We start from the raw sequence: 226,191 nt of genomic DNA on the forward strand, positions 1-226,191 counted from the left end.
CGGGCCAGACCCATGTTGACCAAGTCGTGTGCGCGCAAGTTGATTTCGGCGGGCGAGCCGGCACCCTCGCAGATGACCACGTCGAATTCGCTTCGCAGCGAGGCCAATTCGTCGTGTACAACAGCCGATAGCCTGTTGCGGTCCGACCAGTACCCCGTGGCGGTCGCCGTGCCCGCCACCTGCCCCTTGATCACCAGTTGCGACGTCATGTCACTACCGGGCTTGAGCAGGATCGGGTTGAACCGGACGCTCGGCGCCAACCCGGCCGCCCGCGCTTGCATCGCCTGGGCGCGGCCGATCTCGCCGCCCTCGACCGTGACAGCCGAGTTGTTCGACATGTTCTGCGCTTTGAACGGCGCAACCCGAATTCCGTTGCGCGCCAATAACCGGCAGAGCCCGGCGACCACCATCGATTTGCCCGCGTCGGACGTGGTGCCGGCGACCAGCAACGCGCCGCTCACGGCCGCGTTGTCACGCCCACGTGAGGATTTCCGCGCCGGAATCGGTGACGAGCAGGGTGTGCTCGAATTGCGCGGTCCACTTGCGGTCTTTGGTGACGACCGTCCAGTCGTCGTCCCAGATCTCGTAGTCCAGCGACCCGAGGTTGATCATGGGTTCGATGGTGAACGTCATCCCAGGCTCGAGGACAGTGGTGACGGCGGGCTGGTCGTAATGCAACACCACCAGTCCGTTGTGGAACGTGGTGCCGATGCCGTGTCCGGTGAAGTCACGAACGACGTTGTAGCCGAATCGGTTTGCGTACGACTCGATCACCCGACCGACAACTGACAGCGCACGGCCCGGCTTCACTGCTTTGATGGCGCGCATCGTGGCTTCGTGGGTGCGCTCGACGAGCAGGCGGTTCTCTTCGGAGACGTCGCCGGCCAAGAAGGTGGCATTGGTGTCGCCGTGCACGCCGTCGATGTAGGCGGTCACGTCGATGTTGACGATGTCGCCGTCTTCGATCACCGTCGAGTCGGGAATGCCGTGGCAGATAACCTCATTGAGCGAGGTGCAGCAGGATTTCGGATAGCCCTTGTAGCCCAGCGTCGACGGGTAGGCGCCGTGGTCGACCATGTAGTCGTGAGCGATGCGGTCCAGCGCGTCGGTCGTCACCCCGGGCGCCACGGCCTTGCCCGCCTCGGCCAGGGCACGGGCGGCGATCTGGCCGGCGACCCGCATCTTCTCGATCACCTCGGGCGTCTGCACCCATGGCTCAGTGCCCTCGCGCGCGGTCGGCTTGCCGACGTATTCCGGACGCTCGATCGACTTGGGCACCGGAAGTGTCGGCGACACGACGCCGGCGGACAGGGCAGAGCGGACAGGCATGCTGCCAGGATATCCGTTCGCGGCGACCACGCGGGTCCGGCGGATGCCCCGCCCGGAGTCGGGCCGTCGGATTCGGCCGGGCGTCTCAGCCGCGGCCGCGGCGGCGGACCAGCGACCGGCGCGGACCCTTGACCCGCACCGACCCGCACACCACCCGGCCGACCAGGACCACGTGCGGAGTGCCCTCGGCCGGCGCGATCTTGCGCCGATCGCTGGCGCTACCGCCGTACACCTCGACGTCGTCGATGGACGCGCTGGCGCCCTCGGGCAATCGAATCTCGACGGAGCCGAACCTCATGTCCAACTCGATCACGACGACCGGGCCCGCGAACCGGGCTTTGACCAGGTCCAGCTCGACTGAACCCATCCGGCGCACCAGGGCCAGCCTGGTCGGTACCGTCCATTCGCCGTGACGCTTCAGCGAACCGGCCCACCCACGCAATTCGACCCGGTCGGCAGCCGAGGCGACGATCGCGCCGGGACCCGGCAAATCACTGACCAGGCCGTCCAACTCGTTGCGGGTGCGCGCATACGAGACGTGCGTCGATCGCTCCTCGAACTCGCTGATATCGATCAACCCGAGCGCGACGGCATTGTGCAGGCGACGCAGTGTGCCATTGCGATCGGCGTCGGAGACGCGTAATTCGGACAGCTCGTCTGGACGTGACATGGCCTCCCCAATCTACCGCCACGAGCGCGGCAGGCGAACGCTGCACGATCGCCCTGTTGACCGCCATCAGCTGATCCCAAAGGTATGGCTATCAACCTGCACACCGACTGCCGCTGAGGTCTATTTGCAGCTAGCCGTTCCAATTTAATGGCGAATCGGGCAGATCCTGTTTGTTCAGTCGACATTATTGTGCAGACTGTCAAAACCATTGTTGAAACCTCTCAGACAGACCGTTCAAAAATTCGGATTCAAAGTCTGATTCCTCGGATCCAGCCAGCGCCGCGATAATGTTCAATGACCGTTGAATCACCACCGGTAGCACCCCCGCTAACAGTCGAGCCTCGTTAGTCACACCTATGAGCTGGTATTTCCTCGCCTTTTAGCTCCGGTAGGAAAATCTACAGGGCGATCCCAGTGCCGATTTGTTAAAAATCTGAACGGTTCGAACGCCGTCGAACCGGAACTGAGAGTAGGCTTAGCAGTCCTACAAGTTCAGCTGAGTTTATTATGTCGGATTCGCTTAAAAGGTGCGTGTTCCTGTTATACGCTTCAGTTTGTCGAAGGCTCGTCCTCCGACTGAAGTAGTCAAGGGATCCACCCCGATGAGGGGTGGCAGCCCGAACCGGAGGGTTGGGGGGTCAATCCCCCGGTTCGGACGCCAAACGCCAGCAGCGGTCTAACCCACCCAGTCAACCTGGAGACCGCCTGCACGGCGAAAACCCTGTCGCCCGGTCGCCCCTCGCGGCCGGGCGACAGCTTTCTCTGAACGGGTTCTAGGCCAGGTAATCCGCGGGCATCGACTCGAACATGAACTTGGTCATCCGGACCGCGTACTCCGAACTGCCGCCTCCGACGATCAGCGACGCGAAGGCCAGGTCGCCGCGGTAACCCGCGAACCAGGAATGCGAGCCGCCGGGGAATTCCGCCTCACCGGTCTTCCCGTATACCTCGCCGCAGCCGGCGATCTCCTTGGCGGTGCCGTTGGTGACCACCAACCGCATCATCGGTCGGAGACCTTCGATCATCTTCTCGCTGATCGGGGTGGTGTCGCCGTTGATCTGCGTGGGCCGTCCCTCGATCAGCCGGGGCACTGGCGCCTTGCCGGCCGCCACCGTCGCCGCGACCATCGCCATCCCGAACGGAGAGGCCAACACCCGGCCCTGGCCGAAGCCGTCCTCGGTGCGCTCGGCCAGATCGACCGTGGGCGGCACCGATCCGGTGACCGTGCTCAACCCGTCGATCTGATAATCCAGGCCCATGCCGTATTTGTTGGCGGCCTGGGTCAACCCGCGCGGGGGCATCTGGCTGGCCAGCTCGGCGAACGTGGTGTTGCACGAACTGGCGAAGGCACGCGACAGCGGCACCACCCCCAGATCGAAACCGCCGTAGTTGGGAACCACGCGCTGACCCACGTCCAGCTGGCCGGGGCAGCCCAAAAGTGTGTTGGGACTTGCCATATCGCGCTCGAGCGCCGCACCGGCGGTGACCATCTTGAACGTCGATCCTGGCGGGTAGAGACCGGTGGTGGCCAGCGGTCCCAGCGCGTCGGCTGCAGAATTCTGTGCGACGGCAAGGATCTCACCCGTCGACGGCTTGATCACGACGATCATCGCCTGACGACCCTGGTTGTCTACCGCGCGTTGGGCCGCGTTCTGCACGGCCCGGTCCAGGCTGATCGACACGGAGGGAGCGGGTGCGGGTGCGACCTCGTGCAGCACAGCCAGGTCGACGTTGTTCTGGTTGATGCTGACCACCCGCCAGCCCGCCTCGCCGTCGAGCTCGTCGATCACCGCCTTCTTGACCTGGCCGATCAGCGCCGGCGCGAAGTGGTAATCGGTCGGCAGCAGCTCGGCCTGCGGCGTGATCACCACACCGGGCAGGCTGCCCAGCGCCGGCGCGATCCGGTTGTTGTCGTCGGTGCGCAGCGTGATCAGGTCGACCGGCTTGCCGGTGCCACTGGCCTGCTCGGCCAGCCGCTGCGGATCGTTGATCGTGTCGTCGAAGGGATGCAGCGCGTCGATGACCGACCGGGCGGTGCTGATCAGGAACGCGCCGGCCTTCGAGGCGTCCAGCGAGTAGTGGTACAGGTAGCCGGGCGCCAACACGTCGGTCCCACCGACTTCGTTGACCGACGCCCGCTTCGGCGGGTCGGCCCGCAAAGCGAGCGTCTGGTGCTCACCGAGGCGCGGATGCAGGTCGGTGCTGTTCCAGCGAACCTGCCAATGCCCTTCGTAGCGGGCCATTTTCAGCTGCCCGTCGTAGGTCCAGTTGCGGTTCTTCGGAAGGTGCCAGGTGTAGCGGTAGCTCACCGAGCCGGTGTCTTCGGCGTACTTCGAGCCGAGAATCTGGGTGTCCAAGTGGCCGGCCTGCAGGCCGGCCCACGCGGCGTTCAGAGCTTCGCGCGCGTCACTGGGGTTGTCGCTGAGTTCGGCGGCCGCCGCGGTGTCGCCGGTGGCCAAGGCGGCGAAGAACTGCTGGGCCGCCGATGCGGGCCCCTCCTGCTTCGGAGTGCAGGCCGATACCGCTGTCGTCGTGACGAGCGCCGCGACGGCGGCTGTGGCAGCTGATGCCACTGTGAATTTTGTTGCCATTGTGGCTGATGTTAGAACCGCTCTCGCCAGACGCGTGGCGACACACCGAGACGGAATTGTTACGCGGCTTTACGCTTCTGCGCCGAGACCGCTCCTGGGTCGATCTCAGGGAGAGTCAGTCGAGCAGGACCGTGGCGAACGTACCGACTTCGTTGAAGCCGATCCGGTCATACGTCGCGCGCGCGACGGAGTTGAAGTCGTTGACGTACAGGCTGGCTGTGCGGCCGGTGCCGACGATGACCGCCGACAGGGTCGCGGTTCCGGCCGTGCCGAGGCCGCGTCCGCGCCACTCTGGATGCACCCAAACCCCTTGGATCTGACTGACCGTCGGCGACTGCGACCCGACCTCTGCCTTGAACACCACTTCACCGTTCTCGAAACGCGCCCACGCCCGACCGGCCGCGATCAGGCCGGCGACCCGACGCCGGTAGCCGCGCCCGCCATCGCCGAGGCGCGGGTCGACGCCCACCTCGCCGATGAACATGTCGATCGCCGCCACCAGATAGGTGTCGAGTTCGTCGGGCTTGACCTGTCGCACACCGGGATCGATCGCGCAGGTCGGCATCGTGGTCAGCGACATCAACGGCTGACGGTCGCGAACGTCGCGGGCCGGACCCCAGGACGACTCCAAGCGCTGCCACATCGGCAGCACCAATTCGGCCCGCCCGACCAGCGACGAGCACCGGCGCGAGCCGGTCAACGCCGCATCGGCGAACGCGTGCAGATCATCGACGCGCCCACGCAGCGGGATCAGGTTGGCGCCGGCGTAACACAGCGACTCGTCGGGCCCACGGCGCGTCCACAGCTCGCCGCCGATCGAGTGCGGGTCCATGCCGTGATCGGCCACCCTGGCCGCGACCATGCACGACCCCACCGGGTCCTCGTCGAAAACGCGGCGTACAGCAGCCCCGTCGCGCACAACAGATACCCGTCGCTCGCTGACCATGCGGCGGATGGGCGGAGCCGACATACTGACTCTTTCTGCGACGGATACTGAGCCCGATTAGGCCAATGTCAGCTTACGGTCACAACTGGCGCGCCGCTTGCCGTTGATCCGTCCGCGCCCGTCTCGTTAGCCAATCGCATTGCCTCTTCGATCAACGTCTCGACGATCAGTGCTTCGGGCACGGTCTTGATCACCTCGCCCCGGACGAATATCTGGCCTTTGCCGTTCCCCGAGGCCACGCCGAGATCGGCCTCGCGCGCCTCCCCCGGTCCGTTGACCACGCAGCCCATCACCGCCACCCGCAACGGGACATCGAGCCCGTCGAGGCCGGCCGTCACCTCGTTGGCCAGGCGGTAGACGTCCACCTGCGCGCGCCCGCAGGACGGGCAGGACACGATTTCCAAACCGCGTGGGCGCAGGTTCAGCGACTCGAGGATCTGCGAGCCGACCTTGACCTCTTCGACCGGCGGCGCCGACAACGACACCCGGATGGTGTCGCCGATGCCCCGCGACAGCAACGCGCCGAACGCGACCGCGGATTTGATCGTGCCCTGAAACGCCGGCCCAGCTTCGGTCACGCCGAGATGCAAGGGGTAGTCACATTGGGCGGCGAGCTGTTCGTACGCCGCGACCATCACCACCGGGTCGTTGTGCTTGACGCTGATCTTGATGTCGCCGAACCCGTGTTCTTCGAACAGCGATGCTTCCCACAGTGCCGACTCGACCAGCGCCTCCGGCGTCGCCTTGCCGTACTTCTCCATGAACCGCTTGTCCAGCGATCCGGCGTTGACGCCGATGCGGATCGGAATGCCCGCTGCGCCAGCGGCTTTCGCGACCTCGCCGACACGGCCGTCGAATTCTTTGATGTTGCCGGGGTTCACCCGCACTGCGGCGCAGCCCGCGTCGATCGCGGCGAAAATGTATTTCGGCTGGAAGTGGATGTCGGCGATCACCGGGATCTGGCTCTTTTTGGCGATCGCGGTCAACGCGTCGGCGTCTTCCTGTCGCGGGCATGCCACCCGCACGATGTCGCAACCGGAAGCGGTCAACTCCGCGATCTGCTGCAAGGTCGCGTTGACGTCGTGAGTCTTGGTGGTGCACATCGACTGCACCGGGATCGGGTGATCGCTGCCGACGCCGACGTCTCGGACCATCAGTTGTCGCGTCTTGCGCCGGGGCGCCAGCGTGGGCGCCGGCGCGGCCGGCATACCCAGACCTGTGGTCACTTTTAGCCTTCTCTCGCTTCCTTCGGTTGCGCCTGCGGCATAGCGCCGCGGGGCAGCGCTACCGGAACAGCCGGATCGGGTTGACCACGTCCGCGGTCACCGTCAGCAGCATGTAACCGACGACCAACACCAACACTACGTACGTTGCGGGCATCAGCTTGAGGTAGTTGACCGGCGCCGCCGCGACTTTGCCGCGGGCCGTGCGAATCATGTTGCGCAGCTTCTCGAACAGCGCGATCGCGATGTGTCCGCCGTCGAACGGCAACAACGGCACCAGGTTGATCACGCCGAGGATGAAGTTCAGCTGCGCCAGGAACAGCCAGAAGGCCACCCACACGCCGTGGTCCACGGTGTCTCCGCCGATGATGCTCGCACCGACGACGCTGATCGGGGTGTCGAGCGAGCGCTCGCCGCCTCCGATCGCGTGGACCAGCGCGCCGACCTTCGTCGGGATCGCGATCAGTGACTTGCCCAGCAGCACTGTCAGGTTGCCGGTGAAGCCGAAGGTGGCCGGCACCGCGGTGATCGGGTTGTACTGGGTGGGTCCGGGTTGGGTGCCGACGACTCCCATCACCCCCAGCGTGGCGGGTTTCGCACCGCCCTTGCCGTCGGTGACCCAGCGCTGCCGCTGGGTGATCTCCACGTATTTGGTCATCGTCTGGCCGTCACGCTTGATCACGACGGGGACGGTGCCGTGCAGTTTCTGCACCACACCGGCCATGTCGGAGAAGTCGCTCACCGGCTTGCCGTCGACCTTGAGCACCACGTCGCCGGCGCGGATGCCGGCGGCGGCCGCTGGACCGTCGCCCGTGCATTTCTCGAAGTCGCCCTGCTTGATTTCGCTTGCCGCACAAGCGGTCTGACCTATCACCGCGGTGGGATGCAGGTTCGGCAGGCCCCAGATGACGGCGATCGCGTAGATCAGGACCAGCCCGATCACGAAGTTCATCCCCGGACCGGCGAACAAAACGGCGACCCGCTTCCAGGTCTTCTGTTTGTACATCGCGCGCTCGTGCTCGTCGGGCTGGAGTTCTTCGACCGACGTCATGCCGGCGATGTCGCAGAAGCCACCGGCCGGGATCGCCTTGAGCCCGTACTCGGTCTCGCCGCGACGGGTCGACCACACGGTCGGGCCGAAGCCCACGAAGTAACGGCGCACCTTCATGCCGGTGCCCAGCGCGACCCACATGTGGCCGCATTCGTGCAGCGCCACCGAGATCAGAATGGCGAGCGCGAAAAGCACGATGCCGATAACGAACATCATCGGGTCGGTGAAACCTCCTGTGTGACCGCATTGCGCGCGCGTTCACGTGCCCAGCGCTGCGCTTCGAGTACGTCTTCCACGGTAGCGGGTTCTGCGGCCCACTGGTCCGCGGCGCTCAGGACATCGCCAATTGTTTGCACGATCGCCGGAAACCCGATCCGTCCGGCCAGAAACGCCTCCGCCGCCTCTTCGTTGGCGGCGTTGTAGACCGCGGTCATGCAACCACCCGTCTCGCCGGCCCGGCGGGCCAGCGCGACAGCGGGAAAGACCGCGTCATCCAGCGGTTCGAACTCCCATGTCGACGCGGTGGAGAAGTCGCAGGCCGCAGCCGCTCCCGGCACCCGATCCGGCCAGCCCAGGGCCAGCGCGATCGGCAACTTCATGTCGGGCGGACTGGCCTGGGCGACCGTCGATCCGTCGGTGAAGGTCACCATCGAGTGCACGATCGACTGCGGGTGAACGACGACGTCGATGCGGCCGTAGGGGATGCCGAAAAGCAGGTGCGCCTCGATGAGCTCGAGCCCCTTGTTGACCAGCGACGCCGAGTTGAGGGTGTTCATCGGACCCATCGACCAGGTCGGATGGGCGCCGGCCTGCTCGGGTGTCACGCCCTCTAGCTGAGCGGCCGACCAGCCCCGGAAGGGTCCGCCGGACGCGGTGAGCACCAGCTTGGCGACTTCGTCGGCACTTCCTCCGCGGAGGCACTGCGCCAGCGCGGAGTGCTCGGAGTCCACCGGCACGATCTGTCCGGGCTGCGCGGCGGCCAGCACCAGCGGTCCGCCCGCGATCAGCGATTCCTTGTTCGCCAGGGCCAGCCGAGCGCCGGACGCCAGCGCGGTCAATGTCGGCTGCAGACCGAGCGCGCCGACCAGCGCGTTGAGCACGACGTCGGCCTCGGTGTTCTCGATCAACCGGGTGGCGGCCTCGGGACCGGTGTAGGTGACGCCGCCGATGCTCTGCGCGGCGCGCTCGTCGGCGACGGCGAGGTTGGTCACCCCGGTCTGGTCCCGCTGCCGAGCGAGCAGGTCTGGATGGCTTCCACCGGCGGCCAGCCCGACCAGTTCGAAGCGGTCGGGGTTGGCGGCGATGACCTCGAGTGCCTGGGTGCCGATCGAGCCGGTGCTGCCGAGCACCAGGGTCTTCAGACGGCGGTCGGGGCGGGTGGACACCCATCCATTGTGCCGCGCCACCGGCGCGCCCGACGAATCCCGATATGCCAGAATGTGCTGACGTCCCGATCCCGACCCGAGGAGTTTGCCGTGGCCAGTACCGAGGTGGAGCGCTCCGACGGAGTCCACGTCGCTGACGTGCCGTCCGCGGACTGGGGCTGGAGCAAGATCAACTACCGCACCTGGCACCTGACCGGTCTGCTGATCATCGGGCTGTTGGTGGCATTCCTGCGTGGCAACCACGTGGGCCACGTCGAAGACCTCTGGGTGATCGGCTTCGCGCTACTGGGCTTATTCTTCCTCGTGCGCGACTGGTGGGGCCGCCGGCGCGGCTGGCTCCGCTAGTACGACGGGGTGCCGCGTCCGCCGATATGCGGCAGCGGCGGCAACGCCGGTCACCAATAGCGCGAGCGCCCATATCCACGGCCACCCGCCGTGTCGCAACACCCAACCCGCCCATGCGCCCTGCACGCGTGCCGCCAGGGCGATCACCGCGTCCGGGCCCGGGGCTCCGGTCTGTAACGCGATTTCATAGCTCGCGTAGTAACCGACATACAGCCCGACGACGATCAGCAATGCCCCGCCGACCCGGTTGACGTAGGGCAAAACGCGGCGCAGCCGGGTGACGGCCGCCGAACTCGCCGTTGCGGCGGCCACCGCCAGCACCCCGACCACCAGCGTCAGACCCGCGATGTAGGCGAGGTATACCGCGACGCTGCCGATCAACGACTGCCGTCGTAGACCCGCGGTCGTGACCGCAAGAAACGGCCCCACCGTGCAGGAGAGCGAGGCGATCGCGTAGCTCACTCCGTAGCCGTACATCGAACCCAGCCGAGCGGTCGGCGCCAGCCGGGAGGACCACGGGGCTGACACCGTCAACTCGCGGCCGGCGAGCAGCCAGCCCCCCAGCGCGACGATCACGATGCCGATCACGACGGTCAGGTACGGCAGGTACCGCTGCAGCACGCCGCCGGCCGAAACCGTCAACGCGCCGAAGGCACCGAAAACCGTCAGAAATCCAAGCCCCATTGCGGCCGTCGCGGCAAGAGCACGCCCCACCGCGGCCAGGCCGGTCGACACGGCCGCGCCCTCCCGCCGGACCACCAGCACCAGATATGCCGGCAGCAGAGCGAACCCGCACGGGTTCAGCGCGGCGACCAGCCCGGCGGCGAACGCCAGACTGATCAGCCGCTGATCCATTGCCGTCTCGACCGGGTCAGGACTTCAGCGCCGCCACTCGATCGGAAAGCTCCTGCTGCGTCATGGCCGAGGTGGTGTTGTTGACGAAGGTGGACGTGCCATCGGCACGGTAGAACACCCACGCCGGCTGCCACGGCACGTTGTAGCGAGCCCAGATCGAACCGTCGGCGTCGTTCAAGTTGGGAAAGTTCAGGTTGTACTTCGACACGAAAGCCTGTTGCGCGGCGGGATCGGAGTGCGCCGCCACCCCGACGAATGCGACGCCCGGGTTCGCGGCCGAGACCTGGCTCAAGGTCGGGGCTTCGGCATTACAAAACGGGCAGAACGGCGTCCAGAACCACAACACCGCCGGTTTGCCCTGCAAGCTCGCGCCATTGAACGGCGCGCCCGACACCGTGGTGCCGCTGAACTGCAGACGCTCGTCGGCGGCTGAGGCTTGTGGCGCGGCGACCAATCCGAGCACCACTGCGACGGCGCCTACGAGCAGGGCCAGGCTTCTCATCGTTCTCATCCGCTCTCCTCCTTGGGGCTGTGATGCATGCGATTACCCCGAACCCGCAATTTGCACTCAACCTTCGGCGGCCAACTGGCCGCACGCCCGGGCAGAATCGCGTCCGCTCCAGCTACCCGCCTTCGGCGGCCAACTGGCCGCACGCTCGGGCAGAAGCGCGTCCGCTCCAGCTACCCGCCTTCGGCGGCCAGCTGGCCGCACGCTCAGGTAGAAACGCGTCCGCTCCAGCTACCCGCCTTCGGCGGCCAACTGGCCGCACGCGGCGGCAATCTCACGGCCCCGGGTATCGCGCACCGTGCAGGCCACGCCCGCCGCCCGGACCCGGCGTACGAACTCGCGCTCCACCGGCTTCGGGCTGGCATCCCATTCGCTGCCCGGAGTCGGGTTCAACGGAATCAGGTTGACGTGCACCAGTGGGCCCAGCGCCCTGTGCAGCCGCTTGCCCAGCAGCTCCGCGCGCCAAGGCTGATCGTTGACGTCGCGGATCAGGGCGTACTCCACCGACACCCGCCGACCGGTCTGCTCGGCGTAATAATGCGCGGCATCCAGCGCCTCGCCGACCTTCCACCGGTTGTTCACCGGCACCAGGGTGTCGCGCAATTCATCGTCGGGCGCGTGCAGCGACAACGCCAACGTCACCCCAAGCCGTTCGTCGGCCAGCCTGCGGATGGCCGGGGCCAGCCCGACCGTCGACACCGTCACCGAGCGCGCCGATATGCCGAAGCCGGCACCCTTGTCCGCCGACCCGGTGATGCGGCGGACCGCGGTCAGCACCCGGGCATAGTTGGCCAGCGGCTCCCCCATCCCCATGAAGACGATGTTGGACAACCGGTCGCCCCACTCGTCACGAAGCGTCACCGCCGCGCAACGCACCTGCTCGACGATCTCGGCCGCGGACAGATTGCGGGTCAGACCGCCCTGACCCGTCGCACAGAACGGGCAGGCCATGCCGCAGCCCGCCTGCGACGAGATGCAGACGGTGTTGCGCTTCGGGTAGCGCATCAGCACCGATTCGAACGTCGTTCCGTCGACCGCCCGCCACAGCGTCTTCCGCGTTTCGCCTGCGTCGCAGGTGATGTCGCGGGCCGACGTGAGCAGGGTCGGGAACAGCGCCTCGGCGACGGGACCGCGAACCGCTGCCGGCAGGTCGGTCATCTGCTGCGGGTCGGCGATCAGCCGGCCGAAGTATTGGTTGGCCAGCTGCCTGGCCCGAAACGCCGGCAGGCCCAGTGCCGCAACGGCTTCGGCGATGGCGGCTTCGTCGAGGTCGGCCAGGTGTCGCGGCGGCAGCGCGCGACGGGGTGCTTCAAATACCAGCTCTTGCTTCACCGGGACCTCAGGGCAGCAGCGTCAGGACGGTCCAGGTCGCCACCGCCGATGGCAGCGTCCCGTCCAGCCGGTCCATCAGGCCGCCGTGGCCGGGCAGGATCCGGCCCATGTCCTTGATACCCAGGTCCCGCTTGATCTGCGACTCGACCAGGTCACCCAGCGTTGCGGTGGCCACGATCGTCAGGCCCAGCAGCACCCCGATCCACACCGGCCGGTGGGCCAGCAGCACTGCGGCCAGCGTGACGGCGGTGACGCCGAAGAGCAGCGAACCGGCCAGGCCCTCCCACGACTTGTTCGGGCTGATCGACGGGACCATCGGATGCTTGCCGAACAGCACTCCGACCGCGTAGCCGCCGACATCGGAAGCCACCACGCCGATCATCAGGCAGAACACCCGGCCCGAACCGTTCGGTGGGTAGACCAGCAGCACACTGAACGACGCGAACAGCGGCACCCACGCCGCCAGAAAGACCGAGGCGGCGACGTCGCGCAGGTAGTTTCCCGACGGCGAGTCGGCGGATCCCTCCGGCGCGGACGTCGCACCGAGCGCCAGCCGCCAGAACATACAGACCACCGCGGTCACGCCGAAACCCGCCAACGCGCCCGCCGCGTGGTAGGGCCAGGTCAGCCAGATCATCAACTGAGTTCCAACCAGCAACGGAATCGCGGGGATGACGTAGCCCGCCTCGCGCAGCCGGCGTATCACCTCGTGGGTGGCGACGGGCATCGCGGCGGCCACCAGCAGCACCCAGAGGTAGCGGTCCCAGATCAGGATTGCCACGATGGTGAACGCCAACGCGGCACCCACCGCGATAGCGGCGGGTAGGTTACGGCCGGCCCGCGACTTCTTCTGCGCGGGCTGCGCCACCGAATCCCCGGTCGGGATACCTGCGCCGGTATCAGTTTCTGCCACGGACGTCGTCTGCTGAGCGGCCGCTAGACCTCCAGCAGCTCGCCTTCCTTGTGCTTGACCAGGTCCTCGATCTGGGTCACGTACTGCTGGGTGGACTTGTCGAGATCCTTCTCGGCGCGGCCGACCTCGTCCTCGCCGGCTTCGCCGTCTTTGCGGATCCGGTGCAGTTCCTCCATCGCCTTGCGGCGGATGTTGCGGACCGACACCTTGGCGTCCTCGCCCTTGGCTTTGGCCTGCTTGACCAGTTCGCGGCGACGCTCCTCGGTCAGCTGCGGTACCGCGATCCTGATCAGCGTGCCGTCGTTGGTCGGGTTGACGCCGAGATCTGAGTTGCGGATGGCCGCCTCGATGTTGCCGAGCTGACCGGCTTCGTAGGGCTTGATGACGACCAGCCGCGCTTCCGGGACGTTGATGCTGGCCAGCTGGGTGATCGGGGTCGCAGAACCGTAGTAGTCGATGTTGACGCGGTTGAACATGCTGGGGTTCGCGCGGCCGGTACGGATGGTCGACAGGTCGTCGCGACTCACGGCCACGGCCTTTTCCATCTTCTCTTCAGCGTCAAAGAGTGTCTCGTCAATCATTTCCGCCGCTCCTCATCATCGCAAAGCTCTGCATCGTCGTCGGCGGGCATTTCCGCCGCTCCTCATCGCAAAGCTCTGCATCATCGTCGGCGGGCATTTTCGGCCGCTCGTCCCTTCTACGTCGTTACAAGCGTTCCGATCTTCTCACCCGCAACGGCCCGAGCGATATTGCCATCGGTCAACAAGTTGAAAACCAGGATCGGCATGCGATTGTCCATGCACAAACTGAACGCGGTGGCGTCGGCCACCTGAAGCCCGCGCTCGATGACCTCGCGGTGCGAGATCGCCGTGAAGAGTTCGGCAGCGGGATTGATCCGTGGATCCTCGGTGAACACCCCGTCGACCGCTTTGGCCATCAACACCACGTCGGCACCGATCTCCAGGGCGCGCTGCGCGGCGGTGGTGTCCGTCGAGAAGTACGGCAGGCCCATGCCGGCGCCGAAGATGACGACCCGTCCCTTCTCCAGGTGGCGCACGGCACGCAGTGGCAGGTACGGCTCGGCCACCTGGCCCATGGTGATCGCCGTCTGGACCCGGGTGGCTATGCCCTCTTTCTCCAGAAAGTCCTGCAGCGCAAGGCTGTTCATCACGGTACCGAGCATTCCCATGTAGTCCGAGCGGGTGCGCTCCATCCCGCGCTGCTGCAGCTGTGCGCCGCGAAAGAAGTTGCCGCCGCCGATCACCACCGCGACCTGCACGCCGGTTCGGACCACCTCGGCGATTTGCCGGGCGACTTGCGCCACCACATCCGGGTCGAGTCCCACCTGACCACCGCCGAACATCTCGCCACCGAGTTTGAGCAACACGCGGGTGTAATGAGGCCGGTCGGACGACCCGGCGCCGTTGCTACCCTGCTCCGCCATCTGACTCCTTGCACACCGACGACGCTCTCCAGCTGTCCTTGCGACGGCTGTCCCCGAAACAGCCGGGTCCATCCTGCCTCATCGCCAGGCGGCACGTCCCGAGAGTGGACGGCTTTGTCCGTGCCGGCCGAATTCGCGGTGTCCGGCATCACACTCGGGCAGCCGGTGCTCCTACCAGGCCTTCGCGACCCGAGGGCTCCGACACCGGGCGACACGGCGGTCGACAACGTTTGGCGCTTCGGCACCAGGGGAACAGCCAGTGCTGAGGCGCGAGGGGGACGCGTGACGCGCTCCCCACCACGCCGAGACCGGTCCAGACCCCGGGCCGGCGACGATCAGGCGCAAGCCAACAGGAGGACTTCATGTCGGACGACAACAAGAGCGGGCCTGCAGAAGGCATCAAGGGTGTAGTCGAGGGTGCCAAGGGCCTTGCCAAAGAGGCCGTCGGCAGCGTCATCGGCCACGACGACCTCAAAGAAGAGGGTCAGGCTCAGCAGGACAAGGCTTCTGCTCAGCGCGACGTGGCCAAGAAGGAAGCCGAAGCCGAGGCTGCTCGCGGTGCTGAAGAGGCCGCTGAGAAGCGCCAGCAGGCTCACCAAGACTAAGTACGCCGCAGACAAGGCCCGGTCCATCACGGACCGGGCCTTGTCGCGTGTCAGACGTCTTTCCCTAGCCGAACACCGGAAGCGCCCGCCTGCGGGCCAGCGCGTCCATTCCGCGCTGAATGCTGTCCTCGACCTCGTGGTACTTGCGGTCGACGTACTCGTCATCATCGGCGCGCGCCGGATCGCTGTCGATTTCAACGGCAGGCATGAACCTGGTGCGGATCTTAGCGGGCAGCGGGAACTGCGGCAGAGCGGCGGGGGCTATCCCCCAGGGAAGCGATATCGCGAGCGGAAAGACCTTGAGGCGCAGCAATTTATCGAGGCGTAGCACCCGGGAGAGCCGATCCCCGCGGATCAATACCGGCATGGCATCGGCGCCACCGACGGTCGCGATCGGCACGATCGGCACGCCGGCGCGAATCGCCATCTTCACGAAGCCTGTGCGCCCGGCCAGGTTCGCGCGATCACGCTCACGCCAGGGTCGCAGCGAATCCACTTCTCCCCCCGGCCACAACGCCACGTCGTGGCCCTCGGCTAACGCGGTCGCGATGGCATCCGGCGCCGCGGGCAACACCCCCATCGAGCGGAAGTAGTGGCCGAAACCCGGAATGGCCATCAACGCGTCGTGGGCCGTGCCATGCAAAGTGCGCTCCGACCCGAATCGTCGCCACCACTGCAGACCCACCGTCCAGGCGTCCCATACGAATGGCGCACCGGAATGGATGCCCACCAAGAGAGCCGGGGGCTTGCCGACGTTCTCCCAGCCGTCGATTTCCATCCGAAACCAGTAGTCCAGCAATACATTCCAGAAGAACTTCGAACGCTGCAGGACGTCCTCGTCGGGCCCACTGAGATCCCACACGCCGGCTCGTTCGGCAATCCAGCCACTCACGCCGCCGGCTTTACTGTCGCGCCGGTCTGCCATCGCAGCCCGGGCTCGCTCGGCCTGATCCTGCGCCTGCTCGCGCACCTCAGCTGACCTGTGATCTCTGACACTCATGGCGCTCGCATACCCGAATAGCCACTCGGCAATCTGCGCCCGTGTGCCGGCAACGATCAGCAACGACTTTCGGTGCCGTGGCCGGTCCGGTCGCGGCTAGCGGCCCCGTACTTTGCGGTTGTATTTCTTGATGGCGTCGACCAATTGCGACTTGTCCATCGTCGAGCGTCCGGCGATGTCGAGCTTTCGTGCGATGTCGAGCAAATGCTTCTTGCTGGCATTGGCGTCGACGCCTTCCTCGGAGGGGACGGGGTTGTGCAAGCCTCCCCGCTCCGCGCGCGCATCCGACGGCCCGCTCTCCTTCTTGGCCAGCCAGCGATCACCGACCTTTTCGAAGCTGCGCTTGAGCGCCGCGTAGGCAACTCGATGGGCCCGCTCTTCGCTGCCGTACTCATCGGCGGCGGCGTCGTGTGCTTTGGCAAAGGTGCGCTGCGCCTTTGCGTTTGAACGCTCCAGGGTGCTCGGCAGCTCGTTCTTCTTGGGCTTACCGTCTTTGGTGGTCTTCGCCATTGCTCACCTCTCGTGCCTCGGTGGCTGTCCTCGGTGTCCGCGCCGGTCACGGTGGGTGTCCCGGCCGACTATGGGATTGCTGCGTTATCGGGTCTGGTTCGGGGTACCCACCGCGTGCCCCAATTCCACCGAAAGGTTCCACTGCGATGGCTCAGACCACCGTCCTGTTCGACGTCGACGGCACGCTGGTCGACTCCAACTTCCACCATGTCATCGCCTGGCAGCACGCGTTTCTCGACGTCGGCCAGGACGTGCCGTGCTGGCGCATTCTGGGGCAGATCGGGCGGTCCGGCGAGGAACTGATCGAAGAACTTCTCGGTGAAGAGTTGGCCGACCAGCACGGCAAAGAGGCGAAAAAGCTGCACACGAAGTACTTTCTCGAGTCCGCGTCGCAGGTGCGTCGGCTTCCCGGTGCTCGCGAACTGCTCGAGGCCGTCCGCGCACAAGGCTGGCGTTCGGTGCTCGCCACGTCCGCGGGCGAAGAAGAGCTCGAATTACTGCGCAGCGCACTCGACTGCGAAGATCTCATCGACGCCGTTACATCGTCGGCCGATGCCGAACGCGCCAAGCCGCACCCCGACATCGTGGCCACCGCGCTGCAGCGTGTCGACGCCAAGCCCGCCGAGGCGCTGTTCCTCGGCGACGCGGTCTGGGATGTCCACGCCGCACAACGCGCCGGCGTGCCGGCTGCGGCGGTGCTCAGCGGTGGCACCCCGAAACAGGCCCTGCAAGAAGCCGGCGCCGCACAGGTCTACGACGGACCCCTCGATGTGCACAAGCACATCGAGGGGTTTGGTCAACTCGTTGGGACGTAGGAACTTTCGTAGGGTCGATGCCTCAGCCCAGATGGGCTGACAGCAGCCAGGCCGGTAGCGACTTGCGGCCGTTGCCTTCGTCACGCACGTTCCTGAACGGAAACTCGGGATCGTCGGCGTTGTGGAAGTTGCCGTGGATGCGCGCCGGCCGGATCTCGTCGATGACCCAATATTTCGACACCACCTCGCGGAGCTCGTCCTCGGTCACGGGATTGGCCGGCGCGCCTTCGCCGGTCTTGGCGAACACCAGCACGTAGTACGACGCACCCGGCTTGGCGGCCCGCACGATCGAGCGCTGGTAACCCTCACGTAGCTCGACGGGCATGGAGTGGAACAGGGTGCTGTCCACGACAGTGTCGAACCGCGCTTCGGAACCGGGTGGGTAACTGGAGAAGTCGGAGATGTCGGCCACCGCGAACGACGCCGAGGTCAGTCCTTGCCTGGCGGCCTCCGCCTTCGCCAGCTCGATCGCAGTGGGCGAGGCATCGAGTCCCACGGTGTTGTGGCCCAACGCCGCCATGTGCAGCGACAGGGCCGCCTCCCCGCATCCGGCGTCGAGCACCGCACCGGTGATCTTGCCCTGGTCGATGAGTGCGGCGATGTCAGGTTGCGGCTCGCCCAGGCTCCACGGCGGGCGACCGCCCGCGAACTCCGCAGCCTCGCCACGGTAAGCCGGGTCGAAATCGAAATCGAACTTCTGCGTTTCAGTCATACCCCAGATATATCAATCAGACTGATATATGTCAACATTATTGATATGGGCGCAACCGAGGACGCACCGCTGGGGTATCTGCTGTTTCAGGTCATGGCCACGCTCCGGCCGGAAGTGTCGGCCGCGTTGAGTCCGCTGAGCCTGACGCTTCCCGAATTCGTCTGCATGCGAATGCTTTCCATGAATCCCGGGCTGTCCAGCGCGGAGCTGGCCCGGCTGGGCAATGTCTCTCCTCAGGCGATGAACACGGTGTTGCACCGGCTGGAGAACGCGCACTACGTGGCGCGTCCCGCCTCGGTGGCCTCTGGGCGAGCGCTGCCCGCATCGCTCACCGCCGATGGTCGGGCGCTGTTGAAGCGGGCCGAGGCCGCGGTCGGCGAGGCCGACGCGCGCGTCCTGGCCAAGCTTTCTGCACCGCAGCAACGCGAGCTCAAACGAATGCTGGCGACCCTGGGGCCCGACTAGGTCTGCTGGTCGATCCGCGCCCAGGGCCGGGCGCTTTCGAGTTCGTATGCCAGCTCCAGCAAACGGGCTTCGTGCCCGGTCGAGGCGGAGAACATCATTCCGACCGGCAATCCGTTGGCGGACATCGCCAACGGTAGCGAGATGGCCGGCTCCCCCGTCACGTTCTGGAGCGGCGTGAACGCGACCCAGCCCTGTAGCCGGTCGATGATCTGTTCGTAGTCGGCCATCGGGTCGAGATAACCGATCTGCGGCGTCTCGTCGGCCAACGTCGGTGTCAGCACCACGTCGTAGGTGCGAGCCAGGCGCGTCGTATACCGGCGCGTGCGGGACAGTCGCAGCAGCGCGAGCGGAACCTTGTGCAGGTTGCGTTGCGCGTGCCGATGCAGGCCGCGAGTCAGATTGTCCAGCCGGGTCACGTCGAATTCTGGGTAGGCCCGCTTGTTCTGCTGGATTTGACCCAACGCCAGCAAACCCCAGTACAACACGAAGTCGGGCACGAAACTAGTTGGCACTGGCGGCTTTTCGAGATGATCGACGCGGTGGCCGAGCTCTTCGAGCAGGCTCGCCGTTTTCAACGTGAGCTCGCGAACCTCGGGGCTGGATTCCCGCAGCAGCGAATGGGTGACCGCGGCGATCCGCAGCCGCTTGGTGCCGGGGTGCTGCACGTGACCGATCAGCGGGAGCTTGGTGGCCGGCCAGATGCGCTCGGCTTCCGCGTAGAACGCCGCGGTGTCGCGCACCGATCGGCTCAGCACACCGTTGGCAACAATCCGGATCGGCATCTGCCGAACCTCTTTGTCCAGCGGCAGTCGACCACGCGATGGCTTGAGACCGACAAGTCCGTTGCACGATGCGGGGATTCGAATCGACCCGCCGCCGTCGTTGGCATGCGCAATCGGCACCACGCCCGCGGCCACGAATGCGCCCGAGCCTGACGACGAGGCACCGGCGGTGTGGTCGGTGTCCCATGGATTGCGTACCGGTCCCAGCCGGGGATGTTCGGCCGAGGCGCTGAATCCATATTCCGACATCCGGGTCTTACCCAGCGGCGTCATCCCGGTAGCCAGGTACATCCGGGCGAATTCGCTGTCGGCGTCGGCGGGTCGCGGCGGCCACGCGTCGGTCCCGCGCATCGTCGGCAGCCCGCCGACATCGACATTGTCCTTGACGAAGGTCGGGACACCGCTGAACGAACCCGCCGCCGGCGGCGCCTGCGCTTGCGTCCGGGCGCGGTCAAACGCGTTGAACGCCAAGCCATTCAGCGAAGCATTGACCGACTCGGTCCGGGCGATGGCCGCCTCGACGACTTCTGCGCGGCTTAGCCCACCGGATTCGACGGCCTCGGCCACCCCGACTGCGTCGAGGTGGCCGAGAGCGTCGTCGCCGAATGCGTGGACATGTCGCATTCGGCTGATGCTACTGCTGGCCGACCTCGAAGCGGACGAACCGGGTGACGGTGACTCCGGCCTCGTCGAGCAGCGCCTTGACGGACTTCTTGCTGTCCGACACCGAAGGCTGCTCCAACAGGACAGCGTCCTTGAAGAAACCGTTCAGCCGGCCCTCGACGATCTTGGGCAGAGCCTGCTCCGGCTTGCCCTCTTCCTTCGCGGTCTCCTCGGCGATGCGCCGTTCGCTGGCCACGACGTCTTCGGGCACGTCATCGCGCGACAGGTAGCGCGCCTTGAGCGCGGCGATCTGCAAGGCAGCAGAGTGCGCGGCCTCTTTCTCCCCGCCCGTGTACTCCACCAGCACACCGACGCCGGGGGGCAGGTCGGCGGCGCGCTTGTGCAGGTAGGTCTCGACGGTGCCGTCGAAGTAGGCAGCCCGGCGCAGCTCGAGCTTCTCGCCGATCTTCGCCGACAGCTCGGCGATGACCTGCTCGACCGTCTTGTCGCCGATCTTGGCAGCCTTGAGCGCGTCGACGTCAGTCGCCTTGGCGGCAGCCGCCGCGGTGACGATCTCGTCGGCGACCTTTTGGAACTCCGCGTTCTTGGCGACGAAGTCGGTCTCGCTGTTGAGCTCGATCAGCGCGCCGTCCTTGGCCGCCACCAGACCTTCGGCGGTGGCGCGCTCAGCGCGCTTGCCGACGTCCTTGGCGCCCTTGATCCGCAACGCCTCGACGGCCTTGTCGAAGTCGCCGTCGCTTTCGGCGAGGGCGTTTTTACAGTCGAGCATGCCGGCGCCGGTCAGCTCACGAAGACGCTTGACGTCGGCAGCGGTGAAGTTGGCCACTGCTCAGCCTTTCCTACGAAGATTCGGTGGTTGATTCAGATGCGACCGCGGCGGCCTGCTCGGCCGGCGCGGCGGTGGCGGTAGCCGACGCGAGCAGCTCCTGCTCCCATTCGGCCAGCGGCTCGGCACCCTCGGCGTCGGGCTTGCCGTCGGCGCGGCCCACACCGGCCCGCGCCTGCAGGCCTTCGGCCACCGCGGAGGCGATCACCTTGGTCAGCAGAGCCGCCGAGCGGATCGCGTCGTCGTTGCCCGGGATCGGGTAGTCGACCAGGTCCGGGTCGCAGTTGGTGTCCAGGATCGCGATGACCGGGATGCCCAGCTTGCGGGCCTCACCGACGGCGATGTGCTCCTTGTTGGTGTCGACGACCCAGACCGCCGACGGAACTTTCGCCATGTCGCGGATACCGCCCAGGCTGCGGTCGAGCTTGTTCTTCTCCCGGGTCAGCATCAGGATTTCCTTCTTGGTGCGACCCTCGAATCCACCGGTCTGCTCCATCGCCTCGAGCTCCTTGAGGCGCTGCAGGCGCTTGTGCACGGTGGAGAAGTTGGTCAGCATGCCGCCCAGCCAGCGCTGGTTGACGTACGGCATGCCCACCCGGGTCGCCTCGGCGGCGATGGATTCCTGCGCCTGCTTCTTGGTGCCGACGAACAACACCGAACCACCGTGCGCGACAGTCTCTTTGACGAACTCGTACGCCTGGTCGATGAAGGTCAGCGTCTGCTGCAGGTCGATGATGTAGATGCCGTTGCGGTCGGTGAAGATGAACCGCTTCATCTTGGGGTTCCAGCGACGGGTCTGATGCCCGAAGTGGGTGCCGCTGTCCAGCAGCTGCTTCATGGTTACGACAGCCATGGTGGCCATGTCCTTTGTGCTCGGTTGATGCCCGGCGACGGGTGTAGTCGGGCCCTGGCGACTGCTGCGAAGCCGAACCCGCCGGTGCTGCTCGGAGGCGGGACCGCTCGGCACGCGGTGCGAACTCCTAATGGAACGGGAGACGCGGTGCAGACGCGCGAAGTCAGCTCGTGGTACGGGCTGCGCACAGAAGTTTACACGCCGCGGCCAGGTGCTTTGTCCACAGCGCTGGCTGGCCGCTGCGTGGGCGGCACGATGAACTGAGCGAGTGCGATGGACGGCGACGATCTCGGTCTTGCTGCTGGTCTGCGCCCTACCTGCCGGCGCCGAGGTAGTCCGGCTGCAGTGGCCGCTGCGGCCGGAGCCGCGGGTGGTGCGGGCGTTCGATGCCCCGTCACCGAACTGGACCCGTGGTCACCGCGGTGTGGACCTGGCCGGGGCGGAGGGTCAGCCGGTGTACGCGGCCGGCGACGCGACGGTGGTGTACGCCGGAACACTGGCCGGCCGCCAGCTGGTGTCGCTGTCCCATCCGGGCGGCCTGCACACCAGCTACGAGCCCGTCCGGGCCACCGTGAGAGTCGGGCAACGCGTGGCCGCTGGGACCGAGATCGGTGAACTGCTCACCGGGCACGCCGGTTGTTCGGCCCCGGCCTGCCTGCACTGGGGCGCGATGTGGGGCCCGGCCTCGCGGGCCGACTACGTCGATCCGCTGGGGCTCTTGGCGTCGACACCGGTTCGGCTCAAGCCGCTGCATCGCTAGAACGCCGCTTCGAGCGACAGTCCCGGCTGCCCTCACCCGCCTCAGGCCCGGGGATGGGCCTGGTCGTGCACCGCCCGCAGCCGGGCCACGGTGACGTGGGTGTAGAGCTGCGTCGTGGCCAGGCTCGAATGGCCCAGGAGTTCTTGCACGATGCGCAGGTCGGCACCGCCTTCGAGGAGATGGGTCGCCGCGGTGTGCCGCAGTCCGTGCGGGCCCATGTCCGGTGCACCCTCGACTGCGCCGACCGTCTGGTGCACCACGGTCCGGGCTTGCCGAACGTCGAGTCGTCCGCCCCGCGCCCCGAGCAGCAACGCCGGGCCGGATTCCGGGCTGACCAGCGCCGGACGGCCGTCGGCCAGCCATGCCCGCAGCGCGTCCGCGGCCGGCTCGCCGAACGGCACACTGCGCTGCTTGTTGCCCTTGCCGAGCACCCGCAGTATCCGGTGCCCGGTGTCGATGTCGTCGATGTCCAGCCCGCACAGCTCACTCACGCGAATACCGGTGGCGTACAACAACTCGACGATCAGACGGTCCCGCAGGGCCAGCGGATCGCCCTGCTGTGAACCGGATTTGGCCGCCGACATGGCGGCCAGGGCCTGGTCCTGCCGCAGGACCGAGGGCAGCGCCCGGCGCGCCTTGGGCACCTGTAACCGGGTCGCCGGGTCACCGGCCAGCAGTCCGCGTCGCACCGCCCACGCGGTGAACGTCTTGACCGCCGAGGTGCGACGGGCCAGCGTGGTGCGGGCGGCGCCGGCTCCCGCCCCGGCCGCCAGCCACGACCGCAGGATCGGCAGGCTCAGTGCCTGCAGGCCGGCATCCGGTGCGCGCTCGGCGAGGAACGCGAACAAGGACCGCAGGTCGCCCAGGTACGCGCGGCGGGTGTGCGCCGAGCGCAGGCACTGCAGGTCCAGGTAGCTGTCGAACTCGTCGAGGATCGCCTCCACTACCTCACGGTCGCAAACACACGCGCTTGCGCTCAGATGACGCGCCGCAGAGTGTCCGGAGTGAGATCTTTCAGCGTCGGATAGCCGTCGACGGCCATCGTGAGGTCGGCTTCGGCCAGGAGCGACCGCAAAACGTGCTCGACGCCGTCGACGCCGTCGAGCGCCAGGCCGTAGGCGTACGGCCGCCCGACGCCGACCGCGGTGGCACCGAGAGCCAGCGCCTTGACCGCGTCGGCGCCGCTGCGGATCCCTGAGTCGAACAGCACCGGCAGCCCGTCGGCCGCCTCCACCACGCCCGGCAGGCAGTCCAGCGCGGGCAGTCCCCCGTTGGCCTGGCGGCCCCCGTGGTTGGAGCAGTAGATGCCGTCGACCCCGCCGTCCTTGGCCCGGCGCGCATCCTCGGGGTGGCAGATCCCCTTCACGATCAGCGGCAGCGTGGTCAGCGAGCGCAGCCACGGCAGGTCGTTCCATGTCAACGGGTTGCCGAAGATCGAGATCCACTTCAGCACCGCGCCCTGCGGATTCTCCTCCGGGCTCTGCGCCAGGCTCGCCCGGAAGACGGGGTCACTGGTGTAGTTGCTCAGACACTTGCCACGCAGTTGGGGAAAGTTCGACGTGCTCAGATCGCGTGGGCGCCAACCGGTGACCCAAGTGTCCAGCGTGACGACGATGCCCTTGAAACCGGCGGCTTCGGCACGATGCACCAAGCTGGCGGCCAGATCCCGATCGGTCGGGGTGTAGAGCTGAAAGAAGCCGGGCGTGTCACCGAATTCACCGGCGACGTCTTCGAGCGGGTCCTCGGTGAGCGTCGACATCACCATCGGCACCCCGGTGCGGGCCGCGGCGCGGGCGGTGGCCAGATCGCCATGGCCGTCCTGCGCGCACAGGGCGATGACGCCGATCGGCGCCATGAACAGCGGGCTCGGCAATGTCAGACCGAACAGGTCGACGCTCAGATCGCGTTGGGCGGCGCCGACGAACATCCGCGGAACAAGACCCCAGCCCTGAAACGCTTCGGCGTTGGCCCGTTGGGTGCGCTCGTCGCCGGCCCCGCCTGCGACGTACGACCAGATCGACGGCGGCAACGCCTTCTCGGCCTTGGCTTCGAGCTCCGCGAAGACCATCGGCAACTTGGGCACCACTCCGCCGAGGCCCTGCAGGTAAATCTCGTTCTGATAGTCGCCGAATGCCATGCGACGAGCATGCCAGCCGACGGCTCGGGCGGACAGTGCCCTACTGGGCTCCGGCCTCGGCCGCGGCGAGTTCCTTCTTCCACTGCCGGAAGGTCTCCTCGGTGCGACCACGCCGCCAATACCCCGAAATCGATGCCCACTTCGCCTCGACGCCACGCTCTTTGCGGATGTAGGGCCGGAGATTGTGCATGACTGCCTGCGCCTCACCGTGGACGAAGGCATGTACCTGGCCGGGCAGCCAGAAAGCCGTCTTGACCGCTTCCACCAGCGGCGCGTTGTCACCGGCCCGGTCAGCTCCGACCAGGTCGGCCCGGCCGCCCCGGTACAGCCAGTTGATCTGGACACCTTCCGGTGCGGTCAGCGGAACTTCGTCCTCGGGTTCGGCGATCTCGATGAAGACCTTGCCAATTGCATTGGCGGGCAGCGCTTCCAGCGCAACACTGATCGCCGGTAGCGCGGTCTCGTCGCCGGCCAGCAGATGCCAATCGGCCGTCGGGTCGGGGGCATAGGCCCCGCTCGGGCCCATCAGGTACATCGGCTGCCCGGGTTGCGCTGTCGCCGCCCATGGTCCGGCGGCGCCATGGTCGCCGTGCACCGCGATGTCGACCGCGATCTCGCGGGCGGCCGGGTCCGCGCGCCGGACCGTGATGGTCCGCACCACCGGCTTCCTGGCTTCCGGCAGACCGTTGAAGGAGTCCAACGTCAGGGGGCGCGGCAGTGCGGCCACGTCGACGTCATCGGCCACGAAAATCAGCTTGACGTAGGAGTCGGTGAATTCGCTGGGCGTGAATGTGTCGAAACCGTTGCCGCCCAGTACAACCCGGACCATGTGAGACGTGAGTTGTTCGGTGCGCACCACTTCGAACGTGTGCACTGGTCGACCTGCCACCTGGATCCTCTCGTTCGGCACCGCCCCACTCGACTATAGAGGCGCGCGTTTCATGCCGGTTGCCTACGAGTTCGGACGATCCGCCAGCAGCCGTCCTGACGTTCGGCCAGGCCGGCGATCTCGAGCATCGCCAACGGGGCCAGGATCCGGGCCGGATCTATTGCGGCGGCGATCGCAATCTCGTCGACAGTGGCGGCGCCGCGTCCAGGTAGCGCCTCGTAGACCCGCCGTTCCACGTCGTCCAGTCCGTCGAGGGGATTCGCCGGACCGCTCGGTTCGGAGCCGAGTTCACCCATCCGGCCGACCAACTCGACGACATCCTCGGCGCGGGTGATCAATTCGGCGCCGCCGCGCAGCAGCGCGTGACACCCGCTCGATGCCGAAGAGGTCACCGGGCCGGGCACTGCCCCGACGACTCGGCCCAGGGCTCGCGCCCAGGCGGCGGTGTTGGCGGCGCCGCTGCGCAAACCCGCCTCCACCACCACCGAAGCCCCCGCGGCGGCGGCCACCAGCCTGTTGCGGGTCAGGAAGCGGTGCCGGGCGGGCCTGACTCCCGGCGGGTATTCGGTGACCAGCAGTCCGTCCCGGGCGATGCGATGGAGCAGCGCGGAATGACCTGCCGGATAGGGAATGTCGATTCCGCCGGCGAGCACCGCCACCGTGATGCCGTCGACGGACAGGGCGGCCCGGTGCGCCGACCCGTCGATACCGTAGGCGCCACCGGAGATGACCGCGACATCGCGCTCGGCCAGACCGACGGCGAGGTCGGCGCAGACATGCTCGCCGTAGCTGGTCGCGGCACGGGTTCCGACGATGGCCGCAGCGCGTCGTGCGGCGTCATCGAGTCGTGCCGGGCCGAGTAGCCACAGCGCAAGTGGAGGCCTGCCCTCGGCTTTGGCTGCGACCGGCGCTCCGTGGAACGCCGTGAATTCCAGCGTCGGCCACTCGTCGTCCGCTGCGGTGATCAAGCGACCACCACGACGTGCGAGGAGCTCGAGATCTTCGGCGGCCCGGTCGATGTCGCGCCTGGCTTGAGTGCGTCGGGCCAGGGCGTCGTCGACAGCGCCGCGCCGCACTCGTTCAGCGGCCTCGACCGGCCCGACCGCGGCCGCCAAGGCGGCGAGTTCCGCGCAGGGCGGCTCCACCACCCGGGACAGGTACGCCCACGCGCGCTGAATCGTGTCGGTCATCGCGACGCCCCGGGCTGGCGGAAGCTGAGCGCGGTGGCCACCTCGTCGCGTCCCGGTGACGTGCGCCCGGCAAGGTCGCTCAGCGTCCACGCGACCCGCAGTGTCCGATCGAGCCCGCGGATGCTCAGCACCCCGCGATCCAGCGCCGACCGCAACGGCTCCATCGCCGCGTTGCCGAGCCGGAACCGGCGTCGTAGCAGTGTTCCGCTCACTTCGGCATTGGTCCGGAACCCATGCTCGTGCCAGCGCTGCGCTGCGGCGTCGCGGGCCACCGTCACGCGGTTGCGGACCTGCTCCGTCGACTCGGCCTCGGCGGTCGAGAACACGCTCATTCGCACGGGATTCATCTGCACCCGCAAATCGACGCGGTCGAGAAGTGGCCCGGACAACCGGCCGAGATAACGACGCTTCACCGTTGCCGCGCAGAGGCAGTCTTGCGGGTCGGCCGGCGCGCACGGACACGGATTGGCCGCCAGCACCAACTGGAAGCGTGCCGGATAGCACGCCACACCGTCGCGGCGGGCAAGCCGAATCTCGCCTTCTTCCAATGGCGTTCGCAACGCCTCCAACGCTCTGACGCCGATCTCCGCGCACTCGTCGAGAAAGAGCACGCCGCGGTGGGCCCGGCTCACGGCACCGGGCCGGGCCGTTCCGGTGCCACCGCCGACGAGGGCGGCCACGCTCGAGCTGTGATGCGGCGCCACGAACGGGGGCCGGGTGATCAGCGGTGTCGCATCGGAAAGCAGCCCGGCCACCGAATGGATCGCGGTGACCTCGAGGGACTCGCCACCCGACAGCGACGGAAGTATTCCGGGAAGGCGTTGTGCCAGCATGGTTTTACCAACTCCGGGCGGCCCGGTCAGCATCAGATGATGCGACCCGGCGGCGGCGACCTCCACCGCGAATCGCGCCTGAGACTGCCCTACCACGTCAGCCAGATCCGCGGGTTGCTCCGTGTCGGGAATCGACTTACTGGTCGATTCGTCAAGGCGCGCAGCACCATTGAGCCAGCCCAGCAGTTGCCCCAGCGTGCGCACACCCCAGACCTCGATACCGTCGACAAGGCTTGCTTCGGGCAGGTTTTCCACCGGTACCACCGCTGTCCCCCAGCCCGCGCTCTTGGCCGCCAGCACCGCCGGTAGCACCCCGCGGACCGGACGGACCCGGCCGTCGAGTGCGAGCTCGCCCAGCACGACCGCGGCCTGCAGTTGCCGCCAAGGCTTTTTCCGCTGCGCGGACAACACCGCGGCGGCCAGGGCCAGGTCGTACACCGATCCCATTTTCGGCAGCGTCGCCGGTGAGAGCGCCAGCGTCAGACGCGACATCGGCCAACTGTTGTTGCAGTTGGTGATCGCGGCGCGCACCCGGTCACGAGACTCTTGCAGCGCGGCGTCCGGAAGACCCACCAGGTGCACACCGGGCAGGCCGGAAGTGATGTCGGCTTCGATCTCGACGATCTGACCGTCCAGGCCCAGCACCGCGACCGAGAACGCCCGGCCGAGGGCCATCAGCCGACGCCTTGCAGATGGGTGAGCTCCGGGTTGCGCCGCCGACCGATCCGCACGCCGATCACGTCGATCCGCACCGCCGTCCAGCCCTGATCTTGAGCGGCCAACCAGATTCCGGCCAGCCGACGCAGCCGGCGGGCCTTCTGCGGGGTCACCGCCTGCGCCAGCCCGCCGAAGCCGTTACCGGTACGGGTTTTGACCTCGACGAAAATCACCGTGTCGGTGACCGGGTCGACGGCGATCACATCCAACTCGCCGTAACGGCAGCGCCAGTTCCGGGCCACGATCCGCAGCCCGAGATCACTCAGGTGCTCGACGGCCAACCGCTCACCGAGCGCGCCGACCTCGGCCCGCGTCATCATCGTCATGCCGTCACCTTGTGGCAGCACGCCGACGAAGATCTCCGCCGCACCCCGCCCACGGCGCGTGATCGGCGGGTTATCCCCAGTCAGCCGGTAATCCACAGCACCCTTGCGTGCCGCGTTGATATGCCGATAAACCGTGGTTAGCATCGCGTTCAGGTGAAAAAGCTCGCCTTGACCGCCATTCCGGCTGGTGGCTTTTCCCGACCGCACTGCGCTAGAAGGCGGGTGGTAACCGTGAGTCACGGTCCCGCTGCGTTGCGGCCAATTCTACCGATTCACTTGCTGGCGTGTGGTATTCGCGCGTCTGCATTCGCATGTCGCGTCCACCGAGAGGAAGTCCGATGTTGTATGTCACCACCCACCCCGAAGCACTGACCGCCACCGCCGTCACCTTGGCCGGCGTCGGGGCGAATCTGAGCGCCGAGAACGCCACCGCCGCGGCACCGACGACGGGAGTCGTGCCGCCCGCCGCCGACCAGGTTTCGGCGCTGGCGGCGGCCCAATTCGCCGTCCACGCCGAGATGTATCAGGCGATCAGCGCACAGGCTGAGGCCATTCATCGGCAATTCGTCAGCACGCTCGAGGCCAGTGCGATGTCCTATGCGTCGGCCGAAGCGGCCAATGCCGTGGCGACCGGTTAAGACAGGCCGGGACAATGGATTTCGCAATGTTACCGCCGGAGGTCAATTCCGCGTTGATGTATGCCGGCCCTGGGGCAGGGTCGATGTTGGCAGCGGCCTCGGCGTGGGACGGTCTGTCTGCCGAACTCCAGTCGACCGCGGCGACCTACCGGTCGGCGATCGCCGAACTCACCGGCGGGCCGTGGCTCGGCCCGTCGTCGGCGGAGATGGTGGCGGCAGCCACCCCCTATCTGGAGTGGATGACCGAGGCGTCCGCGCAGGCCGAACACACCGCGATCCAAGCCCGGGCGGCGGCGGCAGCCTATGGATCGGCGTTCGCGATGACGGTGCCCCCGGCGGTGATCGCGGCCAACCGGAGTCTGCTGATGACGCTGATCGCGACCAACGTGCTCGGGCAGAACACCGCGGCCATCGCGGCCACCGAAGTCCAGTACGCCGAAATGTGGGCCCAGGATGCCACCGCCATGTACGGGTATGCCGGTGCGGCGGCCGCGGCATCGACGCTGACGCCGTTCACCGAGCCGCCGCCGACCACCAATCCGTCCGGCGGAGCGCAGCAGGCCGCCGCGGCCGGTCAGTCGGTCGTGTCGAACGGCGCGCGGGTGCTCGCTGCGATTCCGCAGGCGCTGCAGGCCGCCGCGGCGGCGCCCGCCGCCACGGAAGTGGCCGACCTGCTGCCGTTGGTGACGATCCCGCTGACGGCAACCGCCGTCACCACCGGGACGGTCGGCATCACAGCGTCCTTCACTTCGTTCGGTACCACCTACCGCGGCCTGCTCATCAACGCCGACCGCGACTACGACAACGGCAAAGGCCCCTTCACCGGCAACGGCGTAGGCGGGACGATGTTGCCGCAGTGGATTGTCAATGGCACCGGCGGCGTCGGCGCGCCCTCGGACGCGGTTCCGGACACCGAGGGCCGAATGGGCGCGGCGAACAAAGTCGGCCGGTTGTCGGTGCCGTCGGGGTGGACCACGGCCGCGCCCGAAATCCGGCCGGCCGCCTACACACTGCCCATCACCAGCGCCGCAGCCGCTCCGGAGATGGGTGGCGCCGGAAACCTGTTCAGCAACATGGGCCTCGCCGGCGCGGCCGGCGGCGCGGTCGGCAGCACCGCATCCGTCGGACGCGGTAATGAGCGGGTGCGGATGCCCGCGCGAACCAGCCCGAAGTCGTCACCGCAACCGCCGACAGAGGCGGTGGCGGCGATCGCGACCGAGTTGCAGGAACTCGCCACGCGGGCCCAATCGTTGCTGGCCAAACTGGCCGAGTCCGGGCTGCTGACCACCGAGGAGGTGACCGCGCAGAAACGGCGCTTCCTGGGCTGACGCCTCTAGGCTGAGTTCCGGGAGGTGCGGTTGTGAATCCGGCGGGTTTCGGTGTCCTGCTGCTGTGTGGACCGCTGGCAGTGGTCGCCGCTGTCTGGCTGGCCGAGCGGGTCGGAGTGCCGTATCCCGTTCTGCTGGTCGCTGCCGGCGCGATTCTCGCCTGGCTCCCGGGCATCAAAGTCCCGCAGCTGGCACCCGAGATCGTCTTCTACGTGTTCTTGCCACCACTGCTGTACTACGCCGCGTATTTCATTGCGCCAGATGATCTTCGGGCTAGTGCGCGGCCGATCGGCCTGCTGTCGGTAGGGCTGGTGGTGGTCACCACCGCGACCGTCGCCGGGGTTCTGCTGGGTGTCGTAGGCGTGCCGCTGGCCGCCGCGATGGTGGCCGGCGCGGTGGTCGCGCCCACCGACGCGGTCGCGGCGACCTCGGTGTTCAAGCGGCTGGATGTGCCGGAACGGCTCGCGACGATCGTCGAGGGCGAGGGGCTGACGAACGACGGAACCGCCCTGGTCGTCTACGCCGGCGCGGTCGGCACCGCGATGGCCGGCGTGGTCCACCCCGGCCCGCTGATCCTGACGCTCCTGATTGCGCCGGCGGGCGGCGCTGCCCTCGGACTGGCCGTCGGATGGCTCGCGGTGCAGCTGCGGCGCCGGATCGACCATTCGATGTTGGAGATCACCGTCTCGCTGATGACCCCCTACCTGACGTACGTGCTTGCCGAGGGCGCGCACCTCTCGGGCGTGCTGGCGACCGTGACCGCCGGGGTGTACATCGGTTCGCACCTCAGCGCCATCTACACCCCGGGCGTGCGCCTGCAGGCCTTCGCGTTCCTCGACGCGCTGGTGTTCCTGCTCAACGCGGTGCTGTTCACGCTGGTCGGGATGCAGCTGGTGCGATCGCTGCACTGGGTGCCCGGCATACCCGCGACGCGGGTGGTGGCCGCCATCGCGGCCGTGATCGTCGTCGTCGTCGCGTCGCGGCTGGTGTGGATGCTGTCCGGTCCGGTCACCTCGCGACTGTTCAGGCGATCGGCCGACGCACCCGCCTGGAGCGAGCGGGTGGTGGTCGCGTGGGCCGGAATGAGGGGCGGTCTCTCACTGGCGGCCGCGCTGGCGATTCCCTTGCGGCTCAGCGACGGACGGCCATTTCCCTACCGCGACCTGATCATTGTGATCGCCGCCTCGGTGATCGTCGCGAGCCTGCTGATCCAGGGCACCAGCCTGCCCTGGCTGCTACGACGGCTCGGCTTACGGTCGGACGATTTCGGCACCGCCGACAACAAGGCCCGGCTGAAAGCCGCACGGGCGGCGCTGGCGTGGATCGACGAGCACGAGGACGCCGACGACGCCGATGAAGCCTTCCGGTCGGCCCGTTCGCTGTACGAAGCCAAGGTGCGTCGGCTGCAGCTCAGCCCGACCACCGAGGACAACGACGATGACGCCCAGGAGATTGAGCGATACCGGGCCCTGCGGTTGGCGCTGATCGGGGTCGAGCGATCGGTGCTGCTGTCGTTGCGACGCGACGGCCGCATCAACGCGACGCTGTTACGCGCCATCGAGCGCGATTTCGACCTCGAAGAGGCCCGGCTCAGCGGTTCGTGACCGCGGCCGATCCGGCGAGCTCAGCCCTTGACGGCCGGCTCACCCTTCGCGGTGTTTTTCTGCAGCCGCGCCTCGGCGGTCGCCTGCGCAATCCGCGAACCCACGTCGTAGGCCACGATCTGCGCAGTCGCGCCGTCGACCCGGCTGACCGCGCCGGCCATCTTGTCGGCAGTCCGGTCATGCAGCAGGCGGCCGACCAGCGGCGCATAAGTGCGCCGCGGCAACAGCACCGTCACCTTCGTGCTGGGATCGTCCTCGATCTCGCGACAGACCAGTTCCTGCGCCGTTCGACTGAGGTTGCGGTCCGGGCACTCGAGCATGAGCAGCGGGATCTCGTCCTCGAAGTGCTCCCACCGTTCCTGCAGCCGCTGCGCGTGGCGGGTGTCGATGATGAAGTGCACGGCGGTCAGCTTGTCGGCGTGCAGCCCGCTCGCGTAGTGCAGCGCTTCGATCGTCGCGAAGTCGAAGTGGTCCACCAGGACGACGACGGTGTGGTGCGGATGCTTGACCACGTCTTGCCGCTCGGTCAGCTGCATCTCCAAAACCGCGTTCTCGCTGCGGTATTCGCGGTTCAGGCGCATCAACGCGACCACCAGGATCGGGAACACCACGCACACCAGCCAGGCGCCCTCGGTGAACTTGGCGATCGCGAAGATCAGCACGATGATCGTCGACAGGATGGCCGCGGACAGGTTGATCGCCAGCTTGCCGCGCCAACCGGATTCACGATGGCCGAGGTGGTATTTCGTCATGCCGTAGCCGCAGATCGAGAAGCCCATGAAGACGCCCATGGCGTACAGCGGCACGACCGCGTCGACCGAGCCGTCGGTGATGAGGACCAGGGCCGTGGATGCCACGGTGAGCACGATGATGGCGTTGGAGAACACCAGCTTGTGCCCGCGCTTCATCATCGGCCGCGGCAGGAAGCTGTCCTCGGCGACGAAGCTGGTCAGCGCCGGGAAGCCGTTGAAGCTGGTGTTGGCGCCGAAGAACAGGATCAGCGCGCTGGCCGCCTGCAGCAGTGCGAACAGGATGTTGCCGATGGGTCCCTCGCCGAAGACCGCGCGGGCGATTTCGGAAAGCATCGACGGGTAGCCGGCGGCGTAGGGAGTCGCGTGGGTCACGTGGGCCAGCCAGATCACACCGAAAAGCAGGAATCCCAGGAGACAGGCCATCATGGTCAGCGCCTTGCGGGCATTGGGGCCCTGTGGCTGACGGAAGACGTTCACCGCGTCGGCGATCGCCTCGACACCGGTCAACGAGGTGCCACCGTTGGCGAACGAGCGCAGCAGCACCAGGATCGTGGCGCCCATGATGAAGCCGTTGCCCTGATGGATCGGCACCGATCCGGCGATGTGCTCGGGGTCGTACGTCTTGAGGGTTCCAACGATCTCGCGGATCACTCCGGTCACGATCAACGTCGTCATCATCGCGGCGAAGGCGTACACCGGGACCGCGAACAGTCGGCCGGCCTCTTTCATGCCGCGCAGGTTTCCGAACGAGAGCAGCAGCAGCGCTCCGACGGTGATCTCGAGGTGGTACGGGCCCAAGCTGGGGATCGCCGAAACCACCGCCACCGTGCCTGCCGAGCACTGGATGGCCACGGTCACGACGTAGTCAATCAGCAGGGCGGCCGAGGAGAGCTGGGCGATTTTCGGGCCGAAGTTCGCCCGCGCCACCACGTACGAACCACCGCGCTGGGTGTAAACCATCACCACCTGCCGGTACGACGCGGTGACCAGCGCCAGAATCAGCAGGATGACGCCACCGAGCGGAAGGATCAGGGTGAACGCCGCAAGTCCGGCGGCAGGCAGCAGCTCGATCAGAATCTGCTCGGGACCGTAGGCCGTCGACGACACTGCGTCGGGCGAAAGAGCGCCCAGCGCAACGGGATTGGACAGCGCCTCGTGCTCGAGGTCCTCGTTGATCAGCGGCTTGCCCAGGAAGAACCGTTTCCACGCGTCGGTGAAACTCGGCGGGGCCATGTGCTCGTCTGCCAGCTCTACCACGGTGATGCTCTTCCCCACCCTCACGGTCCAAAATTCTTACGCGATACTTACGCTCGTGAAGGGTAGCGGCTCTACGGGTGATTAGCAGACTCAAGGAGCCAGGAGCAACGCTTATTCTCAGCCAATTACCAGGACACCGCAGCGCACCTGGCAGGCGGTGACTCAGTTGGCCGGCGTGCTGGCCTGCCGTTTTCCCGACGACTCGGCGGATCGACCGGCGACGTCACCGTCGGCGGCCCGAAGCGTCCGCGCGACCCGCGACCCCACGTCGTAGGCCAGAATCTGGGCGCTGGCTCCCGGGATCCGGCTGATCACCCGCGCGATCATGTCCGCGGACCGGTCGTGCAGCAATCGGCCGGCGAGCGGTGAATACATCCGTCGGGGCAGCAGGACGGTCACGGTGCTGTCCGGATGGTCCTCGATGACGTTCGCGACGAACCGCGCCGCGGCGCGCCCGAGCTGCCTGTCCTCGCAGTCGACCATCCGCAGTTCAGTCGTCTCGCCGAAGCGTCGCCAGCGAACCTGCAATCGTGCGGCCAGGGCCTCGTCCAGCACGAAGTGCACGGCTGTCAGCCGTTCGGCGTCCAATCCCTTTGCGTAGCGCATGGTTTCGACTTCGGCCAGGTCGATCGAATCGATGAACACCAGCACGCGATGCGACGCGGGCACAGTCACCTCGCGACGCTGGGCGTGCGACATCTCGAGCACCGACGCCTCCGCCCGATACTGCTTGTTGAGCCGAATCAGCAGGAATACCAACGCGGGAAAGACGACCACGATCAGCCAGGCGCCTTCGGTGAATTTTGCGATCGCGAAGATCAGCACCACGGTCGTCGACAACAATCCGGCGGACAGGTTGATCGCGAGCTTGCGCCGCCAACCGCTGTCCCGTTGTGCAAGATGGTGTTTCGCCATTCCGTAGCCGGCCATCGCGAATGCGCTGAAGACACCCATCGCGAACAGCGGCACCAGGGCGTTCACCGACCCACCGGTGGCCAGCAACAGCGCCACGGCCAGGACCGTCAACAGCAGGATGGCGTTCGAGAACACCAGCCGATGGCCGCGTTTCATCAGCGGTCGCGGCAGGAAGCTGTCCTCGGCGACGAAGTTCGCCAGCGCGGGGAATCCGTTGAAGCTGGTGTTGGCGCCGTTGTAGAGAATCGCCGCACTCGCGGCCTGCAACGAGAAGAACAGGATGTCGCCGACGAGACCGTGGCCGAAGACGGCGTGGCCGATTTCGGACAGCATCGAGGGGTAGCCGGCGACGTAGGGAGTCGCGTGCGTCACGCACGCCAACCACGCGACGCCGGCCAACAGCAACCCCAGCGTCCAGGCCATCATCGTCAGCACCCGCCGGGCGTTACGGCCCTCCGGAGCCCGAAATAGGTTGACGGTGTTGGAGATTGCCTCTACGCCGGTCAGCGACGATCCTCCGTTGGCGAACGCCCGCAGCAGCACCAGCACCGTCGCCCCCATCACCAGGCCGCTGCCCTGATGCACCGGAACCGCGCCGGCGAGGTGGGCGGGGTCGTAGGTCGGCAGACCCCCGAACACCTCACGTACGACCCCGACCACGACCATCAGCGCGAGCATCGCGATGAACCAGTACGTCGGCACGGCGAACGTCCGGCCGGCCTCGCGCAGCCCGCGCAGGTTGGCAAAACAGAAGATCAGCACCGAACCGACGGTGATCTCCAGGCTGTAAGGGCCCAGCGCCGGCAGCGCGGAGGCCACGGCGACCGTGCCGGCCGCGCATTGGATCGCGACCGTCACCACGTAGTCGATCAACAGCGCCGCAGCCGCTATTTGCGCCACCCGTGGTCCGAAGTTCTCGCGGGCGACGACGTAGGATCCGCCGGCCCGGGTGTAGGTCATCACCACCTGCCGGTAGGACGCCGCGACCAGCGCCAGGATCAGCAGAATCACCCCGGTCAGGGGTAGTAGCAGCACGAAGGCCGCCATCCCCGCCGCCGGTAGCAACTCGACCATGATCTGCTCGGGGCCGTAGGCGGTCGATGAGATTGCATCGGGTGAAAGTGCGCCCAACGCAACAGGATTGGACAGCTTTTCATGCTGGAGCTCGTCGGTGATCAGCGGCTTGCCGAGCGCGATACGCTTCCATACGTCGATGTACGACGGCGCGATCCTCTGCGCGGCAGCCGGAACTGTCATCAGCCATTCCTAGCCGATCGCGGGGTCCCTGGCGGTCATCCTTACGGCATCTTGACGGGCCCGGAACGGCCGCGTTCAGGCGAGACCGCAACCGAAACGTCCATACGGTCGCCAGCAGTCGAACGGGCTTGGAATGATGTACCGGTGACCGACGCAGCAAAGAACGGTACCGACGTGGAGCCCACGGCAGCAGACCCTGCCACGGTGTTCTCCGCGTTGGCCAAGATCATCTACCAGGGCTCGGAGTCGAGCCAGGTCTACGCGGCCATCTGCGTGGCCGCGACGCTGGTGGTCACCGGCTGCGATCACGCGAGCCTGCTGGTGCGCCGGGATGGCCGCTACGTCACCGTCGGCGCCAGCGACGGCATCGCGCAGCGCATCGACGACATGGAGCGAGCGGCCGGCGACGGACCGTGCGTGGACGCGATCGAAGAAGAGACGCCACAAATCGAAACCGACCTGACCACCCCCACGCAGTGGCCGCAGCTGGCCGCCAAGATGGTCGCCGAGACACCTGTTCGCGGTGCCATGGGGTTCCGGATCCTGGTGGACAAACGCAAGACTGGGGCGCTGAACCTGTTCAGCGACACCCCCGGGGTCTTCGACACCGAGTCCGCCGGCCAGGCCATCGTGCTGGCGTCGTTCGCCAGCGTGGCGATCAACGCCGTCGCGCAGGGCGAGGACGTGTCCACGTTGCGCCGTGGGCTGCTGTCCAACCGCGAGATCGGCAAGGCCGTGGGGATGCTGATGATGCTGCACGGCGTCGACGAGCAGGAGGCGTTCAACGTGTTGCGCCGGTATTCGCAGGATCTGAACATCAAGCTGGCCGACGTGGCCCGTACCGTGATCGACGGTCGCGGCAAGCCGTCGTTCGGCGGAGGCAACCGGGGTTAGCGCCCCGGCACGCTATTCGGGCAGCCGCAGCTCGGGCTTTTCGACCTCTTCGATGTTCACGTCTTTGAAGGTCACGACACGCACCTGCTTGACGAATCGGGCCGGCCGATACATGTCCCATACCCAGGCATCGGAGAGCCGCAGCTCGAAGTAGACCTCGCCGTCGGCGTTGCGGGGCACCATCTCGACGCTGTTCGCCAGGTAGAACCGGCGTTCGGTTTCCACCACGTAGCTGAACTGCCCCACGATGTCTTTGTATTCGCGGTACAGCGAGAGCTCCATCTCGGTTTCGTACTTTTCGAGATCTTCGGCACTCATCGGCTCAGCCGTCCTTCTCCGTCCCGCGCTTGACTGACCTGATCCATCTTTCCCCACTCACTATCGATCTGCCGACCCGGCTCGCATGTTTGACATTCCGCCACTGTCCGAACACCCGTGGCGGATGCCACCCGCCGGACGTTGATGAACGACTGCCGGTGCTGCGGGCACGGGCCCAGCTCGTTGAGCGCAGCCGAGTGCGCCGCGGTGCTGTAGCCCTTGTGGACCGCGAAGCCGTAGCCCGGGTGGTCCGCTTCCATCGCCACCATCAGCCGATCCCGGCTGACCTTGGCGAGCACACTGGCCGCGGCAATGCACGCCGCCGCGGCGTCGCCGCCGATCACCGGCAACGACGGCACCGCCAGCCCCGGCACCCGGAACCCGTCGCTGAGGACGTAGCCGGGTCGCATCGGTAGCCCGGCGACCGCGCGGCGCATCCCCTCGAGGTTGGCCACGTGTACGCCGCGCCGGTCGACCTCGGTCGACGGGATGAACACCACGTGGTACGCCAGCGCATATCGCCGGATCAGCGGAAACAGCCGCTCCCGTGACGCTTCGGTAAGCTTCTTCGAATCGTCAAGGGCAGCAAGACTTTCCAGCCGGTTCGGGCCCAGCACGCAGGCGGCGACCACCAGCGGTCCGGCGCAGGCGCCCCGCCCGACCTCGTCGACGCCGGCCACCGGCCCGAGCCCGCTGCGGTACAGCGCCGACTCCAGGGTGCGCAGCCCTGATGATTTGCGGATCACCGTCCGCGGCGGCCAGGTGGTGGCCATGGTCAGTGATTCTGCTGAGGATTCACCGAGCGCACAGCACCCCATCGCGAGGGCGGCCAGACGATGAATCGCGCCTTGCCGATGACGTTGTCGACCGGCACTGTGCCGGCCATCGGGTCACCGGTGCACAGCAATCCGTTGATCGCGTCGCCCGGAGTGCTGGTGCAGTGGGCCCGCGAGTCGGCCGAGTGGGTGCGGTTGTCCCCCATCACCCACAGGCGTCCCTGCGGGACGTGGACGGGGCCGAACTCCGGTCCGAGGCAGGGGTAGACGGCCGGATCGGCGTTGAGCGTGGCCGGGTCGAGGTAGGGCTCGTTCAGGCGTTTGCCGTCGACCGTCAGCCCGGTGTTGTTGCGGCACTGCACGGTCTGACCGCCGGTCGCGACCACCCGCTTGACCAAGTCGTTCTCGTCGGGCGGCACGAAACCGATGAACGACAGGGAATTCTGCAGACCCCGGATGACCCCGTTGTGCGAGCGAATGGACTTGTAGCCCACGTTCCACGGCGGCGGACCCTTGAACACGATGACGTCGCCGGGATGCGGCGTGCCGAAGTCGAAGGTGATCTTGTCGACCATGATCCGGTCTCCGACACATCCGGCGCAGCCGTGCAGCGTCGGCTCCATCGATTCGGACGGGATCAGATACGGGCGGGCTACGAACGTCAACATGACGTAATAGAGCACCAGGGCGATGACCGCGAGGACGACGGTTTCACGCAGCGCCGCCCGCTTCTTGCCGCCCGGCTGATCGTCCGCGTCCGGATCTGGGGCGGACGGCGACGTCGTCGAGACTTCCGGATCGGCCGGTCGGGAAACGGGTTGGCCCTCAGGCGAGTCGGTCGTCTCAGTCACGGCTTCAGCGTAGCCAGCATCACCGCGCGATTCGGCACGGCCGCCGCTGAATCGCCGACGGAGCGCTGAATATCAGCGCTTCTCCTTGATCTTCGCCTTCTTGCCGCGCAGCTCGCGCAGGTAGTAGAGCTTGGCCCGACGAACGTCACCGCGGGTGACGACGTCGATGTGATCGATGTTGGGCGAGTGCACCGGGAAGGTCCGCTCGACGCCCACGCCGTAGCTCTCCTTGCGGACGGTGAAGGTCTCCCGGACCCCGCCACCCTGACGGCGCAGCACGACGCCCTTGAACACCTGGATGCGCTCTTTGGCACCCTCGATGACCTTCACGTGCACGTTGATGGTATCGCCGGGGTGGAATGGCGGGTGGTCGTCGCGCAACGACGTCTTGTCGAGGAAGTCCAGAGTGTTCATGTCGGACGACACTTCCTTGCGGGTCGCGGCTGCGTGCCGCTGCTCGCCGCGACAAGCGCGTGAGCAGGCAACTCAGCCGATGGATTCGGACATCTGGGAGTCTCGCGGTGGGCGGAGGCAAGCCGGCCGGCCGACAACCGCCGGAGACAACTGGTCAATTGTGCCAGATCGGGTCCACGCAGCGAAATCACGGCGAATCGCCGTTCTCTTCTACTGAGGCGCGACGTGGCGAATGATACGTGTGTGCATGCAATGACCACTCCCCCGCGGCTCCCGTTGCTGCTCATCGCCGCGGCGGCGATGCTGACGGTGGCGACCAGCGGCTGCGCGAGGGCGTACGGCGGCCCCGACGATGCACCACCGGCCGTCCAGGGCGTGGACGCCCCGACCGGGGCGGCGGCCGGCGGCCTGGCGGCGCGGCTCACCCAGGCCACCGCCGACGCCGCCGCTCAGGGGGCCACGATCTCGGTCGCTGTGCTCGACAGGGTGACCAACCACGTGGTCTCCAACGGCAACGACCAGCCCGTCGCGATCGCCTCGGTGGCCAAGCTGTTCATCGCCGACGACCTGCTGGCGCAGCACGACGGCCCGCTCGTGGCGGCCGACCGTCAGGCGCTCGACAGCATGCTGCGGTCGTCGGACGACGGTGCCGCCGAGACGTTCTGGGCGGCCCGTGGCGGCGATGCGATCATCAGCAGCGTCGTGAGCCGGTACGGGCTGACGTCCACCGCCGCTCCCGGCGACGGACAGTGGTGGAACACCATCAGCTCGGCCTCGGATCTGGTGCACTATTACGACGCGTTGCTCAATGGCTCCGGCGGGCTCGGCGGCGAGCGCGCCCGGATCATCGTCGACGATCTGGCCGGGTCGACCGCCAACGGCGCCGACGGCTACCCGCAGCGATTCGGCATCCCCGACGGCCTCTACGCCGAGCCGGTCGCCGTCAAGCAGGGCTGGATGTGCTGCATGGACGGCGCCAGCTGGATGCACCTGTCCACCGGCGTGGTCGGCGCCGACCGTAGATACGTGGTGGTGATCGAGTCGCTGCAACCCTCCGACGCCGCGACGGCACGCGCAACCATCACCCAGGCCGTCAAAACGATGTTCCCGGGCGGGCAGGTCAGCGTCTAACCGCGGTCGCGCCGCCACAGGTCTGGACGGCGCTCCCGGGTGCGCTCCTCGGCGACACGTCGACGCCAGGCGTCGACGCGGGCGTGATCGCCGGACAGCAGCACCTCGGGGACATCGAGTCCACGCCAGCTCGGCGGACGGGTGTAAGACGGTCCCTCGAGCAAACCGTCGGAGTGCGAATCGTCCCGGTGGGACGCGGGATTGCCCAGCACGTTCGGCCGCAGGCGTAGCACGGCCTCGATCATCACCAGCGCCGCCGACTCGCCACCGGGCAACACGTAGTCCCCGATCGACACCTCCTCGACCCGCATTCGCGTGGCGGCATCCTCGGCGACCCGCTGATCGATTCCCTCGTAGCGGCCACAAGCGAACACCAGATGCGATTCACCGCTCCAACGCTGTGCGGTCGACTGCGTGAAGAGCGTGCCGGCCGGCGTCGGGACGATGAGAAGGCTTTGCGGCGAACAGATCTCGTCAAGCGCGTCACCCCACACCGGCGCCTTCATCACCATGCCCGGTCCGCCACCGTACGGCGAGTCGTCGACCGAGCGGTGCACATCGTGGGTCCACCGCCGAAGGTCGTGCACCTCGACGTCGACCAGACCGGACTCGATTGCCCTGCCCGGCAACGACTGTCGTAGCGGATCCAGATAGGACGGGAAGATCGTGACGACGTCGATTCTCATACCGGCGCCCTCAACCGTCCATATCCAGCAGACCATCCGGAGGATCGATGTCGATCACACCGTCCGCCAACGACACCGCCGTGACGATGGCGCTGACGAACGGCACCAGCAACTCCGGCGCCGGCTCGCGTTTGACCGCCAGCAGCTCGCCGGCCCCGGTGTGTAGAACCTCTGTCACTGTGCCGATTTCGACACCAGCGGTCGTTCGCACCCGCAGACCCTCGAGTTGGTGGTCGTAGTAGGTGTCGTCTTCGTCGATGGGCGGCAGGTCCGCCGAGTCGATGAGGAACACGCTGCCGCGCAGCGCGTCCGCCGCGGTGCGGTCGGCCACGCCGGACAGGCGGACCAGCAGACGATTCCCGTGCGGGCGGACCGTATCCACGGTGTAGCTGTGTTCGCGGCGATCAGATCCCTTGGCGCGCAGCACAGCACCCGGAGCGAACCTGAGCTCCGGGTCATCAGTGCGTATGTCGACGACGAGTTCGCCGGTGACGCCGTGCGCCTTGACCACGCGCCCGACTGTCAACTCCACGGAAATTCTCCGCTACTGGTCGGTGTCCACCACGTCGACACGAATGCCGCGGCCACCGATGCCGGCGACCAGCGTGCGCAGCGCTGTGGCGGTACGTCCACCGCGACCGATGACCTTGCCCAGATCCTCGGGGTGGACGTGTACTTCGACGGTCCGGCCACGCCGACTGGTCACCAGGTCGACGCGCACGTCGTCCGGGTTGTCGACGATCCCACGGACCAGATGCTCGACGGCGTCGACGACGACGGTGCTCATCTGCCGGTCAGCTCTCGGTCGCGGGTTGGGCCTGCTCGGCGGCAGCCGGGGCGGCTTCCTCGGCGGGCTTCTCCGCGGCATCGGCCGCCGGGGCCTCGTCGGCCGGCTTGTCGGCCTTGTCTGCCGCGGCCTTCTTCGCCGGCGCCTTCTTCTGCTTCGGCTTGGCGGCCTCGGTGTCAGGCGCGCCGTCGGCAGCGGCCAGGGCGGCGTTGAACAGCTCGAGCTTGGACGGCTTGGGTGGCGCGACCTTCAAGCGGCCCTCGGCACCGGGCAGGCCCTTGAATTTCTGCCAGTCACCGGTGATCTTCAGCAGCTTGAGGACGGGCTCGGTGGGCTGTGCGCCGACCGACAGCCAGTACTGGGCGCGCTCGGAGTCGATCTCGATCAGGCTCGGCTCCTGCTTGGGGTCATAACGGCCGATGACCTCGATGGCCCGGCCTTCGCGCCGGGTCCGCGAGTCGGCAACCGCGATGCGGTACTGCGGGTTGCGGATCTTGCCCAGCCGGGCGAGCTTGATTTTTACAGCCATGGTGAAGCCAATCTCCTACTGGTGTCACGCTGCAATTCAGCGATTCGTGCGGGAATGCCCGAATCCGGTTTTGCCTCGCGTGTGTGACCGGCGAACAAGCACCGCACCTGGCGGTGGGTCGCGCGACGGACAGCCGCTCATTGTGCCAGAGCCTGGCCCCGAGTCAGAAATTCACTCCGGCACAGGTGGCCGCTAGAGGATTTTCTGGAAGCACTTGGTCTCCACGCGGCGGGTCATCCGCCAGCCGTCGGGGGTCCGGCTGAATTCGTCGTCGTACCAGAGTCCGCAGAACATCACCTGTTCCTGGTCCTTCTGTTTCGTCCCCGGCAGCACCATCGGGTTGAAGCAGATCGTCCTCGACGACGCGGTGTCGCCGTCGACGCGGACTGAGAAGTTACCCAGCATGTGCGCGTACATCGGGAAGTTGGGCAGCACCTCGGCCAGCCAGGCCTTGACCTCGGGATACTTGCCTTCAATGCCGCCGAGGGCGGTGTAGTCGATGTGGGCGTCGGGAGTGAAGACCGCGTCGAGATCGTCGAAGCGGCGGGTGTCGATCGCGGTCGAGTAGTCGGTGATCAGCTGCTGGATCTCCAGGCGGTCCGAAATCTCTTCCAGGCTCAACATTCTTCGATTGAACACGACCGGCAACGCGATCCCGCGTACTTTGGCCGGCCGTCAGGCGTGCGACGTCGTCGCGGTCGCGGCAACAGCGCCCGGTGGCGTGCGGAAGCTGATGGCCAGCCTGTTGTAGGCATTCATCAGTCCGATCGCGATGGTGAGATCCGCGAGTTCCTTCTCGTCGAAATGCTGCGAAACCTGCGCGTACGCGCTGTCGGGCGCGCCCGTGGTCGATATCTGGGTGACGACCTCCGCCCAGGCGATCGCGGCGCGCTCGCGGGCATCGAACAGTTCAGCCGCTTCGCCCGACACCGGCACCAGGGCGATCTTCTCCAGCGAAACCCCCGAATCACGCAGTTCGCGCGAATGCATGTCGATGCAGTACGCACATCCGTTGATCAGCGACACCCGCAGGTAGACCAGTGTCAGCAGTACCGGCGGCAGACCTGATTGGCCGAGGTAGACGTGCACGCCGCCCAGCGCTTTCACGCCGCGAGGGGCAGCCCGCGTGTAGTCCAGTCGTTCGCTCATCTTCGCCTCCGCTCGAATCCCGGCCCGATCACGCCCGGCCAACCGGAACTGGGCGTCGCGCACCTCGGAAGTTAAACTTTGCGCCCATGCAAAAGCTCATGGCAACAGTCGCCGCGTTGTTCGCGGTCGCCGCCGTCGGCACTGCACCGATCTCGTCAGCCGACGTCGCGGTCCAGCCGGTCGGCTCGGAACCGATTCCCGATGGTCCGGCGCAGACATGGCTGGTGGCCGACCTCGATTCGGGCCAGATACTGGCGGGGCGCGACGAGAACCTGCGCCACCCACCCGCGAGCACCATCAAAGTCCTGCTGGCGCTCGTCGCCCTCGACGAGCTGAGCCTGGACGCCACGGTGGTCGCCGATCCGGCCGACGCCCAGGCCGAATGCAACTGCGTGGGCGTCAAAGCGGGCCGCTCGTACACCACGCGGCAACTACTGGACGGCCTGCTGCTGGTGTCGGGCAACGACGCCGCCAACACGCTGGCGCACATGTTGGGCGGCGTAGGCCCGACGATCGCGAAAATGGACGCCAAAGCGGCGTCGCTGGGCGCGGTGAACACGCACGCCACCACGCCGTCGGGCCTGGACGGCCCCGGCGGGTCGGGCTGGTCGACGGCGCACGATCTGGCGGTCATCTTCCGCGCCGCGATCGCGAATCCGGTGTTCGCTCAGATCACCGCCGAGCCTTCGGCGCTGTTTCCCGGCGACAACGGCGAGCACCAGATCGTCAACCACGACGAGTTGCTGACCCGCTACCCGGGGGCGATCGGCGGTAAAACCGGGTTCACCGACGCCGCGCGCAAGACCTTCGTCGGCGCAGCCGCCCGCGGCGGTCGCCGGCTCGTGATCGCGATGATGTACGGCTTGATACACGAGGGCGGGCCGACGTATTGGGACCAGGCCGGCAACCTGCTCGACTGGGGGTTCGCCCTCAACCCGCACTCGGGAATCGGCAGGCTGTAGCCCATATTCAACAGTTGTCGTAGATTTCGGATAGTCTTCCTATGCCGTGGCATTCTATTGTGCAGAAGTCCAATACGAGCATCCTCGGCGTCCGTCGACATACGTCGACATGTCCGTTTGGGTTGAGTCGACAGCCATTGCCAACGATGTCTGCGTCGCGAGCCGTCGCCGCAGTTACGCGTAAGGAATGAGATATCGATGATGGCCGAAGACCAACACGCCGCATCTGCTTCGCCACCTCAATCTGACAACGAGGACTTCTACACCCGCGAGTCCGACGTCGAGGGTTTGGCGGTGCTGGCCGTCGGCGGGAGCGTCGACATGCTCACCGCCCCGGGGCTCGCCGAGTCGATCGACGCGGCCCTGGAGCGAAAGCCGAAGGGCCTGATCGTCGACCTGTCCAAGGTCGAATTCCTCGGTTCAGCCGGCATCAGTGTGTTGATGAAGACCCGCGACACCCTCGGCGAGGCCACTCCGTTCTGCGTGGTCGCCGACGGACCGGCCACCCACCGACCGCTCACCCTGCTCGGGATCAACGAACTCATGTGCCTGTGCCGCAGGCTCGACGACGCGATCAGCAAGCTCTCCGGCAACTAGCGCCTCAGCCCGGCAGGCCGATCCCGCCGAGCAACGACGACAGCAGAGCGATGCGCCGGTCTTCGAGTTCGGGTTGAGGCAACACCGCCCGCAGCATCGCCGCCCCGTCGAATGTGTTGGTCAGCAACGCCACCAGGACCGGGAATGTCTCCTGCGACAAACCGTCAGCACCGGGTAACGCCCGCGCGGCGTCGCAGATCTTGCTCGTGTACTGCTCCAGAACGTGCTGCAGCGTCGCGTTGAGTTTGTCGTCGGTGCGCGCGGCGACCATCAATTCGTAGAGCACCGCGTTGGTGGGGCTGACGGTGATGTCGCGCAGGATGGTCAATCCCGCCTCGATGGCCGGTCGGTCCGACGGGATCGCCGCCACCTGCTTGGTGAACGAATCCAGCTGGCGCCGAAGCACTTCGTAGGCCGTGGCGGCCATGAAGTCGCCCATGGTGTCGAAATGCCGGAACAGGGCGCCGACGGACACCCCGGCCCGCTTGGTGATCACGGCAGCCGAGGCACGCGCGTACCCGACCTCGACGATCGTCGCGATGCTCGCCTCGAGCAGGCGCGCCACCGTCTCTTCGCGGCGCTGCTGCTGCGTACGTGCCACGTGGAGACCTACACGCTCGAACCGGCGAGTTGTGCGTGGCGCGCACCCGCTCGCAGATACCGGCCGGACTTGACGGTCTTGCCGTAGCCGTCGCGGAACTCACCGTCGCGGAACACAATTGCGCCGCCTACCCCGGTGACGACCACCGCGGCGTCGTTGCGATTGACCATGCGGCTCAGGTCCCCATAGAACGGCACCTTCTCCTCGTGGTAGCCGTCCACCGAGTCGTCCAGACCGGCCGGATCGATCACAACGAAGTCGGCGCGGTCACCTTGGCGCAGGGTGCCGGCGTCCAAGCCGAACCATTCGGCCACCTCGCCGGTGAGACGATGCACCGCGCGTTCAATCGACATGAACGGCCGGCCGTCCTGATAAGCATCCAGGGTGCGCTTGAGGAATCGCACCGGGAAGTTGTAGAAGGCCATATTGCGCAGATGCGCACCGGCGTCGGAGAAGCCCAGGTGGATGCTCGGCTCGTTGGCCAGCTTGTTGAGCTGTTTGGGCCGGTGGTTGGCCACGATGGTGGTCCATCGCACGTTGCGCTCACCGTTTTCGACCAAGACATCGAGGAACGCGTCCAGCGGATGCAGCCCACGCTCCTTGGCGATCGCCCCGAAACTCTTGCCGACGAGCGTCTCGTCGGGGCATTCGACGATCACCGCCTCGTGGAAGTCCTTGTGCCACAACGACGGACCCAGCTTGACGCGGTCGAATTGCCGACGGAATCGGCGGCGGTAATCCTCGTCGGCCAGCAATTCGTTGCGCTCCAACTGGTCTCGCAGATGCAGTGCCGCGGTGCCTGCGCCGAACTCTTCGAACACCGGCAGGTCGATGCCGTCGGAGTACAGCACGAAAGGCACCGGCAGGTGCTGGAAACGCACCTTGGAGCGGGTCAGGAAGTTCATCAGTCGGGTACCGCGGCCGAAGACGTGCACGGCGAACGGCATCGACTTGGCGTCAGCGGAGACCAGCAGGCTCATCCGAACCGCCTTGCGCAGACCGAACAATGGGCTACTGGAGAGGAAGAACAACAGCGCCGACTCGGCCTTGGCCACGTTGGGCGCGCTCTGCAGGATCCGACCGCGCTTGCGCAACACCTTGATCAGCTTGCGCCGCTCCCGCCACGTCGCGAACGTCGACGGCAGAGCCCGCGAACGGAACCGATCACCGTCGAGTTTGTCGATCGCCGCATCCATGCCGGACATGCCGAGCATTCCGGCCTCGAGTGCGTCGTCGAGCAGCGCGGCCATCTTGTCGAGTTCCGCGTCGGTGGGCTCGACGTCGCGGGTGGTGGCCCGATCAAGACCCAGCACGGATGTGCGAAGATCCGAATGACCAAGCAGCGAACTGACATTCGGCCCCAACGGCAGGCTGTCGATGGCTTCGACGTACTCCGCGGGCGTCGACCAGGTCTTGTCCTGGAGGGCGCCCAAGACAAACTTGCGTGGCACCGCTTCGACGCGGCTGAACAGGTCGGCCGCGTCTTCGGCATTGGCGTAGACCGTCGACAGCGAGCACATACCGAGAAGCACCGTGGTTACGCCGTGACGAACCGATTCGCGCAGGCCGGGGTCCAGCAGAACCTCGGCGTCGTAGTGGGTGTGCACGTCGACGAAGCCCGGCACGACCCACTTGCCCTTCGCGTCGATGACCTCGGGACACCCGGTCTCGTCGAGTCGGCCGGAGGAGACGGTGGCGACAATCCCGTCGCGGATCCCGAGCGTACGAGTCTGCGGGGTGCCGCCGGTGCCGTCGAACCACAATCCGTCACGAATGATCACGTCGTACTTCATGCGCGCCACTCCTCCTCATCGCTTCGCTCTGCATCGTCGTAGGCGCGGCTCATTGCAGTCCTCCGCATCGTTGGGGTCAGCCGAAGCTAACATAGAGAGTAAGTACTCGCAATCTTTCTCTAGGTCGGTTTACAGTCGCCCCCTACTGCGTGGACGCTGCGCGACGGGACTGACGCCGCCCAACAGCGCCGCGAGTTCGGATACCGCGATGTCGTCCAGTCGGGTCACCGCGTCGACGATCTCGCCGCGCAACGCGGCGTCCGCGAAGGGCTCAGCGAGCCAGTGAAATTTCTCCACTACGCGATCCCAGGACATCGGGCGGGTGGGCGACCCCTCGAAGTCGGATTGCTCACGATGAAACTCGCGTCCGTCGTTGAGGACGATGTGCACGCGAGCCGCGGTGCGCTCCGGATACGCCTCGGTCAGGTCCTCGGCCGGGTGAACGTGCACGCGGCCCAGCAGTTCCTGCACATCGCCGCGGCAAACCCGTTCACTCTCGAGCTGTTCGGGGCCGACCTGCCCGTCGAGCAGCGCGACGGAGACCAGATACCTGAGGTTGTAGTCGGCCTGCTCCTTGGTCGACGGATGATCCTTGGTGCCGTAGCGGCCGCCCCCGGCGATGTCGAAGGCTCCTTGGAACACTTCGAGATTCACCGTCGCGACGTCGGCCGCCGCGAGGGCGTGCTCGTCACGCAGCGCCAGCGTCTCGTCGATAACCACCTGGCCGTGGATCAGCGCACAGTACTGCTTGAGGTAGGTGTGCTCGACGGCGGTCAGCGAGCGGTCGTCCGTGCGCAGGTCGATCGACTGATCGAACAATTGTTCCAGTCCGTTGGGCCCCTCGAAAATGCCGCGGGGACCGGTGATTCCGCGGCCGGCGAGCAGAGTGGCGTACACGGCCCGCATCCCGGTGATGGCGGGTGAGATGCCCTTCCACGTCGACACCGGCTCGGTGTGCACGGCGGCCAGCGACACGTTGTCCGCCGCAGAAGCGGAAATGGCGTCGGCGGTCTGCGACGCATCGAGGTCGAGTAACTTGGCCGAGCCCGCGGCCACCGACATTGCCAGTTGCAGCGCGTGGTTGAGGCCCCGGCCCATCACGGGAACCGCTGCGCTGAACCGACATTGGATCTCGTAGGCCACCGCGAGGGCCAGCAGGAACTCCGACCCACTGGCGTCGGCGTGCTCGGCGACGGCTAATACCGCGCCGAAGTTGTCGGCGGGATGACATAGACCACCGGGGGTCAGATAAGTGTCCAGCAGGTCGGGGTATCGCACCAGGACGGCGTTGAAAAAGGCGGCCTGGTCCACCGATCCGCGACCACCGCCGACGAACGTCGCGGTCGGACGGCCGCTGAATTGATCGGCCTGGGCGCGTATCGCGGGAATCATCTCACCGTCCAGAGCGCCTGCCGCGCAAGCGATGCTGTCCAGAACGTTACGCTTCAGCGCGGACCGGGCCGGCTCGCGGAGGTCGTACTGCTCGGTGGTGACGACGAATTCGGCCAGCCGGTCGGCGGTGTACGTCATGGCGTGTCCGTTTCGAAAACCGTGGGAGCGCGCAGATTGCCGTCCCTGGCGTACTCGATGCGCAGGTGCATGTCGTCGGACATGTCCGGCAAGTGCGCCAGATCGAACCAGCGGGCCTCCAGGCTCTCGTCGTCCGCGGGGAACGGTTCGCTCCCCAGCCAGTCCATCCGGAAAACGTGGTCGAGATACTGCGCGTGGTCACCGTTGATGTGGACGACCGGGCGGGTCACGTGCACCCAGGCCAGGCGCCGGGCAATTGCTTGAATGCCGCTCTCTTCCAACACTTCTCGGACCGCGCAGTCGGCCGGGTTCTCCCCCGGCTCGACGATGCCGGTGACCGGCGTCCAGGCGTGGTTGTCGGACCGTTGGATCAACAGCACCTGGTGGTCACGAATCACCACTGCGGTGATGCCGGGCAACCATAACGGCTCGTGGCCGATGCGCTGCCGAAGCTTGACGATGAATTCAGGGATCGGCATAGTCTCTGTTTAACAGAGACGGTGAATCCAACACGTCCGGGCACGGTCGAAAGGACAGCCGCCATGCCACTCGCTCGGATCGACCTCATCGAGGGAAAGTCCGTCGAGTATCGACGGACGATCGCAGATGTGGTCTACGACAGGATGATCGAATGTCTGGGAGTGCCCGAGGACAGATTTCAGACCATCACCGAACACAAAGCGGAAAACTTCTTTTTCGACCGCGATTACCTCAGTCTCTACCGGTCCGAAAACTGCATCTTCATCCAGCTGATCTTCCTCGACGTCGCGAGTCCTGAGCAGAAAGCCGCGTTCTACAAAGCGGTCGTCGACGACCTGGCGGAGAAGATTCAGGTGCGGCGGGAGGATGTCTTCTTCAACCTCGTGACCGTCGACCCGCCGGACTTCTCCATGGGCAACGGCGTTGCCACCTATATCAACGGGGTGCCAACCGATCGACTCGACCCACGATCCATCCAGACCTGACCGAAAGTGGACGTGCCGAGCCGCGTTCGGTGTAGCGAGAGTCAGGCGGCTCGCTGTTTCGGTCGGCCCGAGACCGGCCGCTCAGTAGAACTGGCCGCGTAGGACGGTCACGTCCGCGCGGTGCAGCACCTCGGGGCCGTATCGCGGATCGTCGTAGTAGCACAACAAGTCTGCCGAAGCCCCATCGTCCAGGCCCGGCCGGTCGAGCCAGTCGCGGGCATCCCAGCACGCCGCACCGATCGCATCGGTGGGAGTCATCCCGATCCGGGTCAAAGCCTCGACCTCGTCGCCGATGCGCCCGTGGGCGATCATGCCGCCGGCATCGGTGCCGGCGTAGATCGGTATCCCAGCGTCGTGCGCCGCGGATAAACGCCGATTGCTCTTCGCGTAGAGGTCGCGCATGTGCGCGGCATAGACCGGATATTTGCCCGCCGAGTCGGCGATGCCAGGGAAGTTCTCGATGTTGATCAGGGTCGGCACCAACGCCGTCCCATGGTCGACCATCAACTCGATGGTGTCGTCGGTGAGCCCGGTGCCGTGCTCGATGCAGTCGATGCCCGCCTTGATCAGGCCAGGCAGCGCGTCCTCACCGAAGACGTGCGCGGTCACCCGCGCGCCGTGCGAGTGAGCGGCTGCGATGGCCTCCTTCAGGACGCTGTCGGACCACAACGGCGCGAGGTCACCAATGCTGCGGTCGATCCAGTCGCCGATCAGCTTGACCCACCCGCCACCGATCTGCGCCTGCTCGGCGACGTACTCCGGCAGTTGCGACTCGTCCTCGACGTCGATCGGCAGGCCGGGGATATACCGCTTGGGGCGGGCCAGATGCCTTCCAGCCCGGATGATTCGGGGCAGGTCTCCCCGCTCGTCGAGGCTGCTGGTGTCGATCGGCACGCCGCAGTCGCGAACCAGGAGCACGCCAACACTGCGTTCGGTCTCGGCCTGGGCGACCGCCTCGTCGAGATCGACACCGCCGCCCGGCCCCAGCCCGACATGACAGTGCGCGTCCACCAGCCCCGGCACGATCCAGCCGCCGTCGAAAATGGTTTCGGCGTCACCGACTGGGTCGCGGCTGATCCGGCCGTCGACAATCCACAGTTCGATGGGCTCTTCGTCGGGCAGCCCGATCCCTCGAACGTGGTATGGCACTACTTGCCCGGGAACTTCAGCTTGGACAGATCGAAATCGGCCAGCCCGGGCGGTAATTCGTCGAGACCCTGCGGCATGTTCGACAGGTCGGGGAACCCGGCCGGCATGCCGGCGCCGAGCGGACCGCGGACCTTGGGCGGCGTCGGCCCGCGCTTCTTGCCCTTCTTGCCCTTGCCGCCCTTGGCTTTTGCGGTTTTGCGGGTCGCCGACTTACGTCCCAGCCCGGGGATGCCCATGCTGCTGACCATCGAGGACATCATTTTGCGGGCCTCGAAGAAGCGGTCGACCAGCTGGTTGACCTCCGACACCGACACACCCGAGCCGTTGGCGATGCGCAGGCGACGTGAGGCGTTGATGATCTTCGGGTCGGCCCGCTCCTGCGGCGTCATGCCGCGGATGATGGCCTGCAGCCGGTCGAGTTGGCTGTCGTCGACGGCGGCCAGGGCGTCTTTCATCTGGCCCGCGCCGGGCAGCATGCCCAGCAGGTTGCCGATCGGACCCATCTTGCGGATCGCCAGCATCTGCTCGAGGAAGTCCTCGAGGGTGAGTTCGCCGGATCCGATCTTGGCCGCGGCATCCTGGGCTTGCTGCGCGTCGAAGACCTGCTCGGCCTGCTCGATGAGGCTCAGGACGTCGCCCATCCCGAGGATACGGCTGGCCATCCGGTCCGGGTGGAAGACGTCGAAGTCTTCGAGCTTCTCGCCAGCAGATGCGAAAAGGATTGGCACACCGGCAATTTCGCGGACCGACAGTGCGGCACCACCGCGAGCGTCGCCGTCCAGCTTGGTCAGCACCACACCGGTGAAGCCGACGCCTTCGCCGAATGCCTGCGCGGTGGCCACCGCGTCCTGACCGACCATCGCGTCCAACACGAAGATGACTTCGTCGGGGTCGACGGCGGCGCGGATGGCGCCGGCCTGGGCCATCATCTCCTCGTCGATACCCAATCGCCCGGCGGTGTCGACGATCACGACGTCGAAGTGCTTGGCCCGCGCCTCCGCGAGTCCGGCGGCGGCGACGGCTACCGGGTCACCGGGCGCTGCGTCGTGATCGGTCTGCGCCGAGGTTCCCGGGTGCGGTGCGAACACCGCGACACCGGCGCGCTCCCCCACGATCTGCAGCTGGTTGACCGCTCCCGGTCGTTGCAGGTCGCAGGCCACCAGCAGCGGGGTGTGCCCTTGATTGCGCAGCCACAGCGCCAGTTTGCCCGCCAGGGTCGTCTTACCCGAACCCTGCAGACCCGCCAGCATCACCACGGTCGGCGGCGTCTTGGCGAACGCAAGCTGACGGGTCTGGCCACCGAGAATGCCGACCAGTTCGTCGTTGACGATCTTGACGACCTGCTGGGCCGGGTTGAGCGCGCCGGAGACCTCGGCACCCTTGGCACGGTCCTTGACGCGGCCGACGAACGCGCGGACGACCGGCAGCGATACGTCGGCCTCCAACAGCGCCAGCCGGATCTCGCGGGTGGTGGCGTCGATGTCGGCGTCGCTCAGCCGACCTTTGCCGCGAAGTCCTTGCAGGGCGCCGGTGAGCCGGTCAGACAGCGATTCAAACACGCCGCCCAGCCTAGCGGGGCGACGATGCAGAGCGCGCAGCGCGATGAGGAGAAGGCCCGCAATCAAACACCAGCGGGGCGAGGATGGACGCATGCTCGAGGTGATCGACACGGGATCCTGCGACGACGCACATCCCGTCCCGCTGCTGTTTGTCCACGGCGGTTGGCACTCCGCCTCATGCTGGGACAACTTCGTGAACTACTTCGCCGACGCCGGCTACCGCGCGGTGGCGCTGAGTCTGCGCGGTCACGGTGGCAGCCCTAGCGGCAAACCGTTCCACACGTGCTCGATCGCCGACTACGTCGACGACGTCCGCACCACCGCTGACCGCCTCGGCGGGCGTCCGATCATCATCGGGCATTCACTGGGCGGTTTCGTCGTGCAGCGCTACCTGGAGGACCACCGGCCGTCGGCGGCCGTATTGGTGGCATCGGTGCCCCCGCAGGGCGTGCTCGGACTGGTCGGACGGATCTGGACCCGCCATCCGTGGGTCTCTATGCGCTCGCTGCCGGTCGGCAACCTGACTGGCTTCATCGGCACCACGCCGCTCGTTCGCGAGCATCTCTTCAGCGCTCACACGCCCGACGAGATCGTCGAATCCTGCGCTGCCCGTGTGCAATCCGAGCCGGTCCGCGCCTCTTTGGTCGATCCACTGCTCCGACGCGTGCGGACGAAGCGGGTCAGCACCCCGGTGCTGGTGTTGGGAGCCGCCGAGGACGGAATGGTCACGGAGGCCGAGGTGCGCGCGACGGCACGGGCCTACCGAACCGAGGCGGAGTTCTTCGCGGACATGGGGCACAACATGATGCAGGAACCGGCCTGGGCACGCGTCGCCGAACGCATCGACGCCTGGCTGCGAGGCCGCGGGCTCGGCTAGACCGCCGCCGGCTCCGGGCTCTTGGGCGCGTCCAGGACGGCGAGCAGGTGGTGCTCGATCGCCGAGCGGGTGCTGGAGCCGGGCTCGCCGGTCGCCTTGGCGGCGGCGCTGCGCGCGGGCAGCTCGATGCAGAACACGTCGTCGACCATCGACCCGCGGGTGGTGACCTTCGCCCAGTCGATGTCCACCCCCGCGCGCTCGAGCGCACCGGTGAGCAGCGCGAGCAAGCCGGGACGGTCGTTCGCCCGGATCTCGATGATCAGCCGTCCGGGGGTGCCCTCGAACCACCTGATCCGCGGCGGCGCAGACGGCTGGCGGACCGGAATCGCGGTCGGCGCGTCGCCGACCGGCTTGGGTTTTGCGTCGGTCGAGCGCTGCTCCAGCGTGCCCAGGACGTCGGTCTGGCCGCCCAGCGCCCTGATCAGCTGCTGGCGCAGCAGGCCCGACGCCGGCGGGCTGCCGAAATGAGGTGACACCACGAACTCGCTGACCGCCACGCCGTCCTGGACGTTGATCGACGCGGAGTGCACGCGCAGTGAATTGAGCGTCAGCACCCCGGCAGCTTTGGACAGCAGCCCGCGCTGGTCCGGCGCGATCACCACCGCGTGGTGCAGCCGCCGGTCGGCTCCCGGCTTCAAGTCGACGTGCACCTTGCGATCGGTGGCCAGAGCCATGTACTCGGGGTCGAGCGGGTCGGCCTCGGGCAGCGCCTCGCCGTTCATGGCCATCTTGCAGCGCCGCACCAGGTCACCGATCAGCGAGGCTTTCCAGTCGGTCCACACACCCGGCCCGGTGGCCAACGAGTCGGCCTCGGTGAGCGCATGCAATACGTCGAGTAGCACCGGGTCACCGTCCAGCGCGTCGCAGACCCCGTTGATGGTCTGCGGCTCGTTCAGGTCTTGCCGGATCGCGACTTTGGCCAGCAGCAGGTGATGGAAGACCAGCTTGGACAGCATCTCGATGTCGGTCGGCCACATACCCAGCCTGGTGCCGATCTGGGTGGCCAGTTGCGCGCCGAGCACACAGTGGTCGGCGTCGCGGCCCTTCCCGATGTCATGCAACAGCGCAGCCAGGATCAGCAGGTCAGAACGCGCCACCCGGGTCGTGAAAATCCTTGCCCGCGATACGGTTTCGGCAAGATGACGATCGACGGTCCAGATGTGGACCACGTCTCGCGGAGGAAGGTCGCGGACGGCTCCCCACTCCGGGAACAGCCGGCCCCACAGCCCGGTGCGGTCCAGTGTCTCGATCACGGCGATGGTGTCCGGGCCGGCGGTCAACATGACCAGCAGATTGTCCAGTGCGTCCCGCGGCCACGGCGTCGGCAGTTCGGGCGCAGTATCGGCCAGCCGGGTCAACGTGGACACCGCGATCGGCAGCCCCGTGACCGCGGACGCCGCGGCCACCCGCAGCAGCAGGGCCGGGTCGCTCTGCGGGCGGGCGTCGCGGGCCAGCACGATCTCCCCGGCGTATTCGACCACCCCTTCGTCCAGCGGACGGCGTGGCCGCCGTCGGATCGCCGACATCCCCCGCCTGGGCAGCGCGTTGGAGGCGGTCCGCAGACCGGCGTCGACGCGATAGCTGATCGTCCGTCCCACATCGGAGAGCAACCGTGACAGGTCGAAGCGGTCGCCGATGTGCAGCGCGGCGCTGATCTCGTCGGCGAACTGGGCCAGCACCTGGTCGTGTCCCCGGCCCGAGACCCGGTGCAGTTCGGTGCGGACGTTGAGCAAGGTCAGGTGCGCGCCGGTCAGCGAACCCAGCGGGTCGTCACCCTCGCCGACGGCCAGCCGGTCGGTCAGGTGGGCGATCGCCAGGGCGTCGAGCAGTTGGATATCGCGAAGCCCGCCGCGGCCGGACTTCAGATCGGCCTCGGCGCGATGGGCGATCTCACCGAAGCGGCGCCAGCGTGCGTGGGTCTCGTCGACGATCTCACCGAAGATCGATTGGATTCCTGTCCGCCACTGGCGACGAACGCCCTCGATCAGTCGCCCGGACAATTCCTCGTCGCCGGCGATGTGGCGGGTGTCGAGCATCGCCAGGCACGCGGAGACGTCGGCGCTGGCGACCTTCAAGGTCTGGGCGACGGTCCGGACGCTGTGATCAAGCCGAATGTTGGCGTCCCACAGGGGATACCAGAGCGAGTCGGCGACGTCGCGGACGGCGTCGGTGTTCATACCGTCGTGCAGCAGCAGCAGATCCAGGTCCGAGTAGGGCACCAGCTCGCGCCGGCCGAGTGAGCCTGTTGCGACGATCGCGAAGCCGCTGGCCGGCATGATGCCGATCTCGGAAGCCTTGGTGGTCAACCAGAATTCGTGTAGCTCACCCCACGCCTCGCGAAGGGCGGCCGAGTCGAGTTCGCTCGGCCCGCGAGCCAACAGCTTCTCCCGAGCTGCGGCCAGATCATTCGCCGCACCGGAAATCTTGTCCGCCACGCCTATCGCCCCGACGAATCATGCTCGAGCTGTTTCATCCCCGCCCCGGTCGGATCGGCCACACCGCAGGAAGTGTCCTGCGGCGACTGTCAGATCGCGTCGGCTCCGCGCTCCCCGGTGCGTACGCGCACCACGGTCTCCACGGGGCTGACCCAGACCTTGCCGTCACCGATCTTGCCAGTACGGGCGGACCGCACGATGGCGTCGAGGGCTTTGTCGGCGTCGAAGTCCTCAACCAGGACCTCGACGCGGACCTTCGGCACGAAGTCGACGGAGTACTCGGCGCCCCGGTAGACCTCGGTGTGCCCCTTCTGCCGACCGTAACCCTGGACTTCGCTGACCGTCATGCCGAGGATTCCGATTTGCTCGAGGCTGGCCTTGATGTCCTCCAGCGTGAACGGCTTGACGATCGCAGTGATCAGCTTCATGTCTACTCCGCCTCTACTTTGTCGCCCACTCGATACTCTTCCGAGCCATGGCCACGGGCGCCTTCCGGCTCCGGCAGGCTCGCATGGGGAAGAACAGACCCAGAACCGCCGGCCGCCGCGAAGTCGTACGCGCCCTCCGCGTGCTGAGACTCGTCGATTCCCGTCGTTTCTCCCTCGGTATCCAGGCGCAACCCGATCGTGTATTTCAGTATCAAGGCCAGGATAAGGGTGACGACAGCGGAGTAGGCAAGAACGCTGAATGCGCCGATCGCCTGCCGCCACAACTGATCCCAACCCCCGCCGTAGAACAGCCCCTTGACCGCGGCGGGAGCTTCAGGCGTCGCCAGCAGGCCGATCAACAACGTGCCCGTCAATCCACCGACCAGGTGCACCCCGACCACGTCGAGTGAATCGTCGAAGCCCAGCTTGAATTTCAGTCCGACTGCCAGCGCGCAGAGCACACCGCCGAACACGCCGATCACCAGAGCACCCAGCACGTTCACCGACGAACACGACGGCGTGATGGCGACCAGGCCGGCCACGATCCCGGAGGCCGCGCCCAGCGTGGTGGCGTGACCGTCGCGGATGCGCTCGGTCGCCAGCCAGGCCAGCATGGCCGCGGCGGTGGCAACGGTGGTCGTGATGAAAGTCGAAGCGGCGACACCGTTGGAGCTGGTGGCCGACCCGGCGTTGAAGCCGTACCAGCCGAACCACAGCAAGCCGGCGCCGAGCATCACGAATGGGACGTTGTGCGGACGGAACAGCGTCGTGGGCCACCCTTTGCGCTTGCCGAGAACGAGGGCCAGCACCAGACCGGCCGTACCGGAGTTGATGTGGACCGCAGTCCCGCCGGCGAAGTCGATCGCCTTCAGCTTGGTGGCGATCCAGCCGCCGTGCTCGGCGGTGACGCCGTCGAACGAGAACACCCAGTGCGCGACCGGGAAGTAGACGATCGTCGCCCAGAGCCCCGCGAAGACCAGCCAGGCGCTGAACTTCAGCCGGTCGGAGACCGCGCCGGAGATCAGCGCGACGGTGATGATCGCGAACATCAGCTGGAACGCCACGAACACGGTCATCGGCAGGGTGCCGGCCAGCGGAATGTCGGTGGCGGCTTTGCCGGCCGCTGCGGCCGCGGAGTTGCCTCCGATCAGCCCTTTGAGCCCGAAGTACTGCAGCGGGTCACCGAACAGGTCGTTCTTGTCGTCGCCGAAGGCCATCGAGTAGCCGTACAGCACCCACAGCACCGTCACGACGCCCATCGCGCTGACGCTCATCATGATCATGTTGAGCACGCTTCGGGCGCGGACCATCCCGCCGTAGAAAAAAGCCAGTCCAGGGGTCATCAACAACACCAGTGCGGAACTCGCCAGCATCCAAGCGGTGTCGCCGGTATCGGGTTGGCCCAATGTCGGGAAACTCACGCGCTATCACCTCCGGTCGGCCATCGACAGCCGCCAGACATTTGACTGCGGCCTGCACGAGAACCTTGCAAAGAGGTTGTTACAAATCGCGGCGCTGACAGGTTTCGTCAGTGTTACATCTGCTCGGGCTGAACCGGACGCCGCGGACTATCCCAGCAGCGCGTCGACGAAAGCGGCCGGTTCGAAGGGCGCCAGGTCGTCGGGCCCCTCGCCGAGTCCGACCAGCTTGACCGGCACCCCGAGCTCCTGCTGGACGCGAAAAACAATGCCGCCCTTGGCCGTGCCGTCCAGTTTGGTCAGCACCGCGCCGGTGATTTCGACTACGTCGGCGAACACCCGCGCCTGCGCCAGACCGTTCTGCCCGATGGTCGCATCGAGCACCAACAGCACCTCGTCGACGGCCGCCCGCCGAGAGACCACCCGCTTGACCTTGCCGAGTTCATCCATCAGCCCGGTCTTGGTGTGCAGCCTGCCGGCGGTGTCGATCACCACGACGTCGGCGCCCAGCTCGATCCCCTTGTCGACGGCGTCGAACGCCACCGCGGCCGGGTCGGCACCCTCGGCGCCCCGGACCACCTCGGCGCCCACCCGAGATGCCCAAGCCTGCAACTGATCAGCGGCAGCGGCCCGGAAGGTGTCGGCCGCGCCCAGCACGACGCGGCGGCCGTCGGCAACCAGAACCCGCGCGAGTTTGCCTACCGTCGTGGTCTTTCCGGTCCCGTTGACGCCGACCACCAGCAACACCGACGGGTGATCATCGTGCGGCAGCGCGCGCACCGAGCGGTCCAGGCCGGGCTGTAGCTCGCCGATCAACACCTCGCGCAGCACCGCCCGGGCGTCGGCCTCGGTGTGAACATCACGGCTGGCGATACGGCTACGCAACTGGGCGACCACCGAGCTGGTGACCGTCGGACCCAGGTCGGCGATCAGCAGCGTGTCTTCGACCTGTTCCCATGAATCTTCGTCGAGATCGCCACCGCCGAGAAGTCCTAACAGGCTCCGGCCCAACGCATTCTGCGAACGCGCCAATCGTCCGCGAAGTCGCTCCAGCCGCCCGTCTGTTGGCGCGATCTCCTCTACCGCAGGCGCCTGCTCAACAACGTCCGGCTGGGCGGTCGTCTCCGGTTCGGGCGTCGGCTCCGGTTCGGGCGTTGGCGCCGCGATATCCGGCAGGGGCTCTGCGGTATCCGGCAGTGGGAGTTGGACATCGGAGACGGGACGTTTAGGCGCGTCGCGCGGAATGGTCGCGTCATCACCGACTGTGGGCAGACCGGTGGTGTCGAGACGATCGGGAGTTTCGGTGCGGCTGAAAGTGATTCCTGTCGACGCCGCATATCCGCCGGAGCGGTCGAGGGTAGCGGTCTGCTCGCGCGACGACAGGCTGATCTGCCGTCGCCGGTAACGCACCAGTCCCCATACCAGGATGGCGATGACGATCAGTGCGGCGACAGCCGCTATCGCGATCCAGAGGGATTGCGGCACAGTGTTCCTCGCTTAGGTAGTCGTGACCAGCTCGTTGACCTGCTGACCGCGCATCCGTTGAGAGATCACCGTGGTGATGCCGTCGTCTCGCATCGTCACCCCGTACAACGAGTCAGCGACCTCCATGGTCGGCTTTTGGTGCGTGATGACGATCAGCTGGGATTTGGCCCGCAGCAGCTCGAACAGGCCGATCAGCCGCCGCAGGTTGGTGTCGTCGAGGGCCGCCTCGACCTCGTCCATGATGTAGAACGGCGACGGGCGGGCCCGGAAGATGGCCACCAGCATCGCCACCGCGGTCAATGACTTCTCGCCGCCGGACAGCAGCGACAACCGCTTGACCTTCTTGCCGGGCGGACGGGCCTCCACCTCGATACCCGTGGTCAGCATGTCGTCGGGATTGGTGAGCAGCAACCGACCCTCGCCGCCGGGGAAGAGCGACGCGAAAACCCCCTGGAATTCCCGCTCTACGTCGACGTAAGCCTCGGTGAACACCTGCAGAATGCGGGCATCGACATCGGCGACCACGTCCAGCAGGTCCTTACGCGCGGCCTTGACGTCCTCGAGCTGGGTGGACAGGAAGTTGAAGCGTTCTTCCAGCGCGGCGAACTCCTCGAGCGCCAACGGGTTGACCCGGCCGAGCTCGGCCAGCTCACGTTCGGCGCGTTTGGCCCGACGCTCCTGAGTGGGCCGGTCGAAGCGCAGCGGCGCCGGCGCGGTCACCTGCTCGCCGCGATCGCGGGCCTGCTCGTACTCCGCCATCTCCAACTCGGTCGGTGGCAGCGCGACCTGCGGCCCGTATTCGGCGACCAGCACGTCGGGCGTCATGCCGAATTGTTCGAGCACCATCTGCTCGAGCTGTTCGATGCGAAGCGCCGCTTGAGCTTTGGCGACCTCGTCACGGTGCAACGACTCGGTGAGCACCCCGATTCGGCTGCCCAGAGTATTCACCTCGTCGCGGACGGCAACCATGGCGACCGAACGCTGCTGACGCTCGGTGGCCAGCACGTCGCGGTTCTGGGAGGCCGCGCCGACCACTTGGCCCAGTCGGGCTGCCAGCCGCCGACCCGCGTCCGCCACGGCGGCGGCCACCGCTGCGGCGTGCTGGCGCGCGGCGCGGGCCTGCTGTGCACGCACCCGCGCCTCGCGCTCGGCAGCCGCGGCGCGACGAAGCGAATCCGCTTTTCCGCGAACGGCATTGGCCCGTTCCTCGGCGGTTCGGACGGCCAGCCGAGCTTCTACCTCGACGCCGCGGGCGGCCTCGGCCGCAGCCGAAATCTGCTGGCGATCCACCGGCTCGGCGCTGACGCTCTGGGTCTGTTCGGCATTGCCGAGCCGGGTTTCGAGCTCACCGAGCTCGGCGAGGGTTTCGGCGCGGCCGGTCTCCAGCTCTTCGCGCTGCCGCATCAGCCGGTGCCACTCCTCGTCGGCGGCGCGCGCATCCTGGCCCAGTCGCCCGAGTTGCTCGTAGATCGCCGAGATCGCGGCATCGGATTCGTTCAGTGCTGCCAGCGCCTGCTCGGCGGAGTCTTGGCGAGCGGTCTGTTCGCTCATCGCCCCGGACAGTGCCGCGCCGAGCTCGCTGGTCTGCGTCTCCGCCGCGGCGAGTTCGGTTCGCGCCTTGGCGATTTCGGAGGTGATCTCCAACGTCGAGGGTTTGCGATCCGATCCGCCGTTGATCCAGCCGGCCCCCACCAGGTCGCCGTCGCGCGTGACTGCGCGCAGATGCGGCTGCGCGGCAACAAGATTCATCGCCTCGCTCAGCCCGCCGACCACCGCGACACGGGACAGCATGGCCACCATCGCGCCGCGCAGCCGGGGCGGCGCCTCCACCAGGTCGAGGGCCCAGCGTGCACCCTCGGGCAACGCACCCGGAGATGCGGGATCGTCTGCGGGCCAGTCGCTCAGCACGATGGCCGCGCGACCACCGTCGGCCTGCTTGAGCGCGGTCACGGCATCCGCTGCCGCGGTGAAGCTTTCGGCAGCCAGCGCGTCGGCGGCCGACCCCAGCACTGCCGCCAGTGCGGCCTCGTAGCCGGAATGCACTCTGACCAGTTTCGCAATCGAGCCCAAAAGTCCTGCACTGCCGCGATTCTGGGTCAGCCATGCAGCGCCGTCTTTGCGCTCGAGACCCACCGAGAGCGCATCGATGCGTGCCCGAAGTGACGCCACCTGCCGCTCGGCGCCACGCTCGGCGGATAGCAGTTCGGCTACCCGCTCGTCGGCCGACCGCAAGGCGGCGACGGTCCGGTCGTGGTGTTCGTCGAGACCGACTTCACCTTGGTCCAGCTCGCCGACCCGGCCCTGCACGGTCTCGAATTCGGCCTTGGCCTGTTGGGCCCGAGCGGCCGCATGCTCGATGCGCTCGGAGAGCTTGGCGACACCGTCGTCGATCGACTCGACACGCGCCCGCATCGTCTCCACCTGACCGGTCAGCCGGGCCAGACCCTCGCGCCGGTCGGCCTCGGCCTGCACCGCCGCCGAGTGGGCCTGTTCGGCCTCGGTGGCGTGACGCTCGCGGTCGGCCAACTCCGCCCGGGCGGCGTCGAGCCGGGTGCGGGTGGCTTCGAGCTCGGCGAGTAGCTCCCGCTCGGCGGCGGCCACCTGCTCGGCCTCGGCCTCCAACTGATCGGGATCGGGGCCGCCGGTCGACGCCGTCTCAACGTCGAGATGTTGGGCGCGCTCGCTGGCGATGCGCACGGTCGCGCTGACCCGTTCGGCCAAGGCGGACAACCGGAACCAGGTCTGCTGCGCCGACTCCGCCCGCTCGGACAACGCCGACAACGCCGCCTCGTGAGCGGCCAATTCCTCGGAGGCCACCGCCATCCGGGCCGAGGCCTCGTCGTGCTCGCGCCGCAGCGTCGCCTCGGCGTGGTTGGTGTTGTTGAGCTCGGACTGCCGGGTCACCACGTCGTCGGCGGCGAGCCGCAACCGGGAGTCGCGCAGATCGGCCTGGATGGTCTGCGCCCGGCGGGCCACTTCGGCTTGCCGGCCGAGTGGTTTGAGCTGACGACGTAACTCGGTGGTCAGGTCGGTCAGCCGGGCCAGATTCGCCGACATCGATTCGAGCTTGCGGACCGCTTTCTCTTTGCGCTTGCGGTGCTTGAGCACGCCGGCGGCTTCCTCGATGAACGCGCGGCGGTCCTCCGGTCGCGATTCCAGGATTTCGTTGAGCTTGCCCTGCCCGACGATGACGTGCATTTCGCGGCCGATCCCGGAGTCGCTCAGCAGCTCCTGAACGTCCATCAATCGGCAACTGCTGCCGTTGATTTCGTATTCGCTGGCTCCGTCGCGGAACATCCGTCGGGTGATCGAGACCTCGGAGTATTCGATCGGCAAGGCGTTGTCGGAATTGTCGATGGTGACCGTCACCTCGGCGCGGCCCAGCGGAGCACGAGACGAGGTGCCGGCGAAGATGACGTCTTCCATCTTTCCGCCGCGCAATGTCTTGGCGCCCTGCTCCCCCATCACCCAGGCCAGCGCGTCGACCACGTTGGATTTGCCGGACCCGTTCGGCCCGACCACCGCGGTGATGCCGGGCTCGAACCGCAGAGTCGTCGGCGACGCGAAGGACTTGAAGCCCTTGAGCGTCAGACTCTTGAGGTACACGGCGTGCCAGACTACCCGTCCGGCGACGATGCAGAACGCGACGCGTTCTACCGAGGAGCCGGACTTTTCGGCTCCCTCCGGCGACGATCCGGGGCCGGGGATACGTCCCGCGGAGCCGCGCGGCCTATCGCTCCGAGAAGCCGTCGATCGCTTCGCCGGCCGGCGACCAGTCGGCGATCACGTTGTCGACGTCGCCCGGCGTCGCTCCGCTCTGCAACAGGCGTAACAGCTGTTCACAGGCGTCACGCGATCCCTGCGCAACGACGAGCACCCGGCCGTCGGGTCGGTTTGCGGCGTAGCCGGTCAAGCCCAGCTCGAGTGCGCGGGACCGGGTCCACCAGCGAAAGCCGACACCCTGGACCCGCCCGTGCACCCATGCGGTCAGCCGGGCGTCGTCACTTTCCGACATCGACGACCTGGAACTCGACCTTGGTTCCGGTCTTCAGCGTCCGGCCTACTGTGCACACCTGGTCGACGGCGCGCTGGACCACGGTGAGCAGCCGCGTCTTCTCGGCGTCGTCGAGACCCGAGAGGTCGATCTCGAGCGTCTCCTGGAGCAGTGGGTACACCTCGTGGTCGCGGTCCGCGTCGCCGGACACCCGAACGGTGGCCGGGTAGTCCTCGCCCAGCCGACGGGCCAGCGGCGCGTCGCTGGACATTCCGCTACACGCCGCGAGCGCGATTTTCATCAGCTCTCCCGGCGTGAAGACGCCGTCGACGCCCTCGGAGCCGATCAGCACCTCGGCGCCGCGCGAGCTATGGCCGGTGTAGCGCCGCACTCCGGTGCGCTCCACCCACAGATCCGTCATCGTTCATTTGTACCGAACACGCGGCCGCGGTTGGCGATGTGCCGGGTTCGGCTCAGTCGCGCAGCGTGCGCCCCTGAACGTCCCGGACATTGCCCGTCAGCATCATGATCGCGTCGACGAACGGCCAGATTCCGCCGATTCCGCAGGTCGCCAGGGTCACCAGCAGCTGTGCGACGCCGATCCCCGTGTAGCCGAGGTAGAAACGGCCGACGCCGAACCCGCCCAGGAACAGCTGGAGCAGTCCGGCTGTGAGCTTGCTCTTGTCCGACAGCGGCTGGCCGTAGACATCGAGGTACGGGGCGCCCGGCGGGTAGGGCATGCCGGGCTGGCCACCGATCGGGTAGTGCGGCTGCCAGTTGACCGGTCCCCCGGGCTGGGGCGGATAGGGATTCTGCGGCGTCGACGGGTATTCGTAGGCGTGCGGTTGGTCCGGGTCTGTCATGCGCCTGATGATGACGCAAAACTGCGGATCCGTGTGAGAGTCGGTCAAGCTCGCGGACGGGGCTGGCAGCGGGGGCAGTAGAACGATGAGCGATTCATGAACTTGTCCCGGCGGATCACCGCGCCACAACGCTTGCAGGCTTTGCCTTCTCGGCCATAGACATTCAGCGAACGGTCGAAGTACCCGGACTGCCCGTTGACGTTGACGTACAGCGAGTCGAAGGAGGTGCCGCCCTGCGCCAAGGCATCGCGCATCACCTCGGCGGCCGCTCCCAACAGCGTGGTCAGCTGGGGTCGGGTCAGCTTCTCGGCCAGCCGGGCGCCGTTGATCTTGGCCCGCCACAGCGACTCGTCGGCGTAGATGTTGCCGATCCCCGACACCACTGTCTGGTCGAGCAATTGGCGTTTGATCTCGGAATGCTTGCGCCGCAACACCTTGACGACAGCACCGACATCGAAGCGTGGGTCCAGCGGATCGCGCGCGACGTGGGCTACCGGTGTCGGGACCACACTGCCGTCGACGGTGACCAGGTCGGAAAGTAGCCAGCCGCCGAACGTTCGCTGGTCGACGAAACTCAGTGTGGTGCCGTCGTCGAGCAGTGCGGCGATGCGCAGGTGGCCGGCGTTGGGCACCTCCCCGAGCAGCATCTGCCCGCTCATCCCGAGATGCACGACCAACGCCTGCTCGTCACCGCTCGGGCCGTCCAGGGTGAGCCAGAGGTACTTGCCGCGCCGATCGCTTCCGGTGATCCGCGCGTCCAGCAGCCGCGCCGTCAGGTCGGCCGGTCCGGCTTCGTGACGGCGGACGGCGCGCGGGTGGTGAACGCGTACGGCGGTGATCGTCTTGCCCACCACGTGGGCGTGCAGTCCGCGCCGAACCACCTCGACTTCGGGTAGCTCGGGCATCTAGCCGGCGGTTTCCCCGGACACCGCACTGTCGAGCTGATTCAGTGCCTGGCAGGCCTGCTCGGCCGCCTTCTGCTCGGCCTCCTTTTTGGTGCGACCCACCCCGGACCCGTAGGAGGTGTCCCGCACCACGACCACCGCGGTGAACTCGCGCTTGTGGTCCGGCCCGGTCGCGGTCACCTGATACGACACCGCGCCGAGACCGCGAGCCGCGGTCAATTCCTGCAGGCTGGTCTTCCAGTCCAAAAGCCCTCCGGCGCTGAGCAATTCGCTGAACAGTCGCAAGATGACCCGCCGCGCGGCCTCGATACCGTTGTGCAAATAGATTGCGCCGAGCAGTGATTCGAGGCCGTCGGCCAGGATGCTGGATTTGTCCGCACCGCCGGACTTCAGTTCACCGCGGCCCAGCAACAGGTGCGCACCGAGCCCTCGTTCGGTCAACGACCGCGCGACCTCGGCCAGCGCCTGCGTGTTGACCACACCGGCCCGCATTTTGGCCAGGTCGCTCTCCGGGAGTTCCGGGTGCCGGTGATACAGCTCGTCGGTCACGGTCAGACCCAGCACCGCGTCACCGAGGAACTCCAGACGCTCGTTGGTGGGCAGGCCGCCGTGCTCGTAGGCATAACTGCGATGGGTCAGCGCCAGGGTCAGCAGTCCCTCGGGCAGATCGACCTCGAGCGCGTCGAGGAGATCACTCATCGGTGGTTCCGTCGCCATCGGTGTCCAGCAGCGTGCTCAGCTTCGCCCATCGTGGGTCGATCTGGTCGTGATGATGGTCCGGCTCGGCGGTGGCCAGCGCGACACCGCACGTCGGGCACAGCCCCGGGCAGTCGTCCCGGCACAGCGGCGAGAACGGCAGTTCCAGACCCACCGCGTCGATGATCGGTTGCTGCAGGTCGACGGTGTCAGCGATGACCCGCCCCACCTCGTCCTCGTCGGTGGTGGCCTCGGTGAGGCTGTCCGGGTAGGCATACAGCTCGGTCACGTCGACGGTGATGGGTCCACTCAACGGCGTCAGGCAGCGCGCACACTCACCGGTGATCGACGCCGCTACCGTCCCGCTGACCAGGACGCCTTCGGACACCGACTCCACCCGCAGATCGAGGTCCAGCGGCGTACCGGCGGCGATACCGACCATGTCCAACCCGATCCGCGCGGGGTTCGCCACCGTCTCGCGAAGGGGGAACATCGCTCCCGGGCGACGACCCAGCCGGGTCACGTCGACGACGAACGGCGAATCCGAACGTGGTCGTGCTGCCTGGGTGTGGTGGCGCGCCATGTCCGCAATTCTACGGGCGGGTACCTGCGACCCCGTGCCGCCGGCGGGATGACTAGCGCTGGGCGTAGTCGTGCACGCCCGCCGCCGTCCGTAACTGATGGCGACCGCGGTTGACCGAACGCAGGGTGGTGTTGAGGTGCTCCTCGAACTCGGCGAGCTTGCTGTCGACGTAGATGTCGCACTCGCCGCGTAACCGATCGGCTTCCGCGTGTGCGGTGTCGATCAACCGGGCGGACTCGGCGTTGGCCGATTGCACGACCTCGGTCTGCGAGACGAGACGCTGCTGCTCTTTGATGCCCTCTTGAACGGCCTTCTCGTAGGAGATGTTGCCGTTCTCGATGAGGCGGTCAGCCTCCGACTTCGCGCGACTGGTGGCGGCCTCGTAGTCACGCTTGGCCGATGCCGCGATGCGACTCGACTCCTCACGGGCCTCGCCCACCATGCGCTCGCTGTGCTGACGGGCCTCGCCGACCATCCGGTCCGCCTGGGCTTTGGCGTCGGCCAGGATGCGGTCGGCTTCGGCGCGGGAGTGGTTGAGCAACGACTCCGACTCGGTCGTCGCGGCGGACACCGTGGCGTCGGCGTGCGCTTTGGCTTCGTGCAGCATCGAGTCGCGGGCGTCGAGGACATCCTGGGCGTCGTCCAGTTCGCCGGGGATGGCGTCCTTGATGTCGTCGATCAGCTCGAGCACGTCGCCCCGCGGCACCACACAGCCCGCGGTCATGGGGACGCCACGAGCTTCCTCGACAATGGCGCCCAATTCGTCGAGCGCCTCAAAAACTCGGTACACGGCAACACCCTCCCGGCTTCGTTGTTGTGACTAGTGTGCCTGGTGTTGCTTCTGTGACTGCGTTGCCGGACCCGGTGTGTCGGGCCTTTTAGGTCTCAGAACTGTCCCAATAACCTGCACACTTGATGTGATGGTGGCGATCTTGCCGTCGCGGCGGCAATCCTGCGCCGATCGACGGGAGAGCGTGGAATACCCCTATGGGGTATCTGGTTGGAGGTGCCATGACCGCCGCACTGGCCCACGCGTTAGCCGTTACCGGGTCGATGACGTGGGAAATCCTCTGGGCGTTGATACTCGGTTTCACGTTGTCGGCGGTGGTGCAGGCGGTCGTCCGCCGCTCGACCATCGTGACGTTGCTTGGGGATGACCGCCCCCGCACATTGGCGATCGCCGCAGGACTGGGCGCCGCGTCCTCGTCGTGCTCATACGCCGCGGTGGCGCTGGCCCGGTCGTTGTTTCGCAAGGGCGCCAATTTCACCGCCGCGATGGCGTTCGAGATCGGCTCGACGAACCTGGTGGCGGAGCTGGGCATCATCCTGGCCCTGTTGATGGGATGGCAGTTCACCGCGGCCGAGTTCGTCGGCGGCCCGCTGATGATCGTGTTGCTCGCGTTGCTGTTTCGAGTGTTCGTGCGCTCGCGACTCGTCGATGCGGCCCGTGAGCAGTCCGATCGCGGCGTGGCCGGGTCAATGGAAGGCCATGCGGCCATGGACATGTCGGTCCAGGGCGAAGGTTCTTTTGTGCGACGCCTGGCGTCGAGGGATGGCTTCACCTCGGTCTCACACGTGTTCGTGATGGAGTGGGCCGCAATACTTCGCGATCTGATCATCGGTTTGCTCATTGCCGGCGCGGTGGCGGCATGGGTGCCTGAATCGTTCTGGCAGCACTTCTTTTTCGTCGATCATCCGACACTGTCGGCGCTGTGGGGGCCCATCGTGGGACCGGTCGTGGCGGTCGCTTCGTTCGTCTGCTCGATCGGCAATGTGCCGTTGGCCGCGGTGCTGTGGAGCGGTGGCATCAGTTTCGGTGGCGTCGTCGCGTTCATCTTCGCCGACCTGCTGATCCTGCCGATTTTGAACATCTACCGGAAGTATTACGGCGCCGCCATGATGGTGCGATTACTGGGCACCTTCTACGTGGCGATGGTCGCCGCCGGTTACCTCGTCGAATTCATCTTCGGTGCAGCAGGTCTCATCCCGGCCCGACGGAGCGCCACGATGATGGATTCCAGCATCTCGTGGAACTACACCACCTGGCTCAACGTCGCTTTCCTCACTCTTGCCGCGGTGCTCGTCCTCCGTTTCGTGGTCACCGGCGGCGTCCCGATGCTCAAAGCCATGGGCGGCTCCCCAGGCGCCGAACACGACCACCATCACGACCACTGACGGTTGGCCACACCCGACCGGCAAAGTGGTGCGGGTTTGCGCGACGGCGGATGCACAGCCGCCGACCAGCCGCGGTATCTCATGCCAACTTCACATCGTTCACTTATCATAATGCGCACCGGACCGGCGGGGCCGGCGTGGATTCGGGGCTCCGAGCGCCGGCGCGGCCGGTCGCGACGGCTGAGAGGTGGCGGGCAGGCCCATGGCGGTGCGTGCAGTCAGTCGCCTGGCCGAAGAGCAGGCCGTTACCGACTTTTTCGACGCCGTACCAGGTGGACCTACAGCACTGGTGATCCAGGGCGAACCCGGCATCGGCAAGACGACGTTGTGGGTCGGGGCGCTCGACAGCGCACGCGAACGCGGGTTCACGGTGCTCTCCAGCCGCTCCGCCCGGGCCGAGTCCGTGCTGGCTTATGCGACGCTGGCCGATCTGCTCAGCGGCGTCGACGAGTCGGTCTGGTCTGATTTACCGCAGCCGCAGCAGCAAAGCCTGGACGCGGCCCTGCTGCGGCACCGGGAGCCACCAGGCCCGAGTGATGCTCGCGCGGTGGCCGCCGCGTTCGTCGGGGTGCTGGACCGGCTGTCGGCACGATCCGAGGGGTTCGTCCTCGTGGCCATCGACGACATGCAGTGGGTCGACGTCTCCAGCGCCAATGTGGTGGCTTTCGCAGCCCGTCGCTTGCCGAAGGGCGTGGGCTTGATCTGCACGACGCGCGACGCCGAGGTGGCAGCACGTGTCGAACTCGCCCAGCCCGATGCCGTTCGGCGAGTGCGATTGCAGCCGTTGACGGTTGGCGAACTGCACCGAATCCTGGCGCTACGGTTGGGCATCTCGGTACCGCGGCCCACGCTGTTACGCATCCACCGGATCGCCGGCGGCAACCCGTTTTACGGCCTCGAGCTGGCTCGCGAGATGGATACCGCGGCCGGATCGGGCGAATTGCCACTGTCGGGCACGCTGAACGAACTGGTCATTTCCCGGCTGAAGCGGGTAGGTGACGGCGCTCAGGATTTACTGCTCGCCATGGCCAGCGTGCCGCATCCCACGTTGCGTTTACTGGCTGATGCCACCGGCAGTAACGCCGAGTATGTATTGGAAACCCTGGGCGAGGCGGAAATTCAAGAGGTGATCGCAGTCGATGGCAACCGGCTGTCCTTCACCCATCCGGTCCTGGCCCACGGCGTCTACAGCGAGGCGTCGCCTCGACGGCGGCGTGCCATGCACCGCAGGCTCGCCGAGCTGGTCGACGAACCGGAGCTGCGGGCGCGGCATCTGGCACTGTCGGATGCCACCGGGAGCCGCGAAACCATCGATGCACTCGACGCCGCCGCCGAGATCGCCCGTGCGCGCGGCGCACCTGCGACGGCCGCCGAATTGCTCGATCTGGCAGGCAATCTCGGCGCGAACGAACCGACTCGTCAAATCCTCTGTGCAACGCACTACATGGCGGCCGGTGACCCCTCGCGCGCGCGCCAGTCGCTCGAAGACGTGGTCGCCACGCTGCCGGTGAGCCCTGTGCGCTCCGAAGCCCTCTATCAGCTCGCCATGGTCCGGTTGCACGACGACGGGTTCGTCGATGCGGCACAGCTTTTGGAGACTGGCCTGCCGAGTCGCGGCGTGGACGACGCGCTGCGGATTCGGATGCTGGTCATGCTGTCCTACGCATTGTTCAACGCGGCCCAGCCCGAGCGTGCGCTCACCCGCAGCGGGCAGGCGGTCGCCGAGGCCGAGCAACTGGGAGCGCCGAGCCTGCTCAGCACAGCGCTGGGAATGAACGAGATACTGGGCTTCCTGGCCGGACGTGGCTTCGATGCGGCCACCATCCAACGCGCGGTGGACCTCGAAGACGACAGTCTGCCATTGCCTGTGGCTTTCCTGCCCAGCGTCCAGCGGGCGTTGCTGCGTGGCTGGGCCGGCGATTTCGATCACGCCCGCGAGGTACTCAGGGCTGCTGGTCAGCGGTGCATAGCTCTGGGCCAAGAGGGTGAACTGGTCTTTGTCGCATTCTCGCAGGCGCTGATGGATATCTGGCGCGGTGATCTACCGAGCGTCGCGATCGCCGCAGACGACACATTCGAGCTGGCATCCCAATTGGGCGGCGACTTTCCCATGTTCATAGCGCTGACGATCAGGGGTGCCGCCGCCGCATACGCCGGCCGTGTCGACGAGGCAACGACTGATCTGGACGAGGCGATCGCGGTGGCCAAGCGTTGCGGCTCCATGCGAATGAGCGAATGGCCGGTCAGCTTGCGCGGATTCGTCGAGATTTCCCGCGGTGATCACCGAGCGGCCCTGCACATCCTCGAACCCCTACTGGCCATACTGCAGAACTTCCCGGATGCGACTGAGATCATCGCTGCGTCGTACGTGCCCGAGGCTATCGAAGCGCTGGTCGGCGTAGGACAACTGGTCGATGCCGAGCGCTACATCGACATTCTGGAACGCAACGGCCACCGCCTCGACCGCGCATGGATGCTGGCCACCGCGGCGCGTTGTCGCGCAATGCTTCTGGCCGCACGCGGCGATGTGGGTGCTGCCACCGAGATGGCCGCACGTGCCATGGTCGAGCATGAACGACTTCCGATGCCCTTCGAGCGGGCCCGCACCCAGCTAATCCTCGGGCAGCTGCAGCGTCGCCAACGCCAGCGTGAAGTCGGCAACGCCACGTTGCGCGAAGCGCTACAAACCTTCGAACGCCTCGGCACCGATCTGTGGGCCGATCGCGCGAAGGCCGAACTGGCACGCGCCATCTCGGGGCGGCAGCGCAGTGAGGGGTTGACACCGTCGGAATGCCGGGTAGCCGAGCTCGCCGTCACCGGTATGACCAACCGCGACATTGCGGCGGCTCTGTTCATCAGCCCCAAGACCGTCGAAGTCAACCTCAGCAGGATCTACCGAAAACTCAAGGTCCGCTCCCGCGTCGAGCTGTACCGGGCATGGCAGCCCGGAACTGATAGCAACGGGTAAAGCGTTGCCCGGCAGGCTCATCGGGTCGGTGTGTCACACCGCTGACTCAGGCCTCGGTGATTCCGGATCCGGATTGCCGGCGCGATACAGCAGTTGTTTGAGCTGGCGTCGGTCGGCGACACTGAGGTGAGCCAAGAGTTGCTCGTCGGATGACGCGACGGCGGCCTCGGCCCGCTTGAGCAACGCCTTCCCTTTCCGCGAGAGCTGGGCCGGCAGCGCCCGCCCGGACGATGCCGTCGTGGGACGGGTGACCAGACCGGCCTCCTCCAACCCTTGCAATACCTGGTTCATCGCCTGCGCGGTGACATGGGTATGGCGCGCCAACTCCGCACTGGTGCGGCCCGGGTCGTCATCGAGGATGCGCAGGCACACGAATTCGGGGAGTCCGAGCCCGAGCGGTCGCAGGGCTTGGAGAGCGTGTGGGCGCAGTCGCGCCATCAATCCGCGCACCAAAAAGCCCAGCGGTTGATCGTCGACGTCGCTCATCCCCCTCATGCTGACACGCAAGTACCGGCACCGTCGCTGTATTCGTGCACGCGTCGCACACCAGCGCGCGGCATCGACTCGCATGTTCTTCCCGTGTATCAAGTTACTTGACACATATCTCCGCCATCGGTATCAAGTAACTAGATATGCAATACGGCGTTCGGCCACTCGGCCCGTCGCCGTCGATCGAAGGAGAACAAAGATGTCTGGTGGATTTTTCGGTGGGGCCGGTTGGAACGGTCCCGGATTTGGCGGCCCAGGGTTTGGCGGGCCGGGCTTTGGTGGACCAGGTTGGGGCGCGCCCGGTTTCGGGGGCCACGGCTGGGGTGGGCCCGGCGGACCCGGCGGGCGTGGATTCGGTGGACGACACAAGCGGGTCGTGGTGGGCACCGCCGCCCTGCTACTGGACGGGCCCGCGAACGCCCAACAGATCGTGCAACGGGTTTCGGATGCCACCGACGGGGCGTTCGCGCCGCCGCAGGAGATCGTCGAGCTCGCCATCGGAAAGCTGGCCGGCCGCGGATTCGTGACCGTCAGCGACGGCGTCGCAACCCTGTCCGAACTGGGCCGGAATGTGTTGCAGTGGAAAGGCATCAGCAGCGAGAGCATTCATGCGCGGCTCGCTCAGGCCGGGAAGTTCGGTGACGTCGCCAAAATTCGGTGGGGCCTGTTCGAACTTGCCGGTCTGGCGCGGACCATCCACTGGTCGGGCAGCGACGCTCAGAAAGAAAAGCTCGCCGAAGCACGGGCCAAGGTTCTGACCGCGATCACCGAGGCCAAGCAGTCTCTGCACGGCGCGCTGGCCGAGAGTTAGACCACTCACATCGTCAGCGCGGCCGCGGCTTTCGCCCGGTCGCGCTGACGATGTCAGCGCCCGCGGGCGGCCAGCTTCTCGGCCAGGCGGCGGTTCACCGCGTCGGGCAGCAGTTCCGTCACGTCGCCGCCGAGCAACGCGACTTCCTTGGCCAGCGATGACGACACGAACGAGTACCGGGCTGTGGTGGCCACGAAGAAAGTGTCCACACCGGCTACATGCTTGTTCATCTGCGCCATCTGCAGCTCGTACTCGAAGTCCGTGCCGGTACGCAGACCCTTGACGATGGCCGTCATGCCACGGGATCTGACGAAGTCGACCACCAATCCCTGCCCCGGTTCCACCCGCAGGTTGGGCAGGTGTGTGGTCGACTCCTCGATCATCGCGATCCGCTCGTCGATGTCGAACATGCCCTTCTTGGCGGGATTGATCAGGATGGCCACCACCACGTCGTCGAACTGAGCCGCCGCTCGCTCGAAGACGTCGAGGTGGCCCAAGGTCACCGGATCGAAGGATCCCGGGCATACCGCGCCGCTCATAGGCGAAAACGGTACACGCAGGCTCAGAGTCGTTCGGCCAGCTCCAACCGGGTGTCGCCGTAGACCCGCGGCTCCCATGGGTCCCAGCCACCCGGCCACGTCAGCGCTACTGCTGCGGCAGGGCGCTCCACCACGACCAGACTTCCGCCACGCACCCAGCCGTTTTCCGTGATGGCGTCGAGGAGTGCCTCGATCTCGCTCCCGTCGACCTCGTACGGCGGGTCGGCCAGCACGAGATCGACCGGTGTGGCGGCGTTCGCGGCGAGCACGGCGGCCGCCTGCCCACGTGTGAGTGTCGCGCCGGGCAGTCCGAGTGTCGCGATGTTGCGTTCGAGCACGGTCGCCGCGCGCCGATCCGACTCGACGAACAACGCCGATGCCGCACCGCGCGACAACGCCTCGAGACCGAGCGCCCCGGAGCCCGCGTACAGGTCGAGCACCGCCAGTCCGGTGAAGTCCAGTCGCGCACTGAGGATGTTGAACATCGCCTCGCGCACCCGATCGGTCGTCGGCCGGGTACCCCGCGGCGGGACGGCGATCCGCCGTCCCCCGGCGATGCCGCCAACGATGCGCGTCACAATCGCCGCTCCTCGCAGGCTATTTCGATCGCACTGCCCTGTTGATCGTCGTCGGCGATCAGGCGAGGACCACCAGCAGGTCGCCGCCCTCGACCTGAGCCGTGTCCGATACGGCCACCCGCTCCACGACGCCGTCCGCGGGCGCGGTGATCGGCGCTTCCATCTTCATCGCCTCGATGGTGGCGATGGTCTGACCGGCGCTCACCTTGTCGCCGACGGAGATCCCGACGGTCACCACCCCGGCAAACGGCGCGGCGATGTGGTTGGGGTTGCCCTTTTCCGCCTTCTCCGCGGCCGGAACGTCACTGGCGATACTGCGATCCCGAACCTCGACCGGCCGCAGTTGACCATTGATGATGAACATCACCGAGCGCATACCGCGTTCGTCGGGCTCGGAGATCGCCTCCAACCCGATCAGCAGCTCCACACCGGGCTCCAGCTGCACCCGATGCTCCTCGCCCTGCCGGAGGCCGTAGAAGAACTGGTTGGCCGACAACCGCGAGGTGTCACCGTAGGTCTCAGAGTGGGCCTCGTATTCCTTTGTCGGGCCAGGGAACAACAGACGGTTGAGCGTGGCTTGGCGCTTGTGCCCCTGCAGCCCCAGCGCTGTCTCGTCCTCGGCAGTCAACTGTTCGACGGGCTTGGGCTCACCGCGGCCGGCCAGCGCCTTCGAGCGCAACGGTTCCGGCCAGCCGCCCACCGGGTCGCCGAGGTCGCCGCGCAAGAACCCGAGCACCGACTCGGGGATGTCGAATTGCTCTGGATGCGAAGCGAACTCGTCGGCGCTCAGGCCCGCGCCGACCAGTGCCAGCGCGAGGTCACCGACCACCTTCGACGACGGCGTGACCTTGATCAGCCTGCCCAGCACCCGATCGGCACCGGCGTACGCCTCTTCGACTTCCTCGAACCGGTCCCCCAGCCCCAGCGCAATGGCTTGTTGGCGAAGGTTCGACAGTTGACCGCCGGGGATCTCGTGGTGATACACCCGACCGGTCGGACTCGGGAGCCCGGATTCGAAGGGCGCGTACACCTTTCGCAATGCCTCCCAGTAGGGCTCGAGCGCGCAGACCGCCGCGAGTGACATCCCGGTGTCGTATTCGGTGTTGGCGGCAGCCGCCACGATCGAGCTCAGCGCGGGCTGACTGGTGGTTCCCGCCATCGGTGCCGATGCGCCGTCGACCGCGTCGGCGCCCGCCTGCCAGGCAGCGATGTAGCTGGCCAGCTGGCCACCCGGTGTGTCGTGGGTATGCACATGCACCGGCAGGTCGAAGCGACTGCGCAGCGCGCCGACCAACAGGCGTGCCGCTTGCGGACGCAGCAGACCGGCCATGTCTTTGATGGCCAGCACGTGCGCTCCGGCGTCGACGATCTGGTCGGCCAGTTCCAGGTAATAGTCCAGCGTGTAGAGATTCTCGGCCGGGTCGGACAGGTCGCCGGTGTAACACATCGCGACTTCGGCGATCGCAGAACCTGTTTCGCGGACCGCGTCGATCGCTGGGCGCATCGACTCGAGATTGTTCAGCGCATCGAAGATCCGGAAGATGTCGATTCCCGTCGCCGTGGCTTCCTCCACGAACGCCGAGGTGACCAGCTCCGGATACGGCGTGTAGCCAACCGTATTGCGGCCCCGCAGCAGCATCTGCAGGCAGATGTTGGGCATCAGTTCGCGCAGCTCCGCCAGGCGTTCCCAGGGGTCTTCTTTGAGGAACCGCAGCGCCACGTCGTACGTCGCGCCACCCCAGCACTCGACGGACAAGAGCTGCGGCATGGTCCGCGCGATGTAAGGCGCCACCAGCCCCAGGCCGCTGGTGCGCACCCTCGTCGCCAGCAATGACTGGTGGGCATCCCGAAAGGTCGTGTCGGTCAATCGAACTCCAGAGGAGTCGCGCAGCCAGCGGGCAAAGCCTTCCGGACCCAGCTCGGCCAGCAGCTGTTTGGAGCCGGCCGGAGGCACCTTCGTCAGATCGATATCGGGCAACTTGTCCTGCGGGTACAGCGCCGACGGTCGCGACCCGTGTGGCTTGTTGACGGTGACGTCGGCCAGATAATTGAGGATCTTGGTGCCGCGGTCGGCCGACGATCGAGCGGTGAGCAACGCGGGGCGTTCCTCGATGAACGAGGTGGTGACACGTCCGGCCTGGAAATCTGGATCGTCCAAAACCGCTTGCAGGAACGGGATATTCGTCGAAACACCACGGATCCGGAACTCCGCGATCGCCCGCCGCGCCCGGTTGACGGCGGTGGTGAAGTCGCGGCCACGGCAGGTCAGCTTGACCAGCATGGAGTCGAAGTGAGCACTGACCTCCGCGCCGAGGTTGGTTCCGCCGTCCAGACGTATACCAGCACCACCCGGACTGCGGTAGGTGGTGATCCGTCCGGTGTCCGGCCGGAACCCGTTGGCTGGGTCTTCGGTGGTGATCCGGCATTGCAGCGCGGCGCCGTGCGGGCGAATGTCCTCTTGCCGCAAGCCCAGATCGTCGAGTGTCTCACCGCCGGCGATGCGGAGCTGGCTGGAGACCAGGTCGACGTCGGTGATCTCCTCGGTGACGGTGTGCTCCACCTGGATCCGTGGATTCATCTCGATGAAGACGTGATGACCACGCTCGTCGAGCAGGAACTCCACGGTGCCCGCGTTGCTGTAACCGATGTGACGGGCGAAGGCCACCGCGTCGGCGCAGATCTTGTCCCGCAGCTCGGTGGGCAGGTTCGGGGCGGGCGCCAACTCGACGACCTTCTGGTGACGCCGCTGCACACTGCAGTCTCGCTCGAAGAGATGAATCACGTTGCCGTGGGTGTCGGCCAGGATCTGAACTTCGATATGACGCGGGTTCAGCACGGCCTGCTCGAGGTAGACCGTCGGATCCCCGAACGCCGACTCGGCCTCCCGGCTGGCCGCCTCGATGGCTTCGGCGAGCGCGTCGACGTCGGTCACCCGTCGCATCCCGCGCCCGCCGCCGCCGGCGACCGCCTTGACGAACAGCGGGAATTCCATCTGGGCCGACGCCGACACCAACTCATCCACTGACGAGGACGGCGCCGATGACGTCAGGACCGGCAGACCCGCTTCCCGAGCCGCGGCGACGGCACGAGACTTGTTGCCGGTCAACGACAGTACGTCCGCCTTCGGACCGACAAACGTGATGCCGTTCTTGGCGCACTCGGCGGCCAGTCGCGGGTTCTCCGACAGGAACCCGTAGCCCGGGTAGACCGCATCGGCACCGGAATTACGTGCGGTCTCGACGATCTCGCTGACCGACAGATAAGCCCTGACCGGATGCCCGATCTCACCGATCTGGTAGGACTCGTCAGCCTTCAACCGATGCAACGAGTTTCGGTCTTCATAGGGGTAGACGGCGACGGTGCCGACACCGAGTTCGTAGGCGGCCCTGAACGCCCGGACGGCGATTTCGCCGCGGTTGGCGACCAGCACTTTAGCGATCACGTACGTCCTCTTCGGTTTTCAGGTGGGCGGGTTGTTCAGATCAGCGTGGACCAGTAGTCCCAGAACCGGACCACAATCAGCAGGAAGACGGCGGTGAACCAGATCGTGGCAAGCGACCACCGCCAGTGGTGCAGTCCGCGCGCGATCGCGCCGCCGCGAACCTCACCGCCGGAGCGGACGGCAACCGAGGCGACCACCACCAGCAGCGAGACGGTCGCCACCCACACCACCATGCAGTACGGGCACAGCGCGCCGATCCGATAGAGGCTCTGGAAGATCAGCCAGTGCACAAACCCGGCGGCGGCCAGCGTTCCCAGCGTCAATCCAACCCAATACCACTGAGGCAGAGGAACTTTGGCCACCGTCAACAAGCCGGTGACGGTGACGACGGCGAATGCGGCAATCCCGATCAACGAATTCGGAAATCCGAACGCCGATGCCTGCGGTGTCGTCATCACCGAACCACACGACACGATCGGGTTGAGATTGCACGACGGCACGTACGACGAGTTGATCAGCATCTCGATCTTCTCGACAGTCAGCGTGACCGAAGCGATCAGGCCGGCCACCCCTGCGACCAGGATCCACAACCCACTCGCCCGTGACACCGTCGTCGAAGGTTCCGGGCCTTCTGAATGTTCGACCGGCCCATCAGGTTTCGCCGACGCCGTCGTGGTCACGACGCTGCTGGGGTCGCAGCCGAGTCGATTCCCGGGACGTCACCGACGATTCCTTTGATCTTGGTGACGAGGTCTTGCGGTGTCGTCCACTGGTAATCCTGGCCGTTGATGCGGACCGTCGGGGTGGCGTGAATCCCGGCGGAGGTGATCAGACCGTCGACCATCGGAAGGTATTTGCCGTCTTTGACGCACTGCGGAACCTTGCCCACCACACCTGATTCCCGCGCCAGTTCGATCAGCTTCGCGTTGTCGGGGAAAGACGTTCCGGCCTCGTCGGGCTGAAGGTCCTTGCTGTACAGCGCGGTGTGGAATCGCCGGAATGCATCGACCGACTCGTCGGCGATGCAGTAGGCGGCGTTGGCAGCCCGCGACGAGTATTCCTGGTTCTGCGGCCTGCTGAGAAAGCCCGTCATGTAGTAGTCAGCGGCGATGGCGCCGTCGTCGATCAGTTTGGACACCGTCGGCCCGAAGCTCCGCTCGAAGTTGCCGCACGCCGGGCAGAGGAAGTCTTCGTAGAACGACACCACGGCTTTCGGGTCATGGCCGCCGTCCTTGGTGACCAGCTTGCTCGACGTCACCCGGATCGCCCGCGCACCGTTGGCGGCGGTCTTCTTGTCATGGGAGATCACGATGTAGCCCACCAGCACGACGGCGAACAGCACGACGATCGACGTGAGCCCGATCCTGACCAGCAGGTCGCGTCGCCGTCCGGCGGCGTTCAGGTCGTATTTGGCGGGACGGTTTGATTTGGCGGCCACGGGCTAACTCACACTCCGGTCACTCGGCTTCGATGTCCGACCGCGGTGCGGTCGGCGATAGCGCTTAAGCGTACCGGCGATCGCAATTGCCAGGTCAGCGCGGTGACGATGCGGGCCGGTACGGCCCGAGGAGGAACCGCGCCATCCAGCCACGCGGTGACGATGCGGGCCGGTACGGCCCGAGGAGGAACCGCGCCATCCAGCCACGCGGTGACGGTACGGGCCGTGAGAACGTCAGACGCGGCTGAGATGTGCCCGCAGAGCCGAGATCAGTCCGGTGGTGGCCTGCGCACTGCCTCCACCGAGCGGGAAGAGGCTGGCGAACCCGTGGGTCAGCGAGCCCATCGAGCGTAGGTCGACATCGACTCCGGCGGCTTGCAGCGCGGCCGCATAGTCGTCGCCTTCGTCGCGCAACGGGTCGAAGCCCGCGGTCGCGATCAGGGCGGGTGGCAATCCCGACAGCGAGGCCGCCCGCAGTGGCGAGACACGAGGGTCGGCCGGGTCGATGTCCGACCCGCCCAGGTACTGCTTGGTGAACCAGTCGATATCGGCTTTGGTGAGCAGAAAACCGTCGGCGAACAGGCTCAGCGACCTGGTCTGCGCGGCGAAGTCGGTGCGCGGGTAGATCAACCACTGCAGCACTGGTTGCGGGCCGTGCGGATACTCGTCACGGGCCAACTGGGCCACGATCGCCGCCAGGTTTCCGCCGGCACTGTCGCCACCGACGGCCACCTTGCCCGGAAGCGCGCCGAGCTCCGTGGCGTGTTCACCGGCCCACGCGAATGCCGCGTAGGCGTCGTCGATGGCGGCCGGGGCCGGGTGCTCGGGAGCCAGGCGGTAGTCGATCGACAACACCTGGACGCCGGCGTCGCGACAGGTCAAGCGGCAGAGCGGGTCGTGGGTGTCGAGGTCACCGATCACCCAGCCGCCGCCGTGGAAGAAGACCACCAGCGGCGCCGGGTCTGTGGTCGCGGGGCGGTAGTGACGGGCGGGGATCGAACCGGCGGGGCCGGGAATCGACACGTCGCTGACACCGACGTGGATCTGCGGGCCGGCGAAGCCCAGCGTCATCTCGCGCATCTGCGCGCGTGAGACTGCGGCGTCCTCACCGAGAACCAGGCCGTTCATCCCGAACGCGCGCAGACCGGCCAGCGCCAACTGCAGAGTCGGGTCCAGGGTGTTGCCGTCGATGGTGATCGCGCGGCCACCGGACAGCAGCCGTTTCGCACGGGTGGGCACCCACGGGATCACTTTCATGCCGGCGGTGGTCGCGGCGCTCTGCAATCTGTCGGCCCAACCTTTGGTGGTGAGCTTCGAATCCGGCACGCCTGGCAGACTTCGTGTCATGGCTAGTTCCTCGAGTCCCTCGGTCCCTCTGAACGACGGCAATTCGATCCCCGCCCTCGGATTCGGGGTGTTCAAAGTCCCGCCCGCGGACACCGAGCAGGCGGTGAGCACCGCGCTGCAAGCCGGATACCGCCACATCGACACCGCCGCGGCGTATCGCAACGAACGCGAAACCGGCCGTGCGGTCGCGGAGTCCGGCGTGCCCAGGGACGAACTGTACTTGGTCACCAAGCTGTGGAACTCCGAGCAGGGCTACGACAGCACGCTGACCGCATTCGACGCCAGCATGGACCGACTCGGCCTCGACTACCTGGACTTGTACCTGGTCCACTGGCCCGTTCCCGCCCTGAACAAGTTCATCGACACCTTCAAGGCGTTCGTCCACCTGCGCGATCAGGGCCGGATCCGCTCCATCGGGGTCAGCAACTTCGAGCCCGAGCACATCAGGGCTGTCGTCGACGCCACCGGCGTGGTGCCCGCCGTCAACCAGATCGAGCTGCACCCGCGGCTGCCACAAAACGAGCTGCGCGAGCTACACGCCCAGCTCGGTATCGCAACCGAAGCATGGGGTCCGCTGGGCCAGGGATCGCTGCTCGGCGACCCCGCCGTCACCGCGGTCGCCGAGAGCGTTGGCCGGACACCAGCTCAGGTCCTGATCCGATGGCATCTTCAGCTGGGTAATATCGTCATCCCCAAGTCGGTGAACCCTGAGCGGATTGCGAGCAATTTCGACGTGTTCGATTTCGAATTGACCGAAAACGACATGTCGTCCATCTCGTCGCTCGACGACGGAAACCGGCTCGGTCCTGATCCACGAACCTTCGACTACACAGGCAGGTGAACGATGTCGGGCGGCCCTGACCTTTCAGTCCCCACCATTGCGCTCAATGACGAGAACACGATCCCGGTGCTCGGCCTCGGTGTCGCCGAATTGTCCGACGACGAGACCGAGCGGGCGGTGTCGACCGCGCTCGAAATCGGCTATCGGTTGATCGACACCGCCGCGGTGTACGGCAACGAGGAGGCCGTCGGGCGCGCCATCGCGGCGTCCGGCATCCCCCGCGCCGAGCTGTTCATCACCACCAAGGTCGCCAATGCCGACCAGGGTTTCCAGACCAGCCAGGACGCCGTCAAGGTCAGCCTGGACAAGCTCGGCTTGGACTATGTCGATCTCTTCCTCGTCCACTGGCCGATGGCGCAGCTCGGCAAGTACGTGGACACGTTCGGCGGTCTGATCCAGGCCCGCGGCAACGGCCACACCCGATCGATCGGCGTGTGCAACTTCAACGAGGAATACCTCGAGACGGTCATCGACCTGACCTACGTCACCCCCGCCGTCAACCAGATCGAACTGCACCCGCTGCTCAACCAGGCCGAGCAGCGCGCAATCAACAAGCAGCACAACGTCGTCACCGAGGCTTACAGCCCGTTGGGTGTGGGCAAGGTGCTCGACGACGCGACCGTCACGTCGATCGCCGCCGAATACGACCGCAGCCCCGCGCAAGTGCTGATCCGGTGGAGCATCCAGCTCGGCAACGTGGTGATCCCGCGCTCCGGCAACCCCGAGCGGATCGCCAGCAACTTCGACGTCTTCGACTTCGAGCTGACCGCCGAGCACATGGAAGCGCTCAACGGACTCGACGACGGCACCCGGGTCCGCCCGGATCCGCTCACCTACACCGGCGACTAGTCATCCGGCCGGGCAGGTGCTCGCGGCCTGGCGCAGGACGTTGCTCGAGACCAGGTCGATCGGCAACCCGTAACCCCGGGACACCGCGATGAACTGCATGGCGTACTGGCAGTGGAACGCGGCGTTGGGCGGCATCCACAGCGCGGGCTGAGAGTCGCTCTTGTCCTGGTTGGCCTGCCCTTGTACGGCAAGAAGATTCGCCGGATCGTTGGCGAACCGTATTCGTTGCGCGACGGGCCAGTCATAGGCGCCCATGTCCCAGGCCAGCGCCAACGGCACGATGTGGTCGATCTGCACCGCCTCACCGACTTTGGGACCACGGTGAAAGTTGATGGTGGCGTTCGTATACGGGTCGTGCAAGGTGCCGGTCGCGACGGCGTCGGGACAGCGTTTGGTCGCGACCAGGGTTTTGTCGACCAGATCGCGGTTGAGGACGTCGTTGCGGGTGTCGCACCCGTTGTGGCCGCCGGGGGCGTCGTTGTCGTCGGTCCAGGCGTCACCGAAGACCGCCCGACGGTAGTCGTAGTGGCGAACCCGCCACGGCACCACGGTGATTCCGGCCAGTACGTCGACGCCCGGCTGAACGGTCGGGACGTCGGCGCGGGCGGCGAACTCCTGGTCGCGGTCCCCGGCGGAGGTGATCACCGCCTGGTAGGCCACCAGCACGGTGAGGATCGCGGTCGCCCACAGCCACAGCCAGCGTGTGCGGGTCACGACTTGTCCAGGAATTCGATGCGCTCGTTGCCGGTGAACGGTGCCGCGAGCAGCGCCAGCCCGGTATGAGCCGCTGAGTCGTCGTAGACCTGCTCGCAGAAATCGCGGGCCGCCTCGATGATCTCCCGGTGGTCGATCAGCGACAGCAGTCGCAGCGTGATCGCGCGACCGGATTGGCTGCGGCCCAGCACATCTCCTTCGCGCCGTTCCTGCAGATCGAGATCGGCGAGCTCGAACCCGTCCAGCGTCCCGGCGACCGCGGTCAGCCGGCGGCCGGCCCGTGAGTGCGGTGCCATCCAGCTGGCCAGCAGGCAGATGCTGGCGTGCTGGCCCCGCCCGATACGGCCGCGCAGTTGGTGCAACTGGCTGATCCCGAAGCGGTCGGCGTCCATCACCAGCATCACCGTCGCGGTGGGAACGTCGACGCCGACTTCGATGACGGTGGTGCACACCAGCACGTCGATCTCGCGGGCACGGAACGCCGTCATCACGGCGTCCTTCTCGTCACCGCTCAACCGCCCGTGCATGAGTCCCAGGCGGAGCCCGGCCAACTCTTCTGCACCCAAACGCGCGTAGAGCTCTTCGACTGTGGCCGAGGGCCTTTGGTCGTTCTCACTCTGACCACCGCTGTCGGAGTCGTCGATCCGGGGCGCCACCACATAGGCCTGTCGGCCCTCGCGCACCTCCTCGATGATGCGATGCCAAGCACGGTCCAGCCAGGCCGGTTTCTCCTTGACGAAGATCGCGGTGGTGGTGATCGGTTGCCTACCCCGGGGCAACTCGCGCAACGTCGACGTTTCCAGGTCGCCGAACACGGTCAGGGCCACGGTCCGCGGTATCGGGGTCGCGGTCATCACCAACAGATGCGGCGTGATGCCCGCGGGCGCCTTGGCCCGCAACTGGTCTCGCTGTTCGACACCGAACCGGTGCTGCTCGTCGACGACCACCATGCCGAGCTTGTGGAACTCGACGGTGTCTTGCAGCAACGCGTGCGTGCCGACGACGATGCCGACCTCACCGCCGGCGATGTCAGCGCGGACCTGTTTCTTGTGGGCCTGCGACATCGAGCCGGTCAGCAGGGCCAGCCTGGTCGCGTTGTCCTGCCCGCCGAGCTGGCCGCCCATCGCCAGCGGACCCAGGACATCGCTGATGGATCGGAGATGCTGCGCCGCAAGGACTTCGGTAGGCGCGAGCAGCGCACACTGGTAGTCGGCGTCGACCATCTGAAGCATCGCCAACACCGACACGATTGTTTTGCCCGAACCCACCTCACCCTGGAGGAGTCGGTTCATCGGCCGGCTTTCCGCGAGCTCTCCGGAGAGCACCTCGAGCACCTCGCGTTGGCCGGCGGTCAGATCGAACGGCAGGCGATGCAGCAGTTCGTGCTTGAGCCCTTTCGGGTCCGAAGGGGCCACCGGCCCGGACTGCGCCAATTCGCCGTGGCGCCGACTCACCAACGCCCACTGCAGACCGACGGCTTCGTCGAAGGCCAACCGCTCACGAGCTCGCCGTCGATCGGCATCGTTCTCGGCGAGGTGGATGGCGCGCAATGCCTCGTCCTCGGACACCAGATTGTGCTCGGCACAAAGCTTTTCGGGCAGCGGATCGGCCACCGGGTCGAGTACCTCGAGCACTTGCCGGACACAGTTGAAAATATCCCAGCTCTGCAGCTTCGCACTGGCCGGGTAGATCGGGTAGAAGGTGCGCTCGAACGCCTCTTGCAACACTTCCCCGCTGACCGCCTGCGACGCATCGGCGATCATCTTCAGCGACCGGCTGCCGTGGTTTCGTCCGTCGGCGGCGTCGAGAACCAAGAAGTCCGGGTGGGTGAGCTGCATCGTGTTGCGGAAGTAGCCGACCTCCCCGGACAGCATGACGCGGGTGCCTTTGGACAACTGGTCGGTGATCCATTTCTTCGGATGGAAGAACGTGGCGGTGACCTTCCCGCGACCCGAGCCCAGAGTCACGCGAAACAGCTTGTCTTTGGGGCGGTTTCGGATCGGGAGCAACGCGGTGTCGGTTATTTCGTCGACGAGGGTGACGTGCTCGCCCTCGGGCGGCTGTTCGTCGTCGGCGCCGCGGACCGACGCACCGACGACGTAGCTGCGCGGGTAGTGGCGGAGCAGGTCGTCGACAGTGCGGATGCCGAACACGTCGTCGAGTGGGCCCGCGGCCTTCGCGCCGACGACGTAATCCAGGCGGTCGGTGAGCGACGCCATGGTCACTCGACCCCGATCAGCAGCGCGTCGCCGCGGTGCTCGGTGCGATAGATCGCGAGCTCGATTCCGAGGTGGTGGTCGTGGACGTGCCGACGCAAGGCGGCTTCTACGGAGTCGACGTCCACGCCATCGCCGGCCAGCACGGTGATCAACTCACCCCCGGCGCCGAGAAACAGGTCGATCAGGCCAGTCGCGGCACCCGCGACATCGGGAGCCACGATCAGGACCTCGTCACCGGCGATGCCGAGCCCGTTGCCCGGCTCGCAGGCGCCCGCCCAGGTCAACGCCGTCTCCGTCGCGACCCGCACCGCCCCGTGCCGGGCGCTGCCGGCGGCCCGGGCCATCGTGTAGCCGTCGTCGACGGCTTGGCGGCCCGGTTCGTGGACCGCCAGCGCGGCCAGACCCTGCACCATCGAGCCGGTGGGCAACGGCACCACGTCGATGCCCCAACCGATGGCCGCCGTGCAGCCGGCCACCAGTTCCTCGGCCGGCACGTAGCCGTTGGGCAACACCATGACCTGAGCCGCACCGGTGTCGACGACCGCGCGTAACAGCTGCTGGGCGGTGATGACCGTCGCCGGGTCCTCGGCGAGCGGGTCGGGCCGCAGCACGCAGGCGCCTTCGTCGGCGAACAACTCGGCCGCGCCGTCACCGTCGACCACGGCCAGCACCGCCCGCTCCCGCGTCCAGCTGCCGGGTGGCAGCCCGCTGGTACCGCTGGTCAGCATCGAGATCTGGATCCGGCGGGGGTTTCCGAACACCAGACCGGCTTCGATCGCCGCGCCCGCGTCATCGGTGTGCACGTGGACGGAATAGCCGCCGACCACACCGGACGTCGCGATGGCGACCGATTCGCCGAGCTCGTCAAGACGCTCGCGCAGCAGGTCGGCTCCTTCGTCGTCGCAATCGCCCAGCAGGTACATGACCTCGAACTGCGGCGCGGGGGGCTGCGCCGGCAGCTCGGACGTCTGCCGTCGGGGGGCCGGCTCGTAGACCTTGCGACTGGGCGCCTGGCCGGTGAGCGTCGAGCGGAGTGCGTCGAGCAGAACCAGCAGGCCACGGCCACCGGCGTCGACCACGCCCGCGTCGCCGAGCACATCGAGCTGCTCGGGTGTCTTCTCCAGGGCGACCACCGCTGCCTCACCGGCGGCGGTGACTGCCTGCGGCAGGCCACTGCCGACCTCGGCAGCCTTGTCGACGGCATCACCGGCGGCCTGCAGCACCGACACGATCGTGCCCTTGACTGCACGGCCGCCCATCGAGGCGACGACGAGGTCGACCCCGCGGTGCAGTGCCGCGCCGAACAGCGTGGCGTCGATCTCGGCCAGTTCACCGCCGGAGTCGGCGGCGGCGCGGGCAGTGACGTCGGCGATGCCGCGCAGGATCTGGGACAGAATGACCCCGGAGTTGCCCCGGGCGCCGTTCAACGCGCCCGAGGACAGGGCGGCTGCGGTCTTGACCACGTCGGCGGAGTTCGCCTCGGTGTTCGCCTCGGCGAGCGCCGAACGCATGGTGAACAGCATGTTCACGCCGGTGTCAGCGTCAGCGACCGGGAACACGTTGAGGCGGTTGATCTCGTCGATGTGGGTGATGAGGTCACCAACCGCGGTGTGCGCCCAGTCCCGCAACGCGGACGCATTCAGCGCGCGAGATGGCTCAGCCAGCCCCGACCCCACCGGAATCCCACCTCCTCGCGCCGCCATCGGTGCGCGCCAGCCTAGCCACTCGCGGCGACAGCACAGGTAACGTGACACCCGCCGTTTGTTGATGGTTTTGGCAGTTCTGCCCGGCGGGAGCTATTCTTGCCAGGTCGTCGGGCCACCCGTCGCTTGGTTGTTGGCCCCAGAGTCTGAGGAGTTTCACGTATGGCTGCCGTCTGCGATATCTGCGGGAAGGCCCCCGGCTTCGGTAAGTCGGTGTCGCACTCCCATCGCCGGACCAGCCGCCGGTGGGATCCCAACATCCAGAGCGTGCGCGTCGCCGACCGTCCTGGCGGCAACAAGCACCGTGTCAACGTGTGCACGTCGTGCATCAAGGCCGGCAAGATCGTCCGAGGCTAGAACTCGCCTCTGCGCAGGCCGCTCACGGCAGCCGCCAATCGATCGGTTCGGCGCCCATCTGCGCCAACAACTCGTTGGCGCGGGTGAACGGACGCGATCCGAAGAACCCCCGCGACGCCGACAGCGGCGACGGATGGGGCGATTCGATCGACAAGCAGTCGCTACCCGTCAGCATCGGTTTGAGCGTCGACGCGTCACGTCCCCACAGGATGGCCACCATCGGCTGTCGACGATCGACCAACGCGCGAATCGCGTGCTCGGTGACGGCTTCCCAGCCTTTGCCGCGATGGGACGCCGAATTGCCCGGCTGGACCGTGAGCACTCGGTTGAGCATCATCACCCCGCGCTGAGCCCACGTCGTCAGGTCGCCGCTGGTGGGCGCCGGGAACTCCAGATCGCTGACGTATTCGCGAAAGATGTTCTCCAGGCTTCGCGGCAACGGTCGCACATCAGCGGCCACTGAGAAGCTCAGGCCGACGGCGTGCCCAGGCGTCGGATAGGGATCCTGGCCCACGATCAGCACCCGCACCTTGTCGAACGGAAAGGTGAACGCGCGCAACACGTTCTCCCCGGCGGGCAGGTAGCCGCGACCGGATGCAACTTCTTCCCGGAGAAACTGCCCCATCGTGGCGACCTGTTCCTCGACCGGCTGCAGCGCGGCGGCCCAGCCCGGGTCGACAAGATCGCGCAGAGGCCGAGCGGTCACGCTGATTCCTTCACCGACGGCACCGAGCGGGTACCGGTCACACGATCCTCCACCGGGGTCACCCTACTGGGCACCTGTCCGCCGCTTCTCGGTCCGCACCATGGCACGCCGTCAGCGCTCGGAATACGACTGCCATCCGGCGTATCCGTCCCACGACGCCCCGTCGACGAGCACGTCTGCCGGGCCGTCGAGCACCCGCCCGATCGTCCGCCAACCGTCCGGTACCCGACCGGTGAAGGCCGCCACCAAGGCATGGTCCTCGCCGCCGCCGAGCACCCAGGTCCACGGGTCGACACCGACCGCTTCGGCGGCCTCCGCCAAGGCGTCACGGTCGACCCTCAATGCCTCGGTGCTCACATCGACGGTGACGCCGGACGCGTCGGCAACATGACGCAGATCGCCGATCAGCCCGTCGGAAATGTCGATCATCGCCGCAGCGCCCGCTTCGGCGGCGACAACCCCCTGCCGGTACGGCGGTTGTGGAACCACATGGCGTCGCCGTAATTCGTCGAACCGGTCAATACCGTTGTCCCACAGCGCATATCCGGCAGCCGACCATCCCAGGCGCCCGGCGACAGCCAGTAGCGAACCGGCTCGGGCGCCAGATCGCAGGACCGGTGCCCGGCCGCCGAGGTCGCCGAGAACTGTCACCGACACCACCCACAGCGGGCTGCTGACCAGATCTCCCCCGACGATCCCCGCGCCGATCCGCTCGGCCTCGGCCCACATTCCGTCGGACAGCGCGGCGACCTGCTCGACCGGGGTGTCGCGCGGCGCGCCGAAGCCGACGACGAATCCGGTGACCCGTGCGCCCATCGCCTCGATGTCGGCAGCGTTCTGCGCCATGGCTTTACGGCCGATGTCGTGCGGCGTCGACCAGTCCCGCCGAAAGTGCCGGCCCTCGATCAGCATGTCGGTGGACACGACCACTCGTCCGTCGCCGGCGGATATCACCGCACCGTCATCGCCGGGTCCGACAATCACCGCGGCGGACGCAGCCCGGCCCCGGGTCAGCCGATCGATGACCTCGAATTCGCCGACCTCGCCGAGTGTGCGTTCCGAGGCGTTGCCGTCCACGCCCACCTCCTCGCCGATCGCCGCTTGGAAACCACGGTAGGTTCTACGACGCCGAGACCGAGCAGAGGGTGAGGGAATGGCCGACTCCGACGGCCCGCCACGGGCCGCGCTGATCACCGCGCTGGTGATTGCGATCGGCACGATCGGAGTGATTCTGGGTGTCGCGGCGACCCGCCACCGGACCGCCCCTGCTGTCATCGCCGCTGTGCCCGCGCCGCACGCGCAAGACCCCGCCTGCCGAAAGCTGACCGACGCGCTGCCTGAGCGCCTCGGCGACTACACCAGGGCCCAGGTCGTCCAACCGGCACCGGTCGGTGCCGCGGCGTGGCAGCCCGCCGGCGCGGGAGACCCCGTCGTGCTGCGGTGCGGTCTCGAGCGTCCGTCGGATTTCGTCGTGGGATCCCCGGTCCAGGTCGTCGACCGGGTGCAGTGGTTCGAAGTCAGCCAAGACCAGCGCACCACCTGGTACGCGGTGGATCGAGAGGTCTATGTGGCGCTGACGTTGCCGCAGGGCTCCGGGCCGACACCGATCCAGCAGCTCTCTGAGCTGATCGACAAACTCATGCCGGCCCACCCGGCCGACCCGTCGAAGGGCTGACTAGCCCAGACCGGTCCCCCGCGACAACGCGGTGTCCACCATGGTCGCCAACAGGCTTTGATAATCCACGCCGCTGGCCGCCCACATTCGCGGGTACATCGAGATCGTGGTGAATCCGGGCATCGTGTTGACCTCGTTGATCACCGGTCCGTCCTCGGTGAGGAAGAAGTCCACCCGTGCCAGTCCCCGGCCGTCGATTGCCTTGAACGCCCGAATTGCCAAGTCGCGCACCGTATCGCTGACGTCGTCGTCGATCTTCGCGGGCACGTCGAGCTCGGCGGCGTCATCGAGGTACTTCGTCGCGAAGTCGTAGAAGGAATCCTCACGCCCGCGGACCCCAGCCACGCGAATCTCCCCCACGGTGCTGGCTTGCACTGTGCCGTCCGGGAATTCGAGCACACCGCATTCCAGTTCCCGCCCGACTATCGCGGACTCGACGATCACTTTCGGGTCGTGCTTGCGCGCGTAGTCGATCGCCGGGGCCAAATCCGCGTGGCTGGCCACCCGGCTGACCCCGATCGAGGAGCCGCCGCGCGCGGGCTTGACGAACGCCGGAAGACCCAGCCGGTCAAGCTGATCGGCCGGCAGCGAGGGTTCCGTCGGGCGCAGCACTGCGTAGTCGCCGATCGGCAGTCCCTCGGCCACCAGCAGCTTCTTGGTGAACTCTTTGTCCATCCCGGCCGCGCTGGCCAGCACACCGGCGCCTACATAGGGGATCCCGGCCAACTCGAACAGGCCCTGAATGGTCCCGTCTTCACCGTAGGGCCCGTGCAAGACCGGAAAGACCACGTCGACGGACGCCAGCACCTCGGCGCCACCGGGCGCCAGCGAGACCAGCTGCCCGGCCCGGCGCGGGTCCGCGGTCAGCGCCAGCTCGGTGCCCGAGTCAGAAGTCACGTTCGGCAACTGTCGGTTGGCGATGGCCAGCGCTTCGGGATCGCCGTCGGTGAGCACCCACGAGCCCTCCGGAGTGATGCCGACTGCGACGACGTCGAACCTCGTCGGGTCGAGGTTGCGCAGAATGCTGCCCGCGGAGACACAGGAAATGGCGTGCTCGTTGCTGCGTCCGCCGAAGACGACGGCGACCCGGACACGGCCCGAACCGGGCGTGCTGGACGGCAAACGGGCGCTCACAACGTGTGAGGCTACCGTCTGGCGTTTCGGTGCTGGTTACAAGCTCATTCCGGCTTCGTGCTGCGGCCCAGCAACGCGACCACCGCCTGGTCCACCGATAACCCCTTGTGGCACACCCGGTGGACGGCATCGGTGAGCGGCATCTCGACGTCGTAGCTGGAAGCCAGCGCCAGCACCGACTCGCATGAGGTGACCCCTTCGACGACGTGACCGTCACGGGCCCGCAGCGCTGCCTCCATGCCCTCGCCCCGCCCCAGACTCTCGCCGAAGCTGCGGTTACGGGACCGCGGCGAGGTGCAGGTGGCGACGAGATCGCCGACACCGGCCAACCCGGCCAGCGTCGCGCCCTTGGCTCCCACGGCGATCCCGAACCGCATGATCTCGGCCAGACCTCGGGTGATGATCGCCGCCGCGGTGTTCTCGCCCAGGCCGACACCGGCCGCCATGCCACAGGCCAACGCGATCACGTTCTTGCAGGCGCCGCCGATCTCGGTGCCGATCACGTCGGCGTTGGTGTAGGGCCGGAAGTAGGGGGTGTTCAGCATGCGCTGCAGGGCAACGGCCCGGCCGGAGTCGGGGCAGGCGATCACGGTGGCGGTCGGTTGCTCGTCGACGATCTCGTTGGCGAGGTTCGGCCCGGAGATCACCGCGACCTGGGACGGGTCGGCCGCCGTGGCGGCCACGATGACCTGACTCATCCGCATCAGCGTGCCCAGCTCGATTCCTTTGGCCGCGCTGACCAGGGTGGCGCCCCGCGTCAGCAGGCCGGACCACTGCTCGAGGTTGCTCCGCATCGTCTGCGCGGGAACGGCCAGCAGCACCGTCGTGGCTGCGTCCAGGGCTTCGGCCGGGTCGGCGGTGGCGTGGATGCCGTCCGGTAACCGCACGCCGGGTGCGTAGTCCGGGTTGGTCCGGGTCGTGTTGATCTGCTCGGCGATGTCAGATCGTCGTGCCCACAGGGTGACTTCACCACCGGCGTCGGCGAGCAACTTGGCCAACGCCGTGCCCCACGCACCGGAACCCATTACTGCTGTCGTGGTGGGCATTGTTCGACTGGGTCCCGTCTGGTCAGTGTTCTCTAACTCCCCGGCGGTACACGGTAGCTCAGCGACGATGCAGGCCGGCACGGCCTGAGGAGGAGGTGGGCACTGCAACCCAGCTCAGCGACGATGCAGGCCGGCACGGCCTGAGGAGGAGGTGGGCACTGCAACCCAGCTCAGCGACGAGGGGCCGAGGTGGACCCTGGCAGGATGGGGCGGTGAGCCACAGCAGAGTCGGCGCCGGCGGAGACGTCGGCCTGATCGTGGCCGTCAAGCGTCTGAGCGCCGCCAAGACCAGGCTCGCGCCGATGTTCTCGCCACCGGCCCGCGAAGCCATCGTGCTGGGCATGTTGGTCGACACCCTTACCGCCGCAGCGCAGGTGGACTCGGTCGGTCTGATCACCGTGGTCACTCCCGATGACGTCGCGGCTGCGGCGGCGATCGAGCTCGGCGCCGCCGTGCTCCCCGATCCGACGCGGGACGGGCACCCGGATCCGCTCAACAACGCGATCGCCGCGGCCGAGCGCGTCGTTGCCGCATCAACATCGAATATTGTTGTCCTGCAAGGAGATCTGCCTGCGCTGCAGACCGGCGAACTCGATGAAGCCATCGCGCAGGCGCGGCAGCATCGACGCAGCTTCGTCGCCGACCGGGCCGGCACGGGCACGGCGGCGCTCTGCGCGTTCGGAGTACCGCTCGATCCGCTGTTCGGCCTGAATTCGTCAGCTCTACACCGGAATTCGGGTGCAGCCGAACTCACCGGAGCCTGGCCGGGAATGCGGTGTGACATAGATACCCCTGAGGATCTGGTCATCGCGCGCGGCCTCGGTATGGGGCCGGCCACCTTGAAAGCACTCGAACGATCGGATTCCCAGGCCGGGTAACGACGGGTGAACACCGGCTCAACGGCAAATGTCCCGTTGCCGGTCAGTAGCAGCACCCCCCACCGATGGGGAATGATCGCAAGGGTGACTGACATCGAAGCCCCGGACGCCACCGTCGCCGGCGAATCGCCCGCGTGGCCGGCCAACGATTCCACCCCGGGAGCCCCGCCTGCCACCACCGCCACCGCTGTCGAGAACCCGCTTCCGGAGGACCGCTACCTCAACCGTGAGCTGAGCTGGCTGGACTTCAACTCGCGCGTTCTTGCGCTGGCCGAAGACACGTCTCTACCGCTGCTGGAGCGGGCAAAATTCTTGGCGATCTTCGCCTCCAACCTCGACGAGTTCTACATGGTCCGCGTCGCCGGCTTGAAACGACGCGACGAGATGGGCCTGTCGGTGCGCTCCGCGGACGGACTGACACCTCGCGAGCAGCTACGCCAGATCGGCGAGCAGACCCAGAAAATCGCAACGCGGCACGCAGAGGTGTTCCTCAACTCGGTGGAGCCCGGGCTGGCGAGCGAGGGCATTCACATCGTCACGTGGGCCGACCTCGATCACGCCGAGCGTGACCGGCTCTCGACCTATTTCACCGAGCAGGTGTTCCCGGTGCTGACTCCCCTGGCGGTCGATCCTGCCCACCCCTTCCCGTTCGTCAGCGGCCTGAGCCTGAACCTCGCAGTCACCGTGCGCCAGCCCGACGACGCCGGCCAGCACTTCGCTCGAGTCAAGGTGCCCGACAACGTCGATCGGTTCGTCGAACTCGACAATCGGTCGGGCACCGACCAGTCGCACGGCAAGAAAGAGGTTCGCTTCCTGCCGATGGAGGAGTTGATCGCGGCGTTCTTGACCGCGCTGTTCCCCGGCATGGAAATTGTTGAGCACCATGCATTCCGGATCACCCGCAATGCGGACTTCGAGGTCGACGAGGACCGCGACGAAGATCTGCTGCAGGCACTCGAGCGCGAACTGGCCCGTCGCCGGTTCGGATCCCCGGTGCGCCTCGAGGTTGCCGACGACATGACCGAGCACATGCTCGAGCTACTGCTTCGAGAGCTCGACGTGCACCCCGGTGATGTGATCCAAGTGCCTGGGCTGCTTGATCTTTCGTCGCTGTGGCAGATCTACGGCGTCGATCGGCCGACGCTGAAAGATCCCGCCTTCGTTCCCGCGACCAGCCCGGCATTCGCCGACCGCGAGACACCGAAGAGCATCTTCGCGACGCTGCGAGAGGGTGACGTGCTGGTGCACCATCCCTACGACTCGTTCTCGACCAGCACGCAGCGGTTCATCGAGCTGGCTGCCGCCGACCCGAATGTGCTCGCAATCAAGCAGACTCTCTACCGCACCTCCGGTGACTCACCGATCGTCCGGGCCCTCATCGAAGCCGCAGCCGCCGGCAAGCAGGTCGTGGCACTTGTGGAGATCAAGGCACGATTCGACGAACAAGCCAACATCAAGTGGGCCCGTGCGCTGGAGCAGGCGGGCGTTCACGTGGCCTATGGCCTGGTGGGCTTGAAGACTCACTGCAAGACATGTCTGGTGGTCCGGCGCGAGGGTTCGACCATCCGGCGCTACTGCCATATCGGAACCGGCAACTACAACAGCAAGACTGCCCGGCTGTACGAGGACGTCGGCCTGCTGACGGCCGACCCTGATATCGGCGCCGACCTGACCGATTTGTTCAACACGTTGACGGGTTATTCGCGCAAGGTGTCGTACCGCAATTTGTTGGTCGCGCCGCACGGTATCCGCAAGGGCATCATCGAACGCGTCAACCGGGAGATCGCGGCGCACCAGGAGAACGGCAACGGCGACATCCGGCTGAAGATGAACTCGTTGGTCGACGAGCAGGTCATCGATGCGCTGTATCGCGCGTCGCAGGCCGGTGTGCGGGTCGAGGTAGTGGTGCGCGGAATCTGCGCGCTGCGCCCGGGCGTCGAGGGTTTCTCCGAAAACATCACCGTGCGCTCTATCCTCGGCCAATATTTGGAGCACTCGCGGATCTTCAATTTCCGTGCCATCAATGAGTTCTGGATTGGTAGCGCCGACATGATGCATCGCAACCTCGATCGCCGAGTCGAAGTATTGGTTCAGGTCAAGGACCCCCGATTGACCGCTCGACTGAACGACATCCTCGAGTCCGCGCTGGATCCGGCAACGCGGTGCTGGGAATTGAAGCCGGAAGGTCAGTGGAAAGCGCTGCCGCAAGCCGGCCAATCTGTTCGCGACCACCAGGTGTCATTGATGGAAGAACACCGCAGCCCCTAACCGACGAGGAAACCGCAGACTTCTGGCCGCAGGGCCCCAAAGGGCCCCAATTGACTTGCAGGGGTGCAGGTGTCGACTCAATCCTCGTCGGGGCGCTCGACGGGCAAGACCGTGCTCGCCGCCGGCGGCGTGCTGTGGCGGCCCGGGCACAACGAATCCGCCGCTGAGGTCGCGGTGATCCACCGGCCGCGCTACGACGACTGGTCCCTACCCAAAGGCAAAGTCGATCCGGGTGAGACAGAGCCTGTGACCGCTGTACGCGAAGTACTCGAGGAGACCGGATATCACGTCCGGCTCGGTCGCCGGATCGCGACGGTGAGCTATCCGATCGAACAGCGCACGAAGAAAGTCCAGTACTGGTCAGCCCGCAGCATCGGCGGCAGCTTCGCCGCCAACAACGAAGTCGACGAACTCATCTGGTTGCCGCCCAGCGCGGCGATCAAGAAGGTGTCCTACCCGTACGACCGAAAAATCCTGCGACGGTGGGCCAAACAACCGTCGGACACCAAATCCGTTCTGATCGTGCGACACGGGACCGCGGGCAGCAAGTCCCGATTCTCCGGCGACGACAAGATCCGCCCCTTGGACAAGAAGGGCCGCGCGCAGGCCGAGGCGCTCGTCGCTCAACTGGCGACGTTCTGCCCCACCGATGTGTTCTCTGCCGATCGCCTGCGATGCCACCAGACGGTGGAGCCGCTGGCCGAGGAACTGGGTGTGGATATCGGCAACGAGCCGAACCTGACCGAAGAGGCTTATGCCGACAATCCGAAGCGCGCTCGACGCCGGGTATTGCAGATCGCCGAATCGCATCGCATCCCGGTTATCTGCACCCAGGGCAAGGTGATTCCAGACCTGATCGCATGGTGGTGCGAACGCGACGGAGTGCGCCCGGACAAGTCCCGCAACCGCAAGGGCAGTACCTGGGTGCTGTCGCTGGCGGACGGCCGATTGGTGGCGGCCGATCACATCGGCAGCGCGCTGGCGTCCAACGTAGAGGCCTGACACGCAAATTCGCCGCGGGCGGCTCCGGAGAGCCGCTTCCGCGACGAATCTGGGTTTGGTGCGTTAACGCTTAGCGACGACCGCGACGGGCGGTGGTCGCCTTTTTGGCCGGAGCCTTCTTGGCAGCGGTAGTGGTCCGCTTGGTCGCAGCTTTTTTGGCCGGAGCCTTCTTGGCAGCGGTAGTGGTCCGCTTGGTCGCGGCCTTCTTGGCCGGAGCCTTCTTGGCAGCGGTAGTGGTCCGCTTGGTCGCGGCCTTCTTGGCCGGAGCCTTCTTCGCGGCAGTCGTTGTCCGCTTGGTCGCTGCTGCCTTCTTGGCCGGAGCCTTCTTCACAACCTTCTTGGCGGCCGCCTTCTTTGCCGGCGCCTTCTTGGCCGCCTTCTTGGCCCCACCACTTGCGACAACTCCACGCTTCACTGCTGGTCCTTCCGCCGGGAGACGTTGCGAGCCAGAAACAACCGCCTTGAATTGTGCGCCGGGCCGGAAGGCCGGCACGGACGTTGGCTTCACCTTCACCGTCTCGCCGGTGCGGGGGTTACGAGCTACGCGGGCCGCGCGGCGCCGCTGCTCGAAAACACCGAACCCGGTAATGGTGACACTGTCGCCCTTGTGCACGGCGCGCACAATCGTGTCGACGACATTCTCGACGGCCGCGGTTGCGTGCCGACGGTCTGAGCCCAATTTGTCTGTGAGTACATCGATGAGCTCTGCTTTGTTCATTCAAGTCCTCCGAAGCTAGTGGCCCTCGTTTGGACCGACTAGAGGACACGGTAAACCCTCGAGTGCCTGATTTCCAAGAGCCACGCGCAATTTCAATGGTTCCTGGCGAACTTTTTTGGAATCCGCTTGCCGCCCTTGGGAGGTGGCGAAGCGGTCAAATACGGCCCTGGGGCGCCGCAATTTCGGGGCCCCTCGGACAGTCAGCCGGTCGGCAAAGTCTTCGGCTTCCAGTCCGGGCGAGACGCCTCGAAGACTTCGATCTGATCGCGTTTACGCAGCGTAAGGGCTATGTCGTCGAGACCTTCGAGCAATCGCCACGCGGTGTAATCGTCAATGTTGAACGGCACCACCACCGTTCCCGCCGACACATTCCGATCTTGAAGGTTCACAGTGATTTCCAGCCCAGGGTTGCTCTCGATGAGCTTCCAAAGAAGTTCAACATCATCTTGAGCAACTTCGGCCGCTAACAGACCCGACTTCCCCGCATTGCCGCGAAAAATGTCACCGAAGCGCGACGAGATCACCACTCGGAAGCCGTAGTCCATAAGCGCCCACACGGCATGCTCGCGAGAGGATCCCGTGCCGAAGTCCGGTCCGGCGACCAGTACTGAACCCTTGTCGAATGGGCTGAGATTGAGGATGAAAGACGGATCGTTGCGCCACGCGGCGAACAATCCGTCGTCGAAACCTGTTCGGGTGACTCGTTTCAGATAGACCGCGGGAATGATCTGGTCGGTGTCGACATTGGAGCGTCGCAGCGGCACGCCGATTCCGGTGTGGGTGTGAAAAGCGTCCATTGGATGTCTCCCTCTCAGTTCAAGTCGTCCGGCGCGGAGAGCTTTCCGCGGACCGCGGTGGCCGCGGCGACCGCCGGTGACACCAGATGCGTACGGCTCCCTTTGCCCTGCCGGCCTTCGAAATTGCGGTTGGACGTTGCGGCGCAGCGTTCCCCCGGCGCGAGCTGGTCGGGGTTCATGCCCAGACACATCGAACAGCCGGCCTGCCGCCACTCGGCCCCCGCGGCCGTGAAGATCTCGCCCAGGCCTTCACTTTCGGCCTCCGCACGAACCCGCATCGAGCCCGGCACGATCAGCATCCGCACCCCGTCGGCCACCTGTCGGTCCCGCAGGATGTCGGCGACAGCCCGGAGATCCTCGATGCGGCCGTTGGTGCACGAGCCGACGAATACCGTGTCGACGGCGATCTCGCGCATCGGGAGTCCGGGCCGAAGGTCCATGTACGCCAGCGCTTTCTCAGCAGCTTGGCGCTCGTTGTCGTCGGTCATCAGCTCGGGGTCAGGGACCGCGGCGCCCAGCGGGACACCCTGCCCGGGGTTGGTCCCCCACGTGACGAACGGCGTCAGCGACGCGGCGTCGATGTAGACCTCGGTGTCGAATTCGGCACCGTCGTCGGTGCGCAGCTGGTCCCAATAGGCCTGCGCCGCATCCCACTGTGCGCCGGTCGGCGCGTGCGGACGGCCGCGCAGAAACTCATAGGTCGTGGCATCCGGTGCCACCATGCCCGCCCGGGCGCCGGCTTCGATGCTCATGTTGCAGACCGTCATGCGGGCTTCCATCGACAGCGATTCGATGGCGCTGCCGCGGTATTCGATGATGTGGCCCTGACCGCCGCCGGTGCCGATCTTGGCGATCACCGTCAGGATGATGTCCTTGGCCGTCACACCGGCGGGTAACTGGCCGTCGACGTTGACCGCCATGGTCTTGAACGGCCGCAGCGGAAGTGTCTGAGTCGCCAGCACATGCTCGACCTCGGAAGTTCCGATCCCCATGGCGATTGCGCCGAACGCGCCGTGTGTCGAGGTGTGGCTGTCGCCGCACACCACTGTCATTCCGGGCTGGGTCAGACCGAGTTGGGGACCGACGACATGGACGATGCCCTGTTCGATGTCACCCATCGGGTAGAGCCGAATCCCGAATTCGTCGCAGTTGCGCCGCAGCGTCTCCACCTGCGTCCGTGACACCGGGTCGGCGATCGGCTTGTCGATGTCGATCGTCGGCACGTTGTGGTCTTCGGTGGCCAGCGTCAGGTCGGGTCGGCGCACCGGCCGGTCCGCCAGGCGCAGACCGTCGAACGCCTGCGGGCTGGTGACCTCGTGCACGAGGTGCAGGTCGATGTAGATCAGGTCGGGTTCGTTGTCACCGCCTGAGGCCACCACGTGGTCTTCCCACACCTTCTCCGCCAGGGTTCGCGGGCGCGCAGTGTCGTGGTCTGAAGTTTTCGTCACGAGGTCATCCCAATTCGTCCATCTCACTATGCGAGAAGTTAGTATCTCTCTGTGAGACAGGATAGCGGCATCGGCGTTCTCGACAAAGCCGTGGGGGTTTTGCAGACCATCGCGGAATCACCCTGCGGTCTGGCCGAATTGTGCGAACGCACCGGGCTGCCGAGAGCAACCGCCCACCGGTTGGCCGCTGGCTTGGAAGTGCACCGATTACTCGCGCGAGACGGCGAAGGACGGTGGCGACTGGGTCCCGCTGTCAGCGAATTGGCAGCGCAGGTCAGTGACCCGCTGCTGGCCGCCAGCGCCACCGTGCTCCCGCGGTTACGGGAGATCACCGGCGAGAGCGTGCAGTTGTACCGGCGCGAAGGCACTTCGCGGATCTGCATCGCCGCCGTGGAACCTCCTGCGGGGCTTCGCGATACCGTCCTGGTCGGCGCGCGGCTGCCGATGACTGCCGGTTCCGGCGCCAAGGTGCTACTGGCCTTCGGCGACGACTCCACCCGGGCGGCGGTGCTGCCCGGCGCCAAGTTCAGCGATCGCACACTGGCCGAAGTACGACGACGCGGATGGGCCCAGAGTGCCGCCGAGCGCGAACCGGGCGTGGCGAGTGTGTCGGCGCCGGTACGCGATTCCCACGGTTCGGTGGTGGCGGCCATCTCGGTGTCGGGTCCGATCGATCGCATGGGTCGCCGACCTGGCGCACGCTGGGCCGCCGACCTACTGGCGGCCGCCGACGCGTTGACGCGACGACTGTGAATTGTGTCGCATGGTCGGTGGTTCGTCGCCGAATTTCTCGACCTGAGACACTGTCGCCATGGGAAGCAACCAGCGTGCGCAGATCGTCATGTCCGAGGCGGAAATCTCCGACTTCGTGACCAGTAGCCGTACCGGCACACTGGCCACCATCGGCTCGGACGGACAGCCGCACTTGACCGCGATGTGGTACGGCGTGGTCGACGGTGAGATCTGGCTCGAGACGAAAGCCAAGTCGCAGAAGGCGGTCAACCTGACACGCGATCCGCGGGTCAGCTTCATGATCGAGGACGGCGACACCTACGACACCCTGCGCGGAGTGTCCTTCGAAGGGGTTGCCGAAATCGTGGACGACCCGGACACGATATTCCGCGTCGGCGTCAGTGTCTGGGAGCGCTACACCGGGCCCTACACCGAGGAGATGAAGCCCGCGGTCGACATGATGATGAACAAGCGCGTCGCCGTGCGCATCGTCGGTCAGCGCACCCGGTCGTGGGACCACCGCAAGCTCGGAATTCCGCACATGCCGGTCGGCGGTTCGACCGCGCCGGCAGCAAGCTAGCGCGGCACGAATGCCGCTTGCTTGAGGATGAGTAGCCCCGATGGGATTCGAACCCACGCTACCGCCGTGAGAGGGCGGCGTCCTAGGCCGCTAGACGACGGGGCCGGAACCGATCCGAGCAGTCAGCATAGCCGACTGAAGTACGCCCACCTAATTGCTTGCGGTGGACGAACTTTGCTGGGGTACCAGGACTCGAACCTAGAATGGCGGTACCAGAAACCGCTGTGTTGCCAATTACACCATACCCCATCGGCTGCCTAAAACTGCTGGTCAGCGCCCTGCCAATAGACACTTAGCGGTTCTACGGACAGTACTGCCAGCCGTTGAGGGCCGACGAGCAGACTACCAAACAAACGACGCACCCCTCACCAGCGCCCGATCCCCCGCCGCGAGCGGGTGCGCCTCCCGGGCCCGCTCGTCGCAACGAATGCCGGCACCACTGGGCCGATGGTCGACGCGGTTACGAATCCTGCTTCTGCACAACAGGGTTCGACAGGGTGCCGATGCCGGAGATGCTGATGTTGACGATGTCGCCATCCACGATGGGGCCGACGCCCGCGGGTGTGCCGGTCAGGATCAGATCGCCGGGCAGCAAGGTCATCACCCCGGAGATCCATTCCACGATCGCACCGACGTCGTGGATCATCAGCGACGTTCGACTGTCCTGCCTGACCTCGCCGTTGACCTCGGTACGCAGCGCGAGATCGGCGGGGTCGACCTCGGTCTCGATCCACGGTCCGACCGGGCAGAACGTGTCGTGGCCCTTGGCCCTGGTCCACTGGCCGTCGGACTTCTGCTGGTCGCGCGCGGACACGTCGTTGGCGATCGTGTAGCCGAGAATGCTCTCGGCGGCCCGGTCGGCCGTCACGTCCTTGCAGGGCCGGCTGATGACGGCCGCCAACTCGCCTTCGAAGTGCACCGGCGATGCGTTGGCCGGCAACCGAATCGGCACATTCGGTCCGATGATCGCGGTGTTGGGCTTGAGGAAGATCACCGGATCGGCCGGCACCGGCCCGGTCTGGCCGCCCATCTCGGCGATGTGGTCGGCGTAGTTCTTGCCGACGCAGACCACCTTGCTGGCCAGAATCGGGGCCAGCAGCCGCACGTCGGCCAGCGGCCACGAGCGGCCGGTGAAGGTGGGAGTGCCGAATGGATGCTCGGCGATCTCGCGAACGGTCATGTCATCGGGTTCGCCCTCGATGGAGACGAACGCGACACCATCGGGACTGGCAATTCGGCCAAGGCGCATTCGCTCGAGCCTAGCGATCGGCCGACGTCGCCGACGCAGCCGGGGTCGCCGCTTCGACCGCGGCTTTCATCGCGCTGTGCAAGCATTGATCATGACTTCGGACGCGGTCGTACTCAGTGCGGGCCGACGCTGGGCCATCGTCCTCGTCTCGCTCCTGGTGACCGCGAGCGCATTCGTCTTCATCAACGGTGTCGCGTTCATGATTCCCGCCCTCGAGGAGGATCTGGGCACGCCACTGGCCGAAGCCGGGTTGCTGTCGTCGATGCCGAGCTTCGGGATGGTCGCCACGTTGATCCTGTGGGGCTACGTGCTCGACCGGGTCGGCGAACGGATCGTGCTGACGATCGGCTCGGCGCTGACCGCGGGCGCCGCCTACGCGGCGGCCAACATGCACTCGATGTTCGCCTTCGCGGTGTGGTTGTTCATCGGCGGTATGGCCGCCGCGAGTTGCAACTCGGCCGGTGGGCGACTGGTCTCCGGCTGGTTCCCGCCGGAGCAGCGCGGTCTGGCCATGGGGGTTCGCCAAGCCGCGCAGCCACTGGGAATTGCGTTGGGCGCGTTGGTCATTCCCGAGTTTGCGGTCGAAAGCAAAGTGGCGACGTCGGCCCTGATCTTCCCCGCGATCCTGTGCGCGGCCGCGGCTGTCCTCAGCGTGGTCGCCATCACCGACCCGCCGCGCAAGGAATGGGACGAGGCCACCCCGGAAGAGCTGGCCAACCCCTACCGCCGGTCCAGGGTGCTACGACGGATTCACGCGGTTTCGGCGCTGCTGATGGTCCCGCAGACGGTGACCGTGACCTTCATGCTGATCTGGCTGATCGCGAACTACAAATGCTCAATTGCCTTGGCCGGCTACCTCGTCACGGTGTCGCAACTACTCGGCGCGGTGGGCCGCGTCGTGGTCGGTCGGTGGTCCGACCGGGTGGGGTCGCGACTGGTTCCGGTGCGGATCATGTCGGCCGTCGGGGTGGTCGTGCTGTTCGGTTTGGCGTTCGCCGACAATCTGCGGTCGTCGATCGCGGTGCCGCTGATGGTGGCCGCCTCCGTGGTCGCCGTGCTCGACAACGGGCTGGAGTCGACGGCGATCACCGAGTACGCCGGGCCGTTCTGGAGTGGACGCGCGCTCGGGCTGCAGAACACCTACCAGCGACTGATGGCGGCCGGCGCACCCCCGGTATTCGGTGGGCTGATCACGGCGCACGGCTATCCACCGGGATTCGTTGTCTGCGCGCTGTTCCCGCTCCTCGCGGTGCCCATCGTGCCGGCCAGGACGCTGCCGCCCGGCCTGGAGACTAGAGCGCGGACACAATCCTTTCGCCGACTTCGGCGGTGGATAGCTTTTCGCTCGGGCGACTGGCCAGATGGGAAGCCACGGCCCGGTCCACTCGCGCGGCGGCAGCGTCTTCGCCGACGTGGGAAAGCAGCAGCGCCACCGACATAACCGCGGCGGTCGGATCAGCGATCCCTCGGCCGGCGATGTCGGGCGCACTACCGTGCACGGGCTCGAACATCGACGGGTTGGTGCGGGTCGCGTCGATGTTTCCACTGGCCGCCAACCCGATTCCGCCACAGACGGCCGCGGCCAGGTCGGTGATGATGTCGCCGAAGAGGTTGTCGGTGACGATCACGTCGAAGCGACCGGGATCGGTGACGAGGTGGATCGTCGCGGCGTCGACGTGCTGATAGGCCACCTCGACCGCGGGATACTTCTCCCCGACCTCGGCGACTGTCCGCGACCACAACGATCCCGCGAAGGTCAGCACGTTCGTCTTGTGCACCAGCGTCAAGTGCTTTCGACGCTGCTGAGCGCGCGCGAAGGCATCCTCGACGACGCGTCGAATACCGAAGGCGGTGTTGGTGCTGACCTCGGTGGCAACCTCGTGCGGGGTGCCGACGCGGATGGCGCCGCCGGTCCCGGTGTAGGGGCCCTCGGTGCCCTCGCGGATCACCACGAAGTCGATCTTCGGGTCGCCGGCCAGCGGGCTGCTCACGCCCGGGTAGAGCCGGCCCGGTCGCAGGTTGACGTGATGGTCGAGCTCAAATCGCAGCCGCAGCAACAGGCCCCGCTCCAGGACACCGCTGGGCACCGACGGGTCGCCGATCGCGCCGAGCAAGATCGCGTCGTGCTCACGCAGCTCGGCCACCGTCGAATCGGGCAGCAATTCACCCGTCGCGTGGAATCGCTTGGCGCCGAGGTCGTAGTGCGTCTTGTCCACACCGGGCAGCACCGTATCGAGGACCTTGACCGCCTCGGCGATCACCTCCGGCCCGATCCCGTCACCCGGAATGACGGCGAGTCTCACGACAGGTCAACCACTTCGAGCTTGTTGGCCGAGACGGCGGACCGGATCTCGGTGCGCACATCGGCGGGGACGTCGCGGTCGACGCGCAGCAGGATCGTCGCAGCCGGACCTTCGGCATCCTCGGACAGCTGCGCGGCCTGGATGTTGACCCCGGCGGTGCCCAGCAGCGTTCCGATCTTGCCCAGTGCCCCAGGCTGATCGGCGTAGTTGATGACGAGGTAGATGCCCTGGGCGCGCAGGTCGAAGTTGCGGCCGTTGATCTGCACGATCTTCTCGACCTGCTGCGGGCCGGACAGCGCACCGGCCACATTGACCACCGACCCGTCGGCGGCCACCGCCCGTACGTCGACGACGCTGCGGTGGTTGGGGCTCTCGGTAGCGGTGCTGATGTCGGCGGCCACGCCGCGCTCTTCGGCGATCGCCGGCGCGTTGACGAACGTCACCTGGTCCTCGATGACAGCGGAGAACAGTCCGCGCAACGCTGAAAGTCGAAGTACCTCAACCTCTTCGCCGGCCAGCTCGCCGCGCACCTGCACCGACAGCGAGTTCGGCAGTTCCTCGCTGAGCGCGCCGGCCAGCACACCGAGCTTGCGCACCAGATCCAGCCATGGCGACACCTCTTCGCTGACCGTTCCACCGCCGACGTTGACCGCGTCGGGAACGAATTCACCGGCCAGCGCCAGCTTCACGCTGGCAGCCACGTCGGTGCCGGCCCGGTCCTGGGCTTCCTCGGTCGACGCGCCGAGGTGCGGCGTCACCACGACCTGGGGCAGCTCGAACAGCGGGCTGTCGGTGCACGGCTCCTTGGAGTACACGTCCAGACCGGCGGCACGCACGTGTCCGCTGGTGATGGCGTCGGCCAGCGCGGCCTCGTCGATCAGTCCACCGCGGGCGGCGTTGACGATGATGACGCCGGGCTTGGTTTTCGCCAGCGCCTCTTTGTCGATCAGGCCTGCCGTTTCAGGGGTTTTCGGCAGGTGCACCGAGATGAAGTCGGCCCGGCCGAGCAGCTCCTCGAGCGTCAGCAATTCGATCCCGAGCTGGGCCGCCCGCGCCGCCGAAACGTAGGGGTCGTAGGCCACGATGTGGGCCTCGAATGCAGCCAGGCGCTGAGCGACGAGCTGCCCGATGCGGCCCAGGCCGACGACACCGACGGTCTTGCCGAAGATCTCGGTACCCGAGAACGACGAGCGCTTCCAGGCGTGCTCGCGCAGCGTGGCGTCGGCCGCCGGGATTTGCCGCGCGGCCGACAGCAGCAGCGCCAGGGCGTGCTCGGCGGCGCTGTGGATGTTCGAGGTCGGCGCGTTGACCACCAGCACACCGCGTTCGGTGGCCGTCTTGACGTCGACGTTGTCCAGGCCGACGCCGGCGCGGGCGACGATCTTGAGCTTCGGTGCGGCGTCGAGCACCTCCGCGTCGACGGTGGTCGCGGAGCGGACCAGCAGCGCGTCGGCTTCAGGCACCGCCGCGAGCAGCTTCGGCCGGTCCGGGCCATCCACCCAGCGGACCTCGACCTGGTCGCCGAGCGCGGCAACGGTTGATTCGGCAAGTTTGTCAGCGATGAGAACAACAGGCAGGCTCACGCGGGCAAGCCTATGCGGTGATCGCAAGCGCGGCGAAGCCGGGCGCAGCGGGTCACCGCCGTCGGGCACAGTCGCGGTTGTGCCGGATTGCGCCGCGGTCGTGGATCACGGCCACGAGCAGCACCGAGCGTGCATTCAGTGCGAGAAAATCGCCAAAATTTCGCCCTGGGTGCACGTTCGGTGAGGTGTCGGTGTCCGGGCGGATCCTGTCGTCAAGTACGACGACAGGAGAAGACGTATGTGCTGGAAATGCGATCACCCAGGGGCCACCATGCAGGAATGGCTGGATGTCCTTCGCCAGACGGTGAGCGAGCACGGTTGGGCAGTGCAATTCGTGGAAAGCGAACGCAGACCGTTCGCGTACACGATCGGATTGCACTCTCGAGGGCTACCCGAATTGATGGTGACTGGGATGTCCCCAGAGCGGGCGACGCTGACCCTGAACAGCGTCGCCGATTACCTGGTGAACGGCGCAAGACCAGTACCGGGCGACTTCGTCTTCATTGGTGATGAGGTGGAAGTCTGCGTCGTTCAGGTGGAGCATCCCGATGCCCACCTGCGCATGGCCATCGCGCTGTACGGCCCCGCCGTGCAGGCCCTTCAGTTGGTTTGGGCCGACGACAACGGGCACCGGCCCTGGTGTCCGGAATTCAGCAACGGCGGCGTGCGGCAGCCGGTGTTCGGCGCTCGCGTAGACCCACCCGAACAGCGAGATCGACGCTAGCGTGACGACACGCCGAAACATGCCACGCTAGCGTCGATTTCGATGCGCCGGTGCGCCCGCCGGGTAGTGACGTTCGCGGGGCGACTCAGCTCCGAGCAGCGCCCGGCCAGGCGGGCGCGCGACGCCGAGCGCCCGGCTGGCCGGGCCGCTCGACCTCGAAAGTGCCCGAGATTTAGGCGGTCTCGGTGATCGGCCGGTCGACCCAGCTCATCAGGTCGCGCAGCTTCTTACCGGTGACCTCGATCGGGTGCTCGGCGTTCTCCTTGCGCAGACCTTCGAGCTCCTTGTTGCCGCCGTCGACGTTGGCGACCAACCTCTTGGTGAAGGTGCCGTCCTGGATGTCGCGCAGGATGGCCCGCATCCGCTCCTTGGTGTCGGCGTCGATCACCCGCGGTCCCGACAGGTAGCCGCCGAACTCCGCGGTGTCCGACACCGAGTAGTTCATCCGGGCGATACCGCCCTCGTACATCAGGTCGACGATCAGCTTGAGCTCGTGCAGCACCTCGAAGTAGGCCATCTCCGGCGGGTAGCCCGCCTCGACCATCACGTCGAAACCGGTCTTCACCAATTCCTCTGTGCCACCACACAACACCGCCTGCTCACCGAACAGGTCGGTCTCGGTCTCGTCTTTGAAGGTGGTCTTGATGACGCCGGCGCGGGTGCCGCCGATGGCCTTCGCGTACGACAGCGCCAGGGCCTCACCGTTGCCGTTGGGGTCCTGGTCGACGGCGATCAGCGCGGGCACACCCTTGCCGTCGACGAACTGACGGCGCACCAAGTGCCCCGGCCCCTTCGGCGCCACCATCGCGATGGTGACGTTGCCGGGCGGCTTGATCAGGTCGAAGTGGATGTTGAGTCCGTGCCCGAAAAACAGGGCGTCACCGTCTTTGAGGTTCGGCTCGATGTCGTTCTTGAAGATGTCGGCCTGCGCGGTGTCGGGCGCCAGCAGCATGATCACATCGGCCCACTTGGCCACCTCGGCGGGCGTGTCCACGGTCAAGCCCTGCTCCTCGACCTTGGCCCGCGACTTCGAGCCTTCCTTGAGGCCGACCCGGACGTCGACGCCGGAGTCGCGCAGGCTCAGCGAGTGCGCGTGCCCCTGGCTGCCGTACCCGATCACACCGACCTTGCGGCCCTGAATGATCGACAGGTCTGCGTCGTCGTCGTAGAACATCTCCAAAGCCACCTGAATGTCTCCTTCTATCTTGGCTTTTCGATCTGATTACCGAAATGAATTAGCTACTTGGCGGTGCCGATGGCCCGCGGTCCCCGGGACAGCGCCACCACTCCCGATTGCACGATCTCGCGGATACCGAAGGGTTCGAGCACCTTCAGCAGCGCTTCGAGTTTGCCGCGGTCACCGGTGGCCTCGATGGTCAGCGATTCCGGCGACACGTCGATCACCTTGCCGCGGAACAGGTTCACCGCCTCGATCACCTGACTGCGACTTCCGGCGTCGGCCCGCACCTTGATCAGTGCCAGCTCTCGTGACACCGAACTGTTGTCGTCCTGCTCGATGATCTTGATGACGTTGATCAGCTTGTTGAGCTGCTTGGTGATCTGCTCGAGCGGGGTGCTCTCGGCGGAGACCACGATCGTCATCCGCGACATGTCCTTCTGCTCGGTGGCGCCGACGGCCAGCGACTCGATATTGAACCCGCGCCGCGAGAACAGCGCCGCGACACGGGCCAGCACACCGGGCTTGTCTTCGACCAACACCGAAAGGGTGTGCGTGGTCGTCGATCCGGTTGTCATCACGCGTGCCCTTCGGTTCCGTCGTCGAACAGCGGGCGGATGCCGCGGGCGGCCTGGATCTCGTCGTTCGAGGTGCCGGCGGCCACCATCGGCCAGACCTGCGCGTCAGCGCCGACGATGAAGTCGATCACCACTGGACGGTCGTTGATCGCTCGGGCCTGGTTGATCACGTCGACGACGTCTTCGGCACGCTCACAACGCAATCCGACGCAACCGAGCGCCTCGGCCAGCTTGACGAAGTCCGGGATCCGACGCGAGTGGGTGGCCAGGTCGGTCTGGGAGTAGCGCTCCCCGTAGAACAGCGTCTGCCACTGACGAACCATGCCGAGGTTGCCGTTGTTGATCAGCGCCACCTTGATCGGTGCGCCCTCGATCGCGCAGGTGGCCAATTCCTGGTTGGTCATCTGGAAGCAACCGTCGCCATCGATCGCCCACACTTCGGCGTCCGGTCGGGCGAACTTGGCGCCCATCGCCGCCGGGATCGCATAGCCCATGGTGCCCAAACCGCCGGAGTTGAGCCAGGTTCGGGGCTTCTCGTAGCGGACGAACTGCGCCGCCCACATCTGGTGCTGACCGACGCCGGCGACGTACACCGCCTCGGGGCCGGCGATCTCGCCCAGCTTCTCGATGACGTACTCCGGGCTCAGGCTGCCGTCGCTCTGCGGTCCGTAGCTCAGCGGATAGGTGGCCTTGACATCGTCCAGATAGGCCCACCACTCGGCGATGTCGGTGATGTCGGCGCCCGACTCCCGCTTGTGCCGCAACGCCGCGATCAGTTCGGTGATGACGGCCTTGACGTCTCCGACGATCGGCACGTCGGCGTGCCGGTTCTTGCCGATCTCCGCGGGGTCGATGTCGGCGTGGATGACCTTGGCCTCTGGCGCGAACGAATCCAGTTGGCCGGTGACCCGGTCATCGAAACGGGTGCCCAACGCGATCAGCAGGTCGCTGCGCTGCAGCCCGGCCACCGCGGAGACGGTGCCGTGCATGCCGGGCATGCCCAGTTGCTGACGATGGCTGTCGGGAAATGCGCCGCGCGCCATCAGCGTGGTGACCACCGGAATACCGGTCAGCTCGGCCAGCTCGAGGAGCTCCTCGGTCGCCTCGCCGCGGATGACCCCGCCACCCACGTACAGCACCGGCTTGTGCGCGGCCGCGATCAGCTTGGCGGCTTCGTGGATCTGACGGTTGTGCGGCTTGGTGTTCGGCTTGTAGCCGGGCAGATCCATCCGGGGCGGCCAACTGAAGGTGCACTGGCCCTGCAGCACATCCTTCGGGATGTCGACGAGCACCGCACCCGGCCGTCCACTCTTGGCGATGTGGAACGCCTCGGCCAGCACACGGGGGATCTCGTCGCCGTTGCGAACCAGGAAGTTGTGCTTGGTGATCGGCATGGTGATGCCGGAGATGTCGGCCTCCTGGAAGGCGTCCGTGCCGATCAGCGCACGCCCGACCTGGCCGGTCACGGCGACCACCGGGATCGAGTCCATCTGCGCATCGGCCAGCGGTGTGACCAGGTTGGTCGCGCCCGGGCCGGAGGTGGCCATCATCACGCCGACCTTCCCGGTGGCGTGCGCGTAGCCGCTGGCGGCGTGGCCGGCGCCCTGTTCGTGGCGAACCAGCACGTGCCGCAACTTCTCCGAGTCGAACAGCGGGTCGTAGACCGGGAGCACAGCGCCGCCGGGAATCCCGAAGATGACCTCGACGTCGAGCTCCTCCAGCGACCGGATTACCGACTGGGCACCAGTAAGTTGCTCAGGCGCAACATGTTTGGGCCGGACCGTCGGCGGTTTGTCGGCCTGCTTGGCCGCGTCGGTGGCGATACGGGCCACCTCCGGTGACGCAGGCTTGGAAGCGGCTGCCTGCGGATCGGAGTGCGATCTGGTGGGTGCGCTCACGGGGTCCTCGTGTCCTTCTTCGTCGTGCGTTTGCTCTGGAAAGGGGCGGGCAACAAAAAACCCCCGTCAGCTCAGCAGCTGCACGAGGGTTGCGCGTTGGTCGACTTCGATCAGTCAGGCACCAACGCGCATGTGGATTACTACGAGCTCTCCAGAAGTGTTCATCGCCCCCCGACGCTAGCCTCCGTACTGGTCAAACGTCAAATCTCGATGGCTGCCCGGCTCACCGGGAAACCCAGCTCAGACGTCGATGCCATGATGCATACATGGTTGGAGAGTCGGCGGAACCGGCACCCGCGGCACCGGTGGTGATCAGGATCTCGCCGATGGCCCACTTCGCGGTCGGCTTCTTCGCGTTGGGCCTGCTCGTGCCGGTGCAGACCTGGCCGTCCACCGCGCCGCTGCTGATCCTGCCAGTCTTGTTGTCGGCGTTGATCTTTCGCCTCCGAACCCAGGCCGACGCCGCCGGGGTCACCGTGCGCACGCTGCTCGGCAGTCGATCGGTGCCTTGGGAAGACATCGAGGGTCTGCGATTCAACAGAGGCTCGTGGGCCCGTGCCGACATCAAAAACGGCCGCCCGTTGCGGTTACCCGCTGTCACCTTCGCGACGCTGCCGCAACTCACCCGGGCCAGCGCCGGTCGCGTCCCCAATCCGTACGCGGGCTAGCCGACCGGATTCGCGCCGTTGAGCAGAATCCACAGCCCGACACCGGCGCCGATGCCCAGCACCAGCGCGGCAAACGACCCGATGAACGGCCGCCGGGCCCACCCGCGACCGGCATCGAAGCCGTAGCGTCCCGGTCCGACCAGGATGACGGCGGCGGCCAGCACGATCAGCGTGATCTCGTACTCATGGCCGTTCGGCAGGAAATACGGGAACGACCGGGGGTTGTGCTGCCCCGACACGCCGGCGAGCAGGCTGTTCGTCAGGTAGGCCAGTGCGCCGGCCGCGGCCAGCGGCGTGAAAAGGCCGAGCACCAACAGCACACCGGCAGCGATCTCGCCGCCGGCCGCGCAGTAAGTGAGGATGTCCGCGTGCTGGTAGCCGATGTCGGACAGCTGATTCTTGAAGCCGCTCAGCCCCTGCCCGCCCCACCAACCGAACAGCTTCTGCAGTCCGTGCGCGACGAAGACGCCACCGAGGCCCACCCGCAGGATCAGCAGACCCAGGTCCTGCGTGCCGCGCCGGTTGGCGGCGCGAACCCGCTCGTCGTCGAGTTGCTCGTGTTCGTCGATGCCCTCGGGGGCGAAGATCGAGTGCTGCCCGGTGGGTTGAGGCTGGTAGGGCAAGGGCTCTTGCCGACCGGGCATCAGTCCGAAGCCGCTGCTGGCAGAGCGGACACTGCCCGAGTCAGCGGAGTCGTAGTGCGGGATCTGGGTGGTCTCGAAGTCGCCTGCGTAGGTGTCTGACGGCAGGTCGTCCTCGGGGTCGACCAGGCTTGCGGACGCCGGTCGCGCCGCAGTAGGCACCGCGGAGGAGTCCTGTCGTTGCCAATGCGCGTCATTCGGTTGACTGCTCACCCGTGCCAGGGTAAGGGCAAATTCCTGCGAATCGGGGATTTGAGCGGCGCTTTCGCGGTGGCGATTCGCCTGGCATGGGGCGCGGGTCGGTGTTTGCGGACGAAGACGGATGTCACGCGGCACCCGTCGCGGGCACACGCGCCGACATATCCGTAATCTGGCAGCTATGCGGTTGAGGTGGTCGAGGCGGCACAGCATGCCCGTGCTCTGCTCGACGATGCTCGTCCTGGCCGGTTGCGCGCAGTTCAACGACATCCAGTCGCAGCCGTTCACCACCGAACCGGAGCGCCACGGTGCGCCCAGTTCGCCGCCACCTCCCCCGCCGCCGCTGCCCGACAAGCCGTTCCCGAAGGAGTGCCCCGCCCCCGGGGTGATGCAGGGCTGCCTGGAAACCACCAGCGGCCTGCTGATGCAGCCCGACAGCAAGTCGGCACTGGTCGCCGAGCGCACAACCGGCGCCGTCAAAGAGGTGTCGGTCAGCGCCGAGCCGAGGGTGAAGACCGTCATTCCCGTCGACCCGGCCGGTGATGGCGGGCTGATGGACATCGTGCTCTCGCCGACGTACTCACAAGACCGGTTGATGTACGCCTACATCAGCACCCCCACCGACAACCGCGTCATCAGAGTCGCCGACGGCGACACCCCCAAGGACATCCTGACGGGAATTCCCAAGGGCGGTAACGGGAATACCGGCGCATTGCTCTTCACCAGCCCGACCACGCTGGTCGTGCTGACCGGCGACGCGGGCAACCCCGCGATGGCCAACGATCCGGCGTCGCTGGCGGGCAAGGTGATTCGGATCGAGCAGCCCACCACTGTCAACCAGGCACCGCCGACGACGGCGCTGAGCGGCCTCGGCGCGGGCGGCGGTCTGTGCGTCGACCCGGTCGACGGTTCGATGTTCGTCGTCGACCGCACCCCGACCTCGGATCGCCTGCAGCGGATCACCAAGGACTCCAAAGTCTCGACGGTGTGGACCTGGCCGGACCGGCCGGGAGCCGCCGGGTGTTCGGCGCTCGACGGGACCGTTCTGGTGAACCTGGTCAACACCAAACAGACGGTCGCGATCCACCTCGCGCAGGGCACCGGCGCGGTCACCGGCCAACCCGACGTCGTGCGACAGGACACCCACGGACACGCATGGGCGCTGCGGATGTCACCCGACGGGAATGTGTGGGGCGCGACGGTCAACAAGGCCAGCGGCGACGCCATGAAGCTGGATGACGTGGTGTTCCCGCTGTTCCCGCAGGGCGGCGGCTTCCCGCGGGCCAACGAGGACAAGACCTGACCCGCATCTATGTTGCGGGAGAGCCGCTTTCGCGTTCGCTGAACAGGAACTGCGCGACCAAGGCGCTCACCAGAGCCGGATTCTCCAACCCTGCCAGGTGGGCCACCCCGTCCAGCACCCGAATCGACGCACCCGGGATGGCCTTGGCCATCTCGATGGCGTCGCGTGGCGGGAACGTCACGTCCTCGGCGCCGCCGACCACCATCACCGGTGTTCGTATGCGAGCCAACAACGCTCGCTGGTCGGGGCGGCGCGTGACGACGCTCTTGACCGCCCACCAGGCAGAGTGGATGTCCAGGGACGTCACCGCGTCTCTCACGTGCGCCACCACTTCCGGCCGCTCGCGCATCGTGGTGGGCCCCAGAAAGGCTTTCAGCACGGGACGAATGAGTAGCGGGCCGATCTCGCCCGTCCACTTCGCCACCCGGAGCAAGATCGCGAACTCGACCTTCTGACGAAGCCCGGCGCGGCCGGCCGTGCAATTCATCAGGACCGCTCCCCCGATCCGCTGGGGATACGTCGCGGCGAAGGTGGCACCGATCATGCCGCCCCACGAGTTGCCGACGAAGTGCGCCTTCTCGAGACCGAGCCCGTCGAGAATGTCCGCGACGCAGCGCGCGCATTCCTCGAAACTGAAGAAATCCGTCAGAGGCTGACTCCCGCCCTGTCCAGGAGGGTCGACGAGCACCACCTGGTGGCGGCCGAGGAGATCGGCGGCCACGCCATGCCACATATCGCCGGTCATCAACAGGCTCGGCCAGAAGACGATCGGCGCGCCGGACCCCCCGACCTGCACCCGAATCCGGCCCAGAACGGTGTCCACCATCTGTTCGCGAAGCTGTTCGCTGAGTCCGGTCATCGTGCGATGCATCCCCGTCTGCCGTGCCCGCCCGCGGCGCTCCGCCGCCGGCTCAGCTGAAAACCGCTGGCATCACCTTATTTCGGACGCCCGACGGTGTCCGGCCGATCGCAGACAATCCGCGGGGTCAGTGCTGTCACTGATCGAGCGATGCGGGGCAACGCCGCCGCGACGATCAGACGTTCCCGCCTCCCTTCCACCCGGCATGAGCGCAAACCGGGCGACGACACCGACGGATTTGGCGCATTCGACACCGCGTCGAACGGCGTAGCGTAAGCGCGTGCCCATGGATCGCGAGCCGCGGTGGCGTCCGTCGAAGCACCGTGCCGGCCGCTGCACGCTGCGACGGGCGGATCGGCCGAGGTCGTAGTCGTGGGGGTCACGGTGGCGGATATCGACCGATGGAGCGCCGAGTCGGTGCGTGAGGTGTTCCACGCCGCCGGGGCGCGCGGCCACGCCACGCTGGAGGCATCCCGTCAGTTGAGCGCTCTCTCGGTGTTCGACACCTGGGAGGGAGCCACCGCCGAGGCCAGGAAACACGCCAACGCCACCATCCGCCAGGACCTCGACGCACACGGCAACGAGTCCATCGCCGTCGCTCAGGCCGCGGGCAAGGCCGCCAACGACATCGAGCACGTGCAGTCCGAGTTGCGCGCCTTGCGCGCCGACGCCACCGAGTTGCACATGACCATCGACCCGGTGACCAACACGGTGGTGCCCAGCCCGTCGTTCAACGGTCCGCCCATGGAGGCGCTCCTCGCCGAGATGCAGCTGCAGCCGCGGCTCGACAAGATCCTGGCCGAGGCCAACACCGTCGATGCCGAGTTGGCGGCGGCGATCAACATGGCCGACGGCGACGCACCCATCACGCCGATGCCGCACGACAACCGGCCCGAGATCCAGCAGGCCCTCTCCCAGCCGTTACCGACCGACCCGAAGCAACTCCACGATCTGTGGGACAAGCTCACACCCGAGGAAAAAAACTGGCTGTACGGCCGAAACCACAACATCGGCAACAGCAACGGCTTGGCCGCCGTCGACCGGGATCACTACAACCGGCTCAACCTCGCCGACCAGATGGGCAGCGCGACGGCCGCCGCGGCGCGCGCCGACGACCTCCGGGCGCAGCACCCGGATTGGGCTCAGGGCCAGAACATCCCGTCACCGAACCAGCCGGGCGCGATCTTCGACGACCGACTCGACTACGAAGCATGGCAACGCCAATACGATTCCGCCCGTGAGGAATCCAAATACCTCCCCGATTTGCAAGCCGTCGACCGGGCTGTTCGCGCCAGCCCGGATCGCAAGCTGATGCTGCTCGACACCCAGACCGGCAAGCAGGCTCGCGCCGCCGTCGCGGTCGGCGACCCGGACAAGTCCACCCACGTGTCGGTGACCGCACCCGGGCTCAACACCACCGTGCACGGCGCGATCGAGGGCATGTCATCCGAAGCCACCAACGCCAGAACCGAGGCACTTCGCCAACTAAGCCTCACCCCCGGCCACGAGCACGACAGCGTGTCGACGATCGCGTGGATCGGTTACGACCCGCCGCAGGTGCCCGGATTCGACCAACCCGGCGCATCGGCCGTCGGCGGCTGGGGCGTCAGTCATGACGACATCGCCCGAGCCGGGGCCCACGACCTGGCCGGCTTCTACGACGGAATCCAGGCCGCCCACCAAGGCGGACCCGCGGACCTGACCGCGATCGGCCACTCCTACGGCTCGCTGACCACCGGGCTGGCGCTGCAAGAGCCCGGCGATCACGGAGTCTCGCGGGCGCTGTTCTACGGCTCCCCCGGCATCGAAGCATCCACACCCCAGGATCTTCATCTGCAACCCGGGCACGTGTTCACCATGGAGACCCCGGACGATCCCATCCAGTGGGTGTACGACGGGCCGGTCATCGCGCACACGGTGGCTCCGCTACTGCCGCCGCCGTTCAACGCGCTCGCCGAAACACTATTGGCCGGTGCCGACGCCAGCGGCGCGGGTGACTTCGGGCCCAATCCGGCCACCAACCCCAACTTCACCCACCTGAGCACCGCGCCGACGGTCGTGCCCGACGGGCACGGCGGCACCTTGGATTTGCAAGGGGCGCAGGGTCATAGTGACTACCCCCGCTTCCCGGACGGAGGCGGACTTCGGACCACCAACTACAACATCGCCGCCGTCCTGGCCGGACTCGGCACTCAGGCGGTGCCCCAGAAATGAGAGACGCGCCCATGTCACGGTCGCCCCGCGCGTTGTTCGCCGGCGCTGTCGCCGTCGCCGCCATCGCTTCAGTCGCAGGAGGATGCCACGTGAACCAGCCCTACGAACCCACCGCACCGTCTGTCGCCGCCAAGGCCGACGAGACGCTGAGATCGCTGCCGTCGTTCGAAGACACCCAGACCCAACTTCAGGCCGCGATCACCCAGATCACCGCCGCGGCAAGCCAACTCATCCCGACCATCACCTGGGAGACGCCGCAGGAAGGGTCGGGTGACCAGTGCGAACGTCCCTATGAGAAGACCGACGGAAAGCGGTTCTTCCTGCCGAATCAGGTCGCCGCGAATGTCGATGTCTCCGAATCGAATTGGGCAAAGATCGAAAACGCCGCCAAAGACGCCGCGGCCAAGCTCGACGCCACCGAAATTCAGGTCATGAAGGACCAGCCCGGCAACCACGATGTCGGCTTCTACGGTCCGACCGGCCTGTTCATCAAGATCGGCTACCGGGGCAACCTCGTCGTCTCCGGTTACACCGGCTGCCGACTACCCCGCGACAAGAAGTAGCCGGACCGCGTCGCCAACTGCGACGTTTATGTAATCCTCAGCCAGGGCTCAGCTAATATCTAGCTGCCCACCCAGGGGCCAAGGAGGAAATACATGAACAGCACGGCTCGCCAGCGGACCACCACAGCCTTCGCGCTCACCCTGGTAGCCGCCGGGGCATTCGTCGCGCCGAGGGTGGTCCCGGTGGCCGATCTGCCCGTGCAAAACCGGGCGGTGCAACTCGCCGCCGGCGACGTGCCCTGGGACCAGGTGCTGCAAACCGCGCTGACCAACGCGACGGACATCTACGACCATTTCTCGCCTGCGGCATTCGCCGACCTGCAGCAGTTCGCTGCCAACATCCCGGCCTACTTCGAGGGCACCCGCAGCTTCGACACCGACCTGGGTCTCGCGTACACGGCGGCGACCACCCCGTTCGTGCCCACCGACCCCGAGCCGTACATCTACACCTCGCTCGATCCCACACAGAGCACCATCAGCATCGACACGTTGCTCGGTCATCTTCTCGACATCCCGCTGCCGGGCAAGGACGGCTTGATCAACATCCTGACCGACGGCCTCAACTTCCAGATCGGCGTCTGCCCGCTGTGCACGAACGTGAACATCGACATCTTGTCGCTGCTGGTCGGCGACGACCAGGCCGCCGAAATCCAGCCGTACCTTGAATTCTCGGGTTCGCCGCTGAGCGGAATTCTCTGGGGCAGCTTCGGCACCACCGTCGGTCCGCTGCTGCAGATCAACGACGACATCACCGCGATCTCCGCGGCACTGAGCGGCGGGACCCCCGATTACCCGACGGCGTTCAACGAACTGCTCGAGATGCCGGCCAACGTGACCAACGCCTTCCTCAACGGCTACGGGGAGATCAACCTCGAGACGCTGCTGACCCAGTTCGGCATCAGCGCGCCTTCGGACCTGGATGCCAGCGCGATCAACCTCGACCTCGGTGGTCTCTTGAGTCCGGCAGGTTCGCTGATCGACGGCATCGGGATCGTCGATACATTTGGCAACTGCAGCATCGCGTGCGCCACCCTGGACGTTCCGTCCACCCTGGTCGGGCCGATCGCGTCGTTGTTCATGCAGGACCAGGCGATCGCGGAGGCCGTCGGATGGGACGGGGTCGGTCAGCCGCTCGCCCAGCTGTTCGGCGAGCTAGCCGGGATGTTCGACTAGCTGCACGCCGCTAGCACCAGTTCGCGCACCCGCGCGGCGTCGGCCTGTCCCTTGGTGGCTTTCATCACGGCGCCGACGATCGCGCCGGCCGCCTGCACCTTGCCGCCGCGAATCTTTTCGGCGACATCGGGATTGGCCGCCAACGCTTCATCGACCGCGGCCTGGATCGACGAATCGTCGCGCACCACGACCAGACCGCGAGCCGTCATCACCTCTTCGGGCTCCCCCTCACCGGCCAGCACACCTTCGACGACCTGGCGGGCCATCTTGGTGGTCAGCTTCCCGTCGTCCACCAATGCCACGACAGCGGCCACTTGGGCAGGGCTGATCGGCAATTCTTCGAGTTCCACGCCGGATTCGTTGGCCTTCTGCACCAGGAAGTTGCCCCACCATGCCCGCGCCGACTCGCTGGGAGCTCCCTGGTCCACGGTCGCGATCACCAGCGCCACCGCGCCTGCGTTGACCAGATCGCGCATCACCTCGTCGGAGATGCCCCACTCCTGCTGAATTCGCTTGCGGCGCAGCCACGGAAGCTCCGGAATGGTCTGGCGCAGCTGCTCGACCAAATCACTGCTGGGCGCGACCGGCTCCAGGTCGGGCTCGGGAAAGTAGCGGTAGTCCTCTGCGGTTTCCTTGGTGCGGCCCGGACTGGTGAAACCGTCCTCGTGAAAGTGCCTGGTCTCCTGGATGACTCGGCCACCGGACTCCAGCACCGCGGCTTGGCGTCGCATCTCGTAGCGGACGGCGACCTCGACGCTCTTGAGCGAGTTGACGTTCTTCGTCTCGCTGCGGGTGCCGAACTCGGTGGCGCCGATCGGCTTCAGCGACACGTTGGAATCGCAGCGCAACGAGCCCTGGTCCATGCGCACGTCGGATACATCCAACGCGCGCAACAGGTCTCGCAATGCGGTGACGTAGGCCCGGGCGATCTCCGGCGCCCGCTCGCCGGTGTCCTCGATCGGTTTGGTCACGATCTCGATCAGCGGCACGCCGGCCCGGTTGAAGTCGGCGAGCGACGTGGTGGCTCCGGCGATGCGGCCGGTGTCGCTGCCCAGGTGGGTCAGTTTGCCGGTGTCCTCTTCCATGTGGGCACGCTCGATCTCGATGCGCCAGGTGCTGCCGTCATCGAGCGGGACGTCGAGGTAGCCGTTGATCGCGATCGGCTCGTCGTACTGCGAGATCTGGTAGTTCTTCGGTTGATCCGGATAGAAGTAGTTCTTCCGGGCGAACCGCCCCCACGGCGCGATGTCGCAGTTGAGCGCTAGACCGATTCGGATCGCCGACTCGACGGCGGCCTCGTTGAGTACCGGCAGCGAGCCGGGCATACCCAGACACACCGGGCAGACCTGGGTGTTGGGCACGGCGCCGAACTCGTTGGCGCACGGACAGAACATCTTGGTGGCGGTCGACAGCTCGACGTGCACCTCCAGGCCGAGTACCGGCTCGTAGCGGGCGAGCACGTCGTCGTAGTCGAGCAGTTCGGCCCCGGATGCGCTGGGAATTCTCGCCACGGAAGTCATGGCAACGATCCTAATTGCGCCCGGAGTCGGCCGCGTCAGCGCCGTCCGAACCCCCACCGCTGGTCAGCAGGGCATGGTCGAATGCCGAACGGGAGCTGATGGCGTCGTCGCGGACGTCGCGAAAGTTGCTGAGGACCATCTCCGCCAGATCTCGCAGCTTCACGTTGCTCGATTGAGATCGCCACCTCAGCAGGTCGAAAGCCGCATCCTCGTCGAGGCCGTAGACCAGCATCAACATTCCCTTGGCCTGCTCGATCACCGCTCTGTTCTCGGTGATCTCGGCGACCCGTGCGGTGATGAGCTCCTCACGGACCCGGTCGGTGGCGGCGGAGAGGTCCACGTAGTAGCCGTGTGTGCCGATGGTTTCGCCGTCATCGTCGGTCAGCCGATCCCCGACGACGACCACCTGATGTACGACGCCGTCGGTGTCGATGATGCGGTGCCGGGTGCTGAACGGGCGACGGGTGAGCAGCATGTCGTCGATGGTCTGCTTGACTTCGCTCCGGTCATCCGGGTGCTTGTGCTCGAGCACCAGTTCGGTCGTCGGCGTCACCGTGCCCGGCTGATAGCCGTGCATCCGCTGCACCTGCTCCGACCATTCCCAGCGTTGGTCGTCGAAGTAGAAGCGGAACCACCCGACGCGCTGCGGCGCGCCGGCCAACGCCTGCTCGACCTCGGCCGCGTGATCGTCGGCTTCGCCGGTCACTGGCTCTGCTCGGATCGCAGGCGTGACGTCGTCACCCGAAGAACGCTGCCGCATCGTCGTAGCGGCTCTGTGGAACGAGCTTGAGTTGACGCACCGCGTCGGCCAGCGGCACCCGGCCGATGTCTTGACCCCGCAGCGACACCATCTGTCCGTACTCCCCGGCATGCGCCGCGTCGGCGGCGTTGACGCCGAATCGGGTCGCCAGGACCCGGTCGTAGGCGGTCGGAGTACCGCCGCGCTGCACGTGTCCGAGAACGGTCACCCGGACGTCCTTGTTGATCCGCTTCTCCACCTCCACGGCCAGCTGCGCGGCGACACCGGTGAACCGTTCATGCCCGAACTCGTCCGTGCCGCCCTGGGCCAGCTTCATCGAGCCTTCGGCCGGCTTCGCGCCCTCGGCGACCACGCAGATGAAATGCGAGTCGCCCCGCTGAAAGCGTCGCTTGACCAGCCGGCACACCTCGTCGATGTCGAAGGGCTGCTCGGGAATCAGCGTCATGTGCGCGCCGGAGGCCAGGCCGGAGTTGAGCGCGATCCAGCCGGCGTGCCGACCCATCACCTCGACCAGCATCACCCGCTGATGCGACTCGGCCGTGCTGTGCAGCCGGTCGATGGCGTCCGTGGCCACCATCAGTGCGGTGTCGTGGCCGAAAGTCACGTCGGTGCAGTCGATGTCGTTGTCGATGGTCTTGGGCACTCCCACGACGGGCACATTCTCTTCGGACAGCCAGTGCGCAGCGGTCAGCGTGCCCTCGCCGCCGATCGGAATCAGGACGTCGATGCCGTTGTCGTCCAACGTCTGCTTGACCTGATCTAGGCCGGCCCGCAGCTTCTCCGGATTCACCCGGGCGGTGCCGAGCATCGTGCCGCCTTTGGCGAGCAGCCGGTCGTTGCGATCGTCGTTGGCGAGTTGGATCCGGCGGTTCTCCAGCAACCCGCGCCAGCCGTCCTGAAAGCCGACCACCGACGACCCGTATCGGGAATCGCAGGTGCGCACGACCGCTCGTATGACGGCGTTCAGCCCAGGACAGTCGCCGCCACCGGTGAGAATTCCGATCCGCATGCGTTCATCTTGCACGGTCAGAGTCGCCGCAGCAGCGGATCCGCCCGTGCGACGACTCGCAGCGAAGCGCTCCGACGAGCAGCCGGACAGTCCTGTTCGGCCGTCCTAGATCGCCGAGGGCAGCGCTCCGCGGGCGGCCTCGTAGGCGGCACCCACTCGGTAAATCCGGTCGTCGGCCAGCGCCGGCGCCATGATCTGCAGCCCTACCGGCAGGTTGTCGTCGCCGGACAACCCCGACGGCACCGACATTCCGCAGTGGCCGGCCAGGTTCAGCGGCAGCGTGCACAGGTCGAACAAGTACATCGCCAACGGATCGTCGACCTTCTCCCCCAGTGGGAACGCCGTGGTGGGCGTGGTGGGCGACACCAGTACGTCCACCGATTGGTAGGCGGTGTCCAGGTCGCGGGCGATCAGCGTGCGGACCTTCTGCGCCTGGTTGTAGTAGGCGTCGTAATAGCCCGCGGACAACGCATATGTACCAATCATGATGCGCCGCTTGACTTCTGGTCCGAATCCGGCAGCCCGCGTCAAGGCCATCACTTCCTCGGCACTGTGATTGCCGTCGTCGCCGACGCGCAGCCCGTAACGCATCGCGTCGAATCGAGCCAGGTTGCTCGACACCTCCGACGGCAGGATCAGGTAGTAGGCAGCCAGCGAGTGGTCGAAGTGAGGACAGTCGACTTCGGTGACGTCGGCACCGAGCGCGGTCAACTGCTCGACGGCCTCGGTGAACGACGCCAGCACACCCGGTTGATAGCCCTCGCCGCGCAACTGCTTGACCACGCCGACCCGGACGCCGGTGAGATCGCCTGCGGCGCCGAGCCTTGCGGCGCCGACGACATCAGGAACATCGGCCTGGATGGACGTCGAATCGCGCGGGTCGTGTCCGGCGATCACCTGATGCAGCAGGGCCGTGTCCAGGACCGTACGGGCGCACGGCCCGCCCTGGTCCAGCGACGACGCGCAGGCCACCAGTCCGTAGCGCGACACCGTGCCGTAGGTGGGTTTGACCCCGACGGTCGCGGTGAGCGCGGCCGGCTGGCGGATCGATCCACCGGTGTCGGTGCCGATCGCCAGGGGCGCCTGAAACGCTGCGAGCGCCGCGGCGCTACCGCCGCCTGATCCGCCCGGCACCCGGTCGGTGTTCCACGGGTTGCGGGTGGGGCCGTAGGCCGAGTTCTCCGTCGAGGAGCCCATCGCGAACTCGTCCATGTTCGTCTTGCCCAGGATCGGGATGCCGGCCGCACGCAGCCGGGCCGTGACGGTCGCGTCGTAGGGCGAACGCCATCCCTCGAGGATTTTCGACCCGCAGGTAGTGGGCATGTCAGTGCTGGTGAAGACGTCTTTGAGGGCCAGCGGTACGCCGGCCAGCGCCGACGCCGGTCGTTCGCCGGCGGCCAGGGACTGGTCGATCGCCGCGGCGGCCGACAACGCCGCATCGGCCGCGACGTGCAGGAATGCGCTGTAGCGCTGATCGGTCGCTTCGATTTGGTCCAGAAACGCCTGAGTGACCTCTGTGGACGACAGTTCCTTGGCGGCGATGCTCGCGGCCAGCGTCGCGGCGTCCTGCCGGATGATCTCCGTCATTCCGCCTCACCCAGAATCTGCGGGATCGCGAAGCGGCCGTCGATGGCTTCCGGTGCTTCGGCGAGCGCCTGTTGCTGCGTCAGGCAGGGCGCGGTCTGGTCCGGGCGGGTGACGTTGACGGCTTTGAGCGGGTTGTCGGTCGCCTCGACGCCGGTGACGTCCACGGCCTGGATCTGACCGACGTGGGTCAGGATGGCGTCGAGCTGGCCGGCATAGCTGTCCAACTCGTCGTCGGTCAACGCCAACCTGGCCAGCTTGGCCAGATGAGCGACCTCGTCGCGGGAGATCTGGGACACGACTGGAAAGCCTAGCCCGGTGACGATGCGGCCCGCGCCGGGCCGCTGAGGAGCCGGGCACTCGGACCTAGCCCGGTGACGATGCGGCCCGCGCCGGGCCGCTGAGGAGCCGGGCAATCGGACCTAGCCCGGTGACGATGCGGCCCGCGCCGGGCCGCTGAGGAGCCGGGCGGACGGCTGCCCGCCGACATGCCTAGCGCTCGCGGCTGTGACACAGTGTCCGCGTGTCGACGTATCTGCTGCGCGTTCAGCTGGCCGACCGACCAGGAAGCCTCGGCTCGCTGGCCGTGGCCCTCGGATCAGTGGGCGCCGACATCCTTTCGCTGGATGTCGTCGAGCGCGGACCCGATTACGCCATCGACGACCTGGTGGTCGAGCTGCCACCGCGCGGCATGCCGGACACCCTGATCACGGCGGCCGAGGCGCTGCAGGGCGTGCGGGTGGACAGCCTGCGACCGCACACCGGGTTGCTGGACGCGCACCGCGAGCTGGCGTTGATCGACCACGTGGCCGCGGCGGGTAACACCGGCGCCAAGCTGAACGTGCTGGTCAACGAAGCACCTCAGGTCCTGCGGGTGAGCTGGTGCTCGGTGCTGCGGAAGGCTGACGGGACCACCACGCGCCTGGCCGGCAGCCCCGGTGCGCCGGAGACCCAGCTGACCGACGTGCCGTGGATACCGATCGAGCACGCCACCGCGCTCGACACCACCGAAGACTGGTTCCCCCAGGTCTGGCGTGAGATGGACACCACCCTGATCGCCGCTCCGCTGGGCTCGGCCGACACCGCGGTGGTACTGGGCCGGCCGGGTGGCCCGGCATTTCGGCCGTCCGAGGTGGCCCGATTGGGCTACCTGGCCGGGATCGTGGGGACGCTGCTGCACTGAGCGCCCCGGCAAACGGGGTACTCACCGCCGGTGAGCCCGCTATCCGACGCCCAGATCGCCGCGCTGTCACCCACCGAACGACGTCAGCTGATCCAGCGCCTCGAGCGACCGCTGTCCGACCTGCTGCCGCTGACCGAGGCACGCCGGATCCGGTGGGGCTGGTTGGGGGTCATGACCGGTGGGACGTTCGTGCTGATTCCATGGATCGTCTACTTGGCCTTCGCACTGCCCGACGACTACTTGGTGCACGACTGGACCGCGACCTGGGTTGGCTTCGACCTGTTGTTGCTGGGACTGATGGCTGCGACCGTCATATTCGGAATGCTGCGACGGCAGGTGATGTTGCTGACCGCATTTGCCACCGGCACTTTGCTCATCTGTGACGCGTGGTTCGATCTGATGACGGCCGGCGCCAACGACTTTCGAGTTGCCGAGCTGACCGCGGCGCTGGGCGACCTGCCACTGGCTGCGGTGCTGATCACAGGCACCCTGCGGTTGTTCCGGTTCACCGCGATTCGGCTGTGGCTGTTGGATCCTCACACCCCGCTGTGGCGCCTGCCGCTGCTGCCGTAGCGCACTGATATGAGGTTGCTATGCAACCCCATATGGCCGCCGGATTCGCTGTTAAAGTTGCGCCACTGTGACTTTCAGCCAGAAGCCGAAGACGCCCCGCTCGGGCCTAATCGCCTGTCTGGCAGTCGCGATCTGTGTTCTCGTCAGTGGAATAGGCTGTGGCATAGCGCGATTCGATCTAACGATCGCGGCCAAAGCCGCCGAAGCCGTGCTGACGACGAGTGCCAACAGCCCCGAGAAGACGGAGTCGGCCGCGGATTTGCTACCGAGCGTTCACAAGACGTTCGATGCTCTCGCCCAGCATCACCGCACGCTGCCTCACCGGATGCGCTCCTTGACGCCGTCACGCTGGTGGCATCACACGCCGTCGTGGCCGACGCTCGGGAATCAACGCAGCATCACTCATGACGCTGATACCGATGTGTCGGCAACGGGCCGAAAGCTGTTGACGCAGCTCTGTATATCGCAGCGCTGAACACTCCTGGCACTGTCCGCGCACGGCGACGCTGAGGCGCGGCACTCCACACCCTTCACGTGACCTCGCCCGCAGTCGATGCTGCGCAGCAGTGAGGTCTCGCGCTGATCCTTCGAAACTTTCTCACCGCAGACCTTTCCCAGGAGTATCCATGGCTACGTTGACGATCACCCCACAGCCAACACCCGTCGGCTTCACTGCGGCGACGCATTGCGCCGCAAGTCATTCCGAGAGCGTCCTGATCGCCGATTTCGGATCCATACCGCCGGAGATCAATTCCGCGCGGATGTACGCCGGCCCGGGCCCCGAGTCGTTGCTGACCGCGGCGGCGACGTGGGACCGGCTCGCCGCGGAACTCTACGAGGCAGCAGGCTCACACCACGCGACTGCCACCCAGCTGACCGACCAATCCTGGCTGGGGCCGGCTTCAGCGACCATGATGGCCGCGACCAGCCCGTACCTTGCCTGGCTGGAAGACACGGCGGCGCTCGCCGCGCGCACCGCACACCACGCCCGTGCCGCGGTCGCGGCCTATGAGGCCGCCCGCCTGATGACCGTGCCTCCCGCGATGGTCGCCGCCAATCGCGCGCAACTGGCGGCCCTGGCCACCGTCAATGCGCTGGGGCTGGACACCCACGCGATCGCCGCCAACGAAGCGCAGTACCGCGAAATGTGGGCCCAGGACAGCACCGCGATGTACACGTATGCGGACGCATCCGCGAAGGCCTCCAATGTGACGCCCTTCCTCCCCCCCGCCGGGGATAGCCGACGAGGCGGTCACCGCTGGGACTACCCATCGGACGGCGCCGACGATCGTGCATGCCTTGCAGCGGTTGGCATCTCCGGCGCGCATCACCATGAAATCCGCCAGCGGTCATGCGCGAATGAGCGCCCTGGCCTTCGCCAAGCCGATCGTCTCGGCCACGCCGATCTCCGCTCCCGGCATGGCCGCGGTGACGGGAACCGTTGGTAGCGTTGCCATGACCGCGCACGTCGGCAAAGCTTCCACGGTCGGGGCACTGTCGACTCCCAGAAGCTGGCAGGCCGCGGCGTCGGTGACCGGTTCAGCGGCACCGGCTTCCGGAGCGTGGAGCATGGCGCCGATCAGTGCTACACCGGCCGTTCCGATGATGCCGACCTTCAGGGCAACCGGGCAGGGTTCCGGCGGCTACATCGCGTCATCACGACCCGGCCTGCGCACCGTGATCCGGATGCGCTCGTCCTGCGACTGAACGCCGTGGGCGCTCACTCCTGCGGTTCAGAAGGCCCGTCGGTCAACAGCTTCCGGAACCCGTCCTCGTCGAGGATGGGCACTCCGAGCTCGACCGCTTTGTCGAATTTCGATCCGGGTGAGTCACCCGCGACCACGTAGTCGGTTTTCTTCGACACCGAGCCGGCCGCCTTGCCGCCGCGCGTCAGGATCGCCTCCTTGGCGTCGTCGCGAGAGTAACCGGGCAGCGACCCGGTGACGACGATCGTCAACCCTTCCAGGGTGCGCGGCACGCCGGCGTCGCGCTCGTCGGCCATCCGTACCCCGGCGGCGCGCCATTTGTCGACGATCTGGCAGTGCCAGTCGACGGTGAACCACTCGGTGACGGCGTCGGCGATCGTGGGGCCGACACCTTCGACCGCGGCGAGCTGCTCCGTCGACGCCGAGGTGATCGCATCGAGGTTGCCGAACTCGGTGGCCAGCGCTCGTGCCGCCGTGGGCCCGACGTGGCGAATAGACAAGGCCACCAGTACCCGCCATAGAGGTTGCTTCTTCGCCGTGTCCAGGTTGGCCAGCAGGCGTTTGCCGTTGGCCGACAACGTGCCGGCCTTGGTGGTGAACAATTCGGTGCGCAACAATTCGTCTTCGCTGAGGCCGAACAGATCCCCCTCGTCCTGAATCACCTCGGCCTTGAGCAGCGCCGTCGCCGCCTCGTAACCCAGGCCCTCGATGTCGAACGCGCCGCGGCCGGCGACGTGGAAGACCCGCTCCCGCAGCTGCGCCGGACACGACCGCGAATTCGGGCAGCGAATGTCGGCGTCGCCTTCCTTCGCCGGAGCCAGCGTGGTGCCGCACTCGGGACATGTTGTGGGCATGACGAATTCGCGCTCCGAGCCGTCGCGCAGGTCGACGACGGGGCCGAGCACTTCGGGGATCACATCGCCGGCTTTGCGGATCACCACGGTGTCGCCGATCAGCACGCCCTTGCGCTTCACCTCGGCGGCGTTGTGCAGGGTGGCCAGGCCGACCGTCGATCCGGAGACCGTCACGGGCGTCATGAACGCGAATGGCGTGACGCGCCCGGTGCGGCCGACATTTACTCGGATGTCGAGCAGTTCGGTCTGGACTTCTTGGGGCGGGTACTTGTAGGCGATCGCCCACCGTGGCGCGCGTGAGGTGGAACCGAGCCTGCGTTGCAGTGTCACATCGTCGACTTTGACGACCACGCCGTCGATTTCGTGATCGACGTCGTGGCGGTGCTCACCCCAGTATGCGATGCGTTCCAGGGCTCCGGCGGCGTTCTCGACCCGGCTGGTGTGATCGGACACCGGCAACCCCCACGCGGCCAACGCCAGGTACGCGTCGTGCAGGGTGTCCGGTCGGTAGCCCTCGACGTGCCCGAGTCCGTGGCAGATCATCCTTAGTTTGCGACGGGACGTCACGGCCGGATCCTTTTGCCGCAGCGAGCCTGCCGCGCTGTTACGCGGGTTGGCGAACGGGGTCTTGCCGTCCTCGACCAGTGCGGCGTTGAGGGCTTCGAAATCGGCCAGCCGGAAGAACACCTCACCGCGCACTTCGAGCACGTCGGGCACCGGGTGGTCGTCGCTGGCCGTCAGCCGCTCGGGGACGTCGTCGATCGTGCGCGCGTTGAGCGTGACATCTTCGCCGGTGCGCCCGTCACCGCGGGTCGCGGCCCGGACCAGCCGGCCCTTGCGGTAGACCAGTGCCAGCGCGACGCCGTCGATCTTGAGCTCGCACAGATACGGCACGTCCGCGCCGACTTCGCCGGTGACGCGGCCGGACCAGAGGTCGAATTCCTCAGCGCTGAAGACGTTGTCCAGCGACAGCATCCGCTCGAGATGATCGGCGGAGGTGAAGTCGGTGGCGAAGCCGGCGCCACCGACGAGTTGGGTCGGGGAGTCCGGCGTGCGTAGCTCGGGGTGCTCGTCTTCGAGCGCGGCAAGCCGGCGCAGCAACGTGTCGAAGTCGGCGTCGGAGATGATCGGAGCGTCCCGCACGTAGTAGCGGAACTGGTGTTGCCGCACCTCGTCGGCCAGTTCGCTCCAGGTACGACGTACCTCGGGCCCAACGGGATCGGCCTGAGCCGGATCAGCCTCGGGTGAACTCACCTTGGCAGGCTATCGGAGGCGCCCGACACCCCAGGAACGGCTAGTCGCGGTACAACTCCGGGAAGTCCGCCTTCAGCGCGCCGAGCTTGGGCAGGTCGTTGGCGACGATGTAGGCGTTGTTCGGGTGCAGCCTGAGGTAGTCCTGGTGGTACCCCTCAGCGGGGTAGAAAGTCGCCCCCGGCGTCACGGTGGTGACGATGGGCGCCGGGAATGCGCCCGCCTGGTTCAGCTGCGCGATGTACGCGTTGGCGATCTTCTGCTGGCTGTCGTTCTGAGCGAAGATCACCGAACGGTAGGACGGGCCTACGTCGGGACCCTGGAAGTTGAGTTCCGTCGGATCCTGAACGACGCCGAAAAACACCCGCAGCAGCTGCCCGTAGGTGATCTGAGTTGGGTCGTAGGTGATGCGGACCGACTCGGCATGCCCGGTGGTCTCGGTTCCCACCGTCTCGTAATTGGCTGTCGACGCGTCTCCTCCGGCGTAACCGGATTGCGCCGAGGACACCCCTTTGACGTGCTGGAAAACGCCCTGCACACCCCAGAAGCAGCCACCGGCGAGGACCGCGGTCTCCGACTTCGACCCTCCGCTCGCCGGTTCGTCTACCGTCGGCGACGGCAGCGCACTCGGCGGCGTACCGCTCGCCGACGGGATCGCCGGGCTTCGCACGAGAAACGCAGCGGCCGCCACGCCGATCACCGCGAGCCACGTGGCCACGAGCACGCGCTGACGTCCGGTTCTGCCATTCATTGATGAGTCCTCTCCCCCAGAGACTGCCAGCGTATAGGAGTTCTCGGAGTGGGGTCGGGTCGTCAGCCCCGACCTGACGCCGCCAGCAACGAGAAGAAGTCGCACGAGGGATCGTCCGATCCAGGACGGCCCTGCGGGGTGTCCCGCGTGATCGGATGACTCAGGTCGATGCGCGACGGATCGTTGACATGCGCCCAATCGGTGACGATGCAACGCGTCGTGAATTTCCATGTCCCGTCGCATTTTTCGTACTTGTCGAGGTAGCGCCCGCCGACGATGACCTCGACGTCGCGATCAGCGGCGGCGAAGGAGTGCGTCGCGATGCTGTAGACCTCGCCCTCCGCGGCGTCGCCGTCGATGGCGAAGTTGGTAGTGGTGATGTGGTGCTGCATCGACCGGATGTAGGGGCGGGCTTCGGCGAGCGTGCGCAGAAACGTCTCGACCGAACCCGACGAGAAGGATCCGTGGCTGTCCTGGGCGTCGTGGTGATAGAGGCCGCGGAGAACGTCGAAGTCGCCGCGGTCGACCGCGCGACAGTAGGTGTGCACCAGCTTGCGCAGCGCATATTCGTCGAGCATCTCTTGCACGTCGGGTGAGGCCATCGTGCAACGCTAGCCGCCGGCTCAGATCGCTTCGGGGTCGTCGGCGAATGCCTCCGCGACGCGGCGGGCCAGCCCGACGGCGGTGCGGGCCCACTCCGGAGTGGCGGCGGCCAGCCCGCACGTCGGTGTGACGCCGATGCGGTCGCGCAGCACCGAGCGGCCGAAGCCGAGCCGGTCGGTGATGGCCACCACGCCGGCGGCGACTTCTTCCATCTCGGGTCGGCGGGGCGGCGCGCTGGACGCCAACACTCCCAACAGCACGACCCGACCCGACTCGACGAACTCCGCGACCGCGTCCAGGTCGTCCGCCCGCAATGTGCCGGCATCGATCGACACCGCGGCGATACTGCTGTCCTGCAACACTTTCCACGGGATGGACGCCGCACAGCTGTGCACCGACACCTCGGCGCCCGCGGCGATCGCGCAGGTATTGAGGGTGGTGGTGGCCAGTGTCTCCTCGATCGCCGCGACCGGGCTCAACGACGTCACGCCGGTCAGCCGACCCAGGATGGCGGCTGACAGCGACGGCTCGTCGAACTGCACGACCACCGGGGTGTCGAGCCGACGAGCGACCGCGGCCCGGTGCACGGCGACACCCTCGGCCAGCGATGCGGCGATGTCGTTGAGCGCACCCAGGTCGGTGATCGCCCGGTGTCCGTTGGACAGTTCCAGCTCGGCGGCCAGCGTGATCGGCCCGGGCGCTTGGACCTTGACCGGTCGCCCGCTGCCTCGCAGCCCCGCGACCTCCCACGCCTCTTCCAGCGCGTCGACGTCTTCGGCGAGCAGGCTGACCGAACGTCGCGTCACCGCGCCGGGCCGGGCCGCCACCCGGTAACCCCGCGGGACGGTGTCCAAGGCGATGTCGACGAGTAGTGCGCCCGCCCGGCCGATGATGTCGGCACCCACTCCCCTCGCGGGCAACTCGACGAGATGGGCCATCGCAGCGCCCAGTTCGCCGACGACGACCTCAGCGGCGGGCCGCGCGGCCGTGCCGGGCCACGAGCCGATGCCGGTGCCGGTTGCGAAAACGCTCACCCGAGAACCGTATTCGATCGCTGGGTTTACGCTCTGGTCAGGATGACCACGCGACGGCTGACGCTGTACGCCGCGGCGCTGCTGGCCACGGCGTGTACTCGCCTGGTCAGCGGCAGCCCCGCCGCCGAATCAGGTGTCGCCCCAGGGAGTTTTGACGTCGGACAGGTACTGCTCGATCAGTCCAGGATGCAGGCGATCACCGGTGGCGACGAGCACCTGACGATCATCCCGTCGATGGACACCCCGTCGCCCGTCGACATCGACACGCTTGCCCGGACCGCGCCGCCGGAGTGCCGTTTCGTCTACGCCGACACCGCGACCTTCGGGCCCGACATCGAGACGTTTCACAAAACCACCTTCCAGGATCCCCCGCATGGCGGTCTGATCTCCGAGGGCGCCGCGGCGTACCGCGACGGGGACACCGCTCGGCGCGCGTTCGGGGTGTTGGTGACGACGGTCCGCGGGTGCGCGGCCACCTCGGCCGGTTACGGCCTGGTGGGCACCTGGAGCGCCGACGAGCGGTCGCTGCAGACCCGGCCCGGCGACTGCGGGCGGGATTATCTGCTCAAATCGGCGGTGCTGGTCGAAGTCACCTATTGCGGATACGCGGACTCGGTCTCGACGATCGTGATGTCGAACATCGCCGCCAAGGTGCCGGGCTAGCGGGCAAACCTGTCCGTCGAACGTGTATTGGCGGCGGAAAATCCGCCAAATTCCAGCCGTGATTGCACGCTCGGGAGGTGGGCAGACGGCGCGTCAGGACGCCGAGGCGATGGTCGCGCTGCCCAGCACCTCGTCACCATCCGCGTCACGGCGGTACAGCACCAGGGTCTGACCGGGCGCCACTCCCCGCAGTGGGCTGCGCAACCGAACCCGCAACTCCTCGCCGACCAGCTGCGCCTGCGCGTCGACCGCGTCGCCGTGTGCTCGTACCTGCACGGCGCAGTCGAGCGGCCCCGTGGGTGCGGAGCCTGCCGTGAACACCGGTCGGTGGCCGGTCAGCTGCCAGATCTCCAGATCAGCCGCCGATCCGACCTGCACGGTGCCGCTCTGCGCATCGATCGCAGTGACGTAGCGCGGCTGACCGTCCGGCCCGGGGCCGGCGATGCCCAGACCCTTGCGCTGGCCGATGGTGAAACCGTGCACGCCGTCGTGGGTGGCCAGCACCGCACCGCCCTGGTCGACCACCGAGCCGCGGCGCACGCCGATGTGCGCGCCCAGAAACGCCCGGGTGTCGCCCGACGGGATGAAGCAGATGTCGTGACTGTCCGGCTTTTCGGCGACCGATAGACCGCGCCTGGCCGCCTCGGCGCGAATCTCCGACTTGGCGGTGTCGCCGATCGGGAATGCCGCGTGACGCAGTTGCCCGGCGGTCAGCACCGCGAGCACATAGGACTGGTCCTTGTCGGCGTCCACGGCGCGGCGCAGCCGCCCATCCGAGAGCCGCGCGTAATGACCGGTCGCGACCGCGTCGAACCCCAGCGCCAGCGCACGAGCGGCCAACGCGGAGAACTTGATTCGCTCGTTGCATCGCACGCACGGGTTCGGAGTCTCGCCGCGGGCATACGACGACACGAAGTCATCGATCACGTCTTCTTTGAACTTGTCGGCGAAATCCCAGACGTAGAACGGGATCCCGAGTACGTCGGCGACGCGGCGAGCGTCACCGGCGTCCTCTTTGGAACAGCATCCACGCGAGCCGGTGCGCAGCGTGCCGGGTGCGTGCGACAGGGCCAGATGTACTCCGACCACGTCGTGGCCGGCATCGACCATCCGGGCCGCGGCGACCGAGGAGTCGACGCCTCCGCTCATCGCCGCGAGCACCCTCATCGGGACACCCCCGCGGTGGCAAGCGCCGCCTGCCGGGCACGGGCCACCGCACCGGGTATCACCTGCAGCGCCGCGTCGACATCGGACTCGACGCTGGTGTGCCCCAGGGACAGTCGAAGTGATCCCCGGGCGCTGGCGGCGTCGGCGCCCATCGCGATCAACACATGCGACGGCTGCGCAACGCCGGCCGTGCACGCCGATCCGGTCGAACACTCGATTCCGTTGGCGTCCAACAGCATCAGCAGGGCATCACCCTCGCAGCCGGCGAAGGTGAAGTGCGCGTTGCCGGGCAGGCGCCGGGTGCCGGTAGCTCCGTTGAGGCGGGTGTCCTCCACCGCGGCCAGCACGCCGTCGATCAGGCGGTCGCGCAACAGTCGAAGCCGCGCGCTGTTGGCCTCCAGGCCGTCGACGGCGAGCTCGATCGCGGCGGCCATCCCGACTGCCGAGGCGACATCGGGTGTGCCGGAACGGATGTCACGCTCCTGGCCGCCACCATGCGACATCGGCGTGGTGCTGACGTCACGGCGCAGCAATAGCGCACCCGCGCCGACCGGACCGCCGAACTTGTGCGCTGCCACGCTCATCGCCGACAACTGGCTGGCCCCGAAGTCGACCGGGAGCTGGCCCACCGCCTGTACCGCATCGCTGTGCATGGGGACGTCGAATTCAGCTGCCACGGCCGCCAGTTCGTCGATCGGCATGATCGTGCCGACCTCGTTGTTCGCCCACATCACCGTGACCAGCGCGACGTCGTCGTGCTGCTCCAGCGCGTCGCGCAGCGATGCGGCGGACACCGATCCGTCGGCACCCGTCGGCAGCCACGTCACGTCGGCGCCCTCGTGCTCGGCGAGCCAGATCACCGCGTCCAGCACGGCGTGGTGCTCGATCTCGGTGGTGATGATCCGACGGTGTCGCGGTTCGGCGTCGCGGCGCGACCAGTAGATGCCCTTGACGGCCAGGTTGTCGCTCTCGGTACCGCCGGCGGTGAAAATCACCTCGGATGGCCGGGCACCGAGCTTGGCCGCGATCAGCTCGCGGGCCTCCTCCATCCGCCGACGCGCGAGCCGACCGGTGGCGTGCAGCGACGAGGCGTTGCCGACGGTGCTCAGCACGGCCGTCATCGCCTCGACGGCGGCAGGGTGCATCGGCGAGGTGGCAGCGTGATCGAGGTAGACCATGACCTGCCCAGGATAGCGACGCCACCGCGAGACGATGCAGGCCGCAATGGGCCGGAGGGGACGTGCCGATCGGTACGCCCGCGCCCAGCGACGGCGGGGCGGGGCAATTCACCCGGACGAGGTGCTCCTCAGGAAGCCAGCACCGATGCCCGTCGGTCGTGATCCGGGGGCGGCGCGGCGCTGACCCGAACGGCCGCTTGGCAGCGACGGGCCAGCTCTCGGCGATCATTGCCGGGTAGCTGCAACGATTCGACATAGATCTTCGCCACCGTGCGGCGGGCGACCATCAGCCGGCCGATCGAGGCGAGCAGCGTGTCGGCGCCGATGTAGGCCGGCACCGTCGACACGCTGCCGTCACGATGCGTGTAGCGCAGCCGCAGCGGCTGGACCGGGCGGCCGGTGTCGACGGCGGCCTGGAACATCGCCGGGTAGTACCTTCCCGACCCCTGGTGCGACCCTCCGGACGCGCTGTGGCTCGCTTCGCCGGACCTGCCACACCACGTGGTGCCTTCCGGGAACGCCACCACTGTGTGGCCGGCATACAACCGGGCCGCGACGCTGGCCACCACCTCGGGTAGCTGACGCAATTTCGCCCGCTCGATCGGGATGACCTTCACGATGCGGGCCATCATCCGCACCGCCGAGGTGGCGGCCACGTCGGCGCGGGCCACGAACGACAACGGGGATGCCTTCCACCGGCTGGACGGCAGCGCCGCGCCGATCGTCAGGATGTCCAGCCACGACATGTGGTCGCTGACCACCAGCACACCGGGCAGATTGCGGATCGGCCCGCCGGACACGGCGATCTTGACACCGAGGCACCACAGCAGGAGGCGGCAATAGATCTGCCGCGACTTCGACCAGCCCGGCAGCACTACCGCCAGCAGCGGCAGGGCCGGTGCGAGCAGTAACAGCAAGGTCAGTCGCCGGGCGACCCGCAGCGTCACGAAGAGTCGGCGGGTGGCCCGGTAGCCGCCGGCCTGGATGCAGTCGGTGTTGCAGGTCGCCCGTGGCAGCCAGGCGTGGTCGCGCGGGGCGGGAGCGCTCATCAGGCCAACCGGCCCGCGGCTTCGGTGGCCGCCGTCATCGAACGGAGCCGCCGCAGATAGCGGGTATCGGCCTGGCGTTTGTCCAGCAGCGCGGGGAAATCTCCGACGCCGAAGTCCGGGTCGTGGGCCGGCTCACCACAGATTCGCGCACCCAGCCGCAGGTAACCCCGCATCAGCGGCGGTATGACGGGCCGTGCGGGCGGGGCGATTTCGTCGAGCGTGCGTCCGTCGACGATCACCGGCCGCCGCGGCACCACCCGGTAGTCGGCCGGCGCGGCGTGGCGTCGCGACACGAAGTCGCGCACGCCGCGAATTTGTGTGCCAGGCGGTCCGCCGTCCACCACCACCGGCACCGACACGCAACCGGTGACGTAGTCGTAGTCGCAGTGGTCGAGGTAGGCCAGGATGCCGGCCCACATCAGCAGCACGACGGCGCCGTTGCGGTGCTCGTTGTGCACTACCGCCCGGCCCATCTCCACCAGTGAAGGCCGCAACGAATCCAGCGACCGAATGTCGAATTCTGTTGCGGTGTACAAGCCTCCGGCTGCCACGGCGCCGATCGGCGTCAGCATGCGATAGCAGCCCACCAGTTGGCCGGAGTTCTCGTCGCGCACCAGCAGGTGGTCGCAGTGCTCGTCGAAGCGATCGGCGTCGAGGCCGTCGCCGGTCAGCGCAAAGCCCGGTTCGCGGCTGAATACGTCGTAGCGCAGCCGCTGGGCCGATTCGATGTCAGCGGGATCCGTGGACAGCAACAGCGAATAACGCGGTTCTGTCGATGAACGTGGCCGCGAAGCGGGTATGAGGACCGATTCGGTACGCATGTGCGCCACTGTTGCTTCGTTGTTCAGCTAGCTGGCATCGCAGCCGTAACGTGTCCATGCACGGTAGATGACGATGTCGCAGCCCGATTCCAAACAATCGGAAGCGATCGCCGTTGCCTGGGTCACAAAATTGGTTCACTATTCAGCCGTGACGTCTGGCCACGCTGGGAACACCTTCGATCCCGACAAGCTGCGCCGCAAATACGCCGAAGAGCGGCAACGCCGCCTGCGGGCCGACGGTCTATCCCAATATGTCGAGATCGCGGGCGCTTTCAGCTCGTTCGGCGACGATCCGTGGGCTGATCCAGGCTTCCACCGCTGCCCGATCAAGGATTCCGTCGACGTCGCCGTGGTCGGAGCCGGCTTCGGCGGGTTGCTGATCGGGGCGCACTGCAGGCAACTCGGCGTCGACAGCGTCCGCCTGATCGACAAGGCCGCCGACGTCGGCGGAACCTGGTACTGGAATCGGTACCCCGGAATCGCGTGCGATGTCGAGTCCTACGTCTACATGCCACTTCTCGAGGAGCTCGGCTACGTACCGACCGAGAAGTACGCCAAGGGCGCCGAGATCTTGGAGCACTGCCGCCGCATCGCCGAGCACTTCGACTTGTACCGCGACGCATGCCTGCAGACCGAGGTACAGGAAATCCGTTGGGAGCCAAGCAATTCCTGGTGGCTCATTTCGACTGATCGCGGTGACGAGATTCGCGCCCGATTCGTGGCAATGGCCAACGGTTATCTGCAGAAGCCGAAACTGCCTGGAATTGAGGGCATCACCGACTTCAGCGGACACACCTTCCACACCAGTCGTTGGGATTACCACTACACCGGTGCGGATTTGAGCGCGCTGTCCGACAAGCGGGTCGGAATCGTCGGCACCGGCGCGACCGCCATCCAGTGCGTGCCGAGGCTCGCCGAGGCGGCCGGACGCTTGTTCGTCTTTCAGAGAACCCCCTCGACAGTCGATGTGCGGGCCAATCGTCCGACCGAACCGGACTGGGCCGCGTCCCTGGAACCGGGATGGCAGCGGCGGCGGATGGAGAACTTTCAAATCCTCACAGCCGGTGGGTCGTCGGATGAGGATCTGGTCGACGACGCGTGGACCAGCCTCACGAGGAAGATGCCGATCGTCAACGAAGGTGGCCCGAACGCCGCCGAACTCGCCGACTTCGCAAAGATGGAGGAGATCAGAGCCAGGGTCGAGGCCATCGTCGCCGACTCCGCGACCGCCGAGGCGCTCAAACCCTGGTACGGCTACTACTGCAAGCGACCGTGCTTCCACGACGAGTACTTACAGACGTTCAACCGCGACAACGTCACCCTGGTCGACACCCACGGTCTCGGAGTCGAGCAGATCACCGCGGGCGGCGTCGTGGTGGACGGCGTCGAATACCCGCTGGACTGCCTGATTTTCGCCACCGGGTTCGAGGTCGGCACCAGCTACTCGCAGCGCACCGGCTTCGACATCATCGGCCGCGACGGGCTCACCCTCACCGACAAGTGGTCCGACGGCGTTCGCACTCTGCACGGCCTGCACGTCAACGGTTTCCCGAACTGCTTCATCGAGAGCATCGCCCAATCCGGCTTCACGGTGAACTTCCCCTACCTGATCGACACCCAGTCCCGTCACATCGCGTGGGTGATCGCGTGGGCGCTGCGACACGACGCCGCCGAAGTCGAGGCCACCGCCGACGCCGAGGCCGCCTGGGTCGACACCGTCGTCGAACGCTCCAGCGTCATCGCCGGCCGGCGTGAGGCATGCACCCCCGGTTACTACAACCGCGAGGGCCAGGCGAGCGCACGACTCAACAAAGACAGCTTCTTCTTCGGCAGCCCAACCGAATACGCCGACATCCTGGCGGCCTGGCGTACCACCGAAACCTTCGAGGGCTTCGACATCCGGGTCGGCTAGACAGCGATCCGCAGCACCAGTCGCTGCTTCGATCCGCGCGCCAGAATGCGCTCGATGAATGTCACCACGGTGAACTCGAATCCGTACTTGCGGTGGATCGCGCCGGCCAACCGGTCGACGGTGGCGGGCTCGGTGATCACCTCGGCGACACCCTCGACCGCCTGAGCGCCGTCGTGGACCTTCCCGCGACGGCTGCACGGCACCAGCAGCACCCGCGGATTGTTTTTGGCCCGCTTGGCCTTCCAACTGTCGGCGGGCGTCCACACGAAAAGGTGATCACCGTCCCGCCCGATCCACATCGGCGTCGCCACGGCAGTGCCGTCCTTCTTGAACGTCGTCAGCGATACGAACTTCTCGCCGCCCAGTGCTGACACTGCGTCTGACATCGCGCCCCCCTGGTTCAGATTCTGTTCGCGAGGGTATGGCAACCGGTATGAGTTCCGACACCCGGCGCTGGTGTTTCGCCGACCAGCTCGGGCCGCACTTCCTGGACGAACCCGATCAGCCGGTACTACTGGTGGAATCGCAGGCGGCCTTCACCCGGCGCCGCTTCCACCGCCGCAAGGCCCACCTGGTGTTGTCCGCGCTGCGCCACCGCGCGGCCGAACTCGGCGACCAGGCCACGTTCCTGCAGACCCGCACCTATCGGGAGGCGCTCGACACACTGGACGAGCCCCTCAGCGTGTGCCAGCCCACCTCGTGGGCCGCGGACCGGTTCGTCCGGTCGCTGCCGGACGTCGAGGTGCTGCCGGCCCGCGGATTCTGCACCGACCGCGAAGCGTTCGGCTCGTGGGCCGACGGGCACCGATCTTTGAAGCTGGAGAACTTCTACCGCGACGCGCGCAAGCGTTTCGACCTACTGATGGACGGCAACCAGCCCGCGCAGGGGCGGTGGAATTTCGATGCCGACAATCGCGAGCCGGCGCCCAAGAGCGGCGATCTCGGGATCGAGGCGCCGTGGCGGCCCGACGAGGACGAGATCGACGAGCAGGTCCGCGAGGACCTCGACCGCTGGGAACGCGACGGCGATGTGTCGTTTGTCGGCCGTGACGGCCCTCGCGAGTTCGCTGTCACCGCGGCCGAAGCGCAACAGGCGCTGAAAGTGTTCATCCGGGATCGCTTGCCGCACTTCGGCCCTCACGAAGACGCCATCCTCAGTGGCGATCGTTTCGTGGCACACAGCCTGCTGTCGGCACCGATGAATCTCGGGTTGCTCGACCCGCTGGACTGCGCGTACGCCGCCGAGGATGCCTACCGCTCGGGTAAGGCCCCACTGGCCAGTGTCGAGGGATACATTCGGCAGCTGATCGGCTGGCGCGACTACATCTGGCATGTGTACTGGCACTTCGGGCGGGGCTACCGGCGGCGCAACGCGCTGGACGCTCACGCCCGGGTGCCGAAGTGGTTCGCCGAGCTGAACGCCGACGCAGTGGAGGCGAACTGCCTCAAGGACGTGCTGGCGCAGGTCCGCGATCACGGCTGGGTGCATCACATTCCGCGGCTGATGGTGCTGTCGAACTACGCACTGCAGCGCGGCTGGAACCCCGCCGCGATGACCGACTGGTTCCATCGCTGCTTCGTCGACGGTTACGAGTGGGTGATGGTGGCCAATGTGGTGGGCATGTCCCAGCACGCCGACGGCGGGCTGATGGCGACCAAGCCGTACGCCTCCGGTGGCGCGTACATCAACCGGATGAGCAACTACTGCGGCGATTGCCGCTACCGCCCCGGCGAGCGGGTGGGCGATCACGCGTGCCCGTTCACCGGTGGCTACTGGTGGTTCCTGGACCGCAATGCCAAACACCTTGCCAACAACCAGCGGATGAATCAGCCGCTGGCCGGAATGCGTCGGCTCCGCAATCTCGACGACGTCGTCGAGCAACAGCGAAGCCTGGGCGGGCGCGCCCCGTAATGCTTGCCGTCGACCGATTCATCGCGGCACCACCGTCGGTGGTGTGGGGCATTCTGGTTGACCTCGAAGCCTGGCCGATATGGGGACCGACGGTCAGCGGGGCCTCGCTCGATCACCCGTACACGAGCTTGGACTCGGGTGTAACCGGCACCGTGCGTACGTCGTTGGGCATTTCCGCCCCGTTCACCATCACCGAGTTCGAACCCGGCCGGCACTGGGCATGGAGAGTGGCCGGCATCCCGGCAACCCATCACCGAGTCGAGCCGGCCGACGGCGGCGCGCGAGCCAGCATGTCCGCTCCGTCGTGGGCGGCCGTCTATTTGTCGGTGTGCGCGATCGCGCTACGCCGCATCGAAGCCATCGCCACCGCTGGCCCCTAGTCGGCCGTCACCACCCCATGGATCCCGGAATTCCCTTGAAGGGTCCGACAATCCAACTGGTGACCCAACCGCCGTAGAAACCACCCGGCTGCGGCGTGACCTCTTCTCCGTTGACGGTGCAACGATCCACCGCGGCCGCCATCACTGCGACCGCCCCTGTCAACGCTTCGAAACCGTGGGTGGGTCGCAGATATGTCCACGCCGCCCGTGGCGCGACCCGGCCATCGGCAGACAGATCGTAATACGTTGCCTGGCCCTTCCATTCGCACCACGAGGCGCCCTCAGCGGGACGCAGCACCCCGGCCTCGAAGGCGGTATCGGGCAGATAGTAGGTCGGCGGGTGACTGGTCTCGAGCACCCGCCAGCCGCGGGTGGTCGACGCGACCGTTCGCCCGCCCAGCTCCACGGTGATCGAGCCGGCGAACTCCTCCAGCCGCGGCGGACGCGGGTAGTCCCACACCGACTCCTGTCCGGGTCCAGGTTTGTCGGGGGTCGGCCAGCTAGTCATACCGCTATTGTGCCCCGCTTCACACCATGTGTGACTTGGCGCTCGGCGGGTAGTCTCCACCGTCGGGTCGCAGCCTTGCGGCCCCTGATGAAAGCGGGTCTCGTGGCGGAAGCAAAGCGCATCGAGCAGTGGCCGGGCAGGGCCTACCCGCTAGGCGCCACCTACGACGGATCGGGCACGAATTTCGCCGTGTTCAGCGAGGTCGCCGAGAAAGTCGAGCTCTGCCTGTTCGACGCCGACGGCACCGAGTCCCGGGTGACGCTGAACGAGGTGGACGGCTTCGTCTGGCACGGCTTTCTGCCGACTGTCGAACCGGGCCAGCGCTACGGCTACCGGGTGCACGGGCCTTACGACCCGGCCGAGGGCCAACGGTGTAACCCCAACAAGCTGTTGCTCGACCCCTACGCAAAAGCGATCGACGGCAACTTCGAATGGCACCAGTCGCTGTTCAGCTACAACTTCGGTGACCCCGACAGCCGTAACGACGACGACTCCGCGCCGCGCATGCCGAAGTCGGTCGTGATCAACCCGTTCTTCGACTGGGGCAACGACCGTCCGCCGGACCACGGGTACGCGGACTCGGTGATCTACGAGACGCACGTCAAGGGGCTCACTCAGTTGCACCCCGACGTTCCTGATCGGATGCGCGGCACCTACGCCGGCATCGCGCATCCGGCGATCATCGATCACCTCAAGGGTTTGGGCGTCACGGCGATCGAGCTGATGCCTGTGCACCACTTCGCGAACGACTCCACGTTGGTGGACAAGGGGCTGTCAAACTACTGGGGCTACAACACAATCGGCTTCCTGGCGCCCGACTTCAAATACACCTCCAGCAACACGCCCGGTGGCCAGGTGCAGGAGTTCAAGACCATGGTCCGCGCCCTGCACGACGAGGGCATCGAAGTCATTCTCGACGTGGTGTACAACCACACCGCCGAGGGCAACCACTTGGGCCCCACCCTGTCCATGCGCGGGATCGACAATGCCGCCTATTACCGCTTGGTCGACGACGACCGGCAGTACTACATGGATTACACCGGCACCGGCAATACTCTCCATGTCGGCCATCCACACACATTGCAGCTGATCATGGATTCGTTGCGGTACTGGGTGACCGAGATGCACGTCGACGGTTTCCGTTTCGACCTGGCCTCCACCCTTGCCCGCGAGTTCTACGACGTCGACCGGCTGTCGGCGTTTTTCGAACTCGTGCAACAAGATCCAATTGTCAGCCAGGTGAAGCTGATCGCCGAGCCCTGGGATGTCGGACCGGGTGGCTACCAGGTCGGTAACTTCCCGCCGCAGTGGACGGAATGGAACGGTAAGTACCGCGACACTGTTCGCGACTACTGGCGAGGCGAGGCGGCGACGCTGGGCGAGTTCGCCTCCAGGCTGACCGGCTCGGCCGACCTCTACGAGTCCACCGCGCGGCGGCCGGTGGCGTCGATCAACTTTGTGACGGCGCACGACGGCTTCACGTTGCGCGATCTGGTGTCCTACAACGAAAAGCACAACGAGGACAACGGCGAGGACAACAACGACGGCGAGAGCAACAACCAGTCCTGGAACTGCGGCGTCGAGGGTCCGACCGACGATCCCGAGATCAACGATCTGCGCGCTCGCCAGCAGCGCAATTTCCTCGCGACAACGCTTCTGTCTCAAGGTGTTCCGATGATCTGCCACGGCGACGAACTCGGTCGCACGCAGAACGGCAACAACAACGGCTTCTGTCAGGACAACGAGATCACCTGGGTGCACTGGGACAAGGCCGACGAAGATCTGGTGGAGTTCACCCGCTCGGTGTCGGCCCTCCGGGCGTCGCATCCGGTATTCCGACGTCGACGGTTCTTCACCGGCTTACCGGTGCGGCGCCGTGGCGCCGAAGGTCAGCCCGATATCTCGTGGTTTCGCCCAGACGGGTCGGAGATGACGGACGACGACTGGGGTTCGGGGTTCGGCAAATCGGTTGCGGTCTACTTGAACGGTTTGGGCATCCCCGACCTCGATGCCCGCGGCCAGCGGGTCACCGACGACTCGTTCATCATGTGCTTCAACGCCCACCACGAGCCGATTGAGTTCACCTTGCCCCCCGAGGAATTCGGCTCGGCGTGGACACCCGTCGTCGACAGCGCGGTCTTGGCCGGCGCTCCCGAAGAGGCACAACCAACTCCTGCCGGCGACACCGTCAAGGTCGCCGGGCGGGCGATGGTGGTGCTGCAGGCCTACAACGAGTAAGCCTGCAGCACAACCGATGTCGATCAGCCGTGCGGAGCCTCGGAGATCTTGCTGTCGGGCTTGCCCAATGTCTGGCAGTAGGTGGCCGCCGACAACCTGGTGGCGGTGATCTGCAGATTCGCCGGTTCAGCACCGCTCTTGTCCTTGAGCATTTTGCTGATCTCTTCGTTCTGCTTCTTTTCGTCCTGCGTGGTGAAGTCCTTGCACTTGGTGTCACCACCGGTGTTGATGACCTGTGAAGCCGAACAACCACTGAACAGAACCGCTGCGATCGCGATCGCCGCGGGCGCCATTGCCTTCATTGTCGAGCCCTTTCCTGGGAGGTTAAGCACCTGTCTTTTCACCCGGGCGGAGGATTTCAAACCTCGTCGGGCCGTCACGCCGGCGATTGCCGGATCCGGATTGGCCCGCGTGCCGGCCGGCGCGGATCGACGACGTCACCGCGCTGCGTGATGTCCACGTCGCCGTCGCGCGCCAATTCGAAAGCGATGCTGCGACTCAACTCCGTGAGGTCGCGCCACTCGGAGCCACCGACCGCCCGGGCCGCATCCGAGGGACAGATGCTCGAAGCAGGCCCGCGATGGTGGGTGAGCGCCGTGATCGCGGCCCGCAGGCGGGTCGCAGCCGACCCGCTGCCGAGCGCGGTCTTGGCGGCTTGGGCCCCGGGACCGTCGCCGTCAGCCGCCCGGGTCAGCTCGCGATGGGGATCGCTGCTCATAGAGCCAGGCTAGGCCCGCGACGACAAAGCCCCCGACACGCGCAGACGTGCGGGGGCGTTGTCGCGACGGATCAGCCCTTGCGGGTCTTCACCGCCTCGGTGAGCTGGGGCGCGACCTTGAACAGGTCGCCGACGATGCCGTAGTCGGCGATCTCGAAGATCGGCGCCTCTTCGTCCTTGTTGACCGCGACGATCGTCTTCGAGGTCTGCATTCCGGCGCGGTGCTGGATGGCACCGGAGATGCCCAGCGCGATGTAGAGCTGCGGCGAGACGGTCTTGCCGGTCTGACCCACCTGGAACTGGCCCGGGTAGTAGCCGGAGTCCACCGCGGCGCGCGATGCGCCCACAGCGGCACCCAGCGAGTCGGCCAGCTCCTCGACGACGGTGAACTTGTCGGCGCTGCCGACACCGCGACCACCGGAGACCACGATGGTGGCCTCGGTGAGTTCCGGGCGGTCGCCGGCGACGGCGGGCTCGCGAGAGGTGATCTTGGTGGCGTTCTCGGCGGGCTCGGGGACCTCGACGTCGACCTTTTCGCCGGCGCCGTCGGACGGCTCGGCGTCGATCGCACCCGGACGCACCGTGATCACCGGGGTGTCACCGTTGGCCTGACCTTCGACGGTGAACGCGCCACCGAAGATGGACCAGATCGCCTTGTTGTCGGCCTGTACGTCGACGACGTCGACCAGCAGACCCGAACCGATCCGGGCGGCGAGCCGGCCCGCGACCTCTTTGCCGTCGGCGTTGGCGGCCAGCAAAACGGCTGCCGGAGAGGCGGATTCGGCCAACGATGCAAGCACATCGACGATCGGGGTGACCAGGTAGTTCTCGGCGTTGTCGGACTCGGCGACGTAGATCTTCGCGGCGCCGGCGGACTTCAGCCCGTCGATGAGCGGCTCGGCGGTTCCGGGCTTACCCACCACAACGGCGGCCGGTTCACCCAAAACGCGTGCCGCGGTGATCAATTCGGCGGTGACCTTCTTGACAGCGCCTTCAGCGTGCTCGACGAGCACCAATACTTCAGCCATGAGTTGTTCCGTGTCTTTCGGTTAAAGGTTTACGTCTCAGATGATCTTCTGGCCGACCAGGTACTTGGCGATGTCGTTGCCGCCCTCGCCCTCGTCGCTGACCTTCTCGCCCGCAGTCTTCGGCGGCTTGGGTGTTGACGTGAGCACCTTGGTACCGGCGTTGTCCAAACCGACCTCGTCGGCCTCGACACCGATCTCGGCCAGCGTCAGCTTGGTGACTTCTTTCTTCTTGGCGGCCATGATGCCCTTGAAGGACGGGAAGCGCGGCTCGTTGATCTTCTCGTTGACGCTCACGACGGCGGGCAGCGTGGCCTCGACCGCGAACACGCCGTCGTCGGTCTCGCGCTCACCGGAGATCTTGTCGCCCTCGAGCGAGAGCTTGCGCAAATGGGTCAGCTGCGGCAGGCCCAGGTACTCGGCGATGACGGCCGGAACCGCGCCGCCGGTGCCATCGGTGGCCTCGTTGCCGGCGATGACCAGCTCGGTGCCCTCGATGGTGCCCAGTGCCCGCGCCAGCGCCCAGCCGGTCTGGACGACGTCCGAGCCGTGCAGGCCCTCGTCGAGCAGGTGAACGGCCTTGTCGGCGCCCATGGACAGCGCCTTGCGGATGGCCTCGGTGGCGCGCTCCGGTCCGGCGGTCAACACGGTGACCGATCCCTCGGTGCCGTCGGCGGCTTCCTTCTCGCGAATCAGCAGCGCTTCTTCGACGGCGCGCTCGTTGATCTCGTCGAGCACGGCGTCGGCGGCCTCACGGTCCAGCGTCCAGTCGCCGTCCTTGAGTTTGCGCTCTGACCAGGTGTCCGGGACCTGCTTGATCAGGACCACGATGTTCGTCATGAGAGTGGCTCGTCCTCCTCGAGTGCGTTCTGCAGCGGCGAGCCGCAGAACAGTTTTTCGCGTCATGTGCGCACCGCACCCGCATGTTACTGACCGGTAACTTAGTGTGGTTTGCTATCACACCATAGCGGGTCGTCCTGCAGGTTCTGTCCCCCCGTGCCTTCGGAAGCGAGCGGCACCATGCTCCACTGACTGGAATACCCGAAGTCAAGCATTCGCGAACCCGTCGCCACGCGTTAGCCTGCCTATGCAATGAGCGCATTCATCCCTGACGTTCCGGACGTCGCCCTGCCGTTGACCGGCGAACGCACGATCCCGGGACTCGACGTCGAGAACTACTGGTTCCGCCGCCACGAGGTGGTCTACCAGCAGTTGGCGCAGCGCTGCGTGGCTCGCGACGTGCTCGAGGCGGGCTGCGGCGAAGGCTACGGCGCCGACCTGATCGCCGGGGTCGCGCGCCGGGTCATTGCCGTCGATTACGACCAGGCGACCGTGGCGCATGTGCGAGCGCGTTACCCCCGGGTCGAGGTGACGCACGGCAACCTCGCGCAGTTGCCGCTGCCGGACCAGTCGGTGGATGTGGTGGTCAACTTCCAGGTGATCGAGCATCTGTGGGATCAGCCACAGTTCGTCCGGGAGTGCGCTCGCGTTCTGCGGCCGTCCGGAGTGCTGATGATGTCCACCCCCAACCGGATCACGTTCTCACCGGGGCGCGACACCCCGATCAACCCGTTTCACACTCGCGAGCTCAACGCCGCGGAGATGACGGAGCTGCTGACCGACGCCGGCTTCACGTCGTTGTCGATGAGCGGCGTGTTCCACGGGGCGCGCCTACTCGAGATGGACGCCCGACACGGCGGCTCGATCATCGACGCCCAGATCGCCCGCGCGGTCGCCGACGCGCCCTGGCCGGCCGAGCTGATGGCCGATGTCGCGGCCGTCGAAGCCTCCGACTTCGTCATCGTCGAAGCGGACGGGGACGAGTCACATCACATCGACGACAGCCTGGATCTCGTCGCGATCGCGGTGCGTCCGTGACGCCGCCGACGACGGCGAGGCAGTCGGTGCCGGGGATGTTCACCCTGGTACTGCATACGCATCTGCCGTGGCTGGCACATCATGGCCGCTGGCCGGTCGGCGAGGAATGGCTGTACCAGTCATGGGCGGCGTCGTATCTGCCGCTGCTGCAGGTCTTGCGGCGGCTGGCCGACGAGGACCGGCGCCGGCTGATCACCCTGGGCGTCACCCCGGTGGTGATGGCGCAGCTCGACGACGCGTATTGCCTTGACGGGATGCATCATTGGTTGGCCAACTGGCACCTGCGCGCCACTGAGGCCGCCAGTGTCCGGCCCGGCGACACCAGTGACGGCTCCCCCGCTTCGGCTCCGGAAGCTCTGCGCGCCTTCGGAATTCGCGAGATGGCTGAAACCGAGCAGGCACTTGCTGATTTCACCACCCTCTGGCGTCACGGCGCCACCCCGCTGCTGCGACGACTGATCGACGCGGGCACTGTCGAGCTGCTGGGCGGCCCGCTGGCGCACCCGTTCCAGCCGTTGCTGAATCCGCGGCTGCGCGAATTCGCGCTGCGCGAAGGACTGGCCGATGCCCAGCAGCGGTTGGCGCACAAGCCAACTGGGATCTGGGCGCCCGAATGTGCCTACGCCCCTGGCATGGAGCGCGACTACGCCGCCGCCGGTGTGGGCCACTTCATGGTCGATGGGCCGTCGCTGCACGGCGACACCGCGCTGGGCCGGCCGGTCGGCGACACCGACGTGGTCGCGTTCGGTCGCGATCTGCACGTGAGCTATCGCGTGTGGTCGCCCAAATCCGGGTACCCGGGTCACGCCGCCTACCGCGACTTCCACACCTACGACCACCGCACCGGACTCAAGCCCGCCCGAGTCACCGGCCGAGGCGTGCCGTCGGACAAGAAGGCGCCCTACGATCCCGAGCGCGCTGATCGCGCGATCGACAGTCATGTCGCGGATTTCGTCGACGTGGTGCGCCGCCGGTTGCTGTCGGAGTCCGAGCGGATCGGACGTCCGGCCCACGTGATCGCGGCATTCGACACCGAGTTGTTCGGGCACTGGTGGTACGAGGGCCCGGCGTGGCTCGAGCGGGTGTTGCGGGCGCTGCCGGAGGCCGGGGTGCGGCTGGGCACGCTCAGTGACGCAGCCGGTGAGGGCTTCATCGGGAACGCCGTCGAATTACCGCCCAGCTCATGGGGTTCCGGCAAGGACTGGCAAGTGTGGTCCGGCGAGAAGGTCGCCGATCTGGTGCAGCTCAACGCCGAGGTCGTCGACACTGCGCTGACGTGCGTCGACAAGGCCCTGGCCCAGACCGCTTCGCTGGACGGCCCGACTCCCCGCGATCACATCGCCGATCAGATCCTGCGCGAGACACTGCTGACGGTCTCCAGCGATTGGCCTTTCATGGTGAGTAAGGACTCCGCCGCCGACTACGCCCGCTACCGGGCGCATCTGCACGCTCACGCCACCCGCGAAATCGCCGGAGCGCTGGCGTCGGGACGCCGCGAGGTGGCACAGCGGCTGGCCGACGGCTGGAATCGGGCCGACGGCCTGTTCGGCGCACTCGATGCCCGGAGGCTGCCGCGATGAGAATTTTAATGGTGTCCTGGGAGTACCCGCCGGTCGTCATCGGCGGGCTGGGCAGGCACGTCCACCATCTGTCGACGGCACTCGCCGCCGCAGGACATGAAGTGGTGGTGCTGTCACGCCGCCCGACCGGCACCGATCCGAGCACCCACCCGTCGTCGGATGACATCGACGAGAACGTCCGGGTCGTCGCCGCGGCGCAGGATCCGCACGAATTCACCTTCGGCACCGACATGATGGCGTGGACGCTGGCGATGGGCCACGCGATGATCCGCGCGGGGCTGGCGCTGAAACACCAGGGCACCGACGAACCGTGGCGTCCCGACGTGGTCCACGCGCACGACTGGCTGGTCGCGCACCCCGCGATCGCGCTTGCCGAATTTTACGACTTGCCAATGGTTTCCACGATCCACGCGACCGAGGCCGGCCGGCATTCCGGCTGGGTCTCCGGCCCGATCAGCCGGCAGGTGCACGCGGTCGAATCATGGCTGGTGCGCGAATCCGACAGCATCATCGCGTGTTCGGCGTCGATGAGCGAGGAGATCAACGAGCTGTTCGGACCCGGCCTGGCCGAGACCACGGTCATTCGCAACGGAATCGAGGCGGCGCGTTGGCCGTTCGCCCGCCGCAAGCCCCGCACCGGACCGCCGGAATTGTTGTACGTCGGCCGGCTCGAATACGAGAAGGGCGTGCACGAAGCGATCGCCGCGCTGCCGCGGATCCGCCGGGCCCACCCCGGCGCCACGCTGACCATTGCGGGCGAGGGCACCCAGCAGGACTGGCTCGTCGAACAAGCTCGTAAATACAAGGTGCTCAGGGCAACTCACTTCGTCGGCCGTCTCGACCACGACGATCTGCTGGCCACCTTGCATCGCGCCGACGCGGCGGTACTGCCCAGCCATTACGAGCCATTCGGCTTGGCGGCCCTGGAAGCCGCAGCTGCCGGCACCCCGCTGGCGACGTCGAACATCGGCGGCCTCGGCGAAGCCGTGATCGACGGCGAGACCGGTATGTCGTATCCGCCACGCGATGTCGCCCGGCTGGCCGAAGCAGTCATCGCTGTGCTCGACGATCCGGCTGCGGCCCAACGCCGCGCGCAGGCTGCCCGCGAACGCCTCACCGCGGATTTCGACTGGCACACCGTCGCCGACGAGACCGCGCAGGTGTACCTGTCCGCCAAGCGCGCCGAGCGTCAACCCCTTCCGCGGCTGCCGATCGTCGAACACGCCCTGCCGGATCGGTAGCGTCCGCCCGGCGCCGGGCCGGGGCTCTCGCAACGACCGGTGGAACTGTCGGCCGATATTCCGGGCGCGGGTACCGTCGGCCTCATGGGACTTGAGTATTCGAGTGTGATCGACGCACCCATCTACGACGTATTCGACTGGCATGGCCGGCCGGGTGCGTTCACCCGGCTCACTCCGCCGTGGTCACCGATGCGGCTGATCGCCGAGGCCGACTCGCTGGAGAACGGACGGGCCGAACTCGCGCTGCCCGGCGGTCTGCGCTGGGTAGCCGAGCACCAACCGGACGACTACGACCCGCCGCGCCGCTTCGTCGACGCCATCGGAGCCGACGGCCTCGCCTCCCTGCCTGCCAAGCTGGCCGTGCGTTGGCGGCACACCCATGACTTCGAGGAGGTCGACGGCGAACGGACGCGCGTGATCGACCGGGTCGATACGCCTGTCCCCGCGGCCGCGCTGCGGTCGATGTTCCGCTACCGGCACCAACAGTTGGCCGATGATTTCGCGGCACACCGGGAGGCGGCCGCCCGCGGGCTGAGCCCGATCACCGTCGCAATCACCGGCGCGTCCGGACTCGTCGGCGCTCAGCTGGCCGCCTTTCTGTCGACCGGCGGCCACCGGGTGATTCGTTTGGTGCGGCATTCGACCGCCGGACCCGATGAAAGACAATGGAATCCAGACGACCCGGATCCGGAGTTACTGGCCGGCGCCGACGCAGTGGTCCATCTGGCCGGAGCCTCGATCGCCGGTCGGTTCAACGATGAGCACCGCGCCGCGATCCGCGACAGCCGCATCGGGCCGACCCGCCGGCTGGCCGAGCTGATCGCGCAGTCGACCGACGGACCCAAAACGCTGGTCAGCGCGTCCGCGATCGGGTTCTACGGCTACGACCGTGGCGAAGAGTCGCTCACCGAGAGCAGCGAACGCGGCGACGGGTTCCTGGCTGACGTGGTCTCCGACTGGGAGGACGCGACGGCGCCGGCCGAGGAGGCCGGCATCCGCGTGGTGCGGGTGCGAACCGGGATCGTGCAATCCCCCGCCGGCGGCACACTCAAGCTGCTTCGACCGCTGTTCGCGGCTGGACTCGGCGGCCGACTCGGCAGCGGCCAGCAGTGGTTCTCATGGATCGGCATCGACGACCTCGTCGACATCTACCACCGGGCGCTGTGGGATACCGAACTGTCCGGGCCGGTCAACGCGGTGGCGGCCGAACCGGTGCGCAACGTCGACTACACCAACGTGCTGGCGCATGTGTTGCGCCGGCCGGCGCTGCTACCGGTACCGCCACTGGGGCCGAAAGTGCTGCTCGGCGAGCAGGGTGCGCGTGAACTCGCGCTGGCGAATCAGCGAGTGCTGCCTGCCCGGTTGCAGCAGGCCGATCATCACTTCCGCCGTCCCGACCTGGAACAGACGCTGCGGCACCTGCTGGGCAAGGGCTAGAGACCGCGCGGCGCCGCCCGCACCGCCTCGACGGCCGGCGCGTCTCCGTCGAAGTGGACGCGCACGGCGTCGCGGCCCGCGACGAACAGCAACAGCTCCTGCGGCTCACCGGTGATGGTCACGGGGTCACCACGGCCGACGCGGGCGATCCGCTCGCCGGCCGGAGTCTCCAGGGACACCTGAGCGGGCAGCTTTCGCAACATGATTCGGCTCATCAGCGCGAGCTGGCGACGCAGCGGTACGGCGGTGGCTTCGTCGAGCACCCGTGGCTCCCAGCCATCGACCGCACGGCGGACGTCCTCGTGATGGATGAACATCTCGCCGAGATTGGCGACGGGGTCCAGCAGCTTGAACGGCGAATACAGCGGCGGCCCGGATGCCACCTGGTCGACCAACGCGTCCCAGGTGTTCGATGTGGCGGTCTTGTCCTGGACCCCGGCGGTGTAGTCGGCCAGGAACGGAACCGCAATCCCCAGGGTGGCGTCCAGGCGGCGTTCGCGGACCACCAGGTGAGCGGCGAGATCAGTGGTGTTCCAGCCCTCGCAGAGGGTGGGCGCATCCGGGCCCACCTCGCGAAACGTCGCCACCAGTGCGTCCCGTTCACGTCGAGATGCGCTCATCTTTCGCCGCTCCTCTTCATCGCCTCGCTCCGCGCCGATACTTGCCGGTGCTACTCGTCCCCACCCTAGGTGAGATATCCCGCTGGCGAGGCGGGCATATGTTCAGTAAGTTAAAGTTTAATCTTGTGAAGCGAACCTGCGTGAGCAGCGCAAACGTGTTTGTGTTCGCGACGTAGGAGGTAAGCGTGAAACCGAACCGTGCCGGCGGTTTACCGGCTGACCGTTCGAGAGGGGCCTTCTAAGTGGGCGAGGTGCGTGCACTCTCTCTAGCCCCATCCGTGGCGCCTGCCGAGCTGGACCAGCAGTCGTGGTCGGATCCCGTGAAGTTCGAGGCGTGGCGAGTTGGGTTGCGCCGCAAGGTTCTCGACCATGTCAGCGACTTCGTGGACGGGCGGTGCTCGGCGGAACTGGCCGAGTCGGGCGTCGAAATCGCCGGCGACATCCTGGTGAATTTCGTGGCCGGTGGGAAGTGCCTGCGCTCGACCTACATGTACCTGGGCTGGCTGGCCGGTTGCCCAGACAGTGACGAAGCATTGTTCGCCTCCGCCGGATTGGAGTTGCTGCACGCGTTCGCCCTGCTCCAGGACGACGTCATGGACGCGGCCTCGACCCGCCGGGGCCGCCCGGCAGCGCACATTCAGTTCAGCCAGTGGCATCGCAAGCAGAATCTGTCTGGTCCGGCAGACCGATTCGGCGAATCGGCGGCCATTCTGCTGGGCGATCTCTGCCTGATCTGGGCCGAGCAGATGCTGCGCGAAAGCGGCCTCGAGTACCGGAGTCTGCAGCAGGCATGGCCGCGCTATGACGCCATGCGCACCGAACTCGCCGTCGGCCAATTCGCCGATCTGGCAAACGACATACGCGACCTGCCGTCGATGGACGCAGTGTTGGAGGTGGCGCGGCGCAAGTCGGGCAACTACACGGTGCGGCGCCCTCTCGAGATCGGCGCGGCCATGAGCAGCTGCAGCGATCGCACGGTGTCCGGGCTCGGCCGCTACGGCGAAGCGGTCGGTGAGGCCTTCCAACTGCGCGACGATCTGCTCGGGGTGTTCGGCTCCCAGGCGGTGACCGGCAAACCCGAGGGTCAGGACCTCATCGAACGCAAGGCGACCAGCGTGGTCATCGCCGCACACCAGCTGGCCGACCTGACGACACGACAAGAGTTGAATGAACTGATGAACGCGGGCAATCTCGATGACAGCGCCATCGAACGATGGCGGGCCGTGATCGTGGCGACCGGCGCCGTGCAATGGATCGAGGACACCATCGACGACCGAGTCACGTCGGCACTGAATGAGCTCGACCAGCTGAGAATCGGCGATCCGGTACGGGCGGCGTTGACCAACATGGCCGCCGTCTGCACGGAGCGGGCCGACTGATGCGCACCGTGAAGGGGCCGACCGGTCACGTGGTCGTCGTCGGCGCCGGCCTGTCCGGTCTGACGGCCGCGCTCCATCTGGCCGGGCGCGGACGCGAGGTGACCGTGGTCGAGCGGGAGGACTGGCCCGGCGGACGCGCCGGTCGCGCCGACATTCACGGCTACCAGCTCGACACCGGCCCAACGGTTCTCACCATGCCCGACATCATCGACGAGGCCTTTGCCGCGGTAGGTGAAAACCTGTCTGACCGCCTCGATTTGATCACGGTTGACCCCGCCTATCGTGCGCAGTTCGCCGACGGCAGCAGCATCGACGTACACAGCGACGCCGATCTGATGGCGAATGCGATCGCCCAGTTCGCCGGCGCCGCAGAGGCCGAGGGCTACCGCAAGCTGCGCGACTGGCTGACCCGGCTGTACCACACCGAGTTCAACGGGTTCATCGCCGAAAACTTCGATTCCCCACTGTCGCTGCTCAATCCACAGCTGGCACGCCTGACGGCCCTGGGCGGATTCCGCAAGTGGGACACCATGGTCAACCGCTACATCTCCGACTCGCGGCTACGTCGAGTGTTCACCTTCCAGTCGCTGTACGCCGGCGTCTCGCCGCGGAAGGCCTTGGCGGTCTACGCGGTGATCGCCTACATGGACACCATCTCCGGCGTCTACTTCCCTCGCGGTGGAATGCGCGCACTGCCCGACGCCCTGGCCGCGGCGGCGACCGACGCCGGTGTCCGTTTCGTGTACGGCGCGACGGCGACCGGCCTGGAGCGCAGCGGCGGCCGGGTGAAGGCCGTGCTCACCGACACCGAGCAGCGGATAGCCTGCGACGCCGTGATCTTGACGACCGAGCTACCCACCACTTACTCGTTGCTGGATCGCACACCGCGGCGCCCGGGGGGCCTACGGCCCGCGCCCTCCGCGGTGGTCGCGCATATCGGCCGTCGACAGTCACCGTCGGCCAATCATGGTCTGGCACACCACAACATCATCTTCGGCGGGGAGTGGGATCAGACCTTCACCGACATCATCCGCGACGGACGGTTGATGCGAGACCCGTCACTGCTCGTCACCTGCCCGACGGCCAGCGACCCGAGCCTGGCCCCGCGCGACCACGACTTGTTCTACGTGCTGGCCCCGGCGCCGAACCTCGAGCGCGGCGTCGTCGACTGGTCACGTATCGGCGAGAGTTACACCGAGCAGCTCATGGATATCGTTGGTGCGCGGCTGATTCCAGGTTTCCGAGACGGCGCCGAGGTGCTGCACGTCGTGAATCCCGAGGACTGGGCGGCGCAGGGGATGATCGCCGGCACGCCGTTCTCGCTGGCCCACACCTTCGCCCAGACCGGACCTTTCAGGCCGGCCAACACCGTGCGCGGCGTGGACAATGCCGTCTTGGCCGGATCGTCGACCGTTCCCGGTGTCGGCGTGCCTACCGCGATGATCTCCGGCCGGCTCGCGGCCGACCGGATCACCGGTACCGCGACCGGATCGGCGCGGACCGTCATTGCGAAAGCCGGCCAATCGTGATCCGCACCGAACTGAGCGCCGCAGGTATCGACGATCCGGATCTGCGTGGCGCATACCGACGCTGCCGGGTACTCAACGCGGCACACGGGCGCACTTTCTTTCTGGCCACCCGCCTGCTGGCACCGGATCAACGTCCGCCTATTCACGCCCTTTACGGCTTTGCGCGCTACGCCGACGACATCCTCGACGACTTCGATCCGTCCCTGGACACCCCGACCCGCGCCGCTCGCCTCAAGCAGCTGTCGGACCAGTTCTTCTCCCCCGTCGAGCATCCGGACAACCCGGTGCTCGCCGCGGTGCGGGACACCGCGCGGCGCTACGCCATCGACGACCAGCTGTTCGACGACTTCCTGACCTCGATGCGGATGGATCTGACGATCACCGACTATCCGGATCGCGACGCGATCAACCTGTACATGAAGGGCTCGGCGGAAGCGATTGGCCTGCAAGTACTTCCGATCCTGGGTACCGTCGCGGACCGTGGCGCGACAGCACCGCACGCCGCGGCGCTGGGACGGGCATTCCAGCTGACGAACTTCCTGCGCGACATCGACGAGGACCTGGTGCGTGGACGCGTCTACCTGCCGGCCGACGAGCTCGCCGCCCACGGCGTCGATCGCGACGTACTGATGTGGTGCCACTACAACCGGCGGACCGACCCGCGGGTGCGCAACGCACTGGCCGAGCAGCATGACATCGCGCGTCAGATCTACCGGTTCGCCGCGCAGGGTGTTCCGATGCTGCAACCCCGTTCACGACCGTGCGTCGACGTCGCGTTGCGGCTGTACTCAGAGATCCTCGATCGCATCGAAGCCAGCGACTTCGCGGTGTTCACCCAGCGCGCGTCCGTCGGTAATGCGCGACGGCTGCGCGTCGCCGGCGCCGGTCTGGTCCGGTCGTGGCGGGCTCGGTTGACGCACTCGGCGGCAGCAGGTGATCGCAGTTTCGGTGCCGCCTGATGGACCGGTGGCAGTATTTGATCGTGCTCGGTGCGTGCCTGGCGATCACTCTGCCGCTGGAGATCTTTCGTCCCGGCGTGTACCGCCAGGCGTGGCGAGCCGCGCGCGCGGTGTTACCGGTGGCGGCGGTGTTCGTGCTGTGGGACGAGGTCGCGATCGCACTGCGCATCTGGACCTACAACCCGGCCTACGTCACCGGAGTGGAGCTCCCCGTCCACCTGCCGATCGAGGAAGTCTTGTTCTTCCTGGTGATACCGTTGTGCGCCTTGCTGACCTACAACGCCGTGAACGCCATCCTGCGAACGGTCAAGCGCCGATGACCGGCGTCGGCTACACCCTGCCGGCGGTGCTCTCAGTGCTGGCCGTGTTGGCGCTTGAGCTGTTGGCGTTGCGCACCGGGCTTTTTCGCCGCCCGGCTTACTGGTTGTCGATGGTGATCGTGATCGGATTTCAGTGTCTGACCGACGGCTGGCTGACCAAGCTGAGCGCCCCGATCGTGATCTACGACAACCGGCAGACCAGTGGGATCCGGTTTCCGTTCGACATCCCGATCGAAGACTTCTTGTTCGGCTTCGCCTTGGTCACCGCCGTCCTGCTGCTATGGGAGCGACAACGTGAGCGTCAGTAACACCGGCCTGCCCCGCACCGAGGTGCCCGCCGCCTTCGACGTGGGCGCTTACGCCTACGACCGGCTCGTCGGCACCAGCCCGGGATACCATGCCCACCTTCGGCTTTCGGCCCAACGTCTGCAGCTGCCGGACGAAGGCCGCGGATTGCGGTTGCTCGACGCGGGATGTGGCACCGGGGCGTCGACGGCGGCGCTCCTGAGTGTCGCGCCGCACGCCGAGATCGTCGCGATCGACGCGTCGAGCGGCATGCTCGACCAGGCCCGCGCAAAGTCCTGGCCGTCGTCGGTGCGCTTCGTCCACACTCCGGTCGAGGGTCTCGCCGAAAATGGCATCGTCGGCCCGTTCGACGGGATATTGGCCGCGTACCTGATCCGCAATCTCGCCGACCCCGACACCCAGTTGCGGGCGCTGCGTACCCTGCTGGCACCCGGCGCGCCGCTGGCGGTGCACGACTACTCGGTGCGCGACTCCCGCGTCGCCACCACGATCTGGCACGCGGTGGCGTGGGGCATCATCATTCCGTCCGGCTGGTTGCGGACCCGCGACGCGACGCTCTACCGGCACCTGTGGCGAAGCGTGTTGACCTTCGACGGCGCAACCCGTCTGCGGCAGCGGATGCACGACGCCGGCTTCGTCGATGTGCGCAGCGAAACCATGCCGGGCTGGGAAGCCAACATCGCGCACACATTTCTGGGCAACGCGCCGACATGACCGACCGACACCGCCGCGTCTTCCCGGCACCGCCAGGTCGACACAGCGCCGACGCGCTGTCCGCACAGCCGCGGGCCGTCGTAGTCGGCGCAGGCATCGCGGGACTCGCGGCGGCGACCGGACTGGCGGAACGCGGCATCGCGGTCGACGTGATCGAGCGCGAGCAATACCTGGGCGGTCGGGTCGGCGGCTGGACCGACCAGGTAGACGGTGTCGAGCTGGCCATGAACCGCGGTTTCCACGCCTTTTTCCGGCAGTACTACAACTTGCGCGCACTGCTTCGCCGCGCCGACCCGACGTTGTCGATGCTCACCGCGGTCGACGACTATCCGCTCATCGACGGGGCGGGCCGGCGGGACTCGTTCCGCGGTCTTCCCCTCACCCCGCCGTGGAACGCGCTCGTATTCGCCTTGCGCAGCCCGACATTCCGGATCGCCGACCTTCTCAAGATCGACGCGCGAGCAGCAGCGCCGCTTGCCGCGGTGTCGGTGCCGGACATCTATCAGCGACTCGATCACATCGACGCCGAAACGTTCCTGAAGAGCATCAACTTCCCCGAGGCCGCGCGACATCTGGCCTTCGAGGTCTTCTCGCGCAGCTTCTTCGCCAGCCCCACCGACCTGTCCGCGGCGGAGTTGGCTGCGATGTTCCATATCTACTTCCTCGGGTCCAGCGAGGGACTGATCTTCGACGTCGCCAACCGCAATTTCGACACAGCGCTCTGGACTCCGCTGCAGCGCTACCTCGAGGGCTTGGGAGTTCGCTTCCATCAAGGTGTTTCGGTGGCGAGCGTCGAGAGCGGTGACGGCGAGACGTTTCACGTCGACGCCGGCGACGGTGTTCGTCTGGACGCCGACGCAGTGGTGCTGGCAACCGATATCGGTGGACTGCAACGGATCGTCGAAGCGTCACCGTCGCTCTGCGACGACATGTGGCGGGCACGGATCAAACGGCTGCGCACTGCGCCGCCGTTCCTGGTGCAGCGACTGTGGCTGGACCGTCCGGTGGCCGGCGACCGGCCGCCCTTTCTGGGGACCTCCGGGCACGAGCCCGTCGACAACATCAGCGTCTTGGAACGCTACGAGCGCGACGCCGCTGACTGGGCCCGACGCACGGGCGGCTCTGTGGTCGAAGTGCATTCGTACGCAGTCGAATCCGCGCAGCCCGAAAATGCCATGCTCGACCAACTGCACAAGCTCTACCCCGAGACCACCGAAGCGAAGATCGTCCACGAACGCACGCTGGAGCGCAACGACTGTCCGCTGTTCGCCCCGGGCACCTATGCGCAGCGGCCGACCGTCGTGACGCCGCAGCCGGGACTCTTGCTGGCCGGCGACGGTGTGCGCATCGACTTGCCGGTCGCCCTGATGGAGCGGGCGGCCACCACCGGCTGGACCGCCGCCAACGAGGTACTGCAGCGCTGGGGAATCGCCGGCCACGAACTCCTCACGGTCCCCACCCAGGGCCGATCGGCACTGCTGCGTCGTCTCGCCGGCCGAGAAAAGGTATCCCGATGAGCATCACTGACAACGTGCGACAACGCTGGCCCAAAGATTGGCCGCTGCAACCGATTCCAGCCGGAACCTGGACAGGCCAGCGCCCCACCTACGCCGACGCCTCCCCCGCCGTCATCAACGCCGCGCTCGACCGGTCACAGCGGCGACCGACCGGCAACTGGTATGCGTTCGCCGCCAGCCGCGAGGTGCGCGCGGGCCGGCCACTCGGCACCCGGGTCGCCGGTACCGAACTGGTCGCATGGCGTGATCGGCAATCCCGACTGTGCGTCGGACCCCGCAGCTGCCCTCATCTCGGCGCCGACCTCGCGACCGCCGCCGTTCACGACGGAGAGCTGATCTGTCGCTGGCATGGCCTGTGCCTCGGCCGCGACACCGACGAATTCGGTTGGCGCACATTGCCCAGCTACGACGACGGGGTGCTGGCGTGGGTCCGGCTGGACAGCGTCGGCGGCGAGGAACCGCGTGATCAGCCGATCATTCCGGCTCGGCCGGACGGCGACACCATCGACGCAGTCGCCAGCATGGTCGGCACCTGCGAACCGTCCGACATCATCGCCAACCGGCTCGACCCTTGGCACGGGGCGTGGTACCACCCATACTCATTCACCCAGCTCGAGGTCTTGACCACGCCAACCGAAGAGGTGGACAGCTTCCTGGTGGCGGTGACCTTTCGCATCGGACGCGTCGGGGTGCCCACCATCGCCGAGTTCACCAGTCCCGAAGCGCGCACGATCGTGATGCGGATCGTCGACGGCGAGGGCGTGGGCAGTGTCGTCGAAACTCATGCCACGCCCATCGGTGCCGGCCCGGACGGTCGACCGCGAACCGCGGTGATCGAAGCCACGATCGCGCATTCGGGCCGGACGGGATTCAAACGCGCGCGGCGTGCCGCCCCCCTCATCACAGGGCTCATGAAAGTGGCTTCGGCGCGCCTGTGGAAAGACGATGTGGCGTACGCCGAGCGCCGCTATCAGCTGCGGGCCGGCACGTAGCCGGCGCTCGCCTTCGCGGTGACGTCCTTGGCGATCCCGGCGAACACTGCCCGCCGAAGCACGCCCGAGGCGGCCCAGAACAACTCACCCGGAAGTCCGTACGGCTGGAACACCACTCGCTGTCGATAGCGACAGCGACCCTGGGCCTCGTCACGCACCGACAACTCCAGCCAGAGCCGGCCCGGTAGCGGAACGTCTGCGCGTAACCGCAGTAGCCGGGGCTTGTCGACGTGTTCGATGCGCCACCAGTCCAGTGCCTCGCCCGCGTGAAGTGAATGATGCTGCGACTGTGATCGCTTGCCGTTCTTGTTGTTTCGTCCGGTCCAGCCGCGAAGCGCCCAGGCCGGAGGTGCTGCCGACCAGCCGTGTTCGTCACCGATCGACTCAAAGACCTTCCACAACGTCTCGGCATCGGCGTCGACGGAACGTTCGATCGCCTTCTCGTGCAGTGATCCACCGGCCCAGGCAGGGTCGGTGGGCAGCGGGTGCGCGGGCGGGTCCTCGTGACCCGGCCGCGACCAGCGGGTCTCCAGGTCGAGTTCACCCACGCGCGCCAGCGCGTCGATCACTGCGTCGTCGTAGTGCATCAGGCCGCCGTCGGGGTCCGGAATGTGTTCGGCGATGTCGTGCTCGCCGCATACGACGTCGTTTTCCAGCGAATCCATCAGCGACGTTGCCAGCGCGCGGGGCAGCGGAGTGATCAGGTTGACCCAGTGTGAGGACAGCCGGGGCGTCAGGATCGGAACTGGGATTGCGACGCGCTTGCGCAGGCCCGAGATTTTCGCGTAGCGGGCGCTCATCTTGGTGTAGGTGAAGGTCTCGGGACCGCCGATGTCGAAGGCCCGGCTCACCTCCGGAGGCAACTCTGCCGAGGCGGTCAGGTAATACAGCACATCACGCACCGCGATGGGCTGCACCCGGGTGCGCAGCCACCTGGGAGTGACCATCACCGGCAGGCGCTCCGTCAGGTAGCGCATGATCTCGAAGCTGGCCGAGCCCGCGCCGATGATGACCGCGGCGCGTAGTTCCACGGTGGGTACGCCCGACTTTCGGAGCAAGTCACCGACTTCGGCACGCGAGGCGAGGTGCGCCGACAGCTCTTGTTCGTCGGGAATGATGCCGCCGACGTAGACGATTCGCGAGAGTCCCGCTTGCTTGGCCGCGTCGGCGACGATCCGCGCCCCGCGCGCGTCGACCTTGACGAAGTCCGCGGCCAGCATCGAGTGCACCAGGTAGTAGAGAACCTCCTGGCCGTCCAGCGCCTCCCGCACCTGTTGTTCGTCGGTCACGTCACCTTCGACGACCTCGACGTCCTGGCGCCACGGCACGTCGTCGAGCTTGGCGGGGGTACGGGCCATGATGCGAACGTCGTGACCGGCCGACAGCAGTTCGGGAACGAGGCGCGTACCCAGGTAACCAGTGGCACCGAAGATGACACACCGCATCGCTCACTCCTTCGATTTTCCGATTTCAGTCGGCGCTGCCCGCCGCTCGGGAGGTATACCCGGTTTCGGCCTTTACGGACGGCGCCGAAGTCCCCTCATTCAACATCTACTTCACAAGCTTAATAGTTAAGTTTATAGTTGTATCTCACTGAGTGGTCCAGCAGCGTCCAGCGCAACGAAGTGGTGCGAACTGACCTCAGGAGTCTTCTTACTTCTCCAGAGAGGCGTCCCCATGGCAGCCAGCGAATTCAGTAAGGGCGACAAGGTCGCCTGGGAGAGCCACGGTCAGACGGTCACAGGCACGGTCGAAGAAAAGATCACTCGCGACACCACCGCTGCGGGGCGGAAAGTGCGGGCGTCCAAAGACGAGCCGCAGTACCGGGTCGTCAGCGACAAGACCGGGGCGGATGCAGTGCACAAACCAGAGGCGCTGAAGCGGCGGAAATCTTGATTGTCTGCTGCAGACCGCTGCCGAAAGTCTCCAACGTGGACTCGTCCAATCCCGAAGAGCTGGCGATGGATTCGCGATCCGACGCTTTCCTGCGCGTGACGCGCCTGGTCTCCGACCTTCACCTACAGACCTCGTTGGACATTCCCGCACTGCTGGGCCAATTGATCGCGGTCGCGGTGGAGTCGGTCCCGGGCGCTCGATACGGGGCGGTGACGGTGAGCACGCGTGGTCGCCTGAGCGAGGCCGAAGCGGCAACGGATCGCTATCCGATAGTGCTGGCCGACATTCAGAACCACTGTCACGAGGGACCGTCTCTGACCGCGGGCGCACTGCTGGAAAACATCCGCGTCGACGATCTCACCGACGACGATCGGTGGCCCCGATACCGGGACGAGGTGCTCTGTCAGACGCCGATCCGGTCGATATTGTCGCTGGGAATGTTCCGCGAGGGTGCCACTACGGCGTCGCTGGATTTCTACGCCGAGAGCACGCACGCATTCGACGACAGATCCGTCGATCTTGGCTCGATTTTGACGACGCACGCCGGGCTGGTGTGGAACATGGCCCGGCGTGATCAGCAGTTCCGCGCCGCGCTGACCTCACGCGACGTCATCGGCCAGGCCAAGGGACGGATGATGGAACGGTTCAACGTAGGTGCCGCCCGGGCGTTCGAGATGCTGAAGCTGATGTCACAGAACTCCAACACACCGATTGCCCAGGTGGCGCAACGCGTGGTCACCGGCGAAGTGTCGCCCGTCGGCGGCTAGCCAACGTCGTTGCATCGCTGGCGGTCTCACGCGCGGATTCAGATCCCCCCGCATGCACGGGACGCCACCGAAGCCCCAGGCGTGCCAGGGAGGGCCGGAAGCCGCAACAGCTGCGCCGACATTGTGTAAGGTTTTGGCGTATCGTCCCTGATCCATCGGTGCGTCTACCTGGATCAGAATCGCTGAAAAGGATGCGGTCGGGTGACTAAGCGGGGCATGGGCAGTTCACCTCCCAGCAGGTCGCAGCTCGAGAAGCTGATGTCGGCCGACATGCGGGCGGTCACCGCACAGTCCGACCGGATCGGCCGTTACTTCGCCCGACGGCACGATGTGAGCGGCAATGACTTTCACGCTTTGCTGCACGTCATGGTCGCCGAAACCGCGGGTAAGCCGTTGACGATGGCCCAGCTCCGGCAGCGGATGGATGTCTCTCCCGCGGCGATCACCTACCTGGTCGACCGGATGATCGACGCCGGACACATCCGGCGCGAATCGGATCCCGCAGATCGGCGCAAGGCGCTGCTGCGCTACGAGTCCAGCGGCATGGAACTGGCCCACGGATTCTTCACACCACTCGGCGTCCACTTGAGTGCCGCGCTCACCGATCTGCCCGACGAAGACCTAGCGGCCGCGCACCGCGTCTTCACCGCGATGATCGCAGCGATGTCGTCATTCGAAGGCGACCTCGTCGAGCAGACGACGGCGGCGCCTCCAGGACCCGCCCCCTCGCGCAATCTCGTCTGATTGCAACGCTTTCAGGGCCGGCAGGGTCACTGGATCGGCGCGACGCCGATCTGGCGCAGCGCCAACAAATCAGAAGCCCCCGCGCCGTGCAGGCAGATCCGCAGCTCCTCGATGAAGCGCTGCAACCAATCGACCACCGCTGCAGTCGATTCGATTGCCGCGGACAGCAAGGGGCGGGCTATCGCCACTACGTCGGCTCCCAGCGCGAGCGCCTTGGCCGCGTCCATTCCGGTGCGAATGCCTCCGGAGGCAACCAATGGGACGGTGGGCAGTGCCTCCCGCACCTCGACGATCGCTCGTGCGGTGGGGATGCCCCAGTCCGCCAGATCCGGGAAACGGACCTCGCCGTAGCGAACCAACTGCTCCACCCTCGCCCACGAGGTTCCGCCCGCACCGGCAACGTCGATTGCAGCCAACGGCAATTCGCCCGACTGACTGGTCAACTCGGCCACTGCAGCGGTGCCGATTCCGTGCCCGACCTCTTTGAGCAACACCGGATAATCCAGCGCAGTGGCAACTTCGCGCAAGCGATCGATCGAACCGGAGAAATCACCGTCGCCGTCGCGCTGAACAGCCTCCTGCAGTGGATTGGTGTGCACCGCAAGGGCATCCGCGCCGACTCGTTTGAGCGCGTTGGAGATGTCCTCGATACCCGCCACCGTCAATTGCGCGAGCCCGATGTTGCCGAACAACAACACATCCGGCGCCACGTCGCGAACAGCGAAGCTGGATGCCGCCTGCTCACCCAGGGCGGAGTCGAGCATGATCCGTTGGGAGCCCAGCATCATGCCGACGCCGAGCAGTTGTGCCGCCTCGGCCAGGTTCCGGTTGATCGTTGCCGACAGCTCGGCGCCGCCCGTCATCGCGCCGACCAGTATCGGGGCACGCAGCGGCGCGCCGAGAAACTGGGTGGACAGATCGATATGGGCGAGGCTGGTCTGCGTCAGCGCGTTGTAGGGCAAACGGTAGCGCTCGAGTCCGGTCGTGACTCCGGAGAAGGTCACCCGGTCGTCCAGACACACGTCGATGTGTCGTCGTTTACGGGTCGTCATTCCGTTCGAATCAGTCGGCACAGCACCCCCTCTCGCCTCACTCAATCGTCGGACCGCTCAAGTGATTTGAAGGATGCCAGATCATCTTGGTATCGCCGCATCGCCTCGATCAAGGCGGTGAACACCCGACTGGCTGCCACCAGGTCGGAGTCCGGCAACACCGCCATCGCGTCGTGCGAATGGCTCCCCAGCGGAGCGAAGAATGCGCGTGCGGTCGCGAGCCCCGAGTCGGAGTAGCGCAGGATGACTTTTCGCCGGTCCGCCGGATCGGACTCACGGGTGATGTGCCCGGACGCCATCATCCGGTCGACCAAGTAGGTGATGGCCGCACCCGAGAGGCCCATCCGCTGCCGCAATTCGCCCGAGGTGACCGGCTCACCCGCGGTCTCGGCGACCATGACGTGCATGAGCGCCCGAAAGTCGGTGGGCCGCACGTCATGTACCGCGGCGAAGGCCCGACCGATCTGTTCGGATTCCGCGGTCATGACGCGCAGATACGCCGATATCTGCTGCTCGAGTGCGGCCCGGTCGCCTGCGGTCTCTTCGTGGCTCATGTCCCGACCAGCTTATCTGCATATGAGCTTTACTTCAGTTGATTAATACTTAATTGACTGAAAGAATCGCCGAGTCGAAGGGATTTCAAGGTGAACAAACAGACGCTCGCAGCAACGACCCTCGCCGTCGGCGCGACCGCTGGTATCGGAAGTGTGGCCAGCCAACCCCAGATCACGCGGTGGTACTCCAAGCTCCGTAAACCGCGTTACGTACCGCCCAACGAGGTGTTCCCGATCGCATGGACAACGCTCTACGCCGACATCGCGGTGACGTCCGCCACGGCCATCGACCGCCTGCGTACTGCCGGCCGACACGACGAGGCCCGTAGCTACACGGTCGCGCTCGCCGCGAACCTGATCCTGAACGCCGGCTGGAGCTGGCTCTTCTTCAAGTACCAGAAGCTGGGCGCCTCGGCAGTGGGTGCAGCGGTGTTGGCTGCCAGCAGCGCCGACCTGGTCCGACGGACGGCTGCGGCCGATACACGGGCCGGGGTGGCACTCTCGCCGTATCCGCTGTGGTGCGCGTTCGCCACATTGATGTCTGGGCATATTTGGGTACTCAACCGCCGATGACTCAGGTGATCCGCTGATGCCCGCACTGTTGTGGTTCCGTCGCGACCTCAGACTGCGCGACCTCCCGCCACTGCTGCGTGCCGCCGCCGACAGCGACGACGTCTTGGCGTGTTTCGTGCTCGACCCTCGGCTGGAGGCTTCATCCGGCGACCGGCGGATGCAGTTTCTGTGCGACTCGCTTCGGCGGCTGCGCGACGATCTGGATGGTCGACTACTGGTGACCCGCGGCCGGGCAGAAGAACGAATTCCGGCGCTGGCCAAGGAAATCGATGCCCCGTCGGTGCACATCTCCGAGGATTTCTCACCGTACGGCCGACGACGCGACGACCGGGTTCGCGAGGCCTTGGGCGCCATACCTCTGGTGGCGACGGGATCGCCATATCTGGTATCGCCGGGACGCGTGACCAAAGACGACGGCGAACCCTACAAAGTGTTCACGCCGTTCTTCGGCCGATGGCGCGACATGGGCTGGCGGGCCGCGGCGCGATCGACGGCCAAGTCCGCACAGTGGGTCGACCCCGAGCAGTTGGGCAAACGGGCCGAACCGGTGGAGATACCCGACCCGGGTGCAGACCTGGATCTGCCCGCCGGCGAGGCCGCCGCGCGTGAGCAGTGGAAGAAATTTCTGGCCAAAGGACTCGAGAATTACGGCGAAGACCGCAACACGCCGAGCACCGACGGCGGCACCAGCCGGATGTCGGCCCACCTCCATTTCGGGACGATCCACCCGCGGACCATGGCGGCCGACTTGGACCAACGGCGTGCAGGCGCGCGAGCTTTTCTGCGGGAGTTGGCTTTTCGCGACTTCTATGCGGCGGTACTGCACCACTGGCCGAGGAGTGTCTGGTGGAACTGGAACAAAGACTTCGATGCCATCGAAATCGACTCGGACAAGGAAGCCGAGAAGAAATTCCAGGCCTGGAAAGCGGGCGAAACCGGTTTTCCCATCGTCGACGCCGGCATGCGCCAATTGCGCGACACCGGTTTCATGCACAACCGGGTACGGATGATCGTCGCGTCGTTCTTGGTGAAAGACCTACACCTGCCCTGGCAGTGGGGGGCGCGCCATTTCCTTGATCAACTGGTCGACGGCGACATGGCCAGCAACCAGCACGGCTGGCAGTGGTCGGCGGGGTGCGGCACCGATGCCGCGCCCTACTTCCGGGTGTTCAATCCGACCCGGCAGGCCGAGAAGTTCGATCCATCAGGCGATTACGTGCGCCGCTGGGTGTCCGAACTCGCCGACGCAACGGACGTCACGCTGACCAAGGGCAATCGCCCGGCCGGCTACCCCGAACCGATCGTCGACCACAGCGCCGAACGCACCGAAGCGCTGCGCCGCTATCAGAACCTCAACTAGCGGGCGGCCTTCTTGCGCTCGATATCGGCCAGCGCGGCAGCCAATTCGGCGCGCTGCGCTGCGGAAGTCTCCCACGCCAGTTGCCGGTTCTTGACCACCTTCGCCGGGGCCCCGACCGCGATCGAGTAGTCCGGCACCTCACCCCTGACGACGGCGTGCGACCCCAGCACGCAGCCCCGCCCGATCGCAGTGCCGCGCAGTACCGAAACCTTCACCCCGACCCAGGTGTCAGGCCCGATCCGCACCGGGGACTTGACGATGCCCTGGTCTTTGATCGGCAGGGTGATGTCTTCCATGCGGTGGTCGAAATCGCAGATGTAGCACCAATCGGCCATCAGCACCGAGTCGCCGAGTTCGATGTCGAGGTAGCAGTTGATCACGTTGTCGCGGCCCAGCACGACCTTGTCACCGAATCGCAGCGAACCCTCGTGCGCGCGAATGGTGTTCTTGTCGCCGATGTGCACCCATCGCCCGATCTCGAGCTGGGCCAGCTCCGGCGTGGCGTGGATCTCGACACCCTTGCCGATGAACACCATTCCGCGGGTGATGATGTGCGGGTTGGCCAGCTTGAACTTCAGCAATCGGTAATAGCGCACCAGGTACCACGGCGTGTACGCGCGATTGCGCAGCACCCATCTCAGCGAAGCCAGCGTGAGGAACCTGGCCTGGCGCGGGTCGCGCAGATTCGATCCCCGCCAGCGGCGGTGGATCGGTGCGCCCCACATGCTCGTCATGGCCGGAAAGCCTACTGCGGAGCGAAGGCGCGCCGGGCAATCGGCCCTACCCGAGCTTGCGCAGGTTACCCTCGGCTGTACTCGAATTCTGCTGATGGCCACCGTGCCATCGCGTTCCGGGAAGGATCGGGAAGCTACACCGTGTCGTGGCTCATCCCCCGCCGCGTGCTGCGGCGTTGGACGTCGGTGGCGTCGGCCGTACTTCTCGCAGCGGCGGCATCGGGTTGTGGCAACACCGACACCTGGGTCGACACCGTGCCGGCGGACGGTTGGCCCGCCCAGTACGGTGACGCGGCCAACAGCAGCTACCGCCCGACGCCTGGCGCGGACAAGTTGAGCCTGCGCTGGACCCGCTCGGTCAAGGGTTCACTGGCGTCATCGGTCGCGCTCAGCTCGCGCAACTGGCTCGCTGCGAACGCCCAGACCCCTGGCGGCTGTTCGCTGATGGAGTGGGAGAACGACAACAACGGTCGGCAGCGCTGGTGCACCCGACTTCATCAAGGAGGCGGAAACGCGAGCCCGTTGTTCGACGGGTTCGACAATCTCTACGTCGGCCAGCCGGGCGCTTTCCTGTCGTTCCCGGTCACCCAGTGGATTCGGTGGCGCCGACCGGTGATGGGAATGCCCTCCACGCCAAGGATTCTCGGCGATGGCCAGGTATTGGTGGTGACACACCTGGGGCAGGTGCAGGTATTCGAAGGCCACCGCGGCACGGTGGTCGGCAACGCGATAGATCTGGTCGACAACGTCGATCCCAGCGATTTCAACCGTGGGCTCGCTGACTGCGGGCCGGCCAAAGAGGGCTGCCCGGTGCCGGCCGCGCCCGCATTCTCCCAAGCGAGCGGGCTGATCGTGGTCGGGCTGTGGGAGCCCGGCGCCCCGACACCGGTTCTGGTCGCACTGAAATACCACCCGGGCCAGAATCCGCTGCTGACCCGGGAGTGGACCAGCAATGCCGTCGCCGCCGGGGTCCAGGCCAGCCCGGTCATGTCCGCCGATGGGTCGACCATCTATGTCAACGGTCGTGACGAGCGACTGTGGGCGCTGCACGCCGCGGACGGTAGGCCGAAATGGTCGGTCCCGCTGAAGTTCCTGGCTCAGACACCGCCATCGGTGACGCCAGGCGGGCTGATCGTGGCGGGCGGCGGCCCCGACACCCGACTCGTCGCGGTCAAGGACGCGGGCGACCACGCGCAGGAGATGTGGCGACGCAACGACGTCAGCCCCCTGTCGACGTCGAGCCTGGCCGGTAGCGGTGTCGGCTACGCGGTGGTGACCGGGGGGCCAGGCGAAGGCGCTCGCGGTATGGCGCTCCTGGTGTTCGATCCGGGCAGTGGACGAACCCTCAACAGCTACCCGCTGCCCGACGCGACCGGCTATCCCGTCGGCGTTTCGATCGGCCGCGATCGCCGCGTCGTCACCGCGACCAGCGACGGCCAGGTGTACAGCTTCGCTCCGAGCTGAGCCGAGTCAGGCCGGTCCGATTCAGCCCTTGACCGCCAAGGGTGGAATGGCGTTGCGAGGGACATGCACTTGGCTCGCACCGGCCAGCGAGGGCAACAGCTCCCCCGGCGCGAAGTAGAAGATCAGCTCGTCATCGGTGATGGCAAAGTTCTGATAATGGGCCGCGTCCAGTCCCGAGCCGGGTGAAATTGCGGCGCCCAATCCGGTCTGTTTGCCGACTTCCCGCTGAACAATCGGATAAATCGAATCGAGCGGTTTTGTATTCGGCGCGAAAAGCGTGTCAAAGGTGATCGCCTTTTGCCCGGCGGTGTCGTAATTGAAGCCCTTGTAGAAGGTCGATGGGCGCGGTCCGCCCAAATCTTCGAACACCTTGAGGACCGCACTTCGAGTGCCACCGGGGGCTTGTCCGGAGTGGTACTGCTCGGAGGTGACTTCCATTTGGTACGGCACGTCACGCGGGCCGGAAGTTTGCGACGACGTCTGTGCAACATTGACGAAGCCGTCCCGATTCTGGCTGACGAATTCGGTCAGCGCCTGGTCGGGATAGTCCACCGGGAACGTCATGTTGAGCGTGTAGGTGGTGGTGGCGGTGTGCACGCTGCACATCTGGTCTTCTTGGACGACACCGCCGAAGTTGGCGCAAACCGAGTCAGCGGCGGCGACGGCACCGCCCGGCCAGCCCAGCACGGCCCCGCCGGCTACCAGGGCGGCCGCCATCATATTGCGCATCGGTCGACTTGTCCTCGCAGACTCAGAACGGCTGAAATGCCGTCTCGCCAGCGTACCTGGCCCCCGTCGTGACGAATTGCAAACGTTGTGCTGATGAGCGCCTGCCCAGGTCAGCGGCCACCGTCCTCCCTAACGGCGGCCGCCGACCCGGCAGGCGGGCTTTTAGAACAGTCCGGCCAGGTCGGTCCAGAAGGTGCTGGCGTCGGCGGCGACACCGGCTCCGTCGAAGGCCGTCAGCAGGTCCGTCCAGAAGCTGGTGCTGTCGGCCAGGAAGCTCGACGCATCCGCACCACCCAGCAGGTCCGTCCAGAAGCTGGTGCTGTCCGTCAGGAAGCTCGACGCATCCGCACCACCGAGCAGGTCCGTCCACCAGGTGGTGCTGTCCGTCACTGCGCCGGAACCCCCGAGCAGATCGGTCCACCAGTTGCTGCTGTCCGTCGCGACCGATGAGGTGTCCGAGACGCCGAGCAGTTCGTTCCAGAAGTTGGTGCCCGATGTGAGAGCGGCTTGGGTGTCACCGGAGAGAAGCTGCGACCAGAAGGCGTTGGCGTCTGACAGCCAACCCGAGCTGTCCCCAGACAGCAGTTCGGAGGACGGCGTGCTGTCGGCGGCCGCGGCAGCGCTGGGAGCGGTCGGAATCCCCCAGTTGTCGTAGAACTTGTTGATGTCGATCAGGTTGCTGGCACCGGTCGCGTTGGCGTCTCCGACGTTGTTCCCCTCGACGTAGGCGATGTTGAAACTGCCGGCGGCCGCACTGCTGGAACCGGCCGTGGCACCGCCGTGATCGCCGACCACACCGGCGATGTTCAGGTTGCCGGCGTTGGCGCCGACTCCGCCGGCGAATGCATGGCTGTCCAGGCCGTATACGCCCGCGATGTTCCCACTTGAACTGGCTCCGCCGGCGAACGCTGAAGAGTTGTCACCCAGTACGAAAGCAGAGTTGCCGGTTGCACCGTCACCGCCGGCGATGGCGGACGAGTTGGACCCGTAAACGGTCGCGACGTTACCGGCGCCGGTCGCGACGGCATTCGAATCAGCGCCGTAGGCGAATGCGAAGGAGCCGAGTCCGGACGAGTCCGCATCGGCCGAGCCGCTCTCGAACAGGTCCATCCCGTTGAAGGAAATGGCCATGTTCAAATCGGGAAAGAACGAACCGAGGTCGAGCGTGTCACCGGGTGCGGCGGCGAGAAGCGACACGGTGCCATCAACAACAGGAGCCCAGTCCCCGGCGTCAGCTGAAGCAGAACCTGGAACTGCAGCCAGCGCTCCACCCACACCCAGACCCACGGCCAGCATTCCCAGCCGCGCCGAAACACGCGTGCGTTTCATTGTTTCCCTTTCCCCCGAACACGCCAAATAGGGCATGCCACCAAAAATCGGCGCCCACCGCGCCGAGTGGAGTAAGCCTATGCGCGCGCGTCAATTTTGTTCGAACAAAGTCTATTAATTCGAGAAAAAGTCTTCAGCCCTTCTTCAGGTGCATTAAGCGAAACTCCGGTACCCCCGAGCGTCGGAAAAACGTACATTGGCAGGCTTTATAAACCGATCAGCGGTAGCCGGTATGGTTTTGCACCCCCGGCGACCAGTTTTAGATCAAGATCATCCTGAGGGATACCGGCCATCGGCACGGAAGTTGTGTTCGAACATTCGGAGCGTCCGGCCCAGTTTCCGGAGCTGAACGATCGGTCGGGGCAATTACCAGGCCCTGGACGAGCATCCCCGGAGTGCATGGCAAAAAATTTCGCCGTAAGCGAAAAGCCGCGTGGGGCTATTTGTGCGTCGAACGCCGGCCGGGGCGGTTACAGGCCGGTCGGCGAGTTTTTTCACACGGGCCGCCCTGCTGGGCAACGAGCTCGACGGTGCTGATGATCATCGTGGTGGGTGGGCGTGCGATCGAGTCGACCGCTCCATACGCCGTGCTTGTCGGTGTCAGTCCGACTATTGCGCCAGCCGCCAAGCCAAGCGCCCCCCATCGCACACGGGCAAATCCGTGACCGTTCACGTGGACCGTCCCTTCAAGCGGAGATTGAGGTCGGCTGCCGGAAAGATCGGCTGCGCTTGTTAAAACCAGGTTACCTGAGAAACCGGTATGAGTTAGCAAGCTGACGTTGATTTGTGACCTGGATAGATCGTCGACCTGCGATGAACGGCTTGTCGCCTCGCTCGGCGCCGAGGTAGCTGACGAAGGTCCGAGCAAATTCGACGTCCGACTTGTTTCGACGGGTGACGTGCGACTGAGCCCCGGGCACCTCCACTGGTCGGCGCCGAGCTCCCACTCTCAGGTTGATCGCCCCCGCGCTGCCAAACCCTCACTTGCCGTACACACCAAATTCCGGTGAGAAGCGAGGGAAATCCCTGTATCGACCACACCGCAAGCGACTTAGCGTCAAGCGCGGCGACCTTAACGTTCGCTGAGATTAACCAAAGAAAACCCTGACGGGTGGTGGCGCCACCTGACGACTCGCAGCAGCGAGCGACAGCCGACGCCAACCCTCCGAGCGAAAGGAACCGAGAGGAACACGATGAAAAATTCACACCGGACACGGCGCGCCGGCATCATCGCGATCGGATTGGGTTTTGGTGCGGCGCTCGCATCGACTCCCGCCGTCGCCTTCGCAGACTCCATCAACGGCACCGACATCGGCGCGTACCTGCCCGACTTCGGCGCAGTGGCGGCGGCGTCGGTCACCCCGGCGACCCTGCCGGATGACTACTCCAACTTCGCGGTGTCCATCAGCGGGATCAATCTGCTCCAGCTCGGGACTGCCAGCGCGGAGTCGAGCTTCGGGAACATCTCGATCGCTCACGGTCAGTATTCCGACGCCAACGCGATGAGCGGATTCTTCAACTACGCCTCGGCGATGGGTGACCGCAGCACCGCTGTCGTAGGAGACACCGGATCGTTCAATTACGCCTCAGCCACTGGTTACTTCAGCTCTGCACAAGCCGCCTGGGGCAGTGGAAACACGGCGATCGCTAACGGCGACAACGCCATTGCCCAGGCAGGTGCTGGGGACGGAACTGCGATCTATGACAGCAATTTCAACACCGCCCACGCCGAAGGCTCGGGTGCCATCGCCTTGGCGGGATGGGACAGCAGCAGCAACCACGTCGCCAATGCCATCGGCGACAACGTCCACGTCTACGACCCCACCGGGGATCCTGTCGGATTTCCGGCGGCATCCGAGAGCCTCTCATTGCTCAACGGCGGATCACCTGCAGCGGACAGCGGCAACTGGTTCACCGAACTGCTGGCCTCATTCGACGGCGGATCGGCGACAGCGGACAGCGGCAATTGGTTAACCGAACTGCTGGCCGCGTTCGACGGTGGGTCAGCGGCCGCGGACGGCGCCAACTTCTGGACCGAGCTCACGACGCTGTTCTAGCCCGCCCGGTGTCGGCGACCACCGCTTCAGACCAGCAGGCGGTGGTCGTCGACCCGGCCGGGTCGTCAACGCGACGGACGGCAGACGAACGCGGTCCCCTGGGCGATGGCGCCCGACCCGATTCGGGTCAGCACGACCGTCAGAGATTGGCTGCCGCGCAGAGTCATTCGGCGTCGCAGCACGTCGGGGTCGGCGTCAACGCCTCGCACCAGGATTTCCAAAGACCCGCAGTCCATCCTCGCCAGCTCCTGGCGTAGGCGCCGTTCATCGAAGGGAAGCTGCTCGAGAACCTCGAACCCACGCACCCCGGTCGGCAATCGATCGCCGGACAGGTAGGCGATGTTGGGGTCGAGCTGCCACAGTTTGTGCCGAACGGCGAAGTGCCGCACCAGACCCGCGCGCACCACCGCCCCGTCGGGGTCGACGATCCATCGGCCGACGGGCGAAACCGGGCAGTCATCCGGATGGGCGTCGGTGATCTGCTCCCCGCTGTCGAGAATGCTGGCCCGACGCCGCACACCGGGCTCAGCCAAACCGTTCGACCACAGGCAGGCTTCCCGCACCGAGCCGCGATACGAGGTGACCTCGATCTCGCCGGTGAACCCGAGCTGCGTCACGGCGTCGAAATCGATTCCGGGCGCACATTTCACCACCAACGCACGTCCCCGATACGCCTCGAGCAGGCCGTCCAGCGCAGGGCGGTAGTCGCGCGGATTGAACTGTCGCCGGCCGCCGCTGCGCCGGCCCGGATCGGCAACCACCGTCGTGTCACGAGTGACGGGACGCAGCGCGTCGGCGCGACTCAGCGGAATGGTGTCAGCGAGATTGTGACGCGCCATGGCAAGCCGCACCGGGTCTATGTCGCTACCGAGGACGCCGGCCGCTGAGGCGTGCAGCGCCGCCAATTCAGTGCCGATCGAACATGTGACATCGTGAACAAACTTGCCGCTCAACCGCTTTGCGCGATGCAGCGCGACCGGCGCAGCGCTCGCCTGCTGCAGCGCCTCATCGGTGTACAGCCAGTCGCGGGTGCCGGGCAGCAGCTCGGCAAGCTTCACCGCGGCCCGGCGTCGTAGCAATACCGTCTCCACCAGCACCGGCGTTCGTTCACCGAATTGAGCTCGCAGTCTTGCGATGTCGCCGACGCGGTCGGTCAGCGGCCGAGCCTCGACCGCAGACAGAGCGGCCATCCCCTCGTCCGACGTCAGGTAGGCGACGTCGTCGAGACTGAATTTCAGGACGGCTTGACCCCGGTGATCTCGACGTTGTAGTACCAACCCTTGGGCACTACGTGACGCCATACATTGGCGTCCGCCCAGCTCAGCACCTTCCAGCTGGTGAACGCGAAGTTAGCCCAAGCCCAGCCCAGCTTCTCCGGCTGGACCGCGTATTCAAACGTCCGCAGCGGCCAGCCGAGCATTGCCGCGGTGAATTCGACGGTGGCTGTGTCGACATCGACAGCGCCGGCGGCGGTGGCCATCTTTTCCAGGTCGGCCGGTGCGAAGGTGTGCAGGTCGACGATGGACTCCAGCGCCGCTGCGCGTGAGGACTCGTCGAGCTCGGCCTGCGGGCGGCGCCAGCTGTCCAGGCCGGGCAACTTGGTCGCGTTGGTGGCGACCCGCCAGGTCAGCGTCGACAGTGTGCGCGCGTAGCTGTTGCCGACGGTGGTCGGCTCGCCCGCGAACACGAATCGGCCACCGGGCCGCAGCACGCGAAGCACTTCGCGCAGGGTCAGTTCGACGTCCGGAATATGATGCAGTACAGCGTGTCCGACGACAAGGTCGAACGAATCGTCGTCATATGGGATGCGCTCGGCGTCGGCGACCCGGCCGTCGACGTCGAGGCCCAGCGATTCACCGTTGCGCGTTGCGACCTTGACCATACCCGGAGACAGGTCGGTGACCGATCCGCGCCGGGCCACCCCGGACTGGATCAGGTTCAGCAGGAAAAATCCACTGCCACAACCTAATTCGAGGGCGTTGTCGTAGGGCAGCCGGTGAATCTCGTCGTCGGGAACAACGCTGTCGAAGCAGTCTCGCGCGTAGTCGACGCAGCGCTGGTCGTAGGAGATCGACCACTTCTCGTCGTAACTCTCCGCTTCCCAGTCGTGGTAGAGAACCTGGGCCAGCTTGCTGTCGTGACGGGCGGCTTCGACCTGCTCAGCGGTGGCGTGCGGCTGCGGCGCCGGGTCGGTACTGGTCATGGTCGACCAGCCTATCGCCGCACCGGGCCGGCGTGGGGCCCGCCCGTCGCGGTCACTACCCGCTCGACGGTGGCGGGGTCTGCGATGCCTTGACCGCCGACTGGCTGGCATCGAATACCTGCAGGTAACGCCGACGTTCGGCGTCCCAACGCTCGGCCGGAGCCAACGTGCACTGCTCGTTGATGACGGCCTTGGCCGCGGCGAGTGCGACGCCAGGAGTCTCGACGAAGCGGCCGGCCCACGCCACCGCGGCGTCGTAGACCCCGTCAGGGGCGACCAACTCATCGACCAGCCCCAGGACCTGCGCCTCTTCGGCGTCGAAGAACCGACCGCTGTACACCAGATCCTTGGCCTTGCTGGCACCGACCGTGCGGGCCAATCGGCCCATGCCGTCGCCGTCGGGCACCAGGCCGGCCAGGATCTCCGTCACCCCGAACCGGACGTTGTCACCGCTCACCCGCCAGTCCGCGGCCAGCGCCAGGCCCAGTCCGGCACCCAGGGCGTAACCGGTGATCGCGGCGACGGTCGGCTTCGGAATCGCCGCCACGGCATCGACGGCGGCGCGGTGCACGCGAAGCCAGCTCTCGGCCTCCGAAGCAATGAGCGTGCGCAGTTGCGGCATGTCGTCGCCCGCGGAGAAGATCTCGTGGCCGCCGAACAGGATGACGGCCTCGATGCCGTCGTCACTGCTCACGGTCGCCGCGGCCTGCTCGATCTCCCGGTAGACCTGTCGCGTCAGGGCGTTGGTCGGTGGCCTGGACAGCACGATCGCGCCCACACCGGGATGGCCGGGATCGAGGTGGACGCTGACGAACTCGCTCACAAGTGCCATCTCATCCCGCCGGCTTTGCGGGCACGGTGGTAGCGGTCGGAGTCGAAGAACTCGAAAATCCAGTTGTCGCCGTCGATTTCGACGTTCGGCTGCACGGTCACTATCCGACGTTCGACCGCGAGCACGTCGGCGACGGTGTGCCCGTTCAGCGAGTCCAGTTGGGTCCAGGTGGGCGGCAGCAGAAAACACCGGCCGGCTTCGAAATCAGCGATCGCCGCGGCCGGTGTCGTCCAGGCGGCACGGTCGGACTCGGTGTTGTCCCCGTCGGCCCGCTGACCCGCCGGCAGCGCACCCACGAAGAAATAGGTGTCGTATCGACGGGTCCGCTCCGCTTCCGGCGTCACCCAATTCGCCCAAGGCCGAAGCAGATCGGCCCGCAGCACCAAATCTTCCCGGCGCAGGAAGTCGGCGAACGACAGCGTCCGAGCGTCCAACGCACGGCGTGCCTCGGCATAGACCGAGGCGTCTCCGACGATGCCGTCCGGGTCGTTTGCAGGCCCGGCGAACAACACCCCGGACTCCTCGAACGTCTCCCGGGCCGCCGCACACACCAGCGCCGTCGCCAGCTCGGCGTCGATACCGAAGCGTTCGGCCCACCAGTCCGGCGGCGGACCGGCCCAGGCGATATCGGCATTGCGGTCGCGATCGTCGACGCCTCCGCCGGGGAAGACCATGGTTCCCGGGGCGAACTCCATCTTCGAATGACGACGCATGAGGAACAATTCGATGCCGTCGGCGTCATCGCGCATCAGCATCACCGTCGCGGCCGGTCGGACCGGCAGCGGTATGAACGTGTCGTCAGTCATCAGAGCCTCCGATGTGCCGCCCGGGTGCGGGTACGACGAGCGAAGTAGCGCCCGTCGATCACGTCCACCTCGATCGCCTGGCCGAACGCGGCGGACAAGTTGTCGCCTGTCAGCACGTCGGACAGTAATCCCGCCGCGACGATCTGCCCCTCCGCCAACAGCATGCAGTGGCTGAAACCCGGTGGGATTTCCTCGACGTGGTGGGTGACCAGCACCAGAGCGGGCGCATCGGGATCGGCCGCCAGATCGGCCAGTCGGGCCACCAGCTCCTCGCGTCCACCGAGGTCGAGACCGGCGGCGGGCTCGTCGAGCAGGAGCAGTTCGGGGTCGGTCATCAATGCGCGGGCGATCAGGATCCGCTTGCGCTCACCTTCGGACAGCGTTTCGTAGCGGCGATCCCCTAGGTGCTCGGCGCCCAGGCTTTCCAGCATGTCGACAGCTCGGTGGTAGTCGACGTCTTCGTAACGTTCCCGCCACCGGCCCAGCACCGCGTAACCGGCCGAGACGACCAGATCCCGGACCAGCTCGTTGCCGGGAATACGTTGCGCCAGCGCCGAAGAACTCAAGCCCACCCGTGAACGCAGCTCGGCCATGTCGACCCGGCCGATCCGCTCCCCCAGCACGTAGGCCACCCCGGAGGTGGGATGCTCAGCCGCCGCGGCGATGCGCAGCAGCGATGTCTTACCTGCGCCGTTGGCCCCGATGATCACCCAGCGCTCATCGAGCTCGACCGACCAGGTCACCGGCCCGACCAGGGTGTGGCCATCGCGACGCAGAGTCACGTCGGTGAAGTCGATCAGCAGGTCGGGGTCGACTGCCTCGCCAGCGTTTTCGGCCACCCGCCCATCGTGCCGTACCGGCCGCGCGACCGGTTCGGCGGGATGAGCACCGCCCGTCAGAAGTCCGTCGGGATGTCGACGCGGCTCACGACGCCGTCGAGCGCGTCAGCCGCCTCGATCTCACCGCGTGTCACGCCGAGCAGAAACAGCACGGTGTCCAGGTAGGGGTGGCTCAGCGAGGCGTCGGCGACTTCGCGCAGCGCGGGCTTGGCGTTGAACGCGATGCCCAAGCCGGCGGCGGACAGCATGTCGATGTCGTTGGCACCGTCGCCGACCGCGACCGTCTGTGCCATCGGCACGCCGGCCTGGCTGGCAAAGTTGCGCAACGCCTTGGCTTTCCCGGCTCGATCGACGATCTCGCCGACCACACGTCCGGTCAGCTTGCCGTCGACGACCTCCAGGACGTTGGCCGCGACGAAGTCCAGCATCAGCTCGTCGGCCAGCGGTTGGATGACCTGCCGGAAACCACCCGACACCACGCCGACGTGGTATCCCAGCCGGCGCAGCGTGCGGATCGTGGTGCGCGCGCCGGGAGTCAGCTCGATGTCTTCGGCGACGTCGTCGAGCACCTCGGCCGGCAGCCCGGCGAGCGTCTCGACCCGCTGATACAGCGACTCGGCGAAGTCCAGCTCACCGCGCATGGCGGCGTCGGTGATGGCTTTGACGGCCTCTTCGGCTCCCGCCCGCGCCGCCAGCATCTCGATGACTTCCTGCTGGATGAGCGTGGAGTCGACGTCGAACACGATCAGACGCTTGGCCCGACGCGCGATGCTGTAGTCCTCCAGCGCGACGTCGACGCCCACGTCGGCGGCGACCCGGGTCAGCACTTCCTGCAGCCGGCCCCCGACCCCGGGTGGTACCGAGACCCGAAGTTCCAGACCGGTCACCGGATAGTCGGAGACGCCGCGGATCAGATCGAGGTTGACGCCGAGCGCCGCGACCTCACGGGCGACCGCCCCGAACGCCGCGGCGGTGATCGGGCGACCCAGCACCATGATCGTGTGCGTCGACGGCTCCCGAATGATGCGAAGCTCGTCGCTGCGTTCGATGCTGACGTCCAGCCCGACTGAGTGGATGGCCGCCTTGACTTCGTCGTGAAAAGCTTTGCCGTCGAGGACTTCTGCGGGCGCGGTCACCAGCACACCCAGTGTCAGCCGACCCCGGATCACTACCTGCTCGACGTTGAGCAATTCGAGCTTGCGCTCGGAGAGCACACCGAACAACGCCGACGTCACACCTGGCTTGTCGTGACCGGTGACGGTGATCAACGCCGACACCTTGGCAGGGGTACTCACCCCAGATTGCCTCCGCGAGAAGCGATCACGAACGAACTTGGACGTCGTCTGCTCGGGTGACGTCGCCGTCCGACGGGCCGTGCGACCGGCCCACATGCGCCTCGGCGCGGATTCGTTCGACCATGTGCGGGTAGTGCAGCTCGAACGCGGGGCGCTCGGAGCGGATGCGCGGCAGTTCGGTGAAGTTGTGCCGTGGCGGCGGGCAACTGGTCGCCCACTCCAGCGAGTTGCCGTAACCCCACGGGTCGTCCACGGTGACCACTTCGCCGTAGCGCCAGCTCTTGAAGACGTTCCAGACGAACGGGATCATCGACACCCCGAGGATGAACGCGCCGATCGTCGAGACCACGTTGTAGGCCTGGAACCCGTCGGTCGGCAGGTAGTCGGCGTACCGGCGAGGCATACCGATGTCGCCCAACCAGTGCTGCACCAAGAACGTCGTGTGGAACCCGATGAACGTCAGCCAGAAGTGCAGCTTGCCCAGCCGCTCGTCGAGCAGACGCCCGGTCATCTTGGGGAACCAGAAGTACGTGCCTGCGAAGGTCGCGAACACGATGGTGCCGAACAGCACGTAGTGGAAGTGCGCGACCACGAAGTAGCTGTCCGTGACGTGGAAGTCCAGGGGCGGGCTGGCCAGCAGCACACCGGTCAAGCCACCCAGCAGGAACGTGATCATGAAGCCGATCGAGAACAGCATCGGGGTCTCGAAGGTCAACTGCCCCTTCCACATCGTGCCGACCCAGTTGAAGAACTTGATGCCGGTCGGCACCGCGATCAGGTAGGTCATGAACGAGAAGAACGGGAGCAGAACCGCGCCGGTGGCGAACATGTGGTGGGCCCACACCGCCACCGACAGTGCGGCGATCGACAGCGTCGCGTAGACCAGCGTCGTGTAACCGAAGATCGGCTTGCGCGAGAACACCGGGAAGATCTCGGTGACGATGCCGAAGAACGGCAACGCGACGATGTACACCTCGGGGTGCCCGAAGAACCAGAACAGGTGCTGCCACAACAGGACTCCGCCATTCGCCGAGTCGTAAATGTGGGCACCCAGGTGCCGGTCAGCGGCCAGCCCGAACAGCGCCGCGGTCAGCAGCGGGAAGGCCAGCAGCACCAGGATCGACGTCACCAGGATGTTCCAGGTGAAGATCGGCATCCGGAACATCGTCATACCGGGTGCGCGCATGCACACGACCGTGGTGATCATGTTGACCCCACCGAGGATGGTGCCCAGACCGGCGACGATCAGACCCATGATCCACAGGTCGCCACCGGCACCCGGAGAGTGAATGGCGTCGGTCAGCGGCGTGTACGCGGTCCAGCCGAAGTCGGCGGCGCCACCGGGGGTGATGAAGCCGGCCATGCCGATCAACGCACCGAAGAGGAACAGCCAGAACGAGAAGGCGTTCAGCCGTGGGAATGCCACGTCCGGCGCACCGATCTGCAGCGGCAACACCAGGTTGGCGAAACCGAACACGATCGGCGTCGCATAGAACAGCAACATGATCGTGCCGTGCATGGTGAACAGCTGGTTGTACTGCTCGTTGGACAGGAACTGCAGTCCCGGTGCCGCGAGCTCGGTGCGCATCAGCAGCGCCAACAGGCCGCCGACGAAGAAGAAGATGAAGCACGTGACCACGTACATGATCCCGATCAGCTTGTGATCGGTGGTGGTGATCAGCTTGTAGATCAGGTTGCCTTTGGGGCCTGTTCGAGGCGGGTACGGGCGACTAGCCTCGAGTTCTCCCAGCGGGGGCGCTTCGGCAGTCAAGAGCTCCTCCAAATGTCGAGCAGGGCAACCACGATCACAGGGTTTTGAGTCTAGCCTCCGAAAACGCGGGATGACGGACAGGTCCTACAAACTGTCGTAATTGGCCGGTGAACACTGTGCGCCGCGCCACCGCCTGCTCGGCGCGGCCCCTGTCACCTGCCCGGATGTTAACGTCGGAGCCGTGCTGCTCAGGGGTGTCCGACCCGCTTTCGCCGCTGCTGTGACAGCAATCATGTGCGCCGCGGCCGGCGCCGGTTGTACGTCACAGTCCCCCCAGGGCGGCAACGCGCCGTCGGTGATCACCAGCACCACGCAGATTGCCGGCGCCGGTGTGCTGGGCAACCAGCGGCGGCCCGACGAGTCGTGCGCACCCGAGCCGGCCGGCCCGGACCCAGGTCCGACCCCGCACATCGCGCACAACGCCGCCGGGGTCCGCCCCGACACCACCGAGGTCCCCGACGACCCACAGCGCATCGTCGTGCTCTCCGGCGACCAACTCGACACCTTGTGCGCCCTCGGCCTGCAGTCGCGGATCGTCGGCGCAGCGTTGCCGGAGGGTGCGGCCGACCAGCCGTCGTACCTGGGCACCGTCATCCACAAGCTTCCCGGTGTGGGCACACGGAACAGCCCGGATCTCGGCGCCATCCGGGCCGCCAAGCCGGATCTGATCCTCGGTTCACAAGCGCTGACACCGAAGCTGTATCCGGAATTGGCGACGATCGCGCCGACGGTGTTCACCGGGTCGCCCGGCGCTGCCTGGCAGGACAATTTGCGCGGGGTGGGCGAAGCGACCGCTCGGGGCGACGCGGCCGGCGACCTCGTCGAGCGGTTCACCACGAAAGCACACGACGACGGCGCCGCGCGTGACGCCGCCCACTTCCAGGCCTCGATCGTCCAGTTCACCGAGAACTCGGTGCGCATCTACGGGGTCGACAACTTCCCGGGCAGCGTACTGACCGCGATCGGCGTGGATCGCCCTGCGGCGCAACGGTTTAACGACAAGGCATACATCGAGGTGAAGAGCACCGACAACGATCTGACGGGTGACGCGAACTTCTCCGCGGCCGACGCCGACGTGGTCTACGTGTCCTTCGACTCCCCGGCCGCCAAAGATCGTGCCCCGACGATCTTCGGCAGCGACGCTTGGCGAAAGTTGTCCGCTACTCACGACAATCGGGTGTTCGTGGTCAACAACGAGATCTGGCAGACCGGCGAGGGCGTGATCGCCGCCCGCGGCATCATCGACGACCTGCGCTGGATCAACGCTCCGATCAACTAGTCGCCGCGCCGTGTCGTCGACGGTGTGAGGTCGGATGCAGCCACCGGATACATAGCCTATCTATGCTAATCTAGATGGCGTTCAATAGGATTGATACGAAATCAAGCGCACTCAAGAGGATTACTGATGAGCACTGTTTCCGCGTACGCCGCCACCGACAAGACGGGGCATCTGAGCAAGACCACGATCGAGCGGCGCGACCCCGGCCCGCACGACATCGCCATCGCCATCAAATTCGCCGGGATCTGCCACTCCGACATCCACACCGTCAAAGCCGAGTGGGGCGTCCCCAACTACCCGGTGGTGCCGGGCCACGAGATCGCGGGTGTGGTCACCGCGGTCGGAGCGGACGTCACCAAGCACAAGGTCGGCGACCACGTCGGTGTGGGCTGCATGGTGAATTCGTGCGGTCACTGCAGCAGCTGTACCGCCGGCCTCGAGCAGTACTGCAAGAACGGCGCGACCTTCACCTACAACGCCAAAGACAAAGACGGCACGATCACGCAGGGCGGTTACAGCCAGGCCGTAGTGGTCAACGAGAACTTCGTCGTGCGGATCCCGGACTCGCTGCCGTTGGACGCCGCGGCACCGCTGCTGTGCGCGGGCGTCACGCTGTTCTCTCCGCTGCGGCACTGGAAGGCCGGCAAGGACACCCGGCTGGCGATCATCGGCCTCGGCGGCCTGGGGCACATGGGCGTCAAACTCGGTGCCGCGATGGGCGCCGAAGTGACCGTGCTGTCCCAGTCGCTGAAGAAGATGGAAGACGGCCTGCGCCTGGGCGCCAGCGAGTACTACGCCACCGCAGACGGCGACACGTTCAAGAAGTTGCGCAACAACTTCGACCTCATCCTCAACACGGTCTCGGCCAACCTCGACCTCAGCGCGTATCTGGGTCTGCTCGACGTCGACGGCACCCTCGTCGAGTTAGGCATTCCCGAGCACCCGATGGAGGTGCCGGCGTTTCCGCTGGCGTTGGCCCGCCGCAGCCTGTCCGGGTCGAACATCGGCGGCATCGCCGAGACCCAGGAGATGCTCGACTTCTGCGCAGAGCACAACACCCTGCCCGAAATCGAGGTCATCGCAGCCGATTACGTCAACGAGGCTTACGAGCGGGTGCTGGCGAGCGACGTGCGCTACCGCTTCGTGATCGACATATCGACGCTGTGAGCTAGGACCCCGAGGCGCCGGCCCGGTCGTCGATCCCGGCCAACGGCCAGCCGGCGGCGGCCAGCCGCGCGGCGACCCGGGCGACGTTCTCCGGGCCCGCGTCGTAGTGGGTCAGGTCCGAGATGAAGTCGGCAATGACGTCGCGGTTGACCGTGCCGTTGGACAGCTCTTCCTCGTCGATCGAGTCGACCACCTCGGTGATCTCGTCCTCGGTCAAGGGTGTGCTGCGCAGCAGAGCCACCAGCGCGACCCGGTCGCGCGCGGGCACTCCCTCGGGATAACTGACCTGCAGCCACTTGATGACCGAACGAAAGAAGTTGGCGGCCGACGTGGCCGCGGACGTTGGTGTGATCGCCATCAGACCAGTATCACGGCTGCGGGTCCGCGTCGTCCGTTGTGAACCCGACAAAATTCACTGTTCACGCGTCGTTCAACCGCCGCGTGCCGCGTGTTGAGCCGGCGGACCCACAAGATCAGCCGTTCTGTGCACCTGTCCCCTAGCCGCCCGGTAGGCCGACGCCGGTGGTGTAACTCATGAACTCCTGCAGAAACTCGGTTTCCTCGGGGCGAAGGTCTGGATGCGGCACGTCGAGGATGAACAGGACCCGGCGCCGGTCGGATTGCTGAAAGACTTCGTGCTCGTAGGAGTCGTCGATTTTGATGCACCTGTCCTGGGTCCAGGTGATCCGTTGGTCGTGAATCCGCAGATGGACATCGCGTTGCGGCACTTCGATTCCCAGGTGGTAGCGCATACGGGTATTCGAGTTCGAAGTGTGCGGCGGCACGTGCGTCTGCGGGTTCATGATCGAGAAGAACGCCATGCAGCCGATGCCCCCGATGTCGGGTCGGCTGCTCAGGAATTCCGCGATTCTCGGACACTTGCGCGCGTTGTCGACCTGAAGGTTGCCGAAGCCGTCGTAGAAGGGGAAGACCGTCCAGTTGCGGCCGTCCGTGAGGCCGCCCATGTGGTCTCGGGCATCTACCTGGTATTCGTTCGGGTCGATGCCGGCGAATTCTTCGCGGAACATATCGACGTGGCGCTCGAGGAGTTCGCAGGTCTCATCGGACGGCCAGCTGGGACGACCGGTCAGGTGCGAGACGTACAGGGCGGGGATCTCGTTGTCCCAGCGGTCGCCGAGCGGAACTTGCTCGTTGTCGCCAGGGGCGTTCATCAGGCCGCTGGGGGTCATCCGGGAGCGAAGACGCTGGCGGTCGAGCCACAGGTTGTCGATCAGATTCTGCAGGCGGGCATCGTTTTGGTGCCGCGACAGCAGCGCCAAAACGCTCGTGACACGCCGCAGTTGCGCGAACGCCGACTGCAAGTCGACCTGCTGCGGAACCGGGGCATTCGACATCCGGCTATTAGAACTGCCCGTCGACCGCTTTCGGCAAAGTTCAGATGGCCGGAACCTGAACGGAGGGTTGAGAACTGGAACTCAGAAGTTCCAGTCCTCGTCCTCCGTCACGACGGCCTTGCCGATCACGTACGACGAACCCGAGCCCGAGAAGAAGTCGTGGTTCTCGTCGGCATTCGGTGACAGGGCCGACAGGATCGCCGGGTTCACGTCGGTCTCGTCGCGCGGGAACAACGCCTCGTAGCCGAGGTTCATCAGAGCCTTATTGGCGTTGTAGCGCAGGAACTTCTTGACGTCCTCAGTGAGCCCGACCTCGTCGTAGAGATCCTGGGTGTATTCGACCTCGTTGTCGTACAGCTCGAACAGCAGCTCGTAGGTGTAGTCCTTGAGCTCGGCCTGGGTCGCCGCGTCCTCGAGGGCCAGACCCTTCTGGAACTTGTAGCCGATGTAGTAGCCGTGCACGGCCTCGTCGCGGATGATCAGCCGGATCAGGTCAGCGGTGTTGGTCAGCTTCGCCCGGCTCGACCAGTACATGGGCAGGTAGAAGCCCGAGTAGAACAGGAAGCTCTCCAGCAGCGTCGAGGCCACCTTGCGCTTGAGCGGCTCGTCGCCCTTGTAGTACTCCATCACGATCTCGGCCTTGCGCTGCAAGTTCGGGTTCTCCTCCGACCAGCGGAAGGCCTCGTCGATCTCGACGGTCGAGCACAACGTGGAGAAGATCGAGCTGTAGCTCTTGGCGTGCACCGACTCCATGAAGGCGATGTTGGTGTACACCGCCTCCTCGTGCGGCGTCAGCGCGTCGGGGATCAAGCTGACGGCGCCGACTGTGCCCTGAATCGTGTCCAGCAGCGTCAGGCCGGTGAACACGCGCATGGTGAGCTGCTTCTCGTTGGGCGTCAGGGTTCCCCACGACGGGATGTCGTTGGAGACCGGCACCTTCTCCGGCAGCCAGAAGTTCCCGGTCAACCGCTCCCAGACCTCTGCATCTTTTTCGTCGTGCAGACGGTTCCAGTTGATCGCGGAAACCCGGTCGATCAGCTTCATTCCTTCACTCACCAGAACCCCACTTCACCAGGACGGACACTCGACGTTACGTAGGTCACAGACACTACCCCTGGGGTCCGACAAGGCGATGGAACACAACAAGTTGTGTTCAGCGTGTCGCGCGAGCAGCGCCTGATCACCATGCGTACCCGCCGGGCGCGTTCCGAACCGCTCTAGGCAACCCACACACTTTTATGTACCATTTGGTACATGTTCACCGAAGACAGCATCGAGATCGACGCCCCGGCCCAGCTGGTCTGGGAGGTGTTCAGCGACGTCGAACACTGGCCCGACTGGACCGAGTCGGTGACGTCACTGGTCGCACACGATGGTCCCGATTTGGCTGTCGGCAAACGGTTTTCGATCAAGCAGCCGGGTATGTCGAAGCTGGTGTGGAAAGTCACCGAGGTGAACTCGGGTTCGTCGTGGACGTGGGTGCAACGATCACCCGGCGCCCACACCAGTGCACGCCACGACGTGATCCCCCAGCCCGACGGGCGCACCCTGGTGCGTCAACAGCTCGATCAGCGCGGGCTGCTGGGCGCCCTGGTCGGGCGGCTGATGATGAACAAGACCAAGCGTTTCCTCGAACTCGAAGCCCACGGTCTGAAAAGTCGCTCCGAGCAATTGCACCGCTCCAGTGGCTCGCGCCCCTGACCGAAGTCGGCGTCGCCGGCTGCTGGACAGCCTGGTCGATGAGTTCGCCGCCGGCGGCGTCGGCGACAGATCGCTGCGTGATGTAGCCGCCGCGGTCGGCACCAGCCATCGAATGCTGTTGCACCACTTCGGCACTCGAGAAGACATCCTGGTCGCCATCGTCGAGGAGGTCGAGCGCCGTCAGAAGGACGTGTTGCCCGATCTGCCGTCGAGCCCTGCCGAGCACTTCGCCGCGATGTGGTCCGACGTGCGTCGCCCCGAGCTACGCCAGTTCGAGCGACTGTTCTTCGAGTGCTACGCGCGAGCAGCTAACGGAGAGAAGCCCTTTGACCGGATGGTGCCGGGTGCCGTCGACGACTGGCTGGCCCTCACCGAAAGCGTGGCCGAGCCCGCGGCGGCCCGGCTGGGCCTGGCGGTGATCCGCGGACTGTTGCTCGATCTCGTTGCCACCAACGACGAGGCAGGGGTGGACGCCGCCGCGGAGGTGTTCGTCAGCTTGCTGCGCGGCTGACCCTTGCCCGCGCACCGGTGCCCACGCCGAAGAACTTGTACTCCGCAAGTTTCAGCGAGCGAGTCTCGCGCCAGTACTGCCATGTCATGCCGCTCCACAGCGTCCGGTTGACACCGTGCTCGTCGAGGTACCAGCTGCTGCAGCCGCCGGTGTTCCACACCGAACCGGCCAGCTTGGTCTGAAGTTCCCCGTTGGAGCGGTCCTGCGCAGAACGACTGGGCGCCAGCGCTTGTGCGCCGGCTTTGTCCACTGCGGCGATCGCCTCGGCCACGTAGTGGATCTGCGACTCGATCATGAAGACCACCGACGAGTGACCCAGGGCGGTGTTGGGTCCAAGCAGGAAAAACAGGTTCGGCATATCGGCCACCGCGATACCGCGGTGTGCGACAACGCCTTCACGGTTCCAACGGTCCACCAGATCCTCCCCGCGCGGACCTTTCACGTCGACGTAGGAGTAGGAGTCGGTGGTGTGGAAACCGGTGGCGTAGACGATGACATCGGCGGGATGCTCGACACCGTCGTCAGTGACGATACCGTCGCCGGTGACGCGGTCGATCCGGTCGGTGATCAATGTCGCCTTCGGGTTGGCGACGGCTTGGTAATAGCTGCCGGAGTAAAGGATCCGTTTACAGCCGGCTCGATACGTGGGAGTCAACCGGCGACGCAGGTCTTTGTCTTTCACGTTGCGTCGGATGTTCCATCTGCCGACCAATTCGACGGCCCGCAGCAGACCCGGGCGTTGGGTCATGGCGAAGCCGAGACCCTCCAGCCCCCAATAGATGCCGGACCGCACGGCCAGCCGCAGACCGGGCACGGTCGCGAAGGCTTTACGAACAGCGTTGGGCAGCAAGCTGTTCGGACGCGGCACCACCCACGGCGGGGTGCGCTGATAGAGCTGCACCTCGGCGACACCGGCGCTCTGGCGCACCAACTCGGGCACGATCTGGATGGCGCTGGCCCCGGTGCCGATGATCGCGACGCGCTTCCCGGTCAGGTCCACACTGTGGTCCCACTGCGCGGAATGGAAGGCGGGGCCTTGAAATTCGTCCATTCCCGCGATATTCGGCATGCTCGGAATGTGCAGCGCGCCCGCGCCCGAGATCAGGAACTGCGCGACGTACTCGTCCCCCGACTCGGTGAGGACGTGCCAGCGGTATTCGCGGTCGTCCCAGTGCGCGTGGCTCACCTTCTGGCCGAAGCGGATGTAGCGACGCAGACCGTATTTCTCGGTCACGCCCTGCAGGTAGTCCAGGATCTCCGGTTGCGGCGAGAACAGTTTGCTCCAGGTGGCTTTCGGCTCGAAGGAGAACGAGTACAGATGCGACGGCACGTCGCAGGCGCACCCCGGGTAGCTGTTGTCACGCCAGGTGCCGCCGACGTCGTCGGCCTTCTCGATGATGACGAAGTCCACGCCTCGCCGCTGCAATGCGATGGCCATTCCGAGGCCGGCGAATCCTGTTCCGATGATCACGGCGCGGGTGCGGATGGGCGGCGCCGGTGCTTCAGATTCGGTGACCGACTCGGCAATAGTCATACCCGCCACTCCATTCCTGGGCGCGCTCGACATCGCCGTCAGCGCCCTTCGTACGCGTCGATGCTAACTGGCAGCGGAATTGCGCGGCATCGCGTCGTGGATCGGCCGATCCGGGTCGAGCTTGATGCCGATCATCTCCGCGGTGCCGCTGATCACGCCGAGCGTGATGGTGGCCAGGTGCTCGACGAATTGCGGGTGGGGCATCCGTCGCGGACTGTCTACGTCGGACCCGAGCCACCAGTCGGTGGCGGCCGCTGCGCAACCGTAGGCGGCGAATGCTGCGAGTTCGAAGGCCGCGGGATCGAGTTCCATCTCGCGCAACTCGTTGTTGAACATCTCCGCCATCGCCAGCGTGATTTCGCGGCCTTCGTTCAGTGTCCGCGCCGCCGACTCCGCCTGTTCGGGGAAGCGGCCCTGGATGAAGAAGCGCATCACGTTGGGATGCTCGTCAACCATGCTGACGTGCTCTTCGGCGGTACGCCGGATGATCTCGCGGACCGAGTCGTTGGCGAAGTCGATCGACGGAAAGACCGCAGCCCACAACATGTCGCGCAGCCGTTCACCGATCGCCTGGAACAGGTCGGACTTGTCGGTGAAGTGTCGGTAGATCTTGGGTTTCGCGGTGCCGGCCTCTTCGGCGATCTCACGCACGCTCAGGTCGGGGCCGAGTCGATCGATGGCACGAAATGCTGCCTCGACGATCTCGGCGCGCACCTTCTTGCGGTGCTCTTTCCACCGCTCGCTGCGCGCGTCGACCTTCACCGCAGGCTTGGGCCCGGGGTGCGGCAGCGGGGGCCGGGGAATTCTGACCACGTCAAGCACCATACCTCGGCGCCGCACCTGACCTGGCATTCCTCGGGAGGTCGAGGGTGAATCTGGCGACAGGACACGCCGTGATCCTGTCGCCGGATTCACATTCGGGGCCGAGTGTCACAGCATGCAGGAGACGCAGCCCTCGACCTCGGTGCCTTCCAGCGCCATCTGCCGCAGTCGGATGTAGTACAGCGTCTTGATGCCCTTGCGCCAGGCATAGATCTGCGCCTTGTTGACGTCGCGGGTGGTCGCGGTGTCCTTGAAGAACAAGGTCAGCGAAAGCCCTTGGTCCACATGCTGCGTGGCCGCGGCGTAGGTGTCGATGATCTTCTCGTAGCCGATTTCGTAGGCATCCTGGTAGTACTCCAGGTTGTCGTTGGTCAGGTACGGCGCCGGGTAGTAGGCCCGACCGATCTTGCCTTCTTTCCGGATCTCGATCTTGGACGCAACCGGATGGATCGACGACGTCGAGTGGTTGATGTAAGAGATCGAGCCGGTCGGCGGGACCGCCTGCAGGTTCTGGTTGTAGATGCCGTGCGCCTGCACCGACTCCTTCAGCCGCTTCCAGTCGTCCTGGTTCGGGATGCGGATGCCGGCGTCGGCGAACAACTGACGCACCTTGTCGGTCTCGGGTTCCCACGCCTGCTCGGTGTATTTGTCGAAGAACTCGCCCGACTTGTACTTCGAGCGCTCGAAGCCGCCGAAGGCGTGACCGCGTTCGATCGCAATGCGATTCGATGCTTTCAACGCGTGATACAGCACCGTGTAGAAGTAGATGTTGGTGAAGTCAATGCCTTCTTCAGACCCGTAGAGGATGCGCTCGCGGGCCAGGTAGCCGTGCAGGTTCATCTGCCCCAACCCGATGGCGTGCGAGTCGTTGTTGCCCTGCTCGATCGACGGCACCGACCAGATGTGGGTCTGGTCGCTCACCGCGGTGAGTGCGCGGATCGACACCTCGATGGTCTGGGCGAAGTCAGGCGAGTCCATCGTCTTGGCGATGTTCAGCGAACCGAGGTTGCACGAAATGTCTTTGCCCACTTTGGCATACGACAAATCGTCGTTGAACAGCGACGGCGTGGACACCTGCAGGATCTCCGAGCACAGGTTCGAGTGGGTGATCTTGCCCTCGATCGGGTTGGCCCGGTTCACCGTGTCCTCGTACATGATGTACGGGTAGCCCGACTCGAACTGCAGCTCGGCCAGCGTCTGGAAGAACTCGCGCGCTTTGATCTTGGTCTTGCGGATCCGCGCGTCGTCGACCATTTCGTAGTACTTCTCGGTGACCGAGATGTCGGCGAACGGCACGCCGTAGACGCGCTCGACGTCGTACGGGGAGAACAGGTACATGTCCTCGTTGTTCTTGGCCAACTCGAAGGTGATGTCCGGGATCACCACGCCCAGGCTCAGCGTCTTGATCCGGATCTTCTCGTCGGCGTTCTCCCGCTTGGTGTCCAGGAAGCGGTAGATGTCGGGGTGGTGAGCCTGCAGGTACACCGCGCCGGCACCTTGGCGCGCGCCCAACTGGTTGGCATAGGAGAACGAGTCCTCGAGCAGCTTCATGATCGGGATGACGCCCGAAGACTGGTTTTCGATGTTCTTGATCGGCGCCCCGTGCTCGCGAATGTTGCTGAGCAGCAACGCGACTCCCCCGCCGCGCTTGGACAGCTGCAGCGCGGAGTTGATCGAGCGTCCGATCGACTCCATGTTGTCCTCGATGCGAAGCAGGAAGCAGCTCACCGGCTCGCCACGTTGCTTCTTGCCCGAGTTCAGGAAGGTCGGTGTCGCCGGCTGGAACCGGCCGTCGATGATCTCGTCGACCAATTTCTCGGCCAGCCCGGTGTCGCCGGCCGCCAAGGTCAGCGCCACCATCACGACGCGGTCCTCGAAGCGCTCCAGGTACCGCTTGCCGTCGAACGTCTTCAGCGTGTACGAGGTGTAGTACTTGAAGGCACCGAGGAACGTCGGGAACCGAAACTTCTTGGCGTAGGCGCGATCCAGCAGCGTCTTGACGAAGTTGCGACTGTACTCGTCGAGCACCTCGCGCTCGTAGTAGTTCTCCTTGATCAGGTAGTCGAGCTTCTCGTCCTGATTGTGGAAGAAGACCGTGTTCTGGTTGACGTGCTGCAGGAAGTACTGATGCGCGGCTTCGTGGTCCTTCTCGAACTGAATCTTGCCGTCTGCGTCATACAGATTGAGCATCGCGTTCAACGCGTGGTAGTCGGTTTCCGCTGGGCCCCCGGGGGCGTGCGTGCCGGTGGTTACAGGCTCTGCAGCGACGGTTGTTGGCACGTCTGTTCCTTCCAAAAATCAGCGAGGCCGGCGCGGACCGCATCCACGTCGTCGGGGGTACCCATGAGTTCGAAGCGATAGAGATAAGGGACGCCACATTTGCGGGACACCACGTCGCCCGCATAGGCGAATTCGGTACCGAAGTTGTTGTTGCCCGCGGCGATGACGCCGCGGATCAACGATCGGTTGTCTTCGTTGTTCAAGAAGGCGATGACCTGTTTGGGGACGTAACCGCCGTCGTTGATGTTCGGAGTCGGGCGGCCGCCCCCGTAGGTGGGCAGCACCAGCACGTAAGGCTGGTCGACCTCGATACGGCCGTGCAGCGGGATCCGCGTGGCCGGGATGCCCAGCTTCTGCACGAATCGATGTGTGTTCTCCGAGACGCTGGAGAAATACACCAGGCTGGAGGACGGCACGGCGATCCCCTCCCTGTCTTGCTACGCCGGCCGGTCAGGCGCTCATTGCGGCTGCGCCGAGCGCCTTGATCCGGTCCGGACGGAAGCCCGACCAGTGCTCGTTGCCGGCCACCACGACCGGGGCCTGCAGGTAACCGAGAGCCATCACGTAGTCGCGGGCCTCCGAGTCCAAGGTGATGTCGACGATCTCGTAGGCGACGCCCTGCTTGTCCAACGCCTTGTAGGTGGCGTTGCACTGCACGCAGGCCGGCTTGGTGTAAACGGTGATGCTCATGCGGTACAACCCCTCTGTCGGCGGTAGAACAAGATGTGACTGGCAACTACTCAGGTACTGCATTTCAGCGATCCGCCACGCCGCAGAATTCCCGTCTCGCCGGGACGCTCCAACCGGCTCTCGATGCCGGCTGGTGCGTCCCGACCGACTAGGTGACCCTGGGGTCTGTCGGTGTCGGGAACACTACACCTAGTGGTCGCCCATGGGTGCAGATACAAGATGTTCTGAAACACATTCATGAAATTCCCTGGTCGTAAGGCATGACGCGGGTGCGCCTTCGGCGTGTCGCAGGTCACAAAACGACCTCGCGGCGGTATAGGAACAGACTTACCATCCGGCACCGACAAGCCCCACCGATCGTCGCAACACAGCAAAGCGCCCCGGCGGTGGAAGTACCGCCGGGGCGCTCGCCGAAAATTAGCTGACTTGGGCTGCCAGCTTGCCCACCGCGTCGCGGACGTTTGCCGCGACTTCGGCGTGCTCGCGCGGGTGCTGTCCGTTCAGCGACTTGAACGGCAGCGAGAGCTTGATGTCTTCGATCACCCCGGCGCCGGCGATCCCGAACGACTTGCGGGTGTCGTCGTGTGCCCATACCCCGCCGTACTGACCGAACGATCCGCCGATCACCGCGAGCGGTTTGCCTTTGAGAGCGCCGTCGCCGAAAGGACGGGACAACCAGTCGATGGCGTTCTTGATGACCGCCGGGTAACTGCCGTTGTATTCCGGGGTCACCACCAGGGTTGCGTCGGCGTCAGCCGCAGCGGCGCGCAGCGCGGCCACCGGTGCCAGGACCGGCGCATCGGGGTTCATGACGTCGTCGATCTCTTCGTTGTAGAACGGCAGATCACCGAGCCCCTCGAAGATCGTGACCGTGACACCGTCCTCGGCGACCTCAGCGGCCAGCTCAGCGATCTGACGGTTGACCGACTCGGCCCGCAAGCTTCCTATCAGCGCCAACACTGTGGTGTCCGGCATGATCTGGGTTCCCTTCTGTCGATGTCCTACATCCTTGCACCGATCTAACCGGACTATAGTCCGGTTTGTTCCGGTGAGGCTACAGTAAATTCTGTGAGCTCCGCCGACCAGGTACGTGACCTGCCTGTCTCCGTGCCCCAGGAGCGCGGCGACGCTGCGCGCAACCGGGCACTCCTGCTGGACGCTGCCCGGCGACTGATCGCCCAGCGGGGAGCCGACGCCGTCACCATGGACGACATCGCCGGTGCCGCCGGAGTCGGCAAAGGGACCGTCTTCCGCCGCTTCGGCAGCCGGGCCGGTCTGATGATGGTGCTTCTCGACGAAGATGAGCAGGCCAGCCAGCAGGCTTTCATGTTCGGCCCGCCTCCGCTGGGCCCGGGTGCGCCGCCGCTGGACCGGCTGCTGGCGTTCGGGCACGCCCGGTTGCGCTTCGCGCACACCCATCGCGAGCTATTGGTGGCAGCCAACCGCGATCCGCAGTCCCGTTTCGCCGCACCGATGATGGTGTTGCACACCCATGTTCGGATGCTGCTGGCCACGGCCGGCACCACGGGCGACCTGGACGCCCAGACCGCTGCCCTGTTGATGTTGCTGGAGGCCGACTACGTCGAGCACCAACTCACCGAACGCGACCGGTCTCTGCAGGCACTGGGTGAGGCGTGGGAAAGCTTGGCGCGCAAGCTCTGTGGGCGATGACGCCGCGATGGATTCTGCACGTCGACCTCGACCAGTTCCTGGCGTCGGTCGAATTGGGTCGCCACCCCGAACTGGTGGGGCTGCCCGTCATCGTCGGGGGCAGCGGCGACCCGACCGAAGCCCGCAAGGTGGTCACCTGCGCGTCGTATGAGGCTCGCGAATTCGGCGTACACGCGGGGATGCCGCTGCGCGCAGCGGCCCGACGATGTCCCGAAGCCACGTTTCTGCCTTCGGATCCCGAGGCCTACGACGCCGCCTCCGAACAGGTGATGGCGCTGCTGCGCGACCTCGGCCACCCGGTCGAAGTCTGGGGCTGGGACGAGGCGTACGTCGGCGCCGATGTCGACCTTCCCGACGAACTCGCCGAACAGATCCGCACCGTGATCTCCGAGGCCACCGGACTGTCGTGTTCGGTCGGCATCAGCGACAACAAGCAGCGCGCCAAGGTCGCGACCGGATTCGCCAAACCGGCGGGCATCTACACGCTCACCGAGTCGAACTGGATGACGGTGATGGGCGACCGGCCTGTTGACGCCTTGTGGGGCATCGGGCCGAAGACTGCGAAAAAGCTTGCCGGCCTTGATATCACCACGGTGTGGCAGTTGGCGCACACCGACGCCGAGTTACTCACGTCGACGTTCGGCCCGCGCACCGGGCTGTGGTTGCTGCTGCTGGCCAATGGCGGCGGCGACGACACTGTCAGCTCAGAGCCCTGGGTTCCCCGTTCGCGCAGCCACGTCGTCACCTTCCCCCGCGACCTCACCGAGCGCAGCGAAATGGACTCCGCTATAACCGAATTGGCCCGACGAGCACTGCTCGAGGTGATCGCCGAGTCGCGAATCGTCACCCGGGTTGCGGTGACGGTACGCACCAACACGTTTTACACCAGAACGAAGATCCGCAAACTCGACGAGCCGACAACCGATGCCGGAGTCATCGTCCCGGCGGCGTTGCGGGTGCTGGATCTGTTCGAGCTGGATCGCCCGATCCGACTGCTGGGTGTGCGGCTGGAATTGCGGATGCCGGGCTAGTTCGGCAAGGTCCGCGGCACCACCGGCGCAGGCTTGAGCGCCTTGGTGAAGACCAGGTTGACCTGACGCATCGCGACGCTATAGGGCCACCAAGCAACACGTTTGAACGCATACAGGGCACGGATGTCCACCGAGGTGTAGATCAGGAATCGATTCCTGGTGACACCCGCAAGGATCTTGTCGGCAGCCTTCTCCGGTGACACGGCATGACCGCTGAAGCGATCGACCCAGCGGCTCACCTCGGGATCGTCGCGGTCGACGCCGGCGATCTCGACGGTGCCGACCAGCGGGGTCCGCACCGCACCGGGAACCACCACCGACACCCCGATGCGATAGCGGGCCAGGTCGAATCGCAGTACTTCCGACAGCCCGCGCAACCCGAACTTGCTGGCGCTGTAGGCGGCATGCCACGGCAGACCCATCAGACCCGCCGCCGAGGACACGTTGACCAGATGTCCACCCTTGCGCGCCGCTACCATTGGGGGAACGAAGTTTTCGATGACGTGGATCGGCCCCATCAAGTTGATCGAGATCATCTTTTCCCACTGCTCGTGGGTCAACCGGTCGACGGTCCCCCAGGCCGAGACGCCCGCGATGTTCATCACGACATCCATGCTCGGGTGATTGGCGTGGATCGCCTCGGCGAAAGCGGCGACCTCGTCGTGATTGGCGATGTCCAGCGCACGGTGCTCGGGAACGCGAGCGCCGAGCGCGCGAACCTCATTCACCGTCTCCGCGAGACCCTCGGCGTTGCGATCGGTCAGGAACAGCTCGGCGCCCTGACTCGCGAGCCGCAGCGCCGTCGCGCGGCCGATGCCGCTGGCCGCGCCGGTGATCAAGCACCGCTTACCCGCGAACGTCTTCTTCGACATGGGCAGTGACGATACCGGCCCGCGGCTTGGCTCTTCGTCGGCCGCTCTCCGGGCACACCGGCGCCGGGCGCAGTGGCGCTAGGCCCGCGGCGTACCGCCCCAGAGCGCGTTGAGCCATAACGCCTCGAGCACCCGCACGCCACGCTGGACGTCCCCGTTGTCGCCTAGATAGGCGGAGTCGCCGGACAGCATCTGGGCGGTGGTCACCGACAGGGTGCGCACCAGCGTCGAGATGTCGTCGGTGATCGGGTGGGCGGTGCCGGCCCGCAGCTCGTCTTTGACGATGCCGATGATCTGCTGGACCACCCCTTCGACCTGTTGGTCGAGTAGGTCGCGGATCTCGGCGTCGGTGTTACGAGCGGCGTTGCACGCCGACATCACCGGGTCGTTGTGGGCGTAGACCGACGCCGCGCTCCCGACCATCCGCCCGGCGAATGCCGCCGGCGTCTCGTCAGCCCCGCGCGGTGCGAAGTACTCGGTCAGCTCTTCGAGTTCGTGGGTGGCGTCGGCCAGGATCTGGGCCAGCACGGCGTATTTGGAGTCGAAGTAAAAGTAGAAGCCCGACCGAGCCACACCTGCACGATCACTGATCGTGCTCACCGAGAGTTGGGCGAACGGCTTCTCCTCCAGCAATTCGCGCACCGCCTGCACGATCGCATGCCGCTGTCGATCACCGCGTCGCCGGGGAATGGGCGCGGCCGGAGCCTGCTCATCGGGCCGGTCGACCCCCTGCTCCATGCGCACCCTACGACCTTGCACTACGCCCCACCCAAAAGGAAACTTGACAGCCGTCAAGTTTCCTCAGAGGATGACAACCTAGTGACGTCTGCCACACCATGCGATCGACCCTTGGCCGCACGCCCACGAATGGAGTGTCAATGGTGACCATCAGCAATACCGAGTACCTGATCGATCAGGCCAAGCGCCGGTTCACCCCCACGGTGAACACCATCCCCGGCATGGGCCTGCTCGAGAAGCGGTTGTTGAACGTCGACTGGAAGCAGCTCGAGTTGGCCGCACCGCCACCCGGCAGCGATCTCAAGCCGGTGATGGGCGACCGCGGACTGCCGGTGCTGGGCCACATCATCGAGATGTTCCGCGGCGGACCGAACTTCCCGCTGCACCTCTACAAGACCCGAGGACCGGTGTTCTACGCCGAATCAGCGGCGCTGCCGTCGGTCGTCGCGATCGGGCCGGACGCCACCCAGGCGATCTTCTCCAACCGCAACAAGGACTTCTCACAGAAGGGCTGGCATCCGGTGATCGGGCCGTTCTTCAACCGCGGCCTGATGATGCTCGACTTCGACGAGCACATGTACCACCGGCGGATCATGCAGGAGGCGTTCACCCGCAGCCGGTTGACCGGCTATGTCGACCACATCGACAGCGTCGCCACGTCGGTGGTGGCCGGTTTCCCGACCGACGACGCCCGCTTTCTGTTCCATCCGGCGATGAAGGAGCTCACGCTCGACATCGCCTCGGTGGTGTTCATGGGCCACGAACCCGGCACCGATCACGACCTCGTCACCAAGGTGAACCAGGCTTTTACCACCACCACCCGGGCCGGTGGCGCGATCATCCGGACCAGCGTCCCGCCGTTCAAGTGGTGGCGCGGTAAGCAGGCCCGCAAGGTGCTCGAGGACTACTTCGTCGAGCGGGTCAAGGAGCAGCGCCGCAACGCTGACGGCACTGACATGCTCTCGGTGTTGTGTCACACCGAGGACGAGGACGGCAACAGCTTCACCGACGAGGACATCGTCAACCACATGATCTTCCTGATGATGGCCGCCCACGACACCTCGACGTCGACGACCACCACGATGGCCTACAACCTGGCCGCCAACCCGGACTGGCAAGAACGTTGTCGCGACGAGTCGGACCGGCTCGGCGACGGCCCGCTGGACATCGAGGCGCTCGAGAAGCTGGAGACCCTCGACCTGGTGATGGACGAGTCGTTGCGTCTCGTCACCCCGCTGCCGTTCAATATGCGCCAGACCGTGCGCGACACCGACCTACTGGGTCACTACCTGCCGGCAGGCACCAATGTGGTGACGTGGCCCGGCACCAACCACTGGCTGCCTGAGCTGTGGACCGACCCGCTGAAGTTCGACCCCGAGCGGTTTCTCGAGCCACGCTCCGAGCACAAGCAACACCGCTACGCGTTCGCTCCGTTCGGTGGGGGCGCCCACAAGTGCATCGGGATGGTCTTCGGCCGCCTCGAGGTCAAGACGATCCTGCACCGGCTGCTGCGCCGCTATCGCCTCGAGCTCGCCCGCCCCGGCTACCAACCCAAGTGGGACTACGGCGGCATGCCGATCCCGATGGACGGCATGCCGATCGTGCTGCGCCGCCTCTAGCGCTTCCCCGCGTACAGCCGATTTGCGCAGGCGATGACCGCGGCGAGGGCGGACTGGGTCGGATCCTGCGCCCATCCCATCGCCCATTCGGCCCGGCACCCGTCGGTTCCCTGGATGAAGGTCGCGATCGCGTCGTCGGACCGCAGTTGGTGAAAGCGCAGCATCTCGACCGCGACACCGTGCTCGTGCAGCATCGCGGTCAGAGCGGCAACGGGACCGTTGGCGGTGGCAGTGGCGGTCTCGATGCGGTCGTCGAGCGCCAGCGTCGCCTGAAAGGTCTGCGGCCCCAACCTGGTGGCGGGCCGATCAGTGTCCGCGCAGCACCAGCGTCCCAGTCGCAGCGGTCCGGAGCTGGGCGCATAGGTGGCGGTGAAAGTGCTCCACGACATCATGTCGGCGTCTTCGCGGAGTCCCCGCGGAAGCGCAACGCCGTCGAACAGGAGTGTCGGCGATTCGGATGAGGCGAAGGTGATTGTCATGTGCCGGTCTTCTCTGACTCTGTTGGAGTGACCGACGGGCAGTAGCTTCCGACCCACAGCGGGGGGTCGGTCTGGGATCAGACCCCGCTGCGGGTGCTAGCTACTACGAGAAGGTGTTGCACGATCGCCGAGGTTAGACGCTGACCGGCAGACCGTGCAACCCGTTTTACCGTCGCCGAGGTCACAGCCACCAGGACGCGGAGGCGTCGAGGTGGCGCCGGATGCGGTGACGGGCCAGGCTTTCGTCGCCTCGGCCGATCGCCTCGATGATGCGCAGGTGCGCGTGCCTCACGTCGACGAGATCGGCATGACTCGGGACGGGCTGGTCGGTGCTGGCCCAATACCGCCGGAAGACCTCGACCAGGATCCGCAGGAACAGATCCAGCACGGCGTTGCCGGCCAGCTTGGCCAGCCCGGCGTGAAACAGGAACTCCTCGACTCCGGCCTTGCGTGGGTCGTCGCCGGCCTCCTCGATCATTGATCGCTGGCTGTCCAGAAACGCACGGACCTCCGGCGCCTCATGGCGTGCGACCACCTTGGCGACGTTGTCGATCTCGATGGCATCGCGGATCAGCGTCAGGTCCTCGCGGCGCGGCGCGCGGTACTGCAGATACAGCGCGATGGTGTCGATGCTGGCCTGCGCCTGAGGTTCGGCCACGACCAGCCCACCGCCAGGTCCCCGCCGGGTGGTGGCGACCGCGTGATACTCCAAGAGCCGCACCGCTTCTCGCAGCACAGCGCGGCTGACCTGATAGCGCTCCAGCAGCGCGACCTCACTACCGAAGACCTCCCCGACCGGCCAGCCGCTGCTGGCGATGTCGTCGCGGATGGCCGCGGCCAGCACCTCGGCGAGCTTGCCCTGCGGCGCATCTCGGTCGCCGTGGCGCTGTTGAGGTGCCCGGGGTTGGTGATGGTTCTGGAGCCACTTGGTCGTCGACTGCGCGTGTTGCTCACTCAGCGTCATCGCGCGGGCGGCGTCGCCGGCGGTGACTGCGGCCACGATCGCCGCGTGGTCGCGGCGCCGGTGCTCGAGTGCCTCGAGCACATCGCTGGCGGAGTCCAGTCGCGAATCCGCGGCGTATCGGACCGTCAGCCGCATCAGGATGTCGATGAACAGTTGCAACACAGGGTTTTTCGCCTGCTCGGCCAGCGCCGCGTGAAACTCGTCGCTGGGCGCCGCGGGATCCGGCTGCCCGTCCTGTTCGGCCCGAAGGACCGCGCGTAGTCGGCCGATGCCGGTTTCGTCGATCTGCTGCGCCGCCCTTGACGCGGCCAGAGGTTCCAGCAGCAGCCGGGCATCGAGCAGGTCGCCGACCGTGATGCCCAGGTATTCCAGGTAAATGATGATCGCGTGGGTGGCCGGGGCGGCGTCCGGCTCGCAGATCAGCAGGCCGCCGTGCGGGCCGCGCCGCATCCGCGCCACCTGGTGGTGTTCGACGAGCCGAACGGCTTCGCGCAGCACCGATCGGCTCACCTGGTAGCGCTCCTGCAACACCTGCTCCGACCCGAGCGACAGCCCGATCGGCCAGCCCCGCCGGATGATGTCGGCCTCGATGCGGCGGGCGATTCGCGACGCTCGCTTGTCAGACTGACGCGTTAGTGACTCCGGGCTCAATTGTGCTCTTGCGCATAACGATTCAGCATGACAGCAGCATGCATCCGGCGATCGGGCCGCCGCCTACCGCGGCGACGGCAACCTCCGGACGCTTCTGCACCTGCCGCTCCCCCGCCTCCCCACGCAGCTGCAGGCAGGCTTCGTGCAGCAGGTAGTAGCCATGCATGCGTCCCGCCGACAGTTGACCGCCGTAGGTGTTCAGCGGTAGCGCGCCGTTCAGCGCAATGCGTTCGGCGCCCTCGACGAACGGGCCGGCCTCGCCGTCACCGCAGATGCCCAGAGCTTCCAGCCAGGCAAAGGTGAGGAAGGTGAAGCCGTCATAGAGCTCAGCGAGGTTCAGGTCGGCCGGCGTCAGATCGGTCCGCGACCACATCTGCGCCGCCGCATCGACGGAGGCCATCTTCGGATAGTCCGGGCGGTGGAACCAGCCACCTGCGCCGTTACTGCCGCCGACCGCTTCCACTTTGACGGCGCGGTGCGGGCAGTCCTTGGCGTAGTCGGCGGATGACACCACGACAGCGATCGACCCGTCGATGGGGACGTCGCAGTCCAGCAGCCCGAACGGCGCGGACACCATCCGCGCCCCCAGGTAGTCGTCCATGGTCATCGGGTCGCTGTACACCGCACGAGGATTCAGCGCCGCGTTGCGTCGGCTGTTGATCGCCAGCCAGCCCAGCTGTTCCTTGGTGGTTCCGTACAACTCCATGTGCCGGCGACAGTGCAGTCCCAGCCAGTTCGCCGCGGAATAGGCCTGGGCCGCAACGAGATCGCCGACGTCATCCATCGGGCCGACGATCGGCGGCTGCTCACCTTCGGGTGTGTCGAACATCCGTGCCAGCGGTGGCGGTTCGGCGTTCTCGTCCTGCTTGACCGGGACTGTGCCGCCCAGCATCTGGATCGTTCGGTAGATGAGGACGTGCCGGGCATGGCCCTCGGAGACCGCTCGGCATGCGGAGATCACCGGGTTCAGCAGCCCGCCGGTGCTGAAGCCCGACCCGCAGTCGGCGGCCTCGATGCCGAGCTCGGCGTTGACCTCGGCGGCGGGAGTGTCACCCAGAGTGGCGATTCCGTCGATGTCGCCGGGACTCAGGCCGGCGTCCTCGATGGCGGTGCGGACCGACTCCATCGTCAACTCCAGCCCGGGAATGCCGGTGCGGCGGCCGATTCGGGAGATACCGATACCGGAAATGATCGCGTCTTTTTCGAAGTAGCTCATATGCGCCGTCCGCTAGACCAACTCGCTGCTCACCAACCAAGGAGAATTGAGTGTACTGTATTGCCCGTGTCCACCGAGACGACGTCTCCGCTGCTGATCGAGCACTGCGAGAACTGTGCGCGCTGGATCCATCCCGCGGCCGGCACCTGCCGCGACTGCGGCGGCGCACTACAAGCCAAGCCGGTGTCCGGGCACGGCAGCGTGTTCACCTACACGGTCAACTATCACGCGTTCAACCCGGAGATCGCTACGCCGTATGTCATCGCGCTGGTCGAACTCGCCGAGCAGGACGGACTGAGGGTTGCCGCGAATATCGTTGACTGCGAGCCCGATTCAGTAATGTGCGGGATGCGCGTCGAGGCGCTGCCGGAGCCCGGCCCCGGCGGCGCGCCACAGTTCGCCCCCGCCTGAGCCTTACTGCCGAGCGTAACGCGGCGCTTGCGCGCGGCCCTCCGACCGGCCTAGTTGATCAGCGGGTCGCGAGGCATCCCCAGGATCCGCTCGGCGATCTGGTTGCGGGTGACCTCGGAGGTGCCGCCGGCGATTGCCATGGCCCGGGCGCTCATCACCAGGCGCCCGGCCAGCGCGCCGGCACCGTCATGCAGCGCAGTTTCGGGACCGGCCAGCGCGGCGGTGATCGCACCACCTTCGACCATGTGGTCGGCCAGTTTCAGCTTGGTGACGTTTCCTTCCGGACCCGGTCCCGCTCCTTCCACGCTGCGCGCGACCCGGCGCAGATTGAGCAGCCGCAGGGCGTTCTCCTCGGCCAGATACACGCCGACGCGGGTTCGCCCGCCCACCAACCGATCTGGGTGTTCGTTGACCTGCTGCACGAGCTGAGTGGCCAAACCTGCGTAGAAAGATCCGCTGCCACCGATGCTGACCCGCTCGTTGCCCAGCGTGGCGCGGGCCACCGTCCATCCGGTGTTGGGCTCCCCGACCACGTCCTCGTCGGGCACGAAGAGGTCGTTGAAAAACACCTCGTTGAAGTCAGAGCCGCCGGTGATCTGGCGCAGCGGCCGGACCTCCACCTCGGGGGCGTTCATGTCCACGATCACCGTGGTGATGCCGGCGTGCTTGGGCACGTCGGGGTCGGTGCGGACGGTCGCGAGACCGCGGGCGCAGTAGTGTGCGCCACTGGTCCACACCTTCTGTCCGTTGATCTTCCAGCCGCCGTCCACCCGAGTGGCTTTGGTTCTGATCGATGCCGCATCGGACCCCGCCTCGGGCTCCGAGAACAGCTGGCACCAGACCTCTTCCTTGCGCAGCGCCTTCTCGACGAACCGCTCTATCTGCCAAGGAGTTCCGTGCTGGACCAGCGTGAGGATCACCCACGCGGTGATGCCGTAGTCAGTGCGCTTGAGGCCGGCGGCGCGAAACTCTTCTTCGATGACCAACTGCGCCACCGCATCCGCCGCCAGTCCCCACGGCTTGGGCCAGTGCGGCATCACGTAGCCGGTCTCGATCAGCTTGTCCCGCTGAGCCTGCTTGTCCAGCGCGGCCAGCTCGGCGACGTCCGCATTGATCTTGGTGCGCATCTCCTCGGCCTCGGGTGGCAGGTCCAGGCTGTTCTCCCGGGTGACACCGGCGGCGGTGCGCTCGAACACGTCGTCGGCGGGCGCGTCACCACCGAACAGCGCCGTCGTCACCAGCGCGCGCCGCAGGTGCAGATGCGCGTCGTGCTCCCAGGTGAACCCGATACCACCGTGAACTTGGATGTTCAGCTCTGCGTTGCGCGCATACGCCGGAAATGCCAGCGCCGCAGCCGAAGCCGCAGCCAACCGGAACTGCTCTTCGTCCTCGGACGCGGCGCGCGAGGCATCCCATACCGAGGCAATGCCCGACTCCGACGCGACCAGCATGTTGGCGCAGTGATGCTTGATCGCTTGGAACGTCGCGATGGTGCGGCCGAACTGCTGACGCACCTTGGCGTACTCGACCGCGGAATCCACACAGTCAGCGGCACCGCCGACAGCCTCGGCGGCCAGCAGGGTTCGGGCACGTGCCAACGCCGACTCGCGGGCCCCGGGCAGGATGTCGTCGTCGCTGATGCTGACCTTATCCAGCCGGACACGTCCGGAACGTCGGGTCGGGTCCAGGTTTTCCGGAACCTCGACCGAGACGCCGGATCGGTCGCGCTCGACCACCAGCACGTCGTCGCCGACCGCGATCAGCAACAGGTCGCCGAGGCCGGCCCCCAGCACGATGCCGGCGTCGCCGTCAGCGACGCCGTTGCTCACGCTGACCTGGCCGCTCAGGCCGATGCCCGCGGTCACGGTTCCGTCGATCAGACCCGGCAGCAGTTTCGACTTCTGTTCCGCAGAGCCATCTTTGGCGATTACCGCTGACGCGATGACGGTGGGCACGAATGGCCCCGGTGCCACCGCGCGACCGAGTTCGTCGATGACGACCACCAGTTCAGGAAGCCCGTAGCCCGAGCCACCGTGCTCTTCGTCGATGTGCAGACCCAGCCAGCCGAGTTCGACGATGCCCTGCCAGAACGGCGGCCGGGCCTCCTCGGGCGCATCGAGCAATGAACGCGCCGCGGCGCGGGCCTTCTGCGAGGTGAGAAACCCGCGGGTCACCTCGGCGAGTTCGCGATGGTCGTCGGTCAGTGCGATACCCATTGCAGGGCCTTCCTCTAAGACGCCGTTGGCCGTTGCGAATGAGTGTACTTAAATCTGGCCGCCTCCCAACCGGGTGGTCGGTCGGTCGAGGTCGGTCGGCCGCGAGATCTACTTGGGCGCGAACCGCTGCCCAGCGTCCAGACGCAGGCACTGTCCGTTCAGCATCGGGTTGTCCACGATCGCGGCGACCAACTTGGCGTACTCCTCCGGTCGGCCCAGCCGCTTCGGGAACGCCGCGTCCTTGGTCAGCGCAGTCGCGAACTCGTCGGGGATGCCCTTGGTGAGCCCGGTAGCGAACAGGCTCGGCGCGATGGCCAGCACCCGGATGCCCAGCGACCCGAGGTCGCGTGCCATGGTCAGGCACATGCCGGCGATGCCGGCTTTGGCTGCGGTGTACGCGACCTGGCCGATCTGGCCTTCGAACGCCGCGATCGAGGCGGTGTTGATGATGACGCCGCGCTCCTCGTCCTCCGGCTCGTTCTGACTCATGAGGTGTGCGGCCAACCGGCTGATGTTGAACGTGGCGATCAGGTTGAGATCGATGGTCTGCTGGAAGGACTCGAGGTCGTGCGGACCGGTTTTGGAGATGGTCCGCTTGCCGATGCCACCACCGGCGGTGGTCACCGCGACGTGCAGGCCTCCGAGCTTCTCGGCGGCGGCGTTCAGGCTCTGCTCGGTGGCGGCGTAGTCGGTGACGTCGACGGGGTAGAAGTCGCCGCCGATCCCGGCCGCCACCTCTTTGCCGTCGGATCCCTCGCGGTCGAAAATCGCGACGTCGGCGCCGCGGGCATGCAGCAACTCGGCGCTCGCGCGGCCCATGCCCGAGGCACCGCCGATCACGATGACCTTCTTACCGTTGATCTCCATCCAAACCTCCTTGTTTGTCCGGGCAGCGCCCGCGCGTTCGACGGCCCGGCTCGGGCGTGTCCTACGGCCTGGCTCCTTCTCATCGCGCTACGCGCTCTGCATTGTCGCCGGACGTTGCCCTGCACGTTATCGCGGCGCGGCGTGACGTTGTCGGTCAGGCGTGTAAAGGTGGGTTGTGCTGCTGATCGACGTCGCGACCACCTCTGTCGACGTAGGCGGCTCGTCGTCGCGTCGGGCCAAGATCGCGCGGATCGCCGAGTTGCTGGGTCAGGCCCGGGCGGATCCCACGCTGGTCACGATCGTGGTGAGCTGGCTCTCCGGTGAGCTGCCCCAGCGTCAGATCGGAATCGGCTGGGCGGCCCTGCGTTCGATTCCGCCCGCCGCCGCAGAGCCCGCACTGACCGTCCACGGCGTAGACGCCACACTGTCGACGATCGGCGCGGTATCCGGCAAGGGCTCGCAGTCCCGTCGCGCTGCGTTGGTCGCCGAATTATTCTCGGCAGCAACCGAAGTCGAGCAGACGTTTCTGCGACGACTGCTGACCGGAGAACTGCGACAGGGCGCTTTGATCGGCGTGATGGCCGATGCGGTCGCCGCGGCCGCCGAGATTCCCGCCGCAGCGGTACGCCGCGCGGCGATGCTCGGCGGCGCCCTGCCCGCGGTTGCCGCGGCCGGGCTCAGCGGTGGAACGGCGGCGCTGGACACATTCACCCTCCAGTTGGGTCGGCCGGTCGGCCCGATGTTGGCTCAGACCGCGTCCGGCGTCGCCGAGGCGCTGGACAAGCTCGGCGGTGAAGGCGTTTTCGAGGCGAAGCTGGACGGCGCCCGCGTACAGATCCATCGCGCCGGCGACCAGGTCACGGTGTACACCCGCAGCCTCGACGACGTCACGGCACGACTGCCCGAGGTCGTCGAAGCGACACTGGCGCTGCCGGTGCGCGACCTGATCGCCGACGGCGAGGCGATCGCGTTGCGCCCGGACGGCCGACCGCAACCCTTCCAGGTGACGGCGTCGCGCTTCGGCCGCTCTGTCGACGTCGCGGCCGCCCGCGCCGCGCAGCCGCTCTCGCTGTTCTTCTTCGACATCCTGCATCGCGATGGCGTCGACCTGCTCGACGCGCCCGCCGGCGAGCGAATCGCGGCACTCGACGAGATTGCGCCACAACAGCACCGGGTTGATCGTCTGGTCACATCGGATCCCGCTGCCGCAGAAGCCTTCCTGCAGGCGACGCTGGCTGCCGGACACGAAGGCGTGATGGCCAAGTCGCTGAGCGCCGCCTACGAGGCGGGCCGCCGCGGGGCCGGCTGGCTCAAGATCAAGCCGGTCCACACCCTGGATCTGGTGGTCCTGGCGGTGGAGTGGGGTTCGGGACGCCGGCAGGGCAAGTTGTCCAACATTCATCTCGGCGCCCGCGACCCGGCCAACGGCGGCTACGTGATGCTGGGCAAGACGTTCAAAGGCATGACCGATGCGATGCTGGAATGGCAGACCGCCCGGTTCAGCGAACTGGCCGTCGGCGGTACCGAGGGTTACGTGGTTCGGCTGCGGCCGGAGCAGGTGGTCGAGATCGCGTTCGACGGCCTACAGGCATCGTCGCGCTACCCCGGTGGGTTGGCTTTGAGGTTCGCCCGCGTGCTGCGTTACCGCGACGACAAGGGGCCCGGTGAAGCCGACACCATCGACACGGTGCGTGGCATGTACGCGGGTTAAGCTGCCAGCGGCCCAATTCGGTGCGTCGTCACGACAGGAGTCGCAGTGGTAGCACCACCGCAGCCCACGCCCGACACCGACAACGAACATCTGAGCTACGTCCACACCGACGCCGACCTACCGCCGGTCGCCGTCATCGATCGCTCGCCGATCGGTGGCCGTCACAAGATCCTCTTCGGGCTGATCGCCGTCCTCGGCGCGGTGGCATGGACCATGATCGCGTTCGTTCGCGGCGAAACCGTCAATGCGGTGTGGTTCGTGGTCGCGGCGATCTGTACCTACGTGCTTGGATACCGGTTCTACGCCCGGCTGATCGAGGCAAAAATCGTCCACCCGCGCGACGACCATGCCACTCCTGCAGAGGTTTTCGACGACGGCGCCGACTACGTTCCGACCGACCGGCGGGTGTTGTTCGGTCATCATTTCGCCGCGATCGCCGGGGCCGGTCCCCTCGTCGGCCCGGTGCTGGCCACCCAGATGGGCTACCTGCCGAGCAGCATCTGGATCATCCTCGGCGCGGTGTTCGCCGGTGCTGTGCAGGACTACCTGGTGCTGTGGATCTCGACCCGGCGGCGCGGCCGCTCACTCGGTCAGATGGCACGCGACGAGCTGGGGATGCTCGGCGGTGCCGCCGCGTTGGTCGGGACGTTCCTCATCATGGTGATCATCATCGCGGTGCTGGCGCTGGTGGTGGTCCGCGGGTTGGCCGAAAGCCCGTGGGGCGTGTTCTCCATTGCGATGACCATTCCGATCGCTGTCTTCATGGGCCTTTACTTGCGCTTCTTGCGCCCCGGCCGGGTCGGCGAGGTTTCTCTGATCGGCTTCGTGCTGCTGATGATCGCCGTGGCGTCCGGACACTTCGTCGGCGAATCACGATGGGGCGCTGCGTGGTTGAATCTGTCGCCGGTGACGGTGTCATGGCTGATCGTCGGCTACGGCTTCGTCGCGTCGGTGCTACCGGTGTGGTTGCTGCTCGCTCCGCGCGACTATTTGTCCACCTTCATGAAGGTCGGGGCCGTCGCGATGCTGGCGATCGGGATCTGTGTCGCTCGGCCGGTGATGCACGCCGCGGCGGTCTCCGACTTCGCCAGACACGGTGGCGGGCCGGTGTTCTCCGGGTCGCTGTTCCCCTTTCTCTTCATCACCATCGCGTGCGGTGCGCTGTCGGGATTTCATGCGCTGATCTCCTCGGGCACCACACCGAAGCTGCTGGAAAAGGAAAGCCAGATGCGGCTGATCGGCTACGGCGGCATGCTGACCGAGTCGTTCGTCGCCGTGATGGCCCTGATCAGCGCATCGATTCTCGATCAACACCTGTACTTCGCTCTCAACGCACCGTCAGCACGCACCGGCGGTAGCGCGGCCACCGCCGCCGACTACGTCAATCGCCTCGGCCTGCCCGGGCCGCCGACAACCGCAGCCGACCTCACCGCCGCCGCAACGAGCGTCGGCGAGAAGTCGATCGTGTCGCGCACCGGCGGCGCACCGACCTTGGCGGTTGGGATGTCGGAAGTGCTGCAACGAATTTCGGGTGGATCGAGCCTGAAATCCTTCTGGTATCACTTCGCGATCATGTTCGAGGCGCTGTTCATCTTGACCGCCGTCGACGCCGGTACCCGGGTGGCACGCTTCATGCTCTCCGACGGGCTGGGCAACCTCGGCGGCCCGCTGTACAAGCTGCGTAACCCGAGCTGGCGCCCGGGCGTCTGGATCTGCAGCCTGGTCGTGGCCGCCTCATGGGGAAGCATCCTGCTGATGGGTGTCACCGACCCGCTGGGCGGGATCAACACTCTTTTTCCACTTTTCGGTATCGCCAACCAACTGTTGGCCGCGATCGCACTGACCGTCGTCACCGTGATCGTCGTCAAGAAGGGATATGTCGCGTGGGCGTGGATTCCGGGCGCGCCATTGCTGTGGGACCTGGCCGTCACTCTGACCGCGTCGTGGCAGAAGATCTTCTCCGCCGATCCGAACGTCGGCTACTGGACGCAGCATTCTCAGTACGCCGCCGCCGAGGCCGCGGGTGAATCGTCGTTCGGATCGGCCAAGAACGCCGGGCAACTGGCCGACGTCGTCCGAAATACCTTCATCCAGGGCACGCTGTCCATCGTCTTCGCCGTCATCGTCCTCGTGGTCCTGCTTGCCGCGATCATCGTGATAGTCAAGACAATTCGCGGCGGTGGGCTGCCGCTATCTGAAGACGACCCGGTGCCCTCGAAAACGTTTGCGCCGTCCGGGATCATCGCCACGCCCGCTGAACGCACAGTGCAACGCCAGTGGCGTGTGCTGGCTTTGATGCATCTCGACCACTGACGCTCCCGTCCCGGGCGGCTAATTCACAGCTGCTGCCTAGACACCCGCTAGAATCCTCACAGCCTGCGGCAAAAGCTTTCAGCCGCTGCGTCTTTGGCGGATCGATCGGCCAAAACAGCGATCACGACGACAATGAACGGATGGGAAACAGCCGGAAACGGATAGGGTTGGGCTGGTGTCAGTAACCACCGATCGACGAGTCCGGCTGTTCAAGCGTGACGGCCAGCCCGATGAGTCTGTCGGCCAACTCAGCCCTCTCCCGACGCAGGCCGCGCGGAGGCACACTGACCCGGCAGACCGAGACCGTCGGCTCACCTGGGTGCGTCGTATTGCCGTCGTCACCTGGGCCGTGGTGGTGATCTACCGAAGCGTGACCGATGGGTTGGCATTCGACCGGCAACTGCTGCTGCTCTACATCGCCACCGGGCTGATCGCCGCGAGCATCGGTCGCGGGCACAAGATGTTTGCGGTCGTTCGCGATTGGCTGCCGTTCGCGCTCGTGCTGGCGCTCTACGACCTCAGTCGCGGCGCGGCCGACATGCTCGGCGCGCGGACCCTGTGGCAGTTCCAGCCGAACGCCGACCGGTGGTTGTTCTTCGGCACGGTCCCGACGGTGTGGCTGCAGGAGCACATCAAAATGGCCCAGCCGCCGTGGTGGGAAGTGCTCATCAGCAGCATCTACATGTCGTTTTTCGTACTTCCATATGCGGTCGCCGGTGTGCTCTGGCTACGCAACCGAACCGAGTGGGCGGCCTTCGTCCGCCAGTTCGTCGCGCTGTCCTTCGCCGCCCTCGTCATCTACGTGGTGGTGCCGGCCGCGCCGCCGTGGGCGGCGGCGAGCTGTACCCCCGCCGATGTCACCAACGGCCCGTCGAATCCGCCGTGCATGCTCCGCGGCCCCGCGGGCGTGCCCGACGGCGGGCTGTTGGGTGCGATGCAGACGAGTCGGCCGGGCGCGCACCAGTTCGTGGAACGGATCTCTACCCGCGGCTGGGGCACGCTGCATCTCGATTCGGCCGGCGCGCTGCTCGACTCCGGCCAGGCCAGCGTCAACCTGGTTGCGGCAATTCCCTCATTGCACGCCGCGGTGACGGCGATGATCTCGCTGTTCCTCTGGCGACGGGTCAGGCGTGGTTGGCGACCGCTGCTGGTGGCGTATCCGTTGGCGATGGCCTTCGTGCTGGTGTATTCCGCCGAACACTTCGTTGTCGACATCCTGCTGGGCTGGGCACTTGCCGCGGCGGTGTCCGCGGCGATGAGTCTGGCGGAATCGTGGTGGGCGCGGCGTCGCGCGTCGAAGTCATCAGTCGCCGTGGCTCAGCCAGCGGGCGATCTTGGCGGCCGATTCGCCGTAGAACACCCGGTAGACCTGCTCGGCGACGTAGCCGATGTGCGGCGTGGCGACGACGTTGTCCAGCGATCGCAGCGGATGCCCGGCCGGCAACGGCTCGGTGTCGAAGACGTCGAGCCCGGCACCGGCGATCCGCCGCGACCGCAACGCCTCGAGCAGAGCCGACTCGTCGACTATCGGTCCGCGAGAGGTGTTGACTAGCAACGCCGTCGGCTTCATCCAGGCCAGTTCTCCCGCACCGACCAGGCCGCGCGAGCGCTCGCTGAGCACCAGATGAATCGTCAAGACGTCGGCGCGGCTGAACAGTTCCTCCTTGGACACGTAGGCCACTCCGGCTTGCTCGGCGACCTCCGTCGTCAAATTCGCACTCCAGGCGACGACGTCCATCCCGAACGCCTTGCCGACCTGTGCGACTCGGCTGCCGATACGGCCCAACCCCAGCACGCCCAGCGTGGTGCCACCGAGTTGCCGGCCCACAGCGGTCTGCCACCCACCGCCGCGCACCGACTGCGACTCATCGACGATCCGGCGTGCGGTCGCCAGAATCAGGGCCCAGGTGAGCTCGACGGTGGACTCCACGAAGCCGCCGGTGGTGCTGACGTAGATGCCGCGCTCCTCGGCGGCCGCGACGTCGATGGAGGCGTTGAACGGCCCGGTCGAGGCGATCATTTTCAGCCGCGGCAGGCGCTCGATGACCTGGCGTGGCAGCGGCGTGCGCTCTCGCATCACACACACCACGTCGAACGGCCCGAGCCGTTCCACCAGCGCGTCGGGGTCGGCCAGGTGATCGTTGAACACCGTGATCGCGGCGCGTTGCGCCACCTGCGACCAGTCCGCCATCGCCAGCGCGACGTCCTGGTAATCGTCGAGAATCGCGACCTGCATCGTTTCAATTTCGCATACCCCGGTTTGACCCACGGGCGGGCCGGGTATGAACCTGCAACGCAATTTCGCGGTGTCCTGACACGAGGGAGCTGAAACCACATGGGAGCCCACGACAAGGTGAGCAACAAGATCGACGACATCGGCGGCAAGGCCAAGGAAGCCTTCGGCAAGGCCACCGGCGACGACAGCACTGAGGCCGAGGGCAAGCTCGATCAGGCCAAGGCCAGCATCAAGGACGCGGTCGAGAACGTGAAGGACGCGTTCAAGAAGTAGTCCCACAAGCCAGCACAGAGGACGGCCACCGGTGTACCCGACCCCGGTGGTCTTCCGCTTTCTAGGGGTCAGGCCAATGTCGGCCCGACGAGTCTCCGTGGGCCGGTTCGTTCACCGCGAACACGAACGGTGCGAACACCACCTCACGTCCGTCCGGATCGCGGTAGGTGAGCGCGCCCGTCGCCTCCCAGTAGGGATGCGACGCCACCGGTTGCGCCCCCGCCGCGGACAGTCGGGCGATGGCGCGCTGCTGGCCGGCGAAGTCGGGAAAGTACAGGCAGAGTTGTTCGTGAGGATCGACTGCGACGGGTTCGGTGGATTCGACGATCTCGAAAGTCAGGGTCGACCGAGGTAGACCGAAGACCGCCCCGGTGCTGCCGAAGCTGTCGGCGAACGTCGTGCACAGCGGCAGGCCGATCAGATCGCGGTAGAAGCGCACAGTTTCGTCGAAATGCGCTGAGCGACGGGCGAATCGAAGGGCGCCGATGGACGCAAGTTCGTCGGGCCAGGTTGCTGCCGGATGAGTCATGCGAACACGGTAGAACCTCAACCGTGCTTGAGGTCAATACACGGAACTCGAGCTCCACCGTGTTCAATGCCCTTATGAGTCATGAGATTCGTGTCGAGGTGTCCAACGACCACGTCGCGACCGTCGAGTTCGAGCGCGGACCGCGCAACCACTTCGATGCGGCGCTGATCGCCGACCTGGCCGACACCTTCGAGCGCGTCGATGCCGACCCAGGTGTCCGAGCGATCGTGCTGTGCTCCTCCGGCCGGCATTTTTGCGCCGGTGCCGATCTTCCCGGTGCACTCAACGGCGGCGAACCGGCGGTCGGAGCGGCAACCGGGTCGCTGTACGAGGAGGCGGTGCGATTGTTCGAGGCGCGCACCCCGATCGTCGCTGCCGTGCAGGGCGCAGCGGTCGGCGGCGGACTCGGTTTGGCACTGGTCGCCGACTTTCGCGTCGCCGGACCGTCCACCCGCTTCATCGCCAACTTCAGCCGGCTGGGTCTGCACCAGGGTTTCGGCATCACCGTCACGCTGCCGGCGGTCGTCGGGATGCAGCGTGCCCAGGAACTCCTTTACACCGGCCGAGAGGTGCCGGGGGCCGAGGCGGTGAGCATCGGCTTGTGCGACCGGTTGACCGCCGACGCCACCGTGCGGTCGACCGCGCGGGCGTTCGCGTCGGAGATCGCGGCGAGCGGCCCGCTCGCGGTGGCCTCGATCCGTCACTCTTTGCGTGGCGACCTGGCCGACCGGGTTCGCGCCGCGACCGTCCAGGAGCAGACCGAACAAATCCGGCTCGCTGCCACCGCGGATTTCGTCGAGGGTGTATCGGCCACCGCTGAACGACGGCAGCCGCGGTTCACCGGCACGTGAGCGGCTAGCCGGCGCCCTTGCCGTTGTCGACCCGATACACAGCGCCGTGGACCGCGCTCGCGGCGTCGCTGACCAGGAAGGCGATCACGTTCGCCACGTCGAGCGGCTGCATGATGCCGCGCGGCGAAGCGGTACGCATGATGAGGTCGTAGTTGGGATTCTCAGGTGCGGTGAACTGCTCGATCTGCGGCGTCAGCATGCCGCCCGGGCAAACGGCGTTGACCCGCAAGCGATCTGCGGTGTACTCCACCGCCAAGGCGCGGGTGAGCCCGATCAAGCCGTGCTTGGCGGCGCAGTAGCCGGCCGAATACGCCTGGCCCTCGACACCGGCGATGGAGCTCACGTTGACGATGTTGCCGCCGCGGTTCAGCAGATGCGGTAGGGCCGCCCGGCACAGGTGGAACGGGCCGTTGAGGTTGACGGCCAGATCCTGGTCCCAGTCGTCGTCCGTCATCGACTCGGTGCGGCGCATCTGATGACGGCCCGCGATGTTGACCAAGATGTCGAGACCACCACATTGGCGGACACACGTCGCGATCGCGTCTTTGCAGGCCTGCGCGGAGGCGACGTCGACCGCTGCGTGTACACCGTTTTCGACCGCGGTGAAGACTTCGGTCAACCGCGCGCTGTCCCTGCCGATGCCGAAAACCGTTGCGCCCTGGCGTGATAGGAGCTGAGCCGTCTGTGCACCGAGTCCCGACGACGCGCCGGTCACAAACGCGATCTTGCCTTCGAGAGTGGACATGATGTCGGTCACCAGCTCGGAGCGCGGTAGGAAACCATCCGCGCCCAACCACCCCGCATCACTGCCGGGCGCGCCGGCAATCTCAGCCCGAGTAGCTCGACTATCGGTTCAGACCGAACTCGTCGCCGGATGCGACGGGCCGCGACCAGGACGAGAAGGTTGACAGCGCGTCTTCCCAGCGCCATCCGGCTGGTCCGTCGCCTCCACGTCGGCCGAGTCGGAGTCACCCGTCGGCCCCAGTGGTAGCCAACGCACATCGCCGACATCGAAGCCATGAACCCCAGCAGCACCGCCATGGTGATGAGCTTTTCGGGTCACCATTGCGGTGAGGTCACGCGCAAGACACACCTCGGCCAATTAGCGAGGTGAGGGCTAACCGATCTCGCTGTCGATGTGGACCGCGACGTACCCGATCGGAATGCCGGTCCACATCGCTATGCACTCGCGCGCGGCGACGTCGACCGCGGCACGCCGGATGGCACGGGTGGTCCTGCCGATTTCGGGAATGGCGATCATCCACCCGTCCGCGTCGCGGGTGACTTCGATGTCGAAGCACTGGCCTACGGTCGGGCATTTGACGCGGGGAGCAAATCGCTGGGCGCTGCGCACCTGTCGGGGGCGCACCAGCACGGACTGAATGGGCATGGCCGCTTTCTGGAGTCGAGAACAAACCGCGCGCAAGCGTATTGCGAACCGAGGCAAAAACCTAATCCATGGCCACCCACGCGTGCCCGATCTTGAAAAAGCTGCGCTGAGCTTGTCTTTCTCCGCGCAAGAGCGGGCTTGACGTCTCATCGGTCACCTGCAGTTTCCCTGACCGCCACCCCACCCGGAATGAACGGCGCCGTTCGCGACGTTGCAACCAGCTGAGTTTGACCAGTGCGACCACGGGATATCAAGATGACCAATGGCATCGACGCCAAAGTCCGCGCTGCGGTGGACTCTTCCACCAAATACGCTGCGAAATGCGACCTCGCTTTGAACGAAAGGCCTCACCGTGCATGACTCGACCCGCTTTGGCATCGCGCCACTGGGATGGTGCGCGCAGTCGATGACCAAGTTGCTGCAATGGGCCGCGGTCCTGACACTGCTGTACGCCGCGGCGATCACCACGCCCGCGATCAGCAAGGCCGCCGCCGATGGGCAGTGCCCCGACGTCGAGGTCATCTTCGCCCGCGGCACCCTCGAGCCGCCCGGCCCCGGAGTGGTCGGACAGGAATTCGCCGACGCCCTCACCGGTCGCCTCACCGGCCGGTCGGTCGACGTGTACGGCGTGAATTACCCCGCCTCGCTGAGCTTCGGGCAGGCCGCCGACGGCGTGGCCGATGCCGCCAACAAGGTGCTCGACACCGTCAACACCTGCCCCGCCACCAAGATCGTGCTCGGCGGCTACTCGCAGGGTGCGGCGATCGCCGCGTACATCACCTCGGACAGCGTTCCACCGGGTTACGAGCTCCCCGCGGGCATCTCCGGACCGTTGCCGCCGAACGTCGCCCCGCATGTCGCCGCGGTCACGCTGTTCGGCAAGCCGTCCAACGGGTTCCTGAACCTGGTCGACCGCGACGCCCCGCCGATCACGATTGGCCCGGCCTACGCCGGTAAGACTCTCGACCTCTGCACCCCGCAGGACCCGGTCTGCTCGTCGGGCGAGGGCTTCAGCCGCGCCGCCCACAGCGCCTACAAGACCAACGGCATGACCGACCAGGCGGCCGACTACGCCGCTCACAAGCTCGGACGCTGACCCTTCGGCGAGCGCCGGTCCTGCCGGTCCCGCCGACGGGTCCGGCCTAGGGATCTACGTGACGACGACCTTGAGGTGGCGACCCGTTGTCGCCGGCGCCTTCGCTTCCTGCGTAGCGGCGAATTGCGCGAACTGGAAGCAGGCCCGCGAGACCAGATAGTTCGTCGGTCTGCCTTCGCGGGCGGCGTAGGCGATATCCAGCAGGGCGGACGTCAGCGGCCCGTCAGGGAGTGCGCGACCGGGCGGCATGGTCGATCCGGACAGCACCCGATTCAAGGCAATCTTGAACTCGCGCAACAACTCGTCGTACGACGGCAACCGATCCGATGTTCCAACGATTGAAGATTCCACGACGATCTCCCTGGTACGCGGGCCAGGACGCCAATGGGCTGCAGCATCCATATATGAGTCGCTAGATACCCCTCTGGGGCACCGGCCAATCTGTGGCTCGCCTCTCACTGCTCGAGCTGCAACGGCTACGGCCTAGTCGTAGATGATCGCGAGTCCACGGCGCCGAAGGTCGGCCAGCGTGGCCCGCATCGTGTCGAGCTGCTCGGGTGAGTGCCCGACCCAGTCGGAGAGCTCGCCAACCACCCGCACCGGCTCGCGGGTTCGGAACGATCGGGTCGGATTTCCTGGAAGCTTCTTGTCGGTGACGTTGGGGTCGTCCTCGATGACGCCTTGCGGTTCCACGATGTAGATGCGGCATGCACCGTCGCCGGGCGCCATCTCGGCACCCCACGCGGCCGCATCCAGGGTCTGCGTCATGTACACGTGGTTCGAGATGCGTCCCTCTTCATAGTTCGACGGCATACCCGGCAACAGCCAATCCCCTACTGCAAGATCCGCTTTGGTGCCGTGCAGAAGTGCACCGGATTCGTGCACTTGGAAAGGTTCCGGCGTAAGTGTCATCGTGATCCGATCAGCTTGTGGTGGGAATGGACCATCGGGCGGATGTAGGCGATCCCTTTGGCCGGCCGGGCAAATCTTTCAACCGCCAGCCCGTCGTCGAACCGCTCGCGCAACATGTCTCGAACCCAAGCCGTTGCGGTCTTGCGGTCCAACTGCCCGCCGCCGGCCATTTGAGCACTCACTTCCCACCCGCTTGCCCTCGTAATGAACTCGTGGGCAGCGATTTTGCGTCATCACCGGGGTCTTGCCGCAAGCCCCCCTGTCAGCTATAAATTGAAAGGGGCAGGCGCGTAGGCTCTTTCGCATTCGCCGGCCGAGTTCCCCGGCCGTTGAGATCCGAGGCGTAAGTGTCGGCAACCCGTCGTGGAGCCGCTCCAGCCTGGTTGGCGCGATTGGCCAGCCCGCCTCGGACCATCGGGTACAGTTAACATGCCGGTAATCTTGCCGGCCCTCAGGGCAGATCACTCGCTGAACGTTGGGCTTCACGCCCCGCCACGATCCCGTCGCCTTCTCTGAGACTTCTCAGAGGAACCTATGCCCTCCCCCGCCCATGGCAATCCTGCTCTCGACTCGTACGAACCCTGCGAGTGCAACCTTCCGGCAGCTTCTTTCCCACTTCCCGCGGGTTCCAGCGCAATCGTTTACTGCGAAGGCCAGTTCGGCGAGCAGGACGGCAAAACCGCCAATGGCCTGGTCAGGCACTCCGAGAAGTACGACATTCTCAGCGTCATCGACAGCCTCCGAGCCGGAGGCGACGCCGGGAAGCTCCTCGACGGCACCGCGAACGGCATCCCGGTGCTGGCGTCGCTCGCCGAGGCCCTCGCGCACGCCGGCCGGGTACCGGACTACCTGATCTGTGGGCTGGCACCCGCCGACGGCCTGCTCTCGAACGAGCAGCGGATCGTGTTGCTCGACGGCATTGCCCGCGGGATGCACATCATCAACGGTTTGCACGAATTCCTGAACGACGACGCCGAGTTCGTGGCGGCAGCCGTGATCGCCGGCGTCACCATCACCGATGTGCGCCGACCGAAAGCCAAGCGCGACCTGCATCTGTTCTCCGGCCGGATCTTCGATGTGACATGCCCCAGAATCGCGATCCTGGGGACCGACGGCGCGATCGGTAAGCGCACCACCGCCACTTTGTTGGTGCAGGCGCTGAACGCGTACGGCATCAAAGCGGTCATGGTCGGCACCGGTCAGACCACCTTGATCCAGGGCGGGAAGTACGGTGTCGCGCTGGATGCCCTGGTCCCCCAGTTCTGCTCGGGCGAGGTCGAGCATCAGGTCGTCGCCGCTTTCGAGGGCGAGGACCCCGATGTGATCGTCGTCGAGGGTCAGGGCGCACTCAGCCACCCGGCGTACATCACGTCCGCTCACATCCTGCGTGGCAGCCGCCCGGCGGGCGTGATCGTGCAGCACGCACCGAAGCGCACCATGCTCGGCGATTTTCCCATGGTGGCAATGCCGACCGCGGCCAGCGAGATCGCCTTGATCGAGGCGTTCGCCGACACGCGTGTCATCGGGGTCACGATCAACCACGAAGAGATGACCGAAGACGAGCTGACCAACGCGATCTCCGAACATCGTTCGCAGCTGGGCATTCCGGTCACCGACCCCCTGACGCGCCCCTCGTCGGATCTGGTTGACATGGTGCTGACGGCCTTCCCCGCGCTCGCGGTGACGGCCCGCACGACAACCCCGGTGTGACGCTTCGGCTGGAGACCGACCTCGACAAGGTCGAGCAGAACACGCGCACCCTGGTCGATCGTCTTGACTCACAGGGTATTCGAGTCACCGGAATCACCAAGGCCGTGCTGGGCTCGCCGGGAGTCGGTGCGGCGATGTTACGCGGCGGCGCGCGCGGCCTCGGCGATTCCCGGGTGCCGAATCTGCAGCGGCTGGCCGAGCTCGATCGATTACCGTCACGCACACTGATCCGCTCACCGATGCTCAGCCAGGTCACGCAGGTGGTCGACGTTGCCGACGTCAGCCTCAACACCGACGCGGTTGTGTTGGCGGCGCTCGATCAGGCTGCGTCCCAACAGAATCGGACGCACGCCGTCGTGCTCATGGTCGAGTTGGGCGACCTACGCGAGGGCATCGCACTCGGCGATATCGCCGACGCCGTGCGGGCCGTACTGTGCCACTCCTCGCTGCGGCTCGCCGGGCTGGGCGCCAACCTGGCGTGCCAGAACGGCGTCATTCCCGACGACCGGAACATGGGCATTCTCACTGGGCTCGTGGAGGATATCGAATCACATCAAGGGATTTCGCTCGACGTCGTCTCAGGCGGCAACTCGGCGAATCTGAGCTGGGCCCTGCATACCCACGACGTCGGCCGGATCGACGAGTTGCGACTCGGTGAGGCCATCCTTCTCGGCGTCGACCCGCTATACCGGACACCGATCCCAGGCCTGCACACCGACGCGTTCACACTGACCGCCGAAGTCATCGAGGTCGCTGTAAAGCCGGCCCGACCCTGGGGCGATCGCGCTCAGGGCGCCTTCGGCGAGGTGCCGGACCGCATCGGCAATACGACTGTGCGCCAAGCAATCCTGGCTCTCGGTCGCCAAGACGTGGACCCCGACGGTCTGCAGCCGCCCGAAGGCATCGCGATCCTCGGGATGAGCAGTGACCACCTGATCGTCGACCTTGCCGACCACCCGGCCGCGGCCGGTGACGAGATCGAATTCGGAGTCGGTTACGGCGCACTGGTGCGGGCGATGACGTCGCCCTTTGTCGCCAAGGTCGAGCACCTAGGCCGAGGCTGAGAGTTCAACGCAAACCCCTGTCACGCAGGGACATTCGAGCCCCGACCCATCAGATCGCGGCCTGCACTCCTGCCCGCCTGGTCAAATAATCGATCTGCAGGTAGATCGCGTAGAGCACGAACGGCGGCAAGATCATGAACGGCAGGTTTTCGGCGAGGAACTTGAACCAGAAGCCGAACGCACCCTGCCCGATGTCGCCGAATCCGGCCCGCACTTCAGCCAGGAAGTACACGCCGGTACTACTGAGCAGCATCGCGCATCCCGCGAAAGCGAGCCACAGGCAACGAATGCGGGATTCGGTCGGAAGCTCGGGTCGGATCAACCGGAGCCACAGGACGAAGAGTGTCGCACCTGTGATGACGCCGACCAGCTCCAAACCGAAGATCCAATTGTTCGCACTGGTGTAGCGGGTGTCGGTCAGTCCCCACTGCCACCACAGCCACTTCCAACCCGGGTCGGTGGTGGGTGTCCACAGGTTGAAGGGATGTCCGATCAAGAAGATGGTCTCGTATCCGAGTTGGCTGCCCGCGGTGTAGGGCAGGTAGATCAACGTCAGCTCGGCCGCTCGTTCCAACCGAGGGCGACGCTCACCCCGGCCGGTCCAGAAATAGACCAGTGGCAGCAGGATCACCGGTACGCCGAACAGTACGTTGGCGACGACGTCGACCGTGAACGACGGGGGCAGCACCCGCAAGCCCACTCCCGCGACGGCGAGCACGAAAGCGATGCCGGTGAGCGCGGTGAATAGCAGATACGTCCGCCGGCGATGGGCGGCCCACGGCCGAGCCAGATTCGGCTCGTGGTCCGACGCAGCGTGTGTCACGACGTCCGATGTCATCGCATCATCCCGGTTTCCTGCTAAGCACTCGCTCAGCGTAGGACTTCGGGTGACGGTTGGTTCGGTTTTGCCCGGACGCGCTCGACTCGTCGACGGCGTTGTGGAGGTTCGAACGCACCGAGGTCGTGATCCAGGGTTTCTCTACCGTGACCGAAGCGAGCCGTGCGAACTGGTTGCACATCTGAAAGGCGGGTAACCAACCTCACGTGAGTGAATCGGTCCGTGTCGATGAGGCGCCGCAGTGTGCCTACACCGGGCCCGCCGACGGCGACACGGCAGCCGACTTTCGAGCGCACCTCCGTCGCTGGCTCGACAGCACCGTGCAGGTGGACGACGACCGCGGCATGGACATCATCCTGGCCGCCTATGAGGCCTTGGCCAATTGCGCCGAGCACGCATATCGCGAGCACGTTGTCGCGGATAGCGGTCTCATGACCATGAAAATGAGCCACAACCCGGTCGAGGAGACCGTGCACATTTGCGTCACTGACCACGGCAGTTGGATCGAACCTGACCGCGCTGCCATCAACGCCCGTCGCGGGCGCGGACTCATGCTGATGCACGGCCTCGCTGACGAATGCAGCATGCATGGCCGCAGTGACGGCACCGCTGTGTGCCTTCGTTTCAACCGGTGCCCGACCCTGAACAGGAACTGAGGTCAGGGTCCGCCTTTCCAGTGGTCGATGCGGTGATGGTCGGGAGTGAAGCCGTGCTGGACGCCCCACAGGACGGCTTGAGTGCGACTCCCGGCGTTGATCTTGCGGTAGATGCTGCGGATGTAGGACTTGACGGTGTTGGGGCTCAGGTAGGTCAGTCGGGCGACGTCAGCATTGCTTTTGCCCTGGGTGATCAAGGCCAGGACCTCGGATTCGCGGTCGCTGAGTCCCTCCGTGCGACCCGGCCAGTCGAGGCCCAGGGCGCTGCGTGCCCGTGGAGCGGGCTCGCTGATCACCAACTCCCCGGCATGGACGGCTTCGAGGGCCGCGACGAGCTCCCGCGCCGGCAGGGTCTTCGACAGATAGCCGTGGGCTCCGTGCTCGCGCGCACTGGCGATCAGGTCGGGGTGAAAATTCCAGGTGTAGACCACAACACGTCGGGCGCGGGGGTTGGTGATCAGCGTGGCGATCTCGTGGTCATCGGTCTCGGGCTGGGCGAACGAGTCGTACAGCGCGATATCGACCGAGTCTTTGACCCCCACCGAGGCGTCCAGTTCGGCGACCACAATCCGGTCGCGGTAGTTGTCGAACATGTTTGCCACCCCCTTGACCACCACGTCGTAATCGTCGACAAGCGCGACGGTGATCGGGCGGTTCGTTGAAGGCGACATCGTGCGAACTTACCCCCCCAGGGGTGTAGCCGGACCCCCCTAAAGGGTGTTGCCTGATGTCATGCGTCGAACAGGTACGACGCCATGACGAGAGGTAAACGAGATGACGACTGATTTGGCGGTAACCGAGCTCTTGGCCCGCTCCACCACCGTGACCAGCGTCGGCTGGATCGGCTACATCATCATCGGCGCCCTGGCGGGTTGGCTGGCATCGATGATCATGAAGTCCCGAGAAGGTCTGCTGCTCGACATCGTGATTGGCGTGGTCGGCGCGCTGGTCGGCGGTTTCCTGCTGAGCTTCGTGGTCGACACCGCAAACGGTGGCTGGTGGTTCACTTTGTTCACGGCGACCTTCGGAGCGGTGATCCTGCTGGCGCTGATGCGTACGGTCCGGCGCACCTAGGTTCGTCGAGGTCCGGTTTAGCGGGTCCGGTCGCGGGAGTCTGACTCTCGAGGCCGGACCCGCGACTGGCCTCACACTCGTTGCCGACGACTCGAGAGGCTGGCGGCGACTGAGTTGTCGCACGTGGAGGATGACGGATCACGCCGACCCCATGCCGATACGAATGTTCTTGATTTGCTGGAATTCTCGCAATCCATCGATGCCGCCGGTCCGCCCGAACCCGCTCTGCTTGTAGCCGCCGTAAGGCCCTTGGGGTTGGATGTCGCTGAACGTGTTGATCCACACCGATCCGGCTTCGAGTTCGCGGGCGACGCGGTGGGCTCGAGTGAGGTCGCGGGTGTGAATGAAGGCATTGAGTCCGTAGGAGGTGTCGTTGGCGATCCGCACGGCCTCGGCGTCGTCGCTGAATCGAATCAACGAGACCACGGGCCCGAATGTCTCGAGTTGGGCGAGCTCAGAGGAGTTGTCGACGTCTCCGAAGACGGTCGGCTCGATGTAGTAGCCGCGGGCCAGCTGTCCACCGATACGTTTTCCGCCGGTGAGTAATTCACCGGCCGGAGCCCTGGTGGCGGCGTCGATCGCTTGCAGGATTCGGTCGGCGGCGGCGTGGCTGACAACGGGTCCGAACATTACCGACGGATCGAAAGGATCGCCGATTGCGGCGGCGCTCACGGCGGTCAGGAATTTGGCGGAGAACGCGTCATAGACCGAGTCGTGTATCAGCAGTCGGCTTGCGCAAGCACAGCTTTGGCCCGACTGCATCAATGGGCCCTGGTGGGCAGAGATCATGGCGGCGGTGTCCAGGTCGGCGTCGGCAAAGACGATGGTGGCCGACTTTCCGCCGAGCTCGGCAACGACCGGGGTCAGGTTCGTGGCCGCCGACCGTAGGACTGCGCGCGCCGTGGCACCGCCGCCGGTGAAATGGATCTTGCCGATGCCTGCGTGCTCGACGAGCGCTTGGCCCGCTTCTGCCTGCGCCGGAACGACATTGACCAGCCCGGGTGGCAGACCGGCCTCGAGGCACAGTTCGCCGAAGCGCAGTGCAGCCATCGGCGCGAGCTCGGAAGGTTTGAAGACAACCGCGTTGCCTGCGGCCAGCGCGGGAGCCACGCACGAGCCTGCGACAACAAGTGCTCCGTTCCAGGGGGCAATGATTCCAACGACGCCGTAGGGTTCGCGCTCGATGAGGTTGATGTCGAAAGAACCAGTGGCCGGGGCGCTTTGCCCATGGGGCTTGTCGGCGTAGCCGGCGAAGTACCGCAGAAATCTCTCCAGGAGAATCGAATTGCCGGCAAGTGAGATGGGAACCGCGTAGTCGTGCACGTTGAGCGCACTGAGATCGCTGAAATGTTCGTGCACGGCGTCGGCGAGGTCGATGAGCAGATCACGACGGCGGTCGACGGTGAACGACACCCATTCGCGTTGAGCGGCCCGCGCCACTGTCACCGCGTCGCCCATCTCGGCCGGCCCGGCCAGCACTATCGTCGCGTTGTGCTCACCGGTCGCCGGATACACGTGTTCGTGTAGCCCACCCGACGATGTGGTGACGCGGTCGCCGCCCAGCAGCAAGCCGATCGGTTTGTCTCGCGCGGGTGGTGCCGGCGCACTCGAAACGGTCATGCGCCGTCGTGGGCTTCGGCAGCCCATTCGGTGAGCACGCGGGGCTTTTGCTCAGCGATGACGTCGGTGAGGGTGCAGGCTTTGGCCCATCCGTAGTAGGCGGCGAAATGCAATGCCAGTTCGTCCATTTCGTCGAAGGAGATGTCGCGGCTTCTCAACGCGGCATAGACGTGACTCAGGATCGGTATCGGCGCGTCCTGAAATGCCACGCATGTCACGGTGATGAGCCGTCGCTCCTTGATGCCCAGGCCGGGACGCAGCCACATCTCGCCGAACACGAAGTTCAGAATGCCCGCACCCGAATACGGGTTGTCGCGAATCGGCACGAACGGCACGCAGTTGACGTCTCGAAAGGATTGCTCACCGGCCAGCAGACGCTGTTCTGGATCGCTCGGGGTCACCAGCGGCAGCAGCGGCTCGCCGTCGGGCATCGGTTCGCCGCGTTCCAGGTGAATACGCTCCCACTGTTCGTCAACGGCCATATTGAACCGGGATGCTTTCGGCCAGCCGCTGTAGACCGCGAAATGCAATACTGTTTCCCGCATTTCGGCGATCGACACATCGCCACTGTTGAGTGCCGCGTAGACGTGGTCGCGTAGGGGTTGCTCGGCGTCGGCGGCTGCCACGCAAGCCAGGGTGATGAAACGCCGATCTCTTCTACTCAGATTCGGGCGGGTCCAGATTTCGCCGAACACGATGTCGATCAAGCCGGCTACCGCAGCCGGGTCGCGGTCCTCGGGCGGGTCGAACGTCATGATGTCGGCGAACGAGCGCCGGCCGCGCTCGCCGCGGTCCTCCTCGGCTGCCGTCAACGTGGTGGCCTTCCACTCCGGAAGCGGGCGTTCACCTCAGGGTGACTCCGGCGTCGACTTTGAATTCCAGACCGGTCACCATGCGGGACTCGTCGGAAACCAGGAAGAGCACGGCGTTGCTGATGTCGGCCGGCTCGGCCAGCATTGCAGGCAATGCGTTCATGAAGATCGGGATCAGGTCTGGGCGATCTCGAGCCAAAATGGTCTGCATCGACTCTGGACGCATCCCTGTCTCGACGCCGGTGGGGTGCACGGTGTTGACGCGGATACTCTGCGCGGCAACCTCGTTGGCCAGTGCCTTCGCCAGTCCGACGACGCCATGTTTGGAGGCGGTGTAGGGCAGATGCAGTGGGGTGCCTTTGAGCCCCGCGGAGGAGCTGATGAGGATCAAGCTGCCGCCGGCGCCGACCAGATGCGGTAATGCGGCGGCACAAGTGTTCCATGTGCCGATGAGATTGACGTCGACCACCGTGCGCCACTGCGCCGATGTCGTTGCGTCCCACGTTCCGACGGTCAGCACACCTGCGTTGGCTACCGCAGCGTCGAGTCCACCTAGCTCCTCCACACCCGCGGCGACGGCGGCGGTCAGCGCATCTGCGTCTCGGATGTCGGCCACGTGCGTTACTGCCCGGCCGCCGTGTTTTTCGACCAGACGAGCTGTTTCGTCGAGATCCTCGCGCGACGCCAGCGGATATTCCAACTCCGGGAGCGACGCGCAGATGTCGAGAAGGATGAGATCGGCGCCCTCCTCGGCCAGCCGCACCGCATGACTGCGTCCCATGCCCCGTGCCGCCCCAGTGACCAGAACTCGCTTACCGGTCACGCGGTCGCCGGCACGGCCATGACCGCCAAGTGCGTTGTTGCTCATAGCTTGTTGCAGAACCCAGCATCGACGGGGAATGTCACCCCGGTCACGTACTTGGCTTCATCGGAGACCAGGTAGGCGATGGCGGCGCTGATGTCGGAGGGTTCGAGCATCTCTACCGGCAGCGGGTTCTGCAAGTGGCCACCCGCGCCGGGGTAGTTCTCCAAGAACTCAGTCATCGCCGGATTCACCGCCATCATCGTGTTCACCGCGGTCGGGTGCACGGTGTTGACCCGAATATTCGCCGGCGCCAATGCATTTGCCAGCGTACGCATCAATCCGACGATGCCGTGTTTGGACGCTGAATAACCCAAACCACCGCCCTGCATTCCGCCGAACCCTTTCAGTCCCGCGGTGGAACTGGTGAAAATGATGACGCCGCCTCGGTTGCCGGTCAGCAGGTGTGGAATCGTGGCCTGCGCCGCATGATAGGCGCCATCGAGGTTCACCCCCATGACCGCTCGCCACTGCGCTAGTTCTTCGTCGATGCTGAGTTCGCGGAAAGCGACCGGTGCGATTCCGGCGTTGGCCAAGACGATGTCGAGCCGTCCGAAGTGCTCGACGCCGGCGTCTACAGCGGCTTTGACCTGACCGAAATCCCGCACGTCGGCGACCGAGGCCAAAATCTTGCCGCCCTCGGCCTCGACCAGATTGACCGTTTCGCTGAGCTCGTCGTGGCTTGCCAACGGATAGTGGTTGGCCTCGATGTCAGCGCAAACATCCACGCCGACAATGTTGGCCCCTTCACGGGCAAGTCGAATCGCATGGCTGCGGCCCTGACCGCGCGCGACCCCGGTGATAAACGCGACTTTGCCGTCCAGATGGCCCATTGGTCCTCGCTCGGTTCGATGCGCGCGCCGGTTGCCGGCGCAGTAATGTCAGTAACCGTGTTACTGCGACTACAGTAACCGTGTTACTCGCTAGGGGCAAGGGGGGTGTGAACGATGGCGAATCGCAACGATGGTCCAGCGCAGAAGAATTGGCGCGATGACCGCATTCTGAGCACGGTCGTGAGAATCCTGGAGGACGACGGCTATGACGCCGTTCAGCTTCGTGACGTCGCACGTCTGTCCCAGACGTCGATGGCGACCATCTACAAGCGCTACTCGAACCGCGAAGAACTCATTGCCACAGCCGTGCAAGCCTGGATGGACCAGTACCGCTTCGCCGCCCTGTCGGATCAGTCACCGGGACCCGGCGATTCCCTGTACGACGGCGTAATGCGGTTGTTGCGCACCATCTTCCACCCATGGGAGCAACACCCTGGCATGCTCAAAGCCTACTTCCGCGCTCGCGCAGCACCGGGCGGCCAGCAACTTGTACGGCACGGCCTAGATATGGCTGTACCCGTGTTTCTGGGCGCACTCGCCGGCGCCGACGACGAGCTGATCGCCGACCTCGATGCCGTCATCAGCAGCCTGGTGTACGGCCTCGTGGGCCGCTTCACCGCTGGCGAGATCGCCGTGACGGACATCCTTCCCGTTCTCGAGCGTGCGGTCTTTCGCCTCACGGAAGGACATTCGGCTCGATCGTCGCAGGCAACCGCGCCGCGCGTTGCGAGCGGACGCCGTCGACGGTGACGCCACCACCAAGCTGTCTGGTTGACGTCGATCCCCAAAGAGCCTCGTGCCCAGACCTTTCGAAGCTGGCGCAGTAACGTTACCGAGCGTCGCGAGGTGTGACAGCACGCGCTTCGGCATTCGGAGCGCTCAATGGTTGGACGAGAATTCGATGTGCAATTCGGTGAGCCCGCGCAAAAGAAAGGTGGGCTCGTAGTGGTAGGTGCGATTGTTCGCTGGGCCGTGTTTGGCCTCGCTGATACGGATATCACTCATGCGGTCAAGTAAGCGGTTGATGGTGACGCGCCCTTCGACTCGAGCCAGCGGTGCGCCCGCGCACGTGTGAATGCCTCGGCCGAAGGCGATGTGTTCGCGGACGTTCTTGCGGTGGATATCAAACACGTTCGGGTCGTCGAATTTTCGCGGATCCCGGTTGGCAGCACCCAGGCAGAGCATCAGGACGGTTCCGGCCTTGATGGGCACCCCCGCCAGGGTGGTGGATTTGCGCGCGAGCCGGAAGTCGACCTTGGTCGGGCTTTCAAAACGAAGGGCCTCTTCGATGAACGGCCCGACGAGGCTTCGGTCCGCGCGAAGCTGGTCCTGCAGGCCCGGCTGGTCGCAGAGCACCCGCAGCGCCGAACTGAGGAGTTTCGTCACGGTTTCCTGCCCTGCGCCGAACAGGAAGGTAGCCGGCCGCACCACGTCGAGTAGCGACGGCACGGAACCGTCTGGGTAGGTGGCCGAGGCCAGACCACTCAGGACGTCGTCGCCGGGGGCGTTGCGCCGGGCGGCAATGTAATCGCTGAAGAGACCGTCGAGATAACGCAGCGGATTGCTGCCGACCGGTGTCTGATCGAGAGCTCCGACGTGCCCTGGAGATTCACCCGCTCCGAGGTGGCGACGCAGCTTCGGGCGGTCTTCGTCCGGGACGCCGAGCAGGTCGGCGATGGCCAACGTCGCAAAGGGTTTGCCGTACTCGCCAAGGAACTCGCACCGGCCGTTGCCGATGAACTCATCGAATTGTTTGTCCGCAAGGTCCCAGATGTATTCTTCGTTCTCCTGCAAGCGTTTCGGTGTCAGCAGCCGCCCCAACAAAGACCGTGCCTTCTCATGCTCGGGTGGATCCATGACCACCATGTGCTCGAAGATGGGGAATTGATGACGATGGGCCTCGATCAGTTCGCTGATGTCGTCACCTTCGGGGGTGAACGGAAGCGGCGGAAACGGCCCACCGATCGCGTTGACCGCGGAGAAGGCGTCGACGTCCTTGAACGCCGCATGCACCTCTGCGTAACCCGTCACGGCGACGACCCCGTAACGCCGCTCGCGCACCACCGGCCCCTGACTGCGAAGGTAATCCCAGTAGGCGTAAGGATCCTGCGCGA

221 protein-coding genes, 2 tRNA genes and 4 pseudogenes (2 of these 227 running past the window's edge) are annotated in these 226,191 nt (G+C 66.3%); 81 read left to right on the forward strand and 146 right to left on the reverse strand.

Going from position 1 to position 226,191, the window contains the following annotated elements; translation table 11 throughout:
* From ACZYW1_RS02975 to dxr, 8 genes are all read right to left on the reverse strand, one after another.
* Positions 1–461, reverse strand: the 5' end (the start) of a protein-coding gene (locus ACZYW1_RS02975) for a cobyric acid synthase (protein WP_463783139.1). The gene continues 1,045 nt to the left of window position 1, outside the view; the window shows 461 of its 1,506 coding nt (coding positions 1–461); its start codon is at positions 459–461; the stop codon falls past the left edge of the window.
* A 10-nt stretch (positions 462–471) separates the two neighbouring features.
* Complete coding sequence (gene map, locus ACZYW1_RS02980) at positions 472–1,329, reverse strand: type I methionyl aminopeptidase (protein ID WP_463783142.1); 858 nt, start codon at positions 1,327–1,329, stop codon at positions 472–474.
* Between the two features lie 85 nt (positions 1,330–1,414).
* On the reverse strand, positions 1,415–1,999 hold the full coding sequence (locus ACZYW1_RS02985) for a DUF1707 SHOCT-like domain-containing protein (protein WP_463783143.1): 585 nt from the start codon (positions 1,997–1,999) through the stop codon (positions 1,415–1,417).
* A 773-nt stretch (positions 2,000–2,772) separates the two neighbouring features.
* Positions 2,773–4,590 (reverse strand): penicillin-binding transpeptidase domain-containing protein, encoded by a 1,818-nt coding sequence (locus ACZYW1_RS02990; RefSeq protein ID WP_463783144.1) that lies wholly within the window; start codon positions 4,588–4,590, stop codon positions 2,773–2,775.
* 115 nt (positions 4,591–4,705) lie between these two features.
* The gene (locus ACZYW1_RS02995; RefSeq protein ID WP_463783146.1) at positions 4,706–5,560 is read right to left on the reverse strand and encodes a GNAT family N-acetyltransferase; all 855 of its coding nucleotides are present in this window, start codon (positions 5,558–5,560) and stop codon (positions 4,706–4,708) included.
* Positions 5,561–5,604: 44 nt separating this feature from the next.
* Positions 5,605–6,762: a flavodoxin-dependent (E)-4-hydroxy-3-methylbut-2-enyl-diphosphate synthase gene (ispG, locus tag ACZYW1_RS03000; RefSeq protein ID WP_463783148.1), complete on the reverse strand. Its 1,158-nt coding sequence runs from the start codon at positions 6,760–6,762 to the stop codon at positions 5,605–5,607.
* A 58-nt stretch (positions 6,763–6,820) separates the two neighbouring features.
* The gene (locus tag ACZYW1_RS03005; RefSeq protein ID WP_463783150.1) at positions 6,821–8,026 is read right to left on the reverse strand and encodes a M50 family metallopeptidase; all 1,206 of its coding nucleotides are present in this window, start codon (positions 8,024–8,026) and stop codon (positions 6,821–6,823) included.
* A complete protein-coding gene (dxr, locus tag ACZYW1_RS03010; RefSeq protein WP_463783151.1) occupies positions 8,023–9,195 on the reverse strand; it encodes a 1-deoxy-D-xylulose-5-phosphate reductoisomerase in 1,173 nt (390 codons plus the stop codon). Before dxr ends, ACZYW1_RS03005 begins: the two co-directional genes overlap by 4 nt.
* A gap of 90 nt (positions 9,196–9,285) precedes the next feature.
* Here dxr and ACZYW1_RS03015 point away from each other — a divergent pair, with 90 nt between their 5' ends.
* On the forward strand, positions 9,286–9,540 hold the full coding sequence (locus ACZYW1_RS03015) for a DUF2631 domain-containing protein (protein ID WP_463783152.1): 255 nt from the start codon (positions 9,286–9,288) through the stop codon (positions 9,538–9,540).
* Here ACZYW1_RS03015 and ACZYW1_RS03020 read toward each other — a convergent pair.
* The 6 genes from ACZYW1_RS03020 to pyrH form a co-directional block, all read right to left on the reverse strand.
* A complete protein-coding gene (locus tag ACZYW1_RS03020) occupies positions 9,487–10,395 on the reverse strand; it encodes a cytochrome c biogenesis CcdA family protein (RefSeq protein ID WP_463783154.1) in 909 nt (302 codons plus the stop codon). The two genes, ACZYW1_RS03015 and ACZYW1_RS03020, sit on opposite strands and share 54 nt — an antisense overlap.
* A 16-nt stretch (positions 10,396–10,411) precedes the next feature.
* Positions 10,412–10,897: a protein disulfide oxidoreductase gene (locus ACZYW1_RS03025; protein WP_463787653.1), complete on the reverse strand. Its 486-nt coding sequence runs from the start codon at positions 10,895–10,897 to the stop codon at positions 10,412–10,414.
* Between the two features lie 237 nt (positions 10,898–11,134).
* Positions 11,135–12,235, reverse strand: coding sequence for a dual-specificity RNA methyltransferase RlmN (gene rlmN, locus ACZYW1_RS03030; protein ID WP_463783156.1), 1,101 nt, complete (start codon positions 12,233–12,235; stop codon positions 11,135–11,137).
* 7 nt (positions 12,236–12,242) lie between these two features.
* Complete coding sequence (locus ACZYW1_RS03035; protein WP_463783158.1) at positions 12,243–13,148, reverse strand: phosphatidate cytidylyltransferase; 906 nt, start codon at positions 13,146–13,148, stop codon at positions 12,243–12,245.
* 23 nt (positions 13,149–13,171) lie between these two features.
* Positions 13,172–13,729, reverse strand: coding sequence for a ribosome recycling factor (gene frr, locus ACZYW1_RS03040; RefSeq protein WP_463783160.1), 558 nt, complete (start codon positions 13,727–13,729; stop codon positions 13,172–13,174).
* A 116-nt stretch (positions 13,730–13,845) separates the two neighbouring features.
* Positions 13,846–14,592, reverse strand: a complete 747-nt coding sequence (gene pyrH, locus ACZYW1_RS03045) for a UMP kinase (RefSeq protein WP_463783162.1) — start codon at positions 14,590–14,592, stop codon at positions 13,846–13,848.
* A 362-nt stretch (positions 14,593–14,954) separates the two neighbouring features.
* On the opposite strand from pyrH, the gene mbp1 reads away from it, so the two are divergent.
* A complete protein-coding gene (gene mbp1 / locus ACZYW1_RS03050; protein ID WP_463783164.1) occupies positions 14,955–15,197 on the forward strand; it encodes a microaggregate-binding protein 1 in 243 nt (80 codons plus the stop codon).
* 64 nt (positions 15,198–15,261) lie between these two features.
* Here mbp1 and ACZYW1_RS03055 read toward each other — a convergent pair whose 3' ends face one another.
* Together ACZYW1_RS03055 and ACZYW1_RS03060 are read right to left on the reverse strand one after the other, a co-directional pair.
* Complete coding sequence (locus tag ACZYW1_RS03055) at positions 15,262–16,197, reverse strand: lysophospholipid acyltransferase family protein (RefSeq protein WP_463783167.1); 936 nt, start codon at positions 16,195–16,197, stop codon at positions 15,262–15,264.
* Between the two features lie 96 nt (positions 16,198–16,293).
* Positions 16,294–16,707 (reverse strand): ChaB family protein, encoded by a 414-nt coding sequence (locus ACZYW1_RS03060; protein WP_463783169.1) that lies wholly within the window; start codon positions 16,705–16,707, stop codon positions 16,294–16,296.
* A 146-nt stretch (positions 16,708–16,853) separates the two neighbouring features.
* Between ACZYW1_RS03060 and ACZYW1_RS03065 the strand changes: the two genes are divergently transcribed.
* Positions 16,854–17,522 carry an HAD family hydrolase gene (locus ACZYW1_RS03065; RefSeq protein ID WP_463783171.1) on the forward strand — a complete coding sequence of 223 codons (669 nt, stop codon included), beginning with the start codon at positions 16,854–16,856 and terminating at the stop codon, positions 17,520–17,522.
* Between the two features lie 22 nt (positions 17,523–17,544).
* Here the strand turns inward: ACZYW1_RS03065 and ACZYW1_RS03070 are convergent, their stop codons facing one another.
* Complete coding sequence (locus tag ACZYW1_RS03070; RefSeq protein ID WP_463783172.1) at positions 17,545–18,234, reverse strand: class I SAM-dependent methyltransferase; 690 nt, start codon at positions 18,232–18,234, stop codon at positions 17,545–17,547.
* A 45-nt stretch (positions 18,235–18,279) separates the two neighbouring features.
* Here ACZYW1_RS03070 and ACZYW1_RS03075 point away from each other — a divergent pair, with 45 nt between their 5' ends.
* Complete coding sequence (locus tag ACZYW1_RS03075) at positions 18,280–18,699, forward strand: MarR family winged helix-turn-helix transcriptional regulator (protein ID WP_463783173.1); 420 nt, start codon at positions 18,280–18,282, stop codon at positions 18,697–18,699.
* Here the strand turns inward: ACZYW1_RS03075 and ACZYW1_RS03080 are convergent.
* From ACZYW1_RS03080 to rpsB, 3 genes are read right to left on the reverse strand one after another with little or no spacing between them, the layout of a single operon-like run.
* Positions 18,696–20,105, reverse strand: coding sequence for an amidase (locus ACZYW1_RS03080; RefSeq protein WP_463783174.1), 1,410 nt, complete (start codon positions 20,103–20,105; stop codon positions 18,696–18,698). The two genes, ACZYW1_RS03075 and ACZYW1_RS03080, sit on opposite strands and share 4 nt — an antisense overlap.
* A gap of 10 nt (positions 20,106–20,115) precedes the next feature.
* Positions 20,116–20,931 (reverse strand): translation elongation factor Ts, encoded by an 816-nt coding sequence (gene tsf / locus ACZYW1_RS03085; RefSeq protein WP_463783176.1) that lies wholly within the window; start codon positions 20,929–20,931, stop codon positions 20,116–20,118.
* 13 nt (positions 20,932–20,944) lie between these two features.
* Complete coding sequence (gene rpsB, locus ACZYW1_RS03090; RefSeq protein ID WP_463783178.1) at positions 20,945–21,784, reverse strand: 30S ribosomal protein S2; 840 nt, start codon at positions 21,782–21,784, stop codon at positions 20,945–20,947.
* A 268-nt stretch (positions 21,785–22,052) separates the two neighbouring features.
* On the opposite strand from rpsB, the gene ACZYW1_RS03095 reads away from it, so the two are divergent.
* Positions 22,053–22,544 carry a M23 family metallopeptidase gene (locus ACZYW1_RS03095; protein ID WP_463783180.1) on the forward strand — a complete coding sequence of 164 codons (492 nt, stop codon included), beginning with the start codon at positions 22,053–22,055 and terminating at the stop codon, positions 22,542–22,544.
* A gap of 41 nt (positions 22,545–22,585) precedes the next feature.
* On the opposite strand, the gene ACZYW1_RS03100 is transcribed toward ACZYW1_RS03095, so the two are convergent.
* From ACZYW1_RS03100 to ACZYW1_RS03125, 6 genes are read right to left on the reverse strand one after another with little or no spacing between them, the layout of a single operon-like run.
* On the reverse strand, positions 22,586–23,488 hold the full coding sequence (locus ACZYW1_RS03100) for a tyrosine recombinase XerC (protein ID WP_463783182.1): 903 nt from the start codon (positions 23,486–23,488) through the stop codon (positions 22,586–22,588).
* Positions 23,489–23,520: 32 nt separating this feature from the next.
* Entirely contained in the window at positions 23,521–24,681 is a 1,161-nt protein-coding gene (locus tag ACZYW1_RS03105; protein WP_463783183.1) for a lactate 2-monooxygenase, read from the reverse strand.
* Positions 24,682–24,721: 40 nt separating this feature from the next.
* The gene (locus ACZYW1_RS03110) at positions 24,722–25,570 is read right to left on the reverse strand and encodes a siderophore-interacting protein (protein ID WP_463783185.1); all 849 of its coding nucleotides are present in this window, start codon (positions 25,568–25,570) and stop codon (positions 24,722–24,724) included.
* Positions 25,571–25,620: 50 nt separating this feature from the next.
* Entirely contained in the window at positions 25,621–26,760 is a 1,140-nt protein-coding gene (gene dprA / locus ACZYW1_RS03115; RefSeq protein WP_463783186.1) for a DNA-processing protein DprA, read from the reverse strand.
* Positions 26,757–28,268 carry a YifB family Mg chelatase-like AAA ATPase gene (locus tag ACZYW1_RS03120; RefSeq protein ID WP_463783187.1) on the reverse strand — a complete coding sequence of 504 codons (1,512 nt, stop codon included), beginning with the start codon at positions 28,266–28,268 and terminating at the stop codon, positions 26,757–26,759. Before ACZYW1_RS03120 ends, dprA begins: the two co-directional genes overlap by 4 nt.
* Positions 28,268–28,636: a YraN family protein gene (locus ACZYW1_RS03125; RefSeq protein WP_463787654.1), complete on the reverse strand. Its 369-nt coding sequence runs from the start codon at positions 28,634–28,636 to the stop codon at positions 28,268–28,270. The genes ACZYW1_RS03120 and ACZYW1_RS03125 overlap by 1 nt, the downstream gene beginning before the upstream one ends.
* A gap of 338 nt (positions 28,637–28,974) precedes the next feature.
* On the opposite strand from ACZYW1_RS03125, the gene ACZYW1_RS03130 reads away from it, so the two are divergent.
* The 3 genes from ACZYW1_RS03130 to ACZYW1_RS03140 are packed head-to-tail and all read left to right on the forward strand — an operon-like array spanning position 28,975 to position 32,206.
* Positions 28,975–29,274: a PE family protein gene (locus ACZYW1_RS03130; protein ID WP_463783189.1), complete on the forward strand. Its 300-nt coding sequence runs from the start codon at positions 28,975–28,977 to the stop codon at positions 29,272–29,274.
* A 14-nt stretch (positions 29,275–29,288) separates the two neighbouring features.
* Positions 29,289–30,602 carry a PPE family protein gene (locus tag ACZYW1_RS03135; RefSeq protein ID WP_463783191.1) on the forward strand — a complete coding sequence of 438 codons (1,314 nt, stop codon included), beginning with the start codon at positions 29,289–29,291 and terminating at the stop codon, positions 30,600–30,602.
* Between the two features lie 32 nt (positions 30,603–30,634).
* Entirely contained in the window at positions 30,635–32,206 is a 1,572-nt protein-coding gene (locus ACZYW1_RS03140) for a Na+/H+ antiporter (RefSeq protein WP_463783193.1), read from the forward strand.
* A 20-nt stretch (positions 32,207–32,226) separates the two neighbouring features.
* Here ACZYW1_RS03140 and ACZYW1_RS03145 read toward each other — a convergent pair whose 3' ends face one another.
* Together ACZYW1_RS03145 and ACZYW1_RS03150 are read right to left on the reverse strand one after the other, a co-directional pair.
* A complete protein-coding gene (locus ACZYW1_RS03145) occupies positions 32,227–34,191 on the reverse strand; it encodes an APC family permease (RefSeq protein WP_463787655.1) in 1,965 nt (654 codons plus the stop codon).
* A gap of 276 nt (positions 34,192–34,467) precedes the next feature.
* Positions 34,468–36,387, reverse strand: a pseudogene (locus ACZYW1_RS03150) (APC family permease); the annotation flags it as partial.
* Positions 36,388–36,531: 144 nt separating this feature from the next.
* Between ACZYW1_RS03150 and ACZYW1_RS03155 the strand changes: the two are divergent.
* The gene (locus ACZYW1_RS03155; RefSeq protein ID WP_463783196.1) at positions 36,532–37,281 is read left to right on the forward strand and encodes a GAF and ANTAR domain-containing protein; all 750 of its coding nucleotides are present in this window, start codon (positions 36,532–36,534) and stop codon (positions 37,279–37,281) included.
* A gap of 12 nt (positions 37,282–37,293) precedes the next feature.
* Here the strand turns inward: ACZYW1_RS03155 and ACZYW1_RS03160 are convergent, their stop codons facing one another.
* The 4 genes from ACZYW1_RS03160 to rplS all read right to left on the reverse strand — a co-directional run bounded on the left by ACZYW1_RS03160 (position 37,294) and on the right by rplS (position 39,640).
* Complete coding sequence (locus ACZYW1_RS03160) at positions 37,294–37,599, reverse strand: DUF2469 domain-containing protein (protein WP_007171389.1); 306 nt, start codon at positions 37,597–37,599, stop codon at positions 37,294–37,296.
* Complete coding sequence (locus ACZYW1_RS03165) at positions 37,596–38,372, reverse strand: ribonuclease HII (RefSeq protein WP_463783199.1); 777 nt, start codon at positions 38,370–38,372, stop codon at positions 37,596–37,598. Before ACZYW1_RS03165 ends, ACZYW1_RS03160 begins: the two co-directional genes overlap by 4 nt.
* 2 nt (positions 38,373–38,374) lie before the next feature.
* Positions 38,375–39,226 carry a signal peptidase I gene (lepB, locus tag ACZYW1_RS03170; protein ID WP_463783201.1) on the reverse strand — a complete coding sequence of 284 codons (852 nt, stop codon included), beginning with the start codon at positions 39,224–39,226 and terminating at the stop codon, positions 38,375–38,377.
* A 72-nt stretch (positions 39,227–39,298) separates the two neighbouring features.
* Positions 39,299–39,640 carry a 50S ribosomal protein L19 gene (rplS, locus tag ACZYW1_RS03175; protein ID WP_463783203.1) on the reverse strand — a complete coding sequence of 114 codons (342 nt, stop codon included), beginning with the start codon at positions 39,638–39,640 and terminating at the stop codon, positions 39,299–39,301.
* A gap of 252 nt (positions 39,641–39,892) precedes the next feature.
* Between rplS and ACZYW1_RS03180 the strand changes: the two genes are divergently transcribed.
* Positions 39,893–40,771 (forward strand): hypothetical protein, encoded by an 879-nt coding sequence (locus ACZYW1_RS03180; protein ID WP_463783205.1) that lies wholly within the window; start codon positions 39,893–39,895, stop codon positions 40,769–40,771.
* Here the strand turns inward: ACZYW1_RS03180 and trmD are convergent.
* From trmD to ACZYW1_RS03210, 6 genes are all read right to left on the reverse strand, one after another.
* Positions 40,768–41,457: a tRNA (guanosine(37)-N1)-methyltransferase TrmD gene (trmD, locus tag ACZYW1_RS03185; protein WP_463783207.1), complete on the reverse strand. Its 690-nt coding sequence runs from the start codon at positions 41,455–41,457 to the stop codon at positions 40,768–40,770. The two genes, ACZYW1_RS03180 and trmD, sit on opposite strands and share 4 nt — an antisense overlap.
* A gap of 10 nt (positions 41,458–41,467) precedes the next feature.
* Entirely contained in the window at positions 41,468–41,989 is a 522-nt protein-coding gene (rimM, locus tag ACZYW1_RS03190; protein ID WP_463783209.1) for a ribosome maturation factor RimM, read from the reverse strand.
* A 12-nt stretch (positions 41,990–42,001) separates the two neighbouring features.
* Entirely contained in the window at positions 42,002–42,244 is a 243-nt protein-coding gene (locus tag ACZYW1_RS03195; RefSeq protein WP_025736282.1) for an RNA-binding protein, read from the reverse strand.
* 7 nt (positions 42,245–42,251) lie between these two features.
* The gene (gene rpsP, locus ACZYW1_RS03200) at positions 42,252–42,773 is read right to left on the reverse strand and encodes a 30S ribosomal protein S16 (RefSeq protein ID WP_463783211.1); all 522 of its coding nucleotides are present in this window, start codon (positions 42,771–42,773) and stop codon (positions 42,252–42,254) included.
* 192 nt (positions 42,774–42,965) lie between these two features.
* The gene (locus tag ACZYW1_RS03205) at positions 42,966–43,397 is read right to left on the reverse strand and encodes a nuclear transport factor 2 family protein (RefSeq protein ID WP_463783213.1); all 432 of its coding nucleotides are present in this window, start codon (positions 43,395–43,397) and stop codon (positions 42,966–42,968) included.
* A 51-nt stretch (positions 43,398–43,448) separates the two neighbouring features.
* Entirely contained in the window at positions 43,449–43,922 is a 474-nt protein-coding gene (locus ACZYW1_RS03210) for a carboxymuconolactone decarboxylase family protein (protein ID WP_463783215.1), read from the reverse strand.
* An 86-nt stretch (positions 43,923–44,008) separates the two neighbouring features.
* Between ACZYW1_RS03210 and ACZYW1_RS03215 the strand changes: the two genes are divergently transcribed.
* Together ACZYW1_RS03215 and ACZYW1_RS03220 are read left to right on the forward strand one after the other, a co-directional pair.
* A complete protein-coding gene (locus ACZYW1_RS03215) occupies positions 44,009–44,884 on the forward strand; it encodes a D-alanyl-D-alanine carboxypeptidase family protein (RefSeq protein ID WP_463783217.1) in 876 nt (291 codons plus the stop codon).
* 198 nt (positions 44,885–45,082) lie between these two features.
* Positions 45,083–45,481, forward strand: a complete 399-nt coding sequence (locus ACZYW1_RS03220; protein ID WP_463783219.1) for an STAS domain-containing protein — start codon at positions 45,083–45,085, stop codon at positions 45,479–45,481.
* Between the two features lie 4 nt (positions 45,482–45,485).
* On the opposite strand, the gene ACZYW1_RS03225 is transcribed toward ACZYW1_RS03220, so the two are convergent.
* The 4 genes from ACZYW1_RS03225 to ACZYW1_RS03240 all read right to left on the reverse strand — a co-directional run bounded on the left by ACZYW1_RS03225 (position 45,486) and on the right by ACZYW1_RS03240 (position 49,884).
* A complete protein-coding gene (locus ACZYW1_RS03225) occupies positions 45,486–46,082 on the reverse strand; it encodes a TetR/AcrR family transcriptional regulator (RefSeq protein ID WP_463783220.1) in 597 nt (198 codons plus the stop codon).
* An 8-nt stretch (positions 46,083–46,090) separates the two neighbouring features.
* Positions 46,091–47,875 carry an N-acyl-D-amino-acid deacylase family protein gene (locus tag ACZYW1_RS03230; protein WP_463783223.1) on the reverse strand — a complete coding sequence of 595 codons (1,785 nt, stop codon included), beginning with the start codon at positions 47,873–47,875 and terminating at the stop codon, positions 46,091–46,093.
* A 129-nt stretch (positions 47,876–48,004) separates the two neighbouring features.
* Positions 48,005–49,405 (reverse strand): MmgE/PrpD family protein, encoded by a 1,401-nt coding sequence (locus ACZYW1_RS03235; RefSeq protein WP_463783225.1) that lies wholly within the window; start codon positions 49,403–49,405, stop codon positions 48,005–48,007.
* Positions 49,402–49,884, reverse strand: coding sequence for an NUDIX hydrolase (locus ACZYW1_RS03240; protein ID WP_463783227.1), 483 nt, complete (start codon positions 49,882–49,884; stop codon positions 49,402–49,404). The genes ACZYW1_RS03235 and ACZYW1_RS03240 overlap by 4 nt, the downstream gene beginning before the upstream one ends.
* Before the next feature lie 63 nt (positions 49,885–49,947).
* Here ACZYW1_RS03240 and ACZYW1_RS03245 point away from each other — a divergent pair, with 63 nt between their 5' ends.
* Complete coding sequence (locus ACZYW1_RS03245) at positions 49,948–50,370, forward strand: tautomerase family protein (RefSeq protein ID WP_463783229.1); 423 nt, start codon at positions 49,948–49,950, stop codon at positions 50,368–50,370.
* An 81-nt stretch (positions 50,371–50,451) separates the two neighbouring features.
* On the opposite strand, the gene ACZYW1_RS03250 is transcribed toward ACZYW1_RS03245, so the two are convergent.
* The gene (locus tag ACZYW1_RS03250) at positions 50,452–51,519 is read right to left on the reverse strand and encodes a metal-dependent hydrolase family protein (RefSeq protein ID WP_463783231.1); all 1,068 of its coding nucleotides are present in this window, start codon (positions 51,517–51,519) and stop codon (positions 50,452–50,454) included.
* The gene (ffh, locus tag ACZYW1_RS03255) at positions 51,519–53,078 is read right to left on the reverse strand and encodes a signal recognition particle protein (protein WP_463783232.1); all 1,560 of its coding nucleotides are present in this window, start codon (positions 53,076–53,078) and stop codon (positions 51,519–51,521) included. The genes ACZYW1_RS03250 and ffh overlap by 1 nt, the downstream gene beginning before the upstream one ends.
* Positions 53,079–53,169: 91 nt before the next feature.
* On the opposite strand from ffh, the gene ACZYW1_RS03260 reads away from it, so the two are divergent.
* A complete protein-coding gene (locus tag ACZYW1_RS03260) occupies positions 53,170–53,955 on the forward strand; it encodes an alpha/beta hydrolase (RefSeq protein WP_463783235.1) in 786 nt (261 codons plus the stop codon).
* On the opposite strand, the gene ACZYW1_RS03265 is transcribed toward ACZYW1_RS03260, so the two are convergent.
* The 12 genes from ACZYW1_RS03265 to sepIVA form a co-directional block, all read right to left on the reverse strand.
* Complete coding sequence (locus ACZYW1_RS03265) at positions 53,952–56,390, reverse strand: [protein-PII] uridylyltransferase (protein WP_463783237.1); 2,439 nt, start codon at positions 56,388–56,390, stop codon at positions 53,952–53,954. The genes ACZYW1_RS03260 and ACZYW1_RS03265 overlap by 4 nt on opposite strands.
* 89 nt (positions 56,391–56,479) lie before the next feature.
* Positions 56,480–56,818, reverse strand: coding sequence for a P-II family nitrogen regulator (locus ACZYW1_RS03270; RefSeq protein ID WP_293003539.1), 339 nt, complete (start codon positions 56,816–56,818; stop codon positions 56,480–56,482).
* A gap of 2 nt (positions 56,819–56,820) precedes the next feature.
* Positions 56,821–58,191 (reverse strand): ammonium transporter, encoded by a 1,371-nt coding sequence (locus ACZYW1_RS03275; RefSeq protein ID WP_463787657.1) that lies wholly within the window; start codon positions 58,189–58,191, stop codon positions 56,821–56,823.
* Between the two features lie 195 nt (positions 58,192–58,386).
* Positions 58,387–59,721, reverse strand: coding sequence for a signal recognition particle-docking protein FtsY (ftsY, locus tag ACZYW1_RS03280; protein WP_463783239.1), 1,335 nt, complete (start codon positions 59,719–59,721; stop codon positions 58,387–58,389).
* A 12-nt stretch (positions 59,722–59,733) separates the two neighbouring features.
* Positions 59,734–63,327: a chromosome segregation protein SMC gene (gene smc, locus ACZYW1_RS03285; RefSeq protein ID WP_463783240.1), complete on the reverse strand. Its 3,594-nt coding sequence runs from the start codon at positions 63,325–63,327 to the stop codon at positions 59,734–59,736.
* Positions 63,328–63,451: 124 nt separating this feature from the next.
* Positions 63,452–63,736 carry an acylphosphatase gene (locus ACZYW1_RS03290; protein WP_463783242.1) on the reverse strand — a complete coding sequence of 95 codons (285 nt, stop codon included), beginning with the start codon at positions 63,734–63,736 and terminating at the stop codon, positions 63,452–63,454.
* Positions 63,723–64,136: an OsmC family protein gene (locus ACZYW1_RS03295; protein ID WP_463783243.1), complete on the reverse strand. Its 414-nt coding sequence runs from the start codon at positions 64,134–64,136 to the stop codon at positions 63,723–63,725. Before ACZYW1_RS03295 ends, ACZYW1_RS03290 begins: the two co-directional genes overlap by 14 nt.
* A gap of 52 nt (positions 64,137–64,188) precedes the next feature.
* Positions 64,189–64,578 (reverse strand): TM2 domain-containing protein, encoded by a 390-nt coding sequence (locus ACZYW1_RS03300; RefSeq protein ID WP_463783245.1) that lies wholly within the window; start codon positions 64,576–64,578, stop codon positions 64,189–64,191.
* A gap of 44 nt (positions 64,579–64,622) precedes the next feature.
* Complete coding sequence (gene mutM, locus ACZYW1_RS03305; protein ID WP_463783246.1) at positions 64,623–65,483, reverse strand: bifunctional DNA-formamidopyrimidine glycosylase/DNA-(apurinic or apyrimidinic site) lyase; 861 nt, start codon at positions 65,481–65,483, stop codon at positions 64,623–64,625.
* On the reverse strand, positions 65,484–66,182 hold the full coding sequence (gene rnc, locus ACZYW1_RS03310) for a ribonuclease III (protein WP_463783248.1): 699 nt from the start codon (positions 66,180–66,182) through the stop codon (positions 65,484–65,486).
* Positions 66,175–66,762: a YceD family protein gene (locus ACZYW1_RS03315; protein WP_463783251.1), complete on the reverse strand. Its 588-nt coding sequence runs from the start codon at positions 66,760–66,762 to the stop codon at positions 66,175–66,177. Before ACZYW1_RS03315 ends, rnc begins: the two co-directional genes overlap by 8 nt.
* Positions 66,763–66,814: 52 nt before the next feature.
* A complete protein-coding gene (gene sepIVA / locus ACZYW1_RS03320) occupies positions 66,815–67,552 on the reverse strand; it encodes a cell division protein SepIVA (RefSeq protein ID WP_463783253.1) in 738 nt (245 codons plus the stop codon).
* 197 nt (positions 67,553–67,749) lie between these two features.
* Between sepIVA and ACZYW1_RS03325 the strand changes: the two genes are divergently transcribed.
* Both ACZYW1_RS03325 and ACZYW1_RS03330 read left to right on the forward strand, forming a co-directional pair.
* Positions 67,750–68,937: a permease gene (locus ACZYW1_RS03325; RefSeq protein WP_463783256.1), complete on the forward strand. Its 1,188-nt coding sequence runs from the start codon at positions 67,750–67,752 to the stop codon at positions 68,935–68,937.
* Positions 68,938–69,139: 202 nt separating this feature from the next.
* Positions 69,140–71,905: a helix-turn-helix transcriptional regulator gene (locus ACZYW1_RS03330; protein WP_463783257.1), complete on the forward strand. Its 2,766-nt coding sequence runs from the start codon at positions 69,140–69,142 to the stop codon at positions 71,903–71,905.
* A 33-nt stretch (positions 71,906–71,938) separates the two neighbouring features.
* Here the strand turns inward: ACZYW1_RS03330 and ACZYW1_RS03335 are convergent, their stop codons facing one another.
* Positions 71,939–72,400, reverse strand: coding sequence for a MarR family winged helix-turn-helix transcriptional regulator (locus ACZYW1_RS03335; RefSeq protein ID WP_463783259.1), 462 nt, complete (start codon positions 72,398–72,400; stop codon positions 71,939–71,941).
* Positions 72,401–72,593: 193 nt separating this feature from the next.
* On the opposite strand from ACZYW1_RS03335, the gene ACZYW1_RS03340 reads away from it, so the two are divergent.
* Positions 72,594–73,205 (forward strand): hypothetical protein, encoded by a 612-nt coding sequence (locus ACZYW1_RS03340; protein ID WP_463783260.1) that lies wholly within the window; start codon positions 72,594–72,596, stop codon positions 73,203–73,205.
* A gap of 53 nt (positions 73,206–73,258) precedes the next feature.
* Here the strand turns inward: ACZYW1_RS03340 and coaD are convergent, their stop codons facing one another.
* The 6 genes from coaD to ACZYW1_RS03370 form a co-directional block, all read right to left on the reverse strand.
* Complete coding sequence (gene coaD / locus ACZYW1_RS03345) at positions 73,259–73,744, reverse strand: pantetheine-phosphate adenylyltransferase (RefSeq protein ID WP_463783261.1); 486 nt, start codon at positions 73,742–73,744, stop codon at positions 73,259–73,261.
* A 23-nt stretch (positions 73,745–73,767) separates the two neighbouring features.
* Positions 73,768–74,322, reverse strand: a complete 555-nt coding sequence (gene rsmD, locus ACZYW1_RS03350; protein ID WP_463783262.1) for a 16S rRNA (guanine(966)-N(2))-methyltransferase RsmD — start codon at positions 74,320–74,322, stop codon at positions 73,768–73,770.
* A gap of 58 nt (positions 74,323–74,380) precedes the next feature.
* Positions 74,381–77,764, reverse strand: coding sequence for a pyruvate carboxylase (locus ACZYW1_RS03355; RefSeq protein WP_463783263.1), 3,384 nt, complete (start codon positions 77,762–77,764; stop codon positions 74,381–74,383).
* Between the two features lie 35 nt (positions 77,765–77,799).
* Positions 77,800–78,444, reverse strand: a complete 645-nt coding sequence (locus tag ACZYW1_RS03360; protein WP_463783264.1) for a vitamin K epoxide reductase family protein — start codon at positions 78,442–78,444, stop codon at positions 77,800–77,802.
* Positions 78,441–79,202, reverse strand: a complete 762-nt coding sequence (locus ACZYW1_RS03365; RefSeq protein WP_463783266.1) for a DsbA family protein — start codon at positions 79,200–79,202, stop codon at positions 78,441–78,443. The genes ACZYW1_RS03360 and ACZYW1_RS03365 overlap by 4 nt, the downstream gene beginning before the upstream one ends.
* 234 nt (positions 79,203–79,436) lie before the next feature.
* Positions 79,437–80,549: an alpha/beta hydrolase gene (locus ACZYW1_RS03370; RefSeq protein ID WP_463783268.1), complete on the reverse strand. Its 1,113-nt coding sequence runs from the start codon at positions 80,547–80,549 to the stop codon at positions 79,437–79,439.
* On the opposite strand from ACZYW1_RS03370, the gene ACZYW1_RS03375 reads away from it, so the two are divergent.
* Both ACZYW1_RS03375 and ACZYW1_RS03380 read left to right on the forward strand, forming a co-directional pair.
* On the forward strand, positions 80,548–81,390 hold the full coding sequence (locus ACZYW1_RS03375) for an aldo/keto reductase (protein ID WP_463783270.1): 843 nt from the start codon (positions 80,548–80,550) through the stop codon (positions 81,388–81,390). The genes ACZYW1_RS03370 and ACZYW1_RS03375 overlap by 2 nt on opposite strands.
* Before the next feature lie 3 nt (positions 81,391–81,393).
* Positions 81,394–82,239 carry an aldo/keto reductase gene (locus tag ACZYW1_RS03380; protein ID WP_463783272.1) on the forward strand — a complete coding sequence of 282 codons (846 nt, stop codon included), beginning with the start codon at positions 81,394–81,396 and terminating at the stop codon, positions 82,237–82,239.
* On the opposite strand, the gene ACZYW1_RS03385 is transcribed toward ACZYW1_RS03380, so the two are convergent.
* Genes ACZYW1_RS03385 through ACZYW1_RS03395 form a run of 3 tightly spaced genes read right to left on the reverse strand, consistent with a single transcriptional unit; the run spans position 82,240 to position 86,875 of the window.
* Positions 82,240–82,953 (reverse strand): HNH endonuclease family protein, encoded by a 714-nt coding sequence (locus ACZYW1_RS03385; RefSeq protein WP_463783274.1) that lies wholly within the window; start codon positions 82,951–82,953, stop codon positions 82,240–82,242.
* Positions 82,950–85,172: an ATP-dependent DNA helicase RecG gene (gene recG / locus ACZYW1_RS03390; RefSeq protein WP_463783276.1), complete on the reverse strand. Its 2,223-nt coding sequence runs from the start codon at positions 85,170–85,172 to the stop codon at positions 82,950–82,952. Before recG ends, ACZYW1_RS03385 begins: the two co-directional genes overlap by 4 nt.
* 2 nt (positions 85,173–85,174) lie before the next feature.
* Positions 85,175–86,875 (reverse strand): DAK2 domain-containing protein, encoded by a 1,701-nt coding sequence (locus tag ACZYW1_RS03395; RefSeq protein WP_463783277.1) that lies wholly within the window; start codon positions 86,873–86,875, stop codon positions 85,175–85,177.
* Positions 86,876–87,037: 162 nt separating this feature from the next.
* On the opposite strand from ACZYW1_RS03395, the gene rpmB reads away from it, so the two are divergent.
* Entirely contained in the window at positions 87,038–87,232 is a 195-nt protein-coding gene (gene rpmB, locus ACZYW1_RS03400; RefSeq protein ID WP_293003454.1) for a 50S ribosomal protein L28, read from the forward strand.
* Between the two features lie 22 nt (positions 87,233–87,254).
* On the opposite strand, the gene ACZYW1_RS03405 is transcribed toward rpmB, so the two are convergent.
* Positions 87,255–87,938, reverse strand: coding sequence for a uracil-DNA glycosylase (locus ACZYW1_RS03405; protein ID WP_463783279.1), 684 nt, complete (start codon positions 87,936–87,938; stop codon positions 87,255–87,257).
* Between the two features lie 111 nt (positions 87,939–88,049).
* Positions 88,050–89,015 carry a thiamine-phosphate kinase gene (locus ACZYW1_RS03410; protein WP_463783280.1) on the reverse strand — a complete coding sequence of 322 codons (966 nt, stop codon included), beginning with the start codon at positions 89,013–89,015 and terminating at the stop codon, positions 88,050–88,052.
* Between the two features lie 76 nt (positions 89,016–89,091).
* On the opposite strand from ACZYW1_RS03410, the gene ACZYW1_RS03415 reads away from it, so the two are divergent.
* Positions 89,092–89,613, forward strand: a complete 522-nt coding sequence (locus ACZYW1_RS03415; protein WP_463783282.1) for a DUF3515 domain-containing protein — start codon at positions 89,092–89,094, stop codon at positions 89,611–89,613.
* Here the strand turns inward: ACZYW1_RS03415 and ACZYW1_RS03420 are convergent, their stop codons facing one another.
* Both ACZYW1_RS03420 and ACZYW1_RS03425 read right to left on the reverse strand, forming a co-directional pair.
* Positions 89,614–90,735 (reverse strand): D-alanine--D-alanine ligase family protein, encoded by a 1,122-nt coding sequence (locus tag ACZYW1_RS03420; protein ID WP_463787658.1) that lies wholly within the window; start codon positions 90,733–90,735, stop codon positions 89,614–89,616.
* A gap of 56 nt (positions 90,736–90,791) precedes the next feature.
* Positions 90,792–91,793: an NAD(P)H-dependent glycerol-3-phosphate dehydrogenase gene (locus ACZYW1_RS03425; RefSeq protein ID WP_463783284.1), complete on the reverse strand. Its 1,002-nt coding sequence runs from the start codon at positions 91,791–91,793 to the stop codon at positions 90,792–90,794.
* A gap of 212 nt (positions 91,794–92,005) precedes the next feature.
* Here ACZYW1_RS03425 and cofC point away from each other — a divergent pair, with 212 nt between their 5' ends.
* The 3 genes and pseudogenes from cofC (at position 92,006) to mutT1 (ending at position 95,941) form a co-directional block, all read left to right on the forward strand.
* Entirely contained in the window at positions 92,006–92,671 is a 666-nt protein-coding gene (gene cofC / locus ACZYW1_RS03430; protein WP_463783285.1) for a 2-phospho-L-lactate guanylyltransferase, read from the forward strand.
* A 65-nt stretch (positions 92,672–92,736) separates the two neighbouring features.
* A pseudogene (locus ACZYW1_RS03435) lies at positions 92,737–94,939 on the forward strand (RNA degradosome polyphosphate kinase).
* A gap of 69 nt (positions 94,940–95,008) precedes the next feature.
* A complete protein-coding gene (gene mutT1, locus ACZYW1_RS03440) occupies positions 95,009–95,941 on the forward strand; it encodes an 8-oxo-(d)GTP phosphatase MutT1 (protein WP_463783287.1) in 933 nt (310 codons plus the stop codon).
* A 70-nt stretch (positions 95,942–96,011) separates the two neighbouring features.
* Here the strand turns inward: mutT1 and ACZYW1_RS03445 are convergent, their stop codons facing one another.
* From ACZYW1_RS03445 to leuC, 3 genes are all read right to left on the reverse strand, one after another.
* Entirely contained in the window at positions 96,012–96,659 is a 648-nt protein-coding gene (locus tag ACZYW1_RS03445; protein WP_463783292.1) for an HU family DNA-binding protein, read from the reverse strand.
* Positions 96,660–96,859: 200 nt separating this feature from the next.
* On the reverse strand, positions 96,860–97,456 hold the full coding sequence (gene leuD / locus ACZYW1_RS03450) for a 3-isopropylmalate dehydratase small subunit (protein ID WP_463783293.1): 597 nt from the start codon (positions 97,454–97,456) through the stop codon (positions 96,860–96,862).
* A 14-nt stretch (positions 97,457–97,470) separates the two neighbouring features.
* The gene (leuC, locus tag ACZYW1_RS03455; protein ID WP_463783295.1) at positions 97,471–98,904 is read right to left on the reverse strand and encodes a 3-isopropylmalate dehydratase large subunit; all 1,434 of its coding nucleotides are present in this window, start codon (positions 98,902–98,904) and stop codon (positions 97,471–97,473) included.
* A 51-nt stretch (positions 98,905–98,955) separates the two neighbouring features.
* On the opposite strand from leuC, the gene ACZYW1_RS03460 reads away from it, so the two are divergent.
* Both ACZYW1_RS03460 and ACZYW1_RS03465 read left to right on the forward strand, forming a co-directional pair.
* The gene (locus ACZYW1_RS03460) at positions 98,956–99,657 is read left to right on the forward strand and encodes an IclR family transcriptional regulator (protein ID WP_463783297.1); all 702 of its coding nucleotides are present in this window, start codon (positions 98,956–98,958) and stop codon (positions 99,655–99,657) included.
* A gap of 58 nt (positions 99,658–99,715) precedes the next feature.
* On the forward strand, positions 99,716–100,216 hold the full coding sequence (locus ACZYW1_RS03465; RefSeq protein ID WP_463783298.1) for a PPOX class F420-dependent oxidoreductase: 501 nt from the start codon (positions 99,716–99,718) through the stop codon (positions 100,214–100,216).
* Between the two features lie 32 nt (positions 100,217–100,248).
* Here the strand turns inward: ACZYW1_RS03465 and ACZYW1_RS03470 are convergent.
* The 3 genes from ACZYW1_RS03470 to ACZYW1_RS03480 form a co-directional block, all read right to left on the reverse strand.
* Positions 100,249–100,321 (reverse strand) — tRNA-Glu (locus ACZYW1_RS03470).
* Between the two features lie 72 nt (positions 100,322–100,393).
* A tRNA-Gln gene (locus ACZYW1_RS03475) sits at positions 100,394–100,465 on the reverse strand.
* A 211-nt stretch (positions 100,466–100,676) separates the two neighbouring features.
* Positions 100,677–101,465, reverse strand: a complete 789-nt coding sequence (locus ACZYW1_RS03480) for a fumarylacetoacetate hydrolase family protein (RefSeq protein WP_463783300.1) — start codon at positions 101,463–101,465, stop codon at positions 100,677–100,679.
* 91 nt (positions 101,466–101,556) lie between these two features.
* Between ACZYW1_RS03480 and ACZYW1_RS03485 the strand changes: the two are divergent.
* A pseudogene (locus ACZYW1_RS03485) lies at positions 101,557–102,624 on the forward strand (MFS transporter); the annotation flags it as partial.
* A 133-nt stretch (positions 102,625–102,757) separates the two neighbouring features.
* Here ACZYW1_RS03485 and ACZYW1_RS03490 read toward each other — a convergent pair.
* Both ACZYW1_RS03490 and serA read right to left on the reverse strand, forming a co-directional pair.
* Positions 102,758–103,768, reverse strand: a complete 1,011-nt coding sequence (locus ACZYW1_RS03490; protein ID WP_463783301.1) for a 3-isopropylmalate dehydrogenase — start codon at positions 103,766–103,768, stop codon at positions 102,758–102,760.
* Positions 103,765–105,351, reverse strand: a complete 1,587-nt coding sequence (gene serA / locus ACZYW1_RS03495; RefSeq protein WP_463783303.1) for a phosphoglycerate dehydrogenase — start codon at positions 105,349–105,351, stop codon at positions 103,765–103,767. The genes ACZYW1_RS03490 and serA overlap by 4 nt, the downstream gene beginning before the upstream one ends.
* Before the next feature lie 271 nt (positions 105,352–105,622).
* On the opposite strand from serA, the gene ACZYW1_RS03500 reads away from it, so the two are divergent.
* Positions 105,623–106,075: a DUF4262 domain-containing protein gene (locus ACZYW1_RS03500; protein ID WP_463783305.1), complete on the forward strand. Its 453-nt coding sequence runs from the start codon at positions 105,623–105,625 to the stop codon at positions 106,073–106,075.
* A gap of 172 nt (positions 106,076–106,247) precedes the next feature.
* Here the strand turns inward: ACZYW1_RS03500 and ilvC are convergent, their stop codons facing one another.
* From ilvC to ACZYW1_RS03515, 3 genes are all read right to left on the reverse strand, one after another.
* Positions 106,248–107,249 carry a ketol-acid reductoisomerase gene (gene ilvC / locus ACZYW1_RS03505; protein ID WP_463787659.1) on the reverse strand — a complete coding sequence of 334 codons (1,002 nt, stop codon included), beginning with the start codon at positions 107,247–107,249 and terminating at the stop codon, positions 106,248–106,250.
* A gap of 65 nt (positions 107,250–107,314) precedes the next feature.
* Positions 107,315–107,830 carry an acetolactate synthase small subunit gene (ilvN, locus tag ACZYW1_RS03510; protein ID WP_463783306.1) on the reverse strand — a complete coding sequence of 172 codons (516 nt, stop codon included), beginning with the start codon at positions 107,828–107,830 and terminating at the stop codon, positions 107,315–107,317.
* Positions 107,830–109,728, reverse strand: coding sequence for an acetolactate synthase large subunit (locus ACZYW1_RS03515; protein WP_463783308.1), 1,899 nt, complete (start codon positions 109,726–109,728; stop codon positions 107,830–107,832). The genes ilvN and ACZYW1_RS03515 overlap by 1 nt, the downstream gene beginning before the upstream one ends.
* Before the next feature lie 266 nt (positions 109,729–109,994).
* Here ACZYW1_RS03515 and ACZYW1_RS03520 point away from each other — a divergent pair, with 266 nt between their 5' ends.
* Complete coding sequence (locus tag ACZYW1_RS03520) at positions 109,995–110,396, forward strand: PH domain-containing protein (RefSeq protein WP_463783309.1); 402 nt, start codon at positions 109,995–109,997, stop codon at positions 110,394–110,396.
* Here the strand turns inward: ACZYW1_RS03520 and ACZYW1_RS03525 are convergent.
* On the reverse strand, positions 110,393–111,250 hold the full coding sequence (locus ACZYW1_RS03525; protein WP_463783312.1) for a DoxX family protein: 858 nt from the start codon (positions 111,248–111,250) through the stop codon (positions 110,393–110,395). The genes ACZYW1_RS03520 and ACZYW1_RS03525 overlap by 4 nt on opposite strands.
* Positions 111,251–111,416: 166 nt before the next feature.
* Here ACZYW1_RS03525 and ACZYW1_RS03530 point away from each other — a divergent pair, with 166 nt between their 5' ends.
* Positions 111,417–112,538, forward strand: coding sequence for a PQQ-dependent sugar dehydrogenase (locus ACZYW1_RS03530; RefSeq protein ID WP_463783315.1), 1,122 nt, complete (start codon positions 111,417–111,419; stop codon positions 112,536–112,538).
* Between the two features lie 7 nt (positions 112,539–112,545).
* On the opposite strand, the gene ACZYW1_RS03535 is transcribed toward ACZYW1_RS03530, so the two are convergent.
* Complete coding sequence (locus ACZYW1_RS03535) at positions 112,546–113,397, reverse strand: alpha/beta fold hydrolase (protein WP_463783318.1); 852 nt, start codon at positions 113,395–113,397, stop codon at positions 112,546–112,548.
* 303 nt (positions 113,398–113,700) lie between these two features.
* Here ACZYW1_RS03535 and ACZYW1_RS03540 point away from each other — a divergent pair, with 303 nt between their 5' ends.
* From ACZYW1_RS03540 to ACZYW1_RS03550, 3 genes are all read left to right on the forward strand, one after another.
* The gene (locus tag ACZYW1_RS03540) at positions 113,701–115,611 is read left to right on the forward strand and encodes an alpha/beta hydrolase (protein WP_463783320.1); all 1,911 of its coding nucleotides are present in this window, start codon (positions 113,701–113,703) and stop codon (positions 115,609–115,611) included.
* An 89-nt stretch (positions 115,612–115,700) separates the two neighbouring features.
* Complete coding sequence (locus ACZYW1_RS03545) at positions 115,701–116,174, forward strand: LppA family lipoprotein (RefSeq protein WP_463783322.1); 474 nt, start codon at positions 115,701–115,703, stop codon at positions 116,172–116,174.
* 93 nt (positions 116,175–116,267) lie between these two features.
* A complete protein-coding gene (locus ACZYW1_RS03550) occupies positions 116,268–117,347 on the forward strand; it encodes a hypothetical protein (RefSeq protein ID WP_463783323.1) in 1,080 nt (359 codons plus the stop codon).
* Here the strand turns inward: ACZYW1_RS03550 and gatB are convergent.
* The 5 genes from gatB to gatC form a co-directional block, all read right to left on the reverse strand.
* A complete protein-coding gene (gatB, locus tag ACZYW1_RS03555; protein ID WP_463783325.1) occupies positions 117,344–118,867 on the reverse strand; it encodes an Asp-tRNA(Asn)/Glu-tRNA(Gln) amidotransferase subunit GatB in 1,524 nt (507 codons plus the stop codon). The genes ACZYW1_RS03550 and gatB overlap by 4 nt on opposite strands.
* Before the next feature lie 10 nt (positions 118,868–118,877).
* Positions 118,878–119,573, reverse strand: coding sequence for a PAS and ANTAR domain-containing protein (locus tag ACZYW1_RS03560; protein WP_463783326.1), 696 nt, complete (start codon positions 119,571–119,573; stop codon positions 118,878–118,880).
* Positions 119,574–119,604: 31 nt separating this feature from the next.
* Positions 119,605–120,636 (reverse strand): ATP-dependent 6-phosphofructokinase, encoded by a 1,032-nt coding sequence (locus ACZYW1_RS03565; RefSeq protein WP_463783328.1) that lies wholly within the window; start codon positions 120,634–120,636, stop codon positions 119,605–119,607.
* 105 nt (positions 120,637–120,741) lie between these two features.
* Complete coding sequence (gene gatA, locus ACZYW1_RS03570) at positions 120,742–122,223, reverse strand: Asp-tRNA(Asn)/Glu-tRNA(Gln) amidotransferase subunit GatA (RefSeq protein ID WP_463783329.1); 1,482 nt, start codon at positions 122,221–122,223, stop codon at positions 120,742–120,744.
* Positions 122,220–122,519, reverse strand: a complete 300-nt coding sequence (gene gatC / locus ACZYW1_RS03575) for an Asp-tRNA(Asn)/Glu-tRNA(Gln) amidotransferase subunit GatC (RefSeq protein WP_463783331.1) — start codon at positions 122,517–122,519, stop codon at positions 122,220–122,222. Before gatC ends, gatA begins: the two co-directional genes overlap by 4 nt.
* A gap of 224 nt (positions 122,520–122,743) precedes the next feature.
* On the opposite strand from gatC, the gene ACZYW1_RS03580 reads away from it, so the two are divergent.
* The 5 genes from ACZYW1_RS03580 to ACZYW1_RS03600 all read left to right on the forward strand — a co-directional run bounded on the left by ACZYW1_RS03580 (position 122,744) and on the right by ACZYW1_RS03600 (position 125,683).
* Positions 122,744–123,403, forward strand: coding sequence for an ACT domain-containing protein (locus ACZYW1_RS03580; RefSeq protein WP_463783335.1), 660 nt, complete (start codon positions 122,744–122,746; stop codon positions 123,401–123,403).
* A gap of 30 nt (positions 123,404–123,433) precedes the next feature.
* Positions 123,434–123,976: a hypothetical protein gene (locus ACZYW1_RS03585; RefSeq protein WP_463783336.1), complete on the forward strand. Its 543-nt coding sequence runs from the start codon at positions 123,434–123,436 to the stop codon at positions 123,974–123,976.
* A gap of 67 nt (positions 123,977–124,043) precedes the next feature.
* Positions 124,044–124,451, forward strand: coding sequence for a hypothetical protein (locus ACZYW1_RS03590; protein WP_463783339.1), 408 nt, complete (start codon positions 124,044–124,046; stop codon positions 124,449–124,451).
* Between the two features lie 151 nt (positions 124,452–124,602).
* Positions 124,603–125,424 (forward strand): PPE family protein, encoded by an 822-nt coding sequence (locus tag ACZYW1_RS03595; protein ID WP_463783341.1) that lies wholly within the window; start codon positions 124,603–124,605, stop codon positions 125,422–125,424.
* 7 nt (positions 125,425–125,431) lie between these two features.
* A complete protein-coding gene (locus tag ACZYW1_RS03600; protein WP_463783343.1) occupies positions 125,432–125,683 on the forward strand; it encodes a PE/PPE C-terminal domain-containing protein in 252 nt (83 codons plus the stop codon).
* A 13-nt stretch (positions 125,684–125,696) separates the two neighbouring features.
* Here ACZYW1_RS03600 and ligA read toward each other — a convergent pair whose 3' ends face one another.
* From ligA to ACZYW1_RS03620, 4 genes are all read right to left on the reverse strand, one after another.
* Complete coding sequence (gene ligA, locus ACZYW1_RS03605) at positions 125,697–127,790, reverse strand: NAD-dependent DNA ligase LigA (RefSeq protein ID WP_463783345.1); 2,094 nt, start codon at positions 127,788–127,790, stop codon at positions 125,697–125,699.
* 40 nt (positions 127,791–127,830) lie between these two features.
* A complete protein-coding gene (gene msrA / locus ACZYW1_RS03610; protein WP_463783346.1) occupies positions 127,831–128,538 on the reverse strand; it encodes a peptide-methionine (S)-S-oxide reductase MsrA in 708 nt (235 codons plus the stop codon).
* 62 nt (positions 128,539–128,600) lie between these two features.
* A complete protein-coding gene (locus ACZYW1_RS03615; protein ID WP_463783348.1) occupies positions 128,601–129,140 on the reverse strand; it encodes a nuclear transport factor 2 family protein in 540 nt (179 codons plus the stop codon).
* Positions 129,141–129,161: 21 nt separating this feature from the next.
* Positions 129,162–130,175 carry a uroporphyrinogen decarboxylase/cobalamine-independent methonine synthase family protein gene (locus ACZYW1_RS03620; protein ID WP_463783349.1) on the reverse strand — a complete coding sequence of 338 codons (1,014 nt, stop codon included), beginning with the start codon at positions 130,173–130,175 and terminating at the stop codon, positions 129,162–129,164.
* A gap of 42 nt (positions 130,176–130,217) precedes the next feature.
* Here ACZYW1_RS03620 and ACZYW1_RS03625 point away from each other — a divergent pair, with 42 nt between their 5' ends.
* On the forward strand, positions 130,218–130,838 hold the full coding sequence (locus ACZYW1_RS03625; protein ID WP_463783351.1) for a sensor domain-containing protein: 621 nt from the start codon (positions 130,218–130,220) through the stop codon (positions 130,836–130,838).
* A gap of 93 nt (positions 130,839–130,931) precedes the next feature.
* Here ACZYW1_RS03625 and mnmA read toward each other — a convergent pair whose 3' ends face one another.
* From mnmA to ACZYW1_RS03645, 4 genes are all read right to left on the reverse strand, one after another.
* The gene (gene mnmA / locus ACZYW1_RS03630) at positions 130,932–132,005 is read right to left on the reverse strand and encodes a tRNA 2-thiouridine(34) synthase MnmA (RefSeq protein ID WP_463783352.1); all 1,074 of its coding nucleotides are present in this window, start codon (positions 132,003–132,005) and stop codon (positions 130,932–130,934) included.
* Positions 132,002–133,183, reverse strand: a complete 1,182-nt coding sequence (locus ACZYW1_RS03635; RefSeq protein ID WP_463783355.1) for a cysteine desulfurase family protein — start codon at positions 133,181–133,183, stop codon at positions 132,002–132,004. Before ACZYW1_RS03635 ends, mnmA begins: the two co-directional genes overlap by 4 nt.
* A 128-nt stretch (positions 133,184–133,311) precedes the next feature.
* Positions 133,312–134,232 carry a lysophospholipid acyltransferase family protein gene (locus ACZYW1_RS03640; RefSeq protein WP_463783357.1) on the reverse strand — a complete coding sequence of 307 codons (921 nt, stop codon included), beginning with the start codon at positions 134,230–134,232 and terminating at the stop codon, positions 133,312–133,314.
* Positions 134,232–135,053: a GNAT family N-acetyltransferase gene (locus ACZYW1_RS03645; protein WP_463783359.1), complete on the reverse strand. Its 822-nt coding sequence runs from the start codon at positions 135,051–135,053 to the stop codon at positions 134,232–134,234. Before ACZYW1_RS03645 ends, ACZYW1_RS03640 begins: the two co-directional genes overlap by 1 nt.
* Before the next feature lie 148 nt (positions 135,054–135,201).
* Here ACZYW1_RS03645 and ACZYW1_RS03650 point away from each other — a divergent pair, with 148 nt between their 5' ends.
* Positions 135,202–136,965: a flavin-containing monooxygenase gene (locus tag ACZYW1_RS03650; RefSeq protein WP_463783360.1), complete on the forward strand. Its 1,764-nt coding sequence runs from the start codon at positions 135,202–135,204 to the stop codon at positions 136,963–136,965.
* Here ACZYW1_RS03650 and ACZYW1_RS03655 read toward each other — a convergent pair.
* Positions 136,962–137,351 carry a PPOX class F420-dependent oxidoreductase gene (locus ACZYW1_RS03655; RefSeq protein WP_463783362.1) on the reverse strand — a complete coding sequence of 130 codons (390 nt, stop codon included), beginning with the start codon at positions 137,349–137,351 and terminating at the stop codon, positions 136,962–136,964. The two genes, ACZYW1_RS03650 and ACZYW1_RS03655, sit on opposite strands and share 4 nt — an antisense overlap.
* A gap of 47 nt (positions 137,352–137,398) precedes the next feature.
* On the opposite strand from ACZYW1_RS03655, the gene ACZYW1_RS03660 reads away from it, so the two are divergent.
* On the forward strand, positions 137,399–138,877 hold the full coding sequence (locus ACZYW1_RS03660; protein ID WP_463783363.1) for a cryptochrome/photolyase family protein: 1,479 nt from the start codon (positions 137,399–137,401) through the stop codon (positions 138,875–138,877).
* Entirely contained in the window at positions 138,877–139,257 is a 381-nt protein-coding gene (locus ACZYW1_RS03665) for an SRPBCC family protein (protein WP_463783364.1), read from the forward strand. The genes ACZYW1_RS03660 and ACZYW1_RS03665 overlap by 1 nt, the downstream gene beginning before the upstream one ends.
* 7 nt (positions 139,258–139,264) lie before the next feature.
* On the opposite strand, the gene ACZYW1_RS03670 is transcribed toward ACZYW1_RS03665, so the two are convergent.
* A complete protein-coding gene (locus ACZYW1_RS03670; RefSeq protein ID WP_463783365.1) occupies positions 139,265–139,765 on the reverse strand; it encodes a DUF427 domain-containing protein in 501 nt (166 codons plus the stop codon).
* An 87-nt stretch (positions 139,766–139,852) separates the two neighbouring features.
* Here ACZYW1_RS03670 and glgX point away from each other — a divergent pair, with 87 nt between their 5' ends.
* A complete protein-coding gene (glgX, locus tag ACZYW1_RS03675; RefSeq protein WP_463783366.1) occupies positions 139,853–142,003 on the forward strand; it encodes a glycogen debranching protein GlgX in 2,151 nt (716 codons plus the stop codon).
* Between the two features lie 23 nt (positions 142,004–142,026).
* Here glgX and ACZYW1_RS03680 read toward each other — a convergent pair whose 3' ends face one another.
* From ACZYW1_RS03680 to ACZYW1_RS03695, 4 genes are all read right to left on the reverse strand, one after another.
* Positions 142,027–142,305, reverse strand: a complete 279-nt coding sequence (locus ACZYW1_RS03680; RefSeq protein WP_463783368.1) for a hypothetical protein — start codon at positions 142,303–142,305, stop codon at positions 142,027–142,029.
* Between the two features lie 74 nt (positions 142,306–142,379).
* Positions 142,380–142,721 (reverse strand): DUF3253 domain-containing protein, encoded by a 342-nt coding sequence (locus tag ACZYW1_RS03685; RefSeq protein WP_463783369.1) that lies wholly within the window; start codon positions 142,719–142,721, stop codon positions 142,380–142,382.
* A gap of 71 nt (positions 142,722–142,792) precedes the next feature.
* The gene (locus tag ACZYW1_RS03690; protein ID WP_463783371.1) at positions 142,793–143,749 is read right to left on the reverse strand and encodes an electron transfer flavoprotein subunit alpha/FixB family protein; all 957 of its coding nucleotides are present in this window, start codon (positions 143,747–143,749) and stop codon (positions 142,793–142,795) included.
* 36 nt (positions 143,750–143,785) lie between these two features.
* Positions 143,786–144,586 carry an electron transfer flavoprotein subunit beta/FixA family protein gene (locus ACZYW1_RS03695; protein WP_463783372.1) on the reverse strand — a complete coding sequence of 267 codons (801 nt, stop codon included), beginning with the start codon at positions 144,584–144,586 and terminating at the stop codon, positions 143,786–143,788.
* Positions 144,587–144,838: 252 nt separating this feature from the next.
* On the opposite strand from ACZYW1_RS03695, the gene ACZYW1_RS03700 reads away from it, so the two are divergent.
* The 4 genes from ACZYW1_RS03700 to ACZYW1_RS03715 all read left to right on the forward strand — a co-directional run bounded on the left by ACZYW1_RS03700 (position 144,839) and on the right by ACZYW1_RS03715 (position 149,882).
* Positions 144,839–145,624: a class I SAM-dependent methyltransferase gene (locus tag ACZYW1_RS03700; RefSeq protein WP_463783373.1), complete on the forward strand. Its 786-nt coding sequence runs from the start codon at positions 144,839–144,841 to the stop codon at positions 145,622–145,624.
* Between the two features lie 35 nt (positions 145,625–145,659).
* On the forward strand, positions 145,660–147,204 hold the full coding sequence (locus ACZYW1_RS03705) for a 1,4-alpha-glucan branching protein domain-containing protein (protein WP_463787660.1): 1,545 nt from the start codon (positions 145,660–145,662) through the stop codon (positions 147,202–147,204).
* A complete protein-coding gene (locus ACZYW1_RS03710; RefSeq protein ID WP_463783375.1) occupies positions 147,201–148,445 on the forward strand; it encodes a glycosyltransferase family 4 protein in 1,245 nt (414 codons plus the stop codon). Before ACZYW1_RS03705 ends, ACZYW1_RS03710 begins: the two co-directional genes overlap by 4 nt.
* An 84-nt stretch (positions 148,446–148,529) precedes the next feature.
* The gene (locus ACZYW1_RS03715) at positions 148,530–149,882 is read left to right on the forward strand and encodes a TIGR01777 family oxidoreductase (protein ID WP_463783376.1); all 1,353 of its coding nucleotides are present in this window, start codon (positions 148,530–148,532) and stop codon (positions 149,880–149,882) included.
* Here the strand turns inward: ACZYW1_RS03715 and ACZYW1_RS03720 are convergent.
* The gene (locus ACZYW1_RS03720) at positions 149,879–150,502 is read right to left on the reverse strand and encodes a TIGR03085 family metal-binding protein (RefSeq protein WP_463783377.1); all 624 of its coding nucleotides are present in this window, start codon (positions 150,500–150,502) and stop codon (positions 149,879–149,881) included. The two genes, ACZYW1_RS03715 and ACZYW1_RS03720, sit on opposite strands and share 4 nt — an antisense overlap.
* A gap of 278 nt (positions 150,503–150,780) precedes the next feature.
* On the opposite strand from ACZYW1_RS03720, the gene ACZYW1_RS03725 reads away from it, so the two are divergent.
* The 8 genes from ACZYW1_RS03725 to ACZYW1_RS03760 are packed head-to-tail and all read left to right on the forward strand — an operon-like array spanning position 150,781 to position 158,218.
* Positions 150,781–151,881: a polyprenyl synthetase family protein gene (locus ACZYW1_RS03725; RefSeq protein ID WP_463783379.1), complete on the forward strand. Its 1,101-nt coding sequence runs from the start codon at positions 150,781–150,783 to the stop codon at positions 151,879–151,881.
* Entirely contained in the window at positions 151,860–153,410 is a 1,551-nt protein-coding gene (crtI, locus tag ACZYW1_RS03730; RefSeq protein ID WP_463787661.1) for a phytoene desaturase family protein, read from the forward strand. Before ACZYW1_RS03725 ends, crtI begins: the two co-directional genes overlap by 22 nt.
* Positions 153,407–154,369 (forward strand): phytoene/squalene synthase family protein, encoded by a 963-nt coding sequence (locus ACZYW1_RS03735; RefSeq protein ID WP_463783380.1) that lies wholly within the window; start codon positions 153,407–153,409, stop codon positions 154,367–154,369. The genes crtI and ACZYW1_RS03735 overlap by 4 nt, the downstream gene beginning before the upstream one ends.
* The gene (locus ACZYW1_RS03740) at positions 154,366–154,689 is read left to right on the forward strand and encodes a lycopene cyclase domain-containing protein (RefSeq protein WP_463787662.1); all 324 of its coding nucleotides are present in this window, start codon (positions 154,366–154,368) and stop codon (positions 154,687–154,689) included. The genes ACZYW1_RS03735 and ACZYW1_RS03740 overlap by 4 nt, the downstream gene beginning before the upstream one ends.
* Complete coding sequence (locus ACZYW1_RS03745; RefSeq protein ID WP_463783381.1) at positions 154,686–154,997, forward strand: lycopene cyclase domain-containing protein; 312 nt, start codon at positions 154,686–154,688, stop codon at positions 154,995–154,997. The genes ACZYW1_RS03740 and ACZYW1_RS03745 overlap by 4 nt, the downstream gene beginning before the upstream one ends.
* On the forward strand, positions 154,984–155,709 hold the full coding sequence (locus tag ACZYW1_RS03750) for a class I SAM-dependent methyltransferase (RefSeq protein WP_463783383.1): 726 nt from the start codon (positions 154,984–154,986) through the stop codon (positions 155,707–155,709). Before ACZYW1_RS03745 ends, ACZYW1_RS03750 begins: the two co-directional genes overlap by 14 nt.
* Positions 155,706–157,226 carry an FAD-dependent oxidoreductase gene (locus tag ACZYW1_RS03755; RefSeq protein ID WP_463783384.1) on the forward strand — a complete coding sequence of 507 codons (1,521 nt, stop codon included), beginning with the start codon at positions 155,706–155,708 and terminating at the stop codon, positions 157,224–157,226. The genes ACZYW1_RS03750 and ACZYW1_RS03755 overlap by 4 nt, the downstream gene beginning before the upstream one ends.
* Positions 157,223–158,218 carry a DUF5914 domain-containing protein gene (locus ACZYW1_RS03760; protein ID WP_463783386.1) on the forward strand — a complete coding sequence of 332 codons (996 nt, stop codon included), beginning with the start codon at positions 157,223–157,225 and terminating at the stop codon, positions 158,216–158,218. The genes ACZYW1_RS03755 and ACZYW1_RS03760 overlap by 4 nt, the downstream gene beginning before the upstream one ends.
* Here the strand turns inward: ACZYW1_RS03760 and ACZYW1_RS03765 are convergent.
* On the reverse strand, positions 158,197–159,663 hold the full coding sequence (locus ACZYW1_RS03765; protein ID WP_463783388.1) for a DUF2867 domain-containing protein: 1,467 nt from the start codon (positions 159,661–159,663) through the stop codon (positions 158,197–158,199). The two genes, ACZYW1_RS03760 and ACZYW1_RS03765, sit on opposite strands and share 22 nt — an antisense overlap.
* A 232-nt stretch (positions 159,664–159,895) precedes the next feature.
* Between ACZYW1_RS03765 and ACZYW1_RS03770 the strand changes: the two genes are divergently transcribed.
* From ACZYW1_RS03770 to ACZYW1_RS03780, 3 genes are all read left to right on the forward strand, one after another.
* Entirely contained in the window at positions 159,896–160,114 is a 219-nt protein-coding gene (locus ACZYW1_RS03770) for a hypervirulence associated TUDOR domain-containing protein (RefSeq protein ID WP_463783389.1), read from the forward strand.
* Between the two features lie 35 nt (positions 160,115–160,149).
* Positions 160,150–160,881: a GAF and ANTAR domain-containing protein gene (locus ACZYW1_RS03775; protein WP_463783392.1), complete on the forward strand. Its 732-nt coding sequence runs from the start codon at positions 160,150–160,152 to the stop codon at positions 160,879–160,881.
* 201 nt (positions 160,882–161,082) lie between these two features.
* Positions 161,083–161,625 carry a MarR family winged helix-turn-helix transcriptional regulator gene (locus ACZYW1_RS03780; protein WP_463783395.1) on the forward strand — a complete coding sequence of 181 codons (543 nt, stop codon included), beginning with the start codon at positions 161,083–161,085 and terminating at the stop codon, positions 161,623–161,625.
* Between the two features lie 26 nt (positions 161,626–161,651).
* On the opposite strand, the gene fni is transcribed toward ACZYW1_RS03780, so the two are convergent.
* Complete coding sequence (gene fni / locus ACZYW1_RS03785; RefSeq protein WP_463787663.1) at positions 161,652–162,677, reverse strand: type 2 isopentenyl-diphosphate Delta-isomerase; 1,026 nt, start codon at positions 162,675–162,677, stop codon at positions 161,652–161,654.
* Between the two features lie 41 nt (positions 162,678–162,718).
* Positions 162,719–163,231: a MarR family winged helix-turn-helix transcriptional regulator gene (locus tag ACZYW1_RS03790; protein ID WP_463783398.1), complete on the reverse strand. Its 513-nt coding sequence runs from the start codon at positions 163,229–163,231 to the stop codon at positions 162,719–162,721.
* A 90-nt stretch (positions 163,232–163,321) separates the two neighbouring features.
* On the opposite strand from ACZYW1_RS03790, the gene ACZYW1_RS03795 reads away from it, so the two are divergent.
* Together ACZYW1_RS03795 and ACZYW1_RS03800 are read left to right on the forward strand one after the other, a co-directional pair.
* Entirely contained in the window at positions 163,322–163,804 is a 483-nt protein-coding gene (locus ACZYW1_RS03795) for a TspO/MBR family protein (protein ID WP_463783399.1), read from the forward strand.
* A 16-nt stretch (positions 163,805–163,820) separates the two neighbouring features.
* Entirely contained in the window at positions 163,821–165,164 is a 1,344-nt protein-coding gene (locus ACZYW1_RS03800) for a cryptochrome/photolyase family protein (protein ID WP_463783402.1), read from the forward strand.
* On the opposite strand, the gene ACZYW1_RS03805 is transcribed toward ACZYW1_RS03800, so the two are convergent.
* Positions 165,161–165,898: an acyltransferase gene (locus ACZYW1_RS03805; RefSeq protein WP_463783404.1), complete on the reverse strand. Its 738-nt coding sequence runs from the start codon at positions 165,896–165,898 to the stop codon at positions 165,161–165,163. The two genes, ACZYW1_RS03800 and ACZYW1_RS03805, sit on opposite strands and share 4 nt — an antisense overlap.
* A gap of 186 nt (positions 165,899–166,084) precedes the next feature.
* On the opposite strand from ACZYW1_RS03805, the gene ACZYW1_RS03810 reads away from it, so the two are divergent.
* Positions 166,085–167,362, forward strand: a complete 1,278-nt coding sequence (locus ACZYW1_RS03810) for an outer membrane protein assembly factor BamB family protein (protein WP_463787664.1) — start codon at positions 166,085–166,087, stop codon at positions 167,360–167,362.
* Positions 167,363–167,383: 21 nt separating this feature from the next.
* Here the strand turns inward: ACZYW1_RS03810 and ACZYW1_RS03815 are convergent, their stop codons facing one another.
* Entirely contained in the window at positions 167,384–168,091 is a 708-nt protein-coding gene (locus ACZYW1_RS03815) for an esterase (protein ID WP_463783406.1), read from the reverse strand.
* Between the two features lie 162 nt (positions 168,092–168,253).
* The gene (locus tag ACZYW1_RS03820) at positions 168,254–169,288 is read right to left on the reverse strand and encodes a hypothetical protein (RefSeq protein WP_463783408.1); all 1,035 of its coding nucleotides are present in this window, start codon (positions 169,286–169,288) and stop codon (positions 168,254–168,256) included.
* A gap of 1,325 nt (positions 169,289–170,613) precedes the next feature.
* On the opposite strand from ACZYW1_RS03820, the gene ACZYW1_RS03825 reads away from it, so the two are divergent.
* Positions 170,614–171,477 carry a hypothetical protein gene (locus tag ACZYW1_RS03825; RefSeq protein ID WP_463783409.1) on the forward strand — a complete coding sequence of 288 codons (864 nt, stop codon included), beginning with the start codon at positions 170,614–170,616 and terminating at the stop codon, positions 171,475–171,477.
* A gap of 65 nt (positions 171,478–171,542) precedes the next feature.
* Here ACZYW1_RS03825 and ACZYW1_RS03830 read toward each other — a convergent pair whose 3' ends face one another.
* The 7 genes from ACZYW1_RS03830 to ctaD are packed head-to-tail and all read right to left on the reverse strand — an operon-like array spanning position 171,543 to position 179,223.
* The gene (locus ACZYW1_RS03830; protein WP_463787665.1) at positions 171,543–172,667 is read right to left on the reverse strand and encodes a THUMP-like domain-containing protein; all 1,125 of its coding nucleotides are present in this window, start codon (positions 172,665–172,667) and stop codon (positions 171,543–171,545) included.
* Between the two features lie 44 nt (positions 172,668–172,711).
* Positions 172,712–173,680: a class I SAM-dependent methyltransferase gene (locus ACZYW1_RS03835; RefSeq protein WP_463783410.1), complete on the reverse strand. Its 969-nt coding sequence runs from the start codon at positions 173,678–173,680 to the stop codon at positions 172,712–172,714.
* Between the two features lie 55 nt (positions 173,681–173,735).
* The gene (locus ACZYW1_RS03840; RefSeq protein ID WP_463783413.1) at positions 173,736–174,512 is read right to left on the reverse strand and encodes an enoyl-CoA hydratase; all 777 of its coding nucleotides are present in this window, start codon (positions 174,510–174,512) and stop codon (positions 173,736–173,738) included.
* Positions 174,500–175,318 (reverse strand): NUDIX hydrolase, encoded by an 819-nt coding sequence (locus ACZYW1_RS03845; protein ID WP_463783414.1) that lies wholly within the window; start codon positions 175,316–175,318, stop codon positions 174,500–174,502. Before ACZYW1_RS03845 ends, ACZYW1_RS03840 begins: the two co-directional genes overlap by 13 nt.
* Complete coding sequence (locus ACZYW1_RS03850; protein WP_463783416.1) at positions 175,318–176,157, reverse strand: ABC transporter ATP-binding protein; 840 nt, start codon at positions 176,155–176,157, stop codon at positions 175,318–175,320. Before ACZYW1_RS03850 ends, ACZYW1_RS03845 begins: the two co-directional genes overlap by 1 nt.
* Before the next feature lie 56 nt (positions 176,158–176,213).
* The gene (gene serB / locus ACZYW1_RS03855) at positions 176,214–177,452 is read right to left on the reverse strand and encodes a phosphoserine phosphatase SerB (RefSeq protein ID WP_463783417.1); all 1,239 of its coding nucleotides are present in this window, start codon (positions 177,450–177,452) and stop codon (positions 176,214–176,216) included.
* Positions 177,453–177,477: 25 nt separating this feature from the next.
* Complete coding sequence (gene ctaD / locus ACZYW1_RS03860; protein ID WP_463783419.1) at positions 177,478–179,223, reverse strand: aa3-type cytochrome oxidase subunit I; 1,746 nt, start codon at positions 179,221–179,223, stop codon at positions 177,478–177,480.
* 181 nt (positions 179,224–179,404) lie between these two features.
* Here ctaD and ACZYW1_RS03865 point away from each other — a divergent pair, with 181 nt between their 5' ends.
* On the forward strand, positions 179,405–180,502 hold the full coding sequence (locus ACZYW1_RS03865; RefSeq protein ID WP_463783421.1) for an iron-siderophore ABC transporter substrate-binding protein: 1,098 nt from the start codon (positions 179,405–179,407) through the stop codon (positions 180,500–180,502).
* A gap of 126 nt (positions 180,503–180,628) precedes the next feature.
* Positions 180,629–181,669, forward strand: a complete 1,041-nt coding sequence (locus ACZYW1_RS03870) for an NAD(P)-dependent alcohol dehydrogenase (RefSeq protein ID WP_463783422.1) — start codon at positions 180,629–180,631, stop codon at positions 181,667–181,669.
* Between the two features lies 1 nt (position 181,670).
* On the opposite strand, the gene ACZYW1_RS03875 is transcribed toward ACZYW1_RS03870, so the two are convergent.
* The 3 genes from ACZYW1_RS03875 to nrdF form a co-directional block, all read right to left on the reverse strand.
* Positions 181,671–182,027, reverse strand: coding sequence for a DUF3349 domain-containing protein (locus tag ACZYW1_RS03875; RefSeq protein WP_463783423.1), 357 nt, complete (start codon positions 182,025–182,027; stop codon positions 181,671–181,673).
* A gap of 139 nt (positions 182,028–182,166) precedes the next feature.
* A complete protein-coding gene (locus tag ACZYW1_RS03880; RefSeq protein ID WP_463783425.1) occupies positions 182,167–183,024 on the reverse strand; it encodes an aspartyl/asparaginyl beta-hydroxylase domain-containing protein in 858 nt (285 codons plus the stop codon).
* 81 nt (positions 183,025–183,105) lie between these two features.
* A complete protein-coding gene (nrdF, locus tag ACZYW1_RS03885; protein WP_463787666.1) occupies positions 183,106–184,068 on the reverse strand; it encodes a class 1b ribonucleoside-diphosphate reductase subunit beta in 963 nt (320 codons plus the stop codon).
* A gap of 210 nt (positions 184,069–184,278) precedes the next feature.
* Between nrdF and ACZYW1_RS03890 the strand changes: the two genes are divergently transcribed.
* Complete coding sequence (locus tag ACZYW1_RS03890; RefSeq protein ID WP_463783426.1) at positions 184,279–184,725, forward strand: SRPBCC family protein; 447 nt, start codon at positions 184,279–184,281, stop codon at positions 184,723–184,725.
* The gene (locus tag ACZYW1_RS03895) at positions 184,709–185,236 is read left to right on the forward strand and encodes a TetR/AcrR family transcriptional regulator (RefSeq protein ID WP_463783428.1); all 528 of its coding nucleotides are present in this window, start codon (positions 184,709–184,711) and stop codon (positions 185,234–185,236) included. The genes ACZYW1_RS03890 and ACZYW1_RS03895 overlap by 17 nt, the downstream gene beginning before the upstream one ends.
* Here ACZYW1_RS03895 and ACZYW1_RS03900 read toward each other — a convergent pair.
* From ACZYW1_RS03900 to ACZYW1_RS03925, 6 genes are all read right to left on the reverse strand, one after another.
* Entirely contained in the window at positions 185,217–186,770 is a 1,554-nt protein-coding gene (locus ACZYW1_RS03900; protein WP_463783429.1) for a flavin-containing monooxygenase, read from the reverse strand. The genes ACZYW1_RS03895 and ACZYW1_RS03900 overlap by 20 nt on opposite strands.
* 63 nt (positions 186,771–186,833) lie before the next feature.
* Positions 186,834–187,583, reverse strand: coding sequence for a TetR/AcrR family transcriptional regulator (locus ACZYW1_RS03905; protein ID WP_463783431.1), 750 nt, complete (start codon positions 187,581–187,583; stop codon positions 186,834–186,836).
* A gap of 117 nt (positions 187,584–187,700) precedes the next feature.
* Positions 187,701–189,872 carry a class 1b ribonucleoside-diphosphate reductase subunit alpha gene (gene nrdE, locus ACZYW1_RS03910; protein ID WP_463783433.1) on the reverse strand — a complete coding sequence of 724 codons (2,172 nt, stop codon included), beginning with the start codon at positions 189,870–189,872 and terminating at the stop codon, positions 187,701–187,703.
* Complete coding sequence (nrdI, locus tag ACZYW1_RS03915; RefSeq protein ID WP_463783435.1) at positions 189,842–190,288, reverse strand: class Ib ribonucleoside-diphosphate reductase assembly flavoprotein NrdI; 447 nt, start codon at positions 190,286–190,288, stop codon at positions 189,842–189,844. Before nrdI ends, nrdE begins: the two co-directional genes overlap by 31 nt.
* Positions 190,289–190,322: 34 nt before the next feature.
* Complete coding sequence (locus ACZYW1_RS03920) at positions 190,323–190,562, reverse strand: redoxin NrdH (RefSeq protein WP_463783436.1); 240 nt, start codon at positions 190,560–190,562, stop codon at positions 190,323–190,325.
* Positions 190,563–190,979: 417 nt separating this feature from the next.
* Positions 190,980–191,537, reverse strand: a complete 558-nt coding sequence (locus tag ACZYW1_RS03925; RefSeq protein ID WP_463783438.1) for an NAD(P)H-dependent oxidoreductase — start codon at positions 191,535–191,537, stop codon at positions 190,980–190,982.
* Between the two features lie 93 nt (positions 191,538–191,630).
* On the opposite strand from ACZYW1_RS03925, the gene ACZYW1_RS03930 reads away from it, so the two are divergent.
* Both ACZYW1_RS03930 and ACZYW1_RS03935 read left to right on the forward strand, forming a co-directional pair.
* On the forward strand, positions 191,631–192,233 hold the full coding sequence (locus ACZYW1_RS03930; RefSeq protein WP_463783440.1) for a TetR/AcrR family transcriptional regulator: 603 nt from the start codon (positions 191,631–191,633) through the stop codon (positions 192,231–192,233).
* Complete coding sequence (locus ACZYW1_RS03935; protein WP_463787667.1) at positions 192,230–193,264, forward strand: DNA polymerase IV; 1,035 nt, start codon at positions 192,230–192,232, stop codon at positions 193,262–193,264. The genes ACZYW1_RS03930 and ACZYW1_RS03935 overlap by 4 nt, the downstream gene beginning before the upstream one ends.
* Here the strand turns inward: ACZYW1_RS03935 and ACZYW1_RS03940 are convergent.
* Together ACZYW1_RS03940 and ACZYW1_RS03945 are read right to left on the reverse strand one after the other, a co-directional pair.
* Positions 193,261–194,136: an SDR family oxidoreductase gene (locus ACZYW1_RS03940; protein ID WP_463783442.1), complete on the reverse strand. Its 876-nt coding sequence runs from the start codon at positions 194,134–194,136 to the stop codon at positions 193,261–193,263. The two genes, ACZYW1_RS03935 and ACZYW1_RS03940, sit on opposite strands and share 4 nt — an antisense overlap.
* Positions 194,137–194,214: 78 nt before the next feature.
* On the reverse strand, positions 194,215–194,874 hold the full coding sequence (locus tag ACZYW1_RS03945; RefSeq protein ID WP_463783444.1) for a TetR/AcrR family transcriptional regulator: 660 nt from the start codon (positions 194,872–194,874) through the stop codon (positions 194,215–194,217).
* Positions 194,875–195,014: 140 nt separating this feature from the next.
* On the opposite strand from ACZYW1_RS03945, the gene ACZYW1_RS03950 reads away from it, so the two are divergent.
* Positions 195,015–196,493, forward strand: coding sequence for a cytochrome P450 (locus ACZYW1_RS03950; RefSeq protein ID WP_463783447.1), 1,479 nt, complete (start codon positions 195,015–195,017; stop codon positions 196,491–196,493).
* Here ACZYW1_RS03950 and ACZYW1_RS03955 read toward each other — a convergent pair.
* The 3 genes from ACZYW1_RS03955 to ACZYW1_RS03965 all read right to left on the reverse strand — a co-directional run bounded on the left by ACZYW1_RS03955 (position 196,490) and on the right by ACZYW1_RS03965 (position 199,803).
* Positions 196,490–196,972 (reverse strand): homocitrate synthase, encoded by a 483-nt coding sequence (locus ACZYW1_RS03955; protein ID WP_463783449.1) that lies wholly within the window; start codon positions 196,970–196,972, stop codon positions 196,490–196,492. The two genes, ACZYW1_RS03950 and ACZYW1_RS03955, sit on opposite strands and share 4 nt — an antisense overlap.
* Before the next feature lie 181 nt (positions 196,973–197,153).
* Positions 197,154–198,587: a FadR/GntR family transcriptional regulator gene (locus ACZYW1_RS03960; protein WP_463783451.1), complete on the reverse strand. Its 1,434-nt coding sequence runs from the start codon at positions 198,585–198,587 to the stop codon at positions 197,154–197,156.
* A 22-nt stretch (positions 198,588–198,609) separates the two neighbouring features.
* Complete coding sequence (locus ACZYW1_RS03965; RefSeq protein ID WP_463783452.1) at positions 198,610–199,803, reverse strand: thiolase family protein; 1,194 nt, start codon at positions 199,801–199,803, stop codon at positions 198,610–198,612.
* A gap of 60 nt (positions 199,804–199,863) precedes the next feature.
* Between ACZYW1_RS03965 and ACZYW1_RS03970 the strand changes: the two genes are divergently transcribed.
* A complete protein-coding gene (locus ACZYW1_RS03970; protein ID WP_463783454.1) occupies positions 199,864–200,214 on the forward strand; it encodes a Zn-ribbon domain-containing OB-fold protein in 351 nt (116 codons plus the stop codon).
* Between the two features lie 50 nt (positions 200,215–200,264).
* Here ACZYW1_RS03970 and ACZYW1_RS03975 read toward each other — a convergent pair whose 3' ends face one another.
* Both ACZYW1_RS03975 and ACZYW1_RS03980 read right to left on the reverse strand, forming a co-directional pair.
* Complete coding sequence (locus ACZYW1_RS03975) at positions 200,265–202,430, reverse strand: acyl-CoA dehydrogenase (RefSeq protein ID WP_463783455.1); 2,166 nt, start codon at positions 202,428–202,430, stop codon at positions 200,265–200,267.
* Between the two features lie 108 nt (positions 202,431–202,538).
* Positions 202,539–203,297: an SDR family NAD(P)-dependent oxidoreductase gene (locus tag ACZYW1_RS03980; protein ID WP_463783457.1), complete on the reverse strand. Its 759-nt coding sequence runs from the start codon at positions 203,295–203,297 to the stop codon at positions 202,539–202,541.
* Between the two features lie 175 nt (positions 203,298–203,472).
* On the opposite strand from ACZYW1_RS03980, the gene ACZYW1_RS03985 reads away from it, so the two are divergent.
* From ACZYW1_RS03985 to ACZYW1_RS03995, 3 genes and pseudogenes are all read left to right on the forward strand, one after another.
* Complete coding sequence (locus ACZYW1_RS03985) at positions 203,473–205,008, forward strand: ATP-dependent DNA ligase (protein ID WP_463783458.1); 1,536 nt, start codon at positions 203,473–203,475, stop codon at positions 205,006–205,008.
* Positions 205,009–205,053: 45 nt separating this feature from the next.
* Positions 205,054–207,321: a carbon starvation CstA family protein gene (locus tag ACZYW1_RS03990; RefSeq protein ID WP_463783460.1), complete on the forward strand. Its 2,268-nt coding sequence runs from the start codon at positions 205,054–205,056 to the stop codon at positions 207,319–207,321.
* 637 nt (positions 207,322–207,958) lie between these two features.
* Positions 207,959–208,510 (forward strand): annotated as a pseudogene (locus ACZYW1_RS03995) (phosphatase PAP2 family protein); the annotation flags it as partial.
* Between the two features lie 114 nt (positions 208,511–208,624).
* Here ACZYW1_RS03995 and ACZYW1_RS04000 read toward each other — a convergent pair.
* Positions 208,625–209,557 carry a D-2-hydroxyacid dehydrogenase family protein gene (locus ACZYW1_RS04000; protein ID WP_463783462.1) on the reverse strand — a complete coding sequence of 311 codons (933 nt, stop codon included), beginning with the start codon at positions 209,555–209,557 and terminating at the stop codon, positions 208,625–208,627.
* A gap of 99 nt (positions 209,558–209,656) precedes the next feature.
* On the opposite strand from ACZYW1_RS04000, the gene ACZYW1_RS04005 reads away from it, so the two are divergent.
* Positions 209,657–209,830 (forward strand): CsbD family protein, encoded by a 174-nt coding sequence (locus tag ACZYW1_RS04005; protein WP_463783465.1) that lies wholly within the window; start codon positions 209,657–209,659, stop codon positions 209,828–209,830.
* Positions 209,831–209,891: 61 nt separating this feature from the next.
* Here the strand turns inward: ACZYW1_RS04005 and ACZYW1_RS04010 are convergent, their stop codons facing one another.
* Positions 209,892–210,359 carry a VOC family protein gene (locus ACZYW1_RS04010; protein WP_463783467.1) on the reverse strand — a complete coding sequence of 156 codons (468 nt, stop codon included), beginning with the start codon at positions 210,357–210,359 and terminating at the stop codon, positions 209,892–209,894.
* 74 nt (positions 210,360–210,433) lie between these two features.
* Here ACZYW1_RS04010 and ACZYW1_RS04015 point away from each other — a divergent pair, with 74 nt between their 5' ends.
* On the forward strand, positions 210,434–211,210 hold the full coding sequence (locus tag ACZYW1_RS04015) for an enoyl-CoA hydratase/isomerase family protein (protein WP_463783469.1): 777 nt from the start codon (positions 210,434–210,436) through the stop codon (positions 211,208–211,210).
* A gap of 4 nt (positions 211,211–211,214) precedes the next feature.
* On the opposite strand, the gene ACZYW1_RS04020 is transcribed toward ACZYW1_RS04015, so the two are convergent.
* Positions 211,215–211,955, reverse strand: a complete 741-nt coding sequence (locus ACZYW1_RS04020; RefSeq protein WP_463783470.1) for an SDR family NAD(P)-dependent oxidoreductase — start codon at positions 211,953–211,955, stop codon at positions 211,215–211,217.
* A gap of 372 nt (positions 211,956–212,327) precedes the next feature.
* A complete protein-coding gene (locus ACZYW1_RS04025; protein ID WP_463787669.1) occupies positions 212,328–212,471 on the reverse strand; it encodes a long chain fatty acid-CoA synthetase Faa4p in 144 nt (47 codons plus the stop codon).
* Between the two features lie 535 nt (positions 212,472–213,006).
* On the opposite strand from ACZYW1_RS04025, the gene ACZYW1_RS04030 reads away from it, so the two are divergent.
* Positions 213,007–213,696 carry a cutinase family protein gene (locus tag ACZYW1_RS04030; protein ID WP_463787670.1) on the forward strand — a complete coding sequence of 230 codons (690 nt, stop codon included), beginning with the start codon at positions 213,007–213,009 and terminating at the stop codon, positions 213,694–213,696.
* Positions 213,697–213,750: 54 nt separating this feature from the next.
* On the opposite strand, the gene ACZYW1_RS04035 is transcribed toward ACZYW1_RS04030, so the two are convergent.
* The 3 genes from ACZYW1_RS04035 to ACZYW1_RS04045 all read right to left on the reverse strand — a co-directional run bounded on the left by ACZYW1_RS04035 (position 213,751) and on the right by ACZYW1_RS04045 (position 214,790).
* Entirely contained in the window at positions 213,751–214,047 is a 297-nt protein-coding gene (locus ACZYW1_RS04035; protein ID WP_463783472.1) for a hypothetical protein, read from the reverse strand.
* A gap of 132 nt (positions 214,048–214,179) precedes the next feature.
* On the reverse strand, positions 214,180–214,608 hold the full coding sequence (arr, locus tag ACZYW1_RS04040) for an NAD(+)--rifampin ADP-ribosyltransferase (protein WP_463783474.1): 429 nt from the start codon (positions 214,606–214,608) through the stop codon (positions 214,180–214,182).
* A complete protein-coding gene (locus ACZYW1_RS04045; RefSeq protein WP_463783475.1) occupies positions 214,605–214,790 on the reverse strand; it encodes a hypothetical protein in 186 nt (61 codons plus the stop codon). Before ACZYW1_RS04045 ends, arr begins: the two co-directional genes overlap by 4 nt.
* 352 nt (positions 214,791–215,142) lie before the next feature.
* Here ACZYW1_RS04045 and ACZYW1_RS04050 point away from each other — a divergent pair, with 352 nt between their 5' ends.
* Entirely contained in the window at positions 215,143–216,318 is a 1,176-nt protein-coding gene (locus ACZYW1_RS04050) for a DUF1611 domain-containing protein (RefSeq protein WP_463783477.1), read from the forward strand.
* Positions 216,315–217,382, forward strand: coding sequence for an alanine/ornithine racemase family PLP-dependent enzyme (locus ACZYW1_RS04055; RefSeq protein ID WP_463783478.1), 1,068 nt, complete (start codon positions 216,315–216,317; stop codon positions 217,380–217,382). Before ACZYW1_RS04050 ends, ACZYW1_RS04055 begins: the two co-directional genes overlap by 4 nt.
* Positions 217,383–217,431: 49 nt before the next feature.
* Here ACZYW1_RS04055 and ACZYW1_RS04060 read toward each other — a convergent pair whose 3' ends face one another.
* Positions 217,432–218,220: an emopamil-binding protein gene (locus ACZYW1_RS04060; RefSeq protein WP_463783479.1), complete on the reverse strand. Its 789-nt coding sequence runs from the start codon at positions 218,218–218,220 to the stop codon at positions 217,432–217,434.
* A 206-nt stretch (positions 218,221–218,426) separates the two neighbouring features.
* Between ACZYW1_RS04060 and ACZYW1_RS04065 the strand changes: the two genes are divergently transcribed.
* Entirely contained in the window at positions 218,427–218,876 is a 450-nt protein-coding gene (locus tag ACZYW1_RS04065) for an ATP-binding protein (protein WP_463783481.1), read from the forward strand.
* A 2-nt stretch (positions 218,877–218,878) separates the two neighbouring features.
* On the opposite strand, the gene ACZYW1_RS04070 is transcribed toward ACZYW1_RS04065, so the two are convergent.
* The gene (locus ACZYW1_RS04070) at positions 218,879–219,547 is read right to left on the reverse strand and encodes a LuxR C-terminal-related transcriptional regulator (RefSeq protein ID WP_463783483.1); all 669 of its coding nucleotides are present in this window, start codon (positions 219,545–219,547) and stop codon (positions 218,879–218,881) included.
* Positions 219,548–219,650: 103 nt separating this feature from the next.
* Between ACZYW1_RS04070 and ACZYW1_RS04075 the strand changes: the two genes are divergently transcribed.
* On the forward strand, positions 219,651–219,950 hold the full coding sequence (locus ACZYW1_RS04075; protein WP_463783484.1) for a GlsB/YeaQ/YmgE family stress response membrane protein: 300 nt from the start codon (positions 219,651–219,653) through the stop codon (positions 219,948–219,950).
* 138 nt (positions 219,951–220,088) lie between these two features.
* On the opposite strand, the gene ACZYW1_RS04080 is transcribed toward ACZYW1_RS04075, so the two are convergent.
* The 4 genes from ACZYW1_RS04080 to ACZYW1_RS04095 form a co-directional block, all read right to left on the reverse strand.
* Positions 220,089–221,570 carry an aldehyde dehydrogenase family protein gene (locus tag ACZYW1_RS04080; RefSeq protein ID WP_463783485.1) on the reverse strand — a complete coding sequence of 494 codons (1,482 nt, stop codon included), beginning with the start codon at positions 221,568–221,570 and terminating at the stop codon, positions 220,089–220,091.
* A complete protein-coding gene (locus ACZYW1_RS04085; RefSeq protein WP_463787671.1) occupies positions 221,567–222,325 on the reverse strand; it encodes a carboxymuconolactone decarboxylase family protein in 759 nt (252 codons plus the stop codon). Before ACZYW1_RS04085 ends, ACZYW1_RS04080 begins: the two co-directional genes overlap by 4 nt.
* A gap of 88 nt (positions 222,326–222,413) precedes the next feature.
* Complete coding sequence (locus ACZYW1_RS04090; protein ID WP_463783486.1) at positions 222,414–223,250, reverse strand: mycofactocin-coupled SDR family oxidoreductase; 837 nt, start codon at positions 223,248–223,250, stop codon at positions 222,414–222,416.
* Entirely contained in the window at positions 223,247–224,077 is an 831-nt protein-coding gene (locus ACZYW1_RS04095; protein WP_463783488.1) for a mycofactocin-coupled SDR family oxidoreductase, read from the reverse strand. The genes ACZYW1_RS04090 and ACZYW1_RS04095 overlap by 4 nt, the downstream gene beginning before the upstream one ends.
* A gap of 114 nt (positions 224,078–224,191) precedes the next feature.
* On the opposite strand from ACZYW1_RS04095, the gene ACZYW1_RS04100 reads away from it, so the two are divergent.
* Positions 224,192–224,827 (forward strand): TetR/AcrR family transcriptional regulator, encoded by a 636-nt coding sequence (locus ACZYW1_RS04100; RefSeq protein ID WP_463783490.1) that lies wholly within the window; start codon positions 224,192–224,194, stop codon positions 224,825–224,827.
* A gap of 129 nt (positions 224,828–224,956) precedes the next feature.
* On the opposite strand, the gene ACZYW1_RS04105 is transcribed toward ACZYW1_RS04100, so the two are convergent.
* Positions 224,957–226,191, reverse strand: partial view of a cytochrome P450 gene (locus ACZYW1_RS04105; protein ID WP_463783492.1) — the 3' portion only. It continues 43 nt past the right edge of the window; the window shows 1,235 of its 1,278 coding nt (coding positions 44–1,278); its start codon lies beyond the right edge, outside the window; the stop codon is at positions 224,957–224,959.

Source organism: Mycobacterium sp. IDUB_36, assembly GCF_055419225.1.

Bases quoted from the DNA above. Each gene is read 5' to 3' on its own strand.
- map (WP_463783142.1), bottom strand. From the start codon at position 1,329: ATGCCTGTCCGCTCTGCCCTGTCCGCCGGCGTCGTGTCGCCGACACTT.
- ACZYW1_RS02985 (WP_463783143.1), bottom strand. From the start codon at position 1,999: ATGTCACGTCCAGACGAGCTGTCCGAATTACGCGTCTCCGACGCCGAT.
- ACZYW1_RS02990 (WP_463783144.1), bottom strand. From the start codon at position 4,590: ATGGCAACAAAATTCACAGTGGCATCAGCTGCCACAGCCGCCGTCGCG.
- ACZYW1_RS02995 (WP_463783146.1), bottom strand. From the start codon at position 5,560: ATGTCGGCTCCGCCCATCCGCCGCATGGTCAGCGAGCGACGGGTATCT.
- ACZYW1_RS03005 (WP_463783150.1), bottom strand. From the start codon at position 8,026: ATGATGTTCGTTATCGGCATCGTGCTTTTCGCGCTCGCCATTCTGATC.
- ACZYW1_RS03020 (WP_463783154.1), bottom strand. From the start codon at position 10,395: ATGGATCAGCGGCTGATCAGTCTGGCGTTCGCCGCCGGGCTGGTCGCC.
- ACZYW1_RS03025 (WP_463787653.1), bottom strand. From the start codon at position 10,897: ATGAGAAGCCTGGCCCTGCTCGTAGGCGCCGTCGCAGTGGTGCTCGGA.
- frr (WP_463783160.1), bottom strand. From the start codon at position 13,729: ATGATTGACGAGACACTCTTTGACGCTGAAGAGAAGATGGAAAAGGCC.
- pyrH (WP_463783162.1), bottom strand. From the start codon at position 14,592: ATGGCGGAGCAGGGTAGCAACGGCGCCGGGTCGTCCGACCGGCCTCAT.
- mbp1 (WP_463783164.1), top strand. From the start codon at position 14,955: ATGTCGGACGACAACAAGAGCGGGCCTGCAGAAGGCATCAAGGGTGTA.
- ACZYW1_RS03055 (WP_463783167.1), bottom strand. From the start codon at position 16,197: ATGAGTGTCAGAGATCACAGGTCAGCTGAGGTGCGCGAGCAGGCGCAG.
- ACZYW1_RS03060 (WP_463783169.1), bottom strand. From the start codon at position 16,707: ATGGCGAAGACCACCAAAGACGGTAAGCCCAAGAAGAACGAGCTGCCG.
- ACZYW1_RS03065 (WP_463783171.1), top strand. From the start codon at position 16,854: ATGGCTCAGACCACCGTCCTGTTCGACGTCGACGGCACGCTGGTCGAC.
- ACZYW1_RS03070 (WP_463783172.1), bottom strand. From the start codon at position 18,234: ATGACTGAAACGCAGAAGTTCGATTTCGATTTCGACCCGGCTTACCGT.
- ACZYW1_RS03075 (WP_463783173.1), top strand. From the start codon at position 18,280: ATGGGCGCAACCGAGGACGCACCGCTGGGGTATCTGCTGTTTCAGGTC.
- ACZYW1_RS03080 (WP_463783174.1), bottom strand. From the start codon at position 20,105: ATGCGACATGTCCACGCATTCGGCGACGACGCTCTCGGCCACCTCGAC.
- rpsB (WP_463783178.1), bottom strand. From the start codon at position 21,784: ATGGCTGTCGTAACCATGAAGCAGCTGCTGGACAGCGGCACCCACTTC.
- ACZYW1_RS03105 (WP_463783183.1), bottom strand. From the start codon at position 24,681: ATGGCATTCGGCGACTATCAGAACGAGATTTACCTGCAGGGCCTCGGC.
- dprA (WP_463783186.1), bottom strand. From the start codon at position 26,760: ATGACCGACACGATTCAGCGCGCGTGGGCGTACCTGTCCCGGGTGGTG.
- ACZYW1_RS03120 (WP_463783187.1), bottom strand. From the start codon at position 28,268: ATGGCCCTCGGCCGGGCGTTCTCGGTCGCGGTGCTGGGCCTGGACGGT.
- ACZYW1_RS03125 (WP_463787654.1), bottom strand. From the start codon at position 28,636: ATGACGATGATGACGCGGGCCGAGGTCGGCGCGCTCGGTGAGCGGTTG.
- ACZYW1_RS03130 (WP_463783189.1), top strand. From the start codon at position 28,975: ATGTTGTATGTCACCACCCACCCCGAAGCACTGACCGCCACCGCCGTC.
- ACZYW1_RS03135 (WP_463783191.1), top strand. From the start codon at position 29,289: ATGGATTTCGCAATGTTACCGCCGGAGGTCAATTCCGCGTTGATGTAT.
- ACZYW1_RS03145 (WP_463787655.1), bottom strand. From the start codon at position 34,191: ATGGCCCCGCCGAGTTTCACCGACGCGTGGAAACGGTTCTTCCTGGGC.
- ACZYW1_RS03160 (WP_007171389.1), bottom strand. From the start codon at position 37,599: ATGAGTGCCGAAGATCTCGAAAAGTACGAAACCGAGATGGAGCTCTCG.
- ACZYW1_RS03165 (WP_463783199.1), bottom strand. From the start codon at position 38,372: ATGGCCACCACCTGGCCGCCGCGGACGGTGATCCGCAAATCATCAGGG.
- rplS (WP_463783203.1), bottom strand. From the start codon at position 39,640: ATGAACACTCTGGACTTCCTCGACAAGACGTCGTTGCGCGACGACCAC.
- ACZYW1_RS03180 (WP_463783205.1), top strand. From the start codon at position 39,893: ATGACCACTCCCCCGCGGCTCCCGTTGCTGCTCATCGCCGCGGCGGCG.
- trmD (WP_463783207.1), bottom strand. From the start codon at position 41,457: ATGAGAATCGACGTCGTCACGATCTTCCCGTCCTATCTGGATCCGCTA.
- ACZYW1_RS03195 (WP_025736282.1), bottom strand. From the start codon at position 42,244: ATGAGCACCGTCGTCGTCGACGCCGTCGAGCATCTGGTCCGTGGGATC.
- rpsP (WP_463783211.1), bottom strand. From the start codon at position 42,773: ATGGCTGTAAAAATCAAGCTCGCCCGGCTGGGCAAGATCCGCAACCCG.
- ACZYW1_RS03205 (WP_463783213.1), bottom strand. From the start codon at position 43,397: ATGTTGAGCCTGGAAGAGATTTCGGACCGCCTGGAGATCCAGCAGCTG.
- ACZYW1_RS03210 (WP_463783215.1), bottom strand. From the start codon at position 43,922: ATGAGCGAACGACTGGACTACACGCGGGCTGCCCCTCGCGGCGTGAAA.
- ACZYW1_RS03215 (WP_463783217.1), top strand. From the start codon at position 44,009: ATGCAAAAGCTCATGGCAACAGTCGCCGCGTTGTTCGCGGTCGCCGCC.
- ACZYW1_RS03220 (WP_463783219.1), top strand. From the start codon at position 45,083: ATGATGGCCGAAGACCAACACGCCGCATCTGCTTCGCCACCTCAATCT.
- ACZYW1_RS03230 (WP_463783223.1), bottom strand. From the start codon at position 47,875: ATGAAGTACGACGTGATCATTCGTGACGGATTGTGGTTCGACGGCACC.
- ACZYW1_RS03235 (WP_463783225.1), bottom strand. From the start codon at position 49,405: ATGACGTACACCGCCGACCGGCTGGCCGAATTCGTCGTCACCACCGAG.
- ACZYW1_RS03240 (WP_463783227.1), bottom strand. From the start codon at position 49,884: ATGCCGATCCCTGAATTCATCGTCAAGCTTCGGCAGCGCATCGGCCAC.
- ACZYW1_RS03245 (WP_463783229.1), top strand. From the start codon at position 49,948: ATGCCACTCGCTCGGATCGACCTCATCGAGGGAAAGTCCGTCGAGTAT.
- ACZYW1_RS03260 (WP_463783235.1), top strand. From the start codon at position 53,170: ATGCTCGAGGTGATCGACACGGGATCCTGCGACGACGCACATCCCGTC.
- ACZYW1_RS03270 (WP_293003539.1), bottom strand. From the start codon at position 56,818: ATGAAGCTGATCACTGCGATCGTCAAGCCGTTCACGCTGGAGGACATC.
- ACZYW1_RS03275 (WP_463787657.1), bottom strand. From the start codon at position 58,191: ATGCTGGCGAGTTCCGCACTGGTGTTGTTGATGACCCCTGGACTGGCT.
- ACZYW1_RS03290 (WP_463783242.1), bottom strand. From the start codon at position 63,736: ATGTCGGAAAGTGACGACGCCCGGCTGACCGCATGGGTGCACGGGCGG.
- ACZYW1_RS03295 (WP_463783243.1), bottom strand. From the start codon at position 64,136: ATGACGGATCTGTGGGTGGAGCGCACCGGAGTGCGGCGCTACACCGGC.
- ACZYW1_RS03300 (WP_463783245.1), bottom strand. From the start codon at position 64,578: ATGACAGACCCGGACCAACCGCACGCCTACGAATACCCGTCGACGCCG.
- mutM (WP_463783246.1), bottom strand. From the start codon at position 65,483: ATGCCCGAGCTACCCGAAGTCGAGGTGGTTCGGCGCGGACTGCACGCC.
- rnc (WP_463783248.1), bottom strand. From the start codon at position 66,182: ATGAGTGATCTCCTCGACGCGCTCGAGGTCGATCTGCCCGAGGGACTG.
- ACZYW1_RS03315 (WP_463783251.1), bottom strand. From the start codon at position 66,762: ATGGCGCGCCACCACACCCAGGCAGCACGACCACGTTCGGATTCGCCG.
- ACZYW1_RS03325 (WP_463783256.1), top strand. From the start codon at position 67,750: ATGGGGTATCTGGTTGGAGGTGCCATGACCGCCGCACTGGCCCACGCG.
- ACZYW1_RS03330 (WP_463783257.1), top strand. From the start codon at position 69,140: ATGGCGGTGCGTGCAGTCAGTCGCCTGGCCGAAGAGCAGGCCGTTACC.
- ACZYW1_RS03335 (WP_463783259.1), bottom strand. From the start codon at position 72,400: ATGAGGGGGATGAGCGACGTCGACGATCAACCGCTGGGCTTTTTGGTG.
- ACZYW1_RS03340 (WP_463783260.1), top strand. From the start codon at position 72,594: ATGTCTGGTGGATTTTTCGGTGGGGCCGGTTGGAACGGTCCCGGATTT.
- coaD (WP_463783261.1), bottom strand. From the start codon at position 73,744: ATGAGCGGCGCGGTATGCCCGGGATCCTTCGATCCGGTGACCTTGGGC.
- ACZYW1_RS03375 (WP_463783270.1), top strand. From the start codon at position 80,548: ATGGCTAGTTCCTCGAGTCCCTCGGTCCCTCTGAACGACGGCAATTCG.
- ACZYW1_RS03370 (WP_463783268.1), bottom strand. From the start codon at position 80,549: ATGACACGAAGTCTGCCAGGCGTGCCGGATTCGAAGCTCACCACCAAA.
- ACZYW1_RS03380 (WP_463783272.1), top strand. From the start codon at position 81,394: ATGTCGGGCGGCCCTGACCTTTCAGTCCCCACCATTGCGCTCAATGAC.
- recG (WP_463783276.1), bottom strand. From the start codon at position 85,172: ATGGCGTCGCTCACCGACCGCCTGGATTACGTCGTCGGCGCGAAGGCC.
- ACZYW1_RS03395 (WP_463783277.1), bottom strand. From the start codon at position 86,875: ATGGCGGCGCGAGGAGGTGGGATTCCGGTGGGGTCGGGGCTGGCTGAG.
- rpmB (WP_293003454.1), top strand. From the start codon at position 87,038: ATGGCTGCCGTCTGCGATATCTGCGGGAAGGCCCCCGGCTTCGGTAAG.
- ACZYW1_RS03415 (WP_463783282.1), top strand. From the start codon at position 89,092: ATGGCCGACTCCGACGGCCCGCCACGGGCCGCGCTGATCACCGCGCTG.
- ACZYW1_RS03425 (WP_463783284.1), bottom strand. From the start codon at position 91,793: ATGCCCACCACGACAGCAGTAATGGGTTCCGGTGCGTGGGGCACGGCG.
- ACZYW1_RS03445 (WP_463783292.1), bottom strand. From the start codon at position 96,659: ATGAACAAAGCAGAGCTCATCGATGTACTCACAGACAAATTGGGCTCA.
- leuD (WP_463783293.1), bottom strand. From the start codon at position 97,456: ATGGACGCTTTTCACACCCACACCGGAATCGGCGTGCCGCTGCGACGC.
- ACZYW1_RS03465 (WP_463783298.1), top strand. From the start codon at position 99,716: ATGGGAAGCAACCAGCGTGCGCAGATCGTCATGTCCGAGGCGGAAATC.
- ACZYW1_RS03480 (WP_463783300.1), bottom strand. From the start codon at position 101,465: ATGCGCCTTGGCCGAATTGCCAGTCCCGATGGTGTCGCGTTCGTCTCC.
- ACZYW1_RS03500 (WP_463783305.1), top strand. From the start codon at position 105,623: ATGCAGGAATGGCTGGATGTCCTTCGCCAGACGGTGAGCGAGCACGGT.
- ilvC (WP_463787659.1), bottom strand. From the start codon at position 107,249: ATGTTCTACGACGACGACGCAGACCTGTCGATCATTCAGGGCCGCAAG.
- ilvN (WP_463783306.1), bottom strand. From the start codon at position 107,830: ATGACAACCGGATCGACGACCACGCACACCCTTTCGGTGTTGGTCGAA.
- ACZYW1_RS03520 (WP_463783309.1), top strand. From the start codon at position 109,995: ATGGTTGGAGAGTCGGCGGAACCGGCACCCGCGGCACCGGTGGTGATC.
- ACZYW1_RS03530 (WP_463783315.1), top strand. From the start codon at position 111,417: ATGCGGTTGAGGTGGTCGAGGCGGCACAGCATGCCCGTGCTCTGCTCG.
- ACZYW1_RS03535 (WP_463783318.1), bottom strand. From the start codon at position 113,397: ATGACCGGACTCAGCGAACAGCTTCGCGAACAGATGGTGGACACCGTT.
- ACZYW1_RS03550 (WP_463783323.1), top strand. From the start codon at position 116,268: ATGAACAGCACGGCTCGCCAGCGGACCACCACAGCCTTCGCGCTCACC.
- gatB (WP_463783325.1), bottom strand. From the start codon at position 118,867: ATGACTTCCGTGGCGAGAATTCCCAGCGCATCCGGGGCCGAACTGCTC.
- ACZYW1_RS03565 (WP_463783328.1), bottom strand. From the start codon at position 120,636: ATGCGGATCGGAATTCTCACCGGTGGCGGCGACTGTCCTGGGCTGAAC.
- gatA (WP_463783329.1), bottom strand. From the start codon at position 122,223: ATGACGGAGATCATCCGGCAGGACGCCGCGACGCTGGCCGCGAGCATC.
- ACZYW1_RS03595 (WP_463783341.1), top strand. From the start codon at position 124,603: ATGGCTACGTTGACGATCACCCCACAGCCAACACCCGTCGGCTTCACT.
- ACZYW1_RS03600 (WP_463783343.1), top strand. From the start codon at position 125,432: ATGACCGCGCACGTCGGCAAAGCTTCCACGGTCGGGGCACTGTCGACT.
- msrA (WP_463783346.1), bottom strand. From the start codon at position 128,538: ATGAATGGCAGAACCGGACGTCAGCGCGTGCTCGTGGCCACGTGGCTC.
- ACZYW1_RS03615 (WP_463783348.1), bottom strand. From the start codon at position 129,140: ATGGCCTCACCCGACGTGCAAGAGATGCTCGACGAATATGCGCTGCGC.
- ACZYW1_RS03625 (WP_463783351.1), top strand. From the start codon at position 130,218: ATGACCACGCGACGGCTGACGCTGTACGCCGCGGCGCTGCTGGCCACG.
- mnmA (WP_463783352.1), bottom strand. From the start codon at position 132,005: ATGAGGGTGCTCGCGGCGATGAGCGGAGGCGTCGACTCCTCGGTCGCC.
- ACZYW1_RS03635 (WP_463783355.1), bottom strand. From the start codon at position 133,183: ATGGTCTACCTCGATCACGCTGCCACCTCGCCGATGCACCCTGCCGCC.
- ACZYW1_RS03640 (WP_463783357.1), bottom strand. From the start codon at position 134,232: ATGAGCGCTCCCGCCCCGCGCGACCACGCCTGGCTGCCACGGGCGACC.
- ACZYW1_RS03645 (WP_463783359.1), bottom strand. From the start codon at position 135,053: ATGCGTACCGAATCGGTCCTCATACCCGCTTCGCGGCCACGTTCATCG.
- ACZYW1_RS03655 (WP_463783362.1), bottom strand. From the start codon at position 137,351: ATGTCAGACGCAGTGTCAGCACTGGGCGGCGAGAAGTTCGTATCGCTG.
- ACZYW1_RS03660 (WP_463783363.1), top strand. From the start codon at position 137,399: ATGAGTTCCGACACCCGGCGCTGGTGTTTCGCCGACCAGCTCGGGCCG.
- ACZYW1_RS03665 (WP_463783364.1), top strand. From the start codon at position 138,877: ATGCTTGCCGTCGACCGATTCATCGCGGCACCACCGTCGGTGGTGTGG.
- ACZYW1_RS03670 (WP_463783365.1), bottom strand. From the start codon at position 139,765: ATGACTAGCTGGCCGACCCCCGACAAACCTGGACCCGGACAGGAGTCG.
- glgX (WP_463783366.1), top strand. From the start codon at position 139,853: ATGAAAGCGGGTCTCGTGGCGGAAGCAAAGCGCATCGAGCAGTGGCCG.
- ACZYW1_RS03680 (WP_463783368.1), bottom strand. From the start codon at position 142,305: ATGAAGGCAATGGCGCCCGCGGCGATCGCGATCGCAGCGGTTCTGTTC.
- ACZYW1_RS03685 (WP_463783369.1), bottom strand. From the start codon at position 142,721: ATGAGCAGCGATCCCCATCGCGAGCTGACCCGGGCGGCTGACGGCGAC.
- ACZYW1_RS03690 (WP_463783371.1), bottom strand. From the start codon at position 143,749: ATGGCTGAAGTATTGGTGCTCGTCGAGCACGCTGAAGGCGCTGTCAAG.
- ACZYW1_RS03695 (WP_463783372.1), bottom strand. From the start codon at position 144,586: ATGACGAACATCGTGGTCCTGATCAAGCAGGTCCCGGACACCTGGTCA.
- ACZYW1_RS03700 (WP_463783373.1), top strand. From the start codon at position 144,839: ATGAGCGCATTCATCCCTGACGTTCCGGACGTCGCCCTGCCGTTGACC.
- ACZYW1_RS03705 (WP_463787660.1), top strand. From the start codon at position 145,660: ATGTTCACCCTGGTACTGCATACGCATCTGCCGTGGCTGGCACATCAT.
- ACZYW1_RS03710 (WP_463783375.1), top strand. From the start codon at position 147,201: ATGAGAATTTTAATGGTGTCCTGGGAGTACCCGCCGGTCGTCATCGGC.
- ACZYW1_RS03715 (WP_463783376.1), top strand. From the start codon at position 148,530: ATGGGACTTGAGTATTCGAGTGTGATCGACGCACCCATCTACGACGTA.
- ACZYW1_RS03720 (WP_463783377.1), bottom strand. From the start codon at position 150,502: ATGAGCGCATCTCGACGTGAACGGGACGCACTGGTGGCGACGTTTCGC.
- ACZYW1_RS03745 (WP_463783381.1), top strand. From the start codon at position 154,686: ATGACCGGCGTCGGCTACACCCTGCCGGCGGTGCTCTCAGTGCTGGCC.
- ACZYW1_RS03755 (WP_463783384.1), top strand. From the start codon at position 155,706: ATGACCGACCGACACCGCCGCGTCTTCCCGGCACCGCCAGGTCGACAC.
- ACZYW1_RS03760 (WP_463783386.1), top strand. From the start codon at position 157,223: ATGAGCATCACTGACAACGTGCGACAACGCTGGCCCAAAGATTGGCCG.
- ACZYW1_RS03765 (WP_463783388.1), bottom strand. From the start codon at position 159,663: ATGCGGTGTGTCATCTTCGGTGCCACTGGTTACCTGGGTACGCGCCTC.
- ACZYW1_RS03770 (WP_463783389.1), top strand. From the start codon at position 159,896: ATGGCAGCCAGCGAATTCAGTAAGGGCGACAAGGTCGCCTGGGAGAGC.
- fni (WP_463787663.1), bottom strand. From the start codon at position 162,677: ATGACGACCCGTAAACGACGACACATCGACGTGTGTCTGGACGACCGG.
- ACZYW1_RS03790 (WP_463783398.1), bottom strand. From the start codon at position 163,231: ATGAGCCACGAAGAGACCGCAGGCGACCGGGCCGCACTCGAGCAGCAG.
- ACZYW1_RS03800 (WP_463783402.1), top strand. From the start codon at position 163,821: ATGCCCGCACTGTTGTGGTTCCGTCGCGACCTCAGACTGCGCGACCTC.
- ACZYW1_RS03805 (WP_463783404.1), bottom strand. From the start codon at position 165,898: ATGACGAGCATGTGGGGCGCACCGATCCACCGCCGCTGGCGGGGATCG.
- ACZYW1_RS03815 (WP_463783406.1), bottom strand. From the start codon at position 168,091: ATGCGCAATATGATGGCGGCCGCCCTGGTAGCCGGCGGGGCCGTGCTG.
- ACZYW1_RS03825 (WP_463783409.1), top strand. From the start codon at position 170,614: ATGAAAAATTCACACCGGACACGGCGCGCCGGCATCATCGCGATCGGA.
- ACZYW1_RS03830 (WP_463787665.1), bottom strand. From the start codon at position 172,667: ATGGCCGCTCTGTCTGCGGTCGAGGCTCGGCCGCTGACCGACCGCGTC.
- ACZYW1_RS03835 (WP_463783410.1), bottom strand. From the start codon at position 173,680: ATGACCAGTACCGACCCGGCGCCGCAGCCGCACGCCACCGCTGAGCAG.
- ACZYW1_RS03840 (WP_463783413.1), bottom strand. From the start codon at position 174,512: ATGGCACTTGTGAGCGAGTTCGTCAGCGTCCACCTCGATCCCGGCCAT.
- ACZYW1_RS03845 (WP_463783414.1), bottom strand. From the start codon at position 175,318: ATGACTGACGACACGTTCATACCGCTGCCGGTCCGACCGGCCGCGACG.
- ACZYW1_RS03870 (WP_463783422.1), top strand. From the start codon at position 180,629: ATGAGCACTGTTTCCGCGTACGCCGCCACCGACAAGACGGGGCATCTG.
- ACZYW1_RS03875 (WP_463783423.1), bottom strand. From the start codon at position 182,027: ATGGCGATCACACCAACGTCCGCGGCCACGTCGGCCGCCAACTTCTTT.
- ACZYW1_RS03880 (WP_463783425.1), bottom strand. From the start codon at position 183,024: ATGTCGAATGCCCCGGTTCCGCAGCAGGTCGACTTGCAGTCGGCGTTC.
- nrdF (WP_463787666.1), bottom strand. From the start codon at position 184,068: ATGAAGCTGATCGACCGGGTTTCCGCGATCAACTGGAACCGTCTGCAC.
- ACZYW1_RS03890 (WP_463783426.1), top strand. From the start codon at position 184,279: ATGTTCACCGAAGACAGCATCGAGATCGACGCCCCGGCCCAGCTGGTC.
- ACZYW1_RS03900 (WP_463783429.1), bottom strand. From the start codon at position 186,770: ATGACTATTGCCGAGTCGGTCACCGAATCTGAAGCACCGGCGCCGCCC.
- ACZYW1_RS03920 (WP_463783436.1), bottom strand. From the start codon at position 190,562: ATGAGCATCACCGTTTACACCAAGCCGGCCTGCGTGCAGTGCAACGCC.
- ACZYW1_RS03925 (WP_463783438.1), bottom strand. From the start codon at position 191,537: ATGCCGGACACCACAGTGTTGGCGCTGATAGGAAGCTTGCGGGCCGAG.
- ACZYW1_RS03935 (WP_463787667.1), top strand. From the start codon at position 192,230: ATGACGCCGCGATGGATTCTGCACGTCGACCTCGACCAGTTCCTGGCG.
- ACZYW1_RS03940 (WP_463783442.1), bottom strand. From the start codon at position 194,136: ATGTCGAAGAAGACGTTCGCGGGTAAGCGGTGCTTGATCACCGGCGCG.
- ACZYW1_RS03945 (WP_463783444.1), bottom strand. From the start codon at position 194,874: ATGGAGCAGGGGGTCGACCGGCCCGATGAGCAGGCTCCGGCCGCGCCC.
- ACZYW1_RS03950 (WP_463783447.1), top strand. From the start codon at position 195,015: ATGGTGACCATCAGCAATACCGAGTACCTGATCGATCAGGCCAAGCGC.
- ACZYW1_RS03955 (WP_463783449.1), bottom strand. From the start codon at position 196,972: ATGACAATCACCTTCGCCTCATCCGAATCGCCGACACTCCTGTTCGAC.
- ACZYW1_RS03965 (WP_463783452.1), bottom strand. From the start codon at position 199,803: ATGAGCTACTTCGAAAAAGACGCGATCATTTCCGGTATCGGTATCTCC.
- ACZYW1_RS03975 (WP_463783455.1), bottom strand. From the start codon at position 202,430: ATGGGTATCGCACTGACCGACGACCATCGCGAACTCGCCGAGGTGACC.
- ACZYW1_RS03980 (WP_463783457.1), bottom strand. From the start codon at position 203,297: ATGGAGATCAACGGTAAGAAGGTCATCGTGATCGGCGGTGCCTCGGGC.
- ACZYW1_RS04000 (WP_463783462.1), bottom strand. From the start codon at position 209,557: ATGCAGGTCGCGATTCTCGACGATTACCAGGACGTCGCGCTGGCGATG.
- ACZYW1_RS04005 (WP_463783465.1), top strand. From the start codon at position 209,657: ATGGGAGCCCACGACAAGGTGAGCAACAAGATCGACGACATCGGCGGC.
- ACZYW1_RS04010 (WP_463783467.1), bottom strand. From the start codon at position 210,359: ATGACTCATCCGGCAGCAACCTGGCCCGACGAACTTGCGTCCATCGGC.
- ACZYW1_RS04015 (WP_463783469.1), top strand. From the start codon at position 210,434: ATGAGTCATGAGATTCGTGTCGAGGTGTCCAACGACCACGTCGCGACC.
- ACZYW1_RS04020 (WP_463783470.1), bottom strand. From the start codon at position 211,955: ATGTCCACTCTCGAAGGCAAGATCGCGTTTGTGACCGGCGCGTCGTCG.
- ACZYW1_RS04025 (WP_463787669.1), bottom strand. From the start codon at position 212,471: ATGATCGCCATTCCCGAAATCGGCAGGACCACCCGTGCCATCCGGCGT.
- ACZYW1_RS04030 (WP_463787670.1), top strand. From the start codon at position 213,007: ATGACCAAGTTGCTGCAATGGGCCGCGGTCCTGACACTGCTGTACGCC.
- arr (WP_463783474.1), bottom strand. From the start codon at position 214,608: ATGACACTTACGCCGGAACCTTTCCAAGTGCACGAATCCGGTGCACTT.
- ACZYW1_RS04050 (WP_463783477.1), top strand. From the start codon at position 215,143: ATGCCCTCCCCCGCCCATGGCAATCCTGCTCTCGACTCGTACGAACCC.
- ACZYW1_RS04060 (WP_463783479.1), bottom strand. From the start codon at position 218,220: ATGACATCGGACGTCGTGACACACGCTGCGTCGGACCACGAGCCGAAT.
- ACZYW1_RS04070 (WP_463783483.1), bottom strand. From the start codon at position 219,547: ATGTCGCCTTCAACGAACCGCCCGATCACCGTCGCGCTTGTCGACGAT.
- ACZYW1_RS04075 (WP_463783484.1), top strand. From the start codon at position 219,651: ATGACGACTGATTTGGCGGTAACCGAGCTCTTGGCCCGCTCCACCACC.
- ACZYW1_RS04080 (WP_463783485.1), bottom strand. From the start codon at position 221,570: ATGACCGTTTCGAGTGCGCCGGCACCACCCGCGCGAGACAAACCGATC.
- ACZYW1_RS04085 (WP_463787671.1), bottom strand. From the start codon at position 222,325: ATGACGTTCGACCCGCCCGAGGACCGCGACCCGGCTGCGGTAGCCGGC.
- ACZYW1_RS04090 (WP_463783486.1), bottom strand. From the start codon at position 223,250: ATGAGCAACAACGCACTTGGCGGTCATGGCCGTGCCGGCGACCGCGTG.
- ACZYW1_RS04095 (WP_463783488.1), bottom strand. From the start codon at position 224,077: ATGGGCCATCTGGACGGCAAAGTCGCGTTTATCACCGGGGTCGCGCGC.
- ACZYW1_RS04100 (WP_463783490.1), top strand. From the start codon at position 224,192: ATGGCGAATCGCAACGATGGTCCAGCGCAGAAGAATTGGCGCGATGAC.